The organism is Streptomyces cavernae (assembly GCF_004023625.1).
Lineage (GTDB): Bacteria > Actinomycetota > Actinomycetes > Streptomycetales > Streptomycetaceae > Streptomyces > Streptomyces cavernae.
In genome coordinates, this window is the sequence record NZ_ML137713.1 from 1 (window position 1) to 200,327 (window position 200,327).

Annotated in this window: 156 protein-coding genes and 4 pseudogenes; 82 read left to right on the forward strand and 78 right to left on the reverse strand. The window is 70.5% G+C overall.

Annotation, left to right across the window (positions count from 1 at the left end; genetic code table 11):
• Window positions 1-394: 394 nt before the first annotated feature.
• From EF387_RS07050 to EF387_RS07100, 10 genes are all read left to right on the forward strand, one after another.
• The gene (locus tag EF387_RS07050; protein ID WP_238431389.1) at window positions 395-1,594 is read left to right on the forward strand and encodes an NAD(P)/FAD-dependent oxidoreductase; all 1,200 of its coding nucleotides are present in this window, start codon (window positions 395-397) and stop codon (window positions 1,592-1,594) included.
• Between the two features lie 150 nt (window positions 1,595-1,744).
• On the forward strand, window positions 1,745-2,641 hold the full coding sequence (locus EF387_RS07055) for an RNA polymerase sigma-70 factor (protein WP_128375632.1): 897 nt from the start codon (window positions 1,745-1,747) through the stop codon (window positions 2,639-2,641).
• A gap of 726 nt (window positions 2,642-3,367) precedes the next feature.
• Window positions 3,368-4,549 (forward strand): ROK family transcriptional regulator, encoded by a 1,182-nt coding sequence (locus EF387_RS07065; protein ID WP_128375633.1) that lies wholly within the window; start codon window positions 3,368-3,370, stop codon window positions 4,547-4,549.
• A gap of 445 nt (window positions 4,550-4,994) precedes the next feature.
• Window positions 4,995-6,518 carry a sugar ABC transporter ATP-binding protein gene (locus tag EF387_RS07070; RefSeq protein ID WP_128375634.1) on the forward strand — a complete coding sequence of 508 codons (1,524 nt, stop codon included), beginning with the start codon at window positions 4,995-4,997 and terminating at the stop codon, window positions 6,516-6,518.
• Window positions 6,515-7,543 carry an ABC transporter permease gene (locus tag EF387_RS07075; RefSeq protein WP_128375635.1) on the forward strand — a complete coding sequence of 343 codons (1,029 nt, stop codon included), beginning with the start codon at window positions 6,515-6,517 and terminating at the stop codon, window positions 7,541-7,543. Before EF387_RS07070 ends, EF387_RS07075 begins: the two co-directional genes overlap by 4 nt.
• 101 nt (window positions 7,544-7,644) lie before the next feature.
• A complete protein-coding gene (locus EF387_RS07080) occupies window positions 7,645-8,694 on the forward strand; it encodes a substrate-binding domain-containing protein (protein ID WP_128375636.1) in 1,050 nt (349 codons plus the stop codon).
• Window positions 8,695-8,762: 68 nt separating this feature from the next.
• Window positions 8,763-9,977 (forward strand): Gfo/Idh/MocA family protein, encoded by a 1,215-nt coding sequence (locus tag EF387_RS07085; RefSeq protein ID WP_128375637.1) that lies wholly within the window; start codon window positions 8,763-8,765, stop codon window positions 9,975-9,977.
• Window positions 9,978-10,008: 31 nt separating this feature from the next.
• Window positions 10,009-11,016 carry a sugar phosphate isomerase/epimerase family protein gene (locus EF387_RS07090; RefSeq protein ID WP_128375638.1) on the forward strand — a complete coding sequence of 336 codons (1,008 nt, stop codon included), beginning with the start codon at window positions 10,009-10,011 and terminating at the stop codon, window positions 11,014-11,016.
• Window positions 11,017-12,138: 1,122 nt separating this feature from the next.
• Window positions 12,139-13,302, forward strand: coding sequence for a sugar phosphate isomerase/epimerase family protein (locus EF387_RS07095; protein WP_128375639.1), 1,164 nt, complete (start codon window positions 12,139-12,141; stop codon window positions 13,300-13,302).
• A gap of 205 nt (window positions 13,303-13,507) precedes the next feature.
• Window positions 13,508-15,628 carry a PQQ-dependent sugar dehydrogenase gene (locus EF387_RS07100; protein WP_128375640.1) on the forward strand — a complete coding sequence of 707 codons (2,121 nt, stop codon included), beginning with the start codon at window positions 13,508-13,510 and terminating at the stop codon, window positions 15,626-15,628.
• A gap of 106 nt (window positions 15,629-15,734) precedes the next feature.
• Here the strand turns inward: EF387_RS07100 and EF387_RS46605 are convergent, their stop codons facing one another.
• The 8 genes from EF387_RS46605 to EF387_RS07145 form a co-directional block, all read right to left on the reverse strand.
• On the reverse strand, window positions 15,735-17,540 hold the full coding sequence (locus tag EF387_RS46605) for an NADase-type glycan-binding domain-containing protein (protein ID WP_155589743.1): 1,806 nt from the start codon (window positions 17,538-17,540) through the stop codon (window positions 15,735-15,737).
• Window positions 17,537-18,094 carry a phage tail protein gene (locus tag EF387_RS07115; RefSeq protein ID WP_128375642.1) on the reverse strand — a complete coding sequence of 186 codons (558 nt, stop codon included), beginning with the start codon at window positions 18,092-18,094 and terminating at the stop codon, window positions 17,537-17,539. The genes EF387_RS46605 and EF387_RS07115 overlap by 4 nt, the downstream gene beginning before the upstream one ends.
• A complete protein-coding gene (locus EF387_RS07120; protein ID WP_128375643.1) occupies window positions 18,091-20,049 on the reverse strand; it encodes a putative baseplate assembly protein in 1,959 nt (652 codons plus the stop codon). The genes EF387_RS07115 and EF387_RS07120 overlap by 4 nt, the downstream gene beginning before the upstream one ends.
• The gene (locus tag EF387_RS07125) at window positions 20,049-20,495 is read right to left on the reverse strand and encodes a GPW/gp25 family protein (protein ID WP_128375789.1); all 447 of its coding nucleotides are present in this window, start codon (window positions 20,493-20,495) and stop codon (window positions 20,049-20,051) included. The genes EF387_RS07120 and EF387_RS07125 overlap by 1 nt, the downstream gene beginning before the upstream one ends.
• Window positions 20,496-21,031: 536 nt before the next feature.
• Complete coding sequence (locus EF387_RS07130) at window positions 21,032-22,909, reverse strand: VgrG-related protein (RefSeq protein ID WP_128375644.1); 1,878 nt, start codon at window positions 22,907-22,909, stop codon at window positions 21,032-21,034.
• Window positions 22,909-23,631: a CIS tube protein gene (locus EF387_RS07135; protein WP_128375645.1), complete on the reverse strand. Its 723-nt coding sequence runs from the start codon at window positions 23,629-23,631 to the stop codon at window positions 22,909-22,911. Before EF387_RS07135 ends, EF387_RS07130 begins: the two co-directional genes overlap by 1 nt.
• 17 nt (window positions 23,632-23,648) lie before the next feature.
• Complete coding sequence (locus EF387_RS07140; RefSeq protein ID WP_128375646.1) at window positions 23,649-24,074, reverse strand: phage tail protein; 426 nt, start codon at window positions 24,072-24,074, stop codon at window positions 23,649-23,651.
• Window positions 24,075-24,261: 187 nt separating this feature from the next.
• Window positions 24,262-24,960, reverse strand: a complete 699-nt coding sequence (locus EF387_RS07145; RefSeq protein ID WP_155589744.1) for an extensin — start codon at window positions 24,958-24,960, stop codon at window positions 24,262-24,264.
• 2,131 nt (window positions 24,961-27,091) lie between these two features.
• On the opposite strand from EF387_RS07145, the gene EF387_RS46610 reads away from it, so the two are divergent.
• Complete coding sequence (locus EF387_RS46610) at window positions 27,092-28,225, forward strand: hypothetical protein (RefSeq protein WP_155589745.1); 1,134 nt, start codon at window positions 27,092-27,094, stop codon at window positions 28,223-28,225.
• On the opposite strand, the gene EF387_RS47380 is transcribed toward EF387_RS46610, so the two are convergent.
• The 4 genes from EF387_RS47380 to EF387_RS07170 all read right to left on the reverse strand — a co-directional run bounded on the left by EF387_RS47380 (window position 28,174) and on the right by EF387_RS07170 (window position 30,987).
• On the reverse strand, window positions 28,174-28,332 hold the full coding sequence (locus EF387_RS47380) for a DUF6760 family protein (protein WP_202918166.1): 159 nt from the start codon (window positions 28,330-28,332) through the stop codon (window positions 28,174-28,176). The genes EF387_RS46610 and EF387_RS47380 overlap by 52 nt on opposite strands.
• Window positions 28,329-28,835, reverse strand: coding sequence for a hypothetical protein (locus EF387_RS07160; protein ID WP_128375650.1), 507 nt, complete (start codon window positions 28,833-28,835; stop codon window positions 28,329-28,331). Before EF387_RS07160 ends, EF387_RS47380 begins: the two co-directional genes overlap by 4 nt.
• Window positions 28,835-29,278 carry a phage tail protein gene (locus EF387_RS07165; protein WP_128375651.1) on the reverse strand — a complete coding sequence of 148 codons (444 nt, stop codon included), beginning with the start codon at window positions 29,276-29,278 and terminating at the stop codon, window positions 28,835-28,837. Before EF387_RS07165 ends, EF387_RS07160 begins: the two co-directional genes overlap by 1 nt.
• A gap of 131 nt (window positions 29,279-29,409) precedes the next feature.
• A complete protein-coding gene (locus EF387_RS07170; protein WP_128375652.1) occupies window positions 29,410-30,987 on the reverse strand; it encodes a phage tail sheath subtilisin-like domain-containing protein in 1,578 nt (525 codons plus the stop codon).
• Window positions 30,988-31,221: 234 nt separating this feature from the next.
• Here EF387_RS07170 and EF387_RS07175 point away from each other — a divergent pair, with 234 nt between their 5' ends.
• The gene (locus EF387_RS07175) at window positions 31,222-32,370 is read left to right on the forward strand and encodes an eCIS core domain-containing protein (RefSeq protein WP_338058092.1); all 1,149 of its coding nucleotides are present in this window, start codon (window positions 31,222-31,224) and stop codon (window positions 32,368-32,370) included.
• 8 nt (window positions 32,371-32,378) lie between these two features.
• The gene (locus EF387_RS07180; protein ID WP_128375654.1) at window positions 32,379-33,830 is read left to right on the forward strand and encodes a hydrolase; all 1,452 of its coding nucleotides are present in this window, start codon (window positions 32,379-32,381) and stop codon (window positions 33,828-33,830) included.
• A 176-nt stretch (window positions 33,831-34,006) separates the two neighbouring features.
• On the opposite strand, the gene EF387_RS07185 is transcribed toward EF387_RS07180, so the two are convergent.
• The 3 genes from EF387_RS07185 to EF387_RS07200 all read right to left on the reverse strand — a co-directional run bounded on the left by EF387_RS07185 (window position 34,007) and on the right by EF387_RS07200 (window position 37,775).
• A complete protein-coding gene (locus EF387_RS07185; RefSeq protein WP_238431374.1) occupies window positions 34,007-36,292 on the reverse strand; it encodes an ATP-binding protein in 2,286 nt (761 codons plus the stop codon).
• On the reverse strand, window positions 36,289-36,942 hold the full coding sequence (locus EF387_RS07195; RefSeq protein WP_128375655.1) for a Pvc16 family protein: 654 nt from the start codon (window positions 36,940-36,942) through the stop codon (window positions 36,289-36,291). Before EF387_RS07195 ends, EF387_RS07185 begins: the two co-directional genes overlap by 4 nt.
• Before the next feature lie 164 nt (window positions 36,943-37,106).
• Window positions 37,107-37,775, reverse strand: coding sequence for a helix-turn-helix transcriptional regulator (locus EF387_RS07200; RefSeq protein WP_128375656.1), 669 nt, complete (start codon window positions 37,773-37,775; stop codon window positions 37,107-37,109).
• Between the two features lie 227 nt (window positions 37,776-38,002).
• Between EF387_RS07200 and EF387_RS07205 the strand changes: the two genes are divergently transcribed.
• A complete protein-coding gene (locus EF387_RS07205; RefSeq protein WP_128375657.1) occupies window positions 38,003-41,209 on the forward strand; it encodes a helix-turn-helix transcriptional regulator in 3,207 nt (1,068 codons plus the stop codon).
• A gap of 111 nt (window positions 41,210-41,320) precedes the next feature.
• On the opposite strand, the gene EF387_RS07210 is transcribed toward EF387_RS07205, so the two are convergent.
• The 12 genes and pseudogenes from EF387_RS07210 to EF387_RS07270 form a co-directional block, all read right to left on the reverse strand.
• Window positions 41,321-44,431: an alpha-N-acetylglucosaminidase gene (locus EF387_RS07210; protein WP_238431375.1), complete on the reverse strand. Its 3,111-nt coding sequence runs from the start codon at window positions 44,429-44,431 to the stop codon at window positions 41,321-41,323.
• Window positions 44,432-44,678: 247 nt separating this feature from the next.
• Window positions 44,679-45,575 (reverse strand): beta-glucosidase, encoded by an 897-nt coding sequence (locus EF387_RS07215; RefSeq protein ID WP_128375658.1) that lies wholly within the window; start codon window positions 45,573-45,575, stop codon window positions 44,679-44,681.
• Window positions 45,572-46,501, reverse strand: a complete 930-nt coding sequence (locus tag EF387_RS07220) for a DUF1349 domain-containing protein (protein WP_238431376.1) — start codon at window positions 46,499-46,501, stop codon at window positions 45,572-45,574. The genes EF387_RS07215 and EF387_RS07220 overlap by 4 nt, the downstream gene beginning before the upstream one ends.
• Before the next feature lie 5 nt (window positions 46,502-46,506).
• Window positions 46,507-47,937 (reverse strand): alpha-L-fucosidase, encoded by a 1,431-nt coding sequence (locus EF387_RS07225; protein WP_128375660.1) that lies wholly within the window; start codon window positions 47,935-47,937, stop codon window positions 46,507-46,509.
• Window positions 47,938-48,012: 75 nt separating this feature from the next.
• Entirely contained in the window at window positions 48,013-50,268 is a 2,256-nt protein-coding gene (locus EF387_RS07230; RefSeq protein ID WP_128375661.1) for a GDSL-type esterase/lipase family protein, read from the reverse strand.
• Entirely contained in the window at window positions 50,268-53,912 is a 3,645-nt protein-coding gene (locus tag EF387_RS07235) for a beta-galactosidase (protein ID WP_128375662.1), read from the reverse strand. The genes EF387_RS07230 and EF387_RS07235 overlap by 1 nt, the downstream gene beginning before the upstream one ends.
• Window positions 53,909-55,777 carry a DUF4091 domain-containing protein gene (locus tag EF387_RS07240; RefSeq protein WP_128375663.1) on the reverse strand — a complete coding sequence of 623 codons (1,869 nt, stop codon included), beginning with the start codon at window positions 55,775-55,777 and terminating at the stop codon, window positions 53,909-53,911. Before EF387_RS07240 ends, EF387_RS07235 begins: the two co-directional genes overlap by 4 nt.
• Window positions 55,778-55,904: 127 nt before the next feature.
• Window positions 55,905-58,907, reverse strand: a complete 3,003-nt coding sequence (locus tag EF387_RS07245) for a TIM-barrel domain-containing protein (RefSeq protein WP_128375791.1) — start codon at window positions 58,905-58,907, stop codon at window positions 55,905-55,907.
• A 699-nt stretch (window positions 58,908-59,606) separates the two neighbouring features.
• Window positions 59,607-60,395 carry a DeoR/GlpR family DNA-binding transcription regulator gene (locus EF387_RS07250; protein WP_128375664.1) on the reverse strand — a complete coding sequence of 263 codons (789 nt, stop codon included), beginning with the start codon at window positions 60,393-60,395 and terminating at the stop codon, window positions 59,607-59,609.
• A gap of 749 nt (window positions 60,396-61,144) precedes the next feature.
• The gene (locus EF387_RS07255) at window positions 61,145-61,570 is read right to left on the reverse strand and encodes a hypothetical protein (protein WP_128375665.1); all 426 of its coding nucleotides are present in this window, start codon (window positions 61,568-61,570) and stop codon (window positions 61,145-61,147) included.
• Between the two features lie 224 nt (window positions 61,571-61,794).
• Window positions 61,795-62,654 (reverse strand): annotated as a pseudogene (locus EF387_RS07265) (DUF4397 domain-containing protein); the annotation flags it as partial.
• Window positions 62,655-62,771: 117 nt separating this feature from the next.
• Window positions 62,772-63,380, reverse strand: a complete 609-nt coding sequence (locus EF387_RS07270) for an RNA polymerase sigma factor (protein ID WP_128375668.1) — start codon at window positions 63,378-63,380, stop codon at window positions 62,772-62,774.
• 170 nt (window positions 63,381-63,550) lie between these two features.
• Here EF387_RS07270 and EF387_RS07275 point away from each other — a divergent pair, with 170 nt between their 5' ends.
• On the forward strand, window positions 63,551-64,567 hold the full coding sequence (locus EF387_RS07275) for a MerR family transcriptional regulator (protein ID WP_420802541.1): 1,017 nt from the start codon (window positions 63,551-63,553) through the stop codon (window positions 64,565-64,567).
• 182 nt (window positions 64,568-64,749) lie between these two features.
• On the opposite strand, the gene EF387_RS07280 is transcribed toward EF387_RS07275, so the two are convergent.
• Genes EF387_RS07280 through EF387_RS07295 form a run of 4 tightly spaced genes read right to left on the reverse strand, consistent with a single transcriptional unit; the run spans window position 64,750 to window position 69,630 of the window.
• Entirely contained in the window at window positions 64,750-66,393 is a 1,644-nt protein-coding gene (locus tag EF387_RS07280; RefSeq protein WP_128375670.1) for a glycoside hydrolase family 13 protein, read from the reverse strand.
• Between the two features lie 55 nt (window positions 66,394-66,448).
• A complete protein-coding gene (locus tag EF387_RS07285) occupies window positions 66,449-67,282 on the reverse strand; it encodes a carbohydrate ABC transporter permease (RefSeq protein ID WP_128375671.1) in 834 nt (277 codons plus the stop codon).
• Window positions 67,279-68,319 (reverse strand): carbohydrate ABC transporter permease, encoded by a 1,041-nt coding sequence (locus EF387_RS07290; RefSeq protein ID WP_128375672.1) that lies wholly within the window; start codon window positions 68,317-68,319, stop codon window positions 67,279-67,281. The genes EF387_RS07285 and EF387_RS07290 overlap by 4 nt, the downstream gene beginning before the upstream one ends.
• A gap of 12 nt (window positions 68,320-68,331) precedes the next feature.
• Window positions 68,332-69,630 carry an ABC transporter substrate-binding protein gene (locus EF387_RS07295; protein WP_128375673.1) on the reverse strand — a complete coding sequence of 433 codons (1,299 nt, stop codon included), beginning with the start codon at window positions 69,628-69,630 and terminating at the stop codon, window positions 68,332-68,334.
• A gap of 356 nt (window positions 69,631-69,986) precedes the next feature.
• On the opposite strand from EF387_RS07295, the gene EF387_RS07300 reads away from it, so the two are divergent.
• The 4 genes from EF387_RS07300 (at window position 69,987) to EF387_RS07320 (ending at window position 74,880) form a co-directional block, all read left to right on the forward strand.
• Entirely contained in the window at window positions 69,987-71,060 is a 1,074-nt protein-coding gene (locus EF387_RS07300; protein WP_338058093.1) for a LacI family DNA-binding transcriptional regulator, read from the forward strand.
• A gap of 275 nt (window positions 71,061-71,335) precedes the next feature.
• Window positions 71,336-71,968 (forward strand): rhomboid family intramembrane serine protease, encoded by a 633-nt coding sequence (locus EF387_RS07305; protein ID WP_128375674.1) that lies wholly within the window; start codon window positions 71,336-71,338, stop codon window positions 71,966-71,968.
• Window positions 71,969-72,614: 646 nt separating this feature from the next.
• Window positions 72,615-73,346: a CBS domain-containing protein gene (locus EF387_RS07315; protein ID WP_128375676.1), complete on the forward strand. Its 732-nt coding sequence runs from the start codon at window positions 72,615-72,617 to the stop codon at window positions 73,344-73,346.
• A gap of 439 nt (window positions 73,347-73,785) precedes the next feature.
• On the forward strand, window positions 73,786-74,880 hold the full coding sequence (locus EF387_RS07320; RefSeq protein WP_128375677.1) for a peptidoglycan recognition protein family protein: 1,095 nt from the start codon (window positions 73,786-73,788) through the stop codon (window positions 74,878-74,880).
• Between the two features lie 160 nt (window positions 74,881-75,040).
• Here EF387_RS07320 and EF387_RS48075 read toward each other — a convergent pair whose 3' ends face one another.
• Window positions 75,041-75,307 carry a DedA family protein gene (locus EF387_RS48075; protein ID WP_420802538.1) on the reverse strand — a complete coding sequence of 89 codons (267 nt, stop codon included), beginning with the start codon at window positions 75,305-75,307 and terminating at the stop codon, window positions 75,041-75,043.
• On the opposite strand from EF387_RS48075, the gene EF387_RS48080 reads away from it, so the two are divergent.
• A complete protein-coding gene (locus tag EF387_RS48080) occupies window positions 75,282-75,506 on the forward strand; it encodes a hypothetical protein (protein WP_238431394.1) in 225 nt (74 codons plus the stop codon). The two genes, EF387_RS48075 and EF387_RS48080, sit on opposite strands and share 26 nt — an antisense overlap.
• Window positions 75,507-75,815: 309 nt before the next feature.
• Here the strand turns inward: EF387_RS48080 and glxA are convergent, their stop codons facing one another.
• On the reverse strand, window positions 75,816-77,756 hold the full coding sequence (gene glxA / locus EF387_RS07330; protein WP_128375679.1) for a radical copper oxidase GlxA: 1,941 nt from the start codon (window positions 77,754-77,756) through the stop codon (window positions 75,816-75,818).
• Window positions 77,757-78,415: 659 nt separating this feature from the next.
• Here glxA and EF387_RS48085 point away from each other — a divergent pair.
• A pseudogene (locus EF387_RS48085) lies at window positions 78,416-78,535 on the forward strand (zinc-dependent alcohol dehydrogenase); the annotation flags it as partial.
• 10 nt (window positions 78,536-78,545) lie between these two features.
• Here the strand turns inward: EF387_RS48085 and EF387_RS07340 are convergent.
• From EF387_RS07340 to EF387_RS07350, 3 genes are read right to left on the reverse strand one after another with little or no spacing between them, the layout of a single operon-like run.
• Window positions 78,546-79,580, reverse strand: a complete 1,035-nt coding sequence (locus EF387_RS07340; protein ID WP_128375680.1) for a zinc-dependent alcohol dehydrogenase — start codon at window positions 79,578-79,580, stop codon at window positions 78,546-78,548.
• 10 nt (window positions 79,581-79,590) lie between these two features.
• A complete protein-coding gene (locus tag EF387_RS07345) occupies window positions 79,591-80,451 on the reverse strand; it encodes a fumarylacetoacetate hydrolase family protein (RefSeq protein WP_128375681.1) in 861 nt (286 codons plus the stop codon).
• Window positions 80,452-80,494: 43 nt separating this feature from the next.
• Entirely contained in the window at window positions 80,495-81,316 is an 822-nt protein-coding gene (locus EF387_RS07350; RefSeq protein WP_128375682.1) for an IclR family transcriptional regulator, read from the reverse strand.
• Between the two features lie 50 nt (window positions 81,317-81,366).
• Between EF387_RS07350 and EF387_RS07355 the strand changes: the two genes are divergently transcribed.
• The 6 genes from EF387_RS07355 (at window position 81,367) to EF387_RS07385 (ending at window position 88,724) form a co-directional block, all read left to right on the forward strand.
• Window positions 81,367-83,079 carry an IlvD/Edd family dehydratase gene (locus tag EF387_RS07355; protein ID WP_128375683.1) on the forward strand — a complete coding sequence of 571 codons (1,713 nt, stop codon included), beginning with the start codon at window positions 81,367-81,369 and terminating at the stop codon, window positions 83,077-83,079.
• Window positions 83,080-84,071: 992 nt separating this feature from the next.
• Window positions 84,072-85,943 (forward strand): sensor histidine kinase, encoded by a 1,872-nt coding sequence (locus EF387_RS07365; RefSeq protein ID WP_128375684.1) that lies wholly within the window; start codon window positions 84,072-84,074, stop codon window positions 85,941-85,943.
• A gap of 151 nt (window positions 85,944-86,094) precedes the next feature.
• The gene (locus tag EF387_RS07370) at window positions 86,095-86,514 is read left to right on the forward strand and encodes a roadblock/LC7 domain-containing protein (RefSeq protein WP_128375794.1); all 420 of its coding nucleotides are present in this window, start codon (window positions 86,095-86,097) and stop codon (window positions 86,512-86,514) included.
• A complete protein-coding gene (locus EF387_RS07375) occupies window positions 86,511-86,867 on the forward strand; it encodes a DUF742 domain-containing protein (RefSeq protein WP_162467091.1) in 357 nt (118 codons plus the stop codon). The genes EF387_RS07370 and EF387_RS07375 overlap by 4 nt, the downstream gene beginning before the upstream one ends.
• Window positions 86,848-87,465, forward strand: a complete 618-nt coding sequence (locus EF387_RS07380) for a GTP-binding protein (protein WP_128375685.1) — start codon at window positions 86,848-86,850, stop codon at window positions 87,463-87,465. The genes EF387_RS07375 and EF387_RS07380 overlap by 20 nt, the downstream gene beginning before the upstream one ends.
• A complete protein-coding gene (locus EF387_RS07385) occupies window positions 87,462-88,724 on the forward strand; it encodes a cytochrome P450 (RefSeq protein WP_128375686.1) in 1,263 nt (420 codons plus the stop codon). Before EF387_RS07380 ends, EF387_RS07385 begins: the two co-directional genes overlap by 4 nt.
• Before the next feature lie 138 nt (window positions 88,725-88,862).
• Here EF387_RS07385 and EF387_RS07390 read toward each other — a convergent pair whose 3' ends face one another.
• Together EF387_RS07390 and msrA are read right to left on the reverse strand one after the other, a co-directional pair.
• On the reverse strand, window positions 88,863-90,098 hold the full coding sequence (locus EF387_RS07390; protein ID WP_128375687.1) for a cytochrome P450: 1,236 nt from the start codon (window positions 90,096-90,098) through the stop codon (window positions 88,863-88,865).
• A gap of 524 nt (window positions 90,099-90,622) precedes the next feature.
• A complete protein-coding gene (gene msrA / locus EF387_RS07395) occupies window positions 90,623-91,153 on the reverse strand; it encodes a peptide-methionine (S)-S-oxide reductase MsrA (protein WP_128375688.1) in 531 nt (176 codons plus the stop codon).
• Window positions 91,154-91,793: 640 nt separating this feature from the next.
• Between msrA and EF387_RS07400 the strand changes: the two genes are divergently transcribed.
• Window positions 91,794-93,809 (forward strand): glycosyl hydrolase, encoded by a 2,016-nt coding sequence (locus tag EF387_RS07400; RefSeq protein ID WP_128375689.1) that lies wholly within the window; start codon window positions 91,794-91,796, stop codon window positions 93,807-93,809.
• 231 nt (window positions 93,810-94,040) lie between these two features.
• Here EF387_RS07400 and EF387_RS07405 read toward each other — a convergent pair whose 3' ends face one another.
• Window positions 94,041-94,388, reverse strand: a complete 348-nt coding sequence (locus EF387_RS07405) for a DUF8129 domain-containing protein (RefSeq protein WP_128375690.1) — start codon at window positions 94,386-94,388, stop codon at window positions 94,041-94,043.
• Window positions 94,389-94,585: 197 nt separating this feature from the next.
• On the opposite strand from EF387_RS07405, the gene paaA reads away from it, so the two are divergent.
• From paaA to EF387_RS07435, 6 genes are all read left to right on the forward strand, one after another.
• The gene (gene paaA, locus EF387_RS07410; RefSeq protein WP_128375691.1) at window positions 94,586-95,566 is read left to right on the forward strand and encodes a 1,2-phenylacetyl-CoA epoxidase subunit PaaA; all 981 of its coding nucleotides are present in this window, start codon (window positions 94,586-94,588) and stop codon (window positions 95,564-95,566) included.
• The gene (gene paaB / locus EF387_RS07415; protein WP_128375692.1) at window positions 95,563-95,859 is read left to right on the forward strand and encodes a 1,2-phenylacetyl-CoA epoxidase subunit PaaB; all 297 of its coding nucleotides are present in this window, start codon (window positions 95,563-95,565) and stop codon (window positions 95,857-95,859) included. The genes paaA and paaB overlap by 4 nt, the downstream gene beginning before the upstream one ends.
• 60 nt (window positions 95,860-95,919) lie before the next feature.
• Entirely contained in the window at window positions 95,920-96,747 is an 828-nt protein-coding gene (paaC, locus tag EF387_RS07420; RefSeq protein WP_128375693.1) for a 1,2-phenylacetyl-CoA epoxidase subunit PaaC, read from the forward strand.
• A gap of 2 nt (window positions 96,748-96,749) precedes the next feature.
• Window positions 96,750-97,265 carry a 1,2-phenylacetyl-CoA epoxidase subunit PaaD gene (paaD, locus tag EF387_RS07425; protein ID WP_128375694.1) on the forward strand — a complete coding sequence of 172 codons (516 nt, stop codon included), beginning with the start codon at window positions 96,750-96,752 and terminating at the stop codon, window positions 97,263-97,265.
• Complete coding sequence (gene paaE / locus EF387_RS07430) at window positions 97,265-98,452, forward strand: 1,2-phenylacetyl-CoA epoxidase subunit PaaE (protein WP_128375695.1); 1,188 nt, start codon at window positions 97,265-97,267, stop codon at window positions 98,450-98,452. Before paaD ends, paaE begins: the two co-directional genes overlap by 1 nt.
• Window positions 98,453-98,594: 142 nt before the next feature.
• The gene (locus EF387_RS07435) at window positions 98,595-99,242 is read left to right on the forward strand and encodes a DUF6518 family protein (protein WP_238431378.1); all 648 of its coding nucleotides are present in this window, start codon (window positions 98,595-98,597) and stop codon (window positions 99,240-99,242) included.
• Window positions 99,243-99,311: 69 nt separating this feature from the next.
• On the opposite strand, the gene EF387_RS07440 is transcribed toward EF387_RS07435, so the two are convergent.
• The 4 genes from EF387_RS07440 to EF387_RS07455 all read right to left on the reverse strand — a co-directional run bounded on the left by EF387_RS07440 (window position 99,312) and on the right by EF387_RS07455 (window position 104,794).
• Window positions 99,312-100,700, reverse strand: a complete 1,389-nt coding sequence (locus EF387_RS07440; protein ID WP_128375696.1) for a cytochrome P450 — start codon at window positions 100,698-100,700, stop codon at window positions 99,312-99,314.
• 210 nt (window positions 100,701-100,910) lie between these two features.
• Entirely contained in the window at window positions 100,911-101,519 is a 609-nt protein-coding gene (locus EF387_RS07445; protein ID WP_128375697.1) for an AMIN-like domain-containing (lipo)protein, read from the reverse strand.
• Window positions 101,520-101,647: 128 nt separating this feature from the next.
• Complete coding sequence (locus EF387_RS07450; protein ID WP_202918167.1) at window positions 101,648-103,957, reverse strand: glycosyl hydrolase family 95 catalytic domain-containing protein; 2,310 nt, start codon at window positions 103,955-103,957, stop codon at window positions 101,648-101,650.
• A gap of 153 nt (window positions 103,958-104,110) precedes the next feature.
• The gene (locus EF387_RS07455; RefSeq protein ID WP_128375698.1) at window positions 104,111-104,794 is read right to left on the reverse strand and encodes a polysaccharide lyase family 7 protein; all 684 of its coding nucleotides are present in this window, start codon (window positions 104,792-104,794) and stop codon (window positions 104,111-104,113) included.
• Window positions 104,795-105,223: 429 nt separating this feature from the next.
• Between EF387_RS07455 and EF387_RS07460 the strand changes: the two genes are divergently transcribed.
• Together EF387_RS07460 and EF387_RS07465 are read left to right on the forward strand one after the other, a co-directional pair.
• The gene (locus tag EF387_RS07460) at window positions 105,224-107,236 is read left to right on the forward strand and encodes a bifunctional polysaccharide deacetylase/glycosyltransferase family 2 protein (protein ID WP_238431379.1); all 2,013 of its coding nucleotides are present in this window, start codon (window positions 105,224-105,226) and stop codon (window positions 107,234-107,236) included.
• A 165-nt stretch (window positions 107,237-107,401) separates the two neighbouring features.
• On the forward strand, window positions 107,402-108,694 hold the full coding sequence (locus EF387_RS07465; protein ID WP_202918168.1) for an LCP family protein: 1,293 nt from the start codon (window positions 107,402-107,404) through the stop codon (window positions 108,692-108,694).
• Window positions 108,695-108,739: 45 nt separating this feature from the next.
• Here EF387_RS07465 and ligD read toward each other — a convergent pair whose 3' ends face one another.
• Both ligD and EF387_RS07475 read right to left on the reverse strand, forming a co-directional pair.
• The gene (gene ligD / locus EF387_RS07470) at window positions 108,740-109,783 is read right to left on the reverse strand and encodes a non-homologous end-joining DNA ligase (protein WP_128375699.1); all 1,044 of its coding nucleotides are present in this window, start codon (window positions 109,781-109,783) and stop codon (window positions 108,740-108,742) included.
• Between the two features lie 5 nt (window positions 109,784-109,788).
• Window positions 109,789-110,421, reverse strand: coding sequence for a DNA polymerase ligase N-terminal domain-containing protein (locus EF387_RS07475; protein WP_128375700.1), 633 nt, complete (start codon window positions 110,419-110,421; stop codon window positions 109,789-109,791).
• A 140-nt stretch (window positions 110,422-110,561) separates the two neighbouring features.
• On the opposite strand from EF387_RS07475, the gene EF387_RS07480 reads away from it, so the two are divergent.
• The 5 genes from EF387_RS07480 to EF387_RS07500 all read left to right on the forward strand — a co-directional run bounded on the left by EF387_RS07480 (window position 110,562) and on the right by EF387_RS07500 (window position 116,388).
• Entirely contained in the window at window positions 110,562-110,792 is a 231-nt protein-coding gene (locus EF387_RS07480; RefSeq protein ID WP_128375701.1) for a FitA-like ribbon-helix-helix domain-containing protein, read from the forward strand.
• The gene (locus EF387_RS07485) at window positions 110,789-111,208 is read left to right on the forward strand and encodes a type II toxin-antitoxin system VapC family toxin (protein ID WP_128375702.1); all 420 of its coding nucleotides are present in this window, start codon (window positions 110,789-110,791) and stop codon (window positions 111,206-111,208) included. Before EF387_RS07480 ends, EF387_RS07485 begins: the two co-directional genes overlap by 4 nt.
• Window positions 111,209-111,481: 273 nt before the next feature.
• Window positions 111,482-113,068, forward strand: coding sequence for an alpha/beta hydrolase (locus EF387_RS07490; protein WP_128375703.1), 1,587 nt, complete (start codon window positions 111,482-111,484; stop codon window positions 113,066-113,068).
• A gap of 29 nt (window positions 113,069-113,097) precedes the next feature.
• The gene (locus EF387_RS07495; protein WP_238431380.1) at window positions 113,098-114,216 is read left to right on the forward strand and encodes a Rieske 2Fe-2S domain-containing protein; all 1,119 of its coding nucleotides are present in this window, start codon (window positions 113,098-113,100) and stop codon (window positions 114,214-114,216) included.
• A gap of 546 nt (window positions 114,217-114,762) precedes the next feature.
• Window positions 114,763-116,388 (forward strand): serine/threonine-protein kinase, encoded by a 1,626-nt coding sequence (locus EF387_RS07500; RefSeq protein ID WP_128375704.1) that lies wholly within the window; start codon window positions 114,763-114,765, stop codon window positions 116,386-116,388.
• Here the strand turns inward: EF387_RS07500 and EF387_RS07505 are convergent.
• Window positions 116,372-117,271 (reverse strand): CDP-alcohol phosphatidyltransferase family protein, encoded by a 900-nt coding sequence (locus EF387_RS07505; protein WP_128375705.1) that lies wholly within the window; start codon window positions 117,269-117,271, stop codon window positions 116,372-116,374. The two genes, EF387_RS07500 and EF387_RS07505, sit on opposite strands and share 17 nt — an antisense overlap.
• A 108-nt stretch (window positions 117,272-117,379) precedes the next feature.
• Between EF387_RS07505 and EF387_RS07510 the strand changes: the two genes are divergently transcribed.
• From EF387_RS07510 to EF387_RS49690, 5 genes and pseudogenes are all read left to right on the forward strand, one after another.
• Complete coding sequence (locus tag EF387_RS07510; RefSeq protein WP_128375706.1) at window positions 117,380-118,369, forward strand: zinc-dependent alcohol dehydrogenase; 990 nt, start codon at window positions 117,380-117,382, stop codon at window positions 118,367-118,369.
• A 69-nt stretch (window positions 118,370-118,438) separates the two neighbouring features.
• A complete protein-coding gene (locus EF387_RS07515; RefSeq protein ID WP_128375707.1) occupies window positions 118,439-118,837 on the forward strand; it encodes a 6-pyruvoyl trahydropterin synthase family protein in 399 nt (132 codons plus the stop codon).
• Entirely contained in the window at window positions 118,834-120,078 is a 1,245-nt protein-coding gene (locus EF387_RS07520; RefSeq protein WP_238431381.1) for a glycosyltransferase family 4 protein, read from the forward strand. Before EF387_RS07515 ends, EF387_RS07520 begins: the two co-directional genes overlap by 4 nt.
• Window positions 120,079-120,080: 2 nt before the next feature.
• Window positions 120,081-121,052 carry a methyltransferase domain-containing protein gene (locus EF387_RS07525; protein ID WP_128375708.1) on the forward strand — a complete coding sequence of 324 codons (972 nt, stop codon included), beginning with the start codon at window positions 120,081-120,083 and terminating at the stop codon, window positions 121,050-121,052.
• A 170-nt stretch (window positions 121,053-121,222) separates the two neighbouring features.
• Window positions 121,223-121,981, forward strand: a pseudogene (locus tag EF387_RS49690) (lysylphosphatidylglycerol synthase transmembrane domain-containing protein); the annotation flags it as partial.
• Between the two features lie 125 nt (window positions 121,982-122,106).
• On the opposite strand, the gene EF387_RS07535 reads toward EF387_RS49690, so the two are convergent.
• Window positions 122,107-122,841, reverse strand: coding sequence for a creatininase family protein (locus EF387_RS07535; protein WP_338058094.1), 735 nt, complete (start codon window positions 122,839-122,841; stop codon window positions 122,107-122,109).
• Window positions 122,842-122,919: 78 nt separating this feature from the next.
• On the opposite strand from EF387_RS07535, the gene ribA reads away from it, so the two are divergent.
• The 3 genes from ribA (at window position 122,920) to EF387_RS07550 (ending at window position 126,214) form a co-directional block, all read left to right on the forward strand.
• Window positions 122,920-123,579: a GTP cyclohydrolase II gene (gene ribA, locus EF387_RS07540; RefSeq protein WP_128375711.1), complete on the forward strand. Its 660-nt coding sequence runs from the start codon at window positions 122,920-122,922 to the stop codon at window positions 123,577-123,579.
• A 438-nt stretch (window positions 123,580-124,017) separates the two neighbouring features.
• Window positions 124,018-125,079 carry a saccharopine dehydrogenase gene (locus tag EF387_RS07545; protein ID WP_128375712.1) on the forward strand — a complete coding sequence of 354 codons (1,062 nt, stop codon included), beginning with the start codon at window positions 124,018-124,020 and terminating at the stop codon, window positions 125,077-125,079.
• A gap of 4 nt (window positions 125,080-125,083) precedes the next feature.
• Window positions 125,084-126,214, forward strand: a complete 1,131-nt coding sequence (locus EF387_RS07550; RefSeq protein WP_128375713.1) for a saccharopine dehydrogenase family protein — start codon at window positions 125,084-125,086, stop codon at window positions 126,212-126,214.
• Window positions 126,215-126,257: 43 nt separating this feature from the next.
• Here the strand turns inward: EF387_RS07550 and EF387_RS07555 are convergent, their stop codons facing one another.
• On the reverse strand, window positions 126,258-127,472 hold the full coding sequence (locus tag EF387_RS07555) for a serine hydrolase domain-containing protein (protein ID WP_128375714.1): 1,215 nt from the start codon (window positions 127,470-127,472) through the stop codon (window positions 126,258-126,260).
• Window positions 127,473-128,110: 638 nt separating this feature from the next.
• Here EF387_RS07555 and tgmA point away from each other — a divergent pair.
• Both tgmA and tgmB read left to right on the forward strand, forming a co-directional pair.
• Window positions 128,111-128,302, forward strand: a complete 192-nt coding sequence (gene tgmA, locus EF387_RS07560; RefSeq protein WP_128375715.1) for a putative ATP-grasp-modified RiPP — start codon at window positions 128,111-128,113, stop codon at window positions 128,300-128,302.
• A 17-nt stretch (window positions 128,303-128,319) separates the two neighbouring features.
• Window positions 128,320-129,309, forward strand: coding sequence for an ATP-grasp ribosomal peptide maturase (gene tgmB / locus EF387_RS07565; protein WP_128375716.1), 990 nt, complete (start codon window positions 128,320-128,322; stop codon window positions 129,307-129,309).
• A gap of 750 nt (window positions 129,310-130,059) precedes the next feature.
• On the opposite strand, the gene EF387_RS07570 is transcribed toward tgmB, so the two are convergent.
• Window positions 130,060-132,000, reverse strand: a complete 1,941-nt coding sequence (locus EF387_RS07570) for a phosphatase PAP2 family protein (RefSeq protein ID WP_128375717.1) — start codon at window positions 131,998-132,000, stop codon at window positions 130,060-130,062.
• 359 nt (window positions 132,001-132,359) lie between these two features.
• Window positions 132,360-133,271 carry an N-acetylglucosamine kinase gene (locus tag EF387_RS07575; protein ID WP_128375718.1) on the reverse strand — a complete coding sequence of 304 codons (912 nt, stop codon included), beginning with the start codon at window positions 133,269-133,271 and terminating at the stop codon, window positions 132,360-132,362.
• Between the two features lie 372 nt (window positions 133,272-133,643).
• Here EF387_RS07575 and EF387_RS07580 point away from each other — a divergent pair, with 372 nt between their 5' ends.
• From EF387_RS07580 to EF387_RS07600, 6 genes are all read left to right on the forward strand, one after another.
• Window positions 133,644-134,765, forward strand: coding sequence for an ROK family protein (locus tag EF387_RS07580; RefSeq protein ID WP_128375719.1), 1,122 nt, complete (start codon window positions 133,644-133,646; stop codon window positions 134,763-134,765).
• 267 nt (window positions 134,766-135,032) lie between these two features.
• The gene (locus EF387_RS07585; RefSeq protein WP_128375720.1) at window positions 135,033-136,355 is read left to right on the forward strand and encodes an ABC transporter substrate-binding protein; all 1,323 of its coding nucleotides are present in this window, start codon (window positions 135,033-135,035) and stop codon (window positions 136,353-136,355) included.
• 124 nt (window positions 136,356-136,479) lie between these two features.
• On the forward strand, window positions 136,480-137,391 hold the full coding sequence (locus tag EF387_RS07590; protein WP_128375721.1) for a carbohydrate ABC transporter permease: 912 nt from the start codon (window positions 136,480-136,482) through the stop codon (window positions 137,389-137,391).
• The gene (locus EF387_RS07595; RefSeq protein ID WP_128375722.1) at window positions 137,388-138,290 is read left to right on the forward strand and encodes a carbohydrate ABC transporter permease; all 903 of its coding nucleotides are present in this window, start codon (window positions 137,388-137,390) and stop codon (window positions 138,288-138,290) included. The genes EF387_RS07590 and EF387_RS07595 overlap by 4 nt, the downstream gene beginning before the upstream one ends.
• Before the next feature lie 2 nt (window positions 138,291-138,292).
• Window positions 138,293-138,415 carry a hypothetical protein gene (locus EF387_RS49390; protein WP_274388924.1) on the forward strand — a complete coding sequence of 41 codons (123 nt, stop codon included), beginning with the start codon at window positions 138,293-138,295 and terminating at the stop codon, window positions 138,413-138,415.
• A gap of 26 nt (window positions 138,416-138,441) precedes the next feature.
• Window positions 138,442-140,268, forward strand: coding sequence for a hypothetical protein (locus EF387_RS07600; RefSeq protein ID WP_128375801.1), 1,827 nt, complete (start codon window positions 138,442-138,444; stop codon window positions 140,266-140,268).
• Here the strand turns inward: EF387_RS07600 and EF387_RS49395 are convergent.
• The 3 genes from EF387_RS49395 to EF387_RS07615 all read right to left on the reverse strand — a co-directional run bounded on the left by EF387_RS49395 (window position 140,255) and on the right by EF387_RS07615 (window position 142,917).
• Entirely contained in the window at window positions 140,255-140,377 is a 123-nt protein-coding gene (locus EF387_RS49395; protein ID WP_274388925.1) for a hypothetical protein, read from the reverse strand. The genes EF387_RS07600 and EF387_RS49395 overlap by 14 nt on opposite strands.
• A 314-nt stretch (window positions 140,378-140,691) precedes the next feature.
• Window positions 140,692-142,044, reverse strand: a complete 1,353-nt coding sequence (locus EF387_RS07610; protein WP_128375723.1) for an MFS transporter — start codon at window positions 142,042-142,044, stop codon at window positions 140,692-140,694.
• Between the two features lie 207 nt (window positions 142,045-142,251).
• Window positions 142,252-142,917, reverse strand: a complete 666-nt coding sequence (locus tag EF387_RS07615; protein ID WP_128375724.1) for a TetR/AcrR family transcriptional regulator — start codon at window positions 142,915-142,917, stop codon at window positions 142,252-142,254.
• A gap of 152 nt (window positions 142,918-143,069) precedes the next feature.
• Between EF387_RS07615 and EF387_RS07620 the strand changes: the two genes are divergently transcribed.
• Together EF387_RS07620 and EF387_RS07625 are read left to right on the forward strand one after the other, a co-directional pair.
• A complete protein-coding gene (locus EF387_RS07620; RefSeq protein ID WP_128375725.1) occupies window positions 143,070-143,945 on the forward strand; it encodes a shikimate dehydrogenase in 876 nt (291 codons plus the stop codon).
• A gap of 39 nt (window positions 143,946-143,984) precedes the next feature.
• Window positions 143,985-145,784: a bifunctional sugar phosphate isomerase/epimerase/4-hydroxyphenylpyruvate dioxygenase family protein gene (locus EF387_RS07625; RefSeq protein WP_128375726.1), complete on the forward strand. Its 1,800-nt coding sequence runs from the start codon at window positions 143,985-143,987 to the stop codon at window positions 145,782-145,784.
• Between the two features lie 31 nt (window positions 145,785-145,815).
• Here EF387_RS07625 and gnd read toward each other — a convergent pair whose 3' ends face one another.
• The 6 genes from gnd to EF387_RS07655 form a co-directional block, all read right to left on the reverse strand.
• A complete protein-coding gene (gene gnd / locus EF387_RS07630; RefSeq protein WP_128375727.1) occupies window positions 145,816-146,706 on the reverse strand; it encodes a phosphogluconate dehydrogenase (NAD(+)-dependent, decarboxylating) in 891 nt (296 codons plus the stop codon).
• A gap of 132 nt (window positions 146,707-146,838) precedes the next feature.
• On the reverse strand, window positions 146,839-147,855 hold the full coding sequence (gene opcA / locus EF387_RS07635; RefSeq protein WP_128375728.1) for a glucose-6-phosphate dehydrogenase assembly protein OpcA: 1,017 nt from the start codon (window positions 147,853-147,855) through the stop codon (window positions 146,839-146,841).
• Window positions 147,852-148,181, reverse strand: a complete 330-nt coding sequence (locus EF387_RS07640; protein ID WP_128375729.1) for a hypothetical protein — start codon at window positions 148,179-148,181, stop codon at window positions 147,852-147,854. The genes opcA and EF387_RS07640 overlap by 4 nt, the downstream gene beginning before the upstream one ends.
• 183 nt (window positions 148,182-148,364) lie before the next feature.
• Window positions 148,365-149,846 (reverse strand): glycoside hydrolase family 16 protein, encoded by a 1,482-nt coding sequence (locus tag EF387_RS07645; RefSeq protein ID WP_128375730.1) that lies wholly within the window; start codon window positions 149,844-149,846, stop codon window positions 148,365-148,367.
• A gap of 320 nt (window positions 149,847-150,166) precedes the next feature.
• The gene (locus EF387_RS07650; protein ID WP_128375731.1) at window positions 150,167-150,652 is read right to left on the reverse strand and encodes an SRPBCC family protein; all 486 of its coding nucleotides are present in this window, start codon (window positions 150,650-150,652) and stop codon (window positions 150,167-150,169) included.
• A complete protein-coding gene (locus EF387_RS07655; protein ID WP_128375732.1) occupies window positions 150,649-151,023 on the reverse strand; it encodes an ArsR/SmtB family transcription factor in 375 nt (124 codons plus the stop codon). Before EF387_RS07655 ends, EF387_RS07650 begins: the two co-directional genes overlap by 4 nt.
• A 346-nt stretch (window positions 151,024-151,369) precedes the next feature.
• Between EF387_RS07655 and EF387_RS07660 the strand changes: the two genes are divergently transcribed.
• Window positions 151,370-151,702, forward strand: a complete 333-nt coding sequence (locus tag EF387_RS07660; protein ID WP_238431382.1) for a hypothetical protein — start codon at window positions 151,370-151,372, stop codon at window positions 151,700-151,702.
• 82 nt (window positions 151,703-151,784) lie between these two features.
• Here the strand turns inward: EF387_RS07660 and EF387_RS07665 are convergent, their stop codons facing one another.
• The 3 genes from EF387_RS07665 to EF387_RS07675 form a co-directional block, all read right to left on the reverse strand.
• Entirely contained in the window at window positions 151,785-152,507 is a 723-nt protein-coding gene (locus EF387_RS07665; protein ID WP_128375733.1) for a potassium channel family protein, read from the reverse strand.
• Entirely contained in the window at window positions 152,500-153,873 is a 1,374-nt protein-coding gene (locus EF387_RS07670; RefSeq protein WP_128375734.1) for a TrkH family potassium uptake protein, read from the reverse strand. Before EF387_RS07670 ends, EF387_RS07665 begins: the two co-directional genes overlap by 8 nt.
• A 277-nt stretch (window positions 153,874-154,150) precedes the next feature.
• Window positions 154,151-154,342: a hypothetical protein gene (locus tag EF387_RS07675; RefSeq protein WP_128375735.1), complete on the reverse strand. Its 192-nt coding sequence runs from the start codon at window positions 154,340-154,342 to the stop codon at window positions 154,151-154,153.
• Between the two features lie 11 nt (window positions 154,343-154,353).
• Here EF387_RS07675 and EF387_RS46615 point away from each other — a divergent pair, with 11 nt between their 5' ends.
• Window positions 154,354-154,500 carry a hypothetical protein gene (locus tag EF387_RS46615; RefSeq protein WP_155589746.1) on the forward strand — a complete coding sequence of 49 codons (147 nt, stop codon included), beginning with the start codon at window positions 154,354-154,356 and terminating at the stop codon, window positions 154,498-154,500.
• A 543-nt stretch (window positions 154,501-155,043) separates the two neighbouring features.
• On the opposite strand, the gene EF387_RS07680 is transcribed toward EF387_RS46615, so the two are convergent.
• The 3 genes from EF387_RS07680 to EF387_RS07690 are packed head-to-tail and all read right to left on the reverse strand — an operon-like array spanning window position 155,044 to window position 157,040.
• Window positions 155,044-156,153, reverse strand: coding sequence for an SPFH domain-containing protein (locus EF387_RS07680; protein WP_128375736.1), 1,110 nt, complete (start codon window positions 156,151-156,153; stop codon window positions 155,044-155,046).
• Between the two features lie 30 nt (window positions 156,154-156,183).
• Window positions 156,184-156,621 carry an NfeD family protein gene (locus tag EF387_RS07685; RefSeq protein ID WP_128375737.1) on the reverse strand — a complete coding sequence of 146 codons (438 nt, stop codon included), beginning with the start codon at window positions 156,619-156,621 and terminating at the stop codon, window positions 156,184-156,186.
• Window positions 156,622-156,656: 35 nt separating this feature from the next.
• Window positions 156,657-157,040 (reverse strand): hypothetical protein, encoded by a 384-nt coding sequence (locus tag EF387_RS07690; RefSeq protein WP_238431383.1) that lies wholly within the window; start codon window positions 157,038-157,040, stop codon window positions 156,657-156,659.
• Window positions 157,041-157,727: 687 nt separating this feature from the next.
• On the opposite strand from EF387_RS07690, the gene nhaA reads away from it, so the two are divergent.
• The 3 genes from nhaA to EF387_RS07705 are packed head-to-tail and all read left to right on the forward strand — an operon-like array spanning window position 157,728 to window position 159,572.
• Window positions 157,728-159,044, forward strand: a complete 1,317-nt coding sequence (nhaA, locus tag EF387_RS07695) for a Na+/H+ antiporter NhaA (RefSeq protein WP_128375738.1) — start codon at window positions 157,728-157,730, stop codon at window positions 159,042-159,044.
• 11 nt (window positions 159,045-159,055) lie between these two features.
• Window positions 159,056-159,247, forward strand: a complete 192-nt coding sequence (locus EF387_RS07700) for a CBS domain-containing protein (RefSeq protein WP_128375739.1) — start codon at window positions 159,056-159,058, stop codon at window positions 159,245-159,247.
• 55 nt (window positions 159,248-159,302) lie between these two features.
• Window positions 159,303-159,572, forward strand: coding sequence for a hypothetical protein (locus EF387_RS07705; protein WP_128375740.1), 270 nt, complete (start codon window positions 159,303-159,305; stop codon window positions 159,570-159,572).
• A 148-nt stretch (window positions 159,573-159,720) separates the two neighbouring features.
• Here EF387_RS07705 and EF387_RS49945 read toward each other — a convergent pair whose 3' ends face one another.
• Window positions 159,721-159,921: a DM13 domain-containing protein gene (locus EF387_RS49945; protein ID WP_128375741.1), complete on the reverse strand. Its 201-nt coding sequence runs from the start codon at window positions 159,919-159,921 to the stop codon at window positions 159,721-159,723.
• A 453-nt stretch (window positions 159,922-160,374) separates the two neighbouring features.
• Here EF387_RS49945 and EF387_RS47055 point away from each other — a divergent pair, with 453 nt between their 5' ends.
• The 5 genes and pseudogenes from EF387_RS47055 (at window position 160,375) to EF387_RS07735 (ending at window position 164,805) form a co-directional block, all read left to right on the forward strand.
• Complete coding sequence (locus EF387_RS47055; RefSeq protein WP_162467093.1) at window positions 160,375-160,719, forward strand: STAS domain-containing protein; 345 nt, start codon at window positions 160,375-160,377, stop codon at window positions 160,717-160,719.
• Window positions 160,720-160,891: 172 nt separating this feature from the next.
• Window positions 160,892-162,133, forward strand: a complete 1,242-nt coding sequence (locus tag EF387_RS07720; protein ID WP_128375743.1) for a cation:proton antiporter — start codon at window positions 160,892-160,894, stop codon at window positions 162,131-162,133.
• Window positions 162,134-163,041: 908 nt separating this feature from the next.
• Entirely contained in the window at window positions 163,042-163,710 is a 669-nt protein-coding gene (locus EF387_RS07725; RefSeq protein ID WP_238431384.1) for a hypothetical protein, read from the forward strand.
• 170 nt (window positions 163,711-163,880) lie between these two features.
• A pseudogene (locus EF387_RS07730) lies at window positions 163,881-164,158 on the forward strand (SAM-dependent methyltransferase); the annotation flags it as partial.
• Between the two features lie 143 nt (window positions 164,159-164,301).
• The gene (locus EF387_RS07735; protein WP_238431385.1) at window positions 164,302-164,805 is read left to right on the forward strand and encodes a lamin tail domain-containing protein; all 504 of its coding nucleotides are present in this window, start codon (window positions 164,302-164,304) and stop codon (window positions 164,803-164,805) included.
• 287 nt (window positions 164,806-165,092) lie between these two features.
• Here the strand turns inward: EF387_RS07735 and EF387_RS07740 are convergent, their stop codons facing one another.
• On the reverse strand, window positions 165,093-165,869 hold the full coding sequence (locus EF387_RS07740; protein WP_128375745.1) for an IclR family transcriptional regulator: 777 nt from the start codon (window positions 165,867-165,869) through the stop codon (window positions 165,093-165,095).
• A gap of 22 nt (window positions 165,870-165,891) precedes the next feature.
• The gene (locus EF387_RS07745) at window positions 165,892-166,317 is read right to left on the reverse strand and encodes a MarR family winged helix-turn-helix transcriptional regulator (RefSeq protein ID WP_128375746.1); all 426 of its coding nucleotides are present in this window, start codon (window positions 166,315-166,317) and stop codon (window positions 165,892-165,894) included.
• 249 nt (window positions 166,318-166,566) lie between these two features.
• Between EF387_RS07745 and EF387_RS07750 the strand changes: the two genes are divergently transcribed.
• The 4 genes from EF387_RS07750 to EF387_RS07765 are packed head-to-tail and all read left to right on the forward strand — an operon-like array spanning window position 166,567 to window position 170,358.
• Window positions 166,567-167,484 (forward strand): SDR family NAD(P)-dependent oxidoreductase, encoded by a 918-nt coding sequence (locus EF387_RS07750; protein WP_128375747.1) that lies wholly within the window; start codon window positions 166,567-166,569, stop codon window positions 167,482-167,484.
• 3 nt (window positions 167,485-167,487) lie between these two features.
• Entirely contained in the window at window positions 167,488-168,369 is an 882-nt protein-coding gene (locus EF387_RS07755; protein WP_128375748.1) for an amidohydrolase family protein, read from the forward strand.
• 13 nt (window positions 168,370-168,382) lie between these two features.
• Window positions 168,383-169,888 carry an o-succinylbenzoate--CoA ligase gene (menE, locus tag EF387_RS07760; protein WP_128375749.1) on the forward strand — a complete coding sequence of 502 codons (1,506 nt, stop codon included), beginning with the start codon at window positions 168,383-168,385 and terminating at the stop codon, window positions 169,886-169,888.
• A 14-nt stretch (window positions 169,889-169,902) separates the two neighbouring features.
• A complete protein-coding gene (locus EF387_RS07765) occupies window positions 169,903-170,358 on the forward strand; it encodes a MaoC family dehydratase (RefSeq protein ID WP_128375750.1) in 456 nt (151 codons plus the stop codon).
• Window positions 170,359-170,823: 465 nt separating this feature from the next.
• Here EF387_RS07765 and EF387_RS07770 read toward each other — a convergent pair whose 3' ends face one another.
• From EF387_RS07770 to EF387_RS07800, 7 genes are all read right to left on the reverse strand, one after another.
• Window positions 170,824-172,497: a histidinol-phosphatase gene (locus tag EF387_RS07770; RefSeq protein WP_128375751.1), complete on the reverse strand. Its 1,674-nt coding sequence runs from the start codon at window positions 172,495-172,497 to the stop codon at window positions 170,824-170,826.
• A gap of 19 nt (window positions 172,498-172,516) precedes the next feature.
• The gene (locus EF387_RS07775; RefSeq protein WP_128375752.1) at window positions 172,517-174,379 is read right to left on the reverse strand and encodes a LamG-like jellyroll fold domain-containing protein; all 1,863 of its coding nucleotides are present in this window, start codon (window positions 174,377-174,379) and stop codon (window positions 172,517-172,519) included.
• 82 nt (window positions 174,380-174,461) lie between these two features.
• The gene (locus EF387_RS07780; protein ID WP_128375753.1) at window positions 174,462-177,386 is read right to left on the reverse strand and encodes a glycoside hydrolase family 2 TIM barrel-domain containing protein; all 2,925 of its coding nucleotides are present in this window, start codon (window positions 177,384-177,386) and stop codon (window positions 174,462-174,464) included.
• Complete coding sequence (locus EF387_RS07785; RefSeq protein WP_128375754.1) at window positions 177,383-178,267, reverse strand: carbohydrate ABC transporter permease; 885 nt, start codon at window positions 178,265-178,267, stop codon at window positions 177,383-177,385. The genes EF387_RS07780 and EF387_RS07785 overlap by 4 nt, the downstream gene beginning before the upstream one ends.
• A gap of 14 nt (window positions 178,268-178,281) precedes the next feature.
• Window positions 178,282-179,247, reverse strand: coding sequence for a carbohydrate ABC transporter permease (locus EF387_RS07790; RefSeq protein ID WP_128375755.1), 966 nt, complete (start codon window positions 179,245-179,247; stop codon window positions 178,282-178,284).
• Window positions 179,247-180,539: an ABC transporter substrate-binding protein gene (locus tag EF387_RS07795; RefSeq protein ID WP_238431386.1), complete on the reverse strand. Its 1,293-nt coding sequence runs from the start codon at window positions 180,537-180,539 to the stop codon at window positions 179,247-179,249. The genes EF387_RS07790 and EF387_RS07795 overlap by 1 nt, the downstream gene beginning before the upstream one ends.
• A gap of 145 nt (window positions 180,540-180,684) precedes the next feature.
• Window positions 180,685-181,695 (reverse strand): carbohydrate kinase family protein, encoded by a 1,011-nt coding sequence (locus EF387_RS07800; protein WP_128375756.1) that lies wholly within the window; start codon window positions 181,693-181,695, stop codon window positions 180,685-180,687.
• Between the two features lie 127 nt (window positions 181,696-181,822).
• On the opposite strand from EF387_RS07800, the gene EF387_RS07805 reads away from it, so the two are divergent.
• From EF387_RS07805 to EF387_RS07820, 4 genes are all read left to right on the forward strand, one after another.
• A complete protein-coding gene (locus EF387_RS07805) occupies window positions 181,823-182,572 on the forward strand; it encodes a DeoR/GlpR family DNA-binding transcription regulator (RefSeq protein WP_128375805.1) in 750 nt (249 codons plus the stop codon).
• A 1,088-nt stretch (window positions 182,573-183,660) separates the two neighbouring features.
• Entirely contained in the window at window positions 183,661-185,001 is a 1,341-nt protein-coding gene (locus EF387_RS07810) for a 6-phospho-beta-glucosidase (RefSeq protein ID WP_128375757.1), read from the forward strand.
• A gap of 44 nt (window positions 185,002-185,045) precedes the next feature.
• Window positions 185,046-188,102: an alpha-mannosidase gene (locus EF387_RS07815; RefSeq protein ID WP_128375758.1), complete on the forward strand. Its 3,057-nt coding sequence runs from the start codon at window positions 185,046-185,048 to the stop codon at window positions 188,100-188,102.
• 226 nt (window positions 188,103-188,328) lie between these two features.
• Window positions 188,329-189,579 carry an alpha-L-fucosidase gene (locus EF387_RS07820; protein ID WP_128375759.1) on the forward strand — a complete coding sequence of 417 codons (1,251 nt, stop codon included), beginning with the start codon at window positions 188,329-188,331 and terminating at the stop codon, window positions 189,577-189,579.
• 65 nt (window positions 189,580-189,644) lie between these two features.
• On the opposite strand, the gene EF387_RS07825 is transcribed toward EF387_RS07820, so the two are convergent.
• Window positions 189,645-191,456, reverse strand: a complete 1,812-nt coding sequence (locus EF387_RS07825) for a carbohydrate binding domain-containing protein (protein ID WP_128375760.1) — start codon at window positions 191,454-191,456, stop codon at window positions 189,645-189,647.
• Window positions 191,457-191,986: 530 nt separating this feature from the next.
• A complete protein-coding gene (locus EF387_RS07830) occupies window positions 191,987-193,123 on the reverse strand; it encodes an ATP-grasp domain-containing protein (protein WP_128375761.1) in 1,137 nt (378 codons plus the stop codon).
• Between the two features lie 1,177 nt (window positions 193,124-194,300).
• Between EF387_RS07830 and EF387_RS07835 the strand changes: the two genes are divergently transcribed.
• The 4 genes from EF387_RS07835 to EF387_RS07850 are packed head-to-tail and all read left to right on the forward strand — an operon-like array spanning window position 194,301 to window position 197,625.
• Window positions 194,301-195,197 carry a metallophosphoesterase family protein gene (locus EF387_RS07835; protein WP_128375762.1) on the forward strand — a complete coding sequence of 299 codons (897 nt, stop codon included), beginning with the start codon at window positions 194,301-194,303 and terminating at the stop codon, window positions 195,195-195,197.
• Window positions 195,157-195,840, forward strand: coding sequence for a 4'-phosphopantetheinyl transferase family protein (locus EF387_RS07840; RefSeq protein WP_128375763.1), 684 nt, complete (start codon window positions 195,157-195,159; stop codon window positions 195,838-195,840). Before EF387_RS07835 ends, EF387_RS07840 begins: the two co-directional genes overlap by 41 nt.
• Window positions 195,840-196,772, forward strand: coding sequence for a ScbA/BarX family gamma-butyrolactone biosynthesis protein (locus EF387_RS07845; protein WP_128375764.1), 933 nt, complete (start codon window positions 195,840-195,842; stop codon window positions 196,770-196,772). The genes EF387_RS07840 and EF387_RS07845 overlap by 1 nt, the downstream gene beginning before the upstream one ends.
• Window positions 196,773-196,791: 19 nt before the next feature.
• On the forward strand, window positions 196,792-197,625 hold the full coding sequence (locus EF387_RS07850; RefSeq protein ID WP_128375765.1) for an SDR family oxidoreductase: 834 nt from the start codon (window positions 196,792-196,794) through the stop codon (window positions 197,623-197,625).
• A gap of 88 nt (window positions 197,626-197,713) precedes the next feature.
• Here EF387_RS07850 and EF387_RS07855 read toward each other — a convergent pair whose 3' ends face one another.
• Entirely contained in the window at window positions 197,714-198,943 is a 1,230-nt protein-coding gene (locus tag EF387_RS07855) for a cytochrome P450 family protein (protein WP_128375766.1), read from the reverse strand.
• A gap of 213 nt (window positions 198,944-199,156) precedes the next feature.
• Between EF387_RS07855 and EF387_RS07860 the strand changes: the two genes are divergently transcribed.
• A complete protein-coding gene (locus tag EF387_RS07860; RefSeq protein ID WP_128375767.1) occupies window positions 199,157-199,822 on the forward strand; it encodes a ScbR family autoregulator-binding transcription factor in 666 nt (221 codons plus the stop codon).
• Window positions 199,823-200,327 lie beyond the last annotated feature (505 nt).

A 200,327-nucleotide genomic window follows, 5' to 3' on the forward strand; every position in this document is an offset into this window, starting at 1 on the left:
CGGCCACCACACGATCCACCAAACCCGGCGGATACACCCAGGTCAGCAGCCCTAACCCCGATAGCTCACCGACACTTGCAGACACCCGAACCACCCCCGGGACCACTGCACAGCAGCGTACGCCCGCGAGCTAAAACAACGGCATTGGGCCTAGGCGGCGAACTGCCGGGGACGCCAGGGCATGCTCAAGGACGGGCCGGCATCCCAGCCCCTTCCGCGCTTCAGCGTCGTCCTGGCGCCGCATGTCCGTTGGCCGCAGCCGTACGAGAACAGAGTCGACTCGGCGGAACGCAGTCTCTTCCCCTCCGATGTGCGCCACGTCTCATCCGCGAGCTGTCACACCGGATGTGCGGCCGGTGTCTCAATGCTGAGTCCATTGGAACGAGGAGACATGATGAACGGGAACGTCGAGGTTGTTGTGATCGGCGGCGGGTACGGGGGCGTGACGGCGGCCAACAGTCTGGCTCGGCGCGACGGCGTTTCGGTGACCGTGGTCAATCCGCGCCCCGACTTCGTCGAGCGAATCCGCCTGCACCAGCTCGTGACCGGCTCCGATGACGCCGTCGAGGGCTTCGGGAAGGTCATGGGCGGGAACGTACGGCTGGTGGTCGACACCGCGACCCGGATCGACACTGCCGAGCGCCAGGTGTCGCTGGCGGGCGGTGGCACGGTCTCCTACGACTACCTCGTCTACGCGGTGGGCAGCGGCGCCGCCGATCCCGGCGTACCCGGAGCGGTGGAGTTCGCTCATTGGGTGTCGGACCTCGAGGGGGCGGAACGACTGCGGTCGGCGCTGGCCGCGACGCCCGCATCGGCTCCGGTGACCGTGGTCGGGGCCGGCCCGACCGGCCTGGAGACCGCCGCCGAGTTGGCGGAAGCGGGCCGCAAGGTCACCCTGGTCTGCGGCAACGTGCTCGGCCCCTCCCTGCATGCCCGGGTCCGCCGCCCGGTGGCCCGTCGGCTCGCCAAGCTGGGTGTGACCGTCCTCGAAGGTCCCCGTGCGCAGGTGACGGAAGTGACACGCGACGCCGTACGGCTCGACGACGGCCGCGAGCTGCCCAGCGCGGTGACGATCTGGACCGCGGGATTCCGCGTTCCGGACCTGGCCGCCCGCAGCGGGCTGCGCACCAACGCCGAAGGCCGCCTGGTCACCGATACGACGCTGACCAGTGTGGACGACGAGCGCATCGTCGCCGCTGGGGACGCGGGGGTGATGCCGGACCACCCGTTCCGGATGAGCTGCCAGGCCGCCGTGCAGTTGGGCCCCGCGGCCGCCGACACGATCCTGCGCCGGATCGCGGGGAAGAAAGCCGCTCCCGTGCGAATGTTCTTCGCCGGGCAGTGCCTCAGCCTCGGCCGAAACGAGGGCGTCACCCAGTTCTCCTACCCGAACGACAAGGTGAACGCGCTCCGCATCAGCGGGCGGCCCGGTGCCGTCGTCAAGGAGATCGCCTGTCGGTTCACGCTCAACAAGTTGGTGTCCGGGGCACGCAAGGCGAGTTCCCGCGCATCCCACGGCGACCACACCGACCGCCTGGAAACGCCTCAGCCGGAACACCGCACGAAGCCGTCCGACACTCGAGGCGCGGCCTAGCCGCCAAGTCGCCACCTTGGACCGGACCGGTCGGTCCGGCCCAAGGCCGGACCGACCGGTCCGGCCCAAGTCCCGTCTTTAGAACGGCTGCATGTTCCACGGCCTGCGTCCGGCTTGTGGGGCCGACCGCGAGAGAGTGAAGCGCACGACATGAACGACCACGTCACCGACCCCGCGACCGAGGCCTTCGTCGCCCACCGTGACCTGCTGTTCACCGTGGCCTACGAGATGCTCGGATCCGCGGCGGACGCCGAGGACGTCCTCCAGGAGGCCTGGCTGCGGTGGGCCGAGGTCGACCTGGCGCAGGTGCGGGACCAGCGCGCCTATCTGGTGCGGGTCACGACCCGGCAAGCACTCAACCGGCTACGCGCCCTGAAACGGAGCAAGGAGGCCTACGTCGGTCCCTGGCTGCCCGAGCCCCTGCTCACCGCGCCGGACGTGGCCGAGGACGTCGAACTGTCCGAGAACCTGTCGCTGGCACTCATGTTCATCCTCGAAACCCTCTCACCGACCGAACGCGCCGTCTTCGTGCTGCGCGAGGTCTTCGACATCGGCTACGACGACATCGCGGCCGCGATCGGCAAAAGCCCCGCCGCCGCACGCCAGATCGCCCACCGCGCCCGTCGGCACGTCGACGCCCGCCGGCCGCGCACACCCGTCTCCCCGGAAGAGATCCGGGCAACGCTGAATTCGTTCCAACGCGCGCTCGAGACCGGGGACTTGCATGGCCTGCTCCACGTACTCGCCCCGGACGTTGTTTTCGTCAGCGACGGCGGCGGCCTCAAGCTGGCGGCTCTGCGGCCGGTCGTCGGCGCCGACAAGGTGCTCCGTTACATGGCCGGCAGTGTCGACAAGGCCGGCGGCACCTTCACCAGTGAGCCCACGACGGTCAACGGCAACCCCGGACTCATCCTGCGCGTGGATGGCGTGATCGACGGCGTGTTGGCCTTCCGGGTTGAGAACGCCCGCGTCACCGGCCTCTACTACGTCCGCAACCCCGAGAAGCTCACCCGCGTTGAGGCCGAGACCCCCCTCACCTCCCGCTGACCGTCCCAGTGCCTGCCGAAAACCTCATCCGCCCTGGTGGGAGGCGGTTTGCGGAGTGCGCCGCAGTATGGCGGTGTAGAGGACGCCCCGGACGTCGCTCCTTGACGGGCAAACGTTGCCTGCCGCGGCACTACTGTAGGGGGTGTTTGGAAAGTCCTGCGCGGTGCCCGCGGTGTCCGGTGCGTGCTCTCGGCGTGCCGGACGAAAGCCCTCGTACTGGACGTACTTGGGCTTTCGGCCGGTGCGGCGAGAGTGCGTGCCGGGCGCCGTGGGTGCTGTGCGGGACTTTCGAAACACCCCCTAGCGGCTTGGGGAGCCGATGAAGGAGCGCGGCCAGGTAGGGCAGTCGCAACAGCACGATCCACCAACCTGACCCGCTCATCCCGCGATCACTGGACCTTTCCGGCGATCACTGGACCTTCGCGTCAATCTGCAGGTCACAGACCATGGATGGGCTTTTCGGCACCCGCAGGCGTGCGGTGGCGCGCTTCCTGGCTTGGTCAGCCTGGCGGCCGTCCTGTCGTACGGCTCCCGGAGGTCATCCATCCTCACCCGTCCAGACTTTGTCCTGTGTGTGGAAAAAGAAGACCTAAATCCTGAGTAAGTACTTCCCAGTCTGGAAAATCGTTGTTACGTTCCTCTCCGAAAGCCTGACGGCGCAGTCGTCGGAAACAGGCGCCCGGGTCCCCAGCCGTGGGTGAGGGGAGAGGAGGGATCGTGAGACGGATGACTGCTCGACCTGAGAACGCGCACCAGGCGCGGCTGCTTCGTCTACTGCGTGACAACGGGTCCAACTCTCGTGCCCAGTTGGGTGATCTGGTGGACCTGTCCCGTTCGAAGCTGGCCGTCGAAGTGGACCGGCTGCTGGAGACGGGGCTGGTTGTCGCGGACGGGCTGGCCCCCTCCCGGGGCGGCCGGCGGTCGCACAACATCCGGCTCGCGCCGACGCTGCGTTTCCTCGGTGTCGACATCGGCGCCACGTCGATCGATGTCGCCGTGACGAATGCGGAGCTGGAGGTCCTGGGACATCTGAATCAACCGATGGACGTCCGGGAGGGCCCGGTGGCGGTCTTCGAGCAGGTGCTGTCGATGGCTGCCAAGCTGAAGGCCTCCGGTGTCGCGGAGGGCTTCGACGGCGCCGGCATCGGCGTCCCGGGGCCGGTCCGCTTCCCCGAAGGCGTGCCGGTCGCGCCGCCGATCATGCCGGGCTGGGACGGCTTCCCGGTCCGGGAGGCACTCAGCCAGGAACTGGGCTGCCCCGTCATGGTCGACAACGACGTGAACCTGATGGCGATGGGGGAGCAGCACGCGGGCGTCGCCCGCTCCGTGCGAGACTTCCTCTGCGTCAAGATCGGCACCGGCATCGGCTGCGGCATCGTCGTCGGTGGCGAGGTCTACCGGGGAACGACCGGCAGCGCCGGCGACATCGGCCATATCCAGGTGGAACCGGGAGGCCGCGCCTGTGTGTGCGGCAACCGGGGCTGCCTGGAGGCCCACTTCAGCGGTGCCGCGTTGGCCGGTGACGCGGAGCAGGCCGCGCGTGAGGGCCGGTCGGTTCAGCTTGCTGCCCGGCTGGAGACAGCCGGACGTCTGACGGCCGAGGATGTGTCGGCTGCCGCGGCAGCAGGGGACGCGGTAGCCCTGGAGCTGATTCGGGAGGGCGGGAAGCGTCTGGGGCAGGTCATCGCCGGGCTTGTCAGTTTCTTCAATCCGGGGCTGGTGGTGATCGGCGGCGGTGTGACCGGGCTCGGGCACACGTTGCTGGCCAGCGTTCGGACCCAGGTGTACCGGCAGTCGTTGCCGCTGGCCACGAACAACCTGCCGATCGTGCTGGGTGAGTTGGGACCGGCGGCCGGAGCCATCGGCGCGGCCCGGCTCATCAGCGACCACGTCTTCTCACCGGCCTGACCGCTGCCCGACCCCGTCGGCAACGAACCACCACTCGCGCCACAATCCGCGTGGCGTCAGTCCAACCAAGCGTCACTGCAACACCATCGGCGTCACCGACACACCACTGCGCCTCGAGAACCCCATGGCGCCTTCGCAACACCCGTAGAGCCGACGCAACACCCGTAGAGCCGACGCAACACCCGTAGAGCCGACGCAACACCCGTAGAGCCGACGCAACACCAGTAGAGCCGTCGCAACACCCAAAGCACCGCCGTAACCACCGCTTGACGCGTCGGCGGCCGGCTCCCACCCCTGCCTGGCTGCCGGGCCATTGGGCCTGCCCTGCTCAGCCCGTACGCCCCGGCGCACCCGACGCCAGGGGCTTCCCAGAGCCGCCCATGCATGCGAACCACCCTGTACAGCCCTGCCCGCTCACGGCCCGCACCCGCCGAGGGGATTCCTCATGGCACCACAACCACCCCTGCTCACCATGTCCGGTATCACCAAGTCGTTCCCGGGTGTCCGCGCCCTGGACGGTGTGGACCTCGAGGTCCAGGCCGGGGAAGTCCATTGCCTCCTCGGCCAGAACGGGGCCGGCAAGTCCACTTTGATCAAAGTGCTCGCCGGGGCTCACCAGCCCGACAGCGGTGAGATCACCTGGCGGGACGAGCCCGTGACCTTGGGGTCGCCGATCGCCGCCATGCGTCTCGGCATCGCCACCATCTACCAGGAACTCGATCTGATCGAGGGGCTGTCCGTCGCCGAGAACGTCTTCCTCGGGCACGAACCCACCTCCGCCGGGTTCGTCGTGCGCGGCTCCGCCGCCCGTACGGCGACCGCGGAGTTGCTGAAACGTCTGGGGCACCCGGAGATCGATCCGACGCGGCTCGTCGGCGACCTGTCCGCAGCGCAGCAGCAGATCGTCTCCATGGCCCGCGCGCTGTCCCACGAGGTCCGGTTGATCGTGATGGACGAGCCGTCGGCGGCCCTCGACCCCGAAGAGGTGGACAACCTCTTCAGGATCGTGGGCGATCTGACGGCTGACGGCGTCGCCGTCATCTACATCTCCCACCGCCTTGAGGAGATCCGACGCATCGGCGACCGGGTCACGGTCCTGAAGGAGGGCCGGTCGGTCGCGGGCGGGCTGCCTGCCAAGTCGACGCCGACCCATGAGGTCGTGGCCCTGATGACCGGGCGGAACGTGGAGTACGTCTTCCCCGAGCGCCCTGAGGCCGGGTTCGCCGCGGGGAGGGAACCGGTGCTGACGGTCGAGGGGCTGACCCGGCGAGGGGAGTTCGCGCCCGTCGATCTGGAGCTGCGGCCCGGTGAGATCGTCGGTCTGGCCGGGCTCGTCGGGTCCGGGCGCAGCGAGATCCTGGAGACCATCTACGGGGCCCGTAAGCCCGACGGCGGCCGCGTCCTCGTCGACGGCACCCCCCTGCGCCCCGGCAGTGTCCGCGCCGCCGTCCGCGCCGGCATCGGCCTCGCGCCCGAGGAACGCAAGGCGCAGGGCCTGCTGATGCTGGAGTCCGTCAGCAGCAACGTCTCGGTCTCCACCCTGTCCCGGTTCGCCCGCGCGGGCTGGCTCGACCGGCGTGCCGAGCGAGCCGCGGCGCACCAGGCGGTTCGTGAACTGTCCCTGCGGCCGGACAATCCCGACGCCGCGATCAGGACCCTGTCCGGCGGCAACCAGCAGAAGGCGGTGCTCGCACGCTGGCTGTTGCGAGGTTGCAAGGTGCTGCTGCTGGACGAGCCGACCAGGGGTGTCGACATCGGCGCCCGGGCGGAGCTCTACGCAGTGATTCGCCGGCTGGCCGACGAGGGCCTGGCCGTACTTCTCGTGTCCAGTGAGGTGCCCGAAGTCCTGGGTCTCGCCGACCGGGTGCTCGTGCTCCGTGAAGGCAGCGTCGTGCACACGGCGGATGCCCGTGAGCTCGACGAGCACCGTGTACTTGATCTTGTGATGGAAGGGAGCCTGACGCCATGACGCAGCCGGCCACTGCGGCGCAGCAGGAAGCGCCGACGTCCGCCGCCGAGTCCGCGGGGACCCAGGAGAGTTCGCGCCGACTCGGTCTGCGGTGGGACGTGCGCAGTCTGTCCTTGCTCGGAGTCCTCGCCGTCCTCGTCGCGGTCGGTGGGATCACCGCACCGGACGAGTTCCTGGCGACGAGCAATCTTCAGCTCGTCCTCACCCAGGCGTCCGTGATCGGTGTCGTCACCGTCGGCATGACGTTCGTCATCACCAGCGGCGGGATCGACCTGTCGGTCGGCGCGATCGTGGCGCTCGCCTCGGTGTGGGCGACGACCGTGGCCACACAGGAGTTCGGCTTCGCGGGCATCCTCTTCACAGCCGTGATCGTCGGTGTGGGCTGTGGTCTCGTGAACGGTCTACTGATCGCCTACGGCAGGATGGTGCCGTTCATCGCGACGCTGGCCATGCTCGCCTCCGCCCGGGGCCTGGCGTTGCAGATCACGGACGGCAGCACCCAGATCGTCTCCGTCGAATCAGTGCTCGATCTCGGTGCCAGGGACGCCTACATCCTCGGCATCCCGCCCCTCGTCCTGATATTCGCCGCGGTCACCGTCATCGGCTGGCTGCTGCTCAACCGCACCACCTTCGGCCGCCGCACCGTCGCGGTCGGCGGCAACGCGGAAGCGGCACGCCTCGCCGGCATCGACGTCCGCCGCCAGCGCCTGTATCTGTACCTGCTGTCCGGACTGTGCTGCGGTATCGCCGCGTTCATGCTGATCGTGCTCGCCGGCTCGGGGCAGAACACCAACGGCAACCTCTACGAGCTGGACGCCATCGCCGCGGCGATCATCGGCGGCACACTCCTCAGCGGAGGACGCGGCACCGTCATCGGCTCGGTCCTCGGTGTTCTGATCTTCACCACGATCACCAACATCTTCGCCCTGAACAACCTCGAGACCGCTGTCCAGCAGATCGCGAAGGGCGCCATCATCGTCGCCGCCGTCCTGGTCCAGCGCCGCTCGCTGCACGGCGACGCCTGACGCCGTGCCGCACACCGCCGGACGGCGGCCCTGACACCGCCGTCCGGCACCCCCGCATCCTCCATCTGACGCACACCGCCCAGTCGAAGGGTCGATCCGCCATGGCAAGAATCCCCTCCACCAGCCGCAGGGCTCTGCTGTTCGGCACCGCAGCCGTTTCCACCGGTGCGCTGCTGACGGCCTGCACCAGCAATGAGCCCAAGAACAAGGCACAGGCCGCGGACAACGCTGCTCCGGTCGCGGACGACAAGCCGGGCAAGCAGGTCACCATCGGCTTCGCCGGCCCGCAGGCCGACCACGGCTGGCTCAACGCCATCAACGACAACGCCAAGTCGCGTGCGGAGGAGTACTCCGACGTCACGCTGGAGATCACCGAGGGCGCCAACGACACCGCCGCGCAGATCGGCCAGATCGAGACCCTCATCAACAAGAAGGTCGACGTCCTGGTGGTCCTTCCCGCCGACGGCAAGGCCCTCACCCAGGTCGGCCTGAAGGCCATGCGCGCCGGCATCCCCGTGGTCAACCTCGACCGCATCTTCAACTCACCGCAGGCATACCGCTGCTGGATCGGCGGCGACAACTACGGCATGGGTCTCAACGCCGGCACCTACATCGGCGAACAGCTCAAGGACAAGAAGAACGCCAAGGTCGTCGAACTCGCCGGCCTCGACAACCTCGAACTGACCCAGCAGCGCACCAAGGGCTTCGACGACGCCTTGAAGAACTACCCGAACATCAAGAAGGTGGCCCGCCAGGCGGCCGACTTCACGGTCGAGTCCGGCCAGGCCAAGATGGCCCAACTGCTGCAGGCACAGTCGAAGTTCGACGCGCTGTGGAACCACGACGACGACCAGGGGGTGGGCGCGCTGCGCGCCATCGACCAGGCCGGTCGCGACGACTTTCTGATGGTCGGCGGCGCGGGTGCCAAATCCGCGATGGACGCCATCAAGGCCGGCAACAGCGTGCTCAAGGCGACCGTCCTGTACCCGCCGACGATGGCCGCCTCCGCCATCGATCTCGCCCGGGCGCTCGGCCAGGGCAAGGGCGTCGGCGGCCTCGCCGAGTTCGAGATCCCGACCTCGCTGACCCTGTACTCGGCCGTGGTCACCAAGGACAACGTCGACCAGTACCTGCCGACCGGCTTCATCTGACCGGCCCGGGCCGTGTGCCCCACCAACACAGCGACGAGTCAGTGACACTCCGACGAGGAGGAATCCGTATGGAACAGAGGGACAGTCGGACCGCACCGCCGGCACTCGGCGTGGGCATGGTCGGCTACGCGTTCATGGGCGCCGCGCACTCACAAGGATGGCGCACCGTTGGGCACGTGTTCGACCTGCCGCTGCGGCCGGTCCTGGCCGCGATCGCCGGCCGCGACGCGCACGCCGTGCGAGCGGCGGCCGACAAGCATGGCTGGGCCGCGGCGGAGACCGACTGGCGCGCCCTCGTGGCCCGCGACGATGTGCAGCTCGTCGACATCTGCACACCGGGCGACAGCCATGCGGAGATCGCGATCGCGGCGCTGGAGGCGGGCAAGCACGTGCTGTGCGAGAAGCCGCTGGCCAATTCGGTCGCCGAGGCGGAGGCCATGGTCGCGGCCGCCGAAGCGGCCCGCTCACGCGGGCAGTTGGCCATGGTGGGCTTCAACTACCGGCGTGTGCCCGCACTCGCCTACGCCCGCCGGCTCATCGCCGACGGCAGGCTCGGCACGCTGCGCCACGTACGGGTCAGCTACCTCCAGGACTGGCTGGTCGACCCCGACTTCCCGCTGACGTGGCGGCTACAGCGGGAGCACGCGGGGTCGGGGGCGCTCGGCGACCTCGGCGCGCACATCATCGACCTCGCGCAGTATCTGACGGGGGAGGTGCTGGTCGGCGTCTCCGCCCAGATGGAGACCTTCGTCAAGGAACGCCCCCGCCTCGACGGTGCCTCCTCCGGTCTGACCGCTTCCGGCGGCACCCGGCGCGGCCCGGTGACGGTCGACGACGCGGCCGCCTTCACCGGCCGGCTCGCTTCGGGGGCGCTCGCCACGTTCGAGGCGACCCGGATGGCGTCAGGGCGCAAGAACGCCCTGCGGCTGGAGGCGAACGGCGAATTCGGTTCGCTCGCCTTCGACCTCGAACGGCTCAACGAGCTGTCCTTCCACGACCACCGGGAGCCCGCCGCCACGGCGGGGTTCCGCAGGATCGTCGTCACCGAGGCCGAGCACCCGTACCTGGAGGGCTGGTGGCCGCCGGGCCACGCGCTCGGCTACGAGCACACCTTCGCCCATCAGGCCCGCGATCTGGTCGAGGCCATCGCGTCCGGCACCGACCCGATGCCGTCGTTCGCCGACGGTCTGCAGGTACAGCGGGTGCTCGCCGCGGTGGAGGAGAGCGCGGAGAAGAACTCCGTCTACACCCCTGTCCAGGCCGGCGAGGCCGAAGTCCGGTAGAGATCCGGCAGCAACCCCGTTGGGAGGCACCATGCCACGCCCGTTCACCCTGTTCACCGGTCAATGGGCCGATCTGCCGTTGGAGGAGGTCTGCCGCCTGGCCGCCGACTTCGGCTACGACGGCCTCGAACTCGCCTGCTGGGGCGACCACTTCGAGGTCGACAAGGCCCTGGCCGATCCGTCCTACCTGGCCGGTCGGCACGCCCTGCTGGAGAAGTACGGCCTGAAGTGCTGGGCGATCTCCAACCATCTCGTCGGCCAGGCCGTCTGTGACAACCCCATCGACGAACGGCACCAGGGCATCCTGCCCGCCCGCATCTGGGGCGACGGGGAGCCGGAGGGCGTACGCCGGCGTGCCGCGGCCGAGATCAAGGACACGGCGCGGGCCGCGGCCGCCTTCGGTGTCGACACGGTCGTCGGTTTCACCGGATCGTCGATCTGGCATCTGGTGGCGATGTTCCCGCCGGTACCGGAGCGGATGATCGAGCGCGGCTACGAGGACTTCGCGGAGCGCTGGAACCCGATCCTGGACGTGTTCGACGCCGAGGGCGTCCGCTTCGCCCACGAGGTTCATCCGAGCGAGATCGCCTATGACTACTGGACCACCAAACGTGCCCTGGAGACGGTGGACAACCGGCCGGCGTTCGGGCTCAACTTCGACCCCAGCCACTTCGTCTGGCAGGACCTGGACCCGGTCGGCTTCCTCTACGACTTCCGGGACCGGATCTACCACGTCGACTGCAAGGAGGCCCGCAGGCGTCTGGACGGGCGCAACGGGCGGCTCGGCTCCCATCTGCCCTGGGGTGACCCGCGGCGCGGCTGGGACTTCGTCTCCGCCGGACACGGTGACGTCCCCTGGGAGGACGTCTTCCGGATGCTGCGTTCGATCGGTTACGACGGGCCGATCTCCGTGGAGTGGGAGGACGCCGGCATGGACCGCCTCGAAGGTGCGCCGCGAGCACTCGCCCATCTGAAGCGGTTCGACTTCGACCCGCCTGCGGCGTCCTTCGACGCTGCCTTCGGAGGCGGCGACAACTAGTGCCCCGACAGGCAACGTTCGCCCCGTCGCGACGCCCGGCACTCCCCCAAGCTCTTCGAGTAGGGGGGACCCCCACTCGCCGCACCGGCCGAAAGCCCAAGTACGTCCAGTTCGAGGACTTCCGGCCGGCACGCCGAGAAGGCCGCCCCGGACGCCGCTCCTTGACGGGCAAACGTTGCCTGCCGCGGCACCAGGCGCTCCGCTGTAGGAGGCGCAACATGCCGCCGGTTGTGAGCGGCGCCGTCGAGGCAGGTCGCTCCCGCACTCAGGGCTTCGCTCGAGCGGGGGACCCCATCGCGGCGGAGCCGCAAACCGGCGCGGATCATGCCCAGTTGGGGTGCTGGCGAACCGTAGTCGCCTTCCCCAGACCTGTTCGGAGCCGACCGGATCGGTGCCCGGTGGCGGTAGAGCCGCCGGGCGGACCAGCCCGGCGGTAGAGCCGCCGGGCTGGTCCGGGCTGCCCGGACACGGCTTTGTCCTGATCAAGGAAGAAGTTTGCCGTTTTGTTGCGCAAGGGGTTCCGGTCAAGGACGAACGGGGCTACGGTCCCTTCGTGCACAGGCACCACACAGTGGTTCGAGACTGACGGCGTATTCAGGCCGCACGGCGCACTGCTCGTTCGACAGGCCTACGGAGGGCGGCCCTGCACGGCGCAGGGCCAAGAACCCTCAGGTGCCCCGCCTTTCTCACCGGCGGCCCTTGCCGCCCACTCGCACGCCGCAACCGCGCCGACCACGGAGCGTCCCTCCCGGGCCGCGGCCGAAGCCGCCCTCATGCCGGCGGTGGGCGGGAGGCCCCGAGCCCCCGCCCACCGTCCTCCAACCGCATCGGAACATCGACCTGGCAGGGAGGCAGCCCGTGAACAGCACAGGAGGACCTGGCCCTGCTGGTCGGAGGCGCGGTGCCGCGCACCCGTCGTCTCGAGGGAAAGACCTGTGCCTGGCAGGCCCTCCCGCCCGAGCAGCGCCCCCGCACCGCCGCTCGCCCTGCTCTCCACCCCCCGCGCAGTATCCGGCCGCGTAGCGGCCACCGAAGTGAATCCCTGCTCCTGCGGCTCGGCGGCCTCTGCTGAGGCGGCAGCCGTCAGGCACCCGCACCGCGACAACGAAAGAGGGAACCCCTGTGACCGCGTTCAATGACGAAGCCGTCACCGGCGACGCCCTGCGCCGCACACTCGGCGTCAGCCGCCGCCGCTTCCTCAGCACCTGTACAGCCGCCTCCGCCGCGGCGATCGCCGCCCCGGTCTTCGGCGCCGGGCCCGCCCTCGCGCAGGACAGGGCGGAAGCCGCGGGCGGTGACCGGGGCCGTTCCGCTCTGGTCCCGCCGCACAAGCGCGGCATCATCCTCTACACCGTCCGTGATGCGATCGGCCGGGACCCGCTGGCCTCCGACCTGCCCTCCGGATTCCGCGAGGTCTTCAAGCAGCTGTCGCGCTTCGGCTACCGCCAGGTGGAGTTCGCCGGTTACGGCCAGCACGCCAACGCGCCCGGCGGCGCCGATCTGGGCACCATCGAGGGCGCGAAGCTGTTGCGCTCCTGGCTCGACGAGTACGGCCTGCGGGCGCAGGGCAGCCACGGCTTCATCCCGCCGTCCTGGCCGCTGACCCCGTCCGACCGGGACACCTTCAAGCGCTTCCTGGAGATCTCCAACATCCTCGGCATGGAGCACATGGGTACCGGTGCCGACCCCACCAACACCCCCTACCGGGCCGACTGGGACGTGGCCGCGGAGAAGTGGAACACCCTGGGCGCCATCGCCTGCAGGGAGGGCGTCAAGCTCTACACACACAACCACGACAGCGCCTACGACTTCCTGCTCGACGGCGGCCCGCTCGACGCCCAGGGCCGGCCGACCCGCAGCTCCGGCATCCGGAAGCTGGAGTACTTCCTGAAGGTGACGGACCGCAAGAGCGTCTATCTGGAGCTGGACGTCTTCTGGGCGCACGTGGCCAAGTACAAGTTCCACACGTACACCGCCCACGACGGCTCGCAGCGTGAGCGGGTCTTCGACCCGGCCGGACTCGTGGTCCGCAACACCAAACGCTTCCCGCTCTTCCATGCGAAGGACGGCGTCGTCAACCTCCAGAGCGGCCTGGGCTACGACATGGTGCCGTTCGGCACGGGCGACATCGACTACCGGAAGTTCTTCACCCGGGTGGGTGCGAAGAACTACCACAACCCGATGGTCGAGCAGGACAACGCGCCGAGCACGAGCGCTCCCGGCCAGTCCCTGGAGTTCGCCCGGGTCGGTTACGACAACCTCGCGGCCCTGCGCGCCCGCCACTGACGGACCATCATCCGGGATGCCCGCCCGGCGTATTGGCGCGGGGCGAGCATCCCGGGCATGCCCGAAAAGAGCTGAAATACCACTGCAAACTTTTCTTAAATAGATTGAAACTTTGTCCTTGACGAGTTGAAAGTATGCGCCCTAGCGTCCAACTCACGCATTCCGCCTGGCTTTTCACCCGCCGGCCAGACCAAAGGAGTTCTGAGTGCGCAACAGACGGATCGTCACTCTCGTGGGGGCGGCTGCGTTGGCCGGAGCCGTCGGGCTCCTGCCTCTCTCCCCCGTCCAAGCCGCGACATCAGCCCCCGTGCCGCCGGCCCCGTCGGACTTCCAGAAGGTCACCCTCAACGACCGCCCGGGCGAGCCCATGGCCCTCGCCGTCCTGCCCGACCGGCGGGTGCTGCACACGGCGCGCACGGGAGAGGTCCGGATCCACGACCCCAAGAGCGGTGTGAACTTCCTCGCCGCCGACATGAAGAAGAGCCCCGCCGGGCTCTACCAGCACGACGAAGAAGGCGTGCAGGGCATCGCCGTCGACCCCGGCTTCGCCAAGAACCACTGGGTCTACCTCTACTACTCGCCCCGCCTCGACACCCCCATGGACGACCCGGCCACCCCGGGCGTCAACGAGGGGGACGCACCGCAGTCCGGCAAGGCCGAGGACTTCGCCAAGTACAAGGGCGTCACCCGGCTGTCGCGGTTCAAACTCGTGGGCAACAAGCTCGACTACGCCACCGAGCAGAAGATCCTCGACGTGCCGGCCGACCGCGGCCTCTGCTGTCACGTCGGCGGCAAGATCGACTTCGATGGCAAGGGCAACCTGTTCCTGTCGACCGGCGACGACTCCAATCCGTTCTCCTCCGACGGCTACGCCCCGCTCGACGACCGACCCGACCGCAACCCGTCCTACGACGCGCGGCGCACCGCGGGCAACACCAACGACCTGCGCGGAAAGGTCCTGCGCATCAAGGTCAGGCGCGACGGCGGCTACGTCATACCGGGCGGCAACCTCTTCGCGCCGGGCACCCCGAAGACCCGCCCGGAGATCTACGCCATGGGTCTGCGCAACCCGTTCCGCTTCGGGGTGGACGACAGGACCGGCGAGGTCTACGTCGGCGACTACTCACCCGACGCCGAAACCGCCAACCCCGACCGCGGCCCCGCCGGCCAGGGCCGCTGGATGGTCATCGACCGCCCCGCCAACTACGGCTGGCCGTTCTGCGTGACCCGGGACATGCCGTACCAGGACTACGACTTCGCCACCCAGAAATCGAGCGGCGCGTTCAACTGCGCGAAGCCGGTCAACGACTCGCGCCACAACACCGGCCGGAAGGAGCTGCCCCCGGTCACGGACGCGGAGATCGTCTACGGCTACGAGGCCTCCGAGACGTTCCCCGAGCTGGGCACGGGCGGCATCGGCCCCATGGGCGGCCCGGCGTACCGCTACGACAAGCGGAACAAGGCCCAGAACCGCTGGCCCCAGTACTTCGACGGCAAGCCGCTCTTCTACGAGTGGACCCGCGACCAGATGAAGGCCATAACCCTCGGCAAGAAGAACGAGGTGCAAAAGATCGAGGACGCGATCCCCTCGATCACGACGGACGGCCCGATCGACGCCGAGTTCGGCCCGGACGGCGCGCTGTACGTCCTCGAGTACGGCACCGGGTACTTCGCGGAGCTGCCCGAGGCCCAGCTCTCCCGCATCGACTTCACTCGGGGCAACCGCACCCCGGAGCCCAAGGTCGCCGCGGACGTGGTCAACGGCACCAGCCCGCTGACGGTCCAACTCTCCAGCGCCGGCACGAAGGACGCCGACGGTGACGCCCTCCGCTACGCCTGGGACTTCGACGCCGACGGCACCGTGGACTCCAGGGAGGCGAACCCGAAGCACACGTTCACCAAGAACGGCGTCTACGACGCCACGCTGAAGGTCACCGACAGCACCGGACGCTCGGCCTCCGCGTCCGTTCCCGTCGTCGTCGGCAACAAGGCGCCGGTCGTCTCGCTCACGACCGACCCGGCCCCGCACGGCGGCACGGAGTTCAAGTGGGGTGACACGGTCACCTGGAAGGTCACCGTCACCGACGACCAGCCGGTGGACTGCTCGAAGGTCACCGTCTCGTTCATCCTCGGCCACGACTCGCACGGCCACCCGCTGTCTTCCAGCAGCGGCTGCTCCGGATCGTTCGAGACGTTCGTGGACGGCGGTCACGCCGGTGCGGACAACCTGAAGGCGGTCTTCAACGCCACCTACCAGGACTCGCCCCCGGACGGCTTGCCGTCCCTCTCGGGCAGCGCCGAGGTCGCACTGACACCGGCTGACTGACCGACGCCGACGACACCGAGACAGGGCGCCCCTCCAGGAGGGGCGCCCTGTGCCGCTTCATGCTCGGCGGCCCGACGCAGTGTCGGAAGGTCCAGGTCCCCGTCCGTCAGGAGCTGTTGCTGTTCGACCGGGTGAAGAACTCGATCTCCGCGATGGACACCTGCTTCTTGGCGTCGGTGGCGTATGCCGACCGCAGCACGAAGCGCACGGCGGTGACGTCCCCGACCCGGAACTTCCGCCGCTGGCCACCGGCGCTCTGGTCCAGGGTGATGGTCCGGGTGGTCGTCTTTCCGTCCGCGGTGGTGATCCTCGCGTCGATGCGGTGCGGGAGAGCCGACTTCGAGAGCTGGTCCGCCTTGGTCGACACACCGGAGGTGATGACCAGGTCCAGCAACCGGGTCGGCCGGTCGAAGCGTGCCTCCAGCCACTCGCCCTCGCCGGACTGCGAGACACCCGGCCCCCACCAGGTGTTGCTGATCTTGTCGAAGGCGAGTGGCGCGCCGTGTCCTGGGTACGAGCGCGACGCCTTGACGCTGTCCGGGCCCACCGCGGCCCGCTTGGCGAAGTGGTCACGGGTCGCGTCCACCCAGGCGCCGATGTTGAGGACGAGGGTGACGATCAGGGCGAGTACGAGGGCGCCGACGACCCAGTTCATGATGTGCCCGAAGCCGCGGCGCAGCCGGGGGCGGTCACCGGCCCACGGGGTCTGCGCGACGCCGAAGCCCGGTATCCGGCGCCACCAGGGCTGCCGGCCCGGGGCCGTCCGCGTGTTGCCGGCCATCGGCATGGCGCAGCGGCCGCAGAAGTGCCGGTCGGGGAGGTTGGGGGTGGCGCACCACGGACATGGGATGCCGCCCTCCGGGCCCGACCCGGGTCCCGGGGCGCGGACTTGGGGGCGGTTCGCGACCGGACGGCCGGGCAGTACGGGCGCGACGGCGGGGGACGCGGGCGCGCGGGGTTCGGGATCGCTCACCGGGATGAGGAGGGACCTGGCCCGTTCGGCGGTGGAGTCGGAGGAGTCGGGGAAGCCGGAGGAGCCGGAGAAGCCCGTTGAGTTGGTGGACGGGTGGTGGCCCCGGCCCGCGGTGGTCGGCACCGGCTCGGTTTCGGCCGTGTCGCCGGTGTCGGCGGTTTGGGTGCCCGGGCGGGCGTTGCCCTGGGCGCCGGCGGAGAAGCCCGAGGATGGGTGAGAGGCCGGAGTCGCGGGGGAGCGCGTGTCCCGCTCCCGCAATCCGGCCGCTCCGGCACCGGCTGCTCCCGCACCGGCCCTTCCTGTACCGGCCACCCCCGCACCGACCGCCCCCGCACCGGTGGACGCCGCGGCCGCGGAGTCCGGCACAGTCGTGGGGTGGCCGTGAGCCGGCCGGGGAGCCGGGGGCGTGCCGGGGCCCCCGAATTCGGCGGGCGACTGCCCTGCTCCGGCGTGCCCGGAGCCGGGTGCGGGGTCCGTGTGCCGCGCGCCGGACCACCCGGCGGCCGCCTCTCGGTCACCGGCCCGACCGGCGGACGGGCCGGTCCCTTCGAAGTCCGGCCCGCCGGTCCGGGCGTCCGGCCACCGGGGCTCGTCCTCTCGCCGTCGGCCGCCGCCCGGACCGGCCGTGCCGGCGAGGGCCGGGTCGTGGCCCGTACGGGCGGTGCCCGTTCCGGCCTGGGGGCGGGCGAACGCGTCCCAGCCGGGCCGGTCGCCGGAGCCGCCGGTCCCGGCATCCCCGGTCGCTGAGTCCCGCGCCGGTGCGGCGGCCTCCGCGCGCGCCGGGTCCGTACGGGCCGCGTCGGACCGGTCCGGGCCGTCGGACCAGCCGAGTACCGCGCCGCAGGAGTCGCAGAAGGACTGGCCGGGCTCCGCCCGGGTGCCGCATTCGGCGCAGCTGCGGGCCGGCTCCCGTCCTGTGCCGGAGTTCTGGCTGGTCATCTCTCGGGAGTCCTTTCGGCGGCGGTCACCTGGACCGTGTAGGGCATGTGAGCGGGGCGGGCGGCCGCCACGAGGCTGTCGAGGCGGTGTTCGTCCGCGCGGGTCGGGTCGGGCAGCCGCAGCGTCACGTGCAGACGCGGGCGACGGTCGCCGGGGACCGGGCCCAGCGGCCGGGCGTCCCAGGCGGCACCGCCGCTCTCGGTGATCTCCGGGGTCACGCCGAAGACCAGGCGTATCGCCTCGGACAGACCGCGGCGGGTGCCCCGTACCCGGTGCAGATACGCGGCGGCGGCGACTGCCGCACGCAGCCGGGCCTCGGGCTCGGTGCCGTCGGTCTCCGCGCCGACCCAGCCGGCCAGCCACCGGGTGAAGTCCACCGGGGCCAGGGCCGGGGTGAAGTAGGAGTCCAGGCAGTCGAGGACGGCCAGGATCGGCGCGAGCACCTCGTCGAGCCCGCCGACGAAGCGCTGGGCCAGATCGTCGTCGGCGAACACGGCCGGCAGCATCATGCCGATGGGCGCGGAGGATCCGAGCCCGTCGATCGAGCCCCTCACGGCCGGTCCCCGATCACGCGCACCCGATGGTCGAAGGAGAAGACCAGGGACGGGGGTTCGAGGTCGATGCGGTCGGTCGCGTCGCCGCGTTTGCCGGTCAGGGGGTCGGCCGGGTGGAGCTGGACCTCGTCGACCAGTTCCACGCCGGGGACGCGCTGGAGGACGGCGAAGACCTCGCCGGACTGCACGGGCCGGCCGAAGGGCCAGCCGCGGCCGTCGGCGCCGCCGGTCAGCGGGTCGAGGTGGCGGTAGAGGGCGTCGTGCGTCTGGCGGCGGACCCGGTCCGTGTCGATGCCGCGGAACGCGTGCACCGTGGCGACCACCGTGACGCCCTGGTAGAAGGGCGGACCCACCGCCAACCGGGTACCGATGAGGCGGCGTTCGTCCAGGTAGCGGGTGATGCGCCTGAGCAGCGCGTCGCCGGGCACCAGTTGCTCGAAGCGCAGTCTGCCGCCAGGGTCGGGCACGGCCTGGGGGACCACCAGCACCCGTACCGCGTACGCCCCGTGCTCGCCCTCGTCGCCCTCCAGACAGGTGATGCGGGCCGTCTCGGGCGCCGCGCGGCGGGCGAGTTCCTCGTAGTCGCGCAGGGTCACCGCCCGCTCCTGGGCGCGCAGGGTGATGGGCGCCCTCGTCTTCGCCTCCTCCACCGTCTCGCCGTCGACCCCGCCGCGCGCGGCCTCCCGGTTGACGACCTCGGAGACGTACGGGACGGAGGCGCGCAGAACCTGGACGGCGCCGCGGGCGACGTTCCCGGCCCGGCCACCGCCGGTCCGGTACCGCAGGGCGCGGACGACGGCGCCCTTGGGAGCCACCGCCCCGTACTGGCGCAGGGTGCCGTCGGGCTCCCGTACCGCCGGGCCGAAGGCGATCTCACCGGTGGCGGCGTCCAGGGTGATGTGCCGGTCGTACGGGGTGGAGGCGGCGAACGACGGGACGACCTCCCAGTCGGTCCAGCCGTCGTGCTCGGCGGTCTGCAGCAGCACCGGAGGGGTGTCGCCCACCACGGGCGCGTGGGCCAGCCGCAGCCGCTGCCCGGGCAGACCGGTGGACTCGCCGAGCGCCTCGTCGTAAACGGTCTCGGCGTGCACGGCCGTGGTGGTGCCGCCGAGGGTGAACGCCTCCGCGGAACGGACGGTCGGGGAGGTCGTGTAGAAGGGCTGGCCGGGCAGCGGCTCGGTGACCCGGCAGCGCAGCCAGCCGGCCTCCTGCCCGCCGGTGCGGGACAGCGTGTGCCCGCCGGGCACGTGCAGGACCACCTCGCCCGGCCGGTTCAGGCCGCCGGTGCCGTCCCGGTCGACCTCGCACTCGCTCCAGCCGTCCTCGGTCCACGCCTCCCAGACCAGCGGCGGCTGCCGCGGGTCCACGCCGACGCCGTCGACCCGGCTGTCCAGCTCCATCCCGACCGCGCAGTGCGGCACGGCGGCGCTCAGGCCGAGCAGCAGGCAGTCGCCGGGCCGCGGGGCCTCGGCGAAGCACATCACGTCCTTGCCCTCGACGAGATCGGCGGTCCGGTCGACGCCGGGCTCACCGCTCAGCTGCACCACGAGGTGCCGCAACTCGCTCGGCACCACGGTCAGTTCGCGCTCGGTGGCGAAGACGGCGGCCTCCTCGCTCTCGGTGCGCGTGGTGGCGACCTCGGTGCCCACCGGCAGCACGACGGGCTCCTCCTGCGGTGCGGAGAGCCAGAACGTGACGTCCGTACGGGCCGCGGAGGGCGGGAAGAGGGTGATGCCGACCAGATCCAGGAACGCCAGGTGGTTCTTCTCCGGCACCCGGTTGAGCCGGTAGACGATCTGGTCGGCCATGTGGGCGACCGTCTCCACCAGGGTGACGCCCGGGTCGGAGACGTTGTGGTCGGTCCACTCCGGGGCGCGCTGCTGAATGTAGCGCTTGGCGTCGTCGACGAACTGCTGGAAGCGGCGGTCGTCGAGGTTCGGGGAGGGCAGGGCCATCAGCGGTCGCTTTCAGGGGAGTCGCCCGCGCCGGGGGCGTCGGGCTCCTCGTGGGAGGGGATGACGTAGAACGGGAAGACCAGGCTGCGCGGGTTGTTGGTGCCGCGGATCGAGTAGCGGACGTCGATGAAGAGCACGCCCTGTTCGGTCTCGCGGCCGGCGGTCACCTCCACATCGCTCACCTCGATGCGCGGCTCCCAGCGGTCGAGGCTCGTGTAGACCTCGTGCTGGATGCGGCCGGCGGTGGCCTCGTTGACCGGCGCGAACACCAGGTCGTGGATGGCGCAGCCGAACTCGGGGCGCATCGGCCGCTCGCCCGGGGCGGTCGCCAGGACGAGCCGGATGGCCTCCTCGATCTCGCGCTCCCCGCTGACCAGGGCGATGCCGCCGGTGGGGCCGATGCGCAGCGGGAAGGCCCAGCCGGATCCGACGAACTGCTCGGCCATCAGTGGGCCACCCGCCTTCTCCTCGTCGTCGTCATGGTTGTGCTTCCTGCGGTCCTGCTGCTCGTGGTGGTGTCTCTCGCGGTTGTGCTTCTCGCGGGTCCGCCGGCTGCGGATCTGCTTCTCGCGGGTCCGCCGGCTGCGGATCTGCTTCTCGCGGGTCCGCCGGCTGCGGATCTGCTTCTCGCGGGTCCGCCGGCTGCGGATCTGCTTCTCGCGGGTCCGCCGGCTGCGGATCTGCTTCTCGCGGGTCCGCCGGCTGCGGATCTGCTTCTCGCGGGTCCGCCGGCTGCGGATCTGCTTCTCGCGGGTCCGCCGGCTGCGGATCTGCTTCTCGCGGGTCCGCCGGCTGCGGATCTGCTTCTCGCGGGTCCGCCGGCTGCGGATCCGCTTCTCGCGGGTCCGCCGGCTGCGGATCCGCTTCTCGCGGGTCCGCCGGCTGCGGATCCGCTTCTCGCGGGTCCGCTGGTTACGGATCTGCTTCTCGCGGGTCCGCTCGTTGCGGATCTGCTCCGCGGGTCCGGTGAGCGTCTCGGCCGTCACGGGATCGGATACGGCTTGTTGTTGACCGTGACGATGCCCATGAGGCCGACGTTGAGCGCGCGAACGCCCACCTGCCCGACGGAGTTGATCTGGACGGTCCCGGCCGCCTTGAGGCTGAGGGCACCCACCGCGTCCACCGCCACGGCCCCGCCGAGCGACTTGACGTTGACCGTGCGGCCCTGGAGGTCGAGCAGACCGCCGCTCTTGATGGTCAGCTTGCGCCGCGCGCTCAGCGTGAGGTCGGTGCCGGCCTCCACCGACACCGATCTGCCGCCCTTGATGCTGACCGTGCCCTTGCTGTCCACGGTGATCTCGGTCTTGGTGCGGTCGAGGTTGATGGTCAGACTGCCGTCACCGCTGACCACGCGCACACCCTGCTTGCGGGCGCCGGTGGTCTGGCTGAGCAGGTCGACACGGTTGCCCTGCCGGTCGGACAGGGTGTGCCGGATCGCCTTCTTCCGCAGCCCGTCGTGCAGCGGGACGTCCTTGACGACGGTCGGGTTGTCCTTGCCGTTGTAGAGGCCGCCGATGACGAAGGGGTGGTCCAGCGCACCCCGGTCGAAGGCGACGAGGACCTCGTCGTCCACGTCCAGCGGGAAGATCCCGCCGCCGCCCTTGCCGCCCCACTGCGTCACCCGGGTCCAGTCGCTCTCGTACTGGTCGTCCAGCCAGGGGAACTGGAGCTTGACCCGCCCCTGCATGTCCGGATCCTGGACGTTGGTGACGATGGCGTTGGCCACGCTGGGCAGGCGTGGTTCGGCGGCCGAGCCGCCCCCGGAGGCCAGCCCGTACAGCGAGCGCCACTGGCGTCCGGTGAAGGTCACCCAGCTCTCGTAGTGCTGCCCGTCGCCGAAGACGTGCCGTACGGACGTGGCGGTGTACTTGCCCTGGAAGGGGTCTCCGACGTCGGTCAGCGTGACCGGGACGCCGGGCCGCAGTTTGGGGTTGCCGCGCACGGCCACCTCGAGTTCGGCGAACGACGAGGTCACGTCGTCGGAGAGCGAGTCCGCGGCGAACTTGACCTCGGCCTGCTTGTCGTAGGGCGTGCCGGTCTCGACCAGCGTGGAGGTCTTGAACTTCCTGGCGGCCTCGCCCGGGGCGGTACCGATGCTGATCCCGGCGTTCTTGGTCGCGAGCGACAGGGACGTGAGCTTCTTCTTCGTGGTGGTGTCCCAGCCGCGCGCCTCGACCTTGCCGACCTGGTCGGCGGCGGTGACGGCGGCCCGCAGCCGCAGGATGTCCCGGCGGGCCTGGAGCACGAAGGGACTCCGGTCGCCGTCCGTACCGACCGCGGGCGCCCCGGAGGCCGGCTTTGGCTTGGCGAACTCGAACTTCCCCTTCGCGTTCACCGACATGACCACGCCGTTCTCGTCGGCGAGCCGGGAGAGGAAGTCCCAGTCGGTGACGTTGGCCTGGCTGATGAACTCGTACACGTTCTTCGTCGCGTCGATCGCACCGAGGGGGAGACCGTCCTCCTTGGCCAGCTTGCGGGCGATGTCGGACGCGCTCTGGTTCTTGTACGCGGCCACCCGGCGCCGACGCACCAGGCGGTGCCCGGCGTCGTAGCCGCGGACGACGGTGAACGTGCCGGTGCCGTCGTAGTCCGCCTCCAGGCCGGTGACCTCGCCGGTCAGCAGCGGGTCGGAGGCTCCCTGGCCATCGGCGATCGGCGTCAGCACCACCTTGGTCCCGAACCTGATGCCCAGCTCGCCGAGGATCTCCCGGTCCGGGTCCCGGAAGGTGAGCCGGAACGCGGCGGGCACCCCGGCGCCCTGGTCGACCCAGCCGTCGACGAGCATCGGGGCGTAGTCCGGCGGCAGCGGCTTGCCGTCGATGGTCACCTGGATGAGCGTGGAGTACGCGGGCTGCACCATCAGGAACGCACCTCCTCGGCCGACGGCAGCAGGAGTTCCGTGCCGGACGGCAGTACGGCCGGGTCGTCGATGCCGTTGGCCTCGGCGATGGCCCGCCACGCGGCGGCGTCGCCGTACTCACGCCAGGCCAGCGACTGCAGCGAGTCGCCCGCGACGACGCGGTGCACGCGCTGCGCCGTGAGCGCGCCCGAGGTCGGATTCTGCCCCTTGGCCTTGCTGGGGATCTCGTGCAGCGTCACCTGACAGGTGGCCCGGATCGGCACCCCCGTCGTGCCGAACAGCGAGTACGTCGCCTCCACGGAACTCACGTACGCGGTGAAGCGGGCCGTGGAGAACGAGCCCCACTGGAACACCACCCAGGGCGGCGAGGGCTGCTTGGCGGCGATGCTCTTCGTGGTCACCTCGCAGCACGCCATCAGTGACTCCACCTTCTTCAGCACCGAGTTGCTGTTCGGGTCGAGGGACGAGTCCAGGAAGATCTCGACCGTCATCTCCCTGGGCTCGGGCCCCATGAACTCCGGGACGTTGCCGTCGCGCACCGCCGCGGTGGGCGTCGTCTTCCACTGGGCGCGGCGGCTCAGCGTCAGCTGCGCCGGATTGAAGTCGAGCTTGAACGTCTTGATCAGCGCGCCCGGGGTGGTGCTGGTGCCGACCGGCGGCTCGTGGATGGCCAGCGTGGCGCGCACCAGGCTCTTGCCGGCGCCCTTGCTCCCTTTTGCCATGGCTGTGGTCCCGCCCCTCAGTCCGTGAACCCGTGGTGGGTGATCTCCAGGACCTCCGTGGCGACGGCCGGGCTGGCCGGGTCCAGGGAGGGGCCCTGCCAGCTGACCGGCAGTACGTCGATCAGCCCCCAGCGGGCCACCTCCGAACCGTCCGCGCGCAACGCGGCGATCTGCGCGGTCGGCCGCTTGACCCCGGTGGTCACGGAGGAGATCCAGGCCGCGACCTTGGTGGTGTCCGGGGTCAGCGGGCGGGTCAGCCGGATGGTGGAGAAGGTGACGCGCGTCGGAAGCTGCCACACGAACCCGTTGTTGCCGCCCTCCTGGTGCTGCTCGATCTCCACCGCGGACGAGAGCCCTTCGCACCCGTTGAAGTAACCGAGGCTCTCGCCGTCGATGGTCAGGGTGAAGAAGATGGTGGAGCCCGGGTCGAGATCGCGGGACATCGGGGCCGGCCTTTCTGCGGACGTCGGTGGTGCGGGGCGGTGCGGGCGGTGCGGGGTCGTTCTCGGGTCGTGGGTCGTGGGTCGTGGGTCGTGGGTTGTGGGGCGTGGGTCGTCGGTCGGGGTCGTGAGTCGTGGGCTGTGCGTTGTGAGTTGTGAGTTGTGGTCGTCGGGTGCCGGTGGCGGCGAGTCAGCGGCGGGGGTCGCGGAGCTTGCCGATCCGCTCCCGGTCGAGCCGCAGTTCGGTACGGACCAGCCGGGTGATCCGGCCGACCAGCCGGTGCGTCAGCTCGTCGAGTTGGAAGTCGGTCAGGGAGCGGGGGTCGAAGTGGCCCTTGGCGACCGGGGTGTCCCCGGTCGGGGGTTCGCCGGGGGCGGGTGTCGGGGGCGGGTCATCGGCGGAGCCGGACCCGGACGAGCCGCGCGACGAGGTGCCGCGGGCCGAGACGGGCGAAACGGCCGTGGTGGTCGTGGCGGGCGCAGGCAGCGGCGGACGGCCCGTGTCCCGCTGTATGGGTGCGGGTGCCGGGGCGGGTGCGGGTGCGGAGGCGTTGGCGCGGATGTTTCCGGGGCCGTTGCCGGATGCCTGGGGCGTCCTGGGCGCGGCAGCCGCTTGCCGCTGGACAACTGGCGGGGCTGCAAAGGTACTTGACCGGAGTGGGGCCTGCGGGATCGTCCCGGGGGTCACGAGGGGCGGGGCGGCCGAGAGGAGGGGCACGGCACGGCCGACGGGAGTCCTGGGGGCCACGGCCCGCTGAACCGCCGGTGCGGTGCCCGGCGCGGAGCGGCGCAGCGGGACGGCGGCCGGGGGCGTCCGTTGCGGCCCGGCGGGGGGCGCCGCGGGCGCCAGGGCGGGGGCGAGGGCACGAGCGGGGGTCAGGCCACGCACGGGGGCGCCCGTCGCGGACGCGTGCCCACCGTTCTCCGCGGGGGCGATCCTCGTGGCGCGCTGTACGGCATGCGGGTCGGTGGCCGGGGCCCGTAGCGGTACGGCCGGAGGCCGGTGGGGCCGTTCCGCCGGTGCCGGTGCCGGTATCGGCGCGGGCGCGGGCGTCGGAGTTCCGGGGGTCCGCGTGCCCGGTCCGGGCGTACGGTCCGGTGCCGCGGGAGTACGGTCCGGTGCCGTTCCCTGACGCACCGCCGCCGCGCGCTGGACGGCGGGCGGCCCGGAGAGGGGTTTCGCGCCCGCGGGCGGGGCGGACAGGGTAGCACCGAGCAGGGGGCGCTGCGGCGGGTGGCTCGCGGCGACGGTGGGATTCGTGGGCCGGTCCGGGGAGTTCGGCGGGGCCGAAGGAAGCGAGGTCGGTGGGGTGGCCGTGGCGACGGGGGGCCGGGCCCCCGGGCCGGAGGTGGACACGTTCCCCGAGGTCGGCGCACCGAGGCCCATGCGCCGGACCGGGCCGGAGGCGCTCCGCTGCACCGGGCGCGGACCCGCGACGGACGGCGCGCCCGGCGGAACCGGGGTGGCGGGGCCGCCCCGACCCCGGCCGGAGACAACCGGGTTGGCGGCGGCAGCCGTCCCGGCCGGGGCGCCGGGGCTGGTCGCCGTACCGGTGGAACCGGCTCCCGGGTCGCCGATGCCGGTCGTACGTGTGCGGCTGGGAGGGGTCGCCGTGCCGACAGGGCCGACAGTCGGTCCGCCCGGGCGGGTCGCTCGGATGCCGTGGTCGGTTGTCGGGTGGACGGGGCCGGGGGCGGGGTCACCGGGGCCGGTCGCGGTACCGGCGGGGCCGGTTGCGGCGGCTGAGTCCGCGGTCCGGCTGGAACCGGTCGTCGTCCGTTGGACGTTGACCGCCGGGCTGCCGGAGTGAGCCGCCGGGCCGCCCGGGTCGGCCACCGCGTCCCTGGGACCGGTCGCCGCTCCGAGGGAAGCCGTCGACGTGCCACTGGAGCCGATGAGAGCCCGCCGCACACCGACCACCGCGTCGCGCGGGCCGGACTCCCTGTTGCGCGGGCCGGACTCCCTGTCGCTCGGGCCGGACTCCCTGTTGCTCGGGACGGACTGCCTGTTGCTCGGGACGGACTGCCTGTTGCTCGGGCCGCCCGCAGTGACGCTCGAGCCGACTGCCGTGCTGCTAGGGCCGGTTGCCGTGCCGTGCGGGCTGTCCGCTGTCCTGCTGGGTCCATGTGCTGTGTGGCCGGGGCCGGTTGCCGTGCGGCTCCGGCCGACTGTCATGTTGCTCGGTTCAGTTGTAGTGCCGCCCGGGCCGACTCCCGTGTCGCTGGGCCCGGTTGCTGTGCCGCTCGGGCCCCTGTTCGCCGTCCTGCTCTGCCCATCCGCCGTGCGACCGAGGCCCCCCGCCACGCGGCTGGGGCCGTCGCCGGTCCTGCTGGGACCCGTGTTCGTCCCGGTAGGGCCGGTCGTCATGCTGTTGCCCAGGGTGGTGGTCGCCTTCTGGACGCGGGCCGTCCCCGCATTGCCGGTACCGGTGGTCGTCGTGTCAGAGGCGGTGGTCGTTGCGGCCTGCCCGGACGTCGTGCCGCTGGGGCCGGTCGTCGCCCGTTGGACGTTCAGCCCTGCGTTGCCGGGCATGGCCGCTGCGATGTCGCGACCGGCGGTCGTCTTGGCACGCTCGACGGCCGAGCCACGAGAGTCGACGGCCGAGCCACGAGAGTCGGTCGCCGAGCCACGAGAGTCGGTCGACGCGGACCGGGAGTCGGTCCCCGCGCCCCGGGAGTCGGTCCCCGCGCCCCAAGAGTCGGTCCCCGCGCCCCGGGAGTCGGTCGTCGCCCGTCCGGCATCGGCCCCCGCCTTGCCGGACGCGGCACGCGGGGCATCAGGCCTGACGGTAGCGGCGCCGTCGGGGCCGGGCGACCTGTCGGCGGGGGCGCCGGTCGCCGCCCCGGCGCCGACGCCGGTTGTACGCGTGCCGATGGGAGCGGTCGCACGGTCGGCCGTCGATCCGGGCGGGCGGGTTGCCTTGGCACCGCGTTCGGTTGTCGGGGGTACGCGGCCGGGGCCCGGGTTGCCGGGGCCGAATGCCGTACCGACGGGGCCACTTGTACCGGGCGCGGACGCTGTGCTGCCGGAACCGATCGTCGCCCGTTGGACGTTGACCGCCGCGCTGCCGGAACCGGTCGTCGCCCGTTGGACGTTGACCGCCGCGCTGCCGGAACCGGTCGTCGCCCGTTGGACGTTGACCGCCGCGCTGCCGGAGCGGGTCGCCGTACCGCCGGTCCCGGCAGCCCGGCCGGCGGAGTCGGCCGCGGAACCGCCACCGGACGCCGGACTGTCGGCACGGACAGGAGCCGGGCCGCCCGCAACGGTCGGCGTCGGGCTGCCGAATGCGGCGGCGCGTGGGCCGACCGGGCCGGCCGCTGGGGATGGTTCGCCGTCGGGCGCCCCGGGGGCGGCCCAGCCCGGCGCGGTACGGCCCCCGGTCCCGGTGATGCCCATGGCGTCGTCCCGGCGCGCCACCGGCAGAGCCCGTCGCTGCCCGGCGGGCGGGGCGGACGCCCTGGTCAACGAGTCCGACCGGGACGGCCGGTGCTGCCGGGGCGGTACGGGCGTCACCCGGGGGCCCGCCGGTCGGGACGCCGTGACCGGACGCGGCGCGCGCTGCACCGGTGCCGTGTCGTCGCGCACGTCGTCCGCGGCCCCGGGGCGGTCGGCGCGCACCGGCGGAAGGGTGTGTGAGGGCGGTTCGAGTCCGGAGACGGGCCTCGCCGACGTGGTGAGCGCGTCCCTGACCAGGCCACCTGGTGCTCCGTCGAGGACGGCGTGGGACAGGGTCCCGGTGAAGGAGGGGTTCTGCCAGGTGCTGAGCCGCCCGCCGAACCCGGAGTCGGCGACACCGGTCCACCCGACGGCGGCCCGCTGGATCGGCGGCAACGCCACCCAGCCCGCCGCCGAGGCCGACCCGGGCGCCACGTCCCTGCCCGCATCCGCGGGTGCCCGCGCACCCGAGTCCGCACGAGCGGAACCGCCGCCTCCGGCAGCCGAGTTCGCATCGACGGCAGGGATCGTTGCGGAACTGCGGCCCTCGGCAGCAGAGTTCGCGTCGACGGCCGGGCTCGCCCCGGCAGCCGGGTCCGTCCCGGACGCGCGGCGCGCGGCCGTCGTCGCCGGGCCGCCCCTCAGTCGGTCGAGGAACCCCACGTCTCAGCCCTCCGCCCCGCCCCGCGTCACCAGGGACGCGATCTGTTCCGTGTAGCGGCGGCGGTCCTGGTGTTCGAGGTCCAGGATCTCCTCCAGGCTCCAGTGGAAGTGGTAGGCGACGTACGCGATCTCCTCGTGCAGCCGGTCGGTCGCGTACGTCACGATTCCCCCAGGCGGCTCCCGCCGAGTTCGACCTCGAAGGGTTCCGAGCAGTGAGGGCACTCCACGGCGGCACGGGTGTGGCCCTCGGCGTTGACCTGCCGGTAGAAGTCCTGCAGGAACGCGAGGTCGGAGGCGAACATGTTCTCCACCACCCCGTCGTGCACCATCGCCAGCGTGCCGAGGCGGGTGATGACCCGGCCCAGCAGGACCACCGACAGATAGGCGGGGTTCTCCTGGACGCGGACGTCCCGCAGCGGGATCAGCTCGTCCCGGGCGGTGGCCAGGCGCATCACACCGTCCCGGTGGACGGTGCCCGCATCGTCGACGTAGCCGCGCGGCAGCTCGAAGGGAAACTCCGTCCGCAGCTGCTGCGCCACCGACACCGGGGCGGGCGCGGGAGCGGGAGCCGGAGCGACGGTCTGCTCCGGCGGCGTCGCCGCCGTCGCCGGCACCGGTGCGTCCACGACCGGGCCCGCGCCCGCCCTGGCAGCCGTACGCCGCATTACTCGATGACCAGTTCTTCGAAGACGATGGTCACGGTCTCGGTGAGCGCGGAGGCCTCGCCGGCCTTCAGGGCACTGGCGTCGATCTTGCTGCACCAGGCGTTGCGCATGTTGTACCGCTTCACCGGATTGTTCTGGTAATCCATCATGATGATGGAGGCGTTCTTGCGGGCCGTGCTCATCTGGCCGGAGATCGAGTCGTTGATCCACGTCGTGAACGCCGGGGACTGGGTCATTCCGCGCACCACGGTGCACTGCCCGTCCTTCTGCACGCCCGGCATGAGACTGACCTCGGGCCTGCCCTGCGCCGAGTTCGACAGGTGTTTGATGACGTCCTGTTCGATGCTGAGGCCGTTGACCTCCGCGAGGTACTCGACCATCACGCCGTCGATCTGGAGACCGAAATTGTGTGAGGTAAGGGCGTCACCCGGGCTGAGACTCATCTGTTCTCTGTCCTTCTGAGGGTTCTTGGTGATTGCGTACGAGACGCCGTACGGGGAGCCGTACGAGGCGGTGTGCGAGGGCTACGGGCGCAGGCCGACGGGCGCTGGCGGACGGGCGCAGGCGGCCGGTCCTACTCCTCCAACTCCCCGCTGCCGCTGGAGAACTGGGCCAGCCGGAAGATCACGAACTCGGCCGGCTTGACCGGGGCGATGCCGATCTCGCAGACCACGCGGCCGACGTCCACCGACTCCGGGGGGTTGGTCTCCTCGTCGCACTTGACGTAGAACGCCTCCTCGGGCCGCTGGCCGAAGAGGGCGCCGCTGCGCCACTCGTTGACGAGGAACGCCGAGACGTTGCGCCGGATCCGGGCCCACAGGTTGTGGTCGTTCGGCTCGAACACCACCCACTGGGTGCCGAGCAGGATCGACTCCTCCAGGTAGTTGAAGTACCGGCGGATGTTGAGATAGCGCCAGGCCGGGTCGGAGGACATGGTGCGAGCGCCCCAGACGCGGATGCCGCGGCCCGGGAAGGCGCGGATGCAGTTGACGCCGATGGGGTTGAGCAGGTCCTGCTCGCCGCGGGTGATCTGGAGCTCCAGGTCCACCGCGCCGCGTACGACCTCGTTGGCGGGCGCCTTGTGCACACCGCGCTCGAAGTCGTTGCGGGCCCAGATGCCGGCGACGTGGCCGCTCGGCGGGATCACGCGGGACTGGCCGGTGGCCGGATCGAAGACCTTGACCCAGGGGTAGTACAGAGCCGCGTACTTGGAGTCGTAGCCCGCGGTCTCCTGGCGCCAGACGCGGATCTGACGGGCATTCAGGCCCGGCGGCGGGTCGATGACGGCGACCCGGTCGCCCATCAGCTCGCAGTGCGCGATCAGACCGAGCTGGACCGCCTTCACGGCCTCCAGGTCGATCGCGCCGCGCTGGTAGGCGGCCATCAGGTCCGGGACGGCGACCATGGAGATCTCGTCCACGGCCTCCAGGCCGCCGAAGCCGGTGCGGTCCGCGGAGTCGCCGAGGTAGTGTGCCGGGCCGGGGTGGGCGTCGCTCGCCGCGGAGGGGGCGACCGGGACGGGGGCGGCGGGGGCCGCCAGCGCCACGGTCTGGTTCTCCGGCCGCGCCAGCTGCGCCGCGGGCGCCGACTCCTGCACGGTGATGAGCTTGGAGCGCTCCTTCACCTGGGTGACGACGTAGTTGCGGCCGCCCTTCTTGGCGGTCACATCGAAGGTCTCGACGGGCTTGTCGCCGTCCTTGACGATCAGCTTGAAGCGCTCGGCCGGACCTTCGCCCTCGGGGTCGGCGACCTCGACGCTGAGCGAGCCGCCCGCAATGGCGGTCACGCTGAAGGTGCCCAGCTGCTTCGGCTCGCCCGCCGGGAGAGCGGCCGGTGCGGCGGACCCGCCGACGGCGGCCGGGGCACCGCTGCCCGCCGCGCCCTCGGCCGTGCCGCCGACCCGCACGACGTACGCGGCGCTGCCGCCGTTGTTGAAGAACCCGTAGACCGAGTGCGCGAGGTAGTAGCCGTCGGTGAAGTCGCCGAAGGCCGCGACGTACTGGGACCAGTTGGTCACCAGCGTCGGCTGGTTCAGCGGCCCGGTCGGCGCGAGTCCGACGAAGGCCGCCACCGACGTGCCCACCCCCTCGATGGGACGCGAGCCGCTGGCCACCTCCTCGACGTATACGCCGGGCGACAGGTAGGACGGCATGCTCTGCTCTCCTCGGGGTACGAGACAGGACGCCTCTCACCCTCACGCGCGAAGCGCATCGCCGAAACGTCCTCCGGGACCTGTTCGGGGGCAGAGCTGTTGCCCCGACGGGCAAGCCGACCCCGGCGCCTGCCCGGTCAGCCGCGCACACTGCCCGTGAGGCTGCCCCCCAGGCCCTCCCCGTACACGGCACCCGCACGTAAGGCTGGCGGACCAGCCGTGGAGGGGAGCGCAGTGCGCGTACAGGAAGAACGCACCGACAAAGCCGGTGGCCGGGACAGCGCATCTCGGACCGTGCCGTCGCGCACACCCGCCGACCGGCTCCTGGCGCTGCAGCGCTCCGCGGGCAACGCGGCCGTGGCACGCGCCGTCGCCGAGCAGCGCCACGAGCACGACGGGAACTGCGGTCACGGCCCGTCGGTCCAGCGTTCCTCGGTGCACCAGGTGCTGCGTTCCCCCGGCCGGCCGCTGGACGAGCCGCTCAGGACCGAGATGGAGGGCCGCTTCGGCGGCGTCGACTTCAGCGGCGTACGCATCCACACGGACACCGTCGCCCAGCGGTCCGCGACGGAGATCGGCGCGCGGGCCTACACCTCCGGCAGCCATGTGGTGTTGGGCCCGGGCGGCACGGACAAGCACACCCTCGCCCACGAACTGCAGCACGTCCTGCAGCAGAGCCGGGGACCCGTTCCCGGCACCGACAACGGCAGCGGGCTGCGGGTCAGCAGCCCCGGCGACCACGCGGAGCGGGAGGCGGAGGACACCGCCCGGCGGGTGATGTCGGCCCCGGTGCAGCGCACGGCCGCGGACGGGCCGTCGGACACCGCCTCGGAGCCGGTCGTCGGTGACACCGTGCAGCGGGCCTACGTCGGCCAGCCGTACGTGCAGTACGGCAGCCTGGACCCGGGCGCCGGGGCCGGGACCTACATGAAGGCGGAACTGCACCCGGGACAGATCCCCCGGGGATCGTCCCCGCGCGTGAAGCCGTCGTGGTGGCCCAGGGGCAGCGGCGCCACCGCGCGGTGGTTCTCCACCTACATGGTCCAGGGCCACCTGCTCAACGACAACGTCGGCGGTCCCGGGGACACCCTGTACAACCTCACCCCCCTGACCAAGACCGGCAACGGCAACCACCACAGCATGGCCGAGTACAACGTGAAGAAGGAGATCGCCAACGGCAACATCGTCGAGTACGAAGTGTGGGCGATCTACGGCAAAGTGACCGGAGCGTCCCTCGGCGCGACCGGTTCCGTCGCGGCGGACATCGACACCTACTACTCGACGAAGATCCCGGAGCGACTGCAGGCGGAGACCACCGTGTACGACCCGCAGGGCAATTACCTCTACGGCGAGTCCTGGGTCATCTACAACACGAAGTGGTGAGCGCCGACATGAGCCTGTGGACCTCCCTCGAACCCGCCTCCGCGACCGTCGATCCGGGCAGCAGCACCCGGGTACGGCTGCGCCTGCGCAACACCGGTGACGTCGTCGACGAGTACCGCTTCGAGCCCGTCGGTGACGTCGCGCCCTGGACGACGGTGGAGCCGCAGACGCTCCGGCTGTATCCGGGGACGACGGGCACGGTCGACCTGACGTTCGCGCCGCCGCGCACACCGGACGCGACGGCGGGGCCGAATCCGTACGCCGTGCGCATCACGCCGACCGAGCACCCGGAGGCGGTCACCGTCCCGGAGGGCAACCTGACGATCACGCCCTTCACGGAGGTGCGGGCGGAACTCCTACCGCCCACCGTCAAGGGGCGGTTCCGGGGGCGGCCGAAGCTGGCCGTCGACAACCTCGGCAACACGAAGCTCACCGCCTCCGTCAGCGGGAGCGACAACGGCGATCAGCTCTCGTACGACCTGTACCCGAGCAACGTCCAGATCGAGCCGGGGCGTGCCGCCTTCGTGAAGGCCACGCTGAAACCCCGGCAGATCATCTGGTTCGGGTCCAAGGAGGAGCGGCCGTACACCTTCGCCGTGCAGCGCTCCGGAGTCGCGCCGCTCGACGTCGAGGGCACGTATGTGCAGCGCGGGTTCCTGCCGCGCTGGCTCGCCACCTTCCTCGGTGTCTTCATGGCGCTCGCGATCACCTTCGTGATGCTGTGGATCGCGTACAAGCCCCAGGTCCGCAGCGCCGCCACGGAGCGGCTCGACGAGGCCGGTGTCAGCACCCTGGCGCCCAGCCCCTCGGCGTCGCCTCCGCCGCCGCCGCCCATGCCGACCGCTCCCGCCACGACACCCCCGCCCGCGGCGCAGCCGCCGGCCGCCGGGGGCGAGGGCGGTGGCGGGGGCGGAGGCGGAGGCGGGGCGGGCGGTGGTTCCGAGGAGAAGAAGAAGGCTCCGGAGGAGACCGCGGCCACGGCCGTTCAGCGGCTGGCCGCGGACGACCCGGGCGGACGGCACATCTGCTACCGGGCCTTCGTGAAGGACAAGGGCTGGACGGACGCGGTGTGCGACGGCGAAACGGCCGGCACGGTGGGCGAGAAACGGCCGATCAAGGCCCTCAACGTCGCGGTGGCCGGGACCAAGGGCACATCCAGCGCCGCCTTCATCCACAACCCGGGGTCGACCGACGGCAAGGGCTACTACAACAAGCCGTGGTCGGGCGTCCCCGACGGCATCGACAACTACTTCGGCACCGCCAAGCAGGACGCCGCCGACATGCTGGGCTTCACCATCAACGTCGACAACGGCGGTGGCGCGGTCTGCCAGACCGCCCACGTCCGCAACGAGGGCTGGCACGGCATGGGATGTGACAAGCCCGGCGAAGGCGAGGGCTTCATCTTCGGCGGCACCCTGAGCAACGACCTGTGGCTCGAAGCGGTCAAGTTGACCGTGTGAGGGTGCGGTTCACCGGTTCACCGGGCGTCTGTGAGTTCGCCCGGTGAACCGTGAAGTGGCCCTGCGACCAACGGAGTTCGCCGGAGGCCCCTGCAAGTAACCCTGCGCGTATCGAAGGTCGGGCGGAGTTCCGGCAAGTGGCCCGCGCCTCCGGTGGTTTCGGCGTGTTCGCGCGGCTACCAGCTGCCCTCTCCGGGCACCAGACGGCCCGCCTTGCGGTACTCCCGCTCGGCGCCCTCCCGCAGATCGTCCGTGGTGACCGGCGCGCCGCGCCCGGCGGCCGCGTAGGCGGCGGTGACGACGGCGCTGCGGATCGAGCCGCCCGCCATCTCGAAGTCCCGGGCGACCGCCGTCGGATCGGTGCCGTCCGCGCACGGCACCGCGGCGAGGCTGTGCCGCCACAGGGCCAGCCGCTGACCGGCGTCCGGGAACGGGAACTCGACCACCAGGTCCAGCCGCCGGGTGAACGCCTCGTCGATGTTGGCCCGGAGGTTGGTGGTGAGCAGAGCGATGCCGTCGAAGGACTCCAGGCGCTGGAGGAGGTAGGCGCTCTCCATGTTGGCGTGCTTGTCATGTGAGTCCCTGACCTCCGAGCGCTTGCCGAAGACCGCGTCGGCCTCGTCGAAGAGCAGCACGGCGTCGGTGCGGTCCGCCTCGGTGAAGATCCGTTCGAGGTTCTTCTCGGTCTCGCCGACGTACTTGTCGACGACCGAAGAGAGTTGGACGACATAGAGGTCCAGGCCGAGTTCGGCAGCGACGACCTCGGCCGACAGTGTCTTGCCGGTACCGGACTCGCCCGCGAAGAGACCTAGGACACCGCGGCCCCGGCCGCCTCCCGCACTGAGCCGCCAGTCACCGAGCACCTGGTCGCGGTGGCGGGCGCGCAGGGCGAGTTCATGCAGCCGGGCGAGGGGCCCGGCCGGCAGGACGAGGTCGTCCCAGCCGACGTCGGGGCGGATCCGGCGGGCGTGCCGCTCCAGCCCGGAGGCGGACTGCTGCCGGGCGGCCAGCCGCAGATGGGCGGCGGTCACCGGGGTGCCGTCGAACACGGCGTGGTCCAGGGCCGCGCGGGCGGCCCGCTCGATACGGTCGCCGCCGAGCCGGTACGGGGCGACGGTGGCGGCCAGGTCGAAACCCGGACCGTCGTCCGCCTCGGTGCCGAGCGCGGCCGCCCACATGTCCACGGCACCCGCCTGGGCCCGGGGCGCGTCGAGGACCAGCGGGTCGCGGTCGCACCACTGGGGGTCGTACGGCCGGGGTCCCGCGAACACCACGGACACGCCGGCCTCCGTCAGGGCCCGCAGCAGTGGGCCGGGCTTCTCCGGCAGCGGCGACACGACGATCGCCCGGTCACGCAGCCGGGCCTCGCGCAGCAGGCGGGGGAGGAGACCGGAAAGCAGCTCCGGGAGGGACTCCTCGGCCGCCGCGGGCGTGAAGTGCAGGGCCTCGACACCCGCCGCGCGCAGGGCGGCCGCGGCGCACACGAGCCCGTCGCCCTCACGGTGCTCGCGAAGATAGACGGCGAAGGGGCCGCCGGCCAGCCGGGCGGCCAGCCGGACGGTGAACTCGTCGTGCGAGGGCGAGGGCGAGAGCGAGGACGAGGGCGAGGGCGAGAGCAAGGGAGAGGACGAGAGCGAGGGCGACGGCAGGGGCGCGGACGAGGGTGCATCGAGCGGGTGGACGCTGCCGGCGAGCGCGGCGTCCGGGGTGTCGTCGCCGAGCAGATGGGCGACGAGCCGGTCCGGTACGCGCAACGAGCGGCTGAGGAAGGGACGTTCGGGCTCCTCGACGGTCAGCAGCCCGAGAGCGGTCAGTGGGGCCGAGGGGTGGAACCGGGCCCGCGCGGCGGCAAGTGCTGCGGCAGGCGACGTTTGCCAGTCAAGAAGCGGCGCCCGGGGCGTCTTCTCGGCGTGCCGGCCGGAAGTCCTCGTACTGGACGTACTTGGGCTTTCGGCCGGTGCGGTGAGAGGACGTCCCGGGCGTCGCGGCGGGGCGAACGTTGCCTGTTGCGGCACTAGGTGCACCGGCAGCCCGCACAGGTCGAGCGCGAGCCCGGTGGTGGCCCGGCGCCTGCTGACGTCGTCGTTGAGGTACCCGTACAGCGGCTCGAAGGAGCGGTCCAGGTCGGGGGCGAGGGCGATGAGCAGGATCCGGGTGTCCAGCTCGGTCAGCCCGAGGCGCACCGCGAGCCGCTCCAGCCGGCCGGCCGGGGCGGACTCCGCGTCGCCGGCGGCGGTGGTCTCCTGCGAGCCGGTCGCGTTGTCGAACACATCGGCGTACGACACCGCCGTGGGCCCCAGCAGATGCTGTACGGCCTCGTCGGAGAGATACAGACCGCGCAGCGGATCGCCCGCCGTCGGGTCACCGGCACTGCGGTCCGCGACCAACGCGGCGACCCGGTCGCGCAGTCGGGCCAGGCCGACGAGGAGGGCGTCGGACGTGGGTGAGGCGTACGTGGTCACCGCTGCCGTTCTCCGGTGTCCGGCGCGGGGGTCGCCCGCCGTGGCCGATGGCTGCGCTCCGGCGAGCCGTCCAGCGTGCCGTCCATGCCGCGTACGCGGACCGCGCCCTCCGTGACCGGGGGACCGACGTCGTACTCGGGGAAGGCCGGGAAGGGTGCGGTGACCACGAGGTCGAGGGACGGTTTGAGTTCACCGCCCAGCGCGGACCAGATCTCGGCGAGTGACCGGGACTCGGTGTGCAGCCCCGCCACCGTGAGCGGCACGGACAGGCCCAACGCACCGAGCGGACCCGGGAGTTCGTCGGCCGACAGCAGCTCGTGCGGCAGCATCGTGGCCAGGACCGCGGAGAGCAGCCGGTGTTCGTCCTGGGGCTGCTTGGTCCAGGCGGTGACCAGGTACGACAGCCGGAACCAGCGGGGCGGCTGGCGGCGGCGTACGACCACGTCGCGGTCGTCGCGGACGGAGACCTGGCCGCGCTGGCGCCGGGAGACGTCCTCCCGGATGTCGTACAGATAGGCGTTGACTGCCGGCGAGTTGCGCCGGGCGGCCCAGTCACGGGTCGGGGCGTCGAAGGAGATCTCGATGCCGGAACCGGCCAGCGCGCCGCCCCCGAGCAGCCGTTTGAGGACCTCGTCCACCTCGTGGATCACCGTCGTGCTCCTGCCGTGCTGTGCCCGTGCCGACACCGGCGTCCGTGGCGCTGTCGCTGTCGTGACCGATCGTCCCTCGTGGGGTTCCGGCTCCGCAGCCGCGCCGGGGACGGCCGCAGGGCAGAGTGGACTGCCCAACTGCCCTCATTCGGTTGCCCGTTCGGTCAGATGTAGCCTTCCCGGAGGGCATGGGCCACGGCGTGCGCCCGGTTGCGCAGCTGCAGTCGGGTGGTGAGCCCGTGCATCACGTTCTTGACGGTTCGTTCGGAGTAGGACAGCTTGCTGGCGATCTCCCCGGTGTCGAGCCCCTCGGCGACCAGCCTGAGTACGTCCACCTCACGCGGTGCCAGTCCCGAGGAGGGGGCGCCCGGATGGCCGGTCGTGGTGCGGTGCAGCGACCCCACCTGGCTGATCAGCCGGCCGAGCAGATCGGCGGGCAGGTCGCCGTCGCCGCGCGAGGCCGCGAGGACTGCCTGCACCAGCCGGTGCGCGGTGGCCTCTTGGCGCCACACGATGGCCCCGACACCGCACTCGATGACATCGAGGAGTTCGGTCTCGCGGAGCGCGCTCACCACGAGTACGGCACGGGCACCCTCGCCCCGCACGAGTCTGCGCAGCCGGGCAAGGGTGGCCTCGTCCAGCGTCTCGTTGATCACCAGGGCGACGACGGCCGGTCCGCTCTCGGTCTCGTCGCGCAGCTCGATCTCAGGGTGCTGCCGCAGCTGGCCGAGCGCTCCTTCCCGGGAGATCGGATCCGACGCGTGCACCGCCACCGGAATGCGGGAGTCCGGCCCGTCCGTGCCGTGGGCTGTTGTCCCGAATGAGCTGCGCAACCGTTTCCCCTATATCCGCGTGCCCGTCACCTCTGTGGGGTTGGTGACAGGCGTGGAACCTCCACACTTCTGGGGCCTGTGTGGCGGCGGCAATCGTGGAGAACCACGAGACACACCACGAGATCAGCGACACTCCGGCAGCGAGCGTGGCTCATGTCACGCAACGGGAGGCCCGCGTCCCCCCTCCCACACAGTGGGCCGCACCATGGCCCGTGAGGGAGGCTGGGATGTCCGGAGCGCTGTGTGAGGGCAGGGAGGTAAGGGAGGGCTGGGAGGTACGGGAGCGCCGGGAGGTACGGGAGCTGGTGGCCGCCGAGGCCGGGCGGGCCCGGGCCGGGGCCGGCCGTCTCGTCCTGCTGCGCGGTGCCACCGGCACCGGCCGCACCACGCTCCTGGAGGTCGCCGCCGAACAGGCGGAGGCGGTCGGCATGCGCGTCCTCAGGGCCCGCTGCTCACCCGGGCACACCGCCGTACCGTTCGACGCCGTCTCCCAATTCCTCGGACACGGACCGGAGTTGCAGACCGCCATGGGGCAGCCGCCGGACCCGCCCGGCACCCCGGCCCACCGGGACAGGGCCGTGCGGCTGTGGAATCTGCTGCGTTCGTACGCAGCCGAGACCCCGCTCCTGGTCGCCGTGGACGATGTGCACCTCGCCGACGAGTCCTCGCGCCGCTGGCTGGTCGAGGCCGTGCGGCGGATCGACCAATTACCGGTCCTGCTGGTCGTGACCGAGCGCAGCCAGTACGACATCGATCCGCCCGCGGACGGCCTGGCGCACGCGCTCTCCCCCGCCCTCGTCCGCACCCGCACTCTGGCCCCGCTGAGCGCCGACTCCGCGGCGGAGCTGGTCCGTTCGGCCGTCGGCCGGGGCGCCCCGGCGCAGTGGGTGGACGACTGCGTACGGGCGGGCGCGGGCAGTCGGCTGCTGCTGCGTGCCCTGCTGGACGACCTGCGGGGCGATGCCCGGGAGATCGTCCCGGCGGCCCTTCCGGACACCTGCGCGGCGCTCTACCCCGGCGCCTACGCGGCCGCCGTGTCCTGGTGGCTGGACAGCGCCGGGCCGACGACCACCGAGGTCGCCCGCGCACTCGCCGCTCTGGACGACGAGGACCAAACAGGCGGCGAAGGCGATGAGGACGCCGAGGACGCCGAGGACGTCGAGGGCAGCTGGGGCGCCGACGCCGAGCTGCTCGCCAGGATGGCGGGCGTCGACCCCGCCCGCGTACCGGGCTGGCTCACCGCGATGACCGGCCTGGGGCTGCTGCGCCCCGGCCCCGGCGGACGGCACCGCTATGCCCATCCGCTGCTGCGGGACGCGGTGCTGAGCCGCTGGCCGGGGGAACGGCGGCGGGCGGCGCACCACCGGGCGGCCGAGGCCATGCTGCGGCGCGGGGACCGCGCGGACGCGGTGGCCCGACAACTGCTGCGGGCCGACCCGGTCGGCGAGGCGTGGGCGACGGGCGTCCTGCTGGACGCCGCCCACCTGGCCGTCCGGAACGAGCGCAGCGACGACGCCGTGGCGTTCCTGCGCCGCGCGCTGGACGAGCCGATGCCGGCCGCCCGCCGGAGCGTTGTCCTCACCGAGCTGGGCTCGCTGGAGTACGCCACCGTACGGTCGACCGCCGGGATACCGCGGCTCGTCGAGGCGATGCGCCTGCCGGGCCCGCCGCACGACCGGGTCCGTGCGGCGGTCGCGCTCGGCACGGCGCTGGCCCGGCGGGGCGAGACGCGCTCCGCGGTCGACGTGCTGTGCCGCCTGAAGGACGAGCACCTGACGGATCATCCCGATCTGGTGCGTACGGTGCAGACCGCCTCCGCTCTGCTGTCCGACCACGATCCGGGGGTGCGGCAGGAGGTGTACCGCTGGCTCCGGGAGACCGCCGAGCACTCGCCGCAGCTGCTCGGCACGGCCGGGCAGGCACTGCTGGTGCGGTACGAGTCCACGGCCGGGCTGACCTCGGCGGCGGTGGCGATGCGCCGTATCCGCGACCTGCTGGCGCAGCCGGCCGACCCGCTCGCGGAAGGCTTCCTGCTGGGTACGGCCGCCGCCGTGGCCCAGTGGGCCGACCAGCTCGACGAGGCCGAACGGCTCGTCCGGCGCGGCCTGGCCGGACAGCGGCTGTCCCTGCTGCACCCGATGCACCTGGCGCTGCTGAACGTCCGGACCGACATCGCCGCCGCGCGCGGCGCGTACGGCGAACTGCTCGCCGATCCCGGGGCGTGGGGCCCCGCCGCGGGCCGGCCGGAGCCGGCCAACGCGCAGGCCCACGCCCTGGTGGCGCTGGTGGAGACGGGCCGTACGCAGGAGGCAGTGCGCCTCGCGGACGGCTTCGATCTCCAGAATCCGCACGATTCCTGGGAGTTGAACCGATTCCTGTACGCGCGCGGTGTCCTGCGCGCCGCTTCCGGTGATCCGGCGGGCGCGCTCGGCGACTTCCTCGAGTGCGGGCGCCGCCAGTCGGCGCGGGACGTGACGAGCCCGGTCGTCACCCCCTGGCGGACCGCCGCGGCCGAGTGCCACCTGGCGCTCGGCCGGCCGCGCCAGGCCCTGTCCCTGGCCGAGGAGGAACTCCGCCTCGCCACGCTGTGGAACACGCCCCGCCTACTGGGCCGGGCCCTGCGGGTCCTCGGCACGGCGACCGGGGGCCGCCGCGGCCTCGAACTGGCGGACCGTGCGGTACGCGTCCTGCGGCGCGGAGGTGACGGGGTGTCGGTGACGGCGGCGGAAGACGGGACGCTGGAGAAGACTCCGGGCGGGGTGCCGGAGGAGACTCGGGGCGCGGCGCCGCAGGAGACACCGGGCGGGGTGCCCGACGGGGCGTCCGGCGGCGGGGCCGTGGCCCTCGGCGGTGCGCCGATCGACACGGAGCTGATTCCGGCGCTGATCGCCCAGGGGCGTCGGCTCACCGAGGCCGGGGAGCGGGCACGGGCCCGTGATGCCCTCCGGGAGGCGGCCGAACGCGCCGAACGGCTGGGCGCGGTCCGGATGCGGGCGACGGCGGAAGCGGCCCTGCGCGAGGTCGGCGCCCGCCGTACGGCGACGACCCGGACGGGGTCCGGGTCGCTCACCGCCAGCGAGCGCCGGGTCGCGGAACTCGCCGCGCAGAGCCGTACGAACGCCGAGATAGCGGAGCTGCTGCACCTGGCCCGGCGTACCGTCGAGACCCATCTGACCAGCGTCTACCGCAAGTTGGGCATCCGCCGCAGAGCGGGACTCGGCGCCGCGCTCGCGGACTTCGGGCCCCACACCGACCCGCCCGGTCCCGGTGCTGCCCCTGGTCCCGGTCCCGGCCCTGGTCCCGGCCCCGGTCCCGGTCCCGGTCCCGGCACTGGTCCCGGTCCCGGCCCCGGCCCTGGTCCCGGTCCCGGCACTGGTCCCGGTCCCGGCCCCGGCCCGGGTCGGGACGGGGACCGGGACCGGCGAGGCACTTGAGCGGCTTGGTCTCCATCAACATCGAGGTTCGAGGTTCGCCGTATGGACACCATGGACGCAGTGGACACAACCATCGCCGCGAACCCGGCCACCCCGTCGCGGTGACGGAGATCACGCCACCGTGAATCCGTCGAACGTGGCGATGCCCCGTGCGCCGTTCCAGCCGTTGGCCGCGGTCATGAAGACCCCGACGTCCTGTGTGGCGGCCGCGCCTGACGGTGTCGCCGTGCCCACCGTCGTCCAGGTGACGCCGTCCCTGCTGGCCTCACCGGTGTACGAGGCGCCGGACCTGGTCAGCCGCAGTCTCACCGGCGCGGTGAAGGAGCCCGACAGCGCGATGCTGTCGAAACGGCCGTCGCCGTCGGCGTCCCAGCTCAGCGCGCAGCCGTTGGACGGGGTGACCGCCAGGTTCACACAGCCCGCGCTCCCCTGAGTGCCCAGGTCGTTGCGGACGACGAGGCCCGCCCGTGCCCAGCCCCCGGTCGGGTCCTGGGAGGTGACCGTGACCTCGGCCACGGCTTTGTCGCGGTACGCGCCCGCCCGGTACACCGCCCCGAACTCGTTGGTGGCGCCCCACAGGTCGGCCCCGGCGCCCTCGACGGCGATCTCGTCGCCGGCCTGGCCGAACACGGCGTCGTTGAAGGAGACCGTGCGGTACGGGTCGCCGACCCCGGCCGCGGCCACCAGCCGCACCGGCGCGACCGCCTTCCCGCCGCCCGCGTACGCCGCCGCTGCGACGACCCGGCCTACCAGTTGTGTCGGCTCACCCGCCAGAGAAACCTCGAAGCGAGCGGCGAACGTTTCGCCGGACGCCACCGACGCCGTGCGCACCGGATCGAGCGGCTTCACCACCATGCCCTCGGGGGCGGTGACGGTGAGGGTCACGCCGCGTGCCGCCGCGAACCCGTTCCTGTTGGTGAAGGTGACCGTCACCGTCGCGGGCGTGCCCTCGGCCACCGCTCCCCGGTCGGCCCCCGCGGTGAGGACCGCCTGATGGGGAGTGGCGGCGAGCAGGTCGCGCACGCGGCGGGCCAGGGCGTACGGGGAACCGTGGGGCTTGGTCGGGTACGTGTCGTGCGCGTGCGCCCAGCGGTCCTCCAGGGCGAACCAGTCGATCGTCGCCGGGTCCTTTCCCGTGGCCAGTCCCTTGGCGAGCGTGTCGAAGTACGTCTGCCAGCGGGTGCGGTACAGGCCGCCGACCAGCCCGGACCACTCCCGGTTCGCGTAGTCGTGCAGACCCTCCTCGCTGCTGGCGCGTCCGCCCCAGGTGGTGAGGAGGGAGCGGGCGTCGTATTCCAGGCGGTCCTTCTCGGTCCGGTCGGCGCCCCAGGCGCGGGCGTCGGCGAGCCAGCGGCCGAGCAGGTGCGGGTGGGAGGTGGCCAGCAGGTCGTCGAGGAGGTCCATCCAGCCCAGCCAGGTCCCGGTCAATCTGCCGAACAGTGCCTTCTCCCCAGCCTCGTACGCGGCCTTGATCTGCGGCAGCAGGACACGGCTGCGGTTGGACAGGACCTGCCGGGCCACGTCGACGACGTCGTAACGGTAGGCCGAGCTGTCCCTCAACTCCGCTCGCACGGCGAGCAGTTCGGTGAGTGCGGCGTCGAAGGCCGTGGTGTCGTAGCGGTCCTTCTCCGGGCCCCAGGCGGCGGCCTTGTTCGCCGTCAGGCTCGGACGGGCGCCGAACAGGCCGTCGGGTGCCTCGCTCCATGAGTCCGCGCGGGACATGTTGTACGCGGTGTCGCGGATCGTCTGCCAGGCCGCGACGGCGTGCCGGTCGCGGCCGCCGTAACGGGAGAGGGCGTACGCGGCGAACCAGCCGTCCAGGTCGACGGTGCCAGGAGTCCAGGCCAGGTCGGTGAGGAGCGCGAGGGCGGGTGCGTTGTTGTCGGCGGCCTCCGGCATCGCCGCGATACCGGCGAGGGAACTGCCGTCCTTGTCACGCCACTTGGGGTACTGCTCCACCCAGTCGGGGGCGTTGGCGCCCATCGGGGTGTGGCCGCCGAAGTTCCAGATGCTGCCGAAGGCGTACGGGGTGCCGTCCCAGTCGCTCTCCCGGTCGGTGACGGTGGTGTAGCGGTCCGACAGGCCGTCCACGATCAGCATCCGGCTCTTGTCGACGCCGTCCAGCAGCGCCTTGGACGGATTGGTCTGCCAGCCGAGGATCGCCCAGACGGCCCCCGGGTGTGCCTTTTGCAGTGCCGCCTCGACGGCCCGCGCGGCCTCGGCCACCGGCACGTCACCGGGGTTGCCGCCCTCGTGCAGCAGGTCCATCTTGTACATCGTGCTCTCGCCGAACCGCTCCGTCTGGGCCCGGTAGAAAGCGGCGGCCACGTCGTCGAAGGCCGTGGTGCGCGGGTCGAGCCAGTCGGGGCGTTTGAAGGCGCCCCAGGTGCCCTGCGCCACCACCGCCGCGTCCCCGCCGTGCCGGGCGGGGAAGTCGTCCGGGACGGTGCCGTAGTAGCCCGGCAGGACTGGCGTCATGCCCAGGTCACGTATCCGGTCGACGATCTTCTCTGCGAGCGCGGCACGTCTCTCGATGAGCTGCCGGGAGACCGGCCCGCCGAAGCCCGACATGTTCTGCAGCAGCCACCAGGGCTGGTGGGCGGGGGCCGGAATCCAGGCGCGCAACTCAGCGTCGGTGTAACCGAATTGGCGGAAGGTGTCGTAGTACACCGCGTCGCCGCCGATGTAGACGAGGACCCGGTTGACTCCGTGCACGGCCAGTACGTCCAGCTCCTGCTGCCAGGCGTCCCAGTCGCGGTAGGGGCCGGTGTAGCCCTCGTTGGTGTCGTTGAAGGCGAACCGGTGCGGTACGTCGGCCGTTCCCGTGATCTCCTCGGCGGGCGCGGGGAGGGTGCGCGGGAGGTTCAGCTGCTCGCCGGTCCAGGAGACGGAGGCGTGCGCGGTCCGCCGCAGGTAGGTGTGGACTCCTGTGAGCAGCACGGCGGGGCTGGTGCCCTCCACCGTGATGTACCCGGCCCGGCCGGTGACCCGGAAGCGGTCGGTGTCGTCGTCCACGGCCCGCAGGGTGACCTGCCGGTGGTGGTCGGGGAGCAGACGCTTCAGCGCGGCCGCCGCGGGAGTGGTGTCGAACGGGGCGCCGCCGGCCGCGTACGCGCCCTGCGGGCGGGCCAGCAGCGCGGCACCGCCCAGCGCGACCGCACCCGTGAGGATCCGTCTGCGGGTGACACCCGTGATGCCGAGGTCGACTCGGTTGTCGTGCATGAACGTCCTTCCGGCAGAGTGCAGTTGAACGGCAGGGCTAGTGCCGCGGCAGGCAACGTTTGCCCGTCAAGGAGCGGCGTCATGGGGGTCCCCCCTGCTCATGGGGGTCCCCCCGGCTCGAGCGCAGCCGAGAGTGGGGAGAAGTCGAGAGCTTGGGGGAGAGTGCTCTGGGGGTCCTCCCCCTGCTCATAGAGCTTGGGGGAGCGTGCCGGGCGTCGAGACGGGGCGAACGTTGCCTGTCGGGGCACTAGTTGATCGTCATGGCGAAGATGTGCAGGGCGGGGACGCCCGACTGGAGGCCGTCGCTGACCTTGGGCAGGACCAGGGAGCGCAGCTCCTTACCGGCCGCCAGGTCGACCCCGAAGGTGAACAGGCTGACGGGGTTGTCGTCCCGGCCGGTGGTGATGTGGCGGTAGGGCAGTACCACCGCTGCGGAGGAGCTCGCCCCGTACCAGTCGGGGACGGCGACCGAGAACGTCTGCTCGCTGCCGTCGGCGTAGACGACCTTGCCGTCCCCCTTGCCCTCGCCCCAGGTGCTGGTGCCGAGGAAGGACAGCCGGCTGCCGGAGCCGGACAGCAGCACGGTCTGGCCGGAGGAGACGACGTTGTCCTTGCTCCCGGGCCGGGTGTCCGGCCAGGTGAAGGGCACCCCGTCGTACGTGACCCTGGCGCCCGGGGTCAGCCCCACCGACGCCAGCGCCTCGGCGGAAAGACTGGAGTTCGAGCCGTCGATGTTGGCGACGGTGAGGGCGTCGTCGGAGGCGATCCCCGCGTTGTCGAAGGCCCCGGACAGTGACCGGTAGGGCAGCAGGACGGAGGAGGTGGCGCGGGTGCAGTCGGAGCCGTGGCGGTGTACGTCGAAGAGGGCGTGCGCGGTGAAGACGATCCGCCCCTCGGCGTCGTCGGCGAGCCGGGTCCGCCAGGTGTGGGTCACCGAACGTCCGGGCGCGAGGCTGCCCAGGCTGTCCGGCTCCTCGCTGTCGTCCACGGCGAGATAGAGCACGGTGCCGCGCAGCGTGATCCTGGTGGTGTTGGTGAGGGTGGCCGTCAGGGTCACGGCCTGGCCCGGCTCGGGTGCGGGCGGGGTGACGGTGAGCGAGACGGGCGGCGCGAGGAAGTCCTCCTCGGGGCGGTAGGCGTTCACGACTCCTCCACGGTGAAGTGGTCGAACACGGCCCGCACGGTCGTGCCCGGGTGGTTGAGGTTGACGGCGCTCGCCACCACGCCGGCGTCCAGGGCACCGCTCGCCGAGGGCACGGTCGCGCTCGCGATCTCGTTCCAGGCGAGGCCGTTGGTGGTGGAGTACGCGGTGTAGGTGGTGCCGGAGCGGACCAGGCGCAGCCAGGCCGGGTGGGTGGAGCCGCCGCCCCCGCCCCAGGTGTCGAGGCGGCCGTCGCCGTCGCTGTCGGTCATGAACTCAACGCCGTACGACTTCGACATCGTGAACACGGCGTAGCCGCCCCGCTCCGGCGCGGTCAGGTCGTTCGCGACGGCGATCCCGTACTTCGCCGACGGGTTGTCGCTCCCGGTGAGGCCGATGGTTTTGACCTGCACCACGCTCGATGCGGCGACGGAGCCGGGCAGGAGGATGCCGCCCTTCTCGTCACGGCCGCCGGACAGGTCACCGCCGCCCGCCCAGATCACCAACTGGCTGCCGTACTGACCGAACCGGGCGTCGTCGGTGGTGGCGAACGTCTTGTACGGGTCCCGCACCCCGTTCGGCTCGTAGGGCACGCTTACGGTCTTCGCGGCCCGCGCGCAGTCGGCGCTGCGTCCGTCCACGTCGAAGAGGACGTGCGCGGTGAACGCCACGTCTCCGGCGACGTCGGCCGGCATCGATGTGCGCCACCGGCGGGTGACCTTCGCGCCGCGGCGCAGATCACCGAGCGGGACGGTGCGTGCGGCGGTCGTCGCGCCCGGGTCCACCAGGTACAGGACGGCGCCGCGCAGCGGGAACGGGCAGTCGTTGACGAGGACCGCGGTGGCGGTGACGGTGTCGCCGCCGGCCGGTTCGGCGGGTTCGGTGGTGACGGTGAGGGTGGGACCGAGGGTGTCCGTCCGGGTGCTCACCCTGTTCACCGCCGCTCCCAGTCGACGGTGAAGGTGTTGGCGAGTTCGCTGGGCAGCGTCTTGGGAACGCTGATGTGGACCTTGCCGTCGGAACGCGTCCATTTCAGCGGTCTGTCGTGGCCCAGCAGCCGGATCCGCGCCGTCGCGGAGATAGGGATGTCCGCGGGCACGGAGAGCGTGCCGGTGGGGGCGCCCAGCACGATGATGTTGAACTTGCCCGGGGTGACGGTGTACCGGATGCCGAGGGCGCTGCCCTCCTCCTCGGCCCGCACCCAGGGCGTCGAGCCGTAGATCGCGGGCCCGTTGACGTCCAGCCAGGCACCGATGTCCCGCAGCCGCCGCTGCATGACGTCCGGGATGGTGCCGTCCGGCTTCGGACCGATGTTCAGCAGCAGGTTGCCGTTCTTGCTGGTGACGTCGGCGAGCAGGTGGACGAGGAACTCGGAGGTCTTGTAGTCCTCCTCGACCTCGAACTTGTTGTAGCCCCAGGAGTAGCCCATCGTGATGCAGCACTCCCACTTCCGGGGGTCCATCGTGGGGTTGGTGCGCTGTTCGTAGGTGGCGAAGTCGAAGTGCGTGTCGAAGCGGTCGTTGACCACGACACCCTTCGGCTTTCTGCGGTTCTTGGCCTTGTTGTAGTAGTGGGCGAGGGGCTCCTCGCTGCGCCACGGCGGTTCGCCGGTCGGCCGGAACCACTGGCCGTCCGCCCACAGCAGTTCCGGGTCGTAGCGGTCGATGATCTCGTACAGCTGCTTCAGTTCGTAGTCCCCGACGTAGTCGTCGACCGGCCTGTAGCCGGTCATCGGGACCTCCTCACCGGTGTAGAAGTTCTTCATCGGCCGGCCGGTCGCCGGGTTGAAGAACTCACCGAGCGAGTAGTAGAGGCCTGGCCGCACGGTGCCGCGCCTGCGGGCGGCCGTCATCAGCTCGCCGACCAGGTCGCGCTTCGGACCGTACTTCCCCGAATGACGGTCCGTCACTTCACTGGGGTACAGGGCGAATCCGTCGTGGTGCTTGCTGGTCAGCGCGAAGTACTCGGCACCCGCCTGCTCGAACAGCCGCACCCAGGCGTCCGGGTCGTAGTTCTCGGCCGTGAACTGCGGGATGAAGTCGTCGTAGAGGAAGTCCTGGCCGTAGGTGTCCCGGTGGTACCTCCAGGTGGGATCGGTGTCGAAGCTCTGGTACCAGAGGTACCACTCGGCGGCCATCTGCCGGGCGGAGCCGGCGGGGACCGAGTAGACACCCCAGTGGACGAAGATGCCGAACTTGGCGTCCTTGTACCAGCGCGGTACGGGGTGGGTGTCGAGGGATTCCTTCGTGGGCTTGTAGTCGGGGATACCGCCGCTGATCGCGTGGGCGGCACCGGGCGGTGCCAGGAGCACTGCGGAGCCGAGAGCAGTGGCCGTGGTCAGGAAGCGTCTACGGCTGACGTACACGGGGAGGCCTCTCCGTCGGTCGTCGAGTGGGTCGGGGGTCGAGTCAGTCGGTGGTCGAGTCAGTCGGTGGTCGAGTCAGTCGGTGGTCGAGAAGGAGTCGAAGACGGCTGCGGTGGTCTGGCCGGGGTGGTCGAGGTTGACAGCGCTGGCGATCATCCCGGCGTCGAGGCCGTCGCCACCGACTCCGCCGTCGGCGGACGGTACGGTCGCGGTCCCGATCCGCTGCCAGGCGGTGCCGTCGCTACTGGCGTACGCGGTGTAGGCGGTGCCGTCGCGGGTGATCCTGAGCCAGGCCGGGTGGTACGAGGAGCCGCCGCCCGCCCAGGTGTCGAGCCGGCCATCGCCGTCGCTGTCGGTCATGAACTCCACGCCGTAGCTCCTGGACATGGTCAGCACCGCGTAGCCGCCGTTCTCCGGGGCGGTCAGGTCGTTCGCGACGGCGATCCCGGCCTTGGCGGAGGGTCCGCTGCCGGTCTGGCCGACGAGGCGGGCGGTGAGGCTGCCGGAGATGGGCACGGCATCCGGCACATGGATGGCGGCCTTCTCGTCCTTCCACCCGGCCAGGTCCTGACCGCCGGCCCAGATCGCGAACTGGGAGCCGTTCTGGGCGTATTGGGCGTCTTCGGTGGTGGCGAACGTCCGGTACGGGGGCTGGACCGCGGACGGGACGGGGGTGACGTCGGCGGTCACGCTGTCGGTGTCGTGGCGGGTCCGGCCGCCCTGACGGAAGGAGACACCCACGCCGAGGTCGTACGGCCCCCAGGTCGCGTCGGCGGACGGCGTGACGCGCCAGGTGACGGTGTAACTCCCGCCGGGCGCAAGGAAGTCGGTGCCCGTCTTCCCCTCCGCTTCGGCCCTCCAGCCGTCCGGCAGACGCAACCCGGTGGTGACCCGGGTGACCGCCTTGGTGCCGGTGTTGGTGACGGTCGCGGTGATCTCCGTGGAGCGGCCGGTCGAGAGGCTCGGGCGGTGCGGGGTGAGCCGGACGCGGGCCGAGGGGCAGTCGCGGGCCACCCCGAGGGCGGCGAGGTCTACCGCGTCGGCCAACGCCTTCATCCCGGTGTCGTTGGGATGCAGATGGTCACCGGAGTCGAACGCCGCGCCCAATCGGCGCGGATCTGCCGGATCTCGTACCGCCTTGTCGAAGTCGGCGTAGCCGTCGAATACGCCACCGGAGCGCACGAAGGTGTTGACCTTCTGCCGGTCGGCCTCCTTGGCCTCGGTCCAGTAGTCGCCCCAGCCCCGGTACGGAACCACGGTCGCGCCGATCACCCGCAGCCCTCGGGCGTGGGCCCGCCGCGCGATCTCCTTCATGCCGTCGATCACCTGATCGCCGGTGGCGCCGCCCCAGCTGAGGTCGTTGACGCCCTCGAAGAGGATCACCGTCCGAGCACCCGGCTGGGACAGCACATCGCGCTCCAGCCGCTGAAGTGCCGAGGGGTTGCCGTCGGTCCCGGCCGTGATGCGGTTCCCGCTGATGCCCGCGTTCAGCACGCCGGATGTCGAGGTGCAGGCCGACAGCCGGGCCGCCAGATAGTCGGGCCAGCGCCGGTTGGCGTCCGAGGTGGAGGCGGCCCCGTCGGTGATGGAGTCGCCGAGCGCGACGACGGAGCCCCGCGCCGGTCCGCCCCGCACGTCGACGCCGGTGAGGAACGGGAAGGTGGAGTCGGTCGTGGTGAACGCGTCGCCACCGGCGTCACCGGCGTGGTCGCCGCCGCCGTCGGGCGTCCAGTAGACGGTCTGCAGCCCCATCCAGTGCTGGCTGATGTGGGTGAGCCTGCCGGGGAAGTACAGGCTGACCACCAGGTCGCTACGGGCCGCCACGGGAATCCGCACCCCGTCGCTCACCGCCTGCCCCCCGGCCGGGATGGTGACGTCCTTCTTCCCGCCGAACGTCAGATCGCGCGGTCCGGACACGGACGAGCCGCCCGCCCGCCGCCCCACGGTCGCGTGTCCGATCGTCACAGGCTGGTCGGAGAACTCATTGGTCAGCCGGATCCGGACGCTCGTCCCGCCGGCGCTGACCCGAACCGGGATCCGCACGGTCACCTCCGAGGTGCCCGGGTCGTACGACGCGTGCTGCGCGGTCGCCCAAGTCCCCGTCCATTCCTGCTGCTGGGCCGAGGCCGAGGCCGCGGCCCAGGGCGCCGGAAGCAGGGCCGCCAGGACGGCCGCCAGGGCCGCCGCCAGGGCGGCGAATCTCCGGTGTCCCCGCAGGTGTCTTCGTAGGTGTCCACGCGGGTGCCCCCGCAGATGTCCCAGCGGGTGTGCCCGCAGGTGCCGGTCGGCCAGGAGCGGCGCCGCCGAGCCGTGCCATCTCAGGAGGGGCATCACGCACCGCCCTCACAGGTCAGCTTGGCGTCGGCCCAGTCGGCGTGGTCCGTGGAGACATCGCCGTCCCCGTCGACCAGCAGGTCCAGCCAGCGCGCGCCGCTCACGTCCACGTCGATGTCGGTACCGCCGTCGGAGCCGCGCACCACGGGGGTTGTGGTGAGGGAGCGGCCGTCGGCGATCACCTGGAAGGAGACGCTGCCGCTGTCGCCGACCTCGTCGTCCACCCCGGCGGTAGCGGTGAAGCGGGTGCAGCCGCCGCCGAGATAGACCCGGATCCGGCTGTTCGCGTGCACGCCGAGGCCCTTGGCGTAGGTGGTGCCGCCGATACTCAAGGGGCGTCCGTCACCGGCCGCGTTCTCCCCGTTGGAGGTGTCCTTCTCCACCGGACCCCAGCCGTTGACCGCCTTGACCAGGGTCAGATCGCTGACATGGGCGTCGGCGGACAGGCCGGGCGGTGGCACCTGGACGGCCCGTACACCGGTGACGGTGCCCGGACGGCCGGGCTGGGTGAGCTTGGCGGTCGCGGACAGGACGGCGTAGTGGACCGGGTCGCCCGGCGGGGTGACGGTGTAGTCGGCGGTCACCGTGTCGCCGGGCCGGACCCGGCCGAAACGGGTGGTGTCGCCGGTGGTCGCGGTCCAGCCGTCCGGGACCTTCAGCGCCAGCTCGACGTTCCGGGCGGTCGGCGCGTCCTTCGGCACACTGAGGGTGACGGGGACCTTGGCGGCGGCGCCGGTGTTCAGGAACGGCTCGGCGTCGACGGTGACACGGGCGCCGGAGTCGGGCATGGCGTACGTCTTGGCGTTGTACGAGGGCGCGGCCACCGTATCGACCTTGATCCCGCCCGCCGAGGCGCCGAGGCCGACCAGTCTCGCCGAACTCGGGCCCGCGCCGGACTTGGTGGACCATACGGCCAGAGCGATGGTGTTGGTGCCCTGCTCGCGCAGGATGCCCTTGGGGATGACGAAGCGTGTCTGCGGTCCGGTGTCCGGCAGGTAGCGGCCGATCAGCCAGCCGTTGACGAAGATCTGGGCGCGGTAGCCGGTGCCGCCGCCTTCGGCTTGGGCGAGATCGAGTGCGATCGCGTTGTCCTGGCCCTGGGGCAGGGCGAGCCGCGCGGAGGTGCGGTACCAGCGGACGCCGGGCCCGGTCCTCCCGGTCTGCTGAGCGAGAGTGGTGCTCTTCCAGCCGCCGTCGGGGTATCCCGGCAGCGACCAGCCGGCCCGTTCCCCGTACAGCCCGCCGTTGTTGTACGGGCCCCGGGCCGTGTCGACCGGGTCTTCGCCGCCGCGGCTGCCCTGGATCTTCCAGGTGAGGGTGGAGGCCCCGCCGATCACCTCGGCGCCGAGCAGACCGCGCGGCTCCTTGGAGTAGTCGTGGCCCCACTCCTCGTTGTGGCCCGCGTTCTCCACCAGGACGGAGAGGACGTTCTCCCCGTTGTCCTCCAGCGTGCCCGCCGGGATGTCGAAGGTGTGCGCGCCGTCGCCGGAGCTGCCAAGGTGGCGGCCGTTCAACCAGACCGCGTACTGGCCGGTCGGGCCGGTGTTGGCGTTCAGCGCGAGCGCTGTTGCGCGGCCCGTCGTCTTGAACCGGCCTCGGTACCAGACGTTGCCGTGGTGAAAGCCGTACTCGTCCATCGCCAGGACCGGCAGCGACCCGGCCAGCTCCGGGTTGTTGGCGGTGAGATGGTCGGCGGTGGTCCAGGCGGAGTCGTCGAAGCCCGGGGCGGACTCCGGCGCCTCCTCCCGGTACTTCCATGTCGCGAGCGCGGGCAGCTCGACCGGGCGCGGCGCCTGGGTGACCGCGACCTTGCGGCCGTTCCAGGTCACCTTCCTGGCGCCCGCGATGACTTCGATCTTCGCGGCCTTGGTGGAGTCGCCGGTCAACTTCAGCGTGCCACCCGTCTGTTCGGCGGTACGGACGAGGGACGGGCCTCGTACGAGAACCGGGCCCGCGGCGGTGTCCTGCCGCCACCAGCGGGCGGTCTCGGCGGTGTCGGCGATCAGCAGCTCCAGGCCGTTCACCAGCACGCGGGCCAGGCCCTTGTGCGGGTAGTTCAGGCGCAGGTCGCCGCGTTCGGCGTCCCAGGCGGTGGTGACATCGCCGTCGAGGACCGTGACCTCGGGCCGCTCGGCGTACCGCAGGACGGTTTCGCCGGCCTCACCCTCACGCCCGTACAGCAGCGCCACGTCCCGGTCGCCGATCCGGGCGTGCGTCATGATCTCCGAGGTGGAGTAGACGAGGCGCTGCTTCTCGCCCAAGTCGTAGCCGGCGACGATGAGTTTGGCGTCCCGGCCGTCGACGGCGATCTCGCCCTGCTGAGGTATTCGCGGGTAGTCGCCGTCCGCGCCCTCCAGCGACAGCGTGGTCCCGTCCTTGTCCTTCACGCGGGTGTCGGCATGCCGGACGGTGAAGAACTGGGTGCCGTCGTCGGGGTTGACGCGCCGGTCGACGCGCAGGGCGTCGTCCGACGGGACGGGGGCCTCGGCCCTGTCGGTGCGCGCCAGCGAGGTCACCGAGTTGACAATGTACCCGAGACGCTTGAACTCCTGGTACTTGTCGGTGAGTTGCCGGGACTCGTTGATCGGGGCCCCGTAGTCGTACGACGTGTAGACCGCGTTGGGGTCGGCGAGCCAGCCCCAGTTGGTGCCGCCGTACGTCATGTAGAAGGACTGGCCGCTCACCCCGGCGGCGATGTTCATCTTGCTGAACACCCGGGTGAAGTCGGTGCCGGTGAGTTTCGCGCAGTCCTGGTATCCGGTGCCGCCCCAGGGGTCGAACGCGCCGCCCTGTGCCTCCGGGATGATCAGGGGAGACTCGGGTTTCCACTCGTTGACGTACGAATAGTCGGGCAGGTTCTTCCACGTGTCGGGGTCCTTGCAGTCGAAGCCCTGCGGGTAGGCGTCGAAGCCGTAGATGTCCGGGGCGCCCTTGCCTCTGACCCAGTTCTTGTTGGCGCCGCCGTCATTGACGAAGGTGGGCACATCGACGCCGTCTTCCCTCGCCCAGTCGATGAGGGTCTGCATGTAGTCGGCGTCCTGGCGACCGCCCTGGTACTCGTTCTCGACCTGATACAGGATCACCGAACCTTTGCCACGGGTGAGTTGGTGGCGCGCGATGATCGGGTTGATCCGGCTCATCCACTCCCGGGCCGCCTTCATGTACTCCGGCTCGGAGGTGCGGTTCACACCGGCCTGTGTCTTCCGCCAGGCGGGCATGCCGCCGCCGGAGACCTCCGCGTTGATGTACGGGCCCGGGCGGGCGATCACATACAGGCCCGCGCGCTCGGCTTCGTCGAGCAGCCGCTCCACGTCACGGGTACCGGTGAAGTCGTAGGAGCCCGGCTTGGCGGAGTGGTAGCCCCAGTCGAAGTAGAGCGAGACCGCGTTGAATCCGCCCGCCTTGATCTTCTGCAGTACATCGCGCCACGCGTCGGGGCTGGGGAGCCGGAAGTAGTGGAACTCGGCGCCCCAGATGTAGAGGGGTTTGCCGTCGACCCGCACGGAGTACTGGTCGTAGGTGACGGTGTGCCGCGCCGGGGCCCGCTGCTCCGCCTGGGCCGATGTCGCTGCCCCCGCACCGGTCAGGGGCATGACACTCATGGCTGCGGCGAGCAGCAGAGATGACCACTTGCCCCTCATGACGTCAGCCCCTTCACCACGGCCGCCCGCGCGGTCTCGATGTCGCCCACGTCCTTCGTCCGGCCGTCGAGGTTCCGGGTCGCGGTGGTGAGGGCCTCGCTCAGGGCGTCACTGTCGGCGCCGCCGTCCTTCTTCCGTAGCTGGGCGATGAGTTCGTAGTCCTCGATGCCCTCCTTCAGCTGCTCCCAGCGGATGCTGGACATCGGGCCGCCCTTGCCCGGGTAGACCAGGTACTCGTCGCCCTGCGTGAAGATGTGCACCGGCTGCTTGAAGGGGTCGCTGGTCCAGCTGTTGTACGACCAGCGCAGGAAACCGTCCAGATTCCGCTGGGCGGTGATCCACGGCAGCATCCGCGACTCGACGGCGGGCGAGTACGACAGCGTGTTGGGGTGGGCCGGCGAGCCGTACACGTAGAACGTTGTGATCTTTCCGGCCCGGCGCCGCTCAGCCGCCTTCTCCTTCGTCATCGCGTCGATGCCGCCCCAGTCGACGGACAGATTGGACGCGACGCCCTCGGTGCTGATCGAACCGGCCACGGAGATACGGTCGTCGAAGGCCGGCGCGACCTCGTGGACGAAATCCTTGACGACCGTCATGGTTTCGATGGGCCGCTCGTCGAAGGACAGCCAGGTGTCCTCCAGCCGGCCTTTGGCCCTCAGATGCTTCTCGAAGGCGGGAAGGAACGCTCCCCATGCCTCCCGCCAGCGGTCCCCGCCCAGATCGACGTTCTCGTAGACGGTCCTGCCGGTGCGGGTGTCGGTGTAGGTGAGGTGCTCCCGGTCCTGGAACGCCAGCATGGAGAAGGCGCCGATGTCCGGACCGAGACCGGCGCGTCTTGCGGTCTGGACATACTTGTCCCAGCGGCTGAAGTCGAAGGAGAACGTCTTTCCGTTCCAGCTCCAGCCCACCATGCTGGTGTACGGCGTGGCGGTCTGTGACTCCCGGGTGCCGAGCGACCACTGGTGGTGCCACGGGTTGTCGACGATGGTGGTGTTGACGACCTTCTGGCCGCGCGAGGCCAGGTCTCGGCCGTACTTCTCGATCAGCTTCCAGTGCTGCTCCGACCAGAGCTTGACGCCGTGGTTCTTGGCGATCGTCTCCGGCTGCGCCCATACATCGAGGAAAAAGGCATAGTCCTTCGGATCGGGCACGCTCGCGTCCGCGACCTCGATGGTCAGCGGATAACTGGCCTGGGTGCGGCCGTCGGCGTTGACCTCGACCGTGCCGGTGTAGGTGCCGGGCCTGGCCTTCTCGGGGATGTGGAAGGTGAACCACAGCGGCTGCGCCGCGTACGCGGGCACGTCCACGGAGTCCCGCTCCTCGAGCGCGTCGCCGACCACGTCGGGGTTGCGGTCTCCGGACACCTCCTTGCCGGAGCTGACCTGGTCGATGGTGGCGGACCAGTCGACCTCGCTCTTGGAACGCTGCACCGGCAGGTACTTGACGAACCGGACCTGGGTGTCGCCACCGGACAGCTTGGCTCCGCCGGGCCCGGTGAGGTCGCCGACCACAGCCCTCACGTCGTCGAGGTTCTGGCCGGAGGCGATCGCCAGCTGCGCCGAGACCTGCTCGTTGCGCACGGCGGAGAGCATCAGCTCCTTGGTGTCCTTGCCCTGGATGGCGGTCATCGGGTAACGGGGGACCCGCTCCTCCGCGGAGCCGGCGAAGGAGCCGGTGGGAACCCAGGTGATGGTGTCCCTGGTGCCCATGGCATCGGCGACCTTGACTGTCAGCCAGGTGGTCGTTGCCTTGGAATTGAGGTCGGTGCCGGTGGTCGTCGTACCGGTGACGGCGATCGCGGTGGTGCCGGCGGCCACGACCACGCCCGCGACGAAGCCGGCGACAACTGAGGACGTACGTGTCATGGGGGTTGGTTCCCTCTCTCACGGACGTGCAGGGAGTGGTCCCCGGCAGGCCCCAGGGCGTGCGAGGCCTGCCGGGAAACCGGGGGGCACCGCCAGTGGTGCCTGCGGTGCCGTGGCGCCTGTGGTGTCAGGAGCTGACGGAGAATCCGCTGAAGACGGCTTCGATGTCCTCGCCGGGATAGTTGACGTTGGCCGCGCTGGCGACCATCCCGGCGTCACCGGTGCCTGCGGCCGACAGCACCTGGGCGGTGCCGACCTGCGACCATGTGTCGCCGTCCTTGCTGGCGTACGCGGTGTAGGTGGCGCCGTCCCGGGTCAGCTTGAGATACGCCGGGTGGTAGGTGGAGCCACCGCCCGCCCAGGTGTCGAGCTTCCCGTCGCCGTCGCTGTCGGTCATGAACTCAAGTCCGTAACCCTGGGTCATGACCAGCACCGCGTAACCGCCCTTCTCGGGCGCCGTCAGGTCGTTGGCGAAGGCGACCCCGGCCTTGCCGACCGGTGAGGCGCTGTCCTGGGAGACCAACTGGGCCTGCACGGTGGCCTTCTCCCCGGCCGCGTCGTCGCGGTAGATGACACCCTTCTCGTCCTTCCAGCCGGACAGGTCCTGGCCGCCCGCCCAGATGGCGAACTGGTCGCCGGCCTGGGCGTATTGGGCGTCCCCGGACGTGGTGGTGTCGTTCGTCAGGTACGGCTCCCGCACGCTGCCCGGGGCGGCCTTCACCTGCGCCCGCACGGTGTCGGACACCTTCTGCGATCCGCTGTGTCCGTTGTAGGTGGCGGTGCCCGTGAGGCCGTGGCTGCCCCAGCGGGCGTCATCGGCCGGGGTCACCGTCCAGGAGGTGGTGAGCGTGGCGCCGTACTTGAGCGACTTCGTGGTGGTCGGGCCGGTCGCCTTCGCGGTCCATCCCTCGGGCAGGTCCAGTGCCGCCTTGGCGTTCTTGAGGGTGCGGGTGCCCCAGTTGGTCACCTCGGTGGTCACCTCGAACGGTTCACCTGCGTCGGTCGAGGGGGCGTCCGGGGTGATCAGGACGGAGGCGGCCGGAGCGTCATCGCGCCCCAGCGCCCTGATGGCCTTGGCCGCCCCCTTCGCCTTGAGGTTGACGAAGGCCGGCGTGACACCGAGCGGCGCCGCATACCCCTTCAGGGTCTTCGGGCCGCGGATCACGGTGCCCTGGTTCACGTCGTACCAGGTGCCCGGCGGTAGATGGACGGAGCGGGTGGCGCCGGTGCTCAGCTTGGGCGCGGCCAGCACGGCCGGGCCGAGCATCCACTCGTCGGTGACCGTGTAACTCGCCTCGTCCCTCGGGAAGTCGAAGAACAGCGGCCGCATGATCGGATCGCCGGTCTTCAGGGTGCTCTGCACCTGGTCCCAGATGTAGGGCGCGAGCTTCTCGTGCGTCTTGATCGCCTGCCGGTACAGGTCGACCGTCTCCTGGTCGTAGTCCACCTTCTGCCCCGTGGTGGTGTCGTTGGTGTCCACGGGGGAGGTCGAGGCGTACATCAGCGGCATCAGCGAGGCGGACTGCGCCCACCGCACCAGCACCTCCTTCGACGGCGCGGGCTGGCCGCCGGAGCCGCCGATCATGTCGGACTCGACGAACGGGTAGCCGATGGTGGAGATGGCCAGGTTCTGGGTGGCGGAGGCGCGCAGGGAATCCCAGCCGGTGCCCTTGTCGACCTGCCGGGTGACGAAGCCGGCCTCGTGGGCCGTCCGGTTCCAGTGCACCCGGATGCCGGCGCCCTGGAGATCGAACTCGTCGGCGAGCTCGGTGCCGAGCTTCTGGTAGTCCGTGGCCTGGTGGCCCTTGCGCGGCGCGCACTTCTCGTCGAAGAAGCGGGTGTCGAACTTCAGCCCGTCGATGTCGTACGTGTCCATCAGCTTCTTGAGGTTGCCCTCGTACCAGGCCTTGGCGTCGGGGTTCGCCAGGTCGATGATCCCGGCCTGGCCGTTCCACCACGTCACTTCGCACGGCTTGGTCGTGTCCTTGGCGTCCATGAGCAGATAGCCCTTGTCGACCGCGTACTGGTAGTTGTCGGAGTCCAGGTTGATCCACAGGGTGACCCAGATGCCGAAGTCGAACCCCATGTCGTGGATCTTCTTGGAGAGGCCCTTGGGATCGGGGAACGTCTTGGGGTCCCAGGTCAGATTGCCGTAGTTCGACTCCCACTTGTCGTCGAGCTGGATGGTGTGCCCGTCCAGACCGTTTGCTTTGAGGTCGGTGGCGTAGTCGAGCAGTTTCTCCTGGTCGACCTTGGTGTAGAACTGCGCCCAGGAGTTCCACAGCGGCTTGGCGTACTGCTCGTACGTGGCGTCGCTCTTGGCCGGTTTGCCGACGATGCCTATGTAGTCGCGGTAGACCTCCAGCGGGGTCGACTCGACGAACACGGTGGCCTTGTAGGTGTCGGGCGACTCGACGGTGAAGGTGCCGAGGCCGTCCTTGCCCCTGTTGAGTCCCACGTCCATGACGTCCCCGGTGTCGACGCGCAGACCGGTCGACCTGGAGGTGTACCAGAACGGGTCGATCATGTTGTACGACGCCGGGCCGAAGGCCTCGTGGTCGACCTCGCCGGCGTCGAGCGGCCAGGGCTGGTTGACGCCGGGACCGCCCTGCGGGGTCTCCGCCTCGCCGTGGCCGTACCAGTGGCCGGCCGATGACAGGTCGTAGGCGAGGCCCAGCTGCTTCGGTCCGCCTCCGCGGACGTCCCAGTCGAGCTGGTAGCGGTCGGCGCCGGGGGTGATCCGGGCCTCCACCGTGGCGCCGTCGAGCGTGCTGTCGGCGGTGACGGTCAGGACGCCGTTCTTCCACGTCCAGTCGGTGACGCCGGTCGCGTGCTGCCACGTGCCGTCGGCCGCGGTGAAGCGCAGGGCGCCGCAGCGCAGGGCGCCGGTGTCACCGGAGGCTGTGGCGAGCACGGTCTTCCCGGCGCGGCGCGTGGTCAGGGCGAGTTCGTCGGTGGCCACGTCGAGGGTGTAGCCGGGGGCGTTGGCGGAGGCAGGTACGGAGACCGTGACGGCGCGCTCGGCGCGGACCACCTTCGGCCCGCCGGTGCCGGTGCCGGTGCCGGTAGTGGCGGTGGCGGTGGGGCGGGCGGCGGCCGATGCCGGGGCAGAGCCGGTGACGGGCGCCATCAGCAGGGCGGCGGTCAGGGCCGCGGCGAGTAACTGGCTGCCGGGACTGCTCAGTCGGGCGTGCACTCGTGTCCTCCTGTCGGACAGGACGGTGACTCGGGAGCGGCGGTGCGTGGTGCCGGTGGCGTGCGGAGTGCACGGTCACGAGGAAGCGCGGTGCTCGGCAGGGCATGGGGTCTGCTCGATGCTGCGTGCAGATGCAAGATTTCAAGCGATTTCGCTCATGCTCTTGCGGTTGCCGCCACCTGTCAACATGCGGGACAGGTGGCTTCCCGAGTGCCCGGGGAGCCCTACTGGAGCAACTGTTGTCCCTGATGGCGGTCGGTCCCGGGGCCCGCTGAGAGGCTTCGGCGGGCCCGGAAGCCGTTCGTAACGGACGCGTAAATTTCTGCGCCACGAGATGCTTTCGGGAGCGCCCGGTCAGGCCAGGATCACGGAACGGGTCGGATGGCGTGGATTGTCCGGGTCCAGCCCGCGTGCCAGGCGAGAGTGGCGGCCGGCCGGTGCACGACGATGAGGTCCGGTCCCCTCGCTCGAGCGCAGCCGAGAGCGGGGGAGAGACGGCGGGGCCCGGCCGGTGTGACGGGGCCCGGCCGAGTGCCACCAACTACCCGCCGGTTGCGGGCGATATCGCCGGCGAGACCGGACGGCAGTGCCGCCGGGGCCCCGGGCCAGCAGCCACGGGAGCGGCGTGCGGTGTCAGGCGCGGATGACCTTCACACCGGCCGCCGTGAACGACTCGGTCAGCTCGTCGGAGGCGGCCTTGTCGGTCACCAGGACGTCGATGTCCTCCACCGGGCAGATGCGGGCGAAGGCCCGCCGGTCCAGCTTGGAGGAGTCGGCCACCGCGACGACCTGCTGCGCGCGGTGGGCCAGCGCCCGGTTGATGCTGGCCTCGCCCTCGTGGTGGGCGGTCGCCCCGTGGGCCACGTCGATGGCATCCACTCCGATGAAGACCTGGTCCAATGCGATCTCCGCGAGCAGTTCGGTGGCCAGCGGCCCGATCAGCTCATAGGACGCCGGCCGGGCCACCCCGCCGGTCACCACGAGCTTGACGTGGCGCCGTACGACCAGTTCGTTGGCGATGTTCAGGGCATTGGTCACCACGGTGACCGCCGTCTCCGCGCCGCCGGAACTCAGGTCTGCGCGGGTGGCCAGTGCCCGCGCCACCTCGGTGGTCGTGGTGCCGCCGTTCAGCCCCACCACGGCGCCGGCTTTCACCAGCCCGGCAGCCGCGTCCGCGATCCGCTCCTTCTCCGGAGCCTTGCGCGCGGCCTTGTAGCGCAGTGGCAGGTCGTAGGCGATCGCGTTGATCACGGCTCCGCCGTGCGTACGGGTGACCATCTGCTGGCGGGCGAGCTCGTCGAGGTCACGCCTGATCGTCGCGGCGGAGACCCGCAACTCCTCGGCGGCCGGCTCGACTTCGATCCGCCCGTCGCGCGTCAGCATCTCCAGCAGCGCGCTCCACCGGGCCTGCGGTGCCGCCATGTCTCACAACTCCCTGTCGGTGGTGTGCGCCACGATGTGCGCACCCCATGAAACCACGGCGCATGATCAGGTGTTTTATGGTCGCCAAACGAGCAAAATCCTGCACCTGCCGCAGGTCCTTGCCGGTCATCTGTCAGATCAGCGAGAACGCCGTGCGGTTCCACGGCAGCGCACGCCGTCACGCGCTGGGCCCCCACCGGCGGCCTGGCTTTGGATGACGGCCAGGTGGCGAGTGGAGGCGGCCGGGGTTGGTGTGAGCGGCCGTCCCGGCGCCGACGGAACGCCTCGGCGCCGGGACGGCCGTTGTGGCGGGAGCCGGTGTGCTTCGTCGCGTGTCCGTGCCGGTGACTGCGGCCCTACTTGGCCCGGTGGGCGAGGATCAGGGATACCGGTGGCCCGGGTCCGGATGTGGCCGACGCGTCCGTTCCGGAGGATGGGGATGCGCAGGACGGTGCCCAGCCGCGACCACGGCCTCCCCGAGATGAGCGAGTCACTGATCACCTGGGCGGCCGTCATGCTGATGACCCGGCGGCTCACCGCCGCAAGCCATTCAGATGGGCGAACCCGCAAAGACGTGCTCGACCGGGGCCCGCATCACGGGCAGTGTCTTGTCGGGACAGCTCCTGACAACAAGTCAGTGCGGGTTGGAGGCCGCCTTGCAGCCGGTTTGCGCTCCGCCCGGGCCTTGTCGGCGAGCGCCAACGCCCCATGGGCGTCGACGGGATACCTGGTGGAGAAATTCGCTCCTGTCAAGCAGTCGTGGGCGATCGAGCGTGTCTCGACCACCGGACGACGGCGATTCCCGCGAGCAGGCTGAGCAGGCCGAACAGGAGACAGCGAACTGGCGTCGCATCGTCATCGGTCGGCGTCAGCCGCGGTCTGTCGCGGGTTCCGGCGGTGGGCCGGTGAGCGGTGTCCGCTGCGGGTGGTGGGAGAGTGTCGGTCTCCTGCGACAACTCCTGGGCGATGCGTCGCCAGACCCGCTCAGGGGGCGTGGCCGGCAGATCCGCCATGTCCGTGGTGCGCGCGGCGGCGACCACGCGGACCATCAGCCTCAGTTCGTCCCGGCAGCGGACGCACACCGCGATGTGCCGCAGGGCGCTGACGTCATCGTCGCTGCGCGGAGCGTTTCCCAATGCCAGTTCCAGCAGGTGCGCGGTCTCGACGTGGGCCACCGTGTTCTCCTGTTCCGCGAGCTTTCGTGCGGCCTGTTTACACGGTCGGGTCGGATGCCCTGCGGGGCCGTCAGGCCGGTGGATGAGCCGTGGGCCTGAAGTCGGACGGGGCGAGGCGGGCCCGGCGAACCCGGCCCGACGGTGACGGCTGGCGCCGCGCCAGCGTCAAGGCGCACAGCGACAGCCGTCACCCCGAGCCCGGTCACCGTTACACAGTCTCCGGCACGCCGGCCCGCGCCGCGGCGGGCAACCAGCACGCCTGTCACCGTCACCGCTCCGGCCGCGGCGGCCATGCCGGCCACTCGCCCGAGGAGTTCGGGGCGACGGCGGCGCCGCTGCCGCCCGCGTGGACGGCGTTGGGCGCCCTGCCGCCTGCGTGGACGGCGTTGGGCGCCTACTTCTTGGCGCTGAACGTCTGGGTCTTCAGTGCCAGGTTCTGGTCCTCGGCGCTGCCCCAGGCGTAGACGACGTTGCTGGTCCCTTCCTCGAGGTTCAGGTCGGCCGGGCCGATGGCCACGGTGTCCGTACCGGCGAGCACGACGTCGGCGCTCACGGTGCCCGAGTCGACCACGGCGGTGTCCTCCTGCGGGTTGGTCAGTCCGGTGAAGACCGGCTGTCCGCCCGCTCGGACGTCGACGGCGGGTGCGGCCGCGACATGACGAACTGTCAGGCGTGCCTTGCCGGATGCGACCTGCGAGACGTCGTTGACGAAGGCCGTCAGCCGGGGGGCGCCGTCGGCGGAGAGGTGGGCGGCGACCGTGGCGTTCCCACCCTCCGGTACCTTGATCTCCTTCTCCAGGGCCGGCGTGCCTCCGGGATCCTGGCCCGCTTTGAAGATCTCGATGTCATAGGTTCCGGCGGCGAGCGGCTGCGGTTCGGTCAGCGTGCCCGGCTTGAAGTCGCCGAGCAGCTCGTCACCGTTGGCGTAGACGTCGACGGTCATCCCGGGAATGCCGTGGAAGACGGACACCATGGCCTGGTCGTGTTCAGTGGCGGAGGCCGCGGTCGCGGGCGCGGTGACACCAAGGGCGAGGGCACAGGCGCCGGCCGAGGCGACGACCGCAAGCGAAGTCCGGGTAATCATGGGGGTCATCCCTTCGAATGGAGTGTCCGCACGGTGCGGAGTCTCGGTCCTGTTTCCTGCGGAGGCGCCGCTGTGGATGCGTGTGCGAGACCTCTGTTGGACCTCTGTTGGACATGCCTAGACGCCGGTCCCCTGCGTACGGCCCTGTTCGATCACTCGGCGCAGCCGGTGCAGGCCACGGCGGGCGTGACTCTTGACCGTGCCCAGGGGCATCCCGGTCCGTTCCGCTATCTGGGCCTGGGTCAGGTCCTCGTAGAAGGCCATGCAGAGCACTTGCCGCTGATGGCGCGGCAGTCGTGACAGCACGTCCACCAGGAGCACCCTGTCCAGTACTGCGTCCGGCGTCGCATCGGCGTGCGGAGGCGCGTCGGTGTTCCGAGCGGCCGACTCGACCAGCGCCGAGCGCCTCGTCCTGGCTGCCAGCGCGTCGACGATCTTGCGGCGCGTGATGCCGACCAGCCAGGCGCCGAGTGCGCCCTGCTCCGGACGGAAGCTGTCCCGACCGCGCCAGGCGCCGAGAAACACCTGCTGTGTCAGGTCCTCCGCCTCGTGGGCGTCACCGAGCGAGCGGCTGGCCATGGTGTGGACGAGCGAACCCCAGCGCCGGTAGATCGCCGCGAACGCTTCCTCGTCGGCGGCGCGCAGGCCACGGGCCAGTTCTTCCTCGTACTGCGTTTCCTCCACGGGCGCGGTGAGGGCGGTGGTGGATCGCGTGTTCATGCTCATGCCCTGGTTCCTCCTGCCGTACGTCCCGTGCGGGACGGAAGGCCGTGTGCGGACCGCACCGGTCGCCGTGCGGGCCGTGGTGACCGGGGCGGATCTCTCTCAGTCTCGGAGGAACAAACGACGCAAAACAACACGCGTCGTTTTTGCGTCGTATAGTCGGAGTCGTGGACGTGGACACAGGCGTCGGTGACGACCGGGAAGACGAGGACCTGCGGGGCGGCGGAGGGCTGACCACGGGCGAGGTCGCACGGCGCCTCGGGGTGGCTCCGACCACGATCCGTACCTGGGACCGCCGCTACGGCCTGGGTCCAGACGCGCGCACCGACGGCCGGCACCGGCGCTGGACCGCCGCGGACGTGGCGCGGCTGGAGCGGATGTGCGCCCTGACAGCGACCGGACTGCCGCCCGCCGAGGCCGCGCGCATGGCGCGCAGCGAGGCGTCGCCGGCCGGGGCCCCGGGCGGGGACACCGCCGCCGCGTCGGCGAGCCGTAGGCCCCTGACGGCCCGGGGGCGGACGCGCAGCCGGGCCGGCAGTGGCCTGCGGCTCGCCGACGCACGTCAGGAGTGCAAGGGGATCGCCCGCGCCGCACTGCGCCTCGACGCCGCCGTTCTGGATGAGCTGCTGTCGGCCGCGATCGCCGAGTACGGCCTGGTGGCCGCCTGGACCGAGGTGATCATGCCGACGCTCCAGGCGGTAGGCCGCAAGTGGGAGAGCTCGGGCGAGAAGTACGTCGAGGTCGAGCACTTCCTGTCCTGGCACGTCTCCGGGGCGCTGCGGTGCAGCGCACCCCCTGTGGTCGCCGACCGCCCCGGCGCCACCACAGTGCTCGCGTGCGTGCCGGGGGAGAGCCACACACTGCCGCTGGAAGCACTGGCCGCCGTGCTGGCCGAGCGGGGGATCCCGGTGCGCATGTTCGGCGGCGCACTGCCCGTCGAGTCGCTCGTCGCGGCGGTGCGCAGGACCGGACCGGCCGCGGTGGGACTGTGGGCGCAGTCGCGCACCACCGCGAGCCGGCCACTGGCCCAGCACGTGGCCGCGATGGAGTGGGGGGTGCGCGGTGCGCGCCGCAAGCCGCTCGTCCTGACGCTCGGGCCCGGCTGGGCCGGGCAGGCGGTGACCGGTCTGCCGCGCCCCTCAGGGCTGGCGGAGGCCGTAGCGGTCCTTGAGCCGCTCGTGGCGAGGTGATCTCCGGTGGCCGCTGACGGCTGCTCGTCGATCAAGGTGCCCGAACCGCGCGGCGGCCACCCCGGGCCGCTCCCGGGCCGCCCCCGGCCACCCCCGGCCACGGCCGCCCCCGGCCACCCCGGGCCACCCCGGGCCGGCCGCGCCTGCCCGAGCTTGATCAGTCATGTCCGGGGGCGGGGCGGCTATGTCCTGAGCCAGGCTGTCTGGTCGGGTGCCAGCAGTCCGTCCTCGACAGGGCCGCTGGCCAGCAGGATCGAGGCGTGGTCGGGCAGGGGGTACGCCTCGTCCGAGAGATTGACGACGCAGGCGAATCCCGGGTCCCGGCTGAAGGCGAGGACGCCGGCGGGGGCGTCCAGCCAGGTCATGGTGCCGTCGCCGAGGGCGGGGTCGTCGCGGCGCAGGCGCAGGGCGGTGCGGTACAGCTCCAGCATCGAGGTCTCGTCACCGGTCTGGGCCTCCACAGTGCGCTCGCCCCAGTTCGCGGGCTGCGGCAGCCAGGGCTCGGCGGAGGCGTCCTCCGGGCTGAAGCCGAAAGGTGCTGTCTGTCCCGACCAGGGGAGGGGGACCCGGCAGCCGTCGCGGCCTCGGCCGGTGTGGCCGGAGCGTTCCCAGATGGGGTCCTGGAGGACGGACTCGGGGAGGTCCTCGACTTCGGGCAGGCCGAGTTCCTCGCCCTGGTAGACATAGGCGCCGCCGGGGAGGGCGAGCATCAGCAGGGCTGCCGCGCGGGCGCGGCGGGTGCCGAGTTCCAGGTCGACGGGACCTTCGGGCTGGTAGCGCTCGCCCGGCACCCATCGTTTGACGGTCCTGCGGGCGTAGCGGCTGGTGTGGCGCATGACGTCGTGGTTCGACAGGACCCAGGTGGCCGGGGCGCCGACCGCGCCGAGCATGGAGAGCGAGTTGTCGATGACCCTTCGCAAGTCCTCGGGATCCCAAGTGGACATGAGGAAGTCGAAGTTGAACGCGGTGTGCAGGCCGTCCCGGCGGACGTAGGCGGCGAGCCGCTCGGGGGTGTCCGCCCACGCTTCGGCGACGAAGCACCGGTCGCCCGGGAACTCGTCGGCCACCTTGCGCCAGGCGCGGAAGATGTCGTGGACCTCGTCGCGGTCCCAGTGCGGGTGGTCGACGTGCTGCCACGGCTGACCGCCGTCCACGCCCCGGCGGGGCGGCAGGTCGGGAAGCTCCGGGTGCTTGATCAGCCCGTGGGCGACGTCGATGCGGAATCCGTCCACGCCACGGCTGAACCAGAAGCGCAGGATCGACTCGAACTCCGCGAGCACCTCGGGGTGTTCCCAGTTGAGGTCCGGCTGCTCGGGAGCGAACAGGTGGAGGTACCACTCGCCGTCGGGCAGCCGGGTCCAGGCGGGTCCACCGAAGGCGGAGACCCAGTTGTTGGGAGCTTCGGCGCCGTCGGCGCCGCGGCCGGGGCGGAAGACATAGCGTTCGCGTTCCGGGCTGCCGGGGCCGGCGGCCAGTGCCGCCTGGAACCAGGCGTGCTGGTCGGAGGTGTGGTTGGGCACGATGTCGGGGATGACACGGAGCCCGTACCGGTGGGCTTCCTCGATGAGCTGCTCGGCCTCGGCCACGGTGCCGAACAGCGGGTCGATGGCGCGGAAGTCGGCGACGTCGTAACCATGGTCCGCCATCGGCGACTTGTACCACGGGTTGATCCAGATGGCGTCGACACCGAGCGCCTTGAGGTAGGGCAGGCGGGAGCGGATGCCCGCGATGTCGCCGACGCCGTCGCCGTTGCCGTCGGCGAAGCTGCGGATGTAGACCTGGTAGATGACGGCGCTGCGCCACCACGGCGTTGCGGTGGGGGACATATGGGTGCGGTACTCCTTGCACGTCGGGGGGTGAAGGGCGACGGGGCGCCCGGGTCTACTTCGCCGCGCCGGCGGTGAGTCCGGCGACGATACGGCGCTGGAAGAGCAGCACCATGACCACCAGCGGGACCGTGACGAGGACGCCCGCGGCCATCTGGCTGCCGAACGGGGTCTCGTACGTCGTGGCGCCGGTGAACTTCGAGATGGCGACCGGTGCGGTCTGCATGGCGGGCTTGTTGGTCATCGACAGGGCGATGAGGAACTCGTTCCAGGCCGCGATGAAGGTGATGATCGCGGTGGTGAAGATGCCCGGCGCCGCGAGCGGGATGATGACCTTGCGGAACGCCTGGCCGCGGGTGCAGCCGTCGACCATGGCGGCGTGCTCCAGTTCGTCCGGCATCTGCCGGAAGAACGTGGTCAGGTTCCACACCGCCAGCGGCAGCGCGAAGGACATGCTCGGCACGATCATGGCCTGGTAGGTGTTGATCCAGCCGATGTCCGTGAACAGCTTCAGCAGCGGCACCACGATCGACACCACCGGGAACATCGAGGTCGCGATGATGAGGGTCAGGATCAGCCGCTTGAACCGGAACTCCAGCCGGGCCATGGCATAGGCGGTGAACGTGGCCACCAGCAGCGCCAGGACGGTGGTGACGCCGGCCACGACCAGGCTGTTGAGCAGCGCGCGCCCGAACCCCTGCGCCGGGTCGAACACCGCACGGTAGTTCTCGAACGACACCGATGAGGGCACCAGCGAGGTGTCGAAGATGTCCGAGGTGCGCCGCAGGCTGGAGACCAGCATCCAGTAGAACGGGGCCAGGCAGTAGGCCACCACCGCGCCGACACCCGCGTACAGCAGCCCGCTGCGCCACTTCGCTGTGAGCATCATGACGTCACCTCCGCACGGCGCAGCGCCGGGATCCGCAGACGCCTGCCCTTCCGCTTGTGTGTGTCCGCACCGACGTCGCCGATCAGATCGGCCCCCAGCAGCCGTACGAATGCCAGGGCGATGAGGAAGACGTAGAGAAAGAGGAGCACCGCGTACGCGGACGCCGGTCCGAAACGGACGTTGGACGCCTCGTGGTGCGCCAGCATCGACAGGGTCTCCACCGAGTGCTTCTGCGCGCCGACGAGGATGTAGGGCAGGTCGAACATCCGCAGCGCGTCCATGCAGCGGAACAGCATCGCCACCAGCAGCGCGGGCTTCACCAGGGGCAGGGTGATGTGCCAGAACCGGCGCGCCGCGCTCGCTCCGTCGATGCGGGCCGCCTCGTAGACCTCCTTCGGGATCACCTGCAGTCCGGCCAGAACCAGCAGCCCGATGAAGGGAGCGGTCTTCCACACCTCGGCGACGATGACCGCGACCTTTGCCTGGAAGCCCTCGGTGGTCCACAGGATCTGTTGGCCGATGAGTGCGTTGGCGATGCCGTCGCTGTTGAAGATCCAGCGCCACAGCAGGCCGGAGATGGCGGTGGGCACTGCCCAGGGCACCAGGATGCCTGCCCGAACCAGGCCGCGGCCCCGGAACGCCTCGTGCATGATCAAGGCCATCCCCACACCGATCAGCGTCTCCAGGCCCACCGTGACGACGGTGAAGAAGGTGGTGTTCCAGAAGGCGTTCCAGAACCGCTCCCCGGCCTGGCCGAGGATGTCGGCGTAGTTCTGCAGCCCGACGAACGGTTCGGTGTCGCGGATGAAGCCGGTCTTCGGGTCCAGCCCCTTGGCCCCGTACAGCGACCCGTTCAGCGCCATGAGCGTCGGGTAGAGCACGACGATCGCCAGCACCACCAGCGTCGGGGACACCAGCAACGCCGCCATCCGGCCCGAGCCCGCGGTTGCCCGGGCCCGCCGCCGGTTCACCGGCCCGCGGTCACCGCCGGCCGCACGGCCGGCGCCGGTTTCGGGCGGGGTCTTGGTGACGGCCATGGCTCCCGCTCCTCACTGCGCCGCGGACTTCTGCTGCAGATCCTTCTGCAGGTCCTTCAACGCCTGCGCGCTGCTCTTGCTGCCGGTCAGTGCGGCGTACGCCTCCTGCTGGAGCGACGCGGTCACGTCGCCGTACTGCACGACCCGTGGACGAGGCACCGCGCGCAGGATGGACTCCTTGAGCACCGGCAGATACGGGTACTGCTCGACCAGCGCCTTGTCGTCGTAGAAGGCGGCGTACGCCGGGGCGAGGGCGGCCTCCTTGAGGAAGTACCTCGATGTCTCCTCGCTGGTGTAGAACTTCATGAAGTCGAGGGCCGTGGCCTTGTTCTTGGCGAAGGACGACAGGGCCAGGTTGTGACCGCCCAGGCTGGAGGAGCCGGGCCCGTCCAGACCGGGCAGCGGCGCGACCGCGAACTTCCCGGCTATCTCGCTCTTTCCGGCCAGGGAGTACACGTACGGCCAGTTGCGCAGGAAGATCAGCTTGCCGGCCTGGAACGCCTGACGGCTTTCCTCCTCCTGGTACGTGATCGCCTCCTTCGGGATCGTCCCGTCCTTGAAGGAGTCGACGAGGAAGTCCAGGCCCTTCTTCGCGTCCGCCGTGTCGACGTCCGGCTTGCCGCTGCCGTCGGTGACGGTGCCGCCCGCTGAGTTCACGGCCTCGGAGAAGTTCACCGTCAGGCCCTCGTACTTCTGGAACTGCCCGGCGTAGCACGACATGTCCTTGGCGTCGGGCAGCTTCTTGACCTCGGCACAGGCGGACTTCATCTCCGCCCAGGTGCCCGGGGGCTGGGTGATGCCGGCCTTCTTCAGCAGATCGGTGCGGTAGTACAGCATTCCGCCGTCCGAACTGGACGGGACCGCGTACAGGCCGTCGCGGTACTTCGCCGTCTCCAACACCGGCTTCAGCATCCTGTCCAGCGGGAACTGCTTGCCGGGCAGCGGGTCGATCCACCGGTGGGCGGCGAACTCCGAGGTCCACACGACATCGAGGTAGAGCACCGTGTAGGCGTCGGACTTCGTCTCCGCGTTCTGGATCATCTGCTGGCGCTGCGTGTCCGCGTCCGACGGCAGCTGGATGAGGGTGACCTTCTCCTTCGGGTGCTCCTTGTTCCAGCGGTCGATCAACGGCTGACGGGTGCCGGTGGTGTCCTTGCCGGACACGAACGTGATGGGGCCGCGGCCCTCGAACGACGTCGCCCCGGTCTGCCCGGAACCGTCGGCGCCTGACGAGCCGCAGGCGGAGAGGAGTAGCCCGGCGGCGGCGAACGCGGCCGAACACTGACACGCTCTGGTGATCCTGGTCTTCATGTCTCTCCTGGTCGTGCTGAGCCGGAGTCGCGGCTGGTTTCCCCGGGAGGACGCCGCTGCCGACGTGACTCTGAGATGGGCATGTGCTGAGACCGCGTTACCACTGCGCCTTATGCATCAACAGCGCAGGTCAAACCGCTGAGAGTCGGCTCGATCAGGATTGCTGCGACTGCTCTGTGGCAACGCTTGCAACGTAGAGGTGCGTTTTCCGGAAGTCAATGCGTTACTTCGCGGTAGTTGAGGGTGATGCGGCAGGCAGCGGCGCCCCTTATCTGGGGTTTTACACCAGATGATCCGCCCTGAAAGCGATGTCATCCACACCGCGATCGGCGTGCTGTCTGTGCTACCTTCCGCTCATGCCACCAGCTCAGCGGCACCCCACGATGGCCGATGTGGCCCAACGGGCCGGGGTCTCCACTTCCACCGTCTCGCGCACCCTGCGCGGCCTGTCCACCGTCTCGCCGGAGGTTCGCGCCCGCGTTGAGGAGGCCGCACGGGAGTTGAACTTCGCCGTGTCGCGGCAGGCTGCAAGCCTTGTCACGGGCAGGACCGGGACCGTGGCAGTGCTCGTGCCCACACTCAACTCATGGTTCATGGGAGCCGCCCTGTCCAGCCTGGCCCCGCTGCTGCGGGCGGCCGGCATGGACCTGAACGTCTACATGGTCGGCGACCTCGCCGCGCGCACCGCGTTCTTCGATCGGCTCCCGGCCCGGCGCAACGCCGACGCGCTGCTGGTGTTCTGCTTCGACCTCACCGACGAGGAGACCACGCGCCTGGACAACATCGGCATGCCAGTCATCTACGTCAGCCAGCACGTCGAGGGCCGCCCCAGCGTCTACGTCGACGATGTCGCCGGCGCCTGCAAGGCCACTCGCCACCTGATCAACCTCGGACACCGTCGGATCGCCTTCGCGTACACCGTCGGCGTCCGTGGTTTCAGTTTCAGTTCACGTGAGCGACTCCTCGGCTACCGTCAGGCGCTCGCCGAGGCGGGCATCCCGCTGGACGAGGACCTGGTGGTCACCACGCCACCCCGTGACAAGCGCGGCACCACGCAGGCGGTGGGCAACCTGCTGAGCCTGCGGGAACCACCCACGGCGATCTTCGCCGAGCAGGACGAACTGGCCGCCTCCGTCATCTCGACCCTGCGCACGGTGCAGATCGAGGTGCCCGAACGGATCTCCGTCCTCGGCTTCGACGACCAGTTGATGGCGGAGTGGCTCGACCTGTCCACCGTGGCCCAGTCCCCCTCGGACATCGGCCGTGAAGCCGCCGAACTGGCCCTCGAGCTCATCAACGATCCCGAGGCGGACCGCGGCCGGCACATCGTCCTGCCCACGCACCTGATCCCACGAGGGACCACGGCCCCGCCGTCCGCCCCTCAGGGCGAACGCCAGGCCAACGGCCATGCCGAAGGCCGGCGCGTTTGAGGCGACCACCGCCCGCGGCACGGCGAGTTCGCTTACGAACCGAGCCTTTGAAGGGGTTCTGGCCGGGAGCACTGTCCACGGAGGTGCGGCCGCGCCGAGGGCATCGGCAGACCGGACACAGCGACCGCCCGCGCGAACACCTCGGCGGGCGGACCCAGGCAGTCGTCGGCGTCGGCAGCCGCCGCGGTCCTTCTCCCCGAGCCCCCGTCCGCACGGCGGGAACCAGGTCGCCCCACCCGGCGTTGAGCAGGACACAAGGCAAGGTAGGGGTTCTCATGGCGTACGGATCGCACTACGGCCCAGAATCTCAGTACGGACCGCACGGCGTGGCCCGCCCTGCGCCGGCGTCGCGCCGGGCACGGGCCAGGGACGCCGGCGTCGTGGTGGCGGGCTGGGTTGCCCTGCTGTGGGTGCTCGAAGCCATCGACACGGTGAGCGGCCACGCCCTGGACACCTTCGGCATCACCCCGCGTGAGGCCGGTGAACTGCGTGACGTCGTGCCCGCCGCCTTCGTGCACTTCGGGTTCGACCATCTCGCCGCGAACAGCGTGCCGCTGCTGGTCCTCGGCTTCCTGGCCGCGCTGTCCGGCCTGCGCCGGTTTCTCTCCGTCGTCACGTTGATAGTCCTCGCCAGCGGCCTGGGCGTGTGGCTGACGGCACCCGCGTACTCCACGACCGCCGGCGTCTCCGGCGTCATCTTCGGCCTCTTCGGCTATCTGCTGATACGCGGCTTCGTGGACCGCCGCCCCGGCGACATCGTCGTGGGCCTCCTCGTCGGCCTGGTCTACGGCTCGCTCCTGTGGGGCGTCCTCCCGACGACGGCCGGGGTCAGCTGGCAGGGGCATCTCTTCGGCCTGCTCGGCGGGGTAGCCGCGGCCTTCGTGTTCAGGCGCTCGCGCGGCGCCTGAGCAAGGGCGGTGGGCTTGAGACGGCCCATGGCCCTGGGGAGGGTGTCTACGGCGCGAGGGAGAAGTAGTTCTCTTCTTCCTGGGTGAAGTGAAGGCGCAGGACGGTGTTCGGGCCGTAGAGGCAGGAACGCAGGTCGTCGAATTGCTCTGCCGGAGTCGGGGACGAGCCGAGAGACCAGCGGCGGCGGGATTGCTCCTTCCCACCGGACCTCGCCGCTCGCGTCCGCCTGCCTCTCAGGGTGGTGGACGTGTCCCTGCGGCGGGTGCCGGAGTGGGGGGACCGGTGCCCGCTCCCTCGGTGACTTCTCGTCATCCACCGACGCGAGTTCTCGCGCGGTACGGACCTTGAGTGGACGAGCGTGCCTCGGCGTTCGGGACGGCAGTGGTGACCACCCGGAGATCGCCGACCGGCATGTGACGCGGAATTCGAGGCCGTTGAGGGCCGACCGGCCCACTTGTGGCCCCGGACAGCCCATGGGATCCCGCCCGGTTCCGCTGGACGCTCGGAGTGCCGAGAGGTTCTGGAGGAGGTCCGCGATGCCGGACGCACCGGGCGGAGCCACCGTGCTCGATGCACGCGTGCGCCTGCTGCCGCGCGGGTCCCCGGACCCGTATCCGCGCCGACTTCGCTGAGGAGGCAACGGTCATGAAGCACAACAAGGTCGGTTCCGTGATGACCACGGACGTCGTCCGCGCCGAGTACGCCACCCCCTTCAAGGAGGTGGCAGGGTTGCTCGGTGAGCATCGCATCAGCGGACTGCCGGTGGTCGACGACGACGAGAAGGTGATCGGTGTCATCTCCGAGACCGACCTGCTTCTGAGGCAGGCCGAGACGCCCGACCCGTACCAGCCGAAGAAGCACTTCCGGCTCGCCGACCTGACACCCGCCGCCAGGAAGCGGGAGGCGAAGGCCCACGCTCGCACCGCCGGGCAGCTGATGTCCGAGCCTCCGGTCACGGTCCACGCCGAGGACACCATCGTCGCGGCAGCCCGGACCATGGTCCGGCACCATGTGGAGCGGTTGCCCGTCCTCGACGCGGAGGAGCGGCTCGTCGGCATCGTCACCCGTCGTGACCTGCTTCAGGTCTTCCTGCGGCCCGACGATGAGATCCGCAACGAGGTGATCGACGAGGTGCTGGGACGTGCCCTGTGGTTGTCGCCACGCGTCATCGACGTCTCCGTGGCGGACGGCGTGGTCACGCTCTCCGGGCAGATGGAGCGCAAGAGCGAGACGGAGATCGCTGCCTCCATGACCCGGCAGATGGACGGTGTCGTCGGGGTCGTCAGCGAACTCACCTACCGGCTGGACGACGCCCGTATCCAGGCCGAGGAGCAGGCGTTCCGCGGCGTGGCCGACGACTGGCTGCGCAGGCTGTGAGAACTCTCCGGGAGGTCCGTGTTGTAACGAGCCCTGACCGCGCGACTCTCCGCCTCGCCCACGCCGCTGTCCCGGCACCCCACGCACAACAGCCGACTCTGGTTCTCAGCATCGCGACAACCCCGGCACGTCACCGAGTTGGCGTTGTGAATCTGGCAGAACAGTATGCCCGTTTGGGGCCTGTTTGTTAGAACTGCCCGCCCCGCGTGCGGAGTTGCGGGCGGGGCTCACCCAGGGCCGTTTCCAGCGGATGCTTCTGCGCATGTGGTGCAGCTCATAGCAACCGGTCCCCGTGTGGTACGCGTGTGACAGGTGAGAATAGAGTGGCAGATGTTCCCTACTGCCCCCGTAGCAATGCGATATGACGGGAAGTCAGGGCAGCGTTCGCCACCCGTGCACCACCCGAAGGGATCATTCCTTGCGTCACAAGAAGCGCGCCATGACCCGTCGCACCGTCCTCGGAGCGGCCGGTCTCGCAGCCGGCGCCGCCGCCGCGGTCCCGGTTTTCGCCTCGGCCGCCCCGACCAAGGCCACGACGAGGCAGGAGCGTGTGCCCCGCACCCGGGCGAAGACGTTCTCGGGCGCGGCAGCCAAGTCCGCGGAGCCGGGCTTCCCCGTCGAATACGTCGGCGTCACCTGGACCGGGGCCCAGCGCGGTGCCGGCATCAGACTGCTCGACCAGGACGGCAAGGCGGGCGCGTGGCAGACGCTGAAGCCGGTCTGCGCCGCCGGAGCGGACGGGGACGCCGGGGAACCCGCGAAGAACGCGAGCGTGCTGGTGCCCACCGGTGGGGCCGCCGGTTACGAACTCAGGATGCCGGACGGTGCGACCAACGTACGCTCCACCGCCATCGACACGGTCAACGGTCCGACCATGAAGGTCTCCGTGCCCACCGAGACGGCGTCGTTCCGGGGCGTCGAGTTCATCACCCGGGCCGGCTGGGGTGCCGACGAATCCCTCCGCTTCAAGGCGGACGGCACCGAGAACTCGCCGCAGACCTACTACCCGGCCCAGACGATGACGGTGCATCACACGGCGGGCGCCAACGGCGACTTGGACCCGGCCGCCACCATTCGTGCGTATTACTTCATGCACGCGATCACCAACGACTGGGGTGACATCGGCTACCACTTCCTCATCGATGAGGCGGGCCTCATCTACGAGGGCCGTTACACGGGCACGGACGGCATCCCGGCCCACAACGCCGACGGGAAGATGGTGACCGCGTTCCACGCCGCCGGCTTCAACTCCGGCAACCTCGGCATCGCCGTACTCGGCAGCTTCGAGAGCCAGGCCCCGACCGCCGCCGCCCGTCAGTCGCTGACCAAGCTGCTCGCGGCGCTGTCCGACTACCACAACTTCGACCCCGAGGCCGCCGTCACCTTCGTCAACCCTGTCAACGGCGTCAAGAAGAACGTCCGGATGATCAGCGGTCACCGCGACTGGCTGGCCACCGAGTGCCCCGGCACCACGTTCTACGGTGACCTCCCCGCCCTGCGCAGGGACGTCGCGGCAGCGCGTTCCGGTAGCTGACGCAGGGCTCCACCAGTCAGCAGTAACACGCGAGGAGGGCGTCCGCGGGAGCGGGCGCCCTCCGAACGGAGGCGAACCGGTCCGGAAGTCGATCGCGTCGGAAGACTCGATCACGGGCGCTGAGTTGATCGTCGGGGCCCGTTGTGGACCGCGGTTGCGTCTACTGGACACCGCTCCGTCCTCGCTCGCGTATCCGGACCGCCACGAACGCGATCAATGCCAGTGCGACGACGGCGATGACCGCCTTCTGGAAGATGCCCGCGTAGTCGTCCACGACCTGCCAGTTGTCGCCCAGCACGTAGCCGGCCACGACGAAGCCGGAGTTCCAGATCAGGCTGCCGAGCGTGGTCAGGGGCAGGAACTGCCGCACAGGCATCCGTTCGACGCCCGCCGGCAGCGAGATGAGGTTTCGGAACAGGGGCACCATCCGGCCGAAGAACACCGCCTTCGTGCCCGGGTACGACCAGCTCCTGGCGCTGTGCCACCGGGCCTGGTTGGGCCGGACGGTCGCGGAACTGAGCGCAGTAGGCAATCTGGGTGGCAAGACGATCTGGTGCGAGCAGGCCCTGCCGACCGAGGTGGGGCCGGACCGGCCCGACGAGCAGGAGCCGGTCGAGGCAGCATGACCGGGGGTCGCACGGTGGGCCGCAGGCCTGGAGCATAAGGCCCCGTCGGACGCCGTGGTCGCGGCCTTTTCCAGGGCACTCGCGGGCCCTGTGCGGCACGCCGACAGCTGGAGGCGGAGCGCCGGGGGCACGGGTCGCCTCCCGCCCCGGCGAGCCTGGCCATCGCGCGAGGAGGCCGAGGGGCACTCAACAGTGCCTGAGTACTTACGGATCCAGTGCACCGCCGACATGGCCGGCACTACCCGGTGCGGGAGAAGGGCGCCCGGACGCCCGGACGACCGGGCGCCCCTCTTCCCGTACGGCCGTGCGTCAGGGCACCTCGACCCACTGCGCCTTGCTCGGCGTCCCCTGGCCGTCCACCACGAACAGCATGTACCAGCCGGAATGGACCAGATTGCGGTTCTCGGGGACGGTGACGGTCACGCCGTCCTTCGTCTTCTTGAGGTCCAGCGCGATGGACCGCTGGTCGACGTCGGTGACGTGCGTGGTGGCGCTCGGGCGGATCAGCCGCGCCGTCTTGATGGACGACGCGTGCTTCGTGGCGAAGGTCGCCGACTCGCCGCGCGCGATGGCCTTCGGGCCGCCGCTGAGTGTGGGCCGCGCGCCCTGGTACAGATACGTCGGCGTGTAGATCGTGATGCGCTTCTCGGCCGTGCCGGGCTTGGTGTTGGCCTTGTCGCCGAAGAGCGGGTCTCCGCCGAAGAACATCACGCGGCCGTCGGGCAGCAGCACCGAACCGGCGTGGTAGTTGCGGCCCACCAGCGGGTCGGCGACGCGTTCGAAGGTATTGGACTTCGGGTGGTAGATCCGCGCCTGGAGGATGTTGGAGCCGCTGCGCGCGCGGTAGTCCTCGGAGCCGCCGGAGACCAGCACGGTGTCGTCGGGCAGGATCGAGGCCTCCGGGTAGCGGGTGCCCTTCTCCAGCTCGGGCCCGTCCACGAAGCGCGGGTTCTCGGCCTTGAGGTCGATGAGGCGGGTCTTGTTGCTGGACAGCTTGGACTCACCGACCCCGCCGCCGCCGATGACCATGTACTTGTCGTCCTGCGCCGGCGGCAGCAGCACCGTGCCGGAGGTCTCCATCAGCTTCGGGTCGCTCAGGCCCGGCAACTTGGTGAACTTGTTGGTCTTCAGGTCCCAGATGCCCGGGTCGCGGCCCACGTCGTCCGGGCCGTAACCCGCGTTGGAGCCCGAGTAGAAGATCTTGCCGTTCTGCATCAGGAACAGCGCCGGGTAGGTGGGGAACTGCATCTTCCCCGCCGTGTACTTCCACGTCCTGGTCTTCGGGTCGTAGATCTCGTTCTTGCCCGGCACGAGCTGGCCGATGTCGTCGAGCCCGGACACGCTGAGGATCCTTCCGTCGCTCAGCGTGGTCAGCGTCGGGTACCAGCGAGCCTCGTTCATCGGGTCGACCTTGATGTACTTCTCGGCGACCGGGTCGAACTCGTAGGTGTCCTTCAGGCCCTGGAAGTCCTTCTTGTCCAGAGCGAGCTTCTGCGCGATGCCGTAGATGTTGCGGGCGTCGGCACCGGTGAGGCCCTGGATGCGGTAGTTGTCCTCGGTGCCGGTCTCGTACTTGGCGCCCTCCTTCTGCGCCTCGACATAGACGCGGCCGTAGCCCGGGTTGTTGCGCAGCCATGTGCCGGTCTTCTTGTCGAAGACCTTCTTCGCGCGTGGAATGAGGACCGATTCCGTCGCCATGAAGGTCTTGCCGTTCTCCCTGCCCTTGAACCTGGTGCCGCCGGGCAGCGTCATCGGCTTGTCCGGATTCTCGTTGTAGATGATCATCACGCCGCCGGCCTTCTTCACGTTGCCCTTGAGCTTCTCGTAGCTCTTGGTGCCGCCCGCCACGAGCAGGTTGCCGTTGGCCAGCTGGGTGTGGCCGCCGCAGAACAGGTCGTTCGGCGTCGGGACTCTCTTGATGGTGTTCTTGACCGGGTCCCACAGACGCGTGTCGTACACCTTCGCGTCCTTGTTCTTCTGGTTGTTGCCGGAGCCCGCGATCATCAGGATCTTGCCGGTGCGCAGCAGTGCCGCGTGAATGGTGTTCTGCTGGAACTCCTCGGGGAACTCGACGACCTCCCAGTGGCCGTTCTCGGCTTTGTACTCGGCTGTGTTGATTTGGTACTGGTGGTATTTGTCGGCGCCGAAGCGGTACAGCCACGGCCCGTTCATCCCGGCCAGTGCGAGGACCACCGTCGTGCCTATCGCGAGACGACGAGCGCGACGGCGGCCGGCAGTACGGATGGTCATTCCTTACGTCTCCCCAAGAGCGAGCTGCATGGTCTGGTCGGTGCCGCCACCGGAGGCAGCCCGACTCGGCCTGTGCCGGGCGGGCGTGCCGCGCATGCCGCCCCGGCAACGGCCGTGGCTCGTGGTGCTGCCCCACCGGCTCACGAAATCCGGCGGCCCGAGCTGGGCAGGGACGACGAGCTTCGGACCACGAACTCCGTCTCCGGGGGAGTGGAGGCCGCACGAGCGTAATTGATCATCCCGACGTGCGGCCGGGACGCACTAGGGCCTACCAGGGCCGAAAAAACAGGGCCGAAATCAGAGCCGTTCGGACCTCGCGGACTTCGCACTGCCGCCCCCTCGGCAGTGGCCTCTGTCCGGCCCGAAGGAGAGTCGGGTGGGACGAATGACCACTTGATCCGGATTCAATGCCGCGCTAGGAGTGTGACGCCCGAGAACCGGCGTGGCCCGGCTCAGGGGTCCTTGCACCATGCCCGCCCGGGTCGCGCGGCCCGGCACCGCTCCCCCAAGCTCTCGGCTGCGCTCGAGCAGGGGGCACCCCCATCGCCGCGTTGCCAAAAGGTCCTAGTAGCTCCGCTACGAGGACCTTCCGGCGCCTTGCGATGCACGGCACCAGACCACGCGACCTGATCGGACGCTCATAGTGCAAGGACCCCTCAGTCCTTGACCCCTGGTCCATCAACTGCGGCACCTGCGCCCGCTGCCGCGCCGGACTCACCGCGCACTGCGCCGCCGTGCCCTGCACGGCGATGTACGGTGCCGCCATCGGCGGCAGTTGGGCGGACTCGCTCAGGAGGCCGTCCCCGCCGTACTCGGTCGGGGGTCGACAAGGATCTTGGGGCCGGGCCCTGCCCGTTCCGGCCGTTCGCCGGCGAGTACGAGGCCCACCTCGTCGAGGCCCACGGTGGCCGCCACGAGCGGCCTGGGGTCCACCGATCCGACGGCGTACGCGCGGATGGTGGCGTCGAGGCCGGGGGAGGCGGACAGGACACCCACCGCGGCCACGTCCTTGAGGACGAGGATGCGAGTGTCGACGCGGCTGGGTTCGCCGGCCAGACCGATGTAGACGAGACGGCCGCCCGGCTCGACGAGTTCCAGTGCCCTCGCGGGCAGATGGGCGGCGTTCGTGGCGTCGACGACCGCGTCGAAGGGCAGGTCCGGCAAAGTGTCTTCCGCCCACACGTGCTCGAATCCCAGGGTGTGGGCGAAGGCGAGCGAGCTGTCGGTGGCCCCCATGAGGTGGACCTCCGCTCCGGCGGCGCGGAGGAACATCGCGGCGAGCAGTCCGATCGTCCCCGGGCCCAGCACCAGCGCTCGGTCCCCGGCCCGCGCCGCGGCGGCCTGCGCGGCGCGCAAGGCGTTGCCGCCGGGCTCCACGAGTGCGCCGAGCTCGGCGTCGACGGAGTCGGGCAGATCGTGCAACGAGGAGGCCGGTACGGCGAGTTGCTCGGCCAGGGCACCGGCCTGGCCGCCGCGGATGCCGACCTCGCGCCGTTTCCCGCACACGTGCTGGTGACCCCGCAGGCAGCGACGGCAGCTGCCGCAGCCGAGCATGGTGTCGCCCATGACGCGGCGACCGAGCCAGCCGGGGTCGACGCCGTCGCCGACCGTCAGGACGCGGCCGCACCACTCGTGCCCGAGCCGCATCGGGTAGGCGGAGTGGCCCTGGTGGAGGTAGGCCATCTCGCCGGTGAAGAACTCCACGTCGGTGCCGCACACGCCGACCCGCTCGACGTCGATGACGACTTCCCCGGGTCCGGCCACCGGCGCCGGGAGGTCCTGGACCTCGCAGGTACCAGGTGCCGTCAGTACGAACGCGCGCACGGAGGCCGGCTCACCGGGGTCCGAGCACGTGCTGGCGCTGGGTGCCGAGCTGCTTGATGCCCAGTTCCATCACGTCACCCGGCTGGAGGTAGACGGGCGGCGTGAGGCCCATGCCGACACCGGGCGGGGTGCCCGTGTTGATGAGGTCGCCGGGCTCCAGGACGAGGAACTGGCTGAGGTAGTGCACGATGAAGTACGGGTCGAAGATCATCGTCTTGGTGCTGCCGGTCTGCCGCCGCACCCCGTTGACGTCCAGCCACATGTCGAGCGCGAGCACGTCGTCGATCTCGTCGGTCGTGGCCAGCCAGGGCCCTGCGGGATTGAAGGTCTCGGCGGACTTGCCCTTGGCCCACTGCCCGCCGCGATCCAACTGGAAGGCGCGCTCGCTGACGTCGTTGACGACCACATAGCCGGCGATGGCGTCGCGGGCCTCCTCCACCGACTCGAGATAGCTCGTGCGGCGGCCGATGACGATGCCGAGCTCCACCTCCCAGTCGGTCTTCGTGGAGCCGCGTGGGATGCGCACGTCGTCGTGCGGGCCGATGAGGGTGTTGGGCGACTTGGTGAACAGGATCGGCTCGTCGGGTACGGGCATGCCGCTCTCGGCCGCGTGGTCACGGTAGTTGAGCCCGATGCACAGGATCTGATGCGGACGTGCGACGGGGGCGCCGACGCGCTCACCGGCGAAGCGGGAAACCCGGCCCGCGGCCGTCCGCTCGGCCACGACGGGACGGACGCGGTCGAGGCCGCCCGACCCGAAGAACGCCTCGTCGAAGTCCGTTACGACATCGGAAAGGTCTACGTACGTCCCGTCGTCGATGCGGGCGACGGGCTTCTCGGCGCCGGGTGCGCCGATGCGCATGAGATACACGGGGTGTCTCCAGGGTTCGGTCGGCGGGGGAGTGACTGGGGCTTCAAGAGTGAGGCTCGCCGAGCGGGCCGAGCAGCGACCGGATCTCGTCGAGCGCGTCCACCAGGGCGGCCAAGGGCATCCGGTACGCCAGCGCGCTGATGCTCACGGATCCGGAGGGCTTCGTCGGCGACGTGGCGAACACGGGCAGTGCGAGACAGGTGACGCCGGTCTCGTTCTCCTGGTCGTCACAGGCATAGCCGCGTTCGGCCGTGGCCCTCAGTTCACGGTGCAGGTCGGCGGCCGTGCACAGGGTCCGCGCCGTGCGGCGCTCCAGCGCGAACCGGCCGACCCAGGCCTCGACCTCCTCCAGGGTGCCCAGCTGCGGGGCGAGCAGCAGTTTGCCGACGGCGGTGGCGTGGGCGGGGTTGCGCCCGCCGATCGTCGACGTCAGCTTGACGGCGCCGGTGGGCGGGTCGACCTTGGCGCGGTAGACGACCTCCCGGCCGTCGAGGACCGCATAGTGGGCCGTCTCGCCGAACCGGTGCGCGAGCGCCTCGAGGACCGGGCGGACGCGGACATGATCGGGACGGGCCTCGTGGTGGGCGAATGCCATGCGCAGGAACTCGTCCCCGAGCACATAACGGCCACCGGCGCCCTGGTCGGCCAGACCGGCCCGGCGCAGCGACTGCAGTGCCCGGTGCACGGTCGGCTTCGGACTGCCGATCACGCGGGTCAGCTCGTCCAGACCGACCCCGTCGGGGAACCGCGCGAGCTCCTTGAGGACGGCGAGTACCCGGTCCGAGCCGACGAGCCGGCCGACGTCGGCGCCGGTCACGCCGTCGCCGGGGTCTGTCGATCCGTCGAGCGTCTGCGTATGCTTCATGGCATTCCAGACTTTAGATCGCCGTACCGGTTATTGGAAGGGGCTCAAGGGTGACGCTCCGCAGTGCACAGTGGTACGCGGGTCAGGACCGCAACGCCTACATCCACCGGGCGTGGATGCGGCGGGGCGTCCCCGACGACGCCTTCACCGGCCGCCCGCAGATCGCCATCGCCAACACCGCCTCGGACCTGACCCCCTGCAACGCGCACCTGAACGAGGTGGCGTCCTCGGTGCGCAACGGTGTGTACGAGGCCGGCGGGATTCCGCTGGACCTGCCGGTGGTGTCGCTGGGGGAGACGAACGTGCGGCCCACCGCGATGCTCTGGCGGAACATGGCGGCGATGGCCACCGAGGAGATGCTGCGCGCCAACCCCATCGACGGCGTGGTGCTGTTGGGCGGCTGCGACAAGACGATCCCGTCGCTGCTCATGGCCGCCGCCTCGGTCGATCTGCCCGCGGTCGTGGTCCCCGGCGGCCCGATGCTCAACGGCACCTTCCGCGGCAACCTGCTGGGCTGCGGAACCGGTGTGTGGCAACTGTCGGAGGAGGTGCGCGCGGGCACGCTCTCCCAGGAGCAGTTCACCCGCTCCGAGTCGTCGATGATCCGCAGCCGCGGCCACTGCAACACCATGGGCACCGCCTCGACGATGGCCCTGGTCGCGGAGGCGCTGGGCACGGTGATCCCCGGAGTGGCCGGGACCCCCGCGCCGGACAGCCGGCTGCTGGAGGCCGCCCACCACACCGGCCGACTGGCGGTGGACCTGGTCGGCGCCGACCGCCGACCGGGCACCTTCCTGACCAAGGCGTCCTTCCACAACGCGATCGTGGCGCTGGCCGCGATCGGCGGTTCCACCAACGCCGTCGTCCATCTCCTCGCGATCGCGGGCCGGTTGGGCATCGACCTGACACTCGACGACTTCGACCGCATCGGCTCCCGTGTGCCGGTCCTGCTTGACCTCCAGCCGGCGGGCCGCTTCCTGATGGAGGACTTCCACCGCGCAGGCGGCCTGCTCGCCGTGCTGCGAGAGGTGCGTGACCTGCTCGACCCGGAAGCGCTGACCGTCACCGGTCAGCCGCTGGTCGAGTTCCTCGACGACGCCCCGATCTGGGACGGCGAGGTCATCCGCATCCGCGCCGAACCGCTGGTCGCCGAGGGCGGCATCGCCGTCCTGCGCGGCAACCTCGCCCCCGACGGCGCCCTGATCAAACCGGCCGCCGCCTCGCCGCATCTGCTCCAACACCGCGGCCGGGCGGTCGTCTTCGACTCGATCGAGGACTTCCACGCCCGTGTCGACGATCCGGACCTGGACGTGGACGCCGACTCCGTCCTCGTCCTGCGCGGCTGCGGACCCAAGGGCTATCCGGGCATGCCCGAGGTGTCGAACATGCCGCTGCCGAAGAAACTCCTCGAACAGGGCGTCCGTGACATGGTCCGGGTCTGCGACGGCCGGATGAGCGGCACCGCCTACGGCACCGTCGTCCTGCATGTGGCCCCGGAAGCCGCGGCCGGCGGCCCGCTCTCGCTCATAAGGACCGGCGATGTCATCAGCCTCGACGTCGCGGCCCGCCGCATCGACGTCGACGTGCCCGCCGACGAACTCGCGGCCCGCAAGCCCAACCAGGCCACGCTCGACGGCTTCGCCTCCCCCCGGCGCGGCTGGGAACGCCTCTACGTCGACCACGTCCTACAGGCCGACACGGGCGCCGACCTGGACTTCCTCGTCGGCTCCAGCGGCTCCGAGGTGAGCCGCGAGTCGCACTGACAGCCTTCTGGCAGCCGAGGCCGGGCCGCTCCCGTCTCAGCCAGTCGGGACGGGTCCGCGGCAAGGTCGTGCTCGGGGTCGTCTGATCCTGTCCCGGCCCCGGAGCAGGTTTACATGGTGAAGATGCGGTGCAGGTGTGGCGACGGGGTCGGGCTGTATTTGTGGCTGCGTCGGCCGGTCGTGGCTGCCGAAGGGGCTGGGTGGGGGCCGGCGTCGGTGATCCGGTAGCCGGAGGGCGGTCGCCCGCCGAGGGTGCGGGCAGGGCCCGCGCGAGGGCGCGGCTGTGGCGTGCCGCTGCCCGTCGGGGGCACTAGGGGGTGTGTCGGAAGTGGCGTCGTTCGCCCGAAGGGCGGGCCGGGCGGCGTCTGGTGCGTGCTCTCGGTGTGCCGGGCGGAAGCCCTCGTACTGGATGTACCTGGGCTTTCGCCCGGTGCGGCGAGTGGGGGTGCCCCCTGCTCGGAGAGCTTGGGGGAGCGTGCCAGGCGTCGGCCGGCAGGCGCCACTTCCGACACAGGCCCTGGGGGTGTGTCCGCCGCCAACTGCCGATGGGTGCCACGCCGTACCGGGCAAGGCGTGCAACTCCCGGCTCCTGCGGGGACGATCCACGATGCCTGCCGGGGCGTCATGCCATCTGGCGCGTCGCCCGCACAGTTGGCCGGAAAACCCTTGTTTCGCCGTGGCCGGCACGCCGAAATCACGGCCATCCGCCACCCGCTGTCGGCTCACAGGGACGCGCCGACGGACATCCATGGTCGTCACGGCCGCGGGCCACCGATCCCTACCATGTCACGGCAGTTGAGTGGCAGGTTCACGACGAAGTTGGTTCGTGAGCAGACTGTGCAGCCAGTCGGATCTGGGTGCGCAGCAGGATGACTAGCATGAGCCGGTATCTGGTCCGGACGATCGACGTCCGCTTTGGAGACCCCTTCCTGACTGCGGCCGGTATGTACCGGTCGACCGTGTTTCGTGCCCCGAGGACCGAGGAACCGCTGATGTCAGTGCCCACACCGTTCCGCCGGCAAAGGTCAGCGGAGGTGCCTCGCGCCTCGCCGGCCGTACCCCTGGCCCTGCTGGTGTTGAGTGCCGCAGCCGCCGGCGCGGCGGTCGCGGCGGCGCCCGAGGCCGCCCGTACCTGGACGGTGACTTCGGCTCTGGGCGCCTGGTTATTCGTTGCGGTCACCGTCGTCGTCAGTGCCCTGCTGATCCGGCGCTCCCGTCGGTCCGCAGAGGCACAGGCAACCCAAACCCGGCGTCTCAAGGCTCAGTTGGCGCAGCAGGGTGCGGAGTCCACTCATGTGGTGCACACGATCCTGCCCGCCGTCGCGAGGCGACTGCGGGACGGAGCGGGAGCGAGTGACACCCTTACGAGCGTGACCCAGCCGTCCGATCCGCAACTGCGCCAGATCGTGCACACCTTCGCCTCCTTGGTGGAGCAGGACATGCGGAATGCGGCGGTCCTGGACATGGAACGTCAGCAAGCCCAGCACGAACTCAACCAGTCCGCCGTCGAGCTGGAACGGCTGACGAAGGAGACCTTGCCCGCCGCGATCACGAAGCTCAGGGAGGGCAGTTCGGCCGACACCGTGCTCGCTGAGCTCGAGTGGCCGCGAGTGCCTGTGCTGCGCGTCCCCGCCGAATCGTTCGTTCGTGAACTCGCCCACAGCGAACGGCGTGCCGCCGCCGCGCAGGCCGCTTCGGCGAAGGCCCTGAGCCGGGTGCAGGCCAAGGCCGTCAGCATGCTCGCCGACCTTCGGGCGATGCAGGAGCGGCACGGCGAGGAGGTCTTCGGCGATCTGCTGAAGCTGGATCACAGCACCTCGCAGCTGGGACTCATGACCGACCGGCTGGCGCTGCTCATGGGCGGTCGTTCCAGCCGCGCCTGGAACAAGCCGATCGTGATGGAGAGCATCCTGCGGGGCGCGGTCGGCCGGATCGCCGCGTATCAGCGCGTACGACTGCACTGTTCGACGAGCGCCGCGATCTCCGGATTCGCCGCGGAAGGCATCATGCATCTGCTCGCCGAACTGATGGACAACGGCGCCAACTTCTCGCCGCCGATCGACGAGGTCCATGTGTACGTCGAGGACCGCAGCGCGGGAATCGTCGTCACGATCGAGGACAGCGGACTGAAAATGGCCGACGCGGCCATGCGGCACGCCGAGCAGGCGGTGTCCGGACGGACGACGGACCTCGCCTCATTGCAGGGCACACGGCTCGGTCTGGCCGTGGTCGGGCGGCTGGCCGTCAAGTACGGCATCAGTGTCAACTACCGACCCTCGTCGCGCGGCGGCACCGGCGTCGTCGTACTGCTGCCCCCGCAGCTGCTCGCCCAGCAGCGCGGCCGCGCACCGGGGCAGACGGCATCCCGTCCCACTGTCGCGCCGCCCGCACCCGGACCCGCCTCCGCCGCGCAGCCCGCTTCCGCCGCGCAGCCCGCTTCCGCCGCGCAGCCCGCGGCGGCCGCACTGCCCGAGCCAGGAGCCTGGCCTGACCCGGCCACACGTCCCGACCCCGCGGCGCGGCCGGTCGCCGCGATGCGGCCCGCTGCCGGGGCGGACCTCCCACAAGTCCCGAAGTCCCCGGAGTTCCCGGACCAGAGGGCACATCGCCGTCCCGCGGAGTCCACGCCGAACGGACTGCCCGTCCGCGCCCCCGGGCGCGCCATGGTCGAAGCCGAACGCGAGCGTCAGCAGCGCAGGACGACGGCCGAGGCCACCGCGCAGGACGGTGCACGCGCGCAGGGACGTGCGGCGGCGCGCGACGCGGGTTCACGCTTCGGCGCCTTCCACCGCGGACGCCAGTCCGGCAGCGGTGCCACCGCATCCGATGCCCGCCCCGAATCCGAGCCGCCGACCGCCCCGTAGGCCCATGCCTTCCCCGCCGCGCAGGCCCACGCCTTCCCCGTCCCGTGCGGCGCCCGGGCCGTGGCCCTCGTCTCCCCCCTACGACAACTTCATGAGATTGGAGGATCGGGCCGGTGACCGGACACCCGGGCACCACCGTCCCCACACCACCATGCAGACCACCGACAACAGTCTCACCTGGCTCTTGCAAAGCCTTCTGGAGCGCACTCCCGGCACGCGGCACGCCCTGGTGCTGTCCCGGGACGGCTTGAAGCTGTGCTGGACCGAGCACCTGACGACCGACCAGGCTGACCAACTGGCGGCGATCTGCTCGGGTATCCAGGCCCTCGCCCAGGGCTCGTCCGTCGAGTTCGGGGACGGAACCGGTGGCGTCCGCCACTCCATGACCGCATTCCACGGTGGCCAGCTCTTCATCGTGGAGGCCGGCGAAGGGGCGCATCTGGCGGTCCTCGCCGAGGAGAACGCCGACCCCGGCGTGGTGGGTCACCAGATGACGGAGCTGGTGGAGCAGATCGGTGAACATCTGCGGGCAGCACCCCGTCAGCACGTCCGGGGGAGCGCCTCGTCGTGATGCGCAGGCCCGTGGACACCGGTGATCCCGACCGGCTGTACACGGTCACGGGCGGGCGCAGCCGTGCGGAGGACTCGTTCGATCTGGTCACCCTCGTGGTCAGTGAGCGCGAACCCACCGCCGGGATGCAGTCGGAGCACGTTCGCATCCTCGAGTTGTGCCGGCATCCGACGGCACTGGTCGAGATCGCCGCGGACCTGAGGCTGCCGATCACGGTGGTGCGCATCCTGCTCGGCGATCTCCTCGCCACGGGCAGCATCACCGCCCGCCACCCGCGCGCGGCACCGTCCGTCGCCTCGCTTCCCGAATCCGCCCTTCTCCAGGAGGTGCTCCATGGGCTCCGCAACCTCTGAGCTGCCCTCCCGACGTACGCCGCTGCCCGACGCCGCCGAGACCGGCCTGAAGATCGTCGTCGTGGGCGGATTCGGAGTCGGCAAGACGACTCTGGTCCGCTCGGTCAGCGAGATACGGCCGCTCAACACCGAAGAGGTGATGACGCAGGCCGGTGTGGGCGTCGACGAGGCGAACGGGGTGGCGTCGAAGACCACCACGACAGTGGCGTTCGACTTCGGGCGGATCAGTCTGAGCGAGCGCATGGTTCTCTACCTTTTCGGCGCTCCGGGGCAGGAGCGCTTCTGGTTCCTGTGGGACCGCCTCTTCTCCGGCACGCTCGGTGCGGTCGTCCTGGTCGACACGCGCCGGGTGGACGACTCCTGGTACGCGATAGACCGGCTGCAGGACCACAACACGCCGTTCGTGGTGGCCGTCAACCGGTTCGACGAAGACCCCTTCAGATACTCCCTTGACGAGATACGCCAGGCACTCGCCCTGCCCGGGCATGTGCCGCTGATCGACTGCGACGCGCGGGTCAGGTCGTCCGGCAAGGACGTTCTGATCACCCTCGTGGACCACCTCTACGAACTGGCCATGGCCCAGGAGATGACACCATGACCGACACCGGAACCTCCTCGGCGCACACGGCTGCCGAGGGCTGCCCGGCCCACGCGGGCGCGGTGCCCCTGGCCGGTCTGGAGTACCAGCAGACACCGTCGCAGCTGTACCGCTCCCTGCGCAGGGAGCACGGCGCGGTGGCGCCCGTGCTGCTCGACGGGGACATCCCCGCCTGGCTGGTCCTCGGCTACTCCGAGGTCAGCTATGTGACGGGCCACGACGAGCTGTTCGCGCGGGATTCGCGTCGCTGGAGCCAGTGGGAGAACATTCCCGCGGACTGGCCGCTGCTGCCGTTCGTCGGATACCAGCCGTCGGTGCTGTTCACCGAGGGCGAGGAACACCGGCGGCGGGCCGGGGTGATCACTCAGGCACTGGAGGACGTGGATCAGTTCGAGCTGGGCCGCGATTGCCGGCAGATCGCCGACCGGCTCATCTCGTCGTTCGCCGGGAGCGGCCAGGCCGAGCTGATGAGCGCCTACGCGCACGCCCTGCCGATGCGGGCCGCGGTCCAGATGTGCGGTATGCCGCACACCGGCACGGACACCCAGCAGCTCGTGGACGACCTGCGGATCTCGCTCGACGCGGCGGAGGGCGACGACCCGGTGGCCGCGTACGGGCGGGTGGGCGAGCGGATCCAGCAACTGGTCAAGGAGAAGCGGGAGAAGCCCGGACCGGACGTCACCTCGCGGATGCTGATGCATCCGGCCGGGCTGACCGACGAGGAGGTCGTCCAGGACCTGATCTCCGTCATCGCCGCGGCACAGCAGCCGACGGCCAACTGGATCTGCAACACGCTGCGGCTGCTGCTCACCGACGAACGTTTCGCCCTTAACGTGTCGGGTGGCCGGCTCAGCGTGGGCGAGGCGCTGAACGAGGTGCTGTGGCTCGACACGCCGACGCAGAACTTCATCGGACGCTGGGCTGTGCGCGACACCCAGCTCGGCGGACGGCAGATCCGGGCCGGCGACTGCCTCGTGCTGGGGCTCGCCGCGGCCAACACCGACCCGCAGATCTGGCCCGACTCGCAGATCGGGGCGGAGAACGCCGCGCACCTGTCGTTCAGCAACGGGGAGCACCGCTGCCCCTACCCGGCCCCGCTGCTCGCCGATGTCATCGCCCGTACGGCGGTCGAGACCCTGCTGGAGCGGCTGCCCGACCTGGTCCTGTCGGTGGAGCCGGAGGAGCTGACCTGGCGCCCGTCCATCTGGATGCGGGGGCTGACCGCGCTGCCGGTGGAGTTCACGCCGGTGGTGCAGTAACGCTCCGCTGCTGGTGCCGCTTTGCAGTGCCGCTGGGTAGTGGCCCTGGGCAGTTCCGCGTTGGGCCGTCTTTCGGCTGCGGCGCTGTCGTGGCTTGTCGCGCAGTTCCCCGCGCCCCTGGGGGCGCGGGACAGCACGTCAGCCCGTTACGTGGGTTACGGGGGTGAAGCGCACCGGCAAGGACTGCGGGCCCCGGGTGAAAACGCCCTGTTCGACGGGGTCGAAGCCGTCGGCGAGACGCACGTCGGGCATGGCGTCGAGGAGTTGGCCGACGCCGATCTCGACCTCGGCCTTGGCGAGCAGGGCCCCCACGCAGAAATGCCGACCGAGGGCGAAGGCAAGGTGATCGGCGGCGGCGGAGAAGGCGGTCGCCGCCGGCAGGTCGTCGCGGAAGATGTCGAAGCTGTCGGGAGCCGCATAGCGGTCGCCGTCCCGGTTGGCGGCGCCTATCAGGCAGGTGACGGTGGCACCCGCCGGGATGGTGCCGCCGCTGAGCGCGACCTCGGTCGCCGACTGCCGCATGATCATGTGGACGGGCGGTGTGTAGCGCAGCGTCTCGGTGAAAGCGCGGGCGATCAGGCCCCGGTCCTCCTGTACGGCCGCCAGCTGCTCCGGGTGCAGCAACAGGTTCGCGAAGATGCTGGCGATCGCCTTGTCGGTGGTCTCGCCGCCCGCGGCGAGCAGCAGGCTGCAGAAGGCCTTGATGTCCTCGTCGCTCATGCGCACGCCGTCGACCTCGGCGGCGCACAGCGTGGACAGCAGGTCGTCACCCAGGTTCTCGCGGCGCTCCCGGATGATCGGGAACATGTACTCGGCGAACTCCACCCGGGTCCGCTCACCGGCCGCGGTCACCTCGGGATCGCCGGAAAGGTTGCCGAGGAAGGCGATGACCGACGTGTACCAGCGCTGGAACTGTTCGTGATCGGCCTTGTCGAGGCCGAGCATGTCCGCGATCACGTTGACGGGGAAATGGGTCGCGTAGTCGGTCACCAGGTCGGCGGATCCGGTGTGCCGGAACGTGTCGATCAGTTCGCTCGAGTTGCGCACGATCACGGGCAGGAACTTCTCCTGCAGGTCGCTGCCGCGGAAGGCCGGGGCGACCAGCGCGCGCCGCACCGCGTGTTCACGTCCGCTGAGCTGGAGGATCGTCCTGCCGTGCACCGGCTCGATCTGCCAGTTGTAGTTGTCGGTGGTGAACTCCTGGTTCTTGTCCTTGAAGACGCGCTCCACGTCGTCGTAGCGGGAGATGATGTAGCTCTGGGTGGCCTCGTGCCAGATGAGAGGGGCGCTCTCCCGCATCACCCGATAGGCCGGATAGGGATCCGCGGCGAATTCGGGCGAGAGGATGTCGGGGACCTGCTGTGCGGTGGACATGGAGCTCCCTGAGATCTACAACGGGCTTGCCGACCAAGGTTATTGACGATCCGTGAGCCCGGACAGCCGAGTTCGGGCCGATGGTTGAGCAGTGGACAACCGTTGGTATGACGGTGCTCGACGGCGGTGCGGGCAGCCCGTCGTGGCCGGCGCGGGCGCGTCGGCCCTGGTGGCGAAGGCGTGGCCGTGGATACAGGGCCACGGGGGAGGGGAGATGGCCGTCGACCACGGCCGACGAAAGACCCGCAATTGTCAGAGCCGCGCGCCTCGGACGCTGCTCCTTCGTTCACCTCACTTTCACCGCATTGATTCAGTTCCACCTTCCTCGCGGGCGCCGTGGCCATGGTCGGCGCCGTGGCCACGGTCGGCTCCGGCGGCCACGGTCGTCACCGTGGCCGCCGGAAGCCGGAAGCCGCCGCCGGAGTAGGAGCCGGAGTCGGAAACCGGACCGGCCGGGCCGCGTCCGTCGCAGGACAGGCCGCAGGGACGGGCCGCAGGACAAGCCGGCAGGAGTGCCCTGCCGATCACCTCTCAACGCGCCCCTGGTCCTCCGCGCGGGCGGGCAGTCGCCATCCCGGGCGAGGGAAGTGGCAGGTGTAGCCGTCGGGGTAACGCTCCAGGTAGTCCTGGTGCTCGGGCTCGGCCTCCCAGAAGGGGCCGACCGGCTCGACTTCGGTGACGACCTTGCCCGGCCACAGGCCGGAGGCGTCCACATCCGCGATGGTGTCCTCGGCGATCCGCTTCTGTTCGTCATCCACGTAATAGATCGCCGAGCGATAGCTGAGACCGATGTCGTTGCCCTGGCGGTTCTTGGTGCTCGGGTCGTGGATCTGGAAGAAGAACTCCAAGAGCGCGCGGAAGTCGGTCTTCTCCGGGTCGAAAAGGATCTCGATGGCCTCCGCGTGGGTGCCGTGGTTACGGTACGTCGCGTTCGGCACGTCACCCCCGGTGTAACCGACCCGGGTCGCCGTGACGCCCGGGAGCCGGCGGATCAGGTCCTGCATTCCCCAGAAGCATCCGCCCGCCAGCACGGCCCTCTGTGTCTGCGCTGCCATGTCGGCCCTCCCATATCTGTCCGTCGCCTCGGTCACTCGCGCTGTCCGGCTCGCACACCGTCGGCGTCCCAGACCCTGTGGCTACATCAGCGCGTGAGGGTTCCGAACCATTCCGCGCCCGCACAACCTGCCCCTCCGCACCGTACCGGGGCGGCCTGATTCAGAGGCGGGGTACTCCCAGCGCCAAGCTCTTTCTTTTTTCCTTAACCTCTAGTCAAATAGCGTCACTTGAATCACAGGCGTGTCAGGTGTTGCGGATGTCCCTGACCAGGACACCTCTTTCCGCAGCCGACCGCGTCACTGGAAGGACCCCCCACAAAGTGACCCACAGTTCCTCGATGCTCAGGGCAGCGGCGACATAGATCAAGGTCGCAGACGCACGAGTGGAAGACGGCTCGTCCCCCCGGAACACGACGACTGTACGACGGCCGACTGAGCAGGCCGCCTGTTCAGAGCCACCTGAGCGTCGCCCCGGCCCGGCACACGACAACGGCGCACGACAAGGGCGACCGCCGCCATGCCGATGCGCGCGGCGCCGCCGACCGAGGGCTCTTGGCTCACGACGCCCCCGGGGCGGTGCACCCGACCCCGGTGGGTCACCTTCCCCTGCGAGAAATCGCCACGTCAAAAGGAGACGTAGATGCCCAGCTCTCCCCTGAACCGTCGCACGTTCATCCTCATCGGCGCCACGGCCGCCGTTGCAGCCGGCGCCGGAACACCGGTGGCCACCGCGGCGACCTCCCCCTCGGCGCCCGCCGGCACGCCGACCCCGGTCCGGATCGCCGACGACAAGGCGACCCCCGCCACCCGCGCGCTGTTCGCGTACCTGAGGCGGCAGCAGGGCAAAGGCATCCTGTTCGGTCACCAGCACGACCTCACCTATGGCTTCACCTTCACCACCCCGGACGGCAAGGCGTCCGACACCCGGGCGGCGGTGGGCGACTACCCCGCGGTCTTCGGCTGGGACACCCTCATCCTCGACGGCGACGAACGCCCGGGCGTCGAGGACGGAAGCGAAGCAGAGAACATCGCCGCGCTCAGCCGGTGCATCCGGCAGGGGGACGCACGCGGCGGGATCAACACCCTCAGCGCCCACATGCCGAACTTCGTCACCGGCAAGAACTTCTACGACACGACGGGACGAGTGGTCAGCCAGATCCTTCCCGGAGGCGCGAAGCACGCGGACTTCAACGCCTTCCTCGACCGCATCGCGAAGGCGGTCAAGGGCGCGCGGCGGTCGGACGGCACCGCGATCCCGGTCATCTTCCGCCCCTTCCACGAGAACAACGGAGCCTGGTTCTGGTGGGGCGCCGGCCACACCACCTCGGGCGAGTTCATCGAGCTGTTCCGCTACACCGTCGAGTACCTGCGCGACACCAGGGGCGTCCACAACCTGCTCTACGCCTACTCGCCCAACTCGAGTCTCGGCGGCGACCCGACGGGCTACCTGAGGACCTACCCGGGCGACCGTTTCGTCGACATCCTCGGCTACGACTCCTACGACGAGGCCGCCGGACCGACCCCCTGGCTGGACGGTCTGGTGAGGGACCTGGCGATGGTGGTCCGGCTGGCGAACGAGCGAGGCAAGGTGCCGGCCTTCACCGAGTTCGGGGAGAGCGGTACCGAGGTCCGCAACCCGCAGTGGTTCACCCAGCTGCTGCAGGCCGTCAAGGCGGACCCACAGGCCCGCCAGGTGACGTACATGCCCACGTGGGCCAACTTCGGAGGTACCAAGCGCGCCTATGTGCCGTACCCGGGCCACGCCCTGCTGCCCGACTTCGTCGCGTTCCACCAGGACCCCTACACCCTGTTCGCCGCCGATCTCCGGGGCGTGTTCTCCGCTCGCACAACCGCCGTGAGGAACGGCCCGCTCATGCATCTGGTGACGCCCACGGACCGACAGCGCGTGACAGCCTCGAAGACCACCGTCCGGGTGCGTGTCACGCCCGCGAGGGCGAGCCGGGTCACCTACTCCGTGAACGGCGGACGCGCCAGACCACTGCGCCTCGACGCCGACGGCTTCTACTCGGGCGACTGGTCGATCGACTCGACCCTGCGGAAGAACGGCTCGGCGACCCTCACCGTGTGCGCGCGGGTGGACGGCGAGACGCTCACCGACTCGGCCGTGGTCCTCCTCGGCGAGGCCGCACCGCTGCCCGCCGGCTGGATCGACGACTTCGAGGGATACGCCGGAGACGACGTCGCCCTGAGCGAGGCGTACACCCATCTCAACTCCCACACCCTCACCCTGTCGCCCGACCACAAGTCCTCGGGCTCCTACGGACTGGCCTACGCGTATGACTTCACCGGCGCAGAGTTCACCGGCATGGGCAGGTCGGTCGTCGCGGACTGGTCCGCTTTCACGTCCCTGGCGCTGTGGCTGCAGGGCGACGGTTCCGCAAACGTCGGGGCGCTCGAGATCGTCGCTGACGGAGTCCAATTCCAGTACCGGTTTCCGCTGGCCGACACGGACGGGCAGGAGATCAGGACACCCTTCAGCGAGTTCCAGCCCGCTCCCTGGGACACCGCACACGCCGGAGCCGCGCTCGACGCGGCTCGTCTGGCCAAGGTGACGGCGTTCAATCTGTACCTCGGCCATGGAAGCGACGGGGCGACCAAGGGCGTCGTGTACGTGGACAACATCAGGGCCGAGTGACACACCCGGCAGCGGGTTACCGCCGTCCGAGTCCGCTTGCGCCGGGATCACGCTCCCGTTCCGGGGCTGTGCCGGGACAGCCCGCGTAAGCACCGCATTGTCTGGAGCCGTGCATCGCACGGCGCCGGAGAGCCCTGGTGGCCGAGCCATGGGGACGAGCACGGCCACCGCTTGATCATCACGGGCCGCATGGACTCCTGAAGACCGTGCGGTGGCCGCAGGCCATGGCCTTCAGGCTCGGTTCGCCTTCGGTTTGCCCCTCTGGTCGGGTGTGCCGTGTGGTGGCGGATGGATCGGCTCGGCCGCGGTCTCGGGCGTGACCTTCGAACCGCCGCGCGGAGGCTTCGGCCGCGCGGCGCGCTCGTCGCTCGCCCCTGCCGACGGCGGCGAGCCGGAACGCAGCTGGTCGAGCCGGGCCTGCAGGATCAGCCGCACCGCGGTGCGGTTGCCGTGGTCACGCTCGTACGCGTCCAGGGTCGACAGTTCCTCGGGGCCCAGGGAGCGGATGCGGTGTTCGAGCGATTCGACAGGCAGGTGATCGTAGTCGGCGATCGGCAACGTATCGCGTCGTCGGTTCACGGTTCTTCACCTCCGCAACGACGATCGAGCGGCACCCCTCGGGTTTCCCCCTTCCCCACCGGAAAACACCAGGTTTGTCCGGAAGTGCCGAGCCTGCAAGGGGAGTGTCGTCGTTTCCCTCCCCCCGGGTCTTGCCCGCCCCGGCGATACCCGTCACACTGGTACCGAACGAATGGTCGGTTGGGAAGCTGGTATCGATGACCACAACACACTCCGCCGAGGTGCCGCCACCGGAGCAACACCTCCAGGAGCACTTCGACGCGACGATCGCGCGGGACCAGCGGATCGAGCCGCGCGACTGGATGCCGGACGGCTACCGAAAGACGCTCGTCCGGCAGATCGCGCAGCACGCGCACTCCGAGATCATCGGCATGCAGCCGGAGGGCGAGTGGATCACCAAGGCCCCGTCGCTGCGCCGCAAGGCCATCCTGTTCGCGAAGGTCCAGGACGAGGCCGGGCATGGGCTCTACCTGTACTCGGCGGCGGAGACCCTCGGCGCCGACCGCGCGGAGCTGACCGAGCGACTGATCGAGGGCCGCCAGAAGTACTCGTCGATCTTCAACTATCCGACACCGAGCTTCGCCGACGTCGGCGTGATCGGCTGGTTCGTGGACGGCGCGGCGATCTGCAACCAGGTGCCGCTCTGCCGGAGTTCGTACGGGCCGTACGCGCGCGCGATGGTGCGGATCTGCAAGGAGGAGTCCTTCCACCAGCGGCAGGGCTACGAGCTGCTGATGACGATGATGCGCGGCACGGACGCCCAGCGGGAGATGGTGCAGGACGCGGTGAACCGCTGGTGGTGGCCGTCGCTGATGATGTTCGGCCCGCCCGACGGCGACTCGCCCAACTCGGCGGCCTCGATGGCCTGGAAGATCAAGCGGCACAGCAACGACGAACTGCGGCAGCGCTTCGTCGACATGACCGTCCCACAGGCCGAGAAGCTCGGCGTCACCCTGCCCGACCCCGGGCTGCGCTGGAACGAGGAGCGCGGCCGGCACGACTTCGGCACCCCCGACTGGTCCGAGCTCAAGCGGGTGATCAGCGGCGACGGCCCCTGCAACGCACAGCGGATGGAGCGGCGCAGGACCGCTCACGAGGAGGGTGCCTGGGTGCGCGAGGCGGCGAGCGCCCACGCGGCCAAGCAGGCGGCGCGGGCACGGAAGGGAGCGGCGGCATGACCGGAACCGACAAGGCGGACTGGCCGCTGTACGAGGTGTTCGTGCGCGGCAAGCGCGGGCTGAACCACGTGCACGTAGGCTCGCTGCACGCGGCCGACGACCGGATGGCGCTCACCCACGCCCGTGACCTGTACACGCGGCGCAACGAAGGCGTGAGCATCTGGGTGGTGCGCTCGGAGCACATCGCCGCGTCCACGCGCGACGAGAAGGACCCGTTCTTCGCCCCCAGCGCCGACAAGGTCTACCGCCACCCGACCTTCTACGACATCCCCGACGACGTCCCTCACATCTGACGACGTCCCGCACATCCAGGGGCTGTCCCGAAGTCCCGCATTCCGCACTGAGGAACAGGCATGAGTGACGACCACGTCTACATGACCCTCGCCGAGGGACACGAGGACGATGCCCGGTGGGCGTACGGCACCGGCTTCGAGGACCCCCTGCACGGCGTGGACACCGCCGTCCCCGAGGGTCTCGACAGGGGCCGGCTGGCCGCGGACTGCGTGGCCCTCGCCGACGACGCCCTGGTCTCGGCGCAGCGACTGGCCGAGTGGACCACCCGCGCCCCCGAACTGGAGGAGGAGGTGGCGCTGGCCAACATCGGCCTCGACCTGCTCGGCCAGGCCCGCCTGCTGTACTCGCGCGCCGGCCAGGCCGACGGCACCGGCCGCCACGAGGACGCCTACGCCTACTTCCGGGACGCCGACGACTTCCGCAACGTACGCCTGGCCGAACTGCCGAACGGCGACTTCGCGTTCTCGATCGTGCGGCTGCTGGTGCTGTCCAGTTGGCGCCTCGCGCAGTTCGAGGAGCTGGCCTCGCACCCCGACCCCGTCCTGTCCGCGATCGCGGCGAAGGGCGTCAAGGAACTCGCGTACCACCGGCAGTACGCGGCCGAGTGGGCGGTGCGGCTGGGCGACGGCACCGCGGAGTCGCACCGCAGGATGCGGCACGCCCTGGAACAGATCGCGCCGTACGTGGGTGAGCTGTTCACGGCGTGCGACGTACGGGACACGGTCGTCGCGGTGCTGCGCCAGGTCACCGAGGCGGCCGGACTGCCCATGCCCGTCTACCGGCCGCGGCCCGGGGCCGGCCGCGACGGCGAGCACACCGAGCATCTGGCGCCGCTGCTCGCCGAGTTGCAGAGCGTGGCCCGCGCCCACCCGGAGGCAGCGTGGTGACCATGCTGACCACCCTGTCGGCCGGGCGGCGGGCCCGGCAGATCGCCGAGCAGGTGCCGGACCCCGAGCTGCCCATGCTCACCCTGGCCGACCTCGGTGTGCTGCGCGGTGTCGAGATGACCGCTGACGGCACCGTCGTCGCGAGCCTGACGCCGACCTACTCGGGCTGCCCGGCCATGGCCGAGATGCGCGCGGACGTCGCCGCACGGCTGCGCGCCGCCGGATACGCCCGGGTGGAGATCCGTACGGTTCTCGACCCGCCGTGGACCAGCGACTGGATCACCCCGGCCGGCCGCCGCAAGCTCGCCGAACACGGGATCGCCCCGCCCGGCGCCGCACCCCGCCGCGCCGCGGGCCCCGTCCCGCTCGTACTGTCGCCCACCCGGCGCACCGTGCCGTGCCCGCGCTGCGGCTCGCGGGACACGGAGGAGACCTCCCGCTTCGCCGCCACGTCCTGCAAGGCGCTGTGGCGCTGCCGCGCCTGCCGCGAGCCGTTCGAGTACGTCAAGGAGATCTGATGGAAGGCCTGAGGGAAGAGCTCCCCACCCCGGCGGTGCGTGGGGCACATGCGGCACGTCCGGTGCAGCCGGCACGTCCGGTGCAGCCGGCACGTCCGGTGCAGCCGGCACGTCCGCGGGCCCGCCGCCGTCCGGTCTTCCACGCCCTGCGCGTCGCCGCCGTGCAACCCCTCTGCGAGGACGCGGCGTCCGTCAGCTTCGAGATCCCGGCGGACCTGGCCGAGGAGTTCGCCTTCGCCCCCGGCCAGTCGCTCACCCTGCGCCGCGACATCGAAGGCCGCGACGAGCGCCGCTCCTACTCCATCTGCTCGCCCGCGGGCTCGATGCCGCGCATCGGTGTCCGCGTGGTGCCGGGCGGCCTGTTCTCGTCCTGGCTGGTGCACGAGGTGCGGCCCGGCGACACCGTCGAGGTGATGCCCCCCACCGGCGCCTTCACCCCAGACCTCACCACTCCCGGCCACCATGTGCTGATCGCGGCGGGCTCCGGCATCACGCCCATGCTCTCCATCGCCGAGTCGGTCCTGGCCGCGGACCCCCGCTCGACCGTCACCCTCTTCTACGGCAACCGGCGCGCCGACACCGTGATGTTCGCCGACGAACTCGCGGACCTGAAGGACCTGTACCCCGCCCGGTTCCACCTCGCCCACGTCCTCTCCCGCGAGCCGCGCGAGGCCGAGGTACTGTCCGGCCGCCTGGACGCCGACCGGCTCTCGGCGCTCGTCGACGCACTGGTGGACGTCAAGACCGCGGACCACTGGTGGCTGTGCGGCCCGCACGGCATGGTCCGCGACGCCCACCGCGTTCTGACCGACCTCGGCGTCCCCGACGACCGCGTCCACCAGGAACTGTTCTACGCCGACGACGAACCCCTGCGGGAAGTCCACCACGAGGAGGCCGCCACCGAGGGCCCCCTCAGCCAGGTCACCATCACCCTCGACGGCCGCTCCACCACCTCCCCGTTGCCCCGGACCCGCACCATCCTCGAGGGCGCCCAACGGACCCGCCCGGACCTCCCCTTCGCCTGCAAGGGCGGCGTCTGCGGCACCTGCCGCGCCCTCGTCACCGACGGCACGGCCGACATGCGCCGCAACTTCGCCCTGGAACGCGGCGAGGTCGACGCGGGCTACATCCTGACGTGCCAGTCCTATCCGGTCTCCGACACACTGACGGTGGACTACGACAGCTGACGCCACACTCCAAGACGCGGTCCGTCGTGGCACCTTGTTGCTGCACCTGCCCTTGGAACGCGGTGGACGCCTTGTCCCTCTTACCTTGCGCACCACTGGTCACCCGGCCGCTGCGGCCCTGGGACAGCGAGGATCACGGACGATGAGCGGACACGGTTCCACGGCGGTCACGGCACCGTCCACGCCCGGCCTGGACGGGTGGACGCGAGCCACCGGGGCGTCGGTGGGGGCGGGGGTGGTACTCGGCGTTCTGACGAACCTCCTTCAGGGCTGGCTGCCCGGCGCCTGGAACCAGATCGCCAACTCCGGTGCGGTGTGGTCCGTCGCAGCGTTCGCGGCCGGTGCCGTTTTGGCGGGCCGGGTACCGCCCGCCACGGCCGCCGTCGGCGGCCTGTGCGCCGAAGTAGGGCTGGTCGTCGGCTACTACGGGTATGCCGAGTTCGGCCGGGACGGCATGGGCGATCCGTTCTGGCCGCTGGTCTGGATGGTGATGGCGTGCGTCGCCGGGCCGCTCTTCGGCACGGCGGGTGTCTGGTGGCGGCAGGGGACCACCGCATGGCGGCGCGTAACCGCCTTGGGAGCGTTGGCGGGTGTCTTCGGCCAGGAGGCCATCCACTATGCCTGGGTGCTGCGCTACGCCCCTCAGGCGTGGGCCTGCCTGGGCGTGGCGCTCCTCGTGCCGCTGCTGATGGCGCGTACGCACCGGGAGCGGGCGCTGTCCCTCCTGGCTGCCGTCCCCCTGTCGTTCCTGGCCTACGCCGTCGTCCAACTGCCCTTGAACAGCATCTAGTCAGGAACTGCCGGCCGGGCTTGAGGCCGCCGGCCAGGGGCGATTCGGGCGGGGGAAGCGGTCCCGGTCTCACCGCCCCCCGCCACCACGCCTGCGCAGTCTCACCTCCACCGCGGGCGGCACAAGAGTGAGCTGGGGCTGGGGGCGCAGGGCCGCGATTGGCCGGGACGGCAGCTCGAAGGTCCAGCGGGCCGCCATGGTCGCCACGGCGAGCGTCGTCTCCGTGAGGGCGTAGTCGTTGCCGATGCACTGGCGGGCGCCCGCGCCGAACGGTATGTAGCCCTCGCCGGGGCGACGCGGGGTCGCCGGGTCGAGCCAGCGGTCGGGGTCGAAGGTGTCGGGAGACGGGAACAGGTCCGCACGCCGGTGCAGCAGGTACGGGCTGTAGAAGACGTTGGTTCCCGCGGGGACCGTGCGCCCGCCGACGACTATGTCGGTGCGCACCTCCCGTGTGAGCATCCAGGCGGGCGCGTACATCCGCAGGACCTCGTGCACGACCCTGCCCGCCAGGTCCAGTCGCGGGAGGTCTTCCCAGCCGGCCGGACGGTCCGCCAGTACTTCGCGGCACTCCGCGGCCAACCGCTTCTGCAGGTTGGGGTGTTGTGCGAGTTCGAGCATGGCCCAGGCCACGGCGTCGGCGGTGGTCTCCACGCTGGCCGGCAGCAGGCCCAGCACCTCGTCGAAGGTCTCGTCGCGGCTGAGCGCCGCGCTGCCCGCGGTGCCGTCCGCGCTGGTGGTGATGCGGGTCAGCAGACTGCTCGACGTGCTCTGCCCGGTGCGGTGGTCGTCCAGGATGCGGCGCACCGTGGTCCACAGGTAGCGCTTGGCGGCGGCGTAGCGGCGGTTCTGTGGAGTCGGCAGCTTCTGCAGGGCGGCGGGCATGAGGAGTTGGCGGTAGCCGAGCCCGACCAGGCGCTCGATCGCCTGCTGCAGCTCGGTGACCGTGGTGGGGTCGAGCGTGGAGCCGAAGAGGGTTTCCGCGGCGATGCCCGAGGAGATGTCGAAGGCCTCCCGATAGGGAAGGACCGTGTCTCCGTCCCGCCAGCCGCTGGTGGTGCGATCGACATGACGGCTCATCACTTGCGCGTATTCACGGAGGTGTTCTTGGTCGAACGCGGGCTGCATGGCCCGTCTGCGACGGCGGTGCTCGCTGTACGGGCAGGCGGGTAACCCGTTCCCGATGAAGTCGGCGATCTTCTCGATCATCACACCCCCCTTGTCGAACACGGGCTCGTTGCGCAGGAGGGCCAGGACGAGCGACGGGTTGCAGGCGACGTAGGCCTCCCAGCGGCCCACGCGGATACGGACGAAGTCGCCGTACCGGGGGAGGGAGGAGAGGAAGGCGAGCGGGTCTCTGAGGATGGCCGGCCCGTTACGGACACCGGGCAGTGCCGTGGGCGCGTCCGCGACCGTGTAGGCGGTGTCTCCCGGCGCGCTGATCAGGACGGCATCGCTCATCGGGACTTCTTTCACGAGGAGGGCGCACGCTCGATGCGTACCGGACCGGCGGATGACCGCGCATACGCCCCCACGATGCCGCCCACGCACCGGCGGCGAAAGAACGCCGTGCCCGTACGCGGGTGCACGCGGGCGCGCAGCACGGCGCCCGCGTGCACCCGCGCAGACCCACTGCCACTCCGTACGCCCCCGACAGGGTGTCCGCGCGGGTCAGCGGGCGCCCGTCCAGTTGTGGGCCACGTCGACCACAAGGCGGTCGGGCAGTTGGAGCACCCGGAACGGCAGTCGGGCGCGGACACCGAGGCCGATCTGTGTCTCACCCTCGAAGCTTCCGGCGAACCGGGTGTCCCTGAAGGTGCGGTAACCGCTGATGTCCACACCGGGCAAGGGACGGGCCACCCGCCCGGGGTACGTCTGCTTGCCAGTCTCCGGGTCGTAGCTCGGCGCGGCGACCCGGATCTCGATCACGGCCCCGCCGCCGACCGGTATGTGCCGGCCGGAACCGTCCTGGTAGAGCCGGTCGACGTAGTGGACGTAGTAGCCGATGCCGTCGCCGCTGCCGGGCACGTCGAAGACCATCCGGTCGAAGCAGGCGTGCCGACCGGTCCTGATGTCCGCCAACGGCGCGGTACCGGTGGCGACGCCGCTCTTGATGCCGCTGCCCCAGCCCGTCGGGCAGGCCGTGGTGCGTGCGGCGGACGTCAGGGAGACGCCCGCCGTGGAGGTGCCCACCGCGGAGGCGCCCGCCGTGGATGCCGCCACCCCCACAGCGGTGCCCGCGAGGACGAGTGCCGCCGCCACTGCTCCGATACGTCGCATAATTCCCCCCTTGAGTGCCTACCGGCTGATGTCGGGTGAGACAGCCGGGTATGGCGGAAGGTTGCACGCCGAGCTGGGGGAATTTTCATCGTATGTCTCGCGGGTCCACGCCCGCCCGGGCCCGCGTTCTAGGGCAGCCCCCAGGCCGCCCCCTCCTCGCTCACCGGCACCGGTGCGATGACGAGGTCGGGCTGCCGGTCGCCCGCGTAGAGCAGCACCTCTCGGCCCTTCGGCAGATCGATCGACACCGTGGTGTCGTCGATCACGCGGGTGCGCGCCGGCCGGCCGTCGTCGAGCACGGCGGTCACCGGGCCGCCGGTCAACCCGTGCCGCAGGACGAGGGGCTCGCCCGCGAGGCTTCGCACGCGGACGAAACGGGTGACACCGCCCGTGCGGACCGCGCTGACCAGGAAGGCGCCCTGGGTGCGGAAGTCGTGCAGCGTGACATCCGCCCAGGACGGCGGGACCGCGGGGAAGACCCGGACGACGCCGCCCCAGCTCTGGCACAGCATGTCGTGCAGGGACTGTGAGGCCGAGAGCGGGGTCTCGATGACCGGGCCCGCCTCCGTGTAGTGGGTGTTGGCCCGGCACGGGTAACGCGTACTGGGGTCGAAGAACTTCTTCAGATAGGTGAGCGCCGTGTCGCCGCGGCCCATCATCGCGTACAGCGACGCCGCGCCCGTGTAGCTGTAGCCGCGGTGGGAGCCGGCCAGCGCGTGCCAGTGGACCACCGACTTCTCGATCAGCTCGCGCTGCTCCGGCTGGTCCCAGTTGACCAGGTAGAGCGGGTAGACCATCAGCAGGTGGGAGTAGTGGCGGTGGGACTGCGCGTAGGGCGTGTCCGCGCCGATCATGAAGCCGTTGCCGTCGACCGGGTACGGCGTCAGCTTGGCGAGCACCTCCTGCCAGCGCGGCTTCAGCGAGTCCTCGACGCCGAGGCGTTCGGTCGCCTCCAGGAGTGTGGCGCAGCCCCAGCGCAGCAGTGCCAGGTCATAGTTGGTGTCCTTCGGGGGGACGACCGGGTACTCCGGCGAGAGCGTCGACGGAAGGTGCAGTTTGCCGTCGTCGCCCGGCTGGAGGAAGTGCAGGTAGTAGTTGATGGCGCGGCGCAGCAGCGGATAGACCGTGTCGCGCAGCAACGTCTCGTCCATGGTGTGGCGGTAGCTCAGCCACACGTTGTGCAACGCCCAGGTCAGATTCCCCGACTCGCCGCCGCGTCCCGGAGCGGGGGCGCTGCGGTTCATGAACATCTCCGAGCTGCGGCCGACCCCGGAGCTGTCCGAGCGGTACGCGGCGGGCACGTTCGCGGTCAGCTGTTCCTGGCTCTGCCGTACGGTCGTGGCGAGCGAGTCCAGCTCCGGGTGGTTGGAGCCGTGGATGAGCCAGTACTCGAGCTGGACGTTGAGGTTCCACCACACGGCGGGCCAGGGAGTGGGTTCCAGCCACGGTCCGCAGGTGGCCATCACGGGACCGCCGGCACGACTGGCCGACGCCACCTTGTAGAGCTGGATCCAGTGGAAGCTCTGCAGCCGCTCGTCGGGGAACGACACGAAGCTCTTGCGGTAGAAGGCGTGCCACCAGCGGGTGTGCTGCCCCCGCAGGGTGCCGTACGAGGGGGCGCGCTGGATCTTCCGGAGCGAGAGCTCACCGGCGCGGGTCTCCGACGGGTAACTGTGGCTGACGTTGAGCAGGAGGGTGTCGCCCCTGCGGCGGTAGGCGGTCGCGGTCTGACCACCCCCGGTGAGCGGTTGGAGGACCTGTTCGACGTCGCCCGTGGTCTGGGTGGTCCAGGGCGGGTTGGTGACGTAGTCGGCCGGCGGGGCCTCGCTGATCTTGCGGGGGCTGATCGCCTCCTCGGGGTGGAACGTCCAGCGGACCTCCTCGTCGCCGTCGGCCTTCGCCCGCGCGGCGAAGAGCCCGTCGTGGATGAGGGCGGAGAAGGTCAGGGTGCCCTTGTCCGTGGTGATCGTGCCGGTCAACTCGGCGTTCCACAGGCTCAGTCGCCAGTCGATGCCGGTGATCGTGCCGACCGGGTCGAGGGTCAGGTGACCCACGGGCAGACGGCAGGTGCCCCAGCCGCTGCCGAACTGCGGCCGATGGTCCTGGACTTCACCGTGCTGGACGGTGAAGCGGACGCTGTTGGCGTCCGGCTGCTGGTACACCATGCTGCCCAGCCGGCCGTCACCGAGGAACGGGCCCTCGTGCCACAGCTTGGGCATCCTGCGCCATAACAGGTCCTGGCCACGCAGGAACTGGGACCAGGCGCCGTCCGATTCCATACGGTTGCGGAGCTTCCAGCGACGGGCGGCGACGGCTCCGGTGCCCTCGGCGCCGCCCTCGGCGGGGGAGGGGCCGGCCTGGGCGACGGCTGTGCCCGGCAGGGCGGCGAGCGCGGTACCGCCCAGCGCCGAGCCGAGCACTGATCTGCGTGAGGTCATGCGGATGCCTCCATGGTTCAGGGGGTAGCGGGGGCCGGTGTGTGCGTGTATCCGTGCGTACGTGCGTCACATGCGTCACGTGCGGCAGAGGCGTCAGCCGGCGCCGGCTGACGCACGTGACGCCGTGTGCTTACCTGTGTTTGCGGTGGTGGCTCACCGCGTCCAGTGCGTGATGTTGCGGAAGCGTGCCTCGGCCCGGCCACTGCCGTGGTGGTAGACGCCGTTCTTGAAGTGGCGTGTGGCGGGGCCCCGGTCGTCCCTCGTCAGGACCAACTCGTCGTCGAAGTAGACCCGGACCGTGCCGGCGGAGGCGTCGTGCGCCAGCTTGACGTTGAACCATGTGTCGTAGGCGCCGGTCTTCAGGACCGTGCTGTCGTACGCCCGTACCGTGCCGCCGCTCCCGCTGTAGATGTTGAGCATGAAGTCCGTGGCGGGGGTGCCCGAGGGGCGGCTCACGCGCAGGATCTGCACGAAGGTCGCGCCGTTCGTGCCGGAGGGGAGGTACACGTCGGCGTCCCACATGTGCCGGCCGGAGGTGTACTCCTGCTTCCAGCGCATCTCGGTGCGCGGGTCGGTGGAACTGCCCTGCGACATGGGCTCGTCGGTGCTGTACACCCACATGCGGTGCACACCGCCGCTGTTGCTGTAACGGTCGCTCAGGTCGAGGTTCCAGGGCTTCTGCATGTTGTACGTGAACGTGGTCCGGTTCCAGCCGTCCGTGGGGTCGGCGGCGGGCGCGGCAGGGGCGGCGGAGGCGGCGGAGGCAGCCGTGGACCAGATGGCACCTCCGGCCAGGACGCCGCCGGCCGCCAGGATCTTACGTCTTGATAAGTGCATGTCAACCCTCTCTCCGTAACTGTTCCTGGTTGGACTCCTGGTGTTCCCGGTTGGACTCGTGGGGCCAGATTCATCGGACCTATCTCTCGCCGCAAGGTAGGACCGGCTCGGAAGCGCGTCAATATCTCTGACACGCCTAAGATAGATCCGATGTACTGTGCTGCGGCGCTGTGAGACTCGCAATTGGCCCCCCGCGACCAAGAGGCGGAAACTACACTCGCGCCCCATGTGCAAGACCAGCCCCACCACCCAACCGGCCCACCACCGACGCAGCACCCAGGCCCACCACGCCAGAGGGACACCCGGCGGCGCGAGGGACGAGGGCCCGTGAGGGGCGCTCAGGACCGACAGGGCCGACTGCGGGGCCGGCACAAACACTCCCGCGACCCGCGCGCTCACTGGCTACTGCTGATCCTTGTCCTGCCCCTCATGTTCGCGGCCCTGCTCTTCGAAGGCTGGACCAACCACGAGGTCGACGCCGCGAAGGCCCGTTCCCCCTGCACCGCGCCCGCCCCCGACGCCGTGGCGGACGGCGGACCCGTCATCGGCATCAACCGCGACGGCATCCAGACCGGTTCGATGCCCGCCCGCACCGTCGCCCTCACCTTCGACGGCGGCCCCGACCCGGTATGGACCCCCCGCCTGCTGGACCTGCTGCGCCGGAACGGGGCACGTGCCACCTTCTTCCTCTACGGCTCCCAGGCGGCCCGCTACCCGGACCTGGTCCGCCGGATCCGTGCCGAGGGCCATGAGATCGGATCGAACACCTACACCGGTGCCGCCCTCGGCGAGTCGTCCAGCCCTCGCTTCCAGGCCGAACTGGACCTCACCCAGGCCGCGCTGGCCGGGGCCACGGGCCTCAACACCAACCTGCTGCGGATACCGATGACCACCACGCCCGAGACACTGTGCGGCCGTGAGTGGCAGGCGGCCCGGACCGCCACCTCGGACGGGTACGTCCTGGTCGCCGCCGACAAGGGCTCCCGGAAACCGGCACAGGGCCTGATCCGGCAGTTCAGCCAGACGGCCGCCGCGTACGAGCAGACGCGCAAGCTCCTCGACGACCGGGGCGTCGACCGGTTCACCACCGTGTCCGCCGGGCTCCGCCTGGTCCCGTACACCCCGGTGAGCCCACCCGAGCGCTGGGAGGGCACCGCCCTGATCTGGGTCACCACCGCCGGACGCACCTTCTCGACGGTCATGACCTGGGCCCTCGCCATAGCGGGCGGCCTCGGCGTACTGCGCCTGGCCCTGCTCGCCTTCTTCGCCCGCGCCCACGTCCGCCGCCTCGAACGCTTCCGGCCCGGCGCGCCCTGGCTGCGCGAGGTGACCGAGCCGGTGACCGTGCTCGTGCCCGCCTACAACGAGGAAGCGGGCATCCGGTCCACCCTCCTCTCCCTGCTCGACTCCACCCATACGGAGCTGCAGATCATCGTGATCGACGACGGCTCGACCGACCGCACGGCGGACATCGCCGAGGAGATCGGGGCCGGCGATCCACGGGTGCAGGTGGTCCGCAAGCCCAACGGCGGCAAGGCGGAGGCCCTCAACACCGGCCTCGCGTACACGCGGCACAACATCGTGGTCATGGTCGACGCCGACACCGTCTTCGAACCGGACGCCGTCCACCGCCTCGTCCAGCCGCTGGCCCATCCGGCCGTAGGCGCGGTCAGCGGCAACACCAAGGTCGGCAACCGCCGCGGCCTGCTGGCCAAATGGCAGCACCTCGAGTACTGCTTCGGCTTCAACCTCGACCGCCGGATGTTCGAGGTCCTCGAATGCATGACGACGGTCCCCGGCGCCATCGGGGCCTTCCGCCGCGACGCGCTGCTCGGCGTCGGCGGCGTCAGCGACGACACCCTCGCCGAGGACACCGACCTCACGATGGCCCTGTGGCGGGCCGGCTGGCGGGTCATCTACGAGGAGTCGGCCATCGCCTGGACCGAAGTACCCACATCGCTGCGCCAGTTGTGGCGTCAGCGCTACCGCTGGTGCTACGGCACGATCCAGGCCATGTGGAAACACCGCCGGGCCGCCTTCGACGTGGGCACGGCCGGACGCTTCGGCCGCCGCGGACTGAGCTACATAGCGCTCTTCCAGGTCCTCCTCCCGCTGATCGCGCCCATCATCGACGTCTTCGCCCTGTACGGCGTGCTGTTCCTCGATCCGTGGCTGTCCGCCGCGGTGTGGTTCACGTTCCTGGGCGTCCAGATGATCAGCGCCGGCTACGCGTTGAAACTCGACGGCGAACGACTGCGGACCCTGTGGTGGATGCCCCTCCAGATCTTCGTCTACCGGCAGCTGATGTACCTGGTCGTCATCCAGTCCGTGGTCGCCCTGCTGCTCGGCAACCGGCTGAAGTGGCAACGCATGCGCCGTTCCGGCACGGCCGCTGAACAGATCAGCGGCCCGGAGCCGTATAAGAGCCTGCCGATGAGATGACCCCCATGCGTTGAGGGACTGGACAGGCCCATGAGCAACTGGACCGACCATCCGGAGAGCGAAGAAGGGCACCGAGGAACGACAGAACCTACGCGCGTTCTCAGGGGGCGGGCGACACGACGGAAGGTGTCCCCGCCCCCGGCGCGCACGGCACCACTGCCGGGCATGCCCTCGCCCACAGCCCCGGGCCGCACGGACGCCGGCGACGATGACGCGTACGGTGGCGTCGCCTACGGCCGTGACACATACGGCCGTGACGTGTACGGCGGTGATGCGTACGGCGGCGACGTCTACGGCGGTGATGCGTACGGTGGTGATGCCTACGGCGGTGAGGCCGATGGCCGCCTGCGCCGTGCCCTGCACGGCCGCGGTGTCGACGGCGGTAGGGGCACTGGCCCTGGTGGCACTGGCCGCCGAGGCACTGGCCGGACGGTCCCCGGCCGCGGCGCCAGATCCCCCAAACGCCGCCCCACCCGGGGCCGCAGAGTCCTGCGCCTTGGGATCCTGGGGCTCTCCACACTGCTGCTGGCCTCCATCGGCACCTACGTGTGGGCCGACACCGAACTCGATCAGGAGGTCGACCTCGCCACGATCGCGGACCGCGCGCCGCAGGGGCGGGGGACGAACTATCTGATCGTGGGCTCCGACAGCCGTGACGGACTGTCCGAGCGGGACAAGAAGGACCTGCGCACCGGCTCCGCGGAGGGCCGCCGCACCGACTCGATGATCCTGCTCCACACCGGCGCGAGCGGCGCCACGATGATGAGCCTGCCGCGCGACTCGTGGGTGACAGTCCCCGGATTCACCCGCCCCGACACCGGTCGGACTTTCCGCCCCGCGCGGAACAAGCTGAACGCGGCGTTCTCGCTGGGCGGCCCCGACCTGCTCGTACGGACGGTGGAACGCAACACCGGGCTGCGCATCGACCACTACGCGGAGATCGGCTTCGCCGGGTTCGTCGGCGTCGTGGACGCGGTCGGCGGTGTGGACCTGTGCCTGGACCGGGCCATCAAGGACAAGAACTCCGGCGCGGACCTGAGGCGGGGCTGCCAGACGCTGGACGGTGCCGAGGCGCTGGCCTTCGTGAGGCAGCGCAAGCAGGAGGCACAAGGAGACCTGGGCCGCACCCGCAACCAGCAGAAGTTCCTGGCCGCCCTGGCCCGGAAGGCGGTCACCCCCAGCACGCTCCTCAACCCGTCCAAGGCCTATCCGACCCTGGACGCGGGCCTCGACACACTCGTCGTGGACCAGAACACGGGCCTGCTGGAGCTCATGTCCCTGTTCGAGGCGATGCGCGGCGCCACCTCCGGCAACGGCCGACAGCTCAACGTCCCGGTGTCGAACCCCGATCTGAAGACCTCGAAGGGGAGCGCGGTGCAGTGGGACGACCGCAGGGCGAGGGAGGTGTTCGCGGCACTGCGGGAGGACCGGGCGGTGCCGGGGCGGGGGAGCGGGTGACCACGTCCCAGGCGCGTGGGACCAAGACCGGCTCGCACGGACTGGTCAGCGTGGCCGTGCGGGCCGTTCGCGGGTGATGTCGGTCGCCGTCTTGTCCTCGCGCAAGCCGAGGAAGCGCGGAGCGCGGAGTTTGCCGTCGCGGGTCCACTCCGTGAAGGCGACCTGTGCGACCAGTCTCGGCTCCACCCAGCGGGCGGTGCGCTCGGGGATGCGAGTGTCGAACGGCGAAGTGGGCACGCGTAGTTCGGCGAGTCGTTCGCCGAGTGCGAGCAGCGTGCGGCGGCCGAAGCCGGTGCCGACCTTGCCCGCGTACCGGAGCCTGCCCTCCTCGTAGTAACCGAGCAGCAACGCACCGAACGCCACGCGAGTGCCCGCGGGTTGGGTGAAGCCGCCGATGACGAACTCCTGCCCCTGGGAGCACTTGAGCTTGAGCCAGTCCGGCGAACGGCGCGGCAGGTAACGGCTCTCGGCACGCTTGGCGATGAGTCCTTCCCAGCCGTGTGCGCAGGCCTCGGCCAGCAACTCGGCGCCCCCTCCGTTGCGATGGGTCGTCAGACGGAGCGGCGCACGGAAGGTCAGCGCGCGCCGCAGCAGGGACTTGCGGGTGCGCAGCGGCAGCCGTGTGGTGTCCGCTCCGTCCAGCCTGAGCAGGTCGAAGAGGTAGTGGGTGACTTCCACACCGCTCGCCGCGACATCACGGGGACGGGTCAGGCCCATGCGCTGCTGGAGACGGGAGAAGTCGGTGCGGCCGTGGAAGAACGCGACGATCTCCCCGTCGACGGTGAAATCCGTGCACTCCTGTTCCGCGAGCGCCGCGACGATCTCGGGGTAGGTGTCGTTGACGCGGATGCCGTTGCGGGACAGCAGGTCGATCCGTTCGCCTTCGCGCACCGCGAGCGTGCGAACTCCGTCCAGCTTTCGCTCGAAGATCCACTTACCCTCGGCGAAGTCCCGTCGGTCACTCAGCGTGGCGAGCATGGGGCGGGTGGCCAGTTCGGCCCCTGGGGCGGCGGGGCGCAGCAGCCGGCGGTGTTCGGCGGACAGCGTGTCCAGGAGATCAGTACCGGAATCAGTACGCGTACCAGCCATGTGGCTCACCCCTCCCGCCTCTGCGCGGCGACCTGCCCCAGGGTGCGCCCGCTGCGCACCGAACGCGCCCGGCGCGGATCCGGCGTTCCCGGCTCACCGGGCCGGGCCCGGTCGTCGGCGGCCTTCACCAGTAGCCAGGCCTCACCCTCACCGTCGTCCCGCCCGCCGCGGAACCGCGTGAGGGCGTACTCACCGTGCAGCTTCGAACCGTCGAGCCGGAACCTCGCGTGCCCGCGCTCGATCGACTCGTCGAAGGGCACGGGCCGCCCCCGGCGGTCATGGCTGAGCGGCTGGTAGGTCCCGTGGTCCCAGACGATGACGGTGCCGCCGCCGTACTCGCCCTCCGGGATCACGCCCTCGAATCCCTCGTACTCGAGCGGATGGTCCTCGGTGGGCAGCGCCAGCCGTTTGTCCCCGGGGTCGGCGGACGGCCCTTTCGGCACCGACCAGGACTTCAGCACGTCGTCGACCTGGAGACGGAAGTCGAAGTGCATGGTTCTCGCGTCGTGGATCTGCACGACGAAATGGGGGGCTTCGGAGCCGCGAGTCCGCTCATCCCGGCCACTGCCGCTGGGCTCCCGGGTCCGGTCGAAGTGGCGCTTGTCGTAGTAGGTGCGCAAGCGATCGCTCTTCGTCACAACCCGCTCCTCTCCTGCCGGACTGGGCCCCAGCCTGGGGACGACCGGAGCGCACCGGACTGGCCGCAGTGGCGGGTACCCATGGGGACTTGCCCCAAGCAGGGCCTGCGAGATGCATGCTGTGCAGCTAAAATGCATGCATGACCGCCCTGACGATCCGGGATGTGCCGGACGAGACGCTCGCCATACTGAAGGCCCGCGCCGCCCGGATGGGGAAGTCGCTCCAGGCCTACACGCTGGAGGTGCTCATCGGCGAAGCCGCCAGGCCTACTCTGGCCGAGGCCGCCGCACGGGCCGAGGCCGAGGCCGGTGCCGGCCTGAGCGCCTCCGACGTACTGTCCGCGATCAACGATGCGAGGTCTGGACGTTGATCGTCGCGGACTGCTCCGCCGTCGTCTTCTTCCTCACCGACGCCGGACCCTCCGGCCGGGCGATCCGCGAGCGCCTCGCGAAGGAGGACCGGCTGGCCGCGCCGCACCTGATCGACTACGAGATCATGTCCGCCCTGCTCGGCCTGGCACGCGGCCGCCGTGGCGGCGAGCCAAAACTGAACGAGAGGCAACTCCGCAAAGCTTTGTCGACCTACCGCGACCTGGTGATCGACCGGCACGAGACACTTGTGCTCTGGGAGCGCATCCACAGTCTCTCCTCCCATCTGTCCGTCTACGACGCCCAATACGTCGCCTTGGCGGAAACCTTGGGGGTGCCGATGGTCACCTGCGACGCCAGGATCGACAGGAGCGGCGCGGCCCGCTGCGAGATCGAGACGTTCGGGACATCTTCCTGATCCGGTGCCGGCCGCAAGCCGGACCGGCCGGGACATGGTCTGTGCGAGGCGCGTCGCACCAGGGTCGTCGGCAGGACCACGCCGGTCGTGGTCGACATCCCGACCGTGACCGGCGCGGCGACATCCCGACCGTGGCCGGCGCGGCGGCACCCCGAGACGGGCGGGCCCCGGCGGTGAGGCCCTCCCCACCTGCCCTGATGGGGCCTGCCCCAGCGCCGACACACCAGCCCGCCCGAGTGTGCCGACCCGGAACCGTGCCTAGCGTGGCTGTACATGACAGCCTTACCTACGTTCGTCAAACGCGCGGCTGCCGGGCTCGCCGCTGGGGTGACCGTGCTGGTTTCCGCTCCCGCGATGGCAGCGGGCGGTGCTGCCGGGGCATCCGGGGTGACGGCCACCACCGTGGCCGACCTGGACGCCGCCGACCCCCTGGCCCGCTTCCACACCCAACCCCTCACCTGGAAGAGCTGCGTCCTCGGCCCCCAGGACGACACCGGCAAGGAGCTCGAACAGGCCGGTGCCCGGTGTGCCGACGTCACCGTGCCGCTGGACTACTCAGATCCCGCCGGCCGTACGATCACGGTCGCGATCTCGCGGATCCGGGCTACGGACAGCGCTCACCGCATCGGCCCGCTGCTGCTCAACGGCGGCGGGCCCGGGGGGCAGACACTCGGGGATCCGCCATGGGTTCGGCAGGCCATGAAGGACGTCCGCGCACGCTACGACGTCATCGGTGTGGATCCCCGGTTCGTGGGGCGCAGCACCCCGCTGGACTGCCGCTGGCCGACGGGCAGTTCGCTCCGCAGCGCGGGTGTCGACCGCGCCGGCTTCGACCGTATGACCGCGTTCGCCCGGGACCTCGCCGACCGCTGCCGTCGGCACGCGGGTGACGTGCTGCCGTACGCGACCACCCGCAACACCGCCCGCGACATGGACGTCGTCCGGGCCGCGCTCGGTGCGCCGCGGATCTCCTATCTCGGTTACTCGTACGGGAGTTATCTCGGTCAGGTGTACGCCACGATGTTCCCGGGGCGGACGGACCGGATGGTCCTCGACGGGGTGGTCGACGCCGGGCGCTACTCTCCGCGGCTGCTGCGCGGCGCCGAAGGGGTCAACCGGCGGGCGCTGGAGCACTGGGCCTCCTGGGCCGCCGCCCGCCACACCACCTACGGCCTGGGACGCAGCCGCGCCGCGGTCCTGCGGACCGTGGACGGGATCGCGGCCACGGCCGCCCGTCGGCCACTGAAGGTGGGCGACTACCGGCTGGACGAGCACATCGTGCCGTTCGTCGTCTTCAACGGTCTCTCCCAGGACTACGACGAGCCCTTCGCCCACTTCGCCGAGTCCGTGCGGGACATGGGCCGCGCCGCCGAGGGGCACCAGGTCACCACCCCGTCACCGGCCTTCGCCGAGACGCTCGAGTTCCTGCTCAGCGGAGCAGACTCGGCCTACGGCAGTGCGCAAACGGCGATCCTCTGCGGTGATGTGTCCGCGCCGCGCGACCCGGAGACGTACTGGCGTGACGTCCAACGGGCTCGCACGCAGGACCCGTTGTTCGGGCCCGCCACCAACAACATCAGCCCCTGCGCTTTCTGGGACCCGCCGCGCGAGCGCCCGACCCGCGTCACCGGCGACTTGCCGGCACTCCTCGTCAACGCCACCGGCGACCCGCGCACCACCTACGAGAGTGCCGTGGCACTGCGCGGGAAGTGGCAGAGCTCCCGTCTGGTGACACTGCGGGGCGCCGACCAGCACGCGGTCTACGGGGTGTTCGGCAACGCCTGCACCGACACGGCCGTCAACTCCTACCTGGCCACGGGGCGGCTCCCCGCCAGGGACCTCACCTGTGACCGGGGTTAGATTCTGATCGTCCTGGCTAGGATCAACGCATGCCTCGTCGTCGTAGTCATGACAAGTTAGCCCGCATCGGTCTCGCCCAGGGCGACCACGCCGATGAGCCGCGTGACCCGCGGGCCGACGAGTACCCCATGCCCTTCGTGCCGCACGGCTGGTACGCGGTCCTGCGCAGTGACGAGTTGAGAACGGGCAAGGTCGTCAGCCTGCACTACTTCGGTCGCGCTCTCATCGCGTTCCGCGGGCCGGACGGGCAGGCGGCCGTGCGTGACGCCCACTGCCCGCACTACGGCGCCCACCTGGGCGTGGGCGGGAAGGTCGTGGACGGTGCCGTGGAGTGCCCCTTCCACGGGTGGCGGTTCGGCACGGACGGCCGCTGCACCCACGCACCGTTCGCGGCCAGGCCCCCCAAGGTCGCCATCGGAGGCTTCCCCGTCCGCGAGCACAGCGGCCTGGTCTTCGTCCACACCGGCCCGGCCGAACCGTCGTGGGAGGTCCCCGAGGTACCGGAGGCGACCTCCCCCGACTACGCCTCGCCCATTGATGACACGTGCCATGCGCGCATCCACATCCAGGAGATGCGCGAGAACATCGTGGACGAGTCCCACTTCACCTTCATCCACGGCCAGAGCGAGCCGCCCGCCCTGGAGCTCGAGCCCGACGGGCCCTTCGCGGAGGTCCGCAGCCGGTTCCGACGGCGCGTTCTGGCCTGGGACCTCGACAACACCTTCGACGTGTTCATGTACGGGCCGGGCGTGATGGTGGTGCGGGTCCACGGGGCCCTGCTCTCGCTCACCGCCATCGCCCTCACCACCCCCGTCGACGACCGCACGAGCGAGATGCGGATGCTGTACTACATCCGCAAACCGTCCCGTCTCCCGTTCCTGACACCCCTGCTCAAGCTCGTCTTCCGGCGCGAGGCCCTGGCCGAGGTCCGCGAGGAGGTCCGGATCTGGGACCACAAGATCCACCAGGCACGCCCGATCCTGCTGCCCCACGAAAAGGGCATCAAGGCACTGCGCCGCTGGTACGCCCAGTTCCATCCGTCGGACGACCCGGCGACACCGGGTCCGACCCGTGCAAGTGACTGGGCCGCCCAGCCGTCGACGCCGCCACCCCCACGGCGACCCGTATCCCCTGCGGTCCCGCAGTGAGGATCCCTGCGCTTCGGCGGTGGATTCCCTACGCTGCTCCGGCAGTAGAGGTTCCCTGCGGTCCGGCACTGAAGCTCCCCGCGGCCCGGCGCGAAGGTCCTGCCGGACGTGTGCCGTGGCCTGTCACCGAGCACCGGCCCTTATGGCACCCACCTCGATCGTCGCGGCCGGCTCGCGCCCGATGAAGCCGACCGCCCGGCTCACGCCGAACGCAGAACGACCGAGCCAACAAGCTCGGCCGTTTGTTCACGGCCGAGAAGGTGACCACCGGTGATCTGCTGAGGACCAACCCCGACGGTACGGTCACGATCATGGGCCGTGACATGGACTGATACATCGACCCATACAGGGACTGAGACACAGACAGATACCCGCACCGATACGCGTACTAATACACGCACTGACACGAATTGAACGACGGATCCTCTTGCGGGTAAACAGAGTTGACCGCGCCGTCGTCGAATTCAGCTCCGCTATGCTCGGCTCCGTTCGAGCGGAGTGTTCGAGTGGGGCGCGACCGGCGGCCGGAGGGTGCCGGGAGGGGACGTGAGAGAGCGCGTGATATCCGGAGAGGGCGATCACCCGGCGGCGACACGTTCGGAACGCGGCTCAGGACAGCTGATCGCCGGCCGCTACCTGCTCCGCGACATCCTCGGCAGAGGCGGTATGGGCACGGTCTGGCGGGCCCACGACCAGTTGCTGGACCGCCCGGTCGCCGCCAAGGAACTGCACGTCCTCACCGACGGCGACGAGGAGCACCGCCGACGGCTGCGCCGCGCGGTCCGTGAGGCGCGAGCGGTCGCCCGGGTCCCGCATCCCCATGTGGTGGGTGTCCACGACCTGGTCGACTACGAAGGCCGGCTGTGGATGATGATGGAACTGATCGACGGGCCTTCGCTCGCCCGGGTGGTCACCGAGTCGGGACCGCTCACCCCGCAGCGCACCGCCGCCATCGGCCTGCAACTGCTCGACGCCCTGGCGGCCGTGCACGCCGCCGGCGCCCTGCACCGCGACGTCAAGCCCGCCAACGTACTGCTGCGCCCCGACGGCAACGCCGTTCTCACCGACTTCGGCATCGCTGACCTGGACGACGGCGAGTTCCTGACCACCACCGGTGAACTGGTCGGTTCCATCGAGTACATGGCGCCGGAACGGATGCGCGGTGAGGAGGCCGGGCCGTCGTCCGACCTCTGGTCGCTGGGCGCGACCCTGGCCACCGTCTGCTGCGGCCGGTCGCCGTTCCGCCGTCCCGGACACCCCGCGACACTGCACGCGGTGGTCTACGAGGATCCCCAACTCTCCGACACACTGGGTCCGTTGCGTCCGGTCGTCGAGGCCCTGCTGCGCAAGTTCCCGGACGAGCGCCCTTCGCCGGCCGACGCGGCGGCCGCGCTGCGGCAGGTGGCGGGCCCGGCGGCGCCGACGACCCATCCCGCGACCCTTCCGGTGGCCCATCCCCCAACCCTTCCGACGGCCCATCCGGAGGCCTACGCGGACACCCTGACCGTTGGCCGGCGGCAGCCGGCGCCGGCGGGGGAAACATGGTCGACGGCGGAGACACGGCCGGCGGGGGAAAGGGAAGCGTGGTCGACGGCGGGGACACGGCCGGCGGGGACGCTGTCCGGGCCGGCGAAGCCGGAGCCTGCCGCGCGCAACGGCCGCAGACGGCTGGCGTGGGCGGCGGCCGGGACGGTGTTACTGGTGACCGGCGTGGGCGCCGGTCTGTACCTCGCGGATGTGCCGCCGTTCGCCGGGTCCCCGGTGACGACGACCGTCCACCAGGAGATTCGGTCCAAGGCCGGCTGGCAGTACGTGGACAAGGTCCCCGTACAGAAGGGCGACAAGGTCACCGTGCGCTTCAAGACGGGCAGTTGGACGGTCGACCACCGGAGCATGCCCATGACCGGGCCGGCCGGCTACGACGCGGGCACCGACAAGCTGCTGGACTTCGCGAAGAGTTGCAAGGTCAAGGCCTCCGCACCGTTCGGTGCGCTGCTGGTGCGGCTCGTCGGTGAGCAGGACTTCCCCGTCCGGGTCGTCGGCCGTTCGTCGGCCTTCCGCGCGGCCGGGAACGGCACACTGCAGCTGCGGATCAACGACGGGGACAACGACTGCCTCACCGACAACAAGGGCGCACTCAAGGTGTCCGTCACCGTCACACGCCGACCTTGACGGGCGGCAGCGGTGCCTCGATCCCTTCCATGGGGTCGAGACCGGCGATCCCGGCCATCCGGTCCATGTCGTCGAGGCCGGCGACGTCTGCCCCGGCCATGGAGCCCAGGGAGAACTGCTCGGCCGAAGCAGCGGGGAACTCCTCGGTCTCGGCCTGCGCCGCCGTGGTGCCCCGGTTGTTGTGCCACAGCCACAGGATGTCGCGGCCGAAGGACCACACCAGCGACGCCAGCGCCCCGGCGACCAGCACGTAGGACACCGCGTACGGCAGCAGCCCGGACCCGGCCACCAGCAGCACGACACCCTGCTGCGCGGCCACCGTCTTGCGGGCCATGCTCGGCGGCAGCTCCCCGTTGAGCCACGGCTGCACCCGGGCGACCGCCACGAAGACGTAGCGCATGGCGCCGATCAGCAGCACCCACGGGCCCATCGACATGGCGACGTACACGCTGAGCACCAGGATCAGGAACGCGTCGACCTCCATGTCGAAACGGGCTCCCAGCGCCGTCGACGTCCCGGTCTTCCGGGCCACCTTGCCGTCCACACCGTCCAGGATGAGCGCCACCGCCGTCAGCGAGACGAACAGCGTGACCGGCGGCGCGCTCTCGAAGGAGTCCGCGACCAGCGCGGTCACCCCGCCGACCAGGATGGAGCGGCCGAGGGTGACGCGGTTCGCGGGGCCGAAGGTGCGCGGCCGGGAGCGGCGCAGGGCACGGTTGAGGACGGCCCAGGTGGCGATGGCGAACGCCAGACCCGTCAGCCAGCCCGCCGGGCCCATGCCGACAGCCGTGCCGACCAGCACCAACAGCAGGATCTGTACGCCGGCTCCCACGGCTGTCTCCTGGTGCAACAGCCTTGCGTCGTACGTGTTGTTCAGGGCCACCGCTTACCCTCCGGACGAATGACAGAGACGATCAAGGCCGCGTACCGTGTTCGCGGCTTCACAAAGGTCGATACGTGAAGATCCGCGAGACTGTTCAGGAGAACCCACATGGAACACACAGCCCGTGCCTTCTGGCTCCGCTCACCAGGGCAGGGGGAGATCCGGGAAGTGGAGCTTCCGCGGCGCGCCGACGACGAGGTCCTTGTGCGCTCCTTGTGCTCCGGCGTGAGCCGGGGCACGGAGACGCTCGTGTTCCGCGGCGGCGTACCGGAGAACCAGTATGCGGCGATGCGCGCACCGTTCCAGGAGGGTGAGTTCCCCGGGCCCGTGAAGTACGGCTACCTCAACGTCGGAGTGGTGGAGGAGGGCCCCTCGTCCCTGGTGGGACGCACGGTGTTCTCCCTGTACCCGCACCAGAGCCGGTTCGTCGTGCCGGCCGACGCGGTCACCGTGGTGCCGGACGACGTCCCCGCCGGGCGGGCGATCCTCGCCGGCACGGTGGAGACCGCGGTGAACGCGCTGTGGGACGCGTCCCCTCTGATCGGTGACCGGATCGCCGTGATCGGCGCCGGAATGGTCGGCTCGAGCGTGGCCGCGCTGCTGGCCCGGTTCCCCGGAGTCCGGGTGCAGCTTGTCGACGCGCTGCCAGCGCGCGCCGAGATCGCGGCGGCCCTCGGCGTGGACTTCGCGCTGCCCGAGGAAGCCGCCGGTGACTGCGATCTCGTCGTGCACGCGAGCGCCACCGAGGCCGGGCTCACCCGGGCACTGGAACTCCTCGCACCGGAAGGCACGGTCATCGAGCTCAGCTGGTACGGCGACCGGAAGGTGTCCCTCCCATTGGGTGAGGTATTCCACTCCCGGCGGCTGACCGTACGCAGCAGCCAGGTCGGCACCGTCTCGCCCGCCCGGCCCGGCCGCACCTACTCCGACCGGCTCGAACTCGCGCTCAGGCTGCTTGCGGATCCGGCCCTGGATGCCCTGATCACCGGCGAAAGCACCTTCGACGAGCTACCGGCAGTGATGCCCCGGATCGCCTCCGGTGAGATCCCCGGACTGTGCCATCGCGTCGTATATGAGTCCGCTCTGAAACCCGCCTGAACAAAGGGCACAGGTCAGCCGTACTACTGGGCACACCTCGGAGATGGTCCGCACCTGGAGGGTCGTCACTTGTTCAGCATTACCGTCCGCGATCACCTCATGATCGCCCACAGCTTCAGAGGAGAGGTCTTCGGGCCCGCGCAGCGGCTGCACGGAGCGACCTTCCTCGTGGACGCCACCTTCCGTCGCGCGGAGCTCGACGACGACAACATCGTCGTCGACATCGGCCTGGCCACCCGGGAGCTCGGGGACGTGGTCAGCGCGTTGAACTACCGCAATCTCGACAACGAGCCGGACTTCGCCGACACCAACACGTCGACGGAGTTCCTGGCCAAGGTGATCGCCGACCGCCTCGCCGAGCGTGTGCACGCCGGGGCGCTGGGCGAGGGGGCCAAGGGCCTCGCGGGCATCACGGTCACGCTGCACGAGTCGCACATCGCCTGGGCGAGTTACGAGCGTGCCCTGTGATCAACGCCGAAGCCACCCTGACCGGCACCACGACGGCCACCGCCGGCACCACTGGTGTCATGGCCGCCGCCACTGCCACCAAGGCCACGGGGAACGCCACCGTGACCAACGTCCAGCCCACCATCGTCCCCACGATCATTCCCATGACTCTGCGCTCCGTGCACTTCGTCATGCCGGGCGGTGTCGACGACCCGTCGGCGCCCAGCGGCGGCAACGCCTACGACCGCCGCGTCTGCTTCGACCTCGCGGCCTTCGGCTGGCAGGTCCACAAGCACGCGGTGCAGGGCGACTGGCCGCGGCCCGAGGCACCCGCCCGCGCCGAACTGGCCCGCACCCTCGCCGACCTGCCGGACGGCACCGTCGTCCTGATGGACGGGCTGGTCGCCTGCTGCGTCCCCGAGATCGTCATCCCGGAGGCCGAGCGGCTGCGCCTGGTCATCCTGGTGCACCTCCCGCTCGGCGACGAGACCGGCCTCGACCCCGTCGTCGCCGCCGACCTGGACGCCCGCGAGCGGCGCACCCTGCGCTCCGTGCCCGCGATCGTCGCCACCAGCGACTGGGCGGCACGCCGACTGGTCTCCCACCACGGGCTCGCTCCCGACCGGGTCCATATCGCCGCCCCCGGCGCCGACATCGCCCCGCTCGCCAAGGGCACCGACGGTGTGTCACGGCTGCTGTGCGTCGCCTCGGTCACCCCGCGCAAGGGGCAGCACCGCCTGGTGGAGGCGCTCGCCGCGGTCGCCGATCTTCCGTGGTCCTGCGTCTGCGTCGGCGGACTCACCCAGGACCCCGAGTACGTCGCACAGCTGCGCGGACTCATCGCCCGGCACGGCTTGGAGGACCGGCTGCAACTCGTCGGCCCGCGGTCCGGTGCCGAGCTCGACGCCACCTACAACGCCGCCGACCTGATGGTCCTCACCTCGTACGCCGAGACGTACGGGATGGCCGTCACCGAGGCCCTCGCCCGCGGCATCCCGGTCCTCGCCACCGACGTCGGTGGGATCCCGGAGGCCATCGGACGCGCCCCCGACGGAGGGGTGCCCGGCATCCTCGTGCCGCCGGAGAACCCGGCCGCACTCGCCGCCGAACTGCGCGGCTGGTTCGGGGAGGCCGACGTCCGGCGCCGGCTGAAGGCGGCGGCACGCGACCGGCGCGCCGCGCTCGACGGCTGGGCCACCACGGCCCGGAGTCTCGCCGGTGTGCTGGGACGACTTCGACGCGAACCGCGGAGGGCGGCGTGAGCATGGCGGAGATTTCCGAGGGGGACGTGCCGGGGGCACCGGGCGGGCTCGTACTGGGCCTCGTGCCGTCGGCGCGGAAATCGGTGGAGAACATGGGGGGACCCTTGAGCACGACGAAGACTTCCGGCGGCGAAGCGGTCGAGGTACCGCCGTACGCTCCCCAGTGGCTGGAGCTGCGCGAGCCCGCGGACGCGGCGGCCCGGGCGCACGACCTGCTCGACCCGTTGCGGATCCGGCTGGCGAACCTGCCGGGCAAGGCCAGCGGTCTGGTGATCCACGACCTCGGCTGCGGCACGGGTTCGATGGGGCGCTGGCTGGCGCCCCGGTTGGACGGCGCCCAGCACTGGGTGCTCCACGACCGTGACCCCGATCTGCTGCATCTCGCCGTGACGCGGGCCCCGCGTACGGCCGCCGACGGCAGCCCGGTCACCGTCGAGACCGAGCGCAGCGACCTCACCGAGCTGACCGCCGAACGGCTCGCCGGGGCCTCGCTCGTGACGGCCTCCGCCCTGCTCGACGTCCTCACCCGTGACCAGGTGGAGACGCTCGCCGAGGCCTGCTCCGGAGCCGGCGTCCCCGCCCTCTTCGCACTCTCCGTGCTGGGCCGGGTCGAGTTCAACGTCGAGGACCCGCTGGACGCCGAGATCACCGAGGCGTTCAACCTGCACCAGCGCCGCGGCGACCTCCTCGGGCCGGACGCGATCACCGCGGCCTGCGAGGCCTTCGACCGGCGGGGCGCCTCGGTCCGGGTACACCCGAGCCCGTGGCGGCTCGGCCCCGACGACGCCGCGCTGATCGAGGACTGGCTGCGCGGCTGGATCGATGTCGCCTGCGAACAGCGCCCGGAGCTCACCCCGCGGGTGGAACCGTATCTGCGGCGCAGGCTGGCCCAGTCCGCGGCGGGCGAGTTGCGGGTGCGGGTCCACCACAGCGACCTGCTGGCGCTGCCCCGGCCGAGGGGCGGCGTGTCGTGAGCACACGGCTGGCCACGCGACCTGCCGAGGAGCGGACGGCCGACGACCCGCCCGAGGCGTCACCGGCCGGGGCGGCCGCGCCGACCGGTGACGAGGGTGCACGAGGCCGCGGGTCCGCCCTGCGCAAGCACCTCGGCACCGTCGCCGGGATCGCCATCCTCGGCGTACTGATGTGGCGGCTGGGCACCGGCGTCTTCCTCGACGGACTGCGTCGCATCGACGGTGCCACCGTGCTCGTGGCGCTCGCGATCGGTCTCCTCACCACCGTCTGCAGCGCCTGGCGCTGGTGCCTGGTGGCCCGCGGCCTGAACATCAAACTGCCGCTGGGCCGGGCCGTCGCCGACTACTACCGGGCCCTGTTCCTGAACGCGGCACTGCCCGGCGGTGTCGTCGGTGACGTGCACCGGGCCGTACGGCACGGGCAGGACGAGGGCAGCATGGGCCGCGCCGTACGAGCGGTGGTGCTGGAGCGGACCGCCGGTCAGCTCGTCCTCGCCGTGATCGGCGTCGCGGTCCTGGTCACGGTGGACTCGCCGGTGTTGCGGCAGACCCGGGAACTCGTCGCCGTGCTGGCCGTCGCCGCACTCGGGGTACTCGCTGTGGTGGCCGGACTCCGGCTGCGGCGCGGGACACCCGGCACCTCGCGTCGGCACCGTGCCCTGCGCGCGGCGGCCGCGGAGATCCGGCAGACCCTGCTCTCCCGGGCCAACGCGCCCGGCGTGCTGGTCTCCTCCGTGATCGTGCTGGCCGGACACCTCGCGATGTTCGTCGTCGCGGCCCGGGCCGCCGGATCAGCGGCCTCCGCGCTCGAAGTGATCCCGATCGGACTCCTGGCCCTGATCGCCATGGGGCTGCCGCTGAACGTCGGCGGCTGGGGCCCCCGCGAGGGCGTCACCGCCTGGGCGTTCGGCGCCGCGGGCCTGGGCGCGAGCCAGGGACTGACCGTCGCCGTGATCTACGGCGTGCTCAGCCTCGTCGCGAGCCTGCCCGGCATCGTCGTACTCGTCGCCCGGTGGGCCGCCGGGCTGCGGTCGGGAGGCCCGGCGCCGAAGGGTCACCGTTCGAGGTTCTCCAGGAGGGAGAAGTACTCGCCGAAGGACTCGGTGAACGCGGCCAGCAGCTCCTTCCCCTTCTCCGCGGACGCTCTCGACGGCCGGCCGATGACGCCGGAGTCGGTATAGGCCGACATACCGAGAGTCAGCAGATGCCTACGATCGTCCGCGACCCAATCGGAGGTCTCATAGCCGGGGCGCACCAGTTCCGGATGGGCGTGCAACAGGATGGACGTCTCGATTTCTCCCGCGTGCATGTCGGTGAGAAGCGACGTCTCCACCGCGGCCCGCTCCCGAGCGATCTCCCAGTCGTCCAATCCGGGGAACAGTGCCATTCGGACATCACCGCCGAAGGATTCCTGGACCACATTGCCCAGAACGTAATTTCCGCCGTGGCCGTTGACGACCACCAGCGAGTCGACTCCGCTGCGGTGCAGCGAGCTCGCGATGTCGCGAATCACCGCGTGCAGCGTCGCGGCGGAAATACTGACGGTCCCCGGCCACGCCGCGTGCTCGTGGGAGCAGGAGATCGTCACCGGAGGAAGGAGCTGGACGGGATACACACGGGCGATCTCCCCGGCGATCGTGCAGGCGACGACCGTGTCGGTGGTCAGCGGCAGATAGGGGCCGTGCTGCTCCAGACTCCCCACCGGAAGAACGGCGACCCGGGATCCCCGGGCCCGCACTTCCTCGGTGGTGTCCTGCGGCAGAAGACCCGTAGTACCCGAACTGCTCATGTTTTTCCGGCCTTTCATTTCCACAACTACTCGCTCATCCTCGCATACCGCCGACACCGACCAGGATAGGATTTGAACATGACAGAACATGATGGCGTGCCCGGCGGAATTGCTCACCCATCAGGTGTCGAACGCGTGGTGAACCTTCAGCTCTCCACCGTGCACGGCGTTTTCCGGGCCTACGGCTACCAGGACCGAACCACCGGTCACGAGCAAATGGCGCTGACCTACGGCGACATCAAGGGTGAGGGCGCGCTCACCCGCGTCCATTCGGAATGCCTGACCGGGGACGCCTTCGGGTCCACGCACTGCGAGTGCGGTCCGCAACTGTCCGAGGCACTGCGGGCGATCGCCGCGGAGGGCCGCGGCATTCTCGTCTACCTGCGCGGCCACGAGGGCCGCGGGATAGGCCTGCTCGCCAAACTCCAGGCCATGAAGCTCCAGTCGGAGGGCCTGGACACCGTCGAGGCGAACCTCGCCCTCGGACTCCCGGTCGACGCCCGCGACTACGGTGCGGCGGCGGCGATCCTGCACGACCTCGGCGTGACGTCGATCCGTCTGCTCTCCAACAACCCCTTGAAGTACAAGGCGTTGACCGAGCGCGGCATCAAGGTCTCCGAGCAGGTACCGCTGTTGATCGACCCCTGCGAGGAGAACATCGGCTACCTGCGCACCAAGCGGGAGCGGCTCGATCACCATCTCCCGCACCTGGACGGTGTGGTGCTGCACCGTAGCTGAGCGAGGGGACTTCCCCCGTCCTCCTTTCGCGGGTGACCTTGCCCGCGCCGCATACGCGAACCCCGCCGCCGGTTCCAGGGCAGCCGGCGGCGTTCGCGTCCCCACCGGGTGTTTCGCCCCCGCATCCCCACCGCGCCCTATCCGCAGGGCAGAGCACGCGTACCCCCACCGGCCGGCAGCCGCCGTCCGGCGCAAGGGGACGTGCCGGACTCTCCGCCCGCAGCGGCTGGCGGTCGGACCACCAGGACCCCACGGACAACACGCCACCCGCCAGACCGAGGACGGAGAGTCCGGCGCGGCCCCGACCCACCAACCGGCGGCAGGCGTACCGGCGGCAGGCGCAGCGGCAGCAGGCGCACCGGCGGCAGACCCACGTACGCTTCGATACGCCAACCCAAGAACCCACGCCGCGCCGCCCCGACCGGAGGTCATCCCCACATGAGCGCCGCCCCGGCCCTGTGGCTCCGCCACGAGCCACGCCCCACCGAACGTCGCACCTCCATCGTGCCGGCCGACGCCCAGCGGCTGGTCGAGGGCGGCGTCAGGGTGACCGTCGAGCGCTCGCCGCAGCGCGTCTTCCCGATCGAGGCGTACGAGCGAGCGGGCTGCCGAGTGGCCGAGCCCGGCTCCTGGGAGTCGGCACCCGAGGACACGGTGGTCGTAGGTCTGAAGGAACTCGACGACGACCCCGCCGAGTTGAGGCACCGGCACATCTTCTTCGGGCACGCCTACAAGAACCAGCCCGGAGCCGAGACACTCCTGCGCCGTTTCCTCGCCGGCGGCGGCACCCTCTTCGACCTCGAGTACCTGGTGGACGACACCGGCCGCCGACTCGCCGCCTTCGGCTACTGGGCGGGATACGTCGGCGCCGCCCTGGCCGTGCTGCACCACCGCGGCAGGCTCACGACCCCGCTGACCCCGACCACCCAGCCCGAGCTGGCCGCCGCGCTCCGTCCGGCCACCGGAGAGGAGAAGGAGCAACCCAGCGCCCTGGTCGTCGGCGCGCTGGGCCGCAGCGGCCGCGGCGCACGCGTCGCCCTCGCCGAGGCCGGCGTCGACCCCACCTGCTGGGACCTCGCCGAGACCCGCGACCTCGACCACCGCGCGCTGCTCGACCACGAACTGATGGTCAACACGGTGCTCACCACCGAGCCCGTCACCCCCTTCCTCACCCACCGGGACCTGGACGACCCGAGCCGCGCCCTGCGTCTGCTCTCCGACGTCACCTGCGACGTCGGCTCTCCCTGGAACGTGGTCCCGGTCTACGACACCGTCACCGACTGGGAGGCCCCGGTCCGCCGACTGCGCGACGAACCCGCCCCGTTCGACCTGATCGCCATCGACAACCTCCCCTCCCTCCTGCCCGCGGAGGCCAGCACCGACTTCTCGGCGGCCCTGACGCCACATCTGCTGGAGTTCGAGGTGAGCGGGGCGTGGGCGCGCTGCGGGGAAAGGTTCGCGGCGGCCTGCCGTGAACTCGAGGCGAAGGCGGGGGAGTAGAGCCATGGTCAGCGGAACGGTTCACTGGATCGGCGCGGGCCTGTCCACCGGAAGCGGCCTCGCCGCGCTGTGCGACACCGCCGATCGCGTGCGGCTGTGGCACCGCACGGTCGAACGAGCCGAGGAGAGGCTGACGGCACTGGGCCTCGCCGACCGCGCGGAGGCCCGCGCGTTCACCCCGGACGCCCTCGCCGCCGAACTCGCCCCCGGTGACGTCGTCGTCTCCATGCTGCCGGCCACGGAACACCCGGCGCTGCTCGCCGCGTGCGTGGCGGGCCGGGCCCACTTCGCCTGCTCCAGCTATGTTTCCGAGGCGGTCCTCGACCAGATTCCGGCGGCCACGGCGGCGGGCGTCACCGTGCTCACCGAGGCCGGCCTGGACCCGGGCATCGACCACCTCTTCGCCCATGCCCTGCTGGGTCGCGCCCGGGCCGCGATCGACCCCGCCGAGCCCGCTCAGCTGAGCCTCACGTCGTACTGCGGCGGCATACCCGCCGCCCCCAACTCCTTCAAGTACCGTTTCAGTTGGGCCCCGTACGGAGTCCTGAACGCACTGCGCTCACCGGCCCGCTACATCGAGGACGGAGCCGAGACCACGGCCGACCGCCCCTGGGAGGCCACCCGTCCGCACGTCCTCGACGGCGAATCCTTCGAGGTCTACCCCAACCGGGACAGCGTTCCCTATGTCACCCAGTACGCAGTCCCGGAGGCCTGGACCCCGCGGACCTTCATCCGGGGCACCCTCCGCCTGGACGGCTGGCTGAAGGCATGGCACGAGGTCTTCGACCTGCTGCGAACGGGGGACGACGACCAGATCCGCGCCCTGGCCCAGGAGCTGGCGCGGACCTACCCCACGACGGAGACGGACCGCGACCGTGTGGTCCTGTCGGTGGCGCTCGCGGTGACCTCCCCGTCCGCCACATGGTCGGGCGAGTACCTCCTGGACATGGAGGGCACGTCCGAGGAGAGCGCGATGGCCCGGTGCGTCTCCCAGCCCCTGTCCCTCGGGGTCCGCCGTATCCTGAGCGGAGCCCTGCCTCCGGGCCTGAGCCGGGCGGCGGAGAGCCCCGAGGAGTCCGAGGCATGGCTGACGGAACTGAAGCGGACGGGGATCGACTTCGCGCTGCGCCTGTGATGCGCGGGGCTGCCGGACACAGACCGTTCTTCGGCTCATGCTGTCAGTCGGCCACGGCTTCGTGGATCAGCTGCTTCAGTTCGGGGAAGATCGTCTGCGGGCGTGACGGACGGAGTTGCGTGAGGAACTGCACCGTCATGTCCCGCACCGGGTCGACCCAGAACGTGGTCGTCGCCACGCCGCTCCAGCCGTAGGTGCCCAGCGCCGCGGGAGCGGGAGTCCGGGCGGGGTCGATGACGACCGAGACACCGAGACCGAAGCCCAGGCCCGCGTTCCCCGGTTCGGCGTGCGCCGGGCTGCCGAAGGACTGGATGTCGGCGCCGCCGGGAAGCCGGTTCGACACCATCATGTCCACCGTCTCCGCAGCCAGCAGCCGGACGCCGTCCAGTTCGCCGCGCCGGCGCAGCAGCTCCATGAAGCGGTGGTAGTCGTAGGCGCCGGCCGCCAGACCGCCGCTGCCCGAGAGGAACCGCGGCCGACCGTGCAGGGGAAGGCCGGGGATGGGTTTGATGCCGCCCGCCTCGTCGTGCCCGTACATCTCCGCCAGCCGGCCCGCCTGCTCGGGCCTGACACAGAACCCGGCGTCCGGCATGCCGAGCGGACCGAAGATCCGCTCGGCGAAGAACACGTCGAGGGGGCGGCCGGAGACCACCTCGATCAGCCGGCCGAGCACATTGGTGGCGACCGAGTAGTTCCACTGACTGCCCGGCTCGAACTGCAGGGGCAGGCTCGCGTACACCTCGCAGGCCTCGGCCAGGTCCGCCCCCTCCGGGACCGAGGACTCGAGCCCGGCGGCCCGGTAGAGCGCGTCCACGGGGTGGCTGTGGTAAAAGGCGAAGGTCAGGCCCGCGGTGTGGGTCATCAGATGCCGGATGCGCAGGGGCTCCACCGTGGGCCGGGTCTTGCCGGCCGCCTCGTACACCTGTGGGTCCGCGAACGCCGGCAGATAGCGGCCCACCGGGTCGTCGAGGCCGAAGCGACCCTCCTCCAGCAGCATCAGAGCCGCCACGGAGGTGACCGGCTTGGTCATCGAGTACATCCGCCACACCGTGTCCGTCTCCACCGGGAGTCCGTCCGCGCGGTCACGGCTGCCATACGTGGTGAGGTGGGCGACCTTGCCGTGCCGGGCTACGGAGACCAGGAAACCGGGCAGCCGGCCGGCGTCGACGTAGTCGGCGAAGTGCCGGTCCAGGCGTTCCAGCGCCGGTGCCGACAGGCCGACCTCGGCCGGCTCCACCTCTTGCCGCAGCTGTCCCATTGCGTTTCCTCCGCTGTGCAGTTCATACCGTGCCCCGTACCGCACCCGATTCTCGCCCGGCTCCGTCCTGACGGCTCTGCGCCCCCGCCCGCGACGCCGCTCGCGCGCAGTTTCCGCGCGGGCGGAGTGGCGCACACCGGGAGGTGGCCGACATGCCGCCGAAGTCCTGTGGAGTACCGATTGCCCGAGCTGTCGGTACCCGCTGCGGACAATGAGAAATCTCACGCAACCGCGCCCGGACCGATCCCCTCCGGTGGGCCGGTCGCTTCCGTCGCGTCGGCCCCGCTGGTCCGGGCCGACCGCGTGGAGGGTGGTTTTTCGGCTCCTCTGTCTTTAAAGGGCCTATAAGTGCATCAGAGAAAGTCACGATGTGCCCAGTTGTGTACGTCCGCGGTGCCCGGGTGTGGATCCGATCGCCCTCCCTGTACGTCTTACTGGTCGGTAAGCGACGCAGAACCGGGATCCGTGAAGCGGAGTGGGGAAAAAGCCGGACGTTTGCCCTAACTACGCAACGTGACGCAACTATTCGCTTGTTCGATGCGTATATCTCCGTGGACAGTGCGGGCCCGCCAGGAGGATGGTGACGCCGGAGCGTCACCATCCGCTTGCTTGAGGAAAGCACAGAACAAGGAGAACCGATGCGACCGTTTGCGCTGAACTACGCGCGCCCTGCTGAACAGTTGGAGGTCAGCGCTCCGTACGTATATGACTCCGTACTGCAGTTGAATGTGATGCCCGACGGGCGACTAGCGGCTCATGATTACGCAGTGTTGCGAGAGCTGGGCGCTACGACGTCAACTGCGGGCTCCAAAACGCACTTCGACGACTGAGTGCGGAACCCCTCGCAATGACTGTGTTGATCCTCACATGTGAACAGGACGTAACCGCCGACATGGTTGTGGCGAAGCTGGACGGACGTGGTGTCCCCGTCGTCCGGCTCGACCCGGCCGATCTTCCCGGCGCTGTCGCCCTGTCCGGTGAGTACGTGCATGGCGTCTTCCGCGGACATTTGTCCGCCGGAGGGCGGATGGTGAGCATGAGCGGTCTCCGGTCGATCTGGGTTCGCAGGCCCGGGGTGCCCGCGAGCCGGGTCGCCGAGCCGTCGGACTGGCTGACCGAGGAGTCCTCGCAGGCCCTCTACGGCATGCTGCGGAGCACCGACGCGCGCTGGATGAACCATCCGGACGCGGCCGTGCGGGCCCGCCACAAGCCGTGGCAACTGCAGGTCGCCCACCGCAGTCGGCTGCCCGTGCCGGCGACGCTGATCACCACCTTTCCGCAGGCGGCCCGTGACTTCGCGGAACGCTTCCCGGATCTGGTGGTCAAGCCCGTGTCCGGGGCGCACCCGCAGGAGCCGCCCCGGGCGGTGCCGACCAGCCGGGTCGCACCGGACGCGGACTTCGGGGCCGTCGCCTACGGGCCGACGCTGCTGCAACGGCGGGTGTCCAAGCAGGCCGACATCCGGCTGACCGCGGTCGGCGACCGGATTCTCGCCGCCCGCAAGGCGGTTGCCCCGGACGCCGACCCGGACGACGTCGACGTCCGGTTCGCGGCCTCGCCGACGCCGTGGCGGCCGGTCGAGGTTCCGCCGCGGGTCGCGGCGGGTGTGCGGGCATATCTCACCGAGGCCGGGCTCTCCTACGGTGCTTTCGACTTCGCGGAGGACGCGCACGGAATCTGGTGGTTCCTCGAGTGCAACCAGTCCGGGCAGTTCGGCTTCGTGGAGATCGAGACGGGGCAGCCGATCGCGGATGCGGTGGCCGCATGGCTGGCGGCCCCCAACCCGGCGGCGGCGCCCTCGAACGGAAAGGCGCTGATCACCGAAAACCAGCGATGAGACCGGCCACATCGCCGGATCAACCCACATTGCCCAACCTGCCCACATCGCCCGACCTGCCCACATCACCGGACCCGCCCACATGCCCGACCAGCCGACCAGCCGACCAGCCGACCGGCCGACCGGCACCGGGCCCCGCGTCCTCGACGCGGTCCGGCTGTGACCGGGCGCCGTGCCTCACCGTGAACCGGCTGTGGCCCGGCGCCGAGATCCGCCGTGGTCCGGCCGTGAACCGGCCGTGGCCCGGCACCGTGCCCCGGCGCCAAGCCTCACCGTGAACCGGCTGTGGCCCGGCGCCGAGATCCACCGTGGTCCGGCCGTGAACCGGCCGTGGCCCGGCACCGTGCCCCGGCGCCAAGCCTCACCGTGAACCGCTGTGGCCCGGCGCCGAGATCCACCGTGGTCCGGCCGTGAACCGGCCGTGGCCCGGCACCGTGCCCCGGCGCCGAGCCTCACCGTGAACCGGCTGTGGCCCGGCGCCGAGATCCACCGTGGTCCGGCCGTGAACCGGCCGTGACCCGGCACCGTGCCCCGGCGCCGAGCCTCACCGCGAACCGGCCGTGGCCCGGCGCCGAGCCCACCGAAATCCAGCCGGGCGGCGGCGAGATCCACCACGGTGCGGCCGTGGCCCCGCGCCGAGAGTCTGCCTGTGTCGTATCCCCGGCCGGGACACGGCTCCGCTCCCCGACTCGGTGCCGGGCCACCGTGCCCGGAACGCAGGGGGCGGCACGGTGTGCCGGCCCGGTCCGGTCAGCCCTTCGTCAGGCGGACCGACAGACCCCGCGCGGTGAAGACCTGTTCGGCCCGCCATCCCTCGACGGCCACGGTGACCTCGGTGAACCGGCCCTGCAGGGAGCGGGCTCCGATGACCGCCACCGTGCTGCCCGGACGCGGCGACTGCCGTTCATCGAAGCGGATCACCAGCGAACTGCCACGCTCCACGACCGCCCGCCGGTCCACGACGAGCGCCGCGTCGCGCCCACGGTCGAGCGTGACGTCGAGCGTGCCAGCCTGCGCGTAACCGCCGCGCACCCGCACCGTGTTGTCGCCGATGCGCAGCGTGGCCCCACCCGCCACCCGGACGTCACCGCGGCCGAACGCCTCCTTCGACCCGGCGGCCAGCACACCCGCCTCGACGGTGGTGCCGCCGGTGTACGTGTTGGCCCCCGCGAGCGTCAGCGTGCCGGTGCCGCGCTTGACGAGCCCGCCACGCCCCTCGATGTCGTTGCGCCAGGTGTCCGCCGCGCCGAAGCCGCCGTCGGCCGAGTTCAGGGTGACGTGCACGTCGGAGTCGAAGGCTCCGTAACCGTCCGCCGCGGCGAACAGGTTGAGCCGCCCCCACTGCTCGAAGCCGTCGAGCAGCACGTACCCGGCGGGCAGGGCGGTGGTCCGCAGCACGTCGCGGCGCTGGTCCGCCGACAGGTACGGCAGCCGGGTCTCCAGCAGGACCTCCGCTCCCTTCGGCACGGTCAGCTCCCGGTCGCGACCCCGCCTGGGGAGTATGTAAGTCAGCCGGGGCGTCACCGCCGCGGCGTTGCGCGCGCGGTCCGCGTACGGATCGGTGTCGAGCGTCGCCGAGTGCGCGTACGCGTACAGCGAGTCCGCGGTCGTACCCGTCTTCTGCTGGAAGTACGCCGCCGCCTGCGCCCGCGCCGCCGCCTTCAGCTCGGCGTTCTTCGGGTCGTGCAGGGCCGCCGCGGCGAGGGCCGTGGCCAGGACGCGTCCGCCGATCACGTCGACCGCGGAGTGCATCCCCGAAACGATCCGGGTGTGGCTGAGTTCGAAGGCGCGCGTCACCATCTCCTGGAAGCGTTCGGGAACCGCGTAGGCGAACGCCAGGGCCGCGAGGTGAAGGGCGTTGGTGTGCCCGCTGGGGTAGCCGCCGTCCTCGGAGGGGGAGGTGCTTCGCTGCCGCAGCAGCTGGGGCACGACCACGACGTCGGACTCGTAGACGGGGTAGCCGAGGACGTCCTTCGCCCCCGTGTCGACGACCTCACTGTCCTCGTTCATCCGCCACGGCCTGGGGTACTGGTACGCGAACTTGCTCGGGTTGCCCGAGGCGAAGGGGCCGCGCACCGTGTTGACCAGCTCGACGACCTTGCCGAGCTCCGAGGCAGTCGAGCCGGCGCCGAGCGCGGAGCCCGCGGGGGCGTCGGCCGGGAGGGTGTCCTCGACCTTGGCGGGCGGTGTGCCCTCCGGGGCCGAGGTGATGCCGGTGACGGCCTTGGCGCCCGTTCGGTACAGCTCGGCGAGCGGGCCCAGGCCGCCGATCACCGAGTAGCTCTGGTGCTGCCGGTCGTAGACGAACGCCAGCTTGGCCTCGTCCTCGGTGCGGCGCGTCGTGATCCGCGCGGAGTAGCGCATGTTGGCACGCAGAATCTCGGGCTGCAGCGGAGTGCCCGTGTTCCAGGCGGCGCCGGTCTTCCACACCGTCGCCATGCCGCCGAGGATGCGGACCGCCGCGTTCTTCTCGGGGGTGAGGTCGGCGGTGGTGTTCGTCGTGTACGAGTCGACGAAGGGTGCGCCCGGCACCGTGTCCGAGGCTGCCGCCGTCGTCGCGGCCGACGCGGGCCAGGCCGTGATCGCCGGGGCGGCGACCAGGCCGGCCGAGACGCCGATGGAGCCGCGCAGGAAGACGCGGCGGTCGAGGAGGGTGCGGGGGCGGTGCTGCTCTCCGGTCGAGGACGGCATGGAGGGCCTCTCCTGTTGCTGTTGTGGGGTTTCTGTTGTGGAGCTGTTGTGCGCGCGGCGCTTTCGCGAGCGGTTCGGCCGGGACCTTATCCGGGCCCTGACCAGGGGTGATGTGCGGGGGGTGGAGCCGGGGCGGGTGTATGCCTCCGGTACACCGTGAGTTCAGGTACACGTCTGCCGCAGGGCGGTGTCGCAGTGGTTTTCGTCCCCTCCGTCCCGCCGTGACGGGCTGAGAAACCGCGCCGTAGCCGGAGCCGCATCCGTAGCCGGAGCCGGAGCCGGAGCCGGAGCCGTAGCCGTAACCGGAGCCATCCAGCGACTGCCGCCGCCGAGCATCCACGTGGTACCGGCGAACCGCCTCAGACCAGTCCCTTCGCCAACACCACGGCCCCGTCCACCGGTTCGCCCCGCAGCGCCCGCACCCGCGTCGACGGCAACGCCTCGGCCAAGGCCGAGGTGAATGCCTCGTACAGCACCGGCTGCGCCAGAATCGTGCTGCCCGCGACCACCACGTCGTCGACGAGCACGCCCCGCCGGGCGAGGGAGACGACGAGCGCGGCCAACGCCCGCCCGCCGTCGGAGATGACCCCACGGGCGAGCGCGGATCCCTCTGCCGCCGCCGTGAACACGGCGGGAGCGTGCCGGCCCCATTCGGCGGAGACGTCCTGGGCCCTCTCCAACGCAGCGCCCAGCGAAGGCACTTCGGCCACGTCGAAGGCGGCGGTCAGCCGGTGGGCGAGGGCGTCGGGGGGTTCGCCGCGGTCGTGTGCGGCCCAGCAGGCCCGGGCGGCCTCGCGGACCAGGCCGGCCGCCGCTCCCTCGTCGCCGAGGGCGGCACCCCAGCCGCCGACCTGGACCGGCTCACCGTCGGCGAGACGGCCCACGGCGACCGAACCGGTGCCGGCCACCAGACCGACGCCCTTGTCCAGCCCGGCCGCGGGAACCAGCAGTTCGGCGTCGCCCGTGATCAGGCAGGGGGCGTCGAGCAAGGGGCGCAGTGCGCTGCGGATGAGTTCGCACTGGCAGGGGGTCTCACAGCCGTGGCCTCCGACGGCCACCGCGCCGGGACGGGTGTTTGGCGGCAGTGCCTCGTGGAGCAGCGCGGCAAGCCACGCGGCGGCGGCCCCGGGGTCGTGGGGCCGCCAGCCACCGCTGCCGCGGACGTGGTCGACGGCCGGGCCCGCGTCTGAGCCGTCGAGCGAGACGGCACGCACATGGGTCTTCGTGCCACCCACGTCGATACCGACCGCGAGGGGCGTGGAGTCCTGCACGGATCCTCTTTCTGGCGTTGCGCGCATGAGTGCGAACGGCCGGTGGGCGAACCGTGCCTGGGTGGTGGGGACAGCTTGTCGGGAAGCCCCGGGACGGGCTTCGGGGGAGCGACTGGCGTGTAGCCGCTTAATTCGTTAGGAAGTTAACTAACGAAGTAGGGTGCGTCAAGAGTCGCGGAAATCCGAGCCGTACGACCCGCACCAGGACCCCGTCCGGGGTTGTGATCGCGGGCCCGGATCACAACCGCGGACAGGCCCTGAGGGCCCGACGGGACGGATTCACGACGTGCGCGAAGTCCGCGGCGTGCTCGACTCACCCGACCCGAACGTTCTTCTGACACCCGACCGCTGCGGCTACGACCTGGGGGAGAGATGCACCTGAGCGAGAGTGCCCGCGCGGTGTTCGCCGTACTGGCTGCGGCGGGTACCGCCACCCGCCCTCAACTGGCGGCCGGTGCGGGCCTTTCCAAGCCGACCGTCTCCGCCGCCGTGGCCGAGCTGGAGGCCGCCGAGCTCGCCGCCCGTTCCGGCACCGTCTCCGGCGCCACCGGCCGCAGCGCCGCCGTCTACGGTCTCGGGCCCGCCGCCGGCGCCGTACTCGCCGTCGATCTGGGCCCCAGCCACACCCGGGTACGCGGCTGCGCCCTGGACGGCACCCTGCTCGCCGAGGGCACCGGCACCCGGGCGGGAGCCGCCGACGCCGTACGCGAGGCCCTCGCCGCGCTGCCCGCCGGAGCTCCGCTGCGCACCATCGTCGTCGCCGTCGGTGACGTCACCGCCCGGGAGCGGGAGGGCGCCGGTATGCGCCCCGCGACCGCCAAGGCCGGCCCCGTCTTCGACGCCATGGCCGTGGCGCTGCCGCCGGGGGTGCCCGTCCACCTCGAGAACAACGTCAACTGCGCCGCACTCGCCGAGCTGCACGAGGGCGCCGCCCGTGGCAGCCACACCTTCGGCTTTCTGCGGATCGGCGTCGGTATCGGCCTCGGTATCGTCGTCGGCGGCCAGGTGCTGCGCGGGGCGAACGGTGCCGCCGGAGAAGTGGCCCGGCTGCCCTACCCCTGGGACGAGGGGCGTGAACCGCGCCGGGAGGCCCTGGAGGAGCACGTCGGGGCGCGTTCCCTGCTCCGCCGGGCCGGGGAGGCCTGGCAGGACGCCGACGGCCCGCGCCCCCGCACCGTCGAGCGGCTCTTCGCCCTCGCCGGCCAGGGCCGGGCCACGGCTCGTGCCGTGGTCGGCCGGCATGCCGTCGACGTGGGCCGGCTCGCCGCCGCCGTGACCGCCGTACTGGACCCGGGGCTGATCGTGCTGGGCGGCAGCACCGGCTCGGACCCCCAGCTCCTGCCCGGTGTCCGGGCCGAGCTGGCCCGGCTGAGCTGGCCCACCGAGGTGGTCAGCAGCACGGTGGGCGACAGCGGCACGGTGGTGGGCGCCGCGCGGCTCGCCGTCGCCCGGGGAGTCCAAACCGTGACCGATGGCGCGCTGGCTAAGGATTGACGGCTTCAGGCTCGGTCTGCCAATGTCCGGACAAGCGCTTTCTAAGTCGGCCGGGACGCCGGCTTGGGGTGAGCGTCCCAAGCCGTATGCGACGTACGGCAGCCGCGCGAGGGCGTGCTCGCGAGGCGACGGCCTCGAGGCCGGGGATCCCACCCGTCAGGGCGGCGCGGCCGGGCGAGGCCGCGCCCCCGGAAGGCGAAATCCCTCAATGCACCCGTGCCGCCTCGATCGGCGCCGTGCTCCTTCTGTTACGAAATGGGATCGAAGATGACCAGTGTGGGTGTGCGGCGCTCCCGCCGACTCGGCCGCGGCGGCATACGCCGCCTTGTTCCCCTCGCTGCCGTGACCACGGCAGGTGCCCTGCTGCTCTCCGCCTGCGGATCGGAATCCGACTCGGGCGGGACCTCCAAGTCGCTGACGTTCTGGATCTCCACGGTTCCGGGGCAGGACGCGGGCTGGAAGAAGATGGTGGCGGACTACAAGAAGGAAGCCGGCGTCAGCATCAAGCTCGTCAACATCCCCTACGAGGGCTACACGACGAAGCTGCGCAACTCCGCGCAGGCGAACTCTCTGCCCGACGTGGCGGCCGTGCCGGCGCTGGACCCGATCTGGTCGAACAAGCTGATCGACCTCAGCTCCATCGCCAACAAGAAGAGCAACAACATCAACGCGAACTTCCTCGCCAAGGACTCGTCCGGGAAGGTGCTGTCCATCCCCTCGGACGTCACCGCGTCCGGCATGTTCATCAACAAGACGCTCTTCGAGAAGGCCGGCGTCTCCTTCCCGACCTCGCCCCAGGACACCTGGACCTGGACCGAGTTCATCAAGGCGGCGGACGAGGTCCGGGAGAAGACCAAGGCCAAGTACTCCCTGACGTTCGACCAGTCGCCGTCCCGGCTCCGCGCCATGGTGTACGAGCTCGGCGGGAAGTACGTCCACGCGGACTCCTCCGGCAAGTTCTCGGTGGACGCCGCGACCAGGAAGGCCGTGAAGCGCTTCGTCGAGATGAACGACGACAAGACCATGCCGAAGTCGGTGTGGACCAGCGGCGCCGACCCGTCGGCCATGTTCCAGAGCGGTGACGTGGTCGCCTACTGGTCCGGCGTGTGGCAGGTTGCCGCCTACGCGGAGAGCATCAAGAAGTTCGAGTGGGCGAGCGTCCCGACTCCCGCCGAGCCGGTGCAGGCCAGCGACGTCAACAGCGGCGGCATGGTGGTCGGCTTCAACAACAACGGCGACGCGGCCACCGCCGCGAACAAGTTCATCTCCTGGCTGTACGAGCCGGACCACTACCGCGAGCTGTGTGAGGCGTCCGGGTTCCTGCCCGTCGAGAGCGGTCTGAACCCGGAGTACCCCTTCAAGTCCGAGGCGGCGCAGGCGGCGTTCAAGCTCTACAACGAGTCGATCCCGCTCTACGACCCGATCTCCGGCTACTTCAACTCCGCCCAGACGAACTGGGCGCTGAAGGGCAAGAGCCTCGCCGACGACCCGACCAAGACGGAGCTCGGCAAGGCGATCAACGGCCAGCAGTCGGTCGACAAGGCCCTGGACAACATCGTGGCCGGCTACAACCAGCAGGTCGGCGGCTGAGCACAGGCCGGTGGGCGCGGGCGGCGGGGTCGAGACCACCGCCGCCCGGCCTCCGGCGCACGCGCGAGCCGGGCTCATGGCGTGAGCCCACAGGAATCCATTCCACCAGCACGGAGTCAGGAAGATGACAAAACGCGCCTCGGACGTGTCCGCGAGCCCGCCCAGGAGACGCAGCAGCTACACCCTTGCGCCGCTCGTCCTCATCGCGGCCAATGTCGTGCTCTTCGCGCTGTTCTTCGTCTGGCCGGCGGTGATCGGGCTCGTCTACTCCTTCACGAACTACACGGGCGTGGGGGTGTTCCAGTTCACCGGACTGGACAACTACGAGAACCTGCTCGGGGACTCCACGTTCTACGACGCGCTGACCCGGACGCTGCTGTACACCGTCCTCTTCGTCCCGCTGAACTTCGCGCTCTCGCTGCTCGCCGCCAATCTGGTGGTGAGCAAGCACGCCAAGGGCTCGTCGGTCGCCCGCGTCATCTTCTTCATTCCGTGGCTGCTGTCGCCCATTGTCGTGGGCGTCCTGTGGCGGTGGCTGTTCGGTGAGAACTTCGGACTGGTCAACTACGTCATCGAGAAGCTCGGCGGAGGTGCCGTTTCGTGGCAGTCGAACGCGGACCTGTCGCTGCTGGTGGTGGTGATGGCGGCATCCTGGATGTGGACGGGTTTCACGATGCTGCTGTTCATCGCGGCGATCAAGAACGTACCGGTGTCGTACTACGAGGCGGCCTCGCTCGACGGCGCCGGTCCGTGGCGCCAGTTCATCAGCATCACGCTGCCGAGCATCGCGCCCACCTCGTTCATCGTCATCCTGCTCAACACGATCAACGCGATGAAGGAATACCCGGTGTTCGTCGCCCTCAACAACGGCGGACCCGGAACGTCGAACAACCTGCTTGTCCAGTACATCTATGAGACCGGCTTCAAACGGGGCCAGATCGGCTACGCGAGCGCCGCGTCGTTCGTGCTCATGCTCATCCTGATGGCCGTCGCGATCATCCAGCTGATCGTCAACCGGCGGGTGGAGAACCGATGACAACCACAGACATGCCACGCCCGCTCGACGCCGATGCCAAACAAGCCGTTTCCAAGAAGGGCCCCCGCAACGCGGTCGGCGGTGGACTCCGGCGGGCGGTGCCCGCGACGACACTGCTGTGGATCCTGGCGGGCCTCTACGGTCTGCCGGTGCTGTGGTTCATCCTCAGCTCCCTCAAGCCGGCCAGCGACCTGTTCTCCTATCCGCTGACGCTGGTTCCGGACGACGTCACCCTGTCGGGTTACCTGACGGCGTGGCGCAGTGCCAACTTCTCCCAGTACTTCATCAACACGACCATCGTGTGCGTGATCACGACGATCCTCACGGTGGGTGTCAGTTGCTGCACCGGTTACGCGCTGGCCAAGTACGACAACAAATGGCTCAAGGTCTTCTTCGTCTGCATCCTGGCCACCACGATGCTGCCGGGCGAGGTCATGCTCGCCCCGGAGTTCCTGGTGGTCCGCGACCTCGGCCTCTACAACTCGTTCGCCGGCATCATCCTCCCGGCCGTGCTCACCGCGACCGGATGCTTCATGTTCCGCCAGTTCTTCCTGACGGTTCCCGACGAACTCGTGGAAGCGGCACGCATCGACGGCGCGCGCGAACTGTCGATCTTCCTGCGGATCATGGTGCCGGTCTCCCGGCCCATCATGCTGACCCTCGCCATCCTGTCCTTCCAGTGGCGGTGGAACGACTACATCTGGCCGCTTCTGATGCTCAACGACCCCAAGAAGTTCACCGTGCAGATCGGCATCCAGAGCATCGTCGGCGCGCAGAACATCAACTGGTCGGTACTGCTCGGCGCATCGGTCATCTCCATGATCCCGCTGATCGTCGTCTTCCTGGTGTTCCAGCGTTACGTCATGAACGCCGACATCAATGCCGGACTGAAGGACTGACCTTGCCCACCCCGTTCGACCACGAGTTCGTTCGCGCGGTGGCCCGCCCCGCCGGCGGCCAGGCCCGCACCCGTCGTGTGATCCCGACATCCCACGGCATGGCCACCTCAGGCATGAAGGGCTGATTCCCGTGGACCTCCCGCACCAACCCGTGCACCTCCTCCACCAGCGCGGCCCGCTGCACGACCTCCCGGACACCCCGGAGGCGTACGACGCGGTCCTCGCCGACGTCGTCGAGCAGGCCTTGCGGCGGATCACCCCGGAAGGCAGTCTCGAACACCCCGACTGTGCGGACGACATCGGTGACACCTCCCTCGGGATCACCTCGCTGCTGGCCCTGGCCTGGCAGCGGACCAAGGACCCGAGGCTGCCGGAGGCGGTCCACCGCAGCCTCGCCTTCCATCTGCGCGAGCGGGTCTACGTCGAGGACAACCCCGGTTACCCCAACCTGAAGGCCCGCAACTCCCGCCTGCCGTACGCCCGCTACGTCCTGGAAGCGGGCGCACACCCGATCGGAGACTGGCCGAGCACGGTGTGGGCGCTGCTCCAGACGGTCAATGTGCTGGACACGGCGGACGGGCTCGTCGACGACGGACAGCGCGCCGAACTGGTGGAGGTGGCGCACGGCTACTGGCGCTGGCTGACCGAGACGACCTTCTTCAACCCGCAGGAGGCGGGCAACCAGGCCATCGGCTGCATCGTGGGCGGGCTGATGCTGGCCCGCCATCTCCCGCCGGAACGAGGGGGCTCGGTCCGCTCACGCGCGATCAGCCTGTACGCCGACGAGATCCGCGCCCGTCGCGTACGGGACCGCGGCGCGCTGCTGCCCCCCGAACACGGCGGCGCCTACGACAACAACTACGGCCCGATCTCCCTGTCCTTCCTGGCGCAGGCCCACCGGGTCAGCGGCGAGGCGGTCTTCGCCGAGGACGGGGACGCCCTCGCCCGCTACATCGACGCACGGCTGACGGGCGGCGGCTTCGACAACGGCGGCCCCCGCTACAGCGAGCAGCACTCCGCCTTCGAAGCGGTCCTGGGGCTGCGCTACTTCAGCGGGCGCATCGGCTCCGACCTCGGCCGCTACCGCGGTGACTCACGCTGGGCGCGGCACGCCGCCGGGGCTGACGGCGGTCTCGACGGGCACTTCGCGTTCATGCTGGTCTGGCAGATCCAGGACGACAGCCGCTGGCACCGCACCCCGCGCCGCGAGCCGGTGCGCCACCAACTACGCGCCGGCACGGTGTCGGTGGCCTTCGACTCCCGTATGACCCCGTCGCTGCTGGAGGCGGACGGCACGTACTACCTGCCGGCGGCCGTGAACCGGCAGCACGGCTTCGGCCCGGTACGGGACGGCTTCCTGTACTGCCGCCCGATGGGCGAGGTACGCGTGCGTGACGTCCGGTCCGGCGGCCTGACCGCCAAGCTGGTCACCAAGCCGGTGGTGGGCCGCGACCACGTCCTGCGCCACGTCCGGTCACTGTACGTCACGGACGGCACCCGACTGTGGACGACGGTCGCCGTGGAACGGCTGGCCGGGGAGCGGTATCTGCTCGCCGGGATGCCGTACGCGGCCGACGACGGCGACCGGGTGCGCAGGATCACGGACGGCGGTCGGGGCACGGTCGAGGGAACGGTGAACCTGACACACCCCCACCTCACCGGCCCCGACCGCTTCGACACCCGTGAGGAGATCACCCAGGAGCAGGCGGCCTTCGCGCTGGCGGCCGATCCGCGCGGCTACGGCGATCCCGACGAGGGCTGGCGTCACATCGTGGCGACCTCGGCGCTGGAGGTGGCCCCGGCCGTGGACTCCCCGGCGGGCCTGGACGTCTTCGCCGTCCGCTACGGCCCGGGCGACAGCCCGTTCTCCCCGGCCTTCGAGCAGGACCCGGCCGGGCTGACGGTACGGACCGAGGCGTTCACGGCGGTGATCGGTAACCCCGAGGGCGACCCGGAGCTCACCCTCACGCCGTCCTGAGGCTGTCCTCCTCCCGAAGGATCCGCTGCTTCGTCGCCTCCGCGCAACACCTGTTGTCCTTGACGTTGATCCACAGCGGGCGGGAGTCGACGGTCTCGGTGAACGGCACGTAATAGCGTCGTCGTCCGTGGCCACCTTGGACAGGTAGACCTCGGGGAGGGCGTCGGGACGGAAGGAGTTCTCGATCGGCTTGAGGTCCGTCCAGAACTCTTCGGCGGGCATGTCGGGCATGTGAGCGGCCCCTTTCGTCGCGGGATCCCCGGAAGTGAATCCCTCAGCGGCCGGTTCCGTCTTTCCCGTGGCAGACCTGGCCGCTTGCAGATTCCGGACATCCGCCGACGGCGGGCACGTTCGGGCGGGCGTGTGAAACGGGTCCCCGGCCGCGGCAGAGCGGTCGGGGACCCGTGGAGGGGGCGGGGCCCGTCAGGCCGCGACCTGCTCGCGGCCCACGGTCTTCGGTGCCGGACGCTCACCCAGCGAGTCCGTGGGCACCTTGTGCGTCTCGCGCGCCGTCAGCGCGGCGAGGACCGGCGGGACGCACAGCGCGGCGGTGAACAGCGCCACCGAGGACCAGTCGTCGCCGCCCGGGCCCGCGATCTGCGCGGCGAAGGTCACCGCGAAACCGGCGACCGCGAAACCGATCTGGGTGCCGATCGCCATGCCGGACAGCCGGACCCGGGTGGAGAACATCTCGCCGTAGAACGACGGCCAGATGCCGTTCGCGGCGCTGTAGACGATGCCGAAGGTGGCGACACCCAGTACCAGGATCAGGGGGTACGAGCCGGTGGAGATCGCCCACAGATAGACGAACATCATCGCGGCGCTGCCCGCGGCGCCGATCAGGAAGACGGGACGGCGGCCGATGCGGTCCGAGAGCGTGGCCCACAGCGGGATGGCGGCCAGGGCGACCAGGTTGGCCAGCGCGCCGACCCACAGCATCGACGAGCGGGACAGCCCCACGGAGTCGCTCGTCGCGTAGGCGAGCGCCCACACGGTGAAGATGGTGCTGACCGAGGCGACGAGGGCGCCCGCGATCACTCTGAGGACGTCCGTCCAGTGCTCGCGCAGCAGCACCGCGAGCGGCAGTTTCGCCACCCCCTCCGTCGCGGCCTGCTGGGTGAAGGCGGGAGTCTCCTCGAGCGTCCGCCGGATGACGTAGCCGACGACGGCGACCGTGACGCTCAGCCAGAACGGCACCCGCCAGCCCCACGACAGCAGTTGCTCCTCGGGCAGCGCGGCCACCGGGATGAAGACCAGCGTCGCCAGCAGCTGCCCGGCCTGGGTGCCGTTCAGAGTGAAGCTCGTGTAGTAGCCGCGGCGCCCCGGTGGCGCGTGCTCCAGCGTCATCGAGTTGGCGCTCGCCTGCTCACCGGCGGCGGAGATGCCCTGGAGCACCCGGCAGATCACCAGCAGGACGGGCGCGAGCGTGCCGACCTGGTCGCGGGTCGGCAGACAGCCGATGAGGAACGTCGACAGACCCATCAGCATCAGCGTGAAGACCATGATCTTCTTGCGGCCCAGGCGGTCGCCGAAGTGACCGAGGAAGAGCGCGCCGACGGGGCGGGCCGCGTAGGCGACACCGAAGGTGGCCAGTGACAGCAGCGTCGCGGTGGCCGGGTCGGACTCGTCGAAGAAGACCTCGGGGAAGATCAGGGCGGCCGCGCTGCCGTAGATGAAGAAGTCGTAGTACTCCAGGGCGCTGCCGATCCAGGCGGCCAGCGCGGCCTTCCTGGGCTGGCCCGGCGGGGCGTCGAGGGGTGCGTCGGGGACGGACACGGCGTGCTCCTTCGAGGGGACTCCAAGGTAGGTGGAGTGAGCGGAGGGGAGAAGGGCCGGATCCCTGGGTGACGGGTCGGCTGCGCCGGGCGCGCCCCGGCTGATTAACCCACTGGATAGTTAATAGCGGATTGGGCAGTGATGTTGCGCTCGCGTTTCCCGGGTGTCAAGAGGTCGCGCGGGAAGGATCTCTGCCGCGGGCCGGAGTCAGTCGGCGGAGCGGTCCGCCGTCAGATAGGCGATGACCATGTCGCCCAGCATGTTCCGGTAGTGCTCGCGCTGGTCCGCGGCGGTCAGATCACGGCCGAAGAGGACACCGAAGGTGTGCCGGTTGGCGACCCTGAAGAAGCAGAAGGAGCTGATCAGCGCGTGCAGATCCACCGCGTCGACGTGGGCGGTGAACAGCCCCGAGGCGCGGCCGGCCTGAAGGATGCGGCCGGTGACCTCCAGGGCGGGCGAGCTGATCCTGCCCAACTCCTCGGAGCCGGCGATGTGCTCGGCCTCGTGGATGTTCTCGATGCTCACCAGGCGGATGAAGTCGGGATGCGCCTCGTGGTGGTCGAAGGTCAGCTCGGTGAGCCGTCGGATCGCCGCGACCGGGTCCAGATGCTCGACGTCCAGGGCCTGCTCGGCCTGCCGGATCACCGAGTACGCCCGTTCCAGCACGGCCGTGAAGAGCTGTTCCTTGCCGCCGAAGTAGTAGTAGATCATCCGCTTCGTGGTGCGCGTGCGGGCCGCGATCTCGTCCACGCGGGCACCGGCGTACCCGGAGCGGGCGAACTCCTCCGTCGCCACGTCGAGGATCTCGGCGCGGGTGCGGGCCGCATCGCGGATGCGGCCGTTGCGGTGGGCCGGTTCGTCGACGCCGGTCATCGGGGTCCCTTCGGGCGTGCGGAGGACGACCTGTGCCCGCCGATTCTAGAAGCCCGGAGCGCGCGGCCGGCCCGAGAGGGCTTCCCAAGGCCCCGCGATACTGCTATCAGTAACGTACTAGTTCGTACATTAGTTGTCCCGGGAGGTCCGCGGTGGCCAAGGACTCGTATCTCGTCGGCCTGATCGGCTCCGGTATCGGTCCGTCGCTCAGCCCGGCGCTGCACGAGCGGGAGGCCGGCCGTCAGGGCCTGCGGTACCTGTACCGGCTCATCGACATCGACACCCTCGGCGTCCCACCACGGGCCGTGGGCGACCTGGTACGCGCCGCCCGCGACCTCGGCTTCGACGGACTCAACATCACCCACCCCTGCAAGCAACTCGTCATCGAGCACCTGGACGCGCTCGACCCGCAGGCCGAGGCCCTCGGCGCGGTGAACACCGTGGTCTTCGAGGACGGCCGGGCGGTCGGCCACAACACCGACGTCACCGGCTTCGCCGCCTCCTTCGCCCGCGGACTGCCCGACGCGCCGCTGGAACGAGTCGTGCAACTCGGCGCCGGAGGCGCGGGCGCGGCCGTCGCGCACGCCACGCTCACCCTCGGCGCCGGGCACCTCACCGTCGTCGACGCGCTGCCGGACCGGGCCGCCGACCTCGCGGCCGCCCTCAACCGGCGCTTCGGTGCCGGCCGGGCCGCCGCGACGACCCCGGACACGCTCCCGAAGCTGCTGGTGGAAGCCGACGGCATCGTGCACGCCACCCCCACCGGCATGGCCGCCCACCCCGGCCTGCCCTTCCCCGCCGAACTGCTCCACGCCGGCCTCTGGGTCGCCGAGGTGGTCTACCGCCCACTGGAGACCGAACTGCTGAGCACCGCCCGCGCGCTCGGCTGCGCCACGCTCGACGGCGGAGGCATGGCCGTCTTCCAGGCCGCGGACGCGTTCCGGCTCTTCACCGGGCGGGAACCCGACAGCGCGCGCATGCTCGCCGACATCGCCGACCTGGCGGGCGCCGTCCCGGCTCCGAAGTAGACGGCGTTCCGGCGCCGAGGGAAGAAAGAGGTATCGACGTTGCGCACGTCCATCGCCACCGTCTCGCTCAGCGGATCCCTGACCGAGAAACTCACGGCCGCCGCCCGGGCCGGCTTCGACGGCGTCGAGATCTTCGAGAACGACCTGCTCGCCAGCCCCCTCACCCCCGAGGACATCCGCGCCCGCTGCGCCGACCTCGGCCTGAGCATCGACCTCTACCAGCCCATGCGCGACATCGAGGCCGTGCCCGAAGAACGGCTCGTCAGCAATCTGCGCCGCGCACGCCACAAGTTCGAGCTGATGCGCCGACTCGGCGCCGACCTGGTCCTCGTCTGCTCCAGCGTCTCGCCCGAGGCCGAGGACGACGACGCCCTCGCCGCCGAACAGCTCGCCCGACTGGCCGACCTGGCACAGGACTTCGGAATCCGCGTCGCCTACGAGGCGCTCGCCTGGGGCAGGCACGTCAGCACCTACGACCACGCCTGGAACATCGTCGAGACCGCCGGCCACCCCGCGCTCGGCACCTGCCTGGACAGCTTCCACATCCTCTCCCGCGGGTCCGACCCGAAGGGCATCGCGGACATACCCGGCGAGAAGATCTTCTTCCTGCAACTGGCCGACGCCCCGCTCCTGGCCATGGACGTCCTGCAGTGGAGCCGCCACTACCGCTGCTTCCCCGGACAGGGCGGCTTCGACGTCGCGGGCCTCGTGGGGCAGGTGATCCGCGCCGGATACCAGGGCCCGCTCTCCCTGGAGGTCTTCAACGACGTCTTCCGGCAGGCCGAGGCGGGCCCCACCGCCGTGGACGCCCGGCGCTCGCTGCTGGTCCTCCAGGAGTCCGTGGGCCTCGCACGGCCGCCCGAACCCGTCGTCCCGACCGGCATCGCCTTCGCCGAACTCCTCACACCCGACGTCGAGCCGGTCTCCGCCGTCCTCGGCGCGCTCGGCTTCTCCCGTACGGCCCGGCACCGCAGCAAGCCCGTCGACCTCTGGCAGCAGGGCGAGGCACGCGTCCTGGTGAACACGGGACCGGCGGCCCGCCGCAACGGCACCGCGCTCGCCGCCATCGGCCTGCGGTCACCGGACCCGGCGGGCGCGGCCCGGCGCGCCGAGGCCCTGCTGGCACCCGTCCTGCCGCGCCGCCGCGCCCCCGAGGACGCACCGCTGGAGGCGGTGGCCGCACCCGACGGCACGGAGCTCTTCTTCTGCGCCGCCGACGACGATCTCGAACTCCCCAGCTGGACCGGGGACTTCGAACCGCTCACCGACACGTCCCCGGGCCCCGGCACCCTGCGCATCGACCATCTGGCCCTGACCCAGCCCTGGCACCACTTCGACGAGGCGGCCCTCTTCCACCGCACGGTGCTCGGGCTCGACCCGCAGGAGAGCGTCGACGTCGCCGACCCCTACGGACTGTTCCGCAGCCGCGCGGTGACCAACGCCGACGGCAGCGTCCGTATCGCGCTCTCGGTCGGCCCCGCACCCACCGACGACGAGGTACGCGCCCAGCACATCGCCTTCGGCACCACCGACGTCATCGCCGCGGCCCGCGCCTTCCGCGAGGCCGGCGGCCGGCTGCTCCCGGTGCCCGCCAACTACCACGACGACCTCGCGGCACAGTTCGAGTTCGCCGACGGTGAGCTCGAGACGTACCGCGAACTCGGCATCCTCTACGACCGTGACGACACGGGCGCCGCGTTCCGGCACTGCTACACGGAAACCGTCGGCCGCGTCTTCTTCGAGCTCGTCCAACGCGACGACGGCTACCGCGGTTACGGCGCCCGGAACGCCCCCGTACGGCTGGCGGCCCAGCACGCCGTATCGCGCTATCGGGGGTAAGCGCGCCGTACGGCGTCCCAGGGTGCCGCCGTCAACCCTCCCGCGTCTCCACGGCATGCCCCCCGAACTGCTTGCGCAGCGCCGCGACCATCTTCATCTGCGGGGAGTCGTCCTGCCGGGAGGCGAACCGGGCGAACAGCGCGGCCGTGATCGCCGGCAGCGGGACCGCGTTGTCGATGGCCGCCTCCACCGTCCAGCGACCCTCGCCCGAGTCCTCCGCGTACCCCCGCAGCTTCTGCAGGTGCTCGTCCTCGTCCAGCGCATTGACGGCGAGGTCCAGCAGCCAGGAACGGATGACCGTGCCGTCCTGCCAGGAGCGGAACACCTCACGGACGTCGGTCACCGAGTGCACCGCCTCCAGCAGCTCCCAGCCCTCGGCGTAGGCCTGCATCAGGGCGTACTCGATACCGTTGTGGACCATCTTGGAGAAGTGCCCGGCGCCGACCGCGCCGGCGTGGACGTAGCCGTACGGGCCCTCCGGTTTGAGCGCGTGGAAGATCGGCTGGAGCCGTGCCACGTGCTCCTCGTCGCCGCCCACCATCAGTGCATAGCCGTTCTGCAGCCCCCACACCCCGCCGGAGACGCCCGCGTCGACGAAGCCGATGCCCCTGGCTCCGAGCTCCTCCGCGTGCTTCTCGTCGTCGGTCCAGCGGGAGTTGCCGCCGTCGACGACGGTGTCCCCGGCCGACAGCAGGTCCCCCAGTTCGTCGATGACGGACTGGGTCGCCGCGCCTGCCGGGACCATCACCCAGACCACGCGTGGGGCGTCCAGCCGTTCCACGAGTTCGGCGAGGCTGCCCACGTCCGAGACGTCGGGGTTGCGGTCGTAGCCGATGACGGTGTGCCCGGAGCGGCGGATCCGCTCGCGCATGTTGCCGCCCATCTTGCCGAGACCGATGAGACCCATCTGCATCGCTGCCATGTCAGCAATCACTTCTCTTCCGATAGGTGCCTGAGCGTGCGGTAGGTGACGACGAGCTCTTCCGTCTTCCGTGCCGGGGCGGGCCGTGGACGCCGGCCCCCGGGTCAGCGCGGGCGTGACCTGCTTGGCGTGTCACTCATGCCCGGCGGCATCCCCGGCGCCGCGTCCGAGACCGCCGTCGGGGCCGCTCCCGGCGCCATGACCGGAGCCGTCGGCCCCGAAGTGGGCGCTCTCCTCGCGGCCGGCCCCGCGCAGCGCGACCGCGTACATCTCGTCCGCGTCGAGCCGGCGCAGTTCCTCCGCGATCAGCTCGGAGGTGCTGCGCACCTTCAGCGCGAGGGTGCGCGAGGGCTGGCCGGGCAGTGCCAGCGTGGCCAGCGGGCCCTCGGGACGGTCGATGATGATCTCGCCCTTCTCGGTGCCGAGCCGGACGCCCGTCACCACCGGTCCGGCGGTGACCACCCGGTCCACCGCAACGCCCAGCCGGACCTCCAGCCAGCGCGCCAGCAGTTCCGCGCTGGGGTTGTCCGCCTCGCTCTCCACGGCGGCCGACACCACCTTAGTCCGGGCCTGGTCGAGCGCGGCGGCCAGCATCGACCGCCACGGGGTGAGCCTGGTCCAGGCGAGGTCGGTGTCACCGGGCGCGTAGGAGGCGACACGCTGCTCCAGCACGTTCAGCGGGTGCTCCACGGCGTACATGTCGGTGATCCGGCGCTGGGCCAGCGCGCCCAGCGAGTCCTTGGCGGGCACGTCCGGCGAGTCCACCGGCCACCACACGACCACCGGGGCGTCCGGCAGCAGCAGCGGCAGCACCACTGAGTCGGCGTGCTCGCCGACCTCGCCGTACAACCGCAGCACCACCGTCTCGCCGGTGCCCGCGTCCGCGCCCACCCGCACCTCCGCGTCCAGCCGGGAGCTCGTGCGGTCGCGGGGGGTGCGCGAGACCCGCCGGATGACGACCAGCGTGCGCGAGGGGTGCTCGTGGGAGGCCTCCTCGGCCGCCCTGATCGAGTCGTACGCGTTCTCCTCGTCGGTGACGATCACCATCGTCAGGACCATGCCCACGGCGGGGGTGCCGATGGCGCGGCGGCCCTGTACCAGCGCTTTGTTGATCTTGCTTGCCGTGGTGTCGGTCAGGTCGATCTTCATGGCCTGCGCCAGCTCCGTCCGTCTCGTGCGAGCATCTCGTCGGCTTCTGCGGGACCCCAGGTGCCCGCGGGGTACTTGCGCGGGCCGGCCGTGCCTCTCCCCGTACTCCCCGACCGGGTCGAGGTCCTCCAGGACTCTTCCACCTCCTGATGACACGGGAACACATTGGAGTCGCCGAGCAGAACGTCCAGGATCAGCTTCTCGTACGCTTCCGGTCCGGACTCGGCGAACGACTCGCCGTACCCGAAGTCCGTCGTTTCACGTTCCGGATCTTCGCCGAGGTACCGGGCACCGTCGAGCCGAAGCGGACGGTCGTGCTTGCTCATACCGCGCCCCCGAAGGGACGATTTTGTGCTTCGGTCACCGTGATCGTCTTCCCTGCTGCGCCGTGGCGACTTCCCCGAGTACCCAGAGCTGCGCGGTTCTACTTTCGGAGACGGCGAAGAAGCGGGGACGCGGTCCTGCCGCGTCCCCGCCTCAGTGGCTCAGTTGCTCGTGCCGCCGCGAGCTCAGCGTCCGAAGTTGAACCAGTTGACGTTCACGAAATCCGCCGGCTGGCCGCTCGTGAAGGTCAGATAGACGTCGTGCGTCCCGGTGACGTCGCTGACGTTCGCCGGGATCGTCCGCCAGGACTGCCAGCCACCCGTGTTGCCCACCGCGAAGCTGCCGACAGGGGTTGCGGTCCGGCTGTCGAGGCGCACCTCGACCAGACCGCTCACCCCGGAGGCGGCGCCGCTCGCCACCCGGGCGTTGAACTGCTTCGCCGCCGTGGACCCGAAGTCGACGCCCCGGTAGAGCACCCAGTCGCCGTTCGCGAGCGAACCGATGTTCTGGCCGCCGCCCGAGTCGGTCGTCGTCTCGGTGATCGTGCCTGACTGGCTGTCGTACGACTCCGCCTGGATCGCGCCGTAGGCGTCACGGCCGCCGGTGGGCGGAGGCGTGGTGCCGCCGCCGGAACCGGTCGACTGCAGGACCTGGACGTAGTCGACGACCATCGGGTGGCCGGGCACGGTGTCGGCGTCAAGGCCGCCCCCGTACGCCGCCGGGAAGGCGCCGCCCATGGCCACGTTCAGGATGATGAAGAAGCCGTGGTTGGTGGCGTTGGCCCACGTGGTGGCGTCGACCTGGTTCGCCGTCACGGTGTGGTAGTTGGTGCCGTCGACGAAGAACCGGATCGCCTCCGGGCTCACCGAGCGGTCCCACTCCATGGTGTAGGTGTGGAAGCCGGCCTGACACGTCGTGCCGGGACACACGGTGGAGTTGCCGATGCCGGTGGTCTCGTTGCACGGGCCGCCAGGGTTGGTGCCGCAGTGCAGGGTGGCCCACACCCTGTTCATGCCCTGGACGTTCTCCATGATGTCCAGCTCGCCGACGCTCGGCCAGTTCTGGTAGTTGCCGCGGTAGGGCGCACCGAGCATCCAGAACGCGGGCCAGTAGCCTTCGGCCGCCGTCCCGGTCACGTTCGGCATCTGGAGACGGGACTCGACGCGGAGCTTCCCGCCGGGGGGCGGCTGGAAGTCGGTTCGGTTGGTCTCGATACGGCCGGAGGTCCAGTTCCCGGCGGAGTCGCGCCGCGGGGTGATCCGGAGGTTGCCACTGCCGTCGAGGGCGACGTTGTTGGTGCTCGACGTCATGGTCTCGACCTCGCCGGTGCCCCAGTTGGCGGGGCCGCCCGGGTAGCCGGTGCCGGTCGCGTACTGCCAGTCGGCGGTGTTCACACCGGAGCCCGCGGCCCCGTCGAAGTCGTCGACGAAGACCTGCGTCCAGCCGGCCGGAGGGGTGGGGGCGGAGGCGCTGGCGGGCAGGGTGCCGGCCGTGGTCGCGGCGACGGCCAGGCTCGCAGTGCCGAGTACGGCGAGCAGCGCGCGACGCAGGGGATGGCGCAGTGGACTAGGCAGTGGACGGAATAGTGGACGACTCAGTGGTCGACTCAGTCGACGACGCGCGGGGCGGCCGGGGCCGCGGGGTATCGCTCCGGGGGCTTCTCTCATGGGGGTGGCCTCTCGGGTACGGAGTGGTGCGCGGGTAGTTTGAGAGCGCTCTCAGACTTGCCTGGTGGGGGTGAGAGCGCTCCCACAGGTGTTGAGCGGTCAATGTGCTCCCCGTCACTGCGGCCGTCAAGAGGTAAAGCAGAGAAAGTCCGTACGGCAGAGGGGAGTTCACTCTGTGAAGTGGGGGCCGTCTCGACGAAAACGCCGGAGGGGCTGAGATGATCTCAGCCCCTCAGGCCACCCGCTGGTGACGGTGTCGGTATGTGTGGGTGTCGGTGGTGACCGTACGGTCGGGTGACTGGGTCGGGTGTCGACGCGACTCAGGCGGCGAGCAGGGCGTCCATCTGTCCGACCGCCTCCTGGAAGCCTTCGGCCATGCCCATCTTCACCAGCTGCTCCATCTGCTCACGGGAGTCGAAGACCGAACGGATCTCCAGTCGTGTGCCGCCGTCGCGCTCGGCGAGTTGGACGTGCACCGTGGTGATCGGCATGTCGGTGGCCGGCTTCCCGTCCTGGTCGGCGAACCCGTCGGTGAACTCCAGGGACGTCGGAGGGGTGACCGAGGTGACCCGCCACCAGCCGCGGTGCTTGTCGCCCTCGGGGCCGGTCATGAAGTAGGTGACGCTCCCGCCCGGAGTCAGGTCGTGGTCCTCCACGGTCGCCGGGTAGGTCGGCGGGCCCCACCAGCGCTCCAGCTGCCGCGGGTCGGCCCACAGCTGCCACACCCGCTCGGCGGGCGCCGCGAAGTCGGCGATCAGGGTGAGGGTCAGGTTGTCGAAATCCTTGTCGACGCTGGTGACGCTCATTTCTCCGGTCCTTCCGTCGGGTTGTCCTCGGGGTCTTCGGCGGTGTCGGCGAGCAGTCGGGCCATCCGGTCCACTCGCCCACGCCAAGCGGATTCCAGCTCGTCGAGTGCCTGCCGTGCGCGGTCCACGGCGGCGGGGTCGGTACACACGAGCTGCTCCCGTCCGCGGCGCTGCTTGACGACCAGGCCGGCCCGCTCCAGCACGGCGACGTGCTTCTGCACGGCGGCGAAGCTCATCGGGTAGCCCGCGGCCAGCCGCGACACCGACAGCTCGCCGCGCACGCAGCGGCGGAGTATGTCGCGGCGGGTGGTGTCGGCCAGTGCGTGGAACAGGCGGTCCACGGTGTCCTCAGCACTCTCTTCTACAACCATTTGGTTGTACGTTATGCGCGAAGCCGCCACCTGTAAAGTCCTGGCGCTGAATGCTTACGCCGTCCGGCGGCGGTACCTGTGCCCGCCGGCGGCGGAAGCCCTGCACCGGTCAGACCGGGCGTGGGACGGGCATGATGACGAATGCCCACGCCGAGCGCGCGCGGTCGACGACGCTCACCACAGCCGGTGACTCACGGAACGATCGTTCGCATTCCCCGGCTCCGCCGGGCAGCCGTGCGGGCGCTCCGCGCCGGGCGAAGAGCTGACGCGGCGACGCTCCGCGTCGCGGCCGACAGCAGGCGATTCCTCCCCGGCGTGAACGCCGGGGCATCCTCGCCAGAAGCAGGTGAACTCTCTGCCGGCCACGTCCAACCGCAGCACGAGCTCGTCCTTCTCCTCCCCCAAGCAGGTGGCCACCGGTACTGTGCCTGCCAGCGGCGGGCGGGTGACGCTGACCGTGGACAAGCAGGACCCGCAGCTGACACTGCCCGTCGGCGACCGGTTCACCGCGAAACGCTTCGACAAGGCCGTACAAGTGGTGCTGAACTCCGTCGTGTTCCGCTCCAGCGGCCAGGACCTCACCACCTGGGGCACCTACACGGAGATGGTCAGCCGCTTCGCGGAGCCTGTACTGCTCGCCCTGGCCGTCCTCGCCATGCGCAGCCGCATCAAACGCTGACACCCATAGCGACCCTGTCAGGCGCAGCCCTTAGCGCCTCTCTGTGCGGCGGCCCGGCCGCTCTTGACGCGCTCCATACGCCTCAGCTGAGTTCGGCGAAGGTCTCCACCGCGTGGGTCTTGCCGGTAACCACGATGACGTCGCCCTTCTGCACGATCGTTTCGGCCGTGGCGTAGGTGAAGTCCTCACCGGGGCGTTTGATGCCGACCACGGTGACGCCGTACTTGCTGCGAACCTGGCTCTGGCCCAGCGTGATGCCGGTGGCGATGTCCGGGGCAACGGTCTTGACCAGGGCGTAGTCGTCATCGAACTCGATGAAGTCCAGCATCCGGCCGGTGACCAGGTGGGCGACGCGTTCGCCCATATCGTGCTCGGGCAGGACGACGTGATGGACGCCGAGGCGTTCGAGGATCTGGCCGTGCTGGCGGCTGATGGCCTTGGCCCAGATGTTGGGGACCTCCGCCTCCAGCAGGTTGGAGGCGATGAGGATGCTGGCCTCGATGTCGGTCCCGATACCGACGACGGCACTGGTGAACTCGTGCACCCCGAGCTGGTGCAACACCTCCGGGTCGGTGCAGTCGGCGACCGCCGAGTGGGTCAGGCTGTCGCTGATCCTCTGCACGAGGCGGGCGTCGGTGTCGATACCGAGGACGTCCCAGCCGCGCCGCATCAGCTCGTTGGCTAGGGAGGAGCCGAAGCGGCCGAGGCCGATGACGGCGACCCGTTGGTCGCCGTTGGTCTGGGCGTGCTGGTCGGGGAGGCGCTTGCGGCGGCGCAGGCGCAGTTTGTGCAGGAAGTCAGCCAATGACGGGTCGCTCCTCAGGCAGTTCGTAGCGGCGGGTGCGCTCGCGCAGAGCGAGCGCCGAGACCAGGGTGACCGGGCCCAGTCGGCCGATAAACATCAGCAGGATCAGGATCAGCTGCCCGGCGGGCGGGAAGTCGGCGGTGATGCCGGTGGACAGGCCGACCGTGCCGAAGGCGGAGACGACTTCGAAGAGGACTCCCTCAAAGGGCAGTTCGGTTGTGCTCAGCAGGGCGAGTGTGGCGCTCATGACCAGGCCGATGCCGAGCAGCGCCACGGTCAGGGCCTGACGCAGGACGTGCGGGGCGAGGCGGCGGCCGAGCACCGAGGAGTTGGGCTCGCCGCGCACCTCCGCGATGATCGCGACGGCCAGTACCGCGAACGTGGTGACCTTGATGCCGCCGGCGGTGCCCGCGCTGCCGCCGCCGAGGAACATGAGCATGCAGGTCATCAGGAGCGTGGAGGCGTGCATCGCCCCGATGTCCAGGGAATTGAAGCCCGCGGTCCGTGTCATCGTGGAGTGGAAGAACCCGTTCAGGAGCTTCTCGGGCCAGTCGTACGCCCCCAGAGTGCGGGAGTTGGTCCACTCCAGCAAACAGGTCAGCAAAGTGCCGACAGCAAGCAGGACGACGGTGGCGGTCAGCGTCAGCTTCGTGTGGAGGGTCCAGTTGCGGCGGCCGGTGGTACGGCGGCGGTTTCGATGACGCTGCATCTCCAGCAGGACGGGGAAGCCGAGACCGCCGAGGATCACGGCGACAGCGACGGGCAGGGTGACCCATGGATCATCGGAATAGCGGGTGAGACTGTCGGCGTGCAGGCCGAACCCTGCATTGTTGAAAGCCGACACGGCATGGAAGTAGCCGAGGTACACGGCGTCGCCGATGGGGTTGTCGTAGCCGAAGCGGAAGCGCAGGGAGAGGACCGCGCCGACCGCGAGTTCCACGATCAGCGTCGTGCCGGCCACGCCGAGCAGCACCCGGCGGACGTCGCCGATGTCCAGACTCTTGGTCTCCGCCTGGGCGGTGAGCTGCAGGCGCAGCCGCAGTTTGCCGGAGACCAGCAGGGCGAGCAGGGAGGCCATCGTCATGATGCCGAAGCCGCCGACCTGGATCAGCGCGAGGATCACGCCCTCGCCGAAGCCGCTCCAGTACGTGCCTGTGTCCACCACCGCGAGGCCCGTCACGCACACGGCCGAGGTGGAGGTGAACAGCGCGGTGACCAGCCCGGTGGCCGTACCGTCCTCGGCCGACACTGACAGCGCCAACAGCCCGGTCCCGAGCGCGATCACAGTGGCGAAAGCCAGCACGACCGTACGGGCCGGGTGCGCCGCGAACAGCGACCGGCGCACCCGCGCGGAACGTCCTGCCACCAACTGCCTTCCTCTGTACGTCCAGTCCGTCAAGGACTGGTACGGACTTCGTACGGAGCCCCTCACACCCCGCGCGGCCGTCACCCTACCCCGCAGTGGCTCGCGTGGACCTCCCGGCCGAGGCTCGTTGCGGCCCTCGCCCGGAGCCGGAGGTCAGATGTTGATGTCACGACGGGCGAACCGCCACGCGCTCGGGCCGACAAGGGGCGCTCGTCGTCGCGGCGAGGATGCCCATGTCGGCCCACTGGGAGCCGTTCCGCAGCGGCCGGCGGCCGATCTAATGGTGGCAGGGCGAGAGGTAGGCGAGCCGGTCGGCGCCGATCTGCGCGGCGAAGGTATAGGCGGTGTAAGCCAGGACCCCGATAAGGGCGGTGCCGGCGAGGACCACGGTGCGGCGGCCGAAGGGGCTGCCAGTGATGTGGCCGGTAAGGGTGACGCCGTTCGCCCTCGAGGTGCAGCCGTCCGTCAACTCCTGCGAACATGTCTGTCTTCGGCCTTTACCCCGACGACGCCCGGCATCTGCTTCAGGAGTACGGCTGGGCCGCCGACGCGCGGCCGGCGGCGCAGATCGCCGCCGTCGTCGGCGCCGCCATGGTGAGTCTCCGCAGTGTCGGCCGAGCTCCCTAGGAGAGGGAGTCGCGATCCCGCAGAGCGCTGACGCCGCCAGCATCGTTGAGATGTTGATAAGCATTCGCCTGGCGGCGTGCATCGCGAATACCTCTCGTAGCCGCTGCTTCGAATCGCTGTGCTTCCGGGCTGGGAGCCATCCGGCGCCGCTCTCGACGCACCAGCACGACCGCTGAGGCCGCCACGATGGACACAACCGCTAACGCAGCCAGCATCAGGTAGACCATCGTCACCCCGTATCCGTCTCAGAACGCTCATCGCGATCCGGGGCCCCGCGCTGATCACCGAAGACTGCGCAGGCGGAGCACCCGCCGAGCAACCGCAGATGAACAGGCACTTCCGGCACCAACGCCTCGCAGAATTCTGCCCCGCGGCCCGCAGCAGGGCGGCAGCAGGGATCGTCGCTGATAGTGGATGCGGCGGGCGCGGCCATGACGCGGGGGCGCAGCTGACGGCGACAACAGTTCTCGGTTGGCAGCCGCGAGAGCATCTCGGTCGGCATCCCCGCCCCACGACGGCCCCTGGTGACAGCCGAAGCCGAGCTCAATCGCCGGACGTCCGCCCCCGGCGCTGCACCTGGGGCGACTTCGCAGCCTCTGCCTCCGCCTTGGCATCGCTCACCGCGGCGGCGGCCTGCTTCTCGGCCTCATCGGCAGCCGCGGCGGCGTCGAGGGACACCATCGAGCCTGCCTCGAGTTGCGGAATCCGGGTTTCGTCCGACGTGTCGTCATGGTCGGCGGTGGCTGCTTCCTCAGGTTGCACAGGTTGCGGAGGGCCTGCCGTCGCCTGGTCACCGAACGCCCGGGTGACGGTCCGAACCGCCTCGGTCAGCTCCCCCGGGATCACCCAGAAGGTGTTGTTGTCACTGCTTGCCAAGTGTGGGAGCGTCTCGAGGTACTTGTAGGCCAGGACCTTCGGGTCGGCGTTGTTGCGATGGACGGCCTGGAAGACGAGCTCCACCGCTTTGGCCTCGCCGTCCGCCCGCAGGATCATGGCTTGTTGCGTGCCCTGCGCCTCCAGGATGTCTTTCTGTTTCGTGCCCTCCGCGGTAAGGATCTTGGCTTGCCGCTCCCCTTCGGCGTGCAGGATGGCCGCGCGCTTGTCACGCTCGGCCCGCATCTGCTTCTCCATCGCCTCCTTGATGGTGGCCGGTGGATCGATGGCCTTGATCTCAACGCGGTTGACCCTGATGCCCCACTTGCCGGTGGCCTCGTCGAGGACGGCGCGGAGCCGGGAGTTGATCTCCTCTCGCGAGGTGAGCGTCTCCTCCAGGTCCATGCTGCCGATGACGTTGCGCAGCGTGGTCACGGTGAGCTGATCGATCGCCTGGAGGTAGTCGGCGACCTCGTAGGCCGCCGCCCGCGGGTCCGTGATCTGGTAGTAGAGCACGGTGTCGATATTCACCACGAGGTTGTCCTCGGTGATCACCGGCCTGGGGTCGGACGAATAGACCTGCTCGCGCACGTCGAGTTTGGTGTTGATGCGGTCCGCCACGGGCAGGACCAGGTTCAGACCGGGTTGCAGTGTCCGGCGGTATCGGCCGAACCGCTCGATGTTGTAGCGGCGCGCCTGCGGGACGATCCGCACAGTGGAGGCCACGAGGAAGACGACGACAAGGGCCGCCACAAGAATGACGATGACAACCGGATCCACGGTGCCTCCCGTTGCTGTGTGTTCAGCCGTTCATGGAAGAAGTTCGCGGGGGTAGACGATGGCCGTGGCACCTTCGATCTCCATGACATCCACCAACGCTCCCACCGGGATCACAAGGCTCTCGTCGAGGGCGCGGGCGGACCATTCTTCGCCGGAGAGTTTGATCAGGCCGCGGGTGGCGGTGACCTCCTGCATGACCTCAGCCCGCTTGCCGATCAGCGCATCGCTGCCCTCGCGTGTGAGGGGTTGCTGTGCCATATGCCGCAGCGCGACAGGACGGACGATGAAGAGGCCCGCTGCCGCCGCTGCTGCGAGGGCCACGAGCTGGCCGAGAAGGCCGATGCCCACGCCAGCGACCACGGCGGCGACCAGCGCGGCGCCCGCCAGCAAACCGAAGACCAATGTCAGGGTGAAGAACTCCGCGGCACCCAGCGCCGCGGCAGCGAGCAGCCATACGAACCACGGCATGGAATCGCCCTCCTTCAGGGGCCTTGTCCACCAAGCTACCTCCCGGAACGCCGGGCAGACAGACATGGCAGCAGGGTGAGGACGGTCAGGGCAACCGTTGCCGCGGCCCCTGTGGCCAGGGCATCTGCCGCGTATCGGCCCAGGCCCGGCCGCAGGATGTCCACGAGCCCGAACAGCATGGCAAACCCCGCGAGGCCCGCCGCGATCGCGGCCCGCCAAAAGCGGTGATACGCAAAAAACCACTGGGCCAGCCAGATGGCGATCAGGGGTGCAACGGACAACTGCGGCTCACCGAGGGCGGCGAGCACCCCGTATCCCAGACCGCTGACCGCCCAGCAGGCGGCGATCACGATCGCCGCCTCACGCCAGGACACGGGTCGCTTCACTTGCGTCGCCGGATCGGTCTGAATCCCGAGCATCCGCGCCTCGCTTTCTCACTTCACGCGGACCCCAACGCCAAGGGCCGTCCCCGGTTCAGCATCGTGGCAGTACGGACGCGGCGCCTCATCTGCAGGACACGGCAGACAGCTGGAGCGGCTGCTTTCCGGCATCCGGCAAAGTTGGGCGTCCTGACCTCATTATTCTCGCGAACATACGCCCCCTCGCCGGCGGCTCAGAAGGCGCTCGCGCCTGGCTTCCGCGATTGTCAAAATCGCCAAGTGCTGCCCGAACCCACAGACAATCGCTGCTGATTGCAGTGAACTAAGCCACTCGCCGTCATCAACCTCATCGGCATCCATTTCCTCGCCCCGGTCGTCAAGCGCGAACTCGGCTCCTTCTCGAGTTTGTCCGCGCCCGCAACGCCGGCGGGTCAGGTGAGGCCGACGAAAGCAAAGGTGCCGCTGAAGAGGACCGTCTGACCGTCCCTGCGGCCCGGCCCCTGAGCGGGAATGTGCACACCTCGCGCCTTGGTGTGTATGGACCCGCTCGTTGTGCATTGCGGCAGGTGAATGGCGATCTGGTGTGATCAGGTGCAGGCAGTTAGGGTGTTCGGAACGCGTCAGCGGCCCGCCTGGAACGAGTGCCGCCCGCGGGGTGTGCCGGGAAGTCTGGTCGGCGGTTGAGGGGCGTATGCCCGGTTGCCGATATCCCGGAGGTCTTGCCTGATGGGTGCTGCCCCGCGCGAGCGTTCCACCTTCCTCGGCCTTCTGCCGTGGCCGGAGCGGTCAGCGGTGGCCCAGGCCCTACGGACGGAAACCGTCGGTGGACTGGTCCTGCTGGCGGCGGCCGTGGTGGCGTTGGTGTGGGCGAATACCCCGTGGAGCAGCACCTACGAGGAGATCCGCGACTTCCACTTCGGTATCGGCGCACTCGGTCTCGACCTGTCGGTGGAGCACTGGACCGCTGACGGGCTGCTCAGCATCTTCTTCCTGGTCGCGGGTATCGAACTGAAACGCGAGCTGGTCGTGGGCTCGCTGCGTACGCCCGCCACGGCCGCGCTGCCGGTGGTCGCCGCGCTGTGCGGCATGGTGGTGCCGGCCGGCGTGTACGCCGTCACCGTCACCGTCGGCGGGGGCAACCTGGAGGGCTGGGCGGTTCCCATGGCCACCGACATCGCATTCGCCCTCGCGGTCCTGGCGGTCCTCAGCACCCATCTGCCGTCCGCCCTTCGCGCTTTTCTGCTCACCCTCGCCGTCGTCGACGACCTCGGTGCGATCCTCGTCATCGCGGTCTTCTTTACCAGTGATCTGAACTTCGCCGCCCTCGGCGGAGCCGTCGCCGGGCTGGTCGTCTTCTACGCACTCCAGCGGTACCGCGTGCGCGGCTGGTGGTGGTACGTGCCTCTCGGCATAATCATTTGGGCCCTGATGTACAACGGAGGCGTCCACGCCACCGTCGCCGGGGTGGCCATGGGCCTGATCCTGCGCACCACCCGCGACAACGGCGAGGAGGCCTCCCCTGCCGAGCGGACCTCCCATCTGCTGCACCCGGTATCGGCAGGAGTCGCGGTTCCGCTCTTCGCTCTCTTCGCCGCAGGCGTCGTCGTTTCCGCCGCGTCGCTGGGCGAGGTGTTCACCCAGCCGGAGCCGCTCGGCGTGGTGCTGGGCCTGGTCACCGGAAAGACCCTTGGCATCTTCACGGGCACCTACCTCGCCGTGCGCTTCACCCGGGCCCGTCTCAACCCCGACCTGGTCTGGGCCGATGTGTTCGCCCTTGCGGTTCTCGCAGGAATCGGTTTCACCGTCGCCCTGCTGATCGGCGAACTCGCCTTCCCCGACCCGGCCGATGCCGAGCACATCAAGGCCGCCGTGCTCCTCGGCTCGCTGATCGCCGCGGCCCTGGCGGCGCTGCTGGTCAAGCGCCGCAACGGGATCTACCGCCGCCTGTGGGAGGAAGAGACGCGGGATGAGGACGCCGACGGCATCCCCGACATCTACCAGCGGACCAGCCCCGGACGCGGCAGCGCCACGGGCGACGGCTGAGGAGGACGCCCATGCACGCACGGGATCTCGCCGAGCCCTACCCCTTCGTGACCACGGATGACGACGCCGTCGACGCGGCGCGCATGCCGGCGGGCCAGTCGCTGCCGGCTCTGCTGGATCTCGACGCTGACGGGCAGCCCCACGCCGTCGTGCCCGGCTGGCAGTTCATCCGCCAACAACCGAACGCGACGGCCACCAGGTGACGCCGCTCGGCACGGTCACCGCCGCCCGCCTCATGCAGCACTTCATCGGCGCCCCGTGAACAGCGCCAGGTCTCTGCTGCCAGTGGTCATCGTGGTCGCCGCGCTGGTGATCAGGACCGCGATCGGTGAGCTACGCCGACCGGGCAGCGCACGGCAGCAGTGGGCAGGCGCGACCGGCGGCCCCGCCGTAACCGCCGGGGTGGTGGCGGCCGTGGCTGTCACCGCGACGGGCTGGTCACAGGCCGGGGCTGCGGCTTTGGCATGGGCGGTGCTGGCCGGCGTGCTCGTCGCCTTCCTGGTGGGCCAACCCACGAACAGGCCGTGACACGCCTCACTCGCCGGCCCGCCCGACTCCGGAAAGCAGACAGCTCGTTCGTCCAACCGAGCGAACGCACGCCGGACGGCCGGACTGTCCGCTGTGCTGCTGAACGTGGCAAGCCGTGGAAGCGTCCGGTCCGGCTCGGGGGGTCGGATCAGGTGGTCAGCTCCGCCGCGCCGAAGGGAACATCGATGCGGTCGCGCCAGATGCTGACGCTCCTGTAGTCAGCCGGGTTCACATCGGCCTCCAGCGGTTGGTTCTGGTCGCCCTGATTGCCCGGCCCCTGCCACGGCGGCCGGCACATCGTCCACGGACACGCCGTTCCTGTCGACCAGGACGCCCTGGTGGCCGCCATGTGGGCCGCCACCAGGGCGCGCAGTCCGAGTCGGCCGCCGCGGCCTGCTCGCCCGGCGCACGGCGAACCCCGTTCCTCCCGGGTCAGTCGGCGGCCGGTCGCCGAGGCGCCCGCGAGGACACCGAGTAACCGTCCAGGTACTCCTCGTGCTCCTCAGGTACGCCCCGCCCGCCGTGCACGTCCCCCGAACTGGAGGCACCGTTGACGGCTTTTTGGCGCATGGCCGCAGGAACGGGCCCGGCACCATCGAGATCGTTGCCGGCCCCCGCAGTTGCCCGGTTGGTGAGAGGCCGGCCATGCGCTCGGTGCTACAGCCGCACCGAGCGCAGTGACTACGGCTGGTCGGCGAACGGATACGCGCGACAGGCGCTCGGCGATCACGGCCCGTACGCTGCCCGTAGGTGTGCCGGGAAGCCTGGTCGGCGGACATGCTGGCCTGCTCCGGAGGCTCTGATGCACCTCTTTCGTTTCCGTTCCCGTGGACGGTCCAGAGCCGAACCCCGGCTCGGGCCTGAGGTGGTCCGGCTGCAGGGCGATCTCGACGTCCGTAGCGCCGCCGCGACAGGGCGACGCCTCGTGGAGCTGATCAACACGGGTCCGGATGTCCTGGAGGTGGACCTGGCGGAGGTGCCGCACGTCAGCCCGGACGGGTGCGCGGCGCTCTTCAAAGCCCTCCGGGCCGCCCGGGCACGTGGTACACGACTGATCATCACGCACCCCAACGACCGGGCCCAGGCGGTCATGCGGCAGATCGGCCTGACCCGCGCCTTGACGCACAGGGACGCAGGAACCGAGTGAAACGCGTCCCGCCGAGCCGACGATGCCGGGTTCCGGCAATGTCGGACAGGTCAGAGTGCAGTCCGGGAGCCTGTCAACGCGGCGTAAAGAACCTGTAGTGTTCCACACGGTGTGCCGGGAAGCCTGGTCGGCGTTTGGACAGAAGTCTCTTCGCTGATCGGGGGTCCTAGGCATGGTGCTCGTCGTGGTCTTCGGGGTGGCACTGCTCATCGCGGTGCTGCTGTCGGGTCTCGCCGCCCGGACCGTTCTGTCGACATCGTTGCTCTTCCTGGTCGGCGGCGCACTCGTCAGCGACGGGTTTCTGGGTCTGATCCACATCACGCCGGACAGCGAGATCGTGTCCGTGACGGCGGACCTGGCGCTGTTCGCGGTGCTGTTCACCGACGGCATGCACGTCTCATTCGCCAAGTTGCGGGAAAACTGGCGCAACCCGGCCCGCGCGCTCGGGCTCGGTATGCCGCTGGCGTTCGTCGGGATGGCGCTGGTCACGCACTTCGTTATGGGTCTGGACTGGACGACGTCCTTCCTCGTCGGCGCCGTACTCGCGCCCACCGACCCGGTGTTCGCGTCCGCGATCGTCGGACGCAAGGAAGTCCCGTCGAAGCTGCGGCAGTTGCTGAACGTGGAGAGCGGCATCAACGACGGCCTCGCCCTGCCCGTCGTGCTCATCCTGATCGCCGCGGCCGGACCGACCTCCGGGCAGGCCGAGGCCTCCTTGGGGAAGATCGCACTGGAGCTGGTTCTCGGGCTGGTCTTCGGTGTCGTTCTGCCGTTCGTGGTGATCGAGCTCGTACGGTTCCGGCTGCTGGGTGCCGAGCCCAAGCTCCAGCCGCTGCTGCCCCTGGCGATCGGTGTGATCCTCTACGCGACATGCCACCTCACGCACGCCAACCCCTACCTGGCCGCCTTCTCGGCGGGGGCGGTGCTCACCGCGCGCTCGCTGGAGGCGAAGGAGGCGTTCGAGCCGCTGGGCGAGGCGCTGGCGGAACTGGCTAAGTTCGCGGCCCTGCTGATTTTCGGCGCGCTGCTCACCCCGCACCTGTTCGGTGACCTGTCCTTCGGCGGGTACATCGCGGTGATTCTCGCCATCGTGCTGATCCGCCCGGCCTCGCTGCTGCTGTCGCTGATCGGCACCCGCTTCACCAAGCAGGAGAAGCTGGTCGCGGCCTGGTTCGGCCCGAAGGGCTTCGCGTCGGTGGTGTACGGGCTCCTGGTGTTGCAGGCCGGCATCCCCCAGGGCCAGGAGGCGTTCACGCTCATCGCCGTGTGCATCGCCTTCTCGATCATCGCGCACAGCTCCACCGACGTTCCGATCGCCCGTCTCTTCCACGTCGACGACCTCGCCGGAATCCCGGACGGCCGAGAGGGCACCGACGCACAGTCCAAGGAGAGCCCAGCGGATGCACGCGCCTGACCTGGAATAGCCGTACCCGGCTGTGCTCCTCGACGACGCACAGGAGGCGGCCCATCGTGGGGGGCGTCTGCCGAAGTCGGCTTGTCCTCAACCGAGTGCAACCGCTTGGCGCGGCGCGCCCCACGGAGTCTTGGGACGCGGCGCGGGGCGCCACCTCCACTTCTACTGCGGTCGGAGGCGGTTACTCGCCACGCCGGGTGTGGGGCAGCTGTCGCAGGTACGGCTTCCATGGAATGTGGAGCCGATATTCCCGCTGGAATCGATCGAAACGACCGTGTAGACGGCATTCGACTGTTCCGGGACCGTGGCGGAAACGTCCGGCCGCCCAGGCTGTACCCGAAGAGCATCACCAGCAGGGCCACGGTCCAGTACAAAGGCACCCCGAGGACTCGTCCCATCCGTACCGAGCCGTTCATCACGATCTCCTGCGGACTGGGCGTCCGCCCGCTGACAGTCTCACTCACCGGGAGCGGCTGTCGGAGGGCACGGCTTTCCCGGAGGGGCCCGCCACCTTTCGCGATCGGGCAGGGCCCAAGGTGGCAGCTCTCCCCGCCGACGCTCGGAACGGCACCGGGATCAGAGGTGTTCATGTGTCTCATGCTGCCGAGCTCCGGCAATGATCCCCGTGCGTACCGTGCTGTGGCCCCGCCTACCTGCAGAGGGATGCGCTGTGGCTCAATACGCCCAACCGCGAGCCTGCGCGAAAACGGAAAGGAGGCCCGGTGACCAGGAGCAGAAGCGCTGACGTGCGGCGGCGTCGGTACACATGGTGGACCCGGGCCTTGGGACTGACCGTGGCGCCACTGGCGGCCGCGGCAGGCGTGCTTGGCGTCGTCGCCCTGGCCACGGTACCGGAAGCGGTGGACGAAGTACGGGCCTTTCACTCCGCCCGGCCGTGCACTCTCCCGGTGTCTCCCACGGCCGACTGCCTGCACAGCCACGCAGCGACGGTGCGGGAGACGGTCATCGAGAACGAGGGCCGGAACCAGCTGTATCTGCTCAAGCTCGACGGCCGCCCCCCAGTCCCCGCGGAACTCCAACTGGACGACGAGGCCCCGCTGCTGACGCATCTGCGGAAGGGCGACAACGTCACGGTGACCGTCTGGCGCGACTACACGACCGCGGTCACCAAGAACGGGGTCACCCAGGAGTCCAGCGATACCCCAGAGGGTCTGCCCGAATCCCAGACCGCCCTCGGCCTCGACCTGCTTGCGGTGGGAGGCTACGGCGGCTACGCGGGAGTCGCGGCGATACGCCACGCACGACAGCGATCACTGCCGGGATCGGTGGCACTGTGGGGGCAACGCACCGTGGGCGCCGTGCTCGCCTCCATGCCGGCGGGCATCGTCGGCTACGAGACGGGAACCGGCCCCGTCGGTGTGATGCTGCTGTGGCTGACGCTGCTGCCCCTGGTCTGGCTCATCGTCGAGCGTCAGGTCAGGCACAAGCCCGGTCGGCACAGCCGCAGACCGGCACCCAGCAGAACCTCCGACACTGGCACCTGGCTCCGCCGCCTCCAGGGACGCCCTTGGCAGCAGGGCACGGTCCAGCGCCCGCCCGGGCCGGGCGGGCGCTAACTGGCCGATGGCGCCCTGCCTCATGGCCGCCACAGCACAGCACCGGTCTTCTTCCGGATACCGCCGGTGAACCGCACGGGGAGGAGAACCGCGATGGCACGCAAGCCAGTTCGGGCTGCGATCGCCGCGGTGGGGCACGTGTTCGGCGTGGTGGTGGTCGAGTGCGGCATGGCAGCGACTGGGGAACCAAGCTGACGAAGGCCGGCTTCACCGTCGAGGGCGAACGCACCGTCACCGTCAACATCGGCCCACCCATACCGATGCGGGAGGCCGCTGCGCACTCAGTAGTCTGCGTCGCATGCGCGGCGGCGTCGCCCCCGTCCTGACGGCCGAGGACCTGGCCGCTCTGGACCAACTGGTCGACACCGGCAGCCCGCACGGCATCCTGCACCGCAGCGACCTGTGTGTGCGCACCGAGCGCACGGTCTGGGCCGCACGCCGCACTTGACCGTCACGCTCAACCGGCCGACAACATCGATCCGTCACACGGGAGTGAGAGAGCCCGTGCAAGGGGGCGGCAACCGGGCGCGAAATGTGTAAACTCCTGTGTCTTCACACTACTTACACAGAAACATCCGGGGGGATTTTCTCGTGCGTCACCATGCCATCACCACGGCCGTCACGGCCACCCTCACGGCCGGTGCGCTGGCGGTCCTCACCGCCGCCCCGGCGCAGGCCGCCGAGTACTCGTCGGCGCTGAAGATACGCGGCGTCCAGTACGACGCACCCGGCCGGGACTCCAACAGCTGCGCCACGGGCAACACCGACGAGGAGTACCTGACGATCAAGAACTACTCGTCGACGGCGACCGTGAACCTCAAGGGTTACGTCGTCAAGGACGCCACGGGCAACCGCTTCGTCTTCACCGTCAGCCACTACCTCCAGCCCGGCGACTACGTGAAGCTCCGCGGCGGCAACGGCTCCGACTCCGACAAGTACAACGTCGTCTACCGCGACAACTGCAACTTCATGTGGAACAACGACAAGGACACGATCTACTTCTACAAGCCCTCCGGCAGCCGCGCGGACGTCCACGCCTACACCAAGAGCGCCAACGACCGGGACGGCAACGGGTACATAGGCTTCCACAGCTGAGTACCGCGCCCGGCGCACCCCGGCACGGCCTGACGACACGGATCGTCCGCCTGGTCAGCCGGCTCGCCCCGACGAGGGGCGAGCCGGCGGCGGCGACCAACGACACTCCCGGACCGGGGCCCGGAACCGAAGCGGGTATTCCGCCCTCTCCCAGGGCGGGGCCCGCACAGCCTCGTGCGCACGCCCGCGGCTGAACCGCGTGCTGTCCGCTGACCTGTGACCTGTTACCCGTTACCTGTGGCACCCGGTGACCGGCCGCCACCCCCTGGGGCGATGGCGAGTACCACTCAGCGCGGCTCCGGCTGCCACCCCAGTGCCCGCGAGATCCCGAGTGCCGCGAGCCGTACCGCGGGGATCAACGCCGGTGTCTGTGCCTGCCGTTGAGGCACCACGACGGACACCGCCGCCACCGCCGAGCCGCCCGGCCCGCGCACCGGGGCCGCCACCGACAAGGCGTCCATGGTGACCTGACGACTGCTCACCGCGCAGCCGGTGCGCCGCACTTCGGCCAGCGCCCGGCGCAGCCGCGCCGGATCGGTGATGGTGTGCTGGGTGAACGCGGCAAGCTGGCCCGCGCAGTACTCGGCCTGGAACTCCGGCTCGGCGTGCGCCAGCAGTGCCAGGCCCACCCCGGTGGCGTGCAGCGGCCAGCGGGCGCCCACCTGGATCCGTACGCCGACCGCGGACCGGCCCGAGATCCACTCGATGTAGACGACCTCGGAGCCGTCGCGCACCGCGAGGGCCACGTTCTCGTGGGTGGCCTCGTACAGGTCCTCCAGGTAGGGGATGGCGAGCTGGCGCAGCGCGAGCCCGCGCGGGGCGAGCGCCGCGATCTCCCACAGTCTGAGCCCCACGTGGTAGGTGCCCGCGGCGTCCCGTTCCAGCGCGCCCCACTCCGTGAGCGCGCCCACCAGCCGGTGCGCCGTCGTCAGCGACAGGCCGGCCCGGCGGCTGATGTCGGACAGGCACAGCGCCGGGTGCGCGTGGTCGAAGGCGGCGAGCACGGCGAGCAGCCGGTCGGGCGCGGAGCGCACGGCCCGTGGGGGAACGGCGTCGGCGGTCATGGGCGGGGCACCAGGGGAGGCATCAGCTGAGTTCGGTCTCGGCGATTCTCTGCAGGAGCGTGTGGAGCAGGTCCCGCTCGGCGGGGCCCAGGGGGTGGAGCAGGTCGTTGGTCACGCGCAGTCCCGCCTCGTCGGTGTTCCGCAGGAAGGCCCGGCCGTCCGCGGTGAGGACGACGATCCGGCTGCGGCGGTCGTCGGGCGCCGGGCGCCGCTCGGCGAAACCGAGCCGCTCCAGGTCGTCGACCAGACCGACTATCGCGCTCGGGTCGTAGCCCAGGCGGGCGCTGAGCTCCCGCTGGAGCGCGCCGTCCGTGGTGGCGAGGAACCGCAGCAGGGCGTAGTGCCGCAGCCGCAGGCCGGACTCCTGGAGGAAGGCGTTGAACAACTGTCCGGAGCGCAGTCCGAGCCGGTAGAGGAGGTAACCGGTGTCCGCGTGCAGCCCCCGCATCCATGGCTCCTGTCCGTCGATGGCGGAAGGGCCTACGGCATCTTGCGTGACGTCCTGCTGGCCGGTGATGGTGCGCTCCCTGATCCAGGCCCCCGGGAATTGGGGCGATGCATCCGTACGGGTCACAGCATGCCGCACGAATGGGATCGCAACAACTATTGACGTCAACAATTATTGTCCTTAGCTTCGATCTCGAAGCCTCGCCCCATCCCCGTAGGGGCCCCGCCCCCATCCCGAAGGGACCCGCGCGTGTCCACCATCGATCTCACCGGCAAGGTCGCCGTCGTCACCGGCAGTGGCCGTGGTCTAGGTCTGGCCTACGCACAGGCCCTGGCCGCCGCAGGCGCCTCGGTCGTCGTCAACGACGTGGACGAGGCGGTCGCCGACCAGGCCGTGAAGACCATCACCGAGGCGGGCGGCACGGCCGTCGCCGAGGTCGTCGCCGTCGGCACCTCCGAGGCCGCGGACCGGCTCGTCAGCCGCGCGGTGGAGGAGTTCGGGCGGCTGGACATCCTGGTCACCAACGCGGGCATCCTGCGCGACAAGGTCCTGTGGAAGATGTCCGACGACGACTTCGACGCGGTGATCACCACCCACCTCAAGGGCACCTTCACCTGCGCCCGCGCCGCCGCGATCCGCATGCGCGAGCAGGGCGAGGGCGGCAGCCTGATCCTGGTCGGCTCCCCGGCCGGGCAGCGCGGCAACTTCGGCCAGACGAACTACTCCGCCGCCAAGGCCGGTATTGCTGCTTTCGCCCGCACCTGGTCCATGGAGCTGGGCCGCGCGGGCATCACCGTCAACGCGATCGTGCCGGTGGCGGCCACCGCGATGACCGAGACCATCCCGGTCTTCGCCCCGTACATCGAGGCCATGAAGAACGGCGAACCGCTGCCGGACTTCCTGCGCAAGGGCGAGGGCTTCGGCACCCCCGAGGACTGCGCGGCCCTGGTTCCGTTCCTCGCCTCCGAGGCCGCCCGCGGCGTCACCGGACAGGCCATCGGCATCGGCGGCGACAAGGTGGCACTCTGGTCCCACCCGCAGGAGATCAAGGCGGCCTACGCCGACGGCGGCTGGACCCCCGAGACGCTCGCCGCCGCCTGGCACACCTCGGTCGGCGCCGAGCCGGAGACCGTCGGCGTCCCCGCCCCGAAGATCCCGGAGGCGTAAACCATGACTGCGACCCTCAACGTCGAGGATCTCGTCGCGATCGACGTCCACACCCATTGCGAGGTCTCCTCCAAGGGGCACTCGTCCCTGGACGACGACCTGCACGACGCCTCCAGCGCCTACTTCAAGGTCGAGGGCAAGCGGAAGCCCACCCTGGAGGAGACCGCCGCGTACTACCGCGAGCGGAAGATGGCCGCTGTGATCTTCACGGTGGACGCGGAGTCCGCCACCGGCACCGCGCCGGTGCCCAACGAGGAGGTCGCCGAGGCCGCCGCCGCCAACCCGGACGTGCTGATCCCCTTCGCCTCCATCGACCCCTTCCGCGGCAAGGCGGGAGTGAAGCAGGCCCGTCGGCTGGTCGAGGAGTACGGGGTCAGGGGCTTCAAGTTCCACCCCAGCATCCAGGGCTTCTTCCCCAACGACCGGTCCGTCGCCTACGACCTGTACGAGGTGATCGAAGGGACCGGCACCATCGCGCTCTTCCACACCGGACAGACCGGCATCGGTGCGGGCGTGCCCGGCGGGGGCGGAATCCGCCTGAAGTACTCCAACCCGCTGCACATCGACGACGTCGCCGCGGACTTCCCCCACCTCAAGATCATTCTGGCCCATCCGTCCTTCCCCTGGCAGGACGAGGCCCTCGCCGTGGCCACCCACAAGCCGGGTGTCCACATCGATCTCTCCGGCTGGTCGCCCAAGTACTTCCCGCCCCAGCTCGTCCAGTACGCGAACACGCTGCTCAAGGACAAGGTCCTCTTCGGCTCCGACTATCCCGTCCTCACCCCGGACCGCTGGCTCGCCGACTTCGACAAGCTCACCATCAAGGACGAGGTCAAGCCGAAGATCCTCAAGGAGAACGCCGCCCGCCTACTGGGGCTCAGCTGAAGGGGCACCGTCCATGCGCAACGAGGGACTGGGGTCGTGGCCCGCACGCCGGGCCCGCAAGACCCCTGAACGTACCGCCCTGATACACCGTCAGAGCAGCATCAGCTACGCCGAGTTGTACGACCGCACCACCCGTCTCGCGCAGGCGCTCAGGGCACTCGGCGTCCGTCGCGGCGACCGGATCGCCTATCTCGGCCCCAACCACCCGTCTTTCCTGGAGACGCTCTTCGCGGCGGGCACCCTGGGCGCGGTGTTCCTCCCGCTCAACTGGCGGCTCGCCGGACCCGAGATCGGCTACCAGCTCGTCGACTCCGGGGCGAAGGCACTGATCTACGCGCCCTCGCTGGCCGGCCTCGTCGACAGCGCGCAGTGCGCGGCCGACGTCAAGACGTACGTCGAGGTCGGTGAGCGCTACGAGGAGATGATCGCCTCGGCGCCCGACGAGCGGATCGACGAGCCGGTCACCGCCGACGACACCTGCATCATCATGTACACCTCGGGCACGACCGGGCGGCCCAAGGGCGCCATGCTCACCCACGGCAACATCACCTGGAACGCGGTCAACGTGCTGGTCGACCAGGACCTGATCGCCGACGAACGCGCCCTGGTGTCCGCGCCGTTGTTCCACACGGCCGGGCTGAACATGCTCACCCTTCCGGTGCTCCTCAAGGGCGGCACCTGCGTCCTGGTCGAGGCTTTCGACCCGGCCGCCACCTTCGACCTGATCGAAGAGCACGGCATCACCTTCATGTTCGGCGTGCCCACCATGTTCGACCAGGTCGCCCGCCACCCCCGCTGGGCCGACGCCGACCTGTCCTCCCTGCGGATGCTCTCCTGCGGCGGCTCACCCGTGCCCACCTCGCTCATCGCGGTGTACCAGGAGCGGGGGCTGACCTTCCTCCAGGGCTACGGCATGACCGAGGCCGCGCCCGGCACCCTCTTTCTGGACGCCGAACACGCGGTGTCCAAGGCCGGCTCGGCGGGCGTGCCGCACTTCTTCAGCGACGTACGGGTCGTCCGGCCCGACTTCTCCCCGGTCGACGTCGGCGAGACCGGTGAGGTCGTCGTCCGCGGACCGCACGTCATGCCCGGCTACTGGGGGCTGCCCGACGAGACCGCCGCCGTCTTCTCCAACGGCTGGTTCCGCAGCGGGGACGCCGCGCGGGTCGACGAGGACGGCTACGTCTTCATCGTCGACCGCATCAAGGACATGATCATCTCCGGCGGTGAGAACGTCTACCCGGCCGAGATCGAGGACCTGCTGCTGCGCCACCCCGACATCGTGGAGTGCGCCGTGATCGGCGTCCCCGACGACAAGTGGGGCGAGGTGCCGCGCGCGGTCGTCGTCGTCCGCGAGGGCGCCGACCTCGACCCGGACGAGGTGATCGCCTCCCTGTCCGGACAGCTCGCCAAGTACAAGATCCCCAAGTCGGTGGTGATCGCGGAGGAACTGCCGCGCACCGCTTCCGGAAAGCTCCTCAAGGCCCGTGTCCGTACGCGCTTCGGAACCAACTCTTAGCTAAGGAACTGTTCATGAGCATCACCGCCAACGGCCTCGACGAACTGAAGAAGCTCGAGGGCAGCGACCTCGGCACCAGCGAGTGGATCGAGGTCACCCAGGAGCGGATCAACACCTTCGCCGACGCGACGGGTGACCACCAGTGGATCCACGTCGACCCGGAGAAGGCGGCGGAGGGCCCCTTCGGCGCCCCCATCGCCCACGGTTACCTCACCCTCTCCCTCTTCATCCCGCTCTTCACCGAGCTGCTGGATGTGGAGGGGGTCTCCACGAAGGTCAACTACGGGCTGAACAAGGTGCGGTTCCCCTCGCCGGTGAAGGTCGGATCGCGGATCCGGCTCGTCGGGAAGCTCTCCCTGGTGGAAGAGGTGCCGGGCGGCGTACAGATCACTGTCGACGGCACCATCGAGATCGAGGGCGGCGCGAAGCCGGCAGCGGTCCTGCAGAGCCTCTCCCGCTTCTACGCGTAGCGCTCCGCGGGGTTGTTCGCCCCCGGCGCCCTTACCCTTCCCATCCCAGAGCCTGCGCCCCTTCAACCCCGCCAAGGGGCCTGCGCCCCCCTTGAACCCCGCATCAGGGCCCTGCCCCCGCATCTGGGTCCGACGTCTGGGGCCGTCTGTGGCTGGTCGCGCAGTTCCCCGCGCCCCCTGACGGGCGCGGGTCCGTGCTACTCAGCCCGGCCGGCGTTTGAGGCCGAGGCCGTTCAGGCCGATACCAGGGCGGGGTCTGGGGGCGGCAGCCCCCCAGGAGCGAGGTCAAGGGGCGGCCGCCCCTTGGGGATGGGAAGGGCAAGGGGTCCTTGCACTATGAGCGTCCGATCAGGTCGCGTGCTCCGGCGCCTTGCGATGCACGGCACCAGACCACGCGACCCGGGCGCGCATAGTGCAAGGACCCCTAAGGGCGGCGGGGGCGAGGCAACCCCCCGGCGGTGGGTCTCAGTGGCCCACCACGTCCACGAACACCGGGTTCGAGTAGAACCACGTGTCCGCCCACGGATCGCCGTTCCCCGGCTCGTGGGGGATCGGGCCGTGGGGATCGATCGCGGCGCCGAGGTAACCCGCGCCGTTGCGCTTGCCGTCGCTTCCGCGCAGGCGGACGTAGAAGGACTCGTCCCCGGCCGTGAGCGGGATGCGTAGGGTGTACGTGCCCTTCCGCCCGCTCACGTCCTTGCTGTGGACGACCCGCGTGTCGGGTGCCCGCCAGGTGTCGCGGTCGGTGACCGGGCCGCGCACGGCGCCCCGGATAACGTCGACGTGCGCCAACTGGGGAAGGATTCCCTGGGTGTTGGGGCGCGAGGTGGTCGTCACGGTCACGTTCAGGGTGAGCTTCTCGCCCTTGCGTACCCGCAGCCGGCCGCCCAGGGTGACGCCCCGGTCGTCGTCACAGTCGCGCTTCACCCGTACCTCGAGCCCGTCCAGCAGATGCCCGTGGTCGAGCCACACCCGGCCCGCGCGCAGGCCGGCCATCACCGCGCGGTAGCCGTAGCGGGTCACGCCCACATGGGTGCGGCTGAACTGGCCGGGCCAGAAGTCGCCGCCCGGCTGCGGGGTGTCGGTGTTCACCGGGTCCGGCAGCCGCCCCGTGTTGTCGAAGGTCTGTCCGGGCAGCCAGTCACCGTTCTTCCAGGTGTCGAAGACCACGCGGTGGACGTCGGAGTTGGTGGTGATGGAGTACAGCCTGCCCTCGGCGAGCAAGGAGTCCCACAGACCGCCGACCGTCGCGGTCGCCCAGTCGAAACCGCCGTACGTGACGTACGCCTCCACGGGGTAGCCGGCCCAGGACTGTGCGGACGGCTTGTTCTCGTACTCACCACGGATCGAGGTCGGCCCGCGCCAGCCGGGGATGCCACCGCCCTGTGCGCCGGGCGCGCCCTCCATGCCGATCATGATCTCGGGTGCGGCGTCCCGCCAGTTGCGCATCTCGTGCGGGGAGTCGATGCCCAGGCGCAACGGATGGTTGGCGATGACGAGGACGTCGTCGACGTACCCGGTGCGGCGCTGTTCGGCGAGCCACTTGATGGCCTTGACGGCGTGCGCCTCGTTGCGGGCGGTGTCCGGACTGCTCGGTGAGCCTTCGGAGTAGCCCAGCAGCTTACCGTCGTACGCGAGCTCGAATCGGGTGAGCAGGTCGACCTCGTTCGGGCCGGGTGCGGCGAACACCGTGCAGTGCTCCGCGGCCGGGATGTACCACTCCAGGCCCTGGAAGATCAGCTGGCGGGGGTTCTCCGCGCGTGCCTTGAGGATCTCCCGGTGCTCCATTTGGGCCCCGTACTTGGCGTGCCCGAAGTTGGAGTGCTCGTTGAAGACCATCCAGTCGAGTCCGTACTTGGCGCCCGCGGTGGCCAGCTGGGAGAACGTGTACTTGGCGTCGTGGCTGTAGACGGTGTGGATGTGGTGGTCACCCACGAGGTAGGCGAGCCGTGGGTCGTCGCCGCCGAGGCGTCTGTCGTCCGCCGCTGCCGTCGAGGGGGCGGCGAGCGAACCGACGGCGAAGGCGGCGCCGAACAGCCCGGCGCTGCGCAGGATCCCGCGCCGGGAGACACCCTGGGCGTCGAGTTCGGCGGGGGAGACGGAGGGATCGGCCCAGGCGGGGAGTTGCTGATCGGTCATGACGGTCACACCTTTCGGATCAGTGGTTCATGAACGACGTGATGGGCAGCGCCCGTTCGACGATCCGGACGTCGCCGAGCCGGCCGTGCAGGATCTGGTCGATCTGCCCGCCGTACTCGTAGCCGCCGAGCAGCCACGGCAGCCCCAGCGAGGTGAGCCCGACCGCGCGGGCGGTGGGGTTGCGGGCGACCGGGCAGCCCTGGACATACATCGTGGTGTGCGAGCCGTCGTTGACGACGGCGACGTGCCACCAGATCTCCGGTGCGGTCTCGTCGCCCCAGTTGGTCGCGATTCCCTGCTGGTTGAGCGGGCGCACCGCCCACTGCGGGCCGGGGCCGTCGGACAGCGACAGCGTGGCGAGGGGTTCGTCCGGGTCGCCCTCCGTCTTGCCCGCGGCGCCGCCCGTGCCGGTCCGGCTGACCAGACCCGACCAGGCGTTGCGGGACGGATTCCAGTCGGCCGGCAGCTGATAGAACGCCTCGATGGTGTAACCGGACCGGAAGGTCGCCGAGTTGAGCGGCGCGTTGTCCGCCGTCCGCAGATAGGCGCCCGTCAGCGGCGACTTGTCGCCGTGGAAGAACAGGCTGCCGTGGCCCGGCTGGTCGGGATGGTGCTCCGTCGACCAGGTGAGGGAGCCACCGCCGACCTTGACCACGGTGAGGTCGTTGCCCCGCCCCGACAGATCGCGGACGGTGCCCTCCACCGGCGAGCCTTCCGTGTGCCCGTCGAAGCGCCAGTAGGCGACCGTCCCCGGCACCAGCACCTTCGAGGCGGGCCGCGCGGGCCGCTGCGGCACCGGCGCGAACCCGGCGAAGCGCTCGTCGAAGTCGATGTCCACCGAGAACCGGTCCGCCGCGCCGGACAGTTCCATCTCCTGCCGCTCCAGCTCGTTCAGCCCCTTGGCCGCGCGGCCAAGGATCCACGGCGACAGCGTCTCGACGTCGATGGTGTTCCGGTCGAGGTCGAAGCGGTAGAGACGGATCATCGCCGCACCGCCGTAGTAACGATTCTGATAGTTCGTCAGATGAAGGTGGACGTCACGTCCCGCCGAGTTCTTGCGGGTTGCTCGGGCGGCGGGCCAGTAGTGGCCGTTGAGGGTGAGGAAGATCTGGTCGTGGTTCTTGACCAGCCGGTCCCAGAGCTGCTGCCCGTAGGGGGAGAGCGTGTCGTCCCCGACGACCAGTTCATGCGTGGTCAGGATGACGGGTGTCTTCGGGTGCTCGGCGATGACCTTCTCGGCCCAGGCATAGCCCTTGTCCGACAGCCGCCAGTCCAGGGCGAGCACCAGCCACTCGCGCCCGGCCGCCCTGAAGACGTGGAAGGTGTTGTAGCCGTCGGGGGACGCGCCGCCGAAGGTGCGCGTGCCCCGGAACCGCTGCGGCCCGAAGACGTCCAGGTACGGCGTCGCACCGCGCTGGTCAGTGGTGGACGACCGGACGTCGTGGTTGCCCGCCAGCACGCTGTAGCCCACACCACGCCTGTCCAGCAGTTCGAACGCCTTGCCCGCGGCGGCGCATTCGATCGCAGTGCCGTTCTCCGTGAGGTCGCCCAGATGCGAGAGGAACACGATGTTCTCCTCGCGTCCGTGCTCCAGGATGTAGCGCAACGACGCCTCGATCGGGGCCGGGTTGATGCTAGGTCCGTCGAAGAGGTACTGGGTGTCCGGCATCACGACGAGCGTGAAGCGGCGGCTGTCGGGGTCGGGCCGCCACCGCTCGGCGGCTGCCGCGGCGGACCCGGTCGCCGCCTCCGCGGCCGTCGGAACGGTCACGGCCGCGGCGGCCCCGAGGAGGGCGGTCGCCCTCAGAAAGCTGCGTCTTCCGGCGCCCGCCTGCTCGGCCTCGGCCTGTGCGGCGGAGGCCTGGCCATGCGAAGTGCACATGTCTGCTCCGTGGTTGGGAAGTCCGGGATGGTTATGGAGGACAAGGGGATCGTCGGTGGCGGGGGGTGGGGTTCGTGTGCCGTCACAGCGCGCGCAGCGTCCAGCTCCAGCGGTGCGTGCCCGGCGGGACGAGATACGACGGCGAGGTGTCGGGGCCGCAGGACGCGGTGCCCAGGCCCCGGTGCGCGGCGTCGATGTGCACGACGCAGCCGGGCCGCGGCACCAGCTCGTCGTGGTGCGCGACTGAGGCCAGGTCCGCGGCCCGGTAGCGGGTCACCGAGACCTGGCGGGGCTCGTCCAGCTGGACCGCGATCCCCGTGGCGTCCGGCGCCGACAGCGTGAAGTGCCGGACGCCGTACCGGCCGCCGCTCTCCTGTGGACGCAGATACGGGGTGAACAGCGCGTCGACGGCGGCCGAGTGGTGTCCGACGGGCGCGCCCCCGCTGCGGTCCGGGTAGCTCTCCCAGGGACCCTGCCCGAACCACTCCAGCGTGTCCGGCCCGGCGACCGTCTCGAAGACGCTGCCGACGCGCGCCACGTCGTCAAGACCCTCCGGGAACTGTGCCGACTCCTCGATCCGCAGCCCGCCCTCGACCGGGGTGAGGACCTGTTCGTGGCGGACGGTGCCCGCGCCGGTCGCGTACTCGGCGACCACGGTGACACGGCCGTTCGCGCTCGTTACGTCCACGAGCCTGCGCACCGGGGAGTCGAGCCCCCAGTCCCGCCAGCGGGCCGCCATCCCGCCCAGTTCGTCGTTGTCCGTCGGCGCCCGCCACAGGGACAGCGTCGGCGCGGCCGTGAGCAGCGGATGGACCAGCAGCCCGGCCTCGTCCACCACGACAGCCCGGTCCGGGGCCGGCTCGTCCGGCGCGGGCCCGCCCGCCCGCAGCCGCACCTGCGGCACACACACCTCGGTGCCCCGCGGCCCCCACGGCTCGTCCTCGGCCGTGGTCACCCGCAGCGTCAGCCATGCCTCGCCGCCGTCCTCCGGCACAGTGAACGGCAGGGGCACCGCGGCGGACTCGCCCGGTCCGAGCGCGGGCAGCTCGGCCTCCGCCGTGAGTGTGCCGCCGTACGCCAGGGACAGCTCCCACTCGGCGGCGAGCCACTCGAGCCCCCGGAAGTGCTGGTGGTTGGAGACCACTAGGGCCTCGCCGTGCCGGAGTTCCAGCCGTACCGGCGCCGCGATCTCCCGGTGTTCGTACATCACGGGCTTGGGGGTGCGGTCGGGGAAGACGACTCCGTCGGCGATGAAGGCGCCGTCGTGGACCGTTTCGCCGAAGTCGCCGCCGTACGCCCAGCGGTGGCCGGGTGCGGCGACACCGTTGTCGTAGAGGCCCGCGCCGGCGCGCCCGGCCGGTCTTCCGTCGTTCACGCGCTGGAGAATGCCGTGGTCCCAGAACTCCCAGATGAAGCCGCCCTGAAGACCCGGGGTGGACTCGATGGCGGCCCAGTGGTCGGCGAGGGTGCCGTTGCTGTTGCCCATGGCGTGCGAGTACTCGCACTGGATGATCGGCTTGGTCTGCTTGCCGGACAGGGCGTGCGCCACGCAGTCCTCGACCGGCGCGTACATCGGGCAGGCGATGTCGGAGGCGAGTGACGGATCGGCCCAGTCGAGCTTGGCAGCACCCTCGTACTGGACCGGCCGGGTCGGGTCGTGCCGGCGCAGCCAGCCGGCCGCCGCGTCGTGGTTCGCTCCGTAGTCCGACTCGTTGCCCAGCGACCAGATGATCACCGACGGGTGGTTCTTGTCCCGCAGCGCCATACGGGAGACCCGGTCCACGAACGCGGCCGTGTAGCGCGGGTCGTCGGCGATCTCGTGGGCGTGGTCGTGCGACTCGATGTTCGCCTCGTCGACGACGTAGAAACCCAGTTCATCGGTCAGGTCGAGCAGAGTCGGGTCGTTCGGGTAATGCGCGGTGCGGATCGCGTTGAAGCCGAACCGCTTCAGTGTCACGAGGTCGGCGCGCATGTCGTCGTAGGACACGGTCCGTCCCGTCAGCGGGTGGAAGTCGTGCCGGTTGACGCCCCGGATGAAGACGCGTTCGCCGTTGACCAGCAGGTCCCGGCCGCGGATCTCGACCTCGCGGAAGCCGATCCGGTGCCGCGAGGTGTCCGAGACGGAGCCGTCGGCGCGGTGCAGCCGTACCGTCAGGCCGTACAGCGCGGGCGTCTCGGCGGTCCAGTGCCGTACCCCCGCGACGACGGCGGTGAGCCGGGCCTCGCCGAGGAAGTCGGAGACCCGCGCGTCCTCCACGTTGAACCGGTCGAACTCCCGGTCCTGTTCGAGGACTTGCCCGTCCAGCTCACCCGACACGTACCAGCCGCCGGGCAGCGCCCCGTCCGCGTTCCGCACTCGGCAGTCGACCCGCAGTCCACCGTCGAGCCCCGCCCGTACGGCCACATCGGCCAGATGCAGCGGATCCGTCGCGTACAGCAGCACCGGGCGGGTGATCCCGCCGTGCCACCACTGGTCCTGGTCCTCGATGTGCGAGGCGTCCGACCACTTCATGACGGTGAGCCTTATGGTCGCCCGCCCGCCCGGCCGCAGCACGCCGGACAGGTCGAACTCGGCCGCCAGGTGGGAGTCCTTGGACAGCCCCACCGGACGCCCGTCAACATGCACCAGCAGCACACTCTCGGCGGCGCCCACCTGCAGCACGATGCGGCGCCCGGCCCACTCGGCGGGCACGTCGATCTCACGCTCGTAGACACCGGTCGGGTTGGCGGCGGGCGAGGCCGGCGGGAACTCCCCCCACGGCATGCGGTAATTGGTGTACTGCGGCAGGTCGTCGGTGTCCTGCAGCGTCCAGGCACCCGGCACCTGGGTGAGCGACCAGTCGGGGCCCGGAGCGGAGGACGGCTTGGGCAGCAGCTGGAAGCGCCAGGGCCCGTCGAGCGTGACCGCCTGCTCCCGGCGGTCCACGGCGTTCATGGGCAGCCGCTCCCAGTAGGTCACCTCGGGTGTCTCCCAGGGGCGCAGCGCGAGCAGCGGATCGGCCGTCACCGGATGGCCCCCTTGCCGAGGTCGGCGATGATCTGCCGGGCACCGACCGCGAACACGATCAGCAGCGGGATCAGCGCCAGCAGCGCACCCGTCATCACCATCCCGTAGTCGGTGGTGCCGTGCACCCCGTTGAGCTGGGACAGCGCGACCTGCAGGGTCACGTTGTCGGGGTTGGTCAGGGCGATCAGCGGCCAGGCGTAGTCGTTCCACTGGCCCATGAAGGTGAAGATGCCGAGGAACGCCAGCCCCGGCCGCACCACGGGGAGCGCCACGTGCCAGTACTGGCGCAAAAAGCCCGCGCCGTCCAGCTTGGAGGCGTCGAGGAGTTCGTCGTGGATCGCGCCCTTCATGTACTGGCGCATCCAGAAGATGCCGAACGCGTTGGCGGCGGCCGGGACGACCAGCGCGGTCATCGTGCCGATCCAGCCGATCCGGGCCATGATCACGAACTGGGGGATGGCCGAGAGCTGGGCGGGCACCATGAAGATCGCCATCATCAGCGCGAACAGCGTCCGGCGGCCCGGGAACTCGAACTTGGCGAAGACGAACGCGGCGAGCGAGTCGAAGAACAGCACGAGCACCGTCACCGACACCGCCACGATCAGCGAGTTGACCATCGACCCGAAGAAGTCGATGTTGTCGAAGAGGCTGCGGACGTTCTCGAGGAAGTGAGAGCCCGGCAGCAGCTTCGGCGGGTAGGAGAAGATCTCCGTCGACGAATGCGTCGACATCATCACGGCCCAGTAGAACGGGAACGTCGACAGCAGCAGTCCGATGACGAGCACCGCGTGCAGGGCGATGCCCCGGCCGCGGGTGCCCTTGATGGGTTTGGCCGGCTTGCCCGGCCGGCGGGAAGGCTTGACGCCTTGGATGGTTGCCATGCTCCGGTACCTCCCTACTGTTCCTCGTCCCGGCGCTGCACCAGGCGCCAGTTGATGATCGAGAAGAGAACGACGACGAGGAAGATGCCCCAGGCCACCGCGGCCCCGTAGCCGAAGTCGTTGTTGTCGAAGGTCTGCTGGAAGAAGTAGAGGACCATCGTGCGGCCGGCGTGGTCGGGGCCGCCCGAGAAAGTGGAGTCGTTCGCGGTGGTCTGCAGCAGCACCTGCGGCTCGGTGAAGCTCTGCAGACCGGTCACGGTGGAGATCACCATCACGAACAGCAGCACCGGACGCATCAGCGGCAGCGTGATCCGGAAGAACGTCTGCACGGGGCCCGCGCCGTCCATCCGGGCCGCCTCGTACAGCTCGCCCGGGATGGTCTGCAGACCCGCCAGGAAGATGATCGCGTTGTAGCCGGTCCACTGCCAGGTCATCAGCGTGCCGATGGCGACCTTGATGCCCCAAGGGGTGTTCAGCCAGGCCACCTGGTCCAGCCCGATCGCCTGCAACAGGGCGTTCGCCAGGCCGAAATTGGTGGAGAAGACCGAGCCGAAGATGATGGCGACCGCCACCACCGAGGTGACGTTGGGCAGGAAGTAGGCGAACCGGTAGACGTTCTTGAAGCGGACCGCCGAGTTGAGCATCACGGCCGTCACCATCGCCAGGGCGATCATGGGGAAGGTGGCCAGCGCCCAGATGACGATGGTGTTGCCGATCGAGCCCCAGAACTCGGTGTCGCTCAGCAGGTACTGGTACTGCGACAGCCCCGCGAACTCCATCGAGCCGAGGCCGTCCCAGCGGTGGAAGGACAGGTACAGCGAGAAACCGACCGGTATCAGGCCGAAGCTGAGGAAGAGCAGATAGAAGGGGGAGATCGCGAGGTAAAGCCGCCAGTGGCTCAGGACGCCCTTCTTCGGGTGGACGGCGGGCGCCTCGGGCGCGACCGCGGGCGGCTTGTCGACCGTGGGTGCGGTGGCCATCAGAAGCTCACCCCCAGGTGATCGGCGATGCGCCGGCACTTGCTCATGGCGTCACTCCAGGCCTTCTTCGGGTCCTTGCCGAGGGCGCCCACGTTCTTGATCTCGTCCACGATGGGCTGTCGGAGCGCCACGTCGTAGGGGCTGTTGTAGGCGACCGGGATGTTCTCGGCGGCGGGCCCTAAGACGTCCATCGTGATCTGCCCGCCGAAGAACTCGTCGGGCGCCCGCAGTGCCTTCATCTCGTACGAGGCCGGGGTCGAGGGGAAGAGGCCCGCGTCGACGAACCCCTGTGCCTGGTTCGCGGAGTTGAGGACCCAGGTGATGATCTCGAAGGCACGCTCGGGCTCCCGGCAGGCCTTGGTGATCGCCAGGAACGACCCGCCGCTGTTGGCCGGACCGCCCGGACAGTTCGCGACCCGCCACTTGCCCTTGGTCTTCGGCACATTGAGCTTCAGGTCGCCCGCAGCCCAGGACGCCCCCAGCTGGCTCGGCAACTTTCCGTTCTCCGTAGCCGAGTTGGCGTCCGGAGTACCGCTGACGATGCTGGACAGCAGCCCGCGCCGCTTGGCCTCCACCGCCCGCTCCCACGCGGTGCGCACATGTTCCTGGTCGCCGATGAAGTTCTTGTCCTTGTCGACGTACCGCTTGGCGCCCTGGTTGACCGAATTGTCGTACACGGCCATGATGTCGATCAGCAGGGACGAGCCCTTGATCCGCTTCTGGAGCCGCTCACCGGCCGCGAAGTACTGCTCCCAGGTACCCATCTCCTTCGAGACGTCCTCGGGTTCGTAGGGCAGCCCTGCCTTCTCGAAGACATCGGACTGGTAGAAGTGCACGACCGGACCGACGTCGATGGGGAAGCCGATGAGGGTGCCGTCGTCGGCCACGCCCTGCTGCCACTTCCAGTCCAGGTACTGGGACTTGAGCCGGTCGGCGCCGAGCGTGCGCAGATCCACGAACTGTGACGAGTTCGGCAGGTACGAGGCCATGTCCTCGCCCTTCAGTCCCGCGATGTCGGGGACATGGGCGCGGCCGGTCATGGTCGTGAGCAGCTTCGAGCGGTAGTAACCGCCGATCTGGACGGCCTGGAGGTTCACCGTGGAGTCGTAGCGGGCCTTGGCCTCGTCCACGACCTTCGGACTCAGGCCACCGCTCCAGTACCAAAGGACCATGTTCCGGCCGGTCGAACCGGTCGGCACGGCACAGCCGGATGCCAGGCCGCCGAGCGCCGTGGCGGCCGTACCGGCCAGGCCCGCGTGGAGCAGGCCTCGTCGTGAGAGCACAGCTCCCACCGCCTTTCGGGTGTTCTAGTGGGGGAAGGACGCGCGTCAGCCGGCGTGCACGGGTACGCGCGAGTCGGGGGAGGAACGAACGGAACGCGTCACCGGGGGAGTGAGCGGGTGCGCGTTCCAAGGGAGGCACCTGCGCGGGGTGACGTCAGGACGGGGTCACCGGGGCGTGGTGCACTGGCGGGCCCGGGTCCTCGGGGATGCGGTCCTCGAGGAAGCCGTACGCCTTCTTCAGCTCGGAGTCGTCGAGCGAACGCCACCAGCGGTCGATGCCGTACCAGCCGGGCGCGGCGAGCGCGCCGCCGTGGTGGCGCACGGAGAGGCCGGCCGCGAGCACCGCGAAACGCAGCCGCTCGGCCAGCGGCCAGCCGCCGAGCGAGGCCGCGACGAAACTCGCGCCGAAGACGTCACCGGCGCCCGTCGCGTCCACCACCCGCACGTCCAGCGCGGGCACCTCGGCGTACTCGCCCGTCGTCTGGTCCACGGCCACCGCGCCCTCGCCACCGCGGGTGACCACGGCGACCGGGACCAGTTCGGTGAGCGTGCCGAGGGCGGCGACCGCGCTGTCGGTGCGGGTGTACGCCATCGCCTCCGTCTCGTTCGGAAGGAACGCGTGGCACAGGGAGAGCTGCTTCAGCAGGTCCTCCGACCAGCGCTGGGAGGGGTCCCAGCCCACGTCCGCGTAGATCTGCGTGCCGTTCGCCGCGGCCCGCGCCAGCCACTGCCGGGGCTCGGCCTCGATGTGCACCAGGGCGGTGCGCGCCTCGGGCGGCTCGCCCACCAGCTCGTCCTGCGAGAAGGGCGGCTCCTGGCCGTGGGTGACCAGGGCCCGGTCGTGGTCGTACGCCAGCGAGACGGTGACCGGGGTGGGCCAGCCGTCCGCGGTGCGGGACAGCGAGAGGTCGATGCCCTCCTGACGACCGAGCAGGTCACGGCAGTACGAGCCGTAGAAGTCATGGCCGAAGACGGTCGCCAGGGAGGTGTCCAGTCCGAAGCGGGCCGCGGCCACCGCGAGGTTGGCTATACCGCCCGGGCTCACTCCCATGCCCTCGGTCCAGATCTCTTCACCCGGCGTCGGGGGCTTGCCCAGCCCGGTGAGCACGAGGTCATAGAAGAGCAGCCCGGTGAGCAGTACGTCTGGTGGCCGTTCCTCACCCACGGACGCGTCCTCTCGTCAAAAACATGCATTGGTGTGCACAGGATCGTGCGCGCCATCCGGAAATTTGGCAATAGTCAATCAGATCTGCTCATGGAAATGATTGAAAATGACGAGTAGTGTTCACGGCGTGCTGGCAGAGCGACGACACCAACTCATCCTCCGGGCCCTGCGGTCCGGCGGCCCGGCGGCCGTGACCGATCTCTCGGACCAGCTGGGTGTGAGCCCCGCCACAATTCGCCGAGACCTGGTGAGACTTGAGGAGGAGGGGCTGCTTACTCGTGTCCACGGAGGAGCGGTCGCGGAGGAGGGCGACCAGCCCTTCGCCGAGGTCGCCCAGGTGCGGGTCGCCGCGAAGGACGTCATAGCCGCGCGGGCCGCCTCGCTGGTCGAGGACGGTCAGTCCGTGCTGCTCGACATCGGAACGACCGCGTACCGGCTGGCCCGGCAACTGCGTGGACGGCGGCTCACCGTGATCACCAGCAATCTGGTGGTGTACGAGGAACTGGTGGACGACGAGGGCATCGAGCTGGTGCTGCTCGGCGGGATGGTCCGCCGCGAGTACCGCTCGCTGGTCGGGTTCCTCACCGAGGACAACCTGCGCCAGTTGCACGCCGACTGGGTCTTCCTCGGCACCAGCGGGGTGCGGCCGGGCGGCCAGGTCATGGACACCACGGTCGTCGAGGTCCCGGTGAAGCGGGCGATGATCGCGGCGGGCGAGCGGGTCGCGTTGCTGGCGGACGCGGCGAAGTTTCCCGGGACGGGCATGGCGAAGGTGTGCGGGCCGGAGGATCTGGACGTCGTGGTGACGGATGTGCCGCCTGCTGGGGGGATGCGGGCTGTCTGGGAGGACGCGGGGGTGCGGGTGATGGCGGGATGAGGGTGCTTCCGCCTTGCCGGCGGCTGACCGGGGGCCTTGGGGCCGGGGCCGGTGCCGCGGCCGGTGCCGGGGCCGGTGCCGGGGACGGGGTCGTTAGGGGTGTCGGGGTCGTCGGGGTGGTTGGGGTCGCATCGGCGCGGGTCGTTGGTGTGGGCTCGGGTTCGGAGGCGGGTGCTCGTCGTCCGTGGCTGGTGCGCCTGACGGCGGTGGGTGGGTCGGGGCCGCGCCGGATTCTCCGTCCTCGGTCTGGCGGGATTCGAGTCGGGCGTGGGGTCGGGCTTGTCCGACCGCCAGCCGCTGCGGGCGGAGAGACCGGCACGTCCCCTTCCGCGCGCGGGCGGCTGCCCGCCGGTGGGGGCTGGTGCTTGGCGCGGTGCGGCAGGTGTCTTGCCGTGCGGTGGCGGCTGCCGGGCCGTGGGGGCGGAGGATCCGGCACGTCCCCTTTCGCGTGCGGGCGGCTGCGGGGCGGTGGGGGCGGGCGTTCGGCGAAGTGCGGCATGTCTTCCGGCGCGTTCCCTTCCGACCGCGAGCCGCTGCGGGCGGAGAAACCGGCACGTCCCCTTTCGCGTGCGGGCGGCTGCGGGGCGGTGGGGGCCGGCGTTCGGCGAAGTGCGGCATGTCTTCCGGCGCGTTCCCTTCCGTGTGCGGGCGGGTGCCCGCCGGTGAGGGCCGGCGCTTCGTCCAGCCCGGCAGGCCCCATACCGTGCGGTGGCCGCTGCCGGGCCGTGGGGGGAGAAACCGGCACGTCCCCTTCCCCGCGCGGGCGGCTGCCCGCCGGTGGGGGCTGGTGCTTGGCGCGGTGCGGCAGGGATCTTGCCGTGCGGTGGTGGCTGTCGGGGCGGTTTTTGGGGGTGCGGGGCTGCGTCGATGTGCGGCTCCGCCGCGTGGGCGCGACCAGTCGCACGTGGTCCGCACCCGGAAACAGGCCGGTGGGCGGCCCTCAGTCCGCTCGGGGGTTCCAGGGGGCGCAGCCCCCTTGGCGGGTCGAAGGGGCGCAGCCCCTGGGGGAGGGACGGGTAAGGGCGGCGGGGGCGAAAACCCGTCGGGGGGACACGTAGCGTGGGACTCGAAGTGAAGGTGGTAGTCGCGTGAAGCTGACGATTCTGGGTGGCGGCGGATTCCGGGTGCCGCTCGTTTACGGAGCGCTGCTCGGGGACCGCGGGGAAGGCCGCGTCACCCGGGTCGTGCTGCACGACCTGGACGCGGACCGGCTGTCCGCGGTCTCCCGAGTGCTGGCCGAGCAGGCGGACGGCGTCCCCGACGCCCCCGAGGTGAGTGTCACCACGGACCTCGACGAGGCACTGCGCGGCGCCGACTTCGTGTTCTCCGCGATCCGTGTCGGTGGGCTGGAGGGGCGGGCGGCCGACGAGCGCGTGGCGCTGGCGGAAGGTGTCCTCGGGCAGGAGACCGTGGGCGCGGGCGGTATCGCGTACGGGCTGCGCACCGTGCCGGTCGCCGTCGACATCGCTCGGCGCGTGGCCCGGCTCGCCCCCGACGCCTGGGTCATCAACTTCACCAACCCCGCCGGACTGGTCACCGAGGCCATGTCACGCCACCTCGGGGACCGTGTCATCGGCATCTGCGACTCCCCGGTCGGCCTGGGGCGCCGTATCGCGCGCGTGCTCGGCGTGCACGACCCCAAGGATGCGTGGATCGACTACGTCGGTCTGAACCACCTGGGCTGGGTGCGCGGACTGCGCGTCGCCGGGCGGGACGAACTTCCCCGGCTGTTCGCCGACAACGATCTCCTGGGGTCGTTCGAGGAGGGCAAGCTCTTCGGGCCGGAGTGGCTGCAGTCCCTGGGCGCGGTCCCCAACGAATACCTGCACTACTACTACTTCAACCGGGAAGCGGTCCGCGCCTACCGCGATGCGGAGAAGACCCGCGGCGCCTTCCTGCGCGACCAGCAGCAGCGGTTCTACGAGGAGATGAAACGCCCCGACGCGGCGGCCCTGCACACCTGGAGCCGCACCCGCGCCGAGCGCGAGGCCACGTACATGGCCGAGAACCGCGACGCGGCCGGCGCCGGCGAACGTGAGGCCGACGACCTCTCCGGCGGCTACGAGAAGGTGGCGCTCGCCCTGATGCGGGCCATCGCCAGGGACGAGCGCACCACTCTGATCCTGAACGTGCGCAACCGTGCCACCCTGTCCGTCCTGGACGCCGACGCCGTCATCGAGGTGCCCTGCCTGGTCGACGCCAACGGCGCGCACCCCGTCACCGTCGATCCGCTGCCCGACCACGCCACCGGCTTGGTCTGCGCGGTCAAGGCGGTCGAGCGGGAGGTGCTCGCCACGGCCGAGTCCGGCTCCCGCACCACCGCGGTGAAGGCCTTCGCACTGCACCCGCTCGTCGACTCCGTGAACGTGGCCCGACGGCTCGTCGAGGGCTACACCGCCGTCCACCCCGGCCTCGCCTACCTGAAGTAACCCCGCGTACTCGCCGCCCGCAGAGCCCCCGAGGAGAACCACTCATGCATGACGAACGCCGCCGGATCGAGGAGCGCGTCCGGCGCATCCACGACCAGCGCATCAAGCCCGCCCTCTACGCCGCCTCCGTGCCCTTCGAGGTGGAGGCCTGGCAGGCGCCGGGCGAGCCCGTTCCCTTCGAGGAGGCAGCGGACGCCCCGTACGAGCCCTTCGCCATGGACACCCCGTGGGGCCCGCCCTGGGGCACCACCTGGTTCCGGATGCGCGGGATCGTACCCGCCGAGTGGGCCGGCAAGCGCGTCGAGGCCGTCATCGACCTCGGCTTCGTCGGCGACTGGCCCGGCAACCAGGCGGAGGCCCTGGTCCACCTCACCGACGGCACCCCGCTGAAGGCCGTCAACCCCCTCAACCAGTACGTGCCCATCGGCAACCCGGCCACCGGCGGCGAGGAGATCCACTACCTCGTCGAGGCGGCCTCCAACCCGGACATCCTCGCCAACGACTTCTCCGCCCCCACCCCGCTCGGCGATGTCCTCACCGCCGGTGACAAGCCGCTGTACACATTCCGCCGCGCCGACCTCGCCGTACTCGACGAGAACGTCTGGCACCTCGACCTGGACCTGCAGGTGCTCACCGAGCTCATGGTCCACCTCGAGCAGCACGAGCCGCGCCGCCACGAGATCATGCACGCCCTGGACCGGGCCATGGACACCCTGGACCTGGACGACATCTCCGGCAGCGCCGCGGCCGTCCGCGAGGTGCTCGCCCCCGTCCTCGCCAAGCCCGCGCACGCCAGCGCCCACACCGTCTCCGGCGTCGGCCACGCGCACATCGACTCTGCCTGGCTGTGGCCCATCCGGGAGACCAAGCGCAAGACCTCCCGCACCTTCTCCAACGTCACGGCCCTCGCCGACGAGTACGAGGACTTCATCTTCGCCTGCTCACAGGCCCAGCAGTACGAGTGGGTGCGCGACAACTACCCGCACGTGTGGGCGCGCATCCAGGACTCGGTGAAGAAGGGACAGTGGGCGCCCGTCGGCGGCATGTGGGTCGAGGCCGACGGCAACCTGCCCGGCGGTGAGGCCATGGCCCGCCAGCTCATCCACGGCAAGCGGTTCTTCATCGAGCACTTCGGCGTCGAGACCAAGGGCGTGTGGCTGCCGGACTCCTTCGGCTACACCGCCGCCTACCCGCAGCTCGCCAAGCTCGCCGGCAACGAATGGTTCCTCACCCAGAAGATCTCCTGGAACCAGACCAACAAGTTCCCGCACCACACCTTCTGGTGGGAGGGCATCGACGGCACCCGGATCTTCACCCACTTCCCGCCCGTCGACACCTACAACGCCCGGTTCAGCGGCGAGGAGATGGACCGCGCCGTCCGCAACTACCAGGAGAAGGGCGGCGGTACGCGCTCCCTGGCGCCCTTCGGCTGGGGCGACGGCGGTGGCGGCCCCACCCGCGAGATCATGGAGAGGGCCCGGCGGCTGGCCGACCTGGAGGGCTCCGCGAAGGTCGTCGTGGAGCACCCGGACTCCTTCTTCAAGGCGGCGCGCGAGGAGTACGAGGACGCCCCCGTCTGGAACGGCGAGCTCTACCTGGAGCTGCACCGCGCCACCTACACCTCCCAGGCCCGCACCAAGCAGGGCAACCGCCGCAGCGAACACAAGCTGCGCGAGGCCGAGCTGTGGGCGACCACGGCCGCGCTGCACGCACCGGGGTACGCGTACCCGTACGAGAAGCTGGACCGCCTGTGGAAGACGGTCCTGCTGCACCAGTTCCACGACATCCTGCCGGGCTCGTCCATCGCCTGGGTGCACCGCGAGGCGGAGGCCGAATACGCGCGTGTGGCGGGGGAGTTGGAGGAGCTGACGCGGGAGGCGGTGGCCGCGCTCGGCGGCGGTGCGGCGCGCGTGTTCAACACCAGCCCGCAGCCCCGCGCCGAGGTCGTCCGCACCCCGGACGGCACGCCCGTCTACACCGAGGTCCCGGCGAACGGCAGCGCCCCCCTCGGCACGGGTGAGGCCCCACAGCCCGTGACCGTCACAGGCCGCGTCCTCGACAACGGCCTCGTCCGCGTCGAGATCGGAGAGGACGGCACCCTCGCCTCCGTACGCGACCTGCGTGCCGACCGCGAAGTCCTCGCCGACCAGGGCAACCTGCTCCGCCTGCACACCGACCTCCCCAACTACTGGGACGCCTGGGACATCGACAAGCACTACCAGAACCGGTACACGGACCTGCTGGACGCCGAGTCGGTCACCGTCACCGAGGAAGGGCCGCTGCTCGGCGCGATCAAGGTCGAGCGGGCCTTCGGCAAGGGCTCCCGGATCACGCAGACGATCACGGTCCGCGCCGGCAGCCCCCGTATCGACATCGAGACGGACATCGACTGGCACGAGGCCGAGAAGATCCTCAAGGCCGCCTTCCCGGTCGACCTGCGCGCCCCGCACTCGTCCGCGGAGATCCAGTTCGGCCATATCCAGCGGCCCACCCACACCAACACCAGCTGGGAGGCGGCCCGCTTCGAGGTGTCCGGCCACCGCTGGGTGCACATCGGCGAGCCCGGCTACGGCGTCGCGGTCATCAACGACTCCACCTACGGCCACGACGTCTCCCGCACCGTCCGCGAGGACGGCGGCACGACCACCACGGTCCGGCTCAGCCTGGTCCGCGCCCCGCGCATCCCGGACCCCGAGGCCGACCAGGGCCGCCACCGCTTCACCTACGCGCTGCTGCCCGGCGCCACCATCGGCGACGCGGTCGCCGAGGGCTACGCCCTCAACCTGCCGCTGCGCGTGGCGGACGCGGCGGGCGCCCAGGAGCCGGTGGTGTCCGTCGACGGTGAGGGTGTGACGGTCGAGGCGGTGAAGCTCGCCGACGACGAGTCCGGCGACGTCGTCGTCCGGATCTACGAGTCCCGCGGCGGCCGGGCCCGGGGTGTGCTGCGCGCCGGCTTCCCGCTCGCCGGCGCCCAGGTCACCGATCTGCTGGAGCGACCGCTGGAGCGGGTGGAGACCGACGGGAACGGCGGGGTCGACGTGGAACTGCGCCCGTTCCAGGTCCTGACGCTCCGTCTGGAGCGTGCCGACAACGGCCGATAGGGCCGGCGAGCAGGCGGCAGAGGCCGGGCGCCGCCGATCGGGCGGGACCCCGCGGTGGGCTTCGGAGAACCCCACCGCGGGGTCCCGCGAGGGGCCGGTGCGCCGGCGGGCCAGTAGTCGAAAGCCGCTGCCGCCGTCCGGGCATCGGCCACCTGCGTGGAGTGGTCACCGGCCCCGTGAAGTTCGCTGCTTCGTGAAACTCTCAGCTTCGCCGAGGAGTTCAGCAATGCCCATGCAACCCTGGTTCACCGACGCCAAGTTGGGGATCTTCGTCCACTGGGGGATCTACGCCGTCGACGGCGTCCAGGAGTCCTGGTCGTTCTACGACGACATAGTGCCCCACGAGCAGTACATGTCCCAGCTCCACCGCTTCACCGCCGCCAACTACGACCCGAAGACCTGGGCGGACCTGTTCGCCCGGGCGGGCGCCAAGTACGCCGTCCTCACCAGCCGCCACCACGACGGCGTCGCCCTGTGGGACACCGCGTACGGCGACCTCAACCTCGGCCACGACTACCTCTCCGGGTACGCCGACGCCCTGCGCGAGAAGGGCCTCAAGGTCGGTCTGTACTACTCGCACTCCGACTGGAACCACCCCGACTACGCCTCCACCCGCAAGCCCGGCCGCCCGCCGGAGCTGGAGGACAACCGCTACTCGGAGGTCGCCGCCGAGCACGAGGACCTGGACGCCTGGGAGCGGTTCATCGCCTACCGCGACGGCCAGATCCACGAACTGGCCTCGCGCTACCGGCCCGACCTGATGTGGTTCGACGGAGAGTGGGACCGCAGCGAGGAGCAGTGGCGCATCCCCGAACTCGCCGCGCTCATCCGCTCGTACGTGCCCCACGTCGTCTTCAACGCCCGCATGCTCAGCGAGGGCGACTACGCCACCCCCGAGCAGGGCGCTCCCGTCGTGCCGCCGGAGGGCCCCTGGGAACTGTGCCTGACGATCAACGACTCGTGGGGCTACCAGCACCACGACCACAACCACAAGTCGCTCGACCAGATCATCCGTTACTTCACCGAGACCATCGGCGGCGGCGGCAACCTGCTCCTCGACGTCGGACCGATGGAGGACGGCACCATCCCGCAGGCACAGGTCGAGCGTCTCGAAGGCCTGGGGGAGTGGATCTCCAGACACTCCGAGGCCGTGTACGGCACGGTGCGCGGGCTCCCGGCCGGGCACCACTACGGGCCCAGCACCCTCTCCGCCGACCGCCGCACCCTCTACCTCACCCTGTTCGACGTCCCGCGCGCCGACATCGGGGTACGGGGCCTAGCCACCGCCGTCCGCAGGGTCACCGTGCTCGGCACCGGCACGGAGCTCGCCCACCGTGTCGTCGGCGGGCTGCACGAGGCCGTAGGGGTGCTGTGGATCGAACCGCCCGCGCAGGCCGACCTCGACCCGCACGCCACGGTGCTGGCCGTCGAACTGGACGGTGAGCTGGAGCTGTACCGGGGCTCGGGCCGGTTCTGAACGTGCCGACGGCGGCCGGCCCCTCCCGGGGCCGGCCGCCGCCGGAGCGAACGAAACCGCGCGGCTCAGCCGGTGAAGCCGGCCGTGATGGAGGTGAACTGCCAGTTGCTCTGGCTGATGCCGGAGCAGTTCGCCACCACACCGCCGCCCGGGCACGGCCGGTCACGGTTGACCGACCAGAACGCGAGCCGCGCGATGTGACGCGCGTTCGCCCAGTCCCGGATCTGGGTCCAGGTCGCCGGGCTGGTGAGCTCCTGCTGGTCACTGAGCCCGTTCATCCCGGAGATGCCGATGTGCGCGTAGGCGGTGGCGTCGTCCCAGCCGAACGTCGACTTGAGCTTGGTCTTGAGACCCTCCGTCGCGTTCACGGTGTTGCCGTACATGTCGGCGCCGCCGCCGAAGTCGAACGGCATGATCGTGAAGACGTCGATGTTCGCATTGAGCGCCTTGGCCTGCTCGATGAGCCGGTTGCCCCAGTAGGTCGGGCCGGTCGTCGTGGTGCCGAAGGTGATGATGGTGCGCAGGCCCGGGTTGTTCGCCTTGACGATCTTGAGCGCGTTGAGGATCCGGTCCTGGACCGTCGGGTTCTCGAATTCGTCGGTGTTCTCGATGTCGACGTCGATCGCCTTCAGTCCGTAGGCGTCGATCACCTTCTGGTACGCGCCAGCGAGCGCCTCGGCCGTCGAGCAGTTGGGGCCGAGCTTGTTGCCGCTCCAACCGCCGATCGACGGGACGATGTCACCGCCCGCGGCACGGATGGAGTTGATGACCGCCTGGTCGTTGCCGCCGGTCAGCGCGCGCTGTCCGTCCCAGGCCGGGTTGCAGCCGCCGGAGGAGAGGATGAACGCCAGCGTGAACCACTTGACCCCGGTCGCGCTCATCACCGAGGGCGCACTCGGCGGATCGCCCCAGCCGAGGTACAGATAGGGCGCGGCCTGCTTGAATCCCGTGCCACCGCCGGTGCCGGGATCCGTGGTGACGCTGACCGCGTTGGAGGCGGGCGAGGTGTTCCCGGCCGCGTCCCGTGCCCGGACGGTGAAGGAGTACGCGGTGCTCGGGGAGAGCCCGCTCACGGTGCCACTGGTACCGGACACCGTGAGCACCCGGTTGGCACCGCTGTAGATGTCGTACGAGGTCACGCCCACATTGTCCGTGGCGGCGTTCCAGGCCAGGGACACGCTCGAGGAGGTCTTGCCGGTGGAGCGCAGACTGCTCGGCGCGGTCGGAGCCTGGCTGTCCGATCCGCCGCCGCCCGGTCCGTCGAGGCTGATGTCGTCGGCGTAGTAGGTGCCCTGGCCGTACCAGCCGTGGGTGTAGATGGTTGCGCTGGTCTGCGTGGCGCCCGTGGTGAAGGACATGGTGAGCCGGCTGTACGCGGTGGGCGACTGGGTCCATGTCGAGGCGCCGCCGTCGACGCCCAGGTAGATGTAGCTGCCGCGCACCCAGCCGGAGAGGCTGTAGGTGGTGCTCGGCTGGACGGACACGGTCTGGGTGCACTTGGCGTTGTCGCTCGAACTGGCCGCTCCGGCGAGGGCCTTGCTGCCGCCGTGGACCGGGCTGGAGACGACCGATCCCAGGTTGCCCGTGCAGGACCAGGGGGACAGGCCGCCCGACTCGAAGCCGGGGTTGGCGAGGATGTTGGCCGCCTGGGCGGTTCCCGGCAGGGCGACGGCGGCGGCGAGGCCGAGCGCTGCCGAGCCGAGGAGGGCGAGAGCGCGCTGTCGGAGAGATCTGGAGGATCTGAACGATCGCGAGGATCTGGGCGATCTGGAGGATCTGGGCGATCGGGAGGGTCTGGGGGATCCGGACGATCTGAGTGATCCGGAGGGTTCGAGGGATTCGGAGGATCTGAGCGGTCTGAGGGGTCTGAGGCGCACGAGTGCTCCCTGAAAGAGTGGGGTACGGGAGTGTGCTCGCGCTCGTGCCGGAGGAGAGCGCTCAACCAAGTTGGTATGGACCAATCGCGGTGTCAAGAGGCCTCGCGCAAACGGCCGAAGCCCTCGCGCGGAACGAGGGCCCGTTCGTCTTCTCCTCGAGGGTCGGCCGCACCGTGGGAACGGCGGTCGGCCGACCCCCGCCGGCGGCGGTCGTGTTGGGGGCTGCACAGGAACTATCGGCTTGCGCGGGAGCGATCGGCCGCGCGGGAGCGTTCGGCAATGCGGGAACGATCGGCTTGCGCGGGAGCGTTCGGCCGCGCAGGACCGTTCGGCTACGCGGGACCGTTCGGCCGCGCGGCACCGTTCGGCCGCGCGGGAGCGTTCGGCTACGCGGGAACGATCGGCTTGCGCGGGAGCGTTCGGCCGCGCAGGACCGTTCGGCTACGCGGGACCGTTCGGCTACGCGGGACCGTTCGGCCGCGCGGCACCGTTCGGCCGCCAGGAGCGTGCGGCTACGCGGGGGCGTTCGGCTACGCGGGAGCGATCGCGGTCATCGGGGCGCCCGTTGTGGGTGCCGGGGTGTGCAGGGCGGGGAGCGGGGCCTGGGCCGGTGCCGGGGTTTCGGGGAGTTGCTCCGGGAGGCCCACCGGGCGCACCGGACGGGGGCCCGCCACCACCGCGTAGTCCGCGCCGAGGAACGCCGGCATGAGCTCCCCGGGGTCCTCCCCGAGAGCCAGCCGCACCGCGGCCCAGGGCACGTTGATCCCGCACTGCGCCAGCTGGTGCAGTCCGCCCGCCGGACGGGTGTTGACGTCCAGCAGCACGGGTTCGTCACCCAGCAGCCGGAACTGAATGTTGGTCAGGTAGTGCAGACCGAAGGCTTCAGCCGTCAGCCGGGCGGGCTCGATCCACTTCGGGTGGAGCGTGAAGCCCCGGCGCCGCCCGTTCTTGGTCCGGCCCACCGCCATCCGCACCCGGCCGTCCGGCCCGGTGAGGCAGTCCACCGACACCTCCGGCTCCGTGAGCCGCGGCATCACCAGCCAGTCCACGGGCTGTTCGCCGGCGCGCACCGCCTCCACCACGAGGTCCAGCGGAACGTACGGGCTGGGGAAACCACTGAGGTGCGTCAGGGAGAACGGCGCCCGGGTGATGATCCGGAAGCCGACGCCGCCCGCACCGGACGCCGGTTTGAAGCAGGCCTTGTGCCCGTCCGCCTCCAGCGCCTCGACGGCGGTGACGAGTTCGTCCGCGTCGCGGACCCGGTACCACGGCGGCACCGGGACTCCCACCGCTTGCACGGCCTCATATGCCGTGATCTTGTCCTGGAAGGTGGCCACCGCCTCCGCGGGCGGCGTCAGCAGGGCGGTGCCGACCGAGGCGAAGTCCTCGCCGTGCGCGGCCACGGCCGCCTGGTAGGCGACCGGCGCGAAGACGTCGATGCCGTGCCGGGCGCACTGGTCGAGCGCGTACTCGACGTAGGCCGCGGGAGACAGACCCTCCGGCTCGAGCATCGCCGTGTCGGCGGCGGCGAGGACCGGGGAGTCGGGATCCACGTGCGTCGCATGGATCTCCACTGGACGGCCGTGCGGATTATCGCGCAGTTGGTCCATGAAGAAGACGTTCTCCGCGTACGTGCGGTTGAGCCAGACGCGTACGCGAGAGCCCATGCAGGCCGCCTTTCAAGGTTTGCGGGCAGGGCGAAGCAGGCCGTGCCCGGCCAGGGGTAAAGGGAGGTACACGAAACCGCCGTGCGCGAACGGAAGTCGGTGACGGAAGTGTTGGGGCGATCATAGGGCAGGCGGCCCGGTCTTCTGCTACGGGCGTGTAAATGATTCTTCAAACACCTTGCGTATTCGCTCGCCTGCTGGTGGTGACGGTCCGATGGTAGGACCCCGAGCGCGCCACCGCACCGAGAGCACCGCGGTCGGAATGCCCGCGGGAACGCGTCGTCGCACGGGGCCGGGGCGGTGACCGGAGCGCCCTGGCGGCCGCCCCCGGTCACCGGAGGCCTTCGGGGCTTCGGGCTCCCGGGCTCCCGGCTTCCCGGGCTCCCGGCTCCCCGGCCCCAGCTTCCCGGCCCTACCGGGCTTCCCGGCGTCCCGGCCTTCCGGCGGTACTGGGCCTCCCGGCTTCCCGGCTTCACGGCCTCGCGGACTCGCGGCTCCCCACGGCCTCCCGGCTTCCCGGCTTCACGGCCTCGCGGCCTCGCGGCCTTCCCGCGGCTTCGCGGCTTCCCGGCCTTCCAGTGGTCCCGGTCTCCCGGCCCCTTCGTGGCTGTCGGTGTGCCGGTGCAATCGGCAGGTGTGGCGGGCGGCGGTGTGCTCGGTGGGAACCGTTCCGTATCCGGCCTGCCGGAGACAGCGGGGCCGCCACGGCGGGTGGCCGGTCGCGAGGACGGGTCGGCCGGGCGCCGGGTGCGGCCCTGGGAACGGCCGGACCGGGTGACGCCCGTATGCCGGCCGCCGTCCGGGGCCTTGTTGCGGCGGACGCCCGCGATCCGGATGACCGCGCCGCCGGACCTCCGGAAGGCGGCTCGCGCCCCGCCGTACTGCGGAGAAGGCGGCGCCGCGTCGGCCACCGGCCTGTGGCCAGGTACGGAGGGCGGTGCGGCGGCCGAGCGTGGGCGTGCCGTGTGCCGCGTCGTTTCTCGTGGGAGGTTCAACTCCTCTCTCATGGGTGGTTCAACTCATCGGACGCGTAGATGACTTGGATCGAGCCGCCCTCGGTGTGCGCGGCGCACCGGACCGGGGCGCGTCCGGGGACGGTCGCGATCGCCGGCGCTCTTGAACGCCGGGGTCGGATGTGTTGTTGTGGTGGCGGTCGGGGGCACGGAGGGGGGCGAGGGTGAAGTCGACGGCTGACCGGTTCGGGCAGCTGCTGGCCATCAGCGATCTGCACATCGGCTATGCGGAGAACCGCGCGCTCGTCGAGAGGATGCGCCCGCACACCGACGCGGACTGGCTGCTGGTCGCCGGGGACGTCGCGGAGACCGTCGCCGACATCCGCTGGGCCCTGGGAACCCTCGCCGGGCGCTTCGCCAAGGTGATCTGGACGCCCGGCAACCACGAACTGTGGACTCACCCCAAGGACGAGATCACCCTGCGTGGCGAGGCCCGCTACCGCCATCTGGTGGACGTCTGCCGCGAGTTGGGTGTGATCACCCCCGAAGACCCGTACCCGGTCTGGGAAGGGCCGGGCGGCCCCGTCGTCGTCGCGCCGCTCTTCCTCCTCTACGACTACACCTGGCTGCCCAGGGGTTGTCTGTCCAAGGAAGAGGGCCTGGACTACGCGCACGGCACCGGGATCGTATGCACCGACGAACACCTGCTGCACCCCGACCCCTACCCGACCCGTGAGGCCTGGTGCCGGGCCCGGGTGGCACACACCGAGGGACGGCTGCTGACGCTGCCGCCGGAGCTGCCGACGGTGCTGGTCAACCACTATCCGCTGGACCGTCACCCCACGGACGTGCTGTGGCACCCGGAGTTCGCGATGTGGTGCGGCACCCGGATGACCGCCGACTGGCACCGCAGGTTCCGCGCCGCCGCGATGGTCTACGGGCATCTCCACATCCCGCGCACCACCCACCTCGACTCGGTTCCCTTCGAAGAGGTGTCGGTGGGCTACCCCCGCGAGTGGCGCAAGCGCCCGGGACCCCCGGGTACGCTGCGTCGCATCCTGCCGATGGAGGTCGAAAACGGTGATCGAGGAGCTGCTCCCGGACTCCGTCGTGGCCGTTGAGACGTTCTGCGCGGAGGCGGCGCAGGACGCCGAGGGCATCGACGAGGTGATCTTGTTCCCCGAGGAGCAGGCCGTCGTCGCCAAGGCGGTCGAGAAACGGCGTCGGGAGTTCGCCGTCGTACGCCGGTGCGCCCGCAGCGCGATGGAGAAACTCGGCATACCCCCCCAGCCGATCCTGCCCGGCGAGCGCGGGGCGCCGCGCTGGCCGTCCGGGCTCATCGGCAGCATGACGCACTGTGAAGGCTACGCCGCCGCCGCGCTCGCCCGATCCGCCGACCTGGCCTCCCTCGGCGTCGACGCGGAGGCCCATCTCCCGCTCCCGGAAGGCGTCATGGAGGCCGTCGCGCTCCCCGCCGAGCAGGAGCGCCACGACCGGCTGAGCGTCGAACACCCCGCCGTGCACTGGGACCGGCTGCTGTTCAGTGCCAAGGAGTCCGTCTACAAGGCGTGGTTCCCGCTCACCGGCCGGTGGCTGGACTTCGCCGAGGCGGACATCGAGATATCACCGGACACCGGGCGCTTCCGGGCCCGTCTGCTGGTGCCCGGACCGGTCGTGGGCGACGCACGGCTCGGGCACTTCGACGGACGCTGGAGCGTACGCGACGGACTGGTGAGCACCGCGGTCACCGTGGCCCACGACTGATGGCCGTGATGATGGACAGCGGTGCCCGGATGGAACTCGTCCACAAGTCCCGTGAGCGTGACGCGTTCCCCACCGGCTGGCGCCGCATCAGCGACACCGGTTTCGTGGTGACCGCGGAGCTGCCCCACGATCACCCCTTCTTCACCCCCGTACACGGCGACCGGGACGATCCCCTGCTGATCGTCGAGATCATGCGGCAGATCACCCTGCTGGTCACCCACGCGGGGTTCGACGTCCCGGTCGGCCACCACTTCCTGCTGAACTCCATGGACTTCACTTTCTTCCTGGAACGCCTCGATGCCGGCGCCGGGACCGGTACCGGCACCGAGAGCACCGAACTCGTCGCGGGTGTGCGCTGCTCGGAGATCGGACGGCGGGCCGGACATCTGGCACGGATGCGCAGCGACGTGGAGCTGCGCCGCCGCTCCGGCCAGGTCGTCGCCACCGGAGTGGGCCGGATCGGCGTCCTGAGCCCCGCGGTCTACCGGCGACTGCGCGGCGAACGGCACACCCTGGCCGGGGCAACGGTGCCGCCGGGCGTGCCGAAGTGGCTCGTGGGGCGCGGCCACGACCGCGACGTCGTCCTCGCGCCGACGCCCCGTACCGACGCCTGTGACTTACGGACCTCCCGCACGAACGTATGGGAGTTACGGGTCGACCCCTCCCACCCCACCTTCTTCGCCCGCCCGAACGATCACGTCCCCGGCATGCTGCTGCTCGAAGCGGCCCGCCAGGCGGCCCACGCCCTCGCCGCACCCGTCCCGTTCGTCCCCGCCCGCGGTGGCATCATCTTCGACCGGTACGCCGAACTGGGCATACCCTGCCTGGTCCGGGCCCGGGAAACCGCGCCGGACACCATCCAGGTGACGGCGCACCAGGCCGAGAGCCGGGTCTTCCGCTGCACCTTCACGGCACCCTGGAAGACGTCCTGAACCCGTCGCGGAGGTCGGTTTGATTCTCGTCACCGGAGTGACCGGCACGGTGGGCGCGGCCGTGGTCCGCGCACTCGGCCCCCATCAGCAGGTGCGCGCCCTGGCGAGAAGACCGGAACTGGCCCCCTCGGGGATCGAGGTGTACCAGGGGGAGTACGCCGACCACGACGCCCTGCTGCGCGCGTTGACCGGGGTTCGCGCCGCCTTCCTGGTCACCAACAGCCCTGTCGAGCCCGACGACGAGCGGTTCACCGCCGCGGCCCGCGAGGCCGGCGTACAGCATCTGGTCAAGCTGTCCGCGCAGGCCGTTGCCGACGAGACGGCCGATGACCTCATCACCCGGCGCCAGCGCCACAACGAAACGGTGATCCGGTCCTCCGGGCTGGACTGGACGCTGCTGCGGCCCCGCGCCTTCATGTCGAACACCCTCTCCTGGGCCCCGTCGATCCGCGCCCACGGGGTGGTGCGCGCCCTCTACGGCATGGCGCCCAACTCCTGTGTCGATCCGAGGGACATCGCCGAGGTGGCGGCCCGGGTCCTGACCGAACCCGGACACGAGGGCCGCACCTACGCCCTGACCGGCCCCGAGCCGATCACCCCCGAGGAGCAGACGCGACAACTCGGCGACGTGCTCGGGCGCCCGCTGCGCTTCGCGGAACTGACCCCGGAGCAGGCCCTGGCACACTTGACGACCCGTTACCCCCAGCCGGTGGCCCGGGCCCTGGTCGAGAGCGCGGGCCGCACCGCCGCCGGAGCGAAGGCCGAGGTGTCGCCGGCCGTGGCGGAACTGACCGGGCGGCCTGCCCGGACCTTCCGGACCTGGGCCGCGGAGCACGCGGCGGCCTTCGGTTGAGGCGGGGCGGCGCCAGGAGGTGTCACCGGCCCCTGCGCTCGGCGGAGGTGTCACCCCCTGCGGTCGGCGGAGGTGTCACCCCCTGCGCTCAGCGCAACACCACAGGCAGCTCCTGATGCCCGTTGGACAGGAACGACGGCAGCGGCCGAAGCGGCTTGTCCGGGTCGGCGAGGGCGATCCCCGGGAAGCGTTCGAACAGCGCGGACAGCGCGATCGTCGCCTCCATCCGGGCCAGCGGCGCACCCAGGCAGTAGTGCACCCCATGGCCGAACGTCACATGCTCGCGCCGGGTCGCGCGTCTGGCGTCGAAGACGTCGGCGTCGGCGCCGTGCACGTCCGGGTCGCGGCCCACGCCCGCCATCGAGATCAGGATCGGCTCCCCCTTGGCGATCACCACATCGCCCAGCTCGATGTCCTCCACGGCGTACCGGAAGGGGATGTGGGCGCCGGGCGGATCCACCCGCAGCGTCTCCTCGATGACGTCCTCCCAGCTCACCTCGCCCTCGTCCAGCAGGGCGCGCTGCTCGGGGTGGGTGAGCAGCGCGTGCACGGTGTTGTCGAAGAGGTTGACCGTGGTCTCGTACCCGGCGGAGATCATCAGCAGCAGCGTGTCCACCAGTTCCTGGTCGCTCAGCCGGTCCTCGCCGTGCTCGTCGCGCACCGCGATCAGGGCGCTGGCCAGATCGTCCCCGGGGTGGGCGCGCTTGACCTCGACGAGGTCGTTGAGCGCCGTGTACAGCTTCAGACCGTTCTCCATCACCTCCTCCGGGGAGACCGCGGTCAGGAAGGTGATGTCGATGACCTCGCGCAGTCCGTCCCGGGCCTCCTCGGGGATGCCGAGCAGTTCGCAGATCACCCGGACCGGGAGCGGGCAGGCGAACTCGGCCCGTAAGTCGACGGGCTGACCCGGCGCCACCCGCTGGAGACCGTCGAGGAGTTCCGCGGTGATTTCCTCGACACGAGGTCTGAGGGCGGCCGTGCGGCGTGCGGTGAAGGCCTTGGAGACCAGCTTGCGCAGCCGGTCGTGGTCCGTGCCGTACGCGGTGATCATGCTGCGTACGGACACCCAGATGGCCAGCGGCCAGGAGGCCGGTATCTCGCCGTTGATCCAGGCGGGCCAGTGCCGGTAGGCGTCCTTGGACACTCTCGGATCGGTCATCAGCTGTCTGACCGGAGCGGCGCTGGTGACGGACCATACGTTGACGCCGCCCGGCAGGGCGACCGGAACGACCGGTCCATGGGCCCGGATCCGGCGGATCTCGCCGTGGACGTCGGTGCCCGAGGGATCGATGGCGACGGGGCAGTGCTGGAGCTTCATGGCGGAGTCCCCCTGCTCTTCGGATGATCGCGGTGGCGATGCCAGATGCAGCCTAACGGCGCGTAAGAACGCTGCAACGGGGCCGAGTTCGCGACAGGGAATCACTGCGAATTCGGCCGCGGCATAGATATGAAACCGGAAGGTTGGTTTTAATGGACCGTGCCGCACCCGACGCGGCACACCGTCCCATCCCGTCGACCGCAGGAGGCGCTCGTGACGAAACAGGAACGGGCCATAAGGACGCGGAGCCGACTGATCAACTCGGCCGCAGAAGCCTTCCGGCGACAGGGCTACGAACGGGCGAGCCTCGCCTCCATCAGCTCTCAGGTCGGCGTCAGTTCAGGGGCGTTGCACTTCCACTTCGAGAACAAGGCGGCGCTCGCCTCGGCGGTGGTCCTGGAGGCGTCGCGCACGCTGTGCCGGAGCGCCTCGCACATCCAGCGCACCCAGAGTCCGGCCCTGCAGGCGCTGATCGACACCACGCACGCGCTCGCGGAACTGCTTCGCGAGAACGTCGTCGTCCAGGCCGGCTACCAGCTGAGCATCGCCGGCCACGGCAGCGGCCAGCCCACGCTGCGCGCCAAGTGGCAGACGCACGTGGCCCGGTTGATCGTGGAGGCCGACCGGGAGGGCATGCTGCGGACCGGGGTTTCGCGGGAGGACATCACGGCGTCCGTCGTGGCCGGGACGGTCGGGTTCGAACTGCTCGGCAGGGACAACCGGGCCTGGCTGTCACGGGGTTCGCTCACCGGGTACTGGCAGGTGCAGCTGACGTCGCTGGCCTCCTACGACGCACTCGACCGGCTGGTCCCCGCGGGCTCGGACTCGGCCCGCGTCCCACCCCAGACGACCCTGGCCCTGGCGACGGCCAAGTCCTGATCCACAGCGCCCGATTCACTTCGGCGAAGGGTCCGACGCACCTCGCACCAGGGCTGACAAGAACTCCACGGGGGTATCGCACCCCCGTCGAAGGCCAACTCCGGCCAGCCCCGGTCCCGATGCCCCGGGGGAGCCCCGAACCCGATGCCCCGTAGAGCACTTCGGCCTCCCGGACCACTCGGAACCCGGCCTTTTCCGTCCCCCGGACACCCGGCCTTTTCGCTCCGTTGGGCTCCGCCGCGCCGCGGGCCTCTCCGGGCTCGGCTCATGCGGGCGGCCCGGTCATCGGGCCCGCGATCCACCGAGGCCCGGAGCCGCACCGCCCGCCCAAGGCGCCACCGCACACCTGGGAGACCACCGCGCACCTGGGACAATTAGGAAACCACCGCCCGCCCAAGGGGTCCTTGCACTATGAGCGTCCGATCAGGTCGCGGGGGGGGGGGGGGGGGGGGGGGGGGGGCCCCCGCACCCCGCCCCGGCCGGGCGGGGGGCAGGGAACCCAAAA

Coding starts and splice junctions, on each gene's coding strand:
- EF387_RS07050 (WP_238431389.1), top strand. CDS start 395: ATGAACGGGAACGTCGAGGTTGTTGTGATCGGCGGCGGGTACGGGGGC.
- EF387_RS07055 (WP_128375632.1), top strand. CDS start 1,745: ATGAACGACCACGTCACCGACCCCGCGACCGAGGCCTTCGTCGCCCAC.
- EF387_RS07065 (WP_128375633.1), top strand. CDS start 3,368: ATGACTGCTCGACCTGAGAACGCGCACCAGGCGCGGCTGCTTCGTCTA.
- EF387_RS07070 (WP_128375634.1), top strand. CDS start 4,995: ATGGCACCACAACCACCCCTGCTCACCATGTCCGGTATCACCAAGTCG.
- EF387_RS07075 (WP_128375635.1), top strand. CDS start 6,515: ATGACGCAGCCGGCCACTGCGGCGCAGCAGGAAGCGCCGACGTCCGCC.
- EF387_RS07080 (WP_128375636.1), top strand. CDS start 7,645: ATGGCAAGAATCCCCTCCACCAGCCGCAGGGCTCTGCTGTTCGGCACC.
- EF387_RS07085 (WP_128375637.1), top strand. CDS start 8,763: ATGGAACAGAGGGACAGTCGGACCGCACCGCCGGCACTCGGCGTGGGC.
- EF387_RS07090 (WP_128375638.1), top strand. CDS start 10,009: ATGCCACGCCCGTTCACCCTGTTCACCGGTCAATGGGCCGATCTGCCG.
- EF387_RS46605 (WP_155589743.1), bottom strand. CDS start 17,540: ATGACCAGCCAGAACTCCGGCACAGGACGGGAGCCGGCCCGCAGCTGC.
- EF387_RS07120 (WP_128375643.1), bottom strand. CDS start 20,049: ATGGCCCTGCCCTCCCCGAACCTCGACGACCGCCGCTTCCAGCAGTTC.
- EF387_RS07125 (WP_128375789.1), bottom strand. CDS start 20,495: ATGGCCGAGCAGTTCGTCGGATCCGGCTGGGCCTTCCCGCTGCGCATC.
- EF387_RS07130 (WP_128375644.1), bottom strand. CDS start 22,909: ATGGTGCAGCCCGCGTACTCCACGCTCATCCAGGTGACCATCGACGGC.
- EF387_RS07135 (WP_128375645.1), bottom strand. CDS start 23,631: ATGGCAAAAGGGAGCAAGGGCGCCGGCAAGAGCCTGGTGCGCGCCACG.
- EF387_RS07140 (WP_128375646.1), bottom strand. CDS start 24,074: ATGTCCCGCGATCTCGACCCGGGCTCCACCATCTTCTTCACCCTGACC.
- EF387_RS07160 (WP_128375650.1), bottom strand. CDS start 28,835: ATGCGGCGTACGGCTGCCAGGGCGGGCGCGGGCCCGGTCGTGGACGCA.
- EF387_RS07165 (WP_128375651.1), bottom strand. CDS start 29,278: ATGAGTCTCAGCCCGGGTGACGCCCTTACCTCACACAATTTCGGTCTC.
- EF387_RS07170 (WP_128375652.1), bottom strand. CDS start 30,987: ATGCCGTCCTACCTGTCGCCCGGCGTATACGTCGAGGAGGTGGCCAGC.
- EF387_RS07180 (WP_128375654.1), top strand. CDS start 32,379: ATGAGCCTGTGGACCTCCCTCGAACCCGCCTCCGCGACCGTCGATCCG.
- EF387_RS07205 (WP_128375657.1), top strand. CDS start 38,003: ATGTCCGGAGCGCTGTGTGAGGGCAGGGAGGTAAGGGAGGGCTGGGAG.
- EF387_RS07210 (WP_238431375.1), bottom strand. CDS start 44,431: ATGCACGACAACCGAGTCGACCTCGGCATCACGGGTGTCACCCGCAGA.
- EF387_RS07230 (WP_128375661.1), bottom strand. CDS start 50,268: ATGCCCCTCCTGAGATGGCACGGCTCGGCGGCGCCGCTCCTGGCCGAC.
- EF387_RS07235 (WP_128375662.1), bottom strand. CDS start 53,912: ATGAGGGGCAAGTGGTCATCTCTGCTGCTCGCCGCAGCCATGAGTGTC.
- EF387_RS07240 (WP_128375663.1), bottom strand. CDS start 55,777: ATGACACGTACGTCCTCAGTTGTCGCCGGCTTCGTCGCGGGCGTGGTC.
- EF387_RS07245 (WP_128375791.1), bottom strand. CDS start 58,907: ATGGCGCCCGTCACCGGCTCTGCCCCGGCATCGGCCGCCGCCCGCCCC.
- EF387_RS07250 (WP_128375664.1), bottom strand. CDS start 60,395: ATGGCGGCACCGCAGGCCCGGTGGAGCGCGCTGCTGGAGATGCTGACG.
- EF387_RS07270 (WP_128375668.1), bottom strand. CDS start 63,380: ATGAGCATGAACACGCGATCCACCACCGCCCTCACCGCGCCCGTGGAG.
- EF387_RS07280 (WP_128375670.1), bottom strand. CDS start 66,393: ATGTCCCCCACCGCAACGCCGTGGTGGCGCAGCGCCGTCATCTACCAG.
- EF387_RS07285 (WP_128375671.1), bottom strand. CDS start 67,282: ATGATGCTCACAGCGAAGTGGCGCAGCGGGCTGCTGTACGCGGGTGTC.
- EF387_RS07290 (WP_128375672.1), bottom strand. CDS start 68,319: ATGGCCGTCACCAAGACCCCGCCCGAAACCGGCGCCGGCCGTGCGGCC.
- EF387_RS07295 (WP_128375673.1), bottom strand. CDS start 69,630: ATGAAGACCAGGATCACCAGAGCGTGTCAGTGTTCGGCCGCGTTCGCC.
- EF387_RS07300 (WP_338058093.1), top strand. CDS start 69,987: ATGCCACCAGCTCAGCGGCACCCCACGATGGCCGATGTGGCCCAACGG.
- EF387_RS07305 (WP_128375674.1), top strand. CDS start 71,336: ATGGCGTACGGATCGCACTACGGCCCAGAATCTCAGTACGGACCGCAC.
- EF387_RS07315 (WP_128375676.1), top strand. CDS start 72,615: ATGAAGCACAACAAGGTCGGTTCCGTGATGACCACGGACGTCGTCCGC.
- EF387_RS07320 (WP_128375677.1), top strand. CDS start 73,786: ATGACCCGTCGCACCGTCCTCGGAGCGGCCGGTCTCGCAGCCGGCGCC.
- EF387_RS48080 (WP_238431394.1), top strand. CDS start 75,282: ATGAGGTTTCGGAACAGGGGCACCATCCGGCCGAAGAACACCGCCTTC.
- EF387_RS48075 (WP_420802538.1), bottom strand. CDS start 75,307: ATGGTGCCCCTGTTCCGAAACCTCATCTCGCTGCCGGCGGGCGTCGAA.
- glxA (WP_128375679.1), bottom strand. CDS start 77,756: ATGACCATCCGTACTGCCGGCCGCCGTCGCGCTCGTCGTCTCGCGATA.
- EF387_RS07350 (WP_128375682.1), bottom strand. CDS start 81,316: ATGAAGCATACGCAGACGCTCGACGGATCGACAGACCCCGGCGACGGC.
- EF387_RS07365 (WP_128375684.1), top strand. CDS start 84,072: ATGTCAGTGCCCACACCGTTCCGCCGGCAAAGGTCAGCGGAGGTGCCT.
- EF387_RS07370 (WP_128375794.1), top strand. CDS start 86,095: ATGCAGACCACCGACAACAGTCTCACCTGGCTCTTGCAAAGCCTTCTG.
- EF387_RS07380 (WP_128375685.1), top strand. CDS start 86,848: ATGGGCTCCGCAACCTCTGAGCTGCCCTCCCGACGTACGCCGCTGCCC.
- EF387_RS07385 (WP_128375686.1), top strand. CDS start 87,462: ATGACCGACACCGGAACCTCCTCGGCGCACACGGCTGCCGAGGGCTGC.
- EF387_RS07390 (WP_128375687.1), bottom strand. CDS start 90,098: ATGTCCACCGCACAGCAGGTCCCCGACATCCTCTCGCCCGAATTCGCC.
- msrA (WP_128375688.1), bottom strand. CDS start 91,153: ATGGCAGCGCAGACACAGAGGGCCGTGCTGGCGGGCGGATGCTTCTGG.
- EF387_RS07400 (WP_128375689.1), top strand. CDS start 91,794: ATGCCCAGCTCTCCCCTGAACCGTCGCACGTTCATCCTCATCGGCGCC.
- paaA (WP_128375691.1), top strand. CDS start 94,586: ATGACCACAACACACTCCGCCGAGGTGCCGCCACCGGAGCAACACCTC.
- paaB (WP_128375692.1), top strand. CDS start 95,563: ATGACCGGAACCGACAAGGCGGACTGGCCGCTGTACGAGGTGTTCGTG.
- paaC (WP_128375693.1), top strand. CDS start 95,920: ATGAGTGACGACCACGTCTACATGACCCTCGCCGAGGGACACGAGGAC.
- paaD (WP_128375694.1), top strand. CDS start 96,750: ATGCTGACCACCCTGTCGGCCGGGCGGCGGGCCCGGCAGATCGCCGAG.
- paaE (WP_128375695.1), top strand. CDS start 97,265: ATGGAAGGCCTGAGGGAAGAGCTCCCCACCCCGGCGGTGCGTGGGGCA.
- EF387_RS07435 (WP_238431378.1), top strand. CDS start 98,595: ATGAGCGGACACGGTTCCACGGCGGTCACGGCACCGTCCACGCCCGGC.
- EF387_RS07440 (WP_128375696.1), bottom strand. CDS start 100,700: ATGAGCGATGCCGTCCTGATCAGCGCGCCGGGAGACACCGCCTACACG.
- EF387_RS07445 (WP_128375697.1), bottom strand. CDS start 101,519: ATGCGACGTATCGGAGCAGTGGCGGCGGCACTCGTCCTCGCGGGCACC.
- EF387_RS07450 (WP_202918167.1), bottom strand. CDS start 103,957: ATGACCTCACGCAGATCAGTGCTCGGCTCGGCGCTGGGCGGTACCGCG.
- EF387_RS07455 (WP_128375698.1), bottom strand. CDS start 104,794: ATGCACTTATCAAGACGTAAGATCCTGGCGGCCGGCGGCGTCCTGGCC.
- EF387_RS07460 (WP_238431379.1), top strand. CDS start 105,224: ATGTTCGCGGCCCTGCTCTTCGAAGGCTGGACCAACCACGAGGTCGAC.
- EF387_RS07465 (WP_202918168.1), top strand. CDS start 107,402: ATGCCCTCGCCCACAGCCCCGGGCCGCACGGACGCCGGCGACGATGAC.
- ligD (WP_128375699.1), bottom strand. CDS start 109,783: ATGGCTGGTACGCGTACTGATTCCGGTACTGATCTCCTGGACACGCTG.
- EF387_RS07480 (WP_128375701.1), top strand. CDS start 110,562: ATGACCGCCCTGACGATCCGGGATGTGCCGGACGAGACGCTCGCCATA.
- EF387_RS07490 (WP_128375703.1), top strand. CDS start 111,482: ATGACAGCCTTACCTACGTTCGTCAAACGCGCGGCTGCCGGGCTCGCC.
- EF387_RS07495 (WP_238431380.1), top strand. CDS start 113,098: ATGCCTCGTCGTCGTAGTCATGACAAGTTAGCCCGCATCGGTCTCGCC.
- EF387_RS07510 (WP_128375706.1), top strand. CDS start 117,380: ATGGAACACACAGCCCGTGCCTTCTGGCTCCGCTCACCAGGGCAGGGG.
- EF387_RS07525 (WP_128375708.1), top strand. CDS start 120,081: ATGGCGGAGATTTCCGAGGGGGACGTGCCGGGGGCACCGGGCGGGCTC.
- EF387_RS07535 (WP_338058094.1), bottom strand. CDS start 122,841: ATGAGCAGTTCGGGTACTACGGGTCTTCTGCCGCAGGACACCACCGAG.
- ribA (WP_128375711.1), top strand. CDS start 122,920: ATGACAGAACATGATGGCGTGCCCGGCGGAATTGCTCACCCATCAGGT.
- EF387_RS07545 (WP_128375712.1), top strand. CDS start 124,018: ATGAGCGCCGCCCCGGCCCTGTGGCTCCGCCACGAGCCACGCCCCACC.
- EF387_RS07550 (WP_128375713.1), top strand. CDS start 125,084: ATGGTCAGCGGAACGGTTCACTGGATCGGCGCGGGCCTGTCCACCGGA.
- EF387_RS07555 (WP_128375714.1), bottom strand. CDS start 127,472: ATGGGACAGCTGCGGCAAGAGGTGGAGCCGGCCGAGGTCGGCCTGTCG.
- tgmA (WP_128375715.1), top strand. CDS start 128,111: ATGCGACCGTTTGCGCTGAACTACGCGCGCCCTGCTGAACAGTTGGAG.
- tgmB (WP_128375716.1), top strand. CDS start 128,320: ATGACTGTGTTGATCCTCACATGTGAACAGGACGTAACCGCCGACATG.
- EF387_RS07570 (WP_128375717.1), bottom strand. CDS start 132,000: ATGCCGTCCTCGACCGGAGAGCAGCACCGCCCCCGCACCCTCCTCGAC.
- EF387_RS07580 (WP_128375719.1), top strand. CDS start 133,644: ATGCACCTGAGCGAGAGTGCCCGCGCGGTGTTCGCCGTACTGGCTGCG.
- EF387_RS07585 (WP_128375720.1), top strand. CDS start 135,033: ATGACCAGTGTGGGTGTGCGGCGCTCCCGCCGACTCGGCCGCGGCGGC.
- EF387_RS07590 (WP_128375721.1), top strand. CDS start 136,480: ATGACAAAACGCGCCTCGGACGTGTCCGCGAGCCCGCCCAGGAGACGC.
- EF387_RS07595 (WP_128375722.1), top strand. CDS start 137,388: ATGACAACCACAGACATGCCACGCCCGCTCGACGCCGATGCCAAACAA.
- EF387_RS07615 (WP_128375724.1), bottom strand. CDS start 142,917: ATGACCGGCGTCGACGAACCGGCCCACCGCAACGGCCGCATCCGCGAT.
- gnd (WP_128375727.1), bottom strand. CDS start 146,706: ATGGCAGCGATGCAGATGGGTCTCATCGGTCTCGGCAAGATGGGCGGC.
- opcA (WP_128375728.1), bottom strand. CDS start 147,855: ATGAAGATCGACCTGACCGACACCACGGCAAGCAAGATCAACAAAGCG.
- EF387_RS07640 (WP_128375729.1), bottom strand. CDS start 148,181: ATGAGCAAGCACGACCGTCCGCTTCGGCTCGACGGTGCCCGGTACCTC.
- EF387_RS07645 (WP_128375730.1), bottom strand. CDS start 149,846: ATGAGAGAAGCCCCCGGAGCGATACCCCGCGGCCCCGGCCGCCCCGCG.
- EF387_RS07650 (WP_128375731.1), bottom strand. CDS start 150,652: ATGAGCGTCACCAGCGTCGACAAGGATTTCGACAACCTGACCCTCACC.
- EF387_RS07655 (WP_128375732.1), bottom strand. CDS start 151,023: ATGGTTGTAGAAGAGAGTGCTGAGGACACCGTGGACCGCCTGTTCCAC.
- EF387_RS46615 (WP_155589746.1), top strand. CDS start 154,354: ATGTCTGTCTTCGGCCTTTACCCCGACGACGCCCGGCATCTGCTTCAG.
- EF387_RS07685 (WP_128375737.1), bottom strand. CDS start 156,621: ATGCCGTGGTTCGTATGGCTGCTCGCTGCCGCGGCGCTGGGTGCCGCG.
- EF387_RS07690 (WP_238431383.1), bottom strand. CDS start 157,040: ATGCTCGGGATTCAGACCGATCCGGCGACGCAAGTGAAGCGACCCGTG.
- nhaA (WP_128375738.1), top strand. CDS start 157,728: ATGGGTGCTGCCCCGCGCGAGCGTTCCACCTTCCTCGGCCTTCTGCCG.
- EF387_RS07700 (WP_128375739.1), top strand. CDS start 159,056: ATGCACGCACGGGATCTCGCCGAGCCCTACCCCTTCGTGACCACGGAT.
- EF387_RS49945 (WP_128375741.1), bottom strand. CDS start 159,921: ATGGCGGCCACCAGGGCGTCCTGGTCGACAGGAACGGCGTGTCCGTGG.
- EF387_RS47055 (WP_162467093.1), top strand. CDS start 160,375: ATGCACCTCTTTCGTTTCCGTTCCCGTGGACGGTCCAGAGCCGAACCC.
- EF387_RS07720 (WP_128375743.1), top strand. CDS start 160,892: ATGGTGCTCGTCGTGGTCTTCGGGGTGGCACTGCTCATCGCGGTGCTG.
- EF387_RS07740 (WP_128375745.1), bottom strand. CDS start 165,869: ATGACCGCCGACGCCGTTCCCCCACGGGCCGTGCGCTCCGCGCCCGAC.
- EF387_RS07745 (WP_128375746.1), bottom strand. CDS start 166,317: ATGCGGGGGCTGCACGCGGACACCGGTTACCTCCTCTACCGGCTCGGA.
- EF387_RS07755 (WP_128375748.1), top strand. CDS start 167,488: ATGACTGCGACCCTCAACGTCGAGGATCTCGTCGCGATCGACGTCCAC.
- menE (WP_128375749.1), top strand. CDS start 168,383: ATGCGCAACGAGGGACTGGGGTCGTGGCCCGCACGCCGGGCCCGCAAG.
- EF387_RS07765 (WP_128375750.1), top strand. CDS start 169,903: ATGAGCATCACCGCCAACGGCCTCGACGAACTGAAGAAGCTCGAGGGC.
- EF387_RS07770 (WP_128375751.1), bottom strand. CDS start 172,497: ATGACCGATCAGCAACTCCCCGCCTGGGCCGATCCCTCCGTCTCCCCC.
- EF387_RS07775 (WP_128375752.1), bottom strand. CDS start 174,379: ATGTGCACTTCGCATGGCCAGGCCTCCGCCGCACAGGCCGAGGCCGAG.
- EF387_RS07785 (WP_128375754.1), bottom strand. CDS start 178,267: ATGGCAACCATCCAAGGCGTCAAGCCTTCCCGCCGGCCGGGCAAGCCG.
- EF387_RS07790 (WP_128375755.1), bottom strand. CDS start 179,247: ATGGCCACCGCACCCACGGTCGACAAGCCGCCCGCGGTCGCGCCCGAG.
- EF387_RS07815 (WP_128375758.1), top strand. CDS start 185,046: ATGCATGACGAACGCCGCCGGATCGAGGAGCGCGTCCGGCGCATCCAC.
- EF387_RS07820 (WP_128375759.1), top strand. CDS start 188,329: ATGCCCATGCAACCCTGGTTCACCGACGCCAAGTTGGGGATCTTCGTC.
- EF387_RS07830 (WP_128375761.1), bottom strand. CDS start 193,123: ATGGGCTCTCGCGTACGCGTCTGGCTCAACCGCACGTACGCGGAGAAC.
- EF387_RS07845 (WP_128375764.1), top strand. CDS start 195,840: ATGGCCGTGATGATGGACAGCGGTGCCCGGATGGAACTCGTCCACAAG.
- EF387_RS07855 (WP_128375766.1), bottom strand. CDS start 198,943: ATGAAGCTCCAGCACTGCCCCGTCGCCATCGATCCCTCGGGCACCGAC.